This is a genomic window from Bacillus sp. S2(2024) (genome assembly GCF_050474045.1).
GTDB lineage: Bacteria > Bacillota > Bacilli > Bacillales > Bacillaceae_G > Bacillus_A > Bacillus_A yunxiaonensis.
This window is the reverse complement of record NZ_JBFLUS010000003.1, coordinates 1,926,919-2,157,604: the sequence shown is the minus strand read 5'-3', so window position 1 is coordinate 2,157,604 and position 230,686 is coordinate 1,926,919. Positions and strand designations below refer to the sequence as shown.

The window sequence follows — 230,686 nt, the reverse complement described above, 5'->3', positions numbered from 1 at the left end:
GGTTCATTTAAATGGGGTGTAACAACATCTCAAGCATACTTCCCACGAGATAACTCTGAGTTCTTCAAAAATAGTGAGTATAACTTAGTGGAATGGTTACGTCAATTTTCACCACAAGACGAATCTGAAAGTTTCTTACGCGGCTTCTTAGGTCGTATGTTATTCTCTGGTGAAGAAGTAAAGAAAAACGTTTCTGTTTTATCTGGAGGAGAAAAAGTACGTTGTATGCTTTCTAAAATGATGTTAAGCGGTGCAAACGTATTAACATTTGATGATCCAACGAACCATTTAGACCTTGAGTCTATTACAGCATTAAACAACGGTTTAATGGCATTTAAAGGTACAATTCTATTTACATCTCATGATCATCAGTTCGTTGAAACGATTGCAAACCGAATTATTGAAGTAACGCCAAGCGGTGTTGTTGATAAACAAACGACATATGATGAGTATTTAGAAAATGAAGAGCTTCAAAAGCAAGTAGCAGCGATGTATAAAGAAGCAAAATAACTGCTAGCATCCCCTTATATGAAGGGGATGCTTTTTTATGTTTTATGGAATAGGTAAAATTGATGTTGCACAATAAGAGGAGTCTCTGCTTTTAAAAAAGAATAGATAGTAAATGTTTTAGAAAGTTGAAGGGAATGAAATATATGCAAGGTTTGAAAGAAAGTGCACAACGGGTACAAAATAAATTGTTAGAACTAGGATATACAAATCAAGTAATGGAATTACCAGACAGTGCAAGAACTGCTCAAGAGGCAGCAGAAGCAATTGGCTGCAAAGTTGCGCAAATTGGTAAATCGATTATTTTTAGGCTCAAAACAATCGATAAACCACTGTTAGTTGTTGCGAGTGGAATAAATCGAATTAATGAAAAGCAAATTACTAAACAGCTAGACGATACATTAGGAAAAGCTGATGCTGATTTTGTACGTAAACATACTGGATTTGTAATCGGAGGTGTTCCGCCATTAGGACATACAGAGCCTATTATGACATTCATTGATGAAGATCTTTTGCAGTATGATGTGATTTGGGTTGCTGCGGGACACCCGAAAGCGATATTTAGTTTAACACCTGATGAACTAGTACAAATGACAAAGGGGCAAGTAATTTGTATAAAGTAAATTATTAAAATGGAATGCATATTTTAAAAAAACTACCTGTTTCTATATTCATTGGAGGGACAGGTAGTTTTTTTCTTAATTTCCCTTTTCAATATGTCACAAGTCAGGAGGTCAAATCGTTTTAAGGATAAAGGGGGAATTAAAATGAAACAAATTGTTATTTTAGGTGGAGGCTTTGCTGGTATTAATTTGCTAAATGGATTAAAAAAAGAATTGGGTCATTCATTAGGAAAAGAAGTAAAAATTACTTTAGTAGATAAAAATTCTTTTCATTTTCGAAAAGTTTTGTTGTTTAAATCAGTTGTTGAAGATGCAGATTTAAAAGTTCCACTAAAAAGGTATTGTACAGATGGAATGGAATATATAAAAGGTGAAGCGATAGCATGTAATCACTCTGAGAAAGAGATTGCTATAAAAATAGAAAATGAACAAATAAGAACAATACAATATGAATGACTATCTAGTTTTAGCTCTTGGGAGTGTTATCCAAGAAATTCCTAGTACGCTAGGCGGGACAACATTAAGAAGCGTGAAGAGTGCTTTAGAAGTAAGAGAAAAATTGCTTTCTTTAATTCAATTAGCCAAAGCAGAAGAGAATAGAGAAGTGAGACGTGAACTGCTACGGATCGCTATTGTTGGCGGAGGGATTACAGGTATTGAGACTTCTGCAGAAATATGTGTTTGGTTTAAAGAAGAAGTTCAAAAAGCAGGGCTTAATCCAGGTGAGATAGAAGTCATTTTGTTTGATTCAAAAGAACATTTATTACAAGGGGTGCCAGTAAAGGTAAGTGAGAGATTAGCTTATGAACTCAAAAAAATCGGGATAAAATTTGTGTCTAAAACGAGAGTGAAACAATTTGAAAATGGTAAATTAATTTGTACAAATGGAACAACATATACAGCGGGAGAATGTGTTTGGACACCAGGTGTTAAAGTGAATCCTATTATCCTAACATTCCATCTTCCTTTGTCAAATGAGAATCAAATATTAGTTACTGATACGTACTGTGTAAAAGGACATTCACATATATATGCAGTCGGAGACTGCGCTAGAATTGTTGATAAGAAAACGAATCAAGTGGATGGAATGACATGTAAAGAATCGATTCCTCAAGCAATGAGATTAAGTAAAATCTTAAATAATGAGATATACGGAATATCTAATTTTGTTACACACAAAGCGTATCCGGTCAAATTATATTGTATCAGTCTCGGACCTAATAATGGCTTTGTTTGGGTCCAAAAATGGGGACTTGATTTTATTTTATCAGGAAAGATTGGTGCTCGTATTCGAGAACGAACATGGGATCAAGCGAGTTTACTTGTCTAATTATGCAGAATCGAATAGAAAGTGAGGCTTTCTTTCTATGGAAAACGCTGAACTAAGTCAATTGTATACCGAATATAAACCTCTTCTTTTCTCATTTGCTTATAAAATGATGGGGAGCATTGCTGATGCAGAAGATATTATTCAAGATGTGTTTATAAAGTTGAATGAACATGAAATGAAGCATACCTCAAATGTAAAAGCATTTTTGTGTAAATTGGTTACGAATCGCTGTTTAGATCTATTGAAATCTTCTAAGAAAAAAAGAGAATTATATGTTGGGACATGGCTGCCAGAACCGATTGTTGTGATAGAAACAGATCCATTGCAGGAAGTATTGATGAAAAGTGATATTTCATACGCTTTGCTTGTATTATTTGAACAATTAAATCCAATTGAAAGAGCGATTTTTATACTCCGTGAAATTTTGGAATATGACTATGGAACGATTGCTGAAATTGTACAAAAAAAGGAAGCGAATTGCCGTAAAATTTTAAGCAGGATAAAAAAAGTGCTTCCAGAGCTAGAAAAGCAGATTGCAGTTGAAAGTGTAAAAGTAGATCAAGAACAGGTCATCACACGTTTTGTAAACGCTATTCAGCAGGGAAATACAAATCAAGTTATGGAAGTTCTTCGGGAAGATGTAGCTTATTACGCAGATGGCGGCGGAAAAGTAACAGCTGCAATAAAACCTATTTATGGTGCAATGCGTGTAAAACAGCTTCTAATTTCTTTAGCAACTAAATTTCTTACCATTCAAGAAGATTACTCTATGATCCAAACAGAGGTAAATGGTTGTAGTGGAATTGTAATAAGAAATCATATGGGAATACAGGCAGTACTGAGCTTTGAATTTGAAGGGAATAAAATTAAATCTATTTATATTATTTTAGATCCTGATAAGTTAAGACATTTGCATATTGATACGTATTAAACGAGTGAAGAAAAGAATGGAAACTATTAATTGTAGTCTATTTGTTTTGCGTATTTCATATGTTGTAGTAAAATTGCAAAATAAAAGGATTGATTTCCAATATGTAAAAATCAATCCTTTTATGTATATTAAATTCGTTTATCATGCCAAAAGTTTAGTGGGAAATGTTCATTTTCATTATAACTGTCGAGCTCATAACCTTTTTCCTTTAATCCTTTAATAATAGCAGATACAGCAGAAACGGATTGCGGATGAATATCGTGTAAAAGAATGACTTCTGTGTTTGATTTTGCACCTTCAAGTACATGTTGTGTAACTTTAGCAGAAGCAGCATCTACTGGCATTTTATTATATTTCCAATCTAAAGAATCAATTGTCCAATCCCATACTCGCAAACCGTTTTCAACGACTTGATTTCTCTCAACTTCTGTAAGGCCTGGCATAGAACCGTATGGTGGGCGGGTTAATTTTGGAGCATAGCCAATAATGTTGGCTATTAATGATTGATCCTCTTTCATTTCATTTACATAGCCGCCTTGTTTGTACAATTTATTATAGTCATGAGACATGCTGTGCATCCCAACATAGTGTCCTTCTGATATTTCACGTTTTACTAAATCGTGATATGCTTTAACATTAGAACCAATCAGGAAAAAAGTGGCTTTCGCATCGTTTTGCTTTAGTATATCTAATAATTGAGCTGTAAACTTTCCTGGTCCATCATCAAAAGTAAGATAAGCTACTTTTCTAACTTGACCATTATAGTGGTCAGGTACTTGCTTTGGAGCTAGCGCAGTTTGTATTTCACTTACTAGCTGAACTGATTGTGAGGAATCTTCTGTACTAGCTTTTACAATGTGTTTCGGTCCTCCAGATACTTCGTATATGCACGAAATTCCTATGCACACAATAAAAGCTCTTTTAAATAAGGTTACAAGAGATGATTTGCTACGCATAAATGTCCTTCTTTCTATTTCTATAATTCCATTCCATCTCATTCTATTATATTAGTAGTTTTATGTATAGTATTGTAAAAAAATAAGTTTACAAATATGAAAGTGATTTATGGATTGAATGTGAGATTTTTTTAATTTTTATTTATTAATAAGGTAGTAAAATTGTTACTATTTAGAATCTATAAAAGGTTGGAGTGGAGGGGAATTATCAAGGTATTAAATGTAAAGGGTAAGAAATTCCCGTTTTTCAACGATTTATAAAAGGTCAAGACTTAAATAAATCTGAAATTGTTATGGGGGGTGTCCTTCAAAAACAAAAATGTAGAGAAGGAAATGAAAAAATACACTATTCTTTCTGTAAAAACATAGGAAAGGATGGTGTTTTTGTATGTCTATTTTTGTATCTGATGAATTACAACTGTTTGCTCAAGAAATTCAAAGGTTCTTATCCCCAAATATCTTACGAGATCTTGGTTTTGTACAACGAACTAGTAAGTACCAAGCAGAAGATTTAGTCGCCTTATTATTATTGTCTGAATGCCCCAATACATAACTAACAATGGAGCCATCGTAAAGATCTAAAATGGCGCTTAAATACGTGTTCCTTCCGTTCCCTAATTTGAACTTCGTGACATCTGTTACCCATTTTTCATTGGGATTGCTTGCAGTAAATTCACGATTGAGTCGATTTTCAGCGGCATATTGCGCAGATGAGGGAACATGAAAATTATCTTTTTATATAACTCTTAAGATGTTTGTTATAACGAAAGGTATTTTACAAATAATTGGATAAAAATCCTTTGACGTGTTAGAAGGAAATGTTATAATTAACGAAAATATATGAATATATGAGCAAATATTCATATGTTATTTTTAAAAATTGATAGTGAAGGTGAAGATATGTTAGATGTTATTGTGATTGGTGCTGGGCAAGCTGGGTTAAGTATGGGGTATTATTTACAACAAGAAGGATATGATTTTGTAATACTTGATGGAGAAAAACGAATTGGAGATTCATGGAGGAACAGGTATGATTCTTTGATTTTATTTACACCTAAATCATATAGCTCACTGCCAGGGATGAAATTAGAGGGAGATGAAAATGCATTTCCTACAAAAGATGAAATTGCAGACTATCTTGAAACATATGCTAACCATTTTTTGTTACCAGTACAGGTAGAAACAACTATACATAAAGTACAAAAAATAAAAAATACATTTGAAGTATCTACCGATAAGGGAGAATTTCATTCCAAGCATGTTATCATTGCATCTGGTGCTTTTCAGAAACCGTTCATTCCCCCGATTTCTCAAAGTCTGTCGCAAGAAATATTTCAAATTCATTCTTCTCAATATCAATCACCAGAGACGATTCCAGATGGTCCTGTCCTCGTGGTGGGGGGAGGGAATTCTGGTACACAAATTGCGACTGAACTTGCAGAAAGTCGCGATGTAACCATTTCTATTAGCCATCCACTTAAATTTTTACCACTTAAAATCATGGGAAAAAGCATTTTTCACTGGTTGGAAAGGGTGGGTTTTTTATATGCAGGAAATACTACGAAGCGCGGATCATGGTTTCAAAAACAAAGTGACCCTATTTTTGGCTTTGAATTGAAGCATCTGATTCGTGAAGGGAAAGTTGAAACTAAACCGCGGGTGATACAAACACAGGGAAGTGAAATAACTTTTAGCGATCATAGTAAAAGAAACGTAAAAAATATTATATGGTCAACAGGTTTTGTTCCTGACTACAAATGGATAGACATAGAAGGAATTTTAAATGAAAAAGGATTTCCTTTTCACAAAAGGGGGGTAAGTCCGATTCGAGGTTTATATTATATTGGATTACCTTGGCAGCACCAAAGAGGATCGGCGCTTATCTGTGGAGTAGGAAGGGATGCTGAGTTCTTATATTGGGTTATAAAAAATATGAAACATGATTAAGGTTGAACTTAGTCAAAGACAGTATCATTCACTGAGATATTGAAATGTTAGGATGCCGAAAAAATGAAAAAGATATTGAGGCTCTATGTTTCTAACAAAATCATATTTGCACCAGAACTATCTGCATAATATCTTCACATTTGTTTGCTAGTATTTAACTATAATTCCATATACACTGCATGTTATGAAGTAAGATAAAAATAAATATATAAATCAAAGAATTATAGTTTTGAAAAAAAGACATTAATTCAAATAAATCTACTGAAAGATGTTTAAGGAGGATGTACATATGAAAAAAGTATCTCACAGAGCTAAATTTAGTATGATAGGTTTAGTATTAACGTTATCATTTGGGTTAGCTGCATGTGGCAGCAACAATAATAATACTAAAACGAGAGACGATAGTATGAAGGGTATGGATCATAGCTCTATGAATGAGGGAGAGAAAGAAGACAATAAGAATACAAGTGGCATGAAACACTCTAAAGCTCCTATAAGCTTTAATGAAAACGCCACAAATGGACTTATGACGATGAACACGAAAAATGTGACACGTATAGATACGAGCGATCCTATCAAGATGGCTGTGACAGTATCACAAACCATTTGGCCTGCAACACATAAAGAAAATCAGCCTGGTGGTGTCATTTTAGTACCCACTGGTTCATGGCAAATTGATGTAGCAAGTGCAGATTTGATTCACCATCCAAATAATGGACCGATTCTTTTTATTAATAAAGACAGTATCCCAAACATGACTTTAAACGAAATTAAACGCTTAAATCCTATTGGAATCAAAGATGGTACGCAGGTCATGATAATGGGAGAGGTGAGTGACGCCGTTCTTGATTCCTTGAAAGGTTATAAGGTAAAACAAATCAAAGATACGGACATTCCAACGTTTGCGAAGGAAGTTGACAAGACTTACGCCGATACGGTAGGAGAATATCCGCAAAGCGTTATTATAGGCTCATCAGATGAGGATGCAAAATTATATACAATTCCCGCCATAAACTGGATTTCACATATGCCTGAGCCGTTACTTTATGTAACCAAAAGCGAAGTTCCGCAAGCTACAATCGATGCGTTAAAAGAACGAAAAGGTAAAGCAAACATCTACCTGTTGGGTCCTAAACCCATCATTTCGGAGGATGTAGAGAAAAAACTGGGCGAATACGGAAAAGTAACACGTATCAGTGGCAAAAATCCTGTCGAGAACTCAATTGCTTTTGCAAAATTTAAAGATAAGAAAACAAAATTCGGTTGGGGTATTTCAAATCCAGGGCACGGTATATCATTTGCTTCCACTTCAACGTATGATTTAGCAATTGCAGGTGCACCATTCTCACATATGGGTAAACATGCACCACTCATCCTTTTAGAAAATGGAGAACCAACCCAGCCTATTTACGATTTCTTAGGAAGTATCAAACCAATGTATAAAGAATCACCGACAGAAGGACCGTATAATCATGCATTCCTTCTCGGTACCGAGAAAGAAATTTCCTTCAAAACACAAGGTATTCTCGACGATCAATTAGAAATTATGTCGCAAAATGGTATGAATCACAGCGGTATGTAATGTATATCCCCAGTTATGTAAAACTGGGGATATATTATTTTTATAACATCTGCTAGAGGATTATTTATTTTTATCATATCCTATTCTACAATCACAATACAATATTCATAATATATAATTTTCATTACACTACTGATCGTTTACCAAGTTCCAAAATCGATTTCATTATGTGTTTGAAATGTAGCGTTAATAATAACCCAAACCGGAGAAACTAGACTGCTTTAGTAAAACAAAAAGAATTTCACTTAATCTTATTAGATATTATGATGCCTGAAATGGATGCTGGGAAACTTGCACGCGGATTCGTGAATTCAGTAACGTATCTATCAGTATGTTGACTGCTCGTGATGACATAGAAGATGTTGTACAAGAATTAAAAAAAGGTCCTATATTCAGGACCCTAAATGACAATTTTATCTTTAAGAAAAAAAGATGATTAAACTCTTACTTTTTAGAAAGATTTTGCATATGAAGTATGTAGTTTTTAGCACTTTCTTCTAACTTTTCATCTGTTAAGTTATGTTCCGCACCGTATACAGCAAAAGTCGGTAAGAATTTCATACCAGTATAAAGGCATGAAGCCTGATAAGGTTTTAATAATTCACTTAATGTATACTCATTTGCTTCACCTGCTTGATACTCTCTCTCTACTACACCAGCAGAAATCGCTAGACCAAACTCTTTTCCTTGGAGCTTATCCCCTTTAGAACCATATGCAAATCCGTATGTAAAAATATCATCAAACCATTTTTTTAACAACGGGGGAGAGCTGTACCAATAGAATGGAAATTGAAAAATATAACGATCATGTTCTAATAATAGATTTTGTTCATATTCAAGATCAAAGTTCCAATCTGGATAACGTTTATATATTTCATGTACAGTAAAATTTTCTGGATATTTTTTAATTTCCTCGAGCCAACGTTTATTCACTCGAGATTCTTCAATATTTGGATGTGCAATGATTACAAGTGTTTTCATAAATTCTCCCTCTTTTCAAAGAATAATAGATAACATCAATACCATTTTGATATTGTACAACATTTGGTAAAGTTGATATTATATGGTATATAGTAATCTTTTAACTGTACACTTTAAAGTAGGCACTTTAAAGTGCTATAGGAACTTTATGGTTCCTATAAAAACGAGAAGAAAGGGGCTTAGCACTTTGTTCATGACCTTTAGATTTAAAACTATTGTAGGGAGGGGAGATTTTACAAAAGAATACAATTTTCCTATTGAGGAAACTCTTGATGCTATAGGTGGTAAATGGAAATAAATGTTATTATGTATTATATTTGCTATTACCTAGTATTCCTATTAATTTGAATCCAAAGATTCATGCTGCTGGCTGGGAATGGATTTGTGCACTTATCTTTGGATTTCTTTTATCTATTCCACTTATTCGGACGACTAACTACGAACTCCGGTCCGATCAACATATCTTCGCTACAAAAAATAGAAGTTTCGTTCCTAAACTTTCGACGAATATATATAAACCGAATCTATACAAATAAAGAGGGGGGAAGAAATGTCTCGGAAATTATACCTTGCACTCATTATGTTAAGTCTTATTTGGGGAGGGTCTTTCTATTATTTCAAGGTGTTAGTTGCAGATTTTAACCCTTTAGTTGTAGCATTTTTACGTTCAACTTTTGGAGTTATAACCCTTATTGTACTTATACCGTTTTTCCGCAAATCTTTTAAAGGGACAATTCCATTTATACCTTTAATTTCTGTAGGAATACTAAATACTGTAATTCCATGGACACTTATTTGTTTTAGCGAACAAAAAATGACTAGTAATTTAGCTTCTGTTTTAAATGCAACCCAACCTTTATGGACAATGATTTTAGGAATTTTATTTTTTGGTATACGTTCTAATCGTAATCAACTTATAGGTTTATTTATTGGATTCATAGGTATTTTAATTCTCTCGGACTTACATCTGTCTAATGTTTTTTCAGTAAATTCTTTAAATTTTTTAGCTATGTTGACAGCAACATTTTGCTATGGTTTAGCTACCCATATAACAAAACGTTATCTTAAAAAAATATCCATGTTTCAAATTTCTTTAGGCACACTATTAGTCGGTAGTATATGTAGCGGTTTCATAGTTTTATTGTTAGAAGATCCAATTCAAATTTTAACTAAGATATCATGGCATCATATAGGCGCATTAATTGGAATAGGTGTATTTGGATCAGGTATAGCGTATTTACTTTACTTTTACTTAATTCAAAAAGGAAGCCCAGATTTTGCTTCAATATCTACATATTTAGTACCAGTATCAGCTATTTTCTGGGGATATATTCTTTTAAGTGAAGCTATAAGTTGGAAATTAATTATTGGATTAATTTTTATACTAATGGGAGTTTATATGACTAATCGAAAAATCAAATTAAATGTTCCTATTAAAAATCTACAAAAAGAATCCTAAATAATGTACTGCACCCCAATTGTTAGACACTTTCTAACAATTGGGGTGCTTTTTCTTATGGCTAAATTTACAATTGGAGAGAAATTAAAAGCCGTAAAACGTTATTTCAATAGAACTAATTGTTTACCTAGAGACTTCTACCATTTCAGCTAATGCTCTCTGTGATATTTTTTCTCCGGTCTTGCTACTTTCAAACGATTAGGAATCTTTTTTATCGTAAGAGATTCCTAAAAAAATAACACTTTACAAATATATTATCCTTAATTACAATAATCGGTATGATTCGACAAAAAATAATCAAAATCCGACTTGAATATTCAAAAAAATAAAACATTTCAACCTTCACTCATATTAGTTTTATAAATTAAAAAGGTTGGTAAAACAATGGAATTAGATAACTATAATTAATCAATGCTAATGGAATCGATTCATATAAAGAATTTGGAAAAAGCATTAATAAGTCTATCAAATACCATACACCTATACACTATAAAATTGATAACTTGGCTTTAGTTAAATTCTAAATAAACTTAAGGGGATGCAACAAGAACAAGAAGAATATACCGTATTTTTTAAAGGGGATGCAGGGGATATGAATAAGATATTAAAAAAGAAATCTGTTACACAATTGTTAGAGCATAATAAAAGCAAGGGCTTAACGAAAACACTAGGAGCATTTGATTTAATTATGTTAGGAATAGGCTCGATAATTGGGACGGGAGTTCTGGTGTTAACTGGATTAGTAGCAGCAAAAGATGCTGGTCCAGCAGTTATTTTTTCATTTATACTCGCAGCGATTGTTTGTGGATTTGTAGCATTATGTTACGCAGAAATTGCTTCTACACTCCCGACGTCAGGTAGTGTATATACGTACTCCTACGCAACAATCGGTGAGTTTGTGGCTCATTTAGTAGGTTGGACGTTACTCTCAATATATATCGTGGCAACAGCGGCTGTCGCTGGTGGATGGACAGGATATTTCCACAATTTAATAAGTGGATTTGGATTAGAGATACCCAAATCTCTGTTAACGATTCCATCACAAGGTGGTATTATGAATTTACCAGCGGTAATCATTACATTGCTATTAACATGGATGTTATCGCGTGGTACGAAGGAAAGTAAACGTATTAATAACATAATGGTGCTAATTAAAATTGGAATGGTTGTATTATTTATTATGGTTGGTATATTCTATGTAAAGCCAGAGAATTGGGTACCATTTGCACCATACGGTTTAAGTGGGGTTCTTGCTGGTGGAGCAGCCGTATTCTTTGCTTTTATGGGCTTTGATATATTAGCCACTTCGGCAGAAGAAGTAAAAAATCCACAACGTAATCTTCCGATTGGTATTATTGTATCGTTAATCATATGTACACTTATTTACGTTATAGTGTGTCTTGTTATGACAGGGATGGTTTCCTATAAAGAATTAAATGTACCTGAAGCTATGGCTTATGCAATGGAAGTTGTAGGACAAGGGAAAGTCGGTGGTGTAATTGCTGCCGGGGCTGTAATTGGCCTTATGGCTGTTATTTCCTCGAGTATGTACGCAGCAACTCGAGTATTCTTTGCAATGAGTCGTGATGGACTGTTACCAAAATCACTTGCGAAGATTAATAAGAAGACTGGAGCACCAACCTTTACAGTCGGATTGGCAGGAATAGGAAGTTCCGTGATAGCTGGGTTTATCAATTTAAAAGAACTGGTTAATTTAGTTAATATTGGTGGTTTGGTAACGTTTTCGCTAGTTAGTTTATCAGTTATTATTCTTCGTAAAACACATCCAAATTTAAAGCGTGGATTTGTAGTGCCATTTGTACCTGTTTTACCAATCATATCAATTATATGTTGTATATTCTTAATGCTAAATTTGCCATTAAGAACATGGGTATACTTCAGTATTTGGTTAGCCATTGGAACAATGATCTATTTTCTTTATTCGATAAAGCACAGCAATCTAAAAGAGGAAACAATGTCAAAAGTACATGATAAAATAGCGAGATAATAATCACTGGAAAAGTAGAATTAAATATAATAAAAAAGAACGTTTTTATATAAATTCGTTCTTTTTTATTAGCTTAATAGCGTTGGATTGCCGCTGGAATTCCAAAAACCCCAAAGTTTATTTTTAGAGTAAGTTGGGGGTTTTTGAACCAGAAAGATATATTTAAAATTATAAAAACTATGACAAAATTTATCCGGTTTTCCTTTTTGCCTACTTGCTAAATTCAGCAAGTAAAATATTTTTAAAAGGATCGGGACTGTTAGCTCTACCCGTACTGTTTAAATTGACGGCCAACGTATGCTTGCCACCAAGTGTACCTCCAGCAAAAGTAACAAAACCTGGAATGCCACCTGTGTGTCCCCATATCGAGGCACCGTTTGGAAGCTTAGTTTCATAGATTCCAAGACCATATCCATTAATTTCTGCTCGTCCTGTAGGAACTGTAGTAAGCATTTGTTTTAGTTGCTGTTCCTTTAGTAATTTGCCACCGAGTAAGGAAGAAAAGAATTTGTTTAAGTCATCAGCGGTAGAAATCATATCTCCAGCCGAGCTAGCTATACTTGGGTTATAATAAGTAACGTCTTTTAGCTCACTTGCTCCGTCTGGTTGGATATATCCATGGGCATGCTTAGTGCCTGGAATAATGCTTGAATTGCCAGGTAGAAATGTATTCGACAATTCAAGCGGTTCAATAATCCGATTTTCAATCTCTTCCGCATAGCTGTTTCCGGTTACTTTTTCAATAAGGATACCCAGTAATACGTATCCTGTGTTTGAATAAGACCAGTCCTTTCCAGGGGCGAAGTCTGGAGGCAGAGAAAGCCCAATCTTCACTATTTCTTCAGCGGTATATGTTTTTTTTGTATTCATCATATCAACGTCTTTTGACTTTAAGTAGTCAGCGATACCACTTGTATGGTTCAATATCTGCCGGATAGTAATCTGTTTACCATCATATCCGTTTCCTTGAATAACACCAGGCAACCATTTTTCGAGGGGGTCGTCTAGATTCAGGCGGTTCTCTCCAGCTAATTGAAGTACAACCGTTGCGGTGAACGTCTTCGTCACGCTACCAACACGAAAACGAAAATCTGTTTTCATTGGTTTCTTAGTGCTCAGATTCGCTACCCCAGCCGCATAACCCCATGTTTTTCCACCCTCAGAAGTTTTAGCAAGTATTCCCGGGAATCCAAATTGCAATGTATTCCGCATTGCTTGTTTGATGGAATTACGATCTCGTTGAGTGCTTGTGTGTAACGAACTAGATACATTTTGAGTCGGCTCTGCTTTTACAATTGAGGTTGACGATGTGTATAGCAGGGAACTTCCAGTGAGTAAAAGGGCCAGACTTGCAAATGTAATTTGATTACGTATTTTCATAAGGCATTCCTCTCCTCTATTCATATTGTATAGGTGATTGCTTACTGTTCTATATTAATCACACAGCTATCATCTCCATAAATGTTGTTTTACTAACGCCACTCTGTCCTAACAAGCGGTAAATCCCTCTTTTTTTCACATGTATGCTAACTCCAGAAATTACTTCTTTTTCTTGAAATACTCTTGTTAACTGGTTTGTTTTTCATATACGTTATATCTATTCCGCCTTTCACACCTCGTTATATTTTTATCATACACAATGAAACTTTCTTTTTTCTTACTCATTCCTTACAAATTACTTACGTTCAAAATAGCTTCTATAATAGGGTATAAGGAGGTTCTGTGCCGGAAAAATAGGATTTGTTCAACAGGAAAATAAATGAATTTATTTCCCTTCCTCTTTATTATTCTTTATGTAAGACCCTAGGTTGTCACTACACTTGAAGTGATAGCTTGTATCGAATCTTTATCACTATAAAAGCAGAAAACATACTAGGATAACATAACGAGTAACATGACACAAAACGTGTGTAATCATCGCATATTGCAATCCTAGCTTCCGATACAGCCAACCAAAAATCATTCCCAAAATACCGTTGAGTAAGAAGCAGCGTATCAAAATAGGAAGTCTCTTAACGAAGCTAGGGGTTATATTATTATAAAGACATAAAGTTTTCGTTTTGGGGAAACTAATCTTTTAACTTGATGGTGATGTAGCTGAATTCCTTTATATATTTAGTTGTATCTGATTATCAGAAGAAACTGAAAATATCTTTGATTTCTAGAGATGCGAACTGATATTGTGGATAAATATAAAGTCGATGGAACAAAATAAAACTAATTAAGCAAAAAAACTTGCAAAACTAGAAAGAGGGATATATATAATTGATATATCAATTAATTTTCGGTAAGAAAGAAGGGGTGAGTTTTGGCAACATATTATTCAGAAGAAGCCGAAATTTTATATAAGCTACAAAGTTTGAACAAAGTAATTGGTACGAAGTTTGAAGCATGCACTGGCATTAGTCAATCTCGATTGGAATTACTCGCATTGCTCTATCAAGTTGATGAAATTAGTCAAAGCGACCTTCAAAAAAAGGTGAATATTGATGGCGCAGCCATCACCAGACACGTTAAACAGCTTGAAGCCAAAGGAATAGTATTAAGAAGAAAGAAACCTGAAGATAACCGTATAACACTTGTTCGGTTATCTGAGCAAGGACGAGAACAAATCGAGTCTTCCAAGAAAGAAAAGGAACGTTTTATGAAGGAAATGCTCGTTAATGTCAGTGTGGAAGAACGCAATGTACTTATTTATATACTGTCACAAATGCAAAAAAATGTAGAGAAGATTAAAGCATAGAGGAGTGTTTATACATGGGAACTACATTAAAAACAAACGATTTTATGAAAATCATGAAAGGACGTCGATCCATACGTAATTATGATCCAACAGTCAAAATCAGCAAAGAAGAGATGACCGAAATATTAGAGGAAGCTACTACAGCACCATCTTCAGTTAATGCACAGCCATGGCGTTTTCTTGTTATCGAAAGTGCGGAGGGGAAAGAAAAGCTTGCGAAACTTGCTAAATTTAATCAATCACAAGTTTCCACTTCATCTGCTGTCATAGCAGTATTTGCAGATATGAACAACGGTGACTATATAGAAGAAATTTATTCAAAAGCTGTTGAACTAGAATATATGCCACAAGAGGTAAAAGACAGACAAGTACAAGCGTTGACTGCACATTTTGAAAAGCTTCCAATGCAAGAGAATCGCGAAACTATTCTGATTGACTCAGGTCTTGTCTCCATGCAGTTAATGCTGACAGCGCGTGCACATGGATACGATACAAATCCAATTGGGGGCTATGACAAAGAAAATATCGCTGAAGTCTTCGGATTAGATAAAGAACGTTATGTACCAGTTATGCTTCTATCCATCGGAAAAGCAGCAGATGAAGGATATGCTTCATACCGTCTCCCAGTCGACAGAATTGCACAATGGAAATAATATAAAACTGATATGATGGAACAGAGAGGGGAGAATAGTGTGTGGAAATACTTGCGGCGATTTTAGTGGGAATCGTAGCATTAGAGCATTTATTCATTATGATTCTTGAAATGTTTTTTATTGATTCAAAGGTGGCAAAACGATCTTTCAAATTACCGAAGCATTTAGAAGGAGATCGGAACGTAGCCGTCATGTTTGCAAATCAGGGTCTATATAATGGATTTCTAGCTGCTGGGCTTATTTGGGGACTCATACTTGGATTCAATCCAATTGGTCATATGATTCAATTGTTTTTCGTAATTTGTGTAGTGGTGGCGGCCGTTTTCGGAGGCATTACATCCAACAAGTCAATTATTGTAAAACAGGGACTTCCAGCTGTTTTAGCACTGGTTATCCTTTTGGCTGTGATATAGAACCCAATCTTTTCAATAATAAGAGCCCATTTTTGAAAAAAATATAAAAATGTTAAACTTGTGAAAACCAGTGATATCATGTATACGTACGGATATCACTGGTTTTTGTATAGATATTTAAAATGAGAGCCCTTTTTATTAAGCTAATAATCAATAGCGTTAAATAATTGAACTCCCCCCACTTAACTAACGCTTGAAGTGTGGAATTTCTACGGACAACAACGTATCTTCATCCATATTTTATTAAATCAAATCTATATAATTTCACGTATCATAATAAGTTTGTAAATTAAATTTCAGAAATAGGTCTACTAACATCTTATAAATTGTTCTATAACTAAAATAAAAATTTTCAGTTAAACTGAGAGTTTAAAGAAAGGTAAGAGTACATGCTTCTCATAAAATATAGTTTTAGTAGACAGCAAGCTGTATAGGATCGTTAAGAGTTTTTTGAGATAACTTAAGGTGTAACTAATGAAAATTCAGTTGTAATCAGTGAGGAATTTTTCATTTTTTTATTAATGTTTGGTTGAAACATGAGGAATTTTACCGCCTAAAAGTAGTGAGATATAACAACTCAATGATTAAGACGAGTAACATTTTAGGTACTTATTTTTAATAATTTCACATACCATATTTATTTAAAAATAGGAAAAAAGAAATAAATGTCGAATATATCGTAAGAATTAAATAAAAGACAGAGAAAACAAAATAAGAGGGGTATATATGAAAATGGAACCAATGGAGGCAGCTAAAAAAGTTCTAGTATCTCAATTTCCAACTTGTGATGCGGCACTTTTAGGAGGAAGTATTGCAAGAGGAGAAGGAACAAGAACTTCGGATTTGGATATTATTATTTTTGATGGCACGCTTTCGTCTGCATATCGTGAATCTTTCATAGCTTATGGGTGGCCTGTCGAGGTGTTTGTGCACAACTTTACATCTTATAAAGAGTTTTTTGAGAGTGATTGTAAACGCGGTCGTCCTTCTTTACCACAGCTGGTTGTAGAAGGAATTGTGTTAAAAGATATAAAAGGGAACATACCAACGATAAAGAAAGAGGCGCAGCAACTATTAGAAAAAGGACCTGAATCTTGGACAGAAGAAACGATACAACAGAAACGATATTTTATTACGGATGTGTTAGACGATTTTATAGGTGCAACAAAACGAGAAGAGGAATTGTTTATCGCAAATCATCTTGCAAATCTTGTTCATGAATTCGTATTGAGAATGAATAATTGTTGGACTGGACAATCAAAATGGTTTATGAAGACCTTAAAGAAATACGATGAGCAGTTCGCTACAGAGTTTGTAGCAGTGTTTGAACAATTTTATAAAACAGGAGAGAAAGGTCAAATTATCGTATTTGTTAATCACATGTTAGATATGTATGGAGGAAGGCTCTTTGATGGTTTTTGTATAGGTAAGGTGGAAAAGTGATGGAGCATAGAAAATTTTTTGTAAAAGATGTGCCAAAACTCATTCCAATTTCTATGGAATTGTTTTTGTATTTATATGACACAAAAACAAAGGAAAGCCTATATATAAATGAAAATAAAAAATTCCCTTTAGCGAGTATTGCAAAGTGGATTGTAGGAAGTATTGTATTTTAAAAAAGTGAATATATAGAACATACAATGATCAAAGAAGCTATTAGTAAACATTCAAGGAAAGCGTATGATTATATTTTAGAAAAAATCGATATAAATGAAATTAATATTGAATTACAATACATAGGACTCGATATTATTGTAAACAAAGATAATACAAGTATAAATGAGAATTGCGGAACACCAACTAGTGTATTTAACTTTATGAAATGTTTATATGAGACTGAAAAGGACAATATACTTATCTTTGAATCTTTAAAAGAACAAGAAGATCCGGATGGTTTCCAATTCCCAACTCAATATGAATGGCTACATATGACTGGTGGGCTTGAAAAAGTTTGTAATGATGTTGGTTATTTATATTTAGAAGATCGAGTGTTAATGTGTATTGGATTTGTTCATGCATATGAGGAAAATATAGAGTGGTATCAGCTAGAACGAGTACTCAAAGATATAGGAGAGTTAGTTGTACATACATATACAAAATGAGAGGAAATTACACAATGAATTTACCGAATATTCGATTAAGAGAATTATCATTAGATGATATAGAAGACCGATATCAGTGGTCATTAGATAAGGAAGTAACGAAGCATTTAGTGGTTCCAGATCAATATCCACCATTTACGCGTGAAGATACAAGAAGATGGATTGAAATGTGTATGAAACGAACAAATGGATATGAGCAAAGAGCAATTTGTTCCGAAAAAGGTGTGCATATCGGATGGGTAGATTTGAAAAATTTCGATAGAACAAATAAAAATGCAGAGCTAGGAATTGCGATTGGTGATAAGCGATATTGGGGAAAAGGATACGGAATGGCTGCTTTATCCCAAATGCTGCAAATTGGCTTTGAACAATTCGATTTAGAAAAAATTTGGCTGCGAGTAGATGCAGATAATACGAAAGCGATGAAAAGTTATGAAAGAGCTGGATTTGTACGTGAAGGATTAATGAGAAAAGATCGACTGAGACATGGAGAATTTATTGATCGTTATCGTTTTAGTATATTAAGGGAAGATTTTTTGAAATGTTACGGAGTAGTGACAGTCAATACAGTAAAAACAATAAAATCTTTGATGAAGTCATAAATAGAGGGCCTAATATTTGTTTATGTTTCCTGTATAGTCACGCATAGCCTTGTTTTTATAGATTTGTGTATAATTGCAAGTTACGCCTAATTGGAAATACAATTTAGAGCAAGGAAGCCACTTTGTTATATATAGAAAAAAGAGAGAGGGATATTGAAAATCTATCGGTGAATATGTCTATGCTACAAAAGTAGTAAATATATTATCCCCCGTTAAGTGGATTCTTTTACTATATATATCTTATACACTAGTAATGAAAGTATTAATTTTGTAAGGGATGCTATATGATTACACATTTTTCAAATATAGAATTACAGACATTATCTATTGAGGGCGTTAAACAAGTATATGCCGATATCCTGCAATTTCCTATTGTAAAACAAACAGAGACTTATATTCAATTTCAAATTACTCATTTTACAACAATTAGCTTCAAAGAAATATTAGAACCAATTGTACCAACACATTTTGCTTTTCAAGTGCCACATTCACTATTTAATGAAATTGCATTGTGGCTTATACAGTCAGGTGTACAAATTTTAAAAAATAAACAAGGAGAAAAAATTACGCACCATTCTCCGATAAGTAAAGCAATATACTTTAAAGATAGTGATGGAAATATTCTTGAGATTATTTCACACGAGTATGTACAAGAAGATGTTTTACAAAAAAATGGTCCTTTGCAAGTTATGTATGTTCGAGAAGTTGGATTTCCAGTTCCGTCTGTTCCTATGTTTCGAGAATGGTTGAAAAATACATTGCGAATGAAAACAATACATGACCAAGATATATTCAATTTTGTAATTGCAGGAACTGCACATGTAGTTGTTATAAAAGAAGGAAGACCGTGGATTCCAATTGATATGAGAGCATTAATGTCATCAATGAGCATTACCTTTGGAACTCCAAATCTAGAGTTTATACAAAAAGTACAGAAAAAAGAAAATACATTACATTTTAAACAGTATTCTTATTCTATTACATTGAAATATACACCAGAGTTTCTAGACTCTATTCCAAAATACTTACATTTACCTTTATCTTTGTAAAATAAGGGGGAACTTGAAATGAAGGAAACTGATTTATATATATAGAAAAATAACAGTTATTATATTTCAACCAATAAAGACTTGTTACAAATTGAAACCATTCATGATTTTCTTTGTAACGATTCTTATTGGGCAAAGGGGATACACAAAGCACTAATTGTAGAAATAATTCAAAACTCATCACTTTGTTATGGCGTATATGATAGTGAAACGAATCAACAAGTAGGTTTTGCAAGAGTCGTCACAGATTTTGTTCGCTTTTCTTGCTTAGCAGATGTATTTATTCTTCCTGCGTGCAGAGGAAAAGGTTTAAGCAAGTGGTTAATTGAGACGATAGTAAACCATCCAAAGCTAAAAGGTACACGATTTATGTTAGTTACACAAGATGCTCATACGTTATACGAGCAGTATGGATTTGAGAAAATTACAGAACCAGAGAAATTCATGATGAGAAAGTTAAACATGGAAGTTGTTTTAGAAAGCTATGGATTAGAGTGATAAACGTTTTACTAAAAAAGTCCCATATAATAATATTATGTAAACTTAATGTTTTTAATAATATAAAAGGAAAATGTCTAAGTTTACAGAACCTTTCTATCAGCAGGCTTTCATTTTATATGTAAGAAAGGAGACGAAACAATGATTAGAATCTTAACTGAAACTGATGCGGAAAATTATTGGAATTTACGTTTAGAAGCACTGCAGAAAAATCCAGAGGCATACGTTACTACATATGAAGAAGCAATGCAAAAGAAAGAACCTATCAAACAAGCGGCACAAAATTTACAAGCAGAAGATAACTATACGTTTGGGGCCTTTGATGAGAAGAATAGTCTAGTAGGAATTGTAGCACTATTAACAGAATCAAGAGCAGCGCTCCGTCATAAAGGACACATCGTAGGAATGTATGTAAGTTCTCAAAGCAGTGGGAGGGGATATGCAAGAAATCTAATACACGAAATCGTGAAAAAAGCAAAGACTCTAAACATAGAACAAATTGGTTTATCGGTTGTTTCTGACAATATTTCGGCAAAAGAATTATATCATTCAATTGGATTTGAAACGTATGGTGTAGAAAAAAAGGCATTGAAAATTGGTGAAATATATCGGGATGAAGAGTATATGGTGTTATTTTTATAAGAAATATCCATAAAAAAGTGAAATAGATTCAATTGGCTCAACTGATGTTTTTATACTATAAAAAACAGAAAGAATGATAGATATCCAAGCAAACTCTATCTCTATTACATATTTTAAAATAGAGATAGAGGAGGTGATTATAATATTTCGAATTATTGATTACCAAGCAACAGAGCCACTTCGTAAGGTAGATGAAGCAAAAGCTTTTACTATTCCACAATCTCCAAAAAAAGTTAAATTGGCAGAGCTACAAGTTCATATTCCGAAAAAACATGCACGCGAAAATCATGTGGAACTGATTTTAACTGTTGGTATAAAAGGGATTACTGGTATCGCTCAAATTGTGTTTAGAGTTTTTCGTGATGATCAAGAAATCTTTATGGCTCAACAAGGGATAGAATCTGTTGACTCAGAACAATTTTATATTGTAACATTTCAAGCTATAGACACGAATGTAAAAGCTGGTTCTCATAAGTATCGTGTAACTGCTGAGAATATTACAAAAGGTACAACGGCTGCTGTTGTCGGACCACTGTCCTTTAGTGCTTTAGCTATAGCAAAAGACCATGATTGTCATGAATAATATATGATGAATAAAAATTGGGAACATCTTTATATTGTTTAGAGAGGAGGTTCTCCTCCTCTCTTTTTTATAAAAGAAGGAATATAAGAAATTTACTACTATCAGTCCCATTTCCGTCAACTATACCTGGGAATTTAACATTATCAAGACTTAAATCACAAAAATCTCTAAAAATAAAGGAGAATACATATTAGTCATGAGAAATATGTGTTCTCCTTTTTCCTTTTATCAAGTTCAAGCCTTGTTAGGGTAGCACCACATCGCCAGCAAGCTAACAAAATAAAATATCCCTTACAATAAAAAAAAACGCTATTCTTTCTGTAGAATCATAGGAAAGAATGGCGTTTTTGTATGTCTATTTCTATATTTAATGAATTACAACTATGTATTTCAAGTTGTTCTATTTGTTTTTGTTAAATATTAAGAAAAATATGATAATATAGAAATGGAATTTATAAGAAATTATATTTCCTATATAGCATGGAGGACTTTTTATGAATATAAACGATATTATTACAAAGACAAAAATACCAAATACAATTCATACAATCACAAGTGATTTGCGGAAGTTAGGTGTTACAGAAGGAATGACCGTAATTGTGCACTCATCCCTTAGTTCTATAGGCTGGGTGAGTGGAGGGGCTTTGGCTGTAGTAGAAGCATTAATGAAAGTTGTTACAGAAGAAGGGACAATTGTTATGCCGACGCAAACGAGTGATTTATCTGATCCGAAAAATTGGCAAATGCCACCGGTTCCGGAAAGTTGGTGGGAAATTATTCGTGACAATGTACCGCCTTTTGATCCAAAAACAACACCAACGCGAAGTATGGGAAAAGTAGTGGAATGTTTTCGTACTTATCCAAATACAAAGAGAAGTAATCATCCTTTACATAGTTTTGCAGCATGGGGAAAGAATGCAGAACAAATTACCGAAAATCACGAACTTTCTCCTAGTTTTGGAGAACTGTCACCTTTACAAAAAATATATGATTTAGATGGATATATATTGCTAATTGGGGTGGATCATGATTCCAATACATCACTTCATTTATCTGAAGTTCGTGCGCAATTTCGAGATAAAATACAAATTGGGGCACCGATTATTGAAAATGGAGTTCGTATATGGAAAGAGTATGAGGAATTCGAATATGATTCTGATGATTTTGAGCCGCTAGGAAAGGCATTTGATGAAACAGGAATGGTTACATATGGAACGATTGGAAATGCATCATGTAAATTGATGAAACAACAAAAAGCTGTCGATTTTGGAACAGAGTGGTTTTTAACACAAAAACAAACGAATAAAATATGTTAGTAAAGGATGGAGAACATGAAGGAGAAAAAGATACTAATTACAAGCGGCGGTTGTTTAGAAAAGTGGGATCAAGTTAGAGGACATACAAATTTATCAACAGGAAGAATGGGAAGACTTCTCGCGGAAGAAGCTTTGAAAGTAGGAGCTTCGGTTATATATTTACACGGTTATTTTGCAGAAAAACCTGAAACAGCTGATAATCTTTCATCTTATTCTTTTGAGGGAATTATCGATTTACAAGATAAAATGAAACAAATAATTACAAGTGAAAAAATAGATATTGTTATTATGGCAGCGGCTGGATCAGACTGGATTGTTGATAAAATTGTCGATCGAGACGGAAATATAATGAATGAAATAGGTAAGTTATCAAGTGAGATGCCGCCAGTTATTCATTTTAAGAAAGCTCCAAAGGTATTGGCACAAATTAAACAATGGGATCCAAATGTTGTATTAGCTGGATTTAAATTAGAAAGCGGTGTAAATCAACAAGAATTAGTAAATAGAGCACAAGCTCGAATGAAAGGTTCACAAGCAGATTTTATGGTTGCGAATGCTTCAGATGCACTATATACATATGAAACGAATCACTACATTATTTCTAAAGATGGTGACGTGCAAGTATGTAACGATAAAGCAGAGACAGCAAAAATTTTGATTGATAAAATCGCAACGATTCATTCTGAAAGAGAACAATTGCTTATTCATCACTCATAATAAACGGGAATATATATCATTAAAAAGTAATGCTGGGAATTATACATAGATATATTGAGTGAAATGAGGAGGGCAAGGGAATGGAAAATCTACTAAAAAAAGCAATAAAACTACGCAACGAACAAAAATTTGTTCAATCAAGAGAGATATTGTTAGGTTTAACAAACTTTACGCAAGATCCTGAAGTCTTGTATCAATGTGCATGGACGCATGATGCGATGGGAATGGAAACGGAAGCCGCTTTATATTATGAGAAAGCTATTGAGCAGGGACTAGAAGGGGAAAGCTTACGCGGGGCTTATATCGGTTTAGGGAGTACATATCGCTGTATCGGGGAATATGATAAAGCGATTGCTGCATTAGAAGCTGGAATAGAACGTTATCCAGATGATGATGTCATGAAAGTGTTTTTATCATTGGCAAAGTATAATGTACAATCTCATGAAGAAGCGATGAAACTCCTGCTAGATGTGGCAATGAAAACGGAAAGTGTAAAAACATATGCAAAAGCAATTACATTTTATAAAGAGCGTTTAAATGAAATGTTTAAATAAAATGGTAGAGTGACAAGTAAATAACTACCGGCCGAGAAATGAAACATTCAGCCGGTAGTTATTTACTTGTTATTTCGGGATGATTACAAATGCATTTGGAAGATAGCGCATTCCTATGGAAGTTTCAGTTGCAGGTTTAAGCTGTAATTCCCCTTTATAGATCATTGTTGAAGAACCTCCGCCGTCTAAGGCAAATGCATCTATACATCCATATTTTTGGAAAAGAGATACCATATCTCTCATAGAAGCACCACGGTGATGCTTGTTCCAATAAAATCTTCCGTCTGTTACAATCATTATTACATTCCCTTGTGAATCTTGCCCAATTCCTGTTCGAGGCGCCCAGCCATATGCTTCTTCAATGTGATCCGTCACCATATCTTTTCCATCTACAATCAGTTGCGGTCCGAATGTAACAGCTTGTGTTACGTTCATATGTTCTAACTCATTAATGGAGTATGTTCCTGTAATGAATTGTCCTTTTTTTGTGAATCCGCAAACAGCATTTCGTGCATCTCGACTAAATCCAGGCTCTGAACGAATAATGCCATCAGAAATTGCAATCCCTATGACTTCTCCGCCACGCCCAACACCTCCTGGATCTTTAAATCCCCCTGCGTTGATACCTCCAAAAGCCCCATTTTGTTCAATGAGATCAGATAATGGTTGTCCTTGATTATGATATTTGGAACTTACTAAATGAACGGTAGTCGGATCGTTAACCTTCATTATTTTTGCTGTGAAATGTGGATCTTCGTGTGTTTCAACAGTTACAGATAAGTGCTGTTTTTTACGCGAAAACAAAAAATTGTGAAGTTTTGATTTTTGGGTGGGCGGTGCATAAATAGCAGTTTCCAATTGTTGAATTTCATCTTTTGACAAAAGTAATCTTGCGAATTGTGGGTGCTGTGATGACAGAATAGATCCTCCGATCATTTCGCGAAGTTTATGACCAGCACTTGTACTGTACAACCAAATCACTCCTCCTGCTAGGACAATGAGGAGTACGAGACTTATTCGTTTTATTCCCTTTTTTATCCTTCTTTGCATGTGAATACCTTCTTTTTTTCATAGTATGTCACATTTATTATTTTTCAACACAATTAAAAACCGGCATGCATAAAGCTTACCGGTTTTCGTCGTAAAAATTAGAAGAATATGATAAAATGAAAGAGTAACTCATGGCCAGGGTGGTTGTTCTATTATCACTTCTCTAATGAAGGGAGGTGATAATTTGAGTGAACTTTCGTTACTTTTGCAAGGTGGTCTTTTTCTCATTGCATTGCTGACGTTTGTTGTGTTATTAATTGACAAGCTCAAAAAATAACAACCCACTCTACGCCAATAGAAGGTGGGTTGTTTCATTCATAAGAAACAAATAGGATAATGAATAATCCACTCTGCTGAGTTATATGGGACTAGTGTGTTGCCGCACACTAGTCTTTTTCTATTCATATGCTAATTTGATTTATTTATGTGATTGTATTGCTCTTTTCATTGTTATTATAGCATAATCCTGTTTATGTAAGGAAGGAGACCGTATGTTCTTATTTTTGTAATCACATCGATTGGTTTTTAAGATCGAGTTCCGCTTGTTGTTTTAAATAATCCGTTCATATATTCTTTTAAACTTTTTTTGTAAAACTCTTGATTGATTGTATCATTTACACCAACAATTGGCGACGGAAGGTCATATGTTTTTTGAGAAAGATGAACAACGACATCAAACACATCAAAGAGGCGAATAAAACAGAATAAGCCATCTTTATCGCTTAATAAAATAAAATAATGATTTTCGCAGTCGGTATTTAATGTGTTCCACAATGAACTTTTGCTTAAATCTCGTACAATATTTCTATCTTTTAATTCGATAAAATCTACACTGAATAAAATATTAGAAATGGCAACAGCATCTGGATCATGAAAATAATCATCTATTGTATGTACAGCAAATAAATAAGCCATTTTCAATAAACTCATCTTATACTTGCGATTATCAAGCAGTAATTCGCGTTGAATGGAACCGGCAACTTTTTTTACTCGTTCTTCTTTCCATATTTCATCATGAAGTGAGATATCATGTCTTTTGCATAGTTTCATAATAAGAGAATTTGAAAATTGAAATTCGTCGCTATCAGCTTCGTCATTTGTATATTCTTCATCATATATATCTAGAAGAGGGGAATCAATTTGATGTTTAAGTTGATCTATTTTATACTGAATTAATTTATGGCTAATTAATGGACGATCTACATTTGTTACTACTCTTTCATGACATGCTTCACACACTGTATTGATATAGTAATATCCACATAACACTTCTGGAATAACATATTGTTCTGCATGTTGTTTCTCTTTTTCTCTACATATACTGCACATCGTCATAGCTATCACCTTTTAGTTGCAAATTTTTATATGTCTTTATTGTAGTGTATTTATTTATGTTTTGGAATAAAGAACGAAGAAATAGCATGTAAAATTTTGTTTTGATTTGTTACAATGAGAGGAGAAATTTAAAAGGAGGCTTTTTTTTTGAAATCGAAAGCTCATTTTTGGACATTAGAAGTGCTGATGGTTGTAACGATTATTTTTATCTGTACAAAAATTTCGTTTTTATTTCAGCCAATCGGTATTTTTATCTCCACATTGTTTTTCCCAATTTTAATTGCTTTATTTCTTTATTTTATGTTTAATCCAGTTCTTCTTTTTTTAGAGAACAAAAAAGTGCCGCGTAGTTTAGCTATTTTGCTACTGTACGTATTCATTATTGCACTAATAGCTGTTTCGATCGGTGTTGTGGTTCCAACTCTTTCTCATCAGCTGATGGATTTAATAAAGAACATGCCAACTTATATTAAGGTTGGGAAAGAATACATAACAGATTTATCAAATCATAGGTTATTTCAATGGCTTACAACACAAGATTATGTTTCATTAGAAGTATTAGAAAAGAATGCTCTTAATTATTTGAAAGATATACCAAATACGCTTACAGCGAGTGCGACTGTATTAGTTAGTATTATTACAAATATTGCATTAGTTATTTTCACAGTTCCATTTATTTTGTTTTATATGTTTAAAGATGGACATAAATTTCCTGGAGCAGCAGTTCGTTTTTTACCAGAGTCGTATCATGAAGAAGGGCGTCGTGTCTTAAAAGAGATGAATGAAACCCTTGCTGCATACATTCAAGGCCAAGCGCTTGTTTGTTTATTTGTTGGAGCTTTCACATTTGTCGGTTATTTAATTATCGGGATGCCTTATGCTTTTATTTTAGGAGTTGTGGCGGCACTTACGAATATCATTCCAAACTTAGGTCCATTTATTGGGGCAGCCCCTGCGGTTATTGTTGGACTATTTGTATCACCGGTGCAAGCGTTATGGGTTATTGTTGTTGTAACGATTGTTCAGCAATTTGAAAGTAATATTCTATCACCGCGAATCATGAGTGAAAAATTAAATATCCATCCGTTAACGATTATTGTGTTAATTCTTGGTGTCGGAAATTTTGCGGGAATTATTGGGATGATTTTAGCTGTACCAGCGTATGCTGTGACGAAAACAATCGTTTTAAATTTAGTAAGGCTTTTTAAAGTGAAAAAAAATAAGAAATAGAAAGAAGACCAGTTACATATTGTAGCTGGTCTTCTTGTTTTTTAGTACCAATAGTATGATTTTATCCCGCTATTCGCGAGTGGTAAGACCCCCATCTCAAGATTCAAAGAATAGGTGGGGAATAACTGCTGGCATGTGCTCGATTGGTGAGAGCTTTCCATCAGTGGGGAGGATGAAGAAAACTCCCACTGATGGAAGTTTCACTTTATTCCAGCAGTAGATTTTTCAAATTTTGCAAACTGCTTTGCTGTATGTTACAAACATGACAAAGATAATTTTCAATAGTGCTGTATTTCTTTTAAATACTTATCTTGGTTTATTTACCATTCTTGGAAAAGACTATGATTTGTTATGCAGAGTCTACCTCCACAATCCAAATCATAATTCGCTGCTTTGACAAAAACATTCTAAACATCTCCTTTCATCGTTATTTGTTATTAAAAAATTAAAGGTGGTTATAAAACGAAATTTGACGATCTTTTACTTCGTCCATGATCTTTTGAACACGTTGTTCATGTTCAATTTCTTCTTTAGATAGACGTGTTTTTTGAATCGTAATCGTTAAAAAGAATACATGAAATGTCATATACTGTTTACTCCTCTCGAATGTATAAATTTATAAGAAAGCGAAAATCGCACAAAAAAGCCACAGGAAGACAAAGTGCTCCTGTGGCAAGGCATGAAAAAGCCACAGGAAGGCATTCGACCTCCTGTGGCAGAATTATCTAAATCATAATAAAGGCGATTTTTAATTCTCCATTTGGGTGGTCGAATATATATTTGATTGTGAGACAGATGCTACATAAACACTTATTTTCATCATTTCATTCGACCTCCTTTGGAAATTTTTTCTTACTTAAGTAAGTATATACAATTAGGTAACTTTTGTAAACCCTTGAAATGTAAAAATAGGATAAAAATTTTGAATTTTGATGAAATCGCATAACTTCTAAGGGAAATGTTATTGAAAATGACGAATTATTCGTGTGAGGAGGGATGGGAATGAAATTATTAATCTTAGGTGGATCACGCTTTTTAGGAAGAGCTGTTGTTGAAGAAGCATTGAAGAGAAACCACGAAGTGACTATATTGAATCGGGGCAACAACAATGATATTTTCAAAGATAAAAAAGTAGAAGTGCTTATCGGTGACCGAGATAGAGACATAGATGTACTGAAGGGAAGAGTATGGGATGCGGCAGTTGATACGTGCGGATTTGCACCGCGAACTGTAGAGAAGTCCACATCTATGTTAGCAAATCATGTTCGGCATTATACCTTTATCTCTAGTCTGTCTGTATATAAAGATTGGATTCCAGTGGGAATTACAGAAGATTATGAAGTACAAACTTTATCAGAAGAAAAAGTAGCAGAAATTAACCGGAGTGCGGCAGGGACTACTTACAACGAGTATTATGGTCCTTTAAAAAGATTATGCGAAATAGAAGCTGAGAAACATTTGCCGGGTCAAGTACTGTCTGTAAGAGCGGGGCTTATTGTCGGCTCAAATGATTATTCAGATCGGTTACCTTATTGGATAAAACGAATCGTAAAAGGCGGCAGAGTATTAGCGCCAGGAAATCCAAAAAGAAGAGTGCAATTTATTGATGTGAAAGATTTGGCAATTTGGATTGTTAACATGATTGAACGAAAAATTACAGGAATTTATAATGTGACAGGACCAGACTATCCATTAACAATGGAGCGGTTATTAGAAAGTTGCAAAGGTATAACAAATAGTGACGCAGAATTTGTTTGGGTAAGTGAAAAGTTTTTACTTGAGAACAATGTAGCGCATTGGACTGAAATGCCGTTATGGATACCGGAGGAATTTGCTCTTCCAGAAGAGAAAGAACCTTGGCGAGGTGACGGTTCATTTCATATTGATAAGGTGTTAAGTACGGGGCTGACATTTCGCTCACTTGAAGAAACGATTTTTGATATTTGGAAGTGGGAACAGTTGCGTAGTGAAACTGAAGAACGAAAAGCAGGGTTAGCATTTGAAAAAGAACAACAATTATTAAAAAGTTGGATGGAGGCACAACCATTATCATGAGTTTTCAAGTAGATTCTCTTTTAAAAACAGCAATTAGCACAGTACTATTTCCATTTACAGGTGTAAATATGTACATAAGAAAAAAGAATGCAACGAAAGAGCAGCAACTTTTATGCCAACTAACAAACTGTACAAAGCATATTCAAACAGAGAATGGTCATTCGATTCAGTTGGAAAATCCGGAGGTGGTGATAAAGACCATACTAGAACTGATGTAAATGCTATTATATTTAAAGAATAAAGGACAGTTACTACGTGTTGAAATCTTTTAGAATGAAGTGTTGAGAAGATCAAGGTTTCTATAAAAATAAGAGAAACCTTGATCTTTTTATTTTCTTTATAGCATTATCCTATATGATTAAATCAAAAATAATAAATTGGAAAAATATATAAATTACAAGTGGAAAATACGTATAAAAGGAATACACTTGTAGAAGGAGGGATGGGGGATGAAAGCTTGGAAAGATGACGTTTTTAAAATACTTGGAATATGGTCTTTACTTGGTGCTTATATCGTTTTAACGATGACTATGCGCTACTCATGGGCTACCGTGTATCAAAGCTTAGCTATTATCGGGGTACTTATCATTGGAATAGTGTGGTATTTTGCGATAAGAAATATAATGTGTGCAAACACGTTGTTTCTAAGGGGTATGCGTGTAACCTTATATCTCGCTTATGCGTGGTCATGTTGGATGCTTCGAAATATTTACGGTGTAGAAAACGAAGAAGTATGGCTGTCTGTTAGTTGGTTACTTCCAGCGTTATATCTTTATGTAACAGACAAAAAAGCAGAATGGTATATGTTTGGAGGCGGAGCGTTACTTTTCTTTTTATCAACGATAAACGAAATGAAGTGGTTTACTGTTTCAGATAAATGGCAATCTATTTTAATAACTATCGCTTCCCTTATATGGTACCGAATTGAGCTGAAAATGCCGGGGCGTTATTTATTTTACACAACTAGTTTATTAGGATTATGGATGGTGTACCTTGTAAGTTCATACGAAGGAGGAGAGCCTAACTATTGGATCAAAGTAGTGTGTGCGATCCTCATGACAGCCATGTACGTTATTATATTTAAAAGGTTAAAGGAAGGAAACTTATATAGAATAACAACTGGCGCAATCCTAACGGCGTGGTCATTGTATGCATTGATAGATATTACCAACCTATTTACAAATTTAACTATGAATATCTCTTATATATTGATGGGATTGGTCGTTTTGTTTGTTGTAATTACGCAGCAATTTTTTACTTGGCAAGAAAAAAAGAATCAAGCACAAACAAATCATCGGAAAATCGGAGAATATGTGCTGTATGTTTTAGTAAGCTCAATAGGAAGTGTTCTTTTCCTTGCGAGTCTCTATTTTGTTTTATGGGAAACATTAAGAGAAAGCAGCGTAATCATGATTACAAGCGCTATGCTCAGTGTGCTTGGAATATGGGGATATAAAAAAATAACAGCAAAATTTTTACGTATTTTTTTATTTGTTTTCGCTATCATGGCGGGAATTACAACACTTGTAACAGATCACCATTACATATGGGGAGTGTTGTATGCTAGTTGCATTTTTGTGTATTGGATGTTCGCAAAACATAAGGCAGAACAACATAGTTTATGGTGGTTATTAGAAGGAATTATACTAAGTGAATGTATGAGAGGTGCGGACTTTTCAACAAGTATGGGTTATCTCGTACTCATTCATATCGGATTTTTTATTTTTGCGATTGCACGAAAAAATGAATTTTTATTACGAAATAGTATTGGGTTTGGAATGATATATGTATTTTTCTATTTGTTAGAGAAATACGAAGGTGCAGATTCTTGGTTTATTGTAATCGCACATGGTGGATATACATTACTTCTTGTGTTAAGCATGCTATATGTAAAGGATTCTGTAATGAAGCGGATTAGTATCATTATTTATTTGTTTACGAATCTTATTATGTATGAAACAAATTACATTGGAAACTATGGATTAAGCTGGATGCTATTTCTTGCAGGGATTGTATTGTTACAAATAAAAAAGCCGCAAAAACAAGAGAATATCATAACATATAATATAACATACAAGAAAAAATATGTATGGTTAGTGGGTATACTTTCTACTTTTATTTTATTAGGTACTGTTACACATCAAGAATGGAACTATTATAACAGTAATACTGTGTTACTAGGATTAGAAAATCCAATTGAGAAATCAGCTCAAACGAAAAAAGTGTGGTTTTTTTACAAAATAGAAGCGGAAGCGAACGAAATGATGTTGAATCGTGACACAAAAAAAGAAACAAAAACACCTGTATTTATAAAATTGAAAAAAGGACAGGGAGAGAGTTATCGAATAGATAAAATAAAGATCAATGACTACCCGAAAGAAAAAGGCATTTGGATAAAAGGATATATGAACTACGGGTATGTTACGATAGGAAGTACGCGTGAAGTTCCTGTTACCCTTGTAAAAGGGGAGGGACTGTATGCAAAAGTACAAATTGCAAAGAACGGAAATAGCAGAGTGATTGAAATTCAGTGAAAGCAAAATGTGCATGAGTGGGAAATCTTATTATCCATTGGTACAGGGGGAACAAGGTATAAAAGGTAGTTTTCAGACTGTGGAGAAAAGTTTCTCTACAGTCTGTTTTTGTGTTCTTAGATGCAAGTGATGCGAAGTTATAAAATGAAGCTCTAATCAAAATGTTTAATTCTTTTTGTACTTAATCAAATTTAAAAGGCCATATAAGCTAAACAACGCCATTATAGATGGTGTTATTTATGTTTTCTTAGGCAATTATTTATGACAAAATGCAAATGATTATTTACATTTTATTTGTAATCATTTACAATTATAGAAAATGAGGGAAGGGAAATTATGATGCTTGAAAACAGAGTTAGGGAATTACGAGCACGATTTAGGTGGACTCAGCAAGACTTGGCCGATGCAATTGGAGTGACAAGGCAGACAATCGGATTAATTGAAAAAGGTGATTATTCTCCATCTGTCACTATGGCGTTAAAAATAGCTGCTGCGTTTAATGTTACTGTAGAAGATGTTTTTTATTTAAAAAGAAAGGAATGACTGATTATGATAAAACAGATTTTGAGATCACCGCTTATTGGTGCGAGTTTATTTGTATTGATCATTGCATTTTTACTGTTTTCTCTTATGAGCACACAGGTCGCTTTGGCTAGATTGTGTTTTGGGATTTTGGTAATGTTTACTTTTTTGTGGTTCATTCTTACAAAGCTTTATAACCGAAAGAATCCTGATGATAAGATTAAAGTATTTGGATTTATACCATCCGAATTTCGTGAAATAGATGAAGGTCAACAGTGGGTCACCTATAAGGCTTGTAGGAATGTGTATATTTACTATAGCTTTGCCATTCCAGTAACGGCAGGAATTTGCTTCCTCTTTTCTCATAATATCCTCGTTCCATTAATGTGCATTGGTGTACTAGGTGTAGGTCAATACATTGTCTATTGGTTAACTACTATTTGTGTTTTAAATCGTATTTAATCTGAACAAAAAAGGGAGATGAAACAGTATGTTGGAGTGGGCTCAAAATGCAGGTGAATTATGGCAATATTTAGTTTTATTTTTATTGGCTTTTGCTCCATGGATGGATGTATCAATTGTTGTACCACTCGGTATCGTATGGGGATTACAACCATTTGCAGTAGGACTGATGGCATTTACAGGGAATCTTATCTTGGTTCTATTACTGGGCTTCTTCTTTAAGCAGTTAGCAAAATGGCGAACGGCAAGAAAATTAAAAAAAGGGATAACAACACCTTCTAAAAAGGAAACCAGATCAAGACGAATATGGGAACGATATGGTATTCCGGGTTTAGCTCTGCTAGCTCCAATTCTTGTAGGAACTGATATTGCGGCCGTACTAGCTTTAACATTTGGATCTTCCCGGAGACACGTCATAAGCTGGATGACGGTAAGTCTAGCAGTATGGACAGTCATTTTTGTGGTTGCTTCGATGTATGGGTTTAGCTTTTTAAATATCATTTAGGATAACATAAAGATTTTATATAATCTAAAGTGTAATACATAAATACGTTTCTTTTAAGTTCTCTCCCATGGTACGGAGATATAATTGATCACAATAACCTTAGGAATTCTAACACCTTTTCGATATATACAGGTAAAGCAGCAGCGGGACTCATTAATTTGATACAAAAAGGCATCTTTAAGCCGGACGATAACATCCTATTTGTGCACTCTGGCGGCGCCTCATCGTTATACGCCAGTACTTCGTTCTTTTATTGAAGTTTAATTATAATTGGGATATCGCCACATACCCATGAAGCTAAGCCTAAGCAAGAATTTTCAACTAGATTTTTTCTGCTTTCTAAATAATTAATATGAGCTATTAAAAAATCTGCATACCAAATAAATCCTATCGAGTTCCAATTTTTTATTTAAGTCACATTCCTCTAAGTTTATTAAAATGTCAAAAATACCTGTTTTTTAGTCGAAAACAGGTATTTTTCTATATATAAAGATTAATATTGAATGTACGAAGCGCTATAGAAATACCTTTATTATTAAGAAACATAAAGAGCTCAAAAGATAAGAAGTAGTTGAATATATAAAATAAAAAGGTCGATTTCCTTTACAGGAAATCGACCTTTTTATTTAGTGTAATTTATTTAATATGTAAAATTCTAGAATTTTATTTAGTTCTTTCATACAAAGTGGAATTGTGTGATAACTGTATCTATTTTCATTGAACTAAGAAAGATGTATATGTTACAATGAAAAAATGGCCATAGGGTAATTTTGGTTTTGTTTCAATAATTACCCAATAATATTTTATCAAAAAATAACTGTGTTTGTCAAACTTTTGGTCAAATTTTTTTGTCGATAAGGAGTGACAATATGGAACAGTATGAACAAGAACGGAAGAGAGAACAGCAACGAATTGAGGAAGTAATAAAGAGAATTAAAGAGGATAAAGATGTTCATCTGGAATATGTGAGTAGTGGAAAAAAAGAGGTAGTTAATATTCGGAAAAACTTTTGGAGTGATGTAACAGTTAACTTTGATAATGCTGAAGAGGCTGTGGAAACTGTAGCAAGTATTAAGCAACAAGCAGAGTTGCTAGCTGAAAGAGAACGGAGTCATTATCATGCAGATAAGCAGCTTACGATTTTAAAACGACTAGAGCAATCTCCGTATTTTGGGAGAATTGATTTTCTAGAAGAAAGTGAAAGAAGTACAGATCAGATTTATCTTGGCATTCATTCGTTTTTTGACGAAAGTACAGAACAATTTCTTGTTTATGATTGGAGAGCACCTATATCCAGTCTGTATTATGATTATTCGTTGGGATCGGCTGTATATAAGGTGCAAAATGAAATCATTACAGGAGAAATAACTTTAAAGAGACAATTTATCATTCGTAACGGTCAAATGGAAAGTATGTTTGATACAGGAGTAACAATTGGTGATGCATTATTACAAGAAGTGTTAGGGAAGAATGCGAATACACAAATGAAGAGTATTGTTGCTACGATTCAGAAAGAACAGAATCTAATTATTCGTAATGAAACAAGTCGTTTACTTATTGTACAAGGAGCAGCAGGGAGCGGAAAAACATCGGCTGCATTGCAGCGTGTGGCTTATTTACTATATCGATATCGAGATACATTACACGCGGATCAAATTATTCTTTTTTCCCCTAATTCAATGTTTAATAGCTATATTTCGACTGTTCTTCCTGAATTAGGAGAAGAAAATATGAAACAGACAACATTTCAAGAGTATGTAGAGGAGCATATAGATAAGATTTTTGATGTAGAAGATCCGTTCACACAGATTGAATATGTACTTACAGGGATGGAAGATCCAGAATACTCAGTACGTATGGAAGGAATTCGATATAAAGCAAGTGCACCTTTCGTGAAAGTTGTAGATAATTATTTGACATATTTAAGACAAGAGGGAATGATTTTTAAAGATGTGAAATTTCGCGGAAATTTATTAATTTCGAAGGAAGAAATAAAAGAGAAATTTTATTCTTTTCCTGTTTCTATGAGAATTCCTAATCGAATAAAATTAATTTCTGAATGGTTATTAAAAGAACTGAAGAAAAGTGAGCGGCTAGAACGAAAAGAACTTTGGGTTGAAGAAGAAATACAGCTATTAGATAAAGAAATGTATGCTAAAGTTCATAAGAAACTTCAACAAGAGAAACAGTATGGTGATAATACATTCGATGATTTTGAACGTGAACAACAAATGCTAGCTGCAATGATTGTGAACGAACGTTTTAAACCACTTCGTAAACGTGTGAAGAGACTTCAATTCATTAATACGCCCGCGATTTATTTACAATTGTTTACAGATTCGTCGTTTGCAAAGCAATTTACAGATAATAATGGTTTACCACCAAATTGGAAAGAAATATGCGAAAAAACGATAGAACGCATACAGCGCTATTATATGGCGTATGAGGATGCGACACCTTATTTATATATAAAAGATCAGCTGGAGGATTTGCAAAGAAATACATCCGTAGAGCATATATTTATTGATGAAGCTCAAGATTATTCTGTTTTTCAGTTTACCTTTTTGAAGCGATTATTTCCGCATAGTAAGATGACAATACTTGGTGATTTTAACCAAACAATACATGCACATGCCGCTGAAAATGAATTTTCTCAATTATATGATTTGTATGGAGAAGAAAAAAGTGAGTGCATTGAGCTTACACGTAGTTATCGTTCGACGAAACAAATTATTGAATTCACACGGCAACTTATTTCAGGGGGAGATTCTATTGAACCTTTCCAACGTGAGGGAAGCAAACCAGTTATAACAAAAATAGAAAAAGAAGGGGAACTGCATAAGAAAATTGTAAGTCGAATTAAAAACTTGAAAGAAAATGGTCACAAAACAATAGCAGTTATTTGTAAAACTGCTCAAGAAAGTAGAGCAGCGTATGACATACTGCAGCAATATGTACAAATTCATCACATCGAAAAAGAAACAACTTCGTTCGATTCAGGTGTACTTATCGTACCTTCTTATTTAGCGAAAGGTGTAGAGTTTGACGCTGTTATTATTTATAATGCTTCAAACCAACAATATAGAAAAGAAAGTGAACGTAAACTGTTCTATACAGCTTGTACACGTGCTATGCACGAGTTAGATATTTATTATATAAATGAAATCAGCCCATTTTTATCAACAGTCGAGGCACATACTTATACGCAGGATAAATAACCACACAAACAGAGATCATGATTTATAGCGTGATCTCTGTTTAGCATCCATTTTTATATGGCAGCTGAAGGTTATACTGTATTTCGTTCAAGACAAATGGAGCGTTTTTTAGGATGAAATTTCCGCACATAAGACATAATAATATGTAAGAAATTCTGATTAGAGTAAAAAAATGTGGTGTCAACTGCTGATATAGGATGATTAAAATGTGGAAAATGATTGTTTCCTATCTTCCAGAGTGGAAAGTTTTCGGGCAAGCTTTTATCGTACTTTTCATTCCGTATGTAATTTCAAAGATTTTTAGTTGGATTCATTCATTCGAGGAAGAGTGATAAACTGCATTATTAAGTGTATTCATTTTGGGCTCAACTAAAAAAAGAATACAGAATATTGATGACTTTACGCTACAATTGTATTTTCTTAATGTTCCAAATGAGGGAATCGACACCTTTAGAGAAATGATAAATCGGTTTTATTTCAGTAAAGTCAAAATGAAAAGGAGAAAAAAGTGTATTCATATATATTTCCGTCTCTACTTTTTGCAATGGCCAGGGAAGATGGTGTATTTCACTGCAATAAATGTTGGATTTGTTATCGGTACTGTAGAAGCAATATCGCTCTGTGAGCCAATAGTCGAGAGTCTCTTTTTTAGCAAAATAAATTTCTGATAAGGGAACGTATTTTCCGTTAAAAGTTATAGGAGTATTTGTTTTTTCTTTACGCATACTTTGACAATGAAAGGTTTGTCCCTCTTTTTGAAAAGAAATTTGCGCGGAGTAATAAGGCAAACGAAACCATTTCCTCGCTATTGTATATGAAGCCCAATCCTCTACATCAAGGGATATGAAATAAACACCAGGTTTACCATCGTATTGAACATATGTCCGTACATTGATTTCTGGAAATTTAGAAACTAGTGATACAGATGGCAATCTACGGTGATATATTCCATCCATAACGAATATAACCACCCCTATCCAAGCGTATCCATCGAAGGTGTCAATTTTTAAAGAAGAAGGAATATATGGTTGTAGTATTTCAGCAGGAATAGGCCAATGAACAAACAGTACATTCTTCCAAGTTTGCCGCATAATCCATTTTTTTGAAGGTAATGGCCAAAGGCGGTGATTGATTTTACTCATTAAATCCATGAAATGATCTCCTTTATTTTTATATGTGTCTAGTTTAAGGTGAAAGAATGAAACAGACCACTTTCGCTTTTACATACTAATTTTAATATCTTCTTCTAATCTATTCTCCTGGAAAGATTTTAATACAAATCGCTACCCTAAATATTAGACATTCTTAAACGATTAACTCAATTAATTAAGTTAGTGGATCCATTAATCTCCAGAAAGGCACAAACATTCCTTCTATTTTAAACTTGATTTCACTATTGCAATAGCTTTTATCTGATAAAGAATCGGTTTTATACAATAACATAAATTTCTTTTTGAAGGAAATAATAGTAGTTATGAATTATTAAATTTACGTGATAGTGGGGAAATAAATATGTCGAATCTTTTATATTATTTAGCTTTTTCAATGATTACGATGTTATTTTTCCTTTGTTTATTCATGCTTGTTGGTTGGCGTTGGTTGATGAAACGCATAGTGAAACAAATGGGGAACATCATTTTAACCGACAGCTATCAAGAAAATCTTATCGAGATGATACCAGGCTTTCGGCATATGGGCATTCAAAATGTACTTGAAAATAGCTTGCGTGCAGAAACAGGCGATATTCTTCATCGTCCACTCGGCTCTTCGAAAAGCTGGCCGCATCTTGATCCAATCACATTTATTCCTGCACAGACGACACCGTTTCCAGTTGATGGAGAAGAAAATGTAGATGTCAACGTAAGAATTGGACCAAGAGCAAAAAAACCATTGGAAATTAAAATTCCGCTTATGATTAGCGGGATGGCCTACGGGATAGCCCTTAATGAAGGAGTGAGGGTTGCTTTGGCGGAAGCCGCTAAAAACACAGGAACAGCGATTAATTCTGGTGAAGGCGGAATCTTACCTGAAGAATTAGATCAAGCAGGAATGTATATTTTACAATTTTCAAAAACATCATGGTCAAAGGAAAAAGACGTTATTCAGCGTGCTAACATGATTGAAATTAAGTTTGGACAAGGCGCGTTAATGGGGATGGGAGAGAAAATTTCACCTAATAATTTAACTGGCCGCGCTCGTGAAGTGATGGGACTTAAAGAAAATGAGGATGCAGTGATTTTTGAACATTTTTTTGAAAATCAAACTCTAGAGGATATTAAAGGACTTATTGAGGAACTTAGGAACATGTCAGGCGGTGTTCCAATTGGCGTGAAAATTGGCGCAGCTGGAAAAATTGAAGAAGACATCGATCGTTTAATTGACATAGGTGTTGATTTTATTACAATTGACGGTGGACAAGCAGCCACATTTGGTGCACCGCCCATTTTATCTGATGACTTTGGAATACCAACATTGCATGCAGTTGTCCGAGCTGCAAATTATTTAGAAAAAAGAAATATGAAAGGACAAGTTAGTTTAATTGCATCAGGAGGACTTTTTACACCTGGCCACTTTTTAAAAGTGCTTGCACTTGGTGCCGATGCGGTTTATTTGGGGTCTGTCATGTTATTTACGGTCGCACATAGTCAAGTATTGCAATCACTTCCATTTGAACCGCCTACACAAGTTGTTTGGAATAAAGGGAAATTCAGAGATCAATTTAAGATCGAAGAAGGGGTAAAAACAGCGGAGAAATTCTTAATATCAAGTACAGAAGAAATGAAAATGGGATTAAGAGCGATGGGGAAACACTCTTTAAAAGAGTTGTCAAAAAAAGATTTAGTATCCTATGATTACTTGACTGCGCAAATGATTGGAATTCCGTTTTCATTTAAGTCTTGGGAAGAAAACCAAAAAGAGAAATAAGCGAATGTCTACGTGAGAAGCTTTTAGTTAATTTATGAAAAGCAGGGGAAGAATCACATATACCATGAAATATTGGAAATAATAAAGTGAAACTTCCATCAGTCAGGGGTTTTCCATCCCCCACTGATGGTTAGTTGAACCAATTGGGCACATGCCAGCAATTATCCCCGTCTATCTTCTTCGCTTTTCACTGAATCTTGAGGTGGGGGTCGTACTGCTCATTAATGCGGGATAAACTGAAAAATTGTGATCCTTTGTGGATGAATATCCCCTCAACACGGAAAAATTCGCTATAATGTTTCTTTTTTCGTAAGGAAGTAATGTTGGTGTTGGATTGTTGTGATGTTAAGTAAGATGCTTTGATTCCTGCTGAAATTAGGACCGTACTAGATTGTAGTTTAATTAGAATGTACACAATGCTTTTTAAGAGAAAGAGTGATGAGAATGCGAGAGCAGAAATCAAAGATCGGACAAATGAAAAAAACAACCAATACATATGAAGATAAGCAGCAAGATAAGTCTTTTCAAGGCTCAACAGAACATTTTACAGGCGATTTCACCTTGGATTTGGAACTTGTAAAGAAAGAAATTAGTTATAACTCAGATGTACACTTTCGGGAGTTTAACATTGGGCGTACAGGTATTCAGGCGGCGATTATTTTTGTGGAAGGATTGTCGGATAAAGAGCTCATCAACACACACATTATGAAATCATTAATGGTTGATTTTTATGAAGAATACAAACAGGATCCATCTTATATAAAAGGTACAGTTTCAATAGAGTTTATTAAAAATCAAGTTCTTTCCATTAGTGAAGTAAAAGAAGTCCATGGTATAAAAGATATGATGAAAAAAGTGTTGACAGGTTCAACGGCACTTTTGATTGATGGATCGTCAGATGTGTTAATTCTTGATACAACGAAAGGGAGAACACGGAATGTTGAAGAACCGATATCAGAAGTATCGGTCAGAGGTCCACGGGTAGGTTTCACAGAAGTTTTAAGCGATAATACCGCCCTTTTACGACGCCATGGTGAAAATGAAGGCTTATCTTTAATAAAATTTCAAGTAGGAAAGCGGGCAAAAAAAGAACTAGTTGTCGCTTATATGAAAGAAATTGCTAACGCGGAATTAGTAGAAGAAGTCAAGAAGAAAATTCAGAAAATTGATATTGATAATGTACTGGAATCAGGCTACGTAGAGCAGCTCATCGAAGATAATTATTTTAGTCCTTTTGCGCAAGCGCAGAGTACGGAGCGCCCTGATCGTGTCATCGCTGCGCTAATGGAAGGTCGGGTTGCAATTTTATTGGACGGGACACCTTTTGTTTTGATCGTTCCAGTTACATTTAGTATGATGATGCAATCGCCCGAAGATTATTATGAACGTTGGATTCCTGGCACGCTCATCCGCCTATTACGTTTTGGAGCAGCTATCATTTCTCTTTTTACACCTGCCTTGTATATTTCCTTTATCTCGTTTCATCCTGGATTGATTCCGACCAAGCTAGCCGTATCTATCATAGGAGGACGAGAAGGTGTTCCGTTTCCTGCAATTATAGAAGCACTGGTTATGGAAGTAGCTATCGAAATTTTACGGGAAGCCGGACTGCGTTTGCCAAAACCAATTGGTTCGGCGATGGGGATTGTTGGCGGATTAATCATTGGACAAGCTGCGGTAGAAGCAGGGATTGTTAGTCCAATGATGGTAATCGTAGTAGCTGCAACTGCCATTTCCTCATTTGCTCTCACACCTTATAGTACTGCGGTTCCACTACGTATTCTTCGCTTTGTAGGCATGTTTTGCGCTGCAATATTTGGATTGTACGGGGTCATTCTGTTTTTCCTTTTCTTATGCAGTCATTTGGTGAAACTAAAGAGTTTTGGCGTACCTTATGTCAGTCCGGCTGTTCCTTATCGATTAAGTGATTGGAAAGACTTTTTGGTTCGCATGCCATTTCAAATGATGAAACGTCGCCCGAAGATGTTAAATCCAAAAGATCCAATACGAAAAGGATAGCTTACTTTGAAAAGGAAGTGACCAGTGATGATTACTAAACCTAAAGATCGAATTAAGACGTCGCAAGCAGCTGTTATTCTTATTAATTATGTACTTGCAGCAGGTATTCTCACCTTACCTAGAGCAGCTGGGGAGAAAGTAAAGACACCAGATGTTTGGATAACTGTTATTTTAAGCGGGCTAATTGCGATGGTTGCAGGATTGATTATGGTTAAATTAAGCCAGCAATTTCCCGAAAAAACATTTTATCAATACAGCCAAGACATTGTAGGAAAATGGATAGGCGGTGTAATCAGTCTACTTATAATAGGTTACTTTTTTACCCTTTCCTCATTTGAAGTAAGAGTGCTAGAAGAAGTAACGAGTTTTTTTTTACTGGAAGGAACCCCTGGCTGGGCTATTATCATGACATTTATGTGGACGAGTCTTTATTTGATGTTAGGCGGCATAAACCCAATGGCTCGTCTGTTTGAAATTATATTTCCAATTACGGTCTTCCTTTTTTTGCTGACTGCCTTCATGAGTATTGGAATATTTGAGATAGATAATCTTCGTCCAGTACTAGGATTAGGAATTATGCCAGTACTAAAAGGGTTAAAAACAACAACGCTCGCATTTTCAGGTTTTGAAATTATGTTGCTCCTTTTGGCGTTCATGCAAGAGCCAAACAAGGCTGGAAAGGTTGTTTTAGTTGGAGCTCTCATTCCTTCTATTTTTTATGTGATTACAGTTGTGATGGTCATCGGAGCATTTTCTGTCGATGGAGTGATAACGAGAACATGGCCAACGATTGATCTCATGCGAAGTTTTGAAATCCCAGGCTTAATATTTGAACGTTTTGAATCTTTATTACTTGTAATATGGGTTATGCAAATTTTTTCAACCTATGCAATCTGTTATTACGCTGCTGCTTTGGGGCTGGCACAACTCTTTAAAAAGGACATTCATCCGTTTCTGTATGGGTTACTTCCAATTGTTTATATTATTTCTATAATTCCCAAAAACACCAATGATCTATTTAAATTTGGGGATATGATTGGTAATGCCGCTTTGCTATTATTCGGTGCATTGCCACTGCTTCTTCTCATAATCTTCAAATGGAGGAAGAGAAAGAATGAGACAAATTCTTAATCATGCACGGTTTCTCTTGATGTTACCGTGGGTTCTTTTACTTCTATCACTCACAGGATGCTGGAGCAGTCACGAAATTGAAGAGCTGGGTTTTGAGGTAGGTCTGGCATTTGATAAGAGAAAGGAGTCAACTGTTGAGAAAAAACTACAAAAACAAGGCGGGGGGTATCCAAAGAAGAATATTATAACATCGACCTATCAATTTGTTGAACCCCAATTATCCAGTGGTGGAGGGAAAGGTGGAGGATCGCAACAAAAATCTTACAAGAATGTTTCTGAAACCGGCGATTCTCTCCACCAAATGATTCGTGAAGTTGCATTAAGAAGGGATCGTCCTGTAATTTTTCACCACACGAAAGTGATGGTTATTAGTGCAGATCTCGCACGCACATATAGTTTGAAAAAGTTACTTGATGTTTATCTTCGTGATAACGAGATTCGACCAAGTTGCCTCATGTTAATTAGCAAGGGGCGAGCTAGCAAGACGCTAGAAACAGATGAACCAGGAGAAATTCCGGCGTTTCGGTTATTTGGGATTGTAGATAATCAATATAGAACATCAAGGATTTTACCTCCTGTTCCGCTTGCTAAGTTACCAGGAAAAATGCAATCAGAATCTAGTTTTCTTTTGCAAAATGTGATTTCGTCAAATGGGGAAGTAAAATTTTCGGGAGCTGCGATAATCAAAGGGAAAACAAAAAAACTGCGCGGCTTTTTGAGTGAAAAGGAATTGGAAGGTTTAACATGGATATCTGGGAAGGGGAAAGGTGGTTTGGTGAAAGGCGTTGATAAAAAGTCAGGACAGGTGATCATGTATGAAGTCGTATCTATGAAAAGTACGATGACCCCTCACGTAAAAGGAAACAAAATCTCTTTTGATGTAAAGATGGAATCAGAGGGACGGATATCTGAAAACTGGGTTGTTTCGGGGAACCCTTTTAAAAATGAATTTCTAAAAAGGGCAGAGAAGGCTGCTACGCAAGAAGTAGATCGACTAGTGAAGCATACATTAGAAAAAATTCAAAAAGAATATCAGGTCGACGTTGCAGGCTTCGGAAATAGATTAAGAATTGAGTATCCTAAAACATGGGAAAAAGTCAAAAAAGATTGGGATAAAACATTTAGTGAGGTTCCAATCAAATACAGCGTAAAATTAAATATTAAGGATTATGGCGCGAAAGGGTCTTAAAAGTGTGATTACTTACTCAATAGTTTTTTATCTATTCATGTTAAAAAAAGCAAACCTTCGCAAAAAATCAATTAAAATCAACTTAAACATTAGGATTAGCAACTTTTTTTGGAAAATATTTCTCTTTTTAAAAATAGAAAAGAACAGTGAGTTTAAACATCACTGTTCTAACTTTTATAAATCTGTTTTTTAGCTCTAGTGTTACATAGACTCTTTATACACTAACAATTTATCAACGTTTACAATTGTCTTTCCATTTACAGCGGCATGTCCTTTTCCAAGAACAAATCCACGTTTATTTCGAATAACTTCATAATATAGGTCTAATCGATCACCGGGCTCAGCGGATCCCAAAAATTCTACTCCTTCTAGTGATGAGAGAAATCCTAACCCAGCAGTATTTTCCACGCTGACGAATGCTCCGAGTTGTGCAATCGCTTCAACAATTAACATGTTTGGCATTGTCGTTTGTGATTCTGTAATAAACCATTCATTGTAACTTACATTTTTATATCCTTTTACCGACTTTCCCGATTCCATTTCAACGATATGATCAACCATTAAAAAAGGATATCGGTGGGGCAGTACATTTTGAATGTTAACTTTGTTCATACGTTACCTCCTAATTATATTATTCAAGATAAGAGAGGAAAACTATAACAGCTATGGCATGTATTTGTTTATTCTTTTTATGAAAAATAACCCTCTGCTTCGAAAAAAAGAGCAGGGGAAAGGTAATTAATTTTTTACTAAATTGGCTGCACTCTCACTAGAAAAAATACCACTATTTTTAATGTTGTTAACTACTTGTTTTAATTTCTCTTCATTTTGAACAAGGGCAATGCGAACAAAGCCTTCTCCATGCGGGCCAAACGCATGACCGGGTGTAACAACGACATTGGCGCGATCAATTAATGCGTATGCAAATTCTAAAGAAGTCCATCCTTTTGGAATTTCTGCCCATATGAACATACTTCCTGCTGGTTTCTCGACATGCCAGCCCGCTTCAGCTAGTCCATCAATAAATGTATCTCTTCGTTTTTGATATATCGCCCGATTTGCTGCGCAATATGAAGCACCTTTTCGCAAAGCAACAGTTGCTGCTTTTTGAATTGGAAGAAAGATACCGTAATCTATGTTTGATTTAAATTGTTTAAGTGTTTCTACAATTTCTTTATTTCCAATCATATAGCCAATACGACTACCAGCTAAGCTATAACTTTTAGATAGAGAGTTGATTTCAACACCAACATCTTTTGAACCCGGAACGGATAGGAAGCTAATAGGCTTTTGTCCGTCATAATAAAATTCAGAGTAAGCAAAGTCATGAACAACGATAATATTATATTCTTTTGCAAAAGCAATTACATCAGTAAAAAATGATTCTGTTGCCATTGCAGGTACAGGGTTACCTGGAAAGTTTAATATCATCATTTTTGCTTTTTCGGCAACTTCTTTCGGAATCGTATGTAAATCAGGAAGAAAAGCATTGTCTTTTTTTAACGGCATAAAATACGGAGTTGCACCTGCCATTGCAAGTCCTGTTGCATATGCCGTATAACCTGGATCTGGAACAAGGATAATATCATCTGGATTAGCAAAAGCCATCGGTAAATGAACAAGTCCATCTTGTGATCCCATTAATAATAATACCTCGTTATCAGCATCTAAAGTGACATGGTGATTAATTTCATAATATTCTGTTACAGCATTGTGAAATTCTTGTGTACCTGTCAATGTATATCCATAATTCTTTTTTTCGTTTGTTGCACTCACTAGTGTTTCTCTCACAATATCAGCTGGAGGCATATCTGGATTTCCAATACTTAAATCAATAATTTCATGACCTTCGGCAATTTTCTCTTTTTTATAGGCTGCTAATTCACTAAAAATTGAAGATTGAAATGCTTTCATTCGTGTTGCTAGCGTGTACTTCATGGATAACCCCTCCTAAAAATACTACTGTTGTCATTAAATTTTGTTCTTAGTATTCATATTCTTTTATTTTTCTGAAAACACACATATTTACATTTTAACATTTTTTTACGAAAGTACAAAACTAGCAATGAAAACGAAATTTCATTTACCGTATTATTAATATGAATACTAATAAAAATAATATAAACCTCTAAAATTCACATTAAAATATAGATACCTTATTCATATAAATACTTCAAAAAAACAGCTCACTTCAAAAAATTCATTACATACATCTATTACAATTTTCTTCACAACATTTATGACTCCCAATAACTAATTTTCATAAATCAGGTAACAATAGAAAATAGATATTGATAAAAGGAGAAATAAAGATGAAGCAAATTCCTATTGGTGTATCAAATCGCCATATTCATGTGACAAAGGAAGCGTTAGAAAAGCTTTTTGGAGAAGGGCATGAGTTAACAGTAGCAAAAGAACTTTCTCAGCCAGGAGAATTCGCTGCAGCAGAAACCGTTACAATTAAGACCAATAAATCAGAAATTGCGAAAGTACGAATTCTTGGGCCGGTTCGCAAATTTACACAAGTTGAGATTTCAAAGACAGATGCACGCAAACTTGGAATTGATGCACCCATTCGTTCATCGGGAAACATTGATGGAACACCTGGTATTACAGTAATCGGACCGAAGGGTGAAATTCAAATTGATAAAGGAGTAATTGTTGCTGAGCGCCATATTCATATGACATCAAAAGATGCAGAACATTTTCAAGTGCGAGATGGTCAATACGTGAATATTAAAGTAGGTGGAGACCGAGCGCTAATTTTTCACCAAGTATTAATTCGTGTGAAAGATTCATTTGCATTAGATATGCATATTGATACGGATGAAGCAAACAGTGGAAATATCAAGTCAGGTGATTTTGGTGAACTGATTTTATAATAACAAGAGCCATCCCAAAAATGAGATGGCTCTTACATATTTGTTGTTTGAGAAGTACTTTTACTTGGTTGTTTTTGCTGTAATAATGAAATTAAAATAATAAGTAGTGAAATGACACCAAAGATAAGTACCATATATTGTAATCCGATTGTATCTAAGAAGAAACCTGTTCCGAGTAAGACAATTTGGAACATTACACGCTCAAACATATTGCGAAATGAGAATATACGTCCATGGTAGTTTTTATCAATTTTCGTTTGGAAAATCGTTGACATAACAGGAAAGAAGCAGCCAACACTAAATCCAAACATACCGAAAGATATAAGTGTCATCCATTTTATATTACTAAAAAAGAGAGATAAGTGAGAGAATGCAATGCAAAATGAAAAGATATACAGTAACTTATATGATGAAACGTGTTCTGATAAGCGCTTAATTACAAATGCACCGAGCATAAAGGATAAACCTTCAATTGTATAAATAAAGCCTTTAATTGTTGTATCATGCTGCATTTCACTAAGATTAATCACCATTAAGTTAAAGCCTCCGATAAATAAAAGCGGGATAATGCTTAAAATTAAAGCGCGAAATGCAATAGGGACTTCTTTTAAAATGTGAAACACTTCCATAAAACTTGTATTTTGTGATTTCTTTTTATTCGTTATATTTGTTTTCGTATCTTCAAAGTTTAATAATAAGGTAGAAAAGAATAATAGTGCGTATGCAGCCATTGAAAAAGCATACATATATTTTAAACTCATTACAACAAGAAGGACTCCGCCCAGTGAGGTACCAACAATACGAGCGATTGTTCCAATGTTCATATGAATTCCATTCATTTGTAATAATTCATGTTCTTGAACAATAAGCGGGATAACAGATTGTAGTGCAGGGAAATAAAAAGCTGCAGAAATTTGAATAGCGATCATAAATAAAATCATATATAAAATACTTTCGTAATGAATAGCGAAAAACATAAAAATAACACTTAATACACGGCCAAACCCTGCGTATAGAAGTACTTTTTTCTTAGAGTATTGATCAATAAACCTTCCTGCCATCGGACCAACAAGGACTCCAGCTAATAATCCAATAAACATAATAACCGATTTCATAAAATCAGATGGAACATGCTTTTGCATGAATTCTAGGTTACCTAAAATTCCAAGCCATAAACCTACCCCGGCAATAAATTCACCAGTGAGAACAATCCATACGTTTTTATTGCGCCACATAGAATAACCTCGCAGTCTTTAATTGTAGTAAAAATCTTATATAAAGCCTCCTTTTTATTTCATTTACAGTCTTATTTTTTGAGTCAGAGTATATATTAAGGGTTTAAAAGAAGAATTTCAATTTTTTTGATTTAAAAGTTATTTTCATTGCTAAGAGAAAGATTGAAATAGATTGATTAATCATTAATATATATAATTAATAGGCAAATTAGGACATAAAATCGTATATCGATTAATAGCTGTTTATATAACTTAATGAAGGAAAAGGCGATTTAAGGGGCTGATATAAATGAATAATGAAAAGTTAGTTGTGAACCAATTTGGTCAAAATGCTGCGAAATATGTAACGAGTCAAATTCATGCAGAGGGAAAGGATTTACAATTTCTCATTGAAAACATTCGAAACAATAAGAATGATCACCTTCTTGATATTGCGACGGGTGGAGGACACGTTGCAAATGCATTAGCTTCTTTATTTCAAGATGTCGTTGCATTTGATTTGACGGAGAACATGTTAGAAAAAGCGGAACAATTTATTCGTTCAAATGGACATACAAATGTTTCATTTGTACAAGGAAACGCAGAGGAATTACCATTTTCAAATGAATCATTTGATACAATTACATGCCGTATTGCTGCGCATCATTTTTCGAATGTTAATCAGTTTGTTACAGAAGTACATCGAACGCTAGAAAAAGATGGTCTATTTCTTCTTATTGATAATGTCGCTCCGGAAATTGAAGAGTACGATGCTTTTTATAATTTTTTAGAGAAAAAGCGTGATCCAAGTCACCATCGTGCTTATAAAAAAACAGAATGGATATCGTTATTAGAAAGAAATGGTTTACAGGTGCAATCATATACCACTTTTGATAAAGAATTTAAGTTTGAATGGTGGTGCGATATGATGAATGTTCCTAAAAATGAAAGACATGAATTAACACACTATATGACAAAAGCTCCTAAAGAAATACAAGAATGGTTTCATATAACGATAGAAAAGAGTGAAGTACAGTCTTTTTATACAGAAATGACATTGTTTGTTGCTAGAAAATCATCTACTTTAAAACGATAATTCATACTTGCGATATTTATAGTAGTCGATATACTTGGTAGAGTGGAATATATAAACAAGGAGCAATAACAATGATTCGTGTACGTATTGAAGGAACAGAAGCTGAAGTTATGAAATTTTTAAAAGATATGCCGGAGGTACCCGGATATGAAAAAACGCATTCTCGTGAACCAAGGAAAGGAAATAACCCAAAATATACAAATAGTAAAAGTATTTTAGCGTATTTAACATATAAGCAAAAAGAACAAACAAAATAAGGAATTACAAAATAACCAAGCCTATGTAGGGCTGGTTATTTTATTTTGCAAAAGAAAGAAAAACGATATTTATAACTTATTAACTTGATGAATAGCCGATGAGAGCCTAAATGCAACATGATCATGTATAGATACGACGAACACAGAATGGATAAAAGACATATATTATTTTGAAAAGAAAACAACTTCTATTTGGAATAGGTAAAGGATGTTTATCATGCCTGAAATGAGTTACCAAGGGTTAACAGGTGAAGTAATTACAAGATATGATCGAGAATATGAAGAAGCTAGACAAGAGTGGAATCAAGCAAATCAAAAATTCCCTTTAGTTATTGTGTATTGTTATACAAAATGGGATGTGAGTAACGCGATTATTTGGGCAAGAAAAAATTGCATAGAAATCCGGATTCGATCAGGTGGACATCATTATGAAGGATATTCTATTGGGAATCGTGTTCTTGTTATTGATATAAGTAGAATGAATCGCATGCAATTGAATGAGAATAAGCATACGTTAAAAGTGCAAGGCGGAGTAAAGAATAAGCAAGTCTATGATTTTATTTCCGAGAAAGGGTATCCATTTCCTGGAGGGACTTGTCCGACTGTAGGGGTAAGTGGGTACACATTAGGAGGCGGATGGGGATATTCGAGCAGACACCTTGGACTTGGATGTGATAGTTTACTAGAACTGGAATTAATAGATTATACAGGGAGATTGATTATTGCAAACGAAAAATCTCATAAAGATTTATTTTGGGCATGCTGCGGAGCTGGTAGCGGGAACTTTGGAGTTGTTGTATCCATGACATTTAAACTCCCAGCAAAAGTAGATAAGGTGACTTTAGTTGAAATATATTGGCCAGATGCTTTATTAGAAACACACAGAGAATTTCTGAATAAATGGCAAGAGTGGATAATGAATTTAGATAACAGAATGACGCTTGGTGCCAGTATATATAATTCGGAAACTGAGGAAAGAGCGATTTATGGTGGAGGAATATTTTATGGTAAGCCAGAAGAAGCAGAAGAAATTTTACAAATGTTAATCAACATAGATGGCGTAAGAATGGATTTAGAATATATAACATTTTTTGAAGCTATTACAAAGGCACAATCATCTTATCCAGAATCAGAGATGTTTAAATCTACAGGAAGATTTGTGTATCAGGAGTATGATGAACAAGAAATCAATGCTATTGTTGACCTCATTCAAGAGAGAGCAGCAGGAAGTATTTTTGCAGCAGTAAGTCTATATGCATTTGGTGGAAAAGTAAAAGAGGTGCCTAAAGAAGCAACAGCATTTTATTATCGAGATGCCAAGTATATAATGGGGATTCAAACTATATGGGAGGATGAAAAATTTGCAAAAGATAATACTAAATGGATGGAACAGAGTTTTAAATATATAGAATCAATAACAGAAGGATCATTTGTGAACTTCCCTTATAGTGGTTTGGAAAATTATGAAGAAGCTTACTATGGCAAAAATGCAAAGAAATTACGAAAAGTGAAAGAGAAATATGATCCGCTAAATGTATTCTCGTTTCCGCAAGGAGTAATGTAGAGAATGTACACAAATCAATATCTTAATTTTATAATCCCATGAATAAGTCGCCATTTCCATTTAAAAGAAATAGCGACTTTTGCTTTGAATAAATTAAATAAGATGTATGTAATCTAAAATATTTTTTCCAATTAGAAAAAGAGTAACAATAATAAATAATATTCTTACATACGATACCCCTTTTTTTATTGCAAAGTTGGATCCTACGAGAGCTCCTAAAATCATAGCAATCCCCATCGGAATTCCATATGAAAAGTTCACAACATCTAAGTATAAAAACATGATGAGAGCTGCAATGTTACTACCAAAATTAAGAACTTTTGCATTTCCGGCTGATTGAATAAAATCAAACCCAATGATCAAGAAGGAAAATAGCAAAAACGAACCAGTCCCTGCTCCAAAAAATCCATCATAAAAACCAATAGTAAACACTGTTACAGCAAAGATTAGTCCTCTTTTCCAGCCCATTCCTTCGTATTTAGAATCTTTTCCCCAATCTTTTTTTAAAATTGTGTAGATAGCAACTGCAATTAGCAGCACTAGAACTAATGGTTGTAATACTTGTGAGGAAATGTGTTTTACAATGTACGCACCTAAAAACGAACCAAGAACAGTCAAAGGGAATAATTTAGATACGAGTCGGAAATTTACTTTTCCTGATTTAATAAATGATATTGTACTTGTTAAAGATCCCATTGAACTTGCTAATTTATTAGTAGCAATTGCTGTTGAAGGTGGTAAGCCTGTAAATAGTAGGGCTGGAATAGAAATTAACCCGCCTCCTCCAACTACAGAATCGATGAATGCAGCTAAAAAACCAGAGAGCACTAAAAAAACTAGTGTGTATAAGTTTATATCTTCCATATGAATCACTCCTATAATTTTGTTTTCTTTCAAGTTTGAAGCTTCGGTCCGTTAGTCACTATTAAAGTAGTGACTATTAATATGTTAGCAAAATAAGATGTATTTGTGAACAAAAATTTGAAAATAATGGCTAATAGGAAACATTGAACAATTGAATTTAATTAGATGTTAGCAATTCAAAACACCATAGAAATCATTTACTAAATTGTTGTTTAACGATACTATTAGTTTTAGAAGGATAAAATTACTAATTGTTATTTAAACGCTTATATAGGAAGGTTATTATGGAGAAACTTTTACAAAAAATTCAGTCGCTAGGTTTCAATCAATACGAAGCGAAAGCCTATGTAGCTCTAGTATATTTAGGAGCATCAAGCGCTTACCAAGTAAGTAAACAATCTGGTGTTCCCCGCGCTCGTATTTATGAAGTATTAGAAGGATTAGAGAAAATAGGTGTAGTTATGAAAGAAGAGGTAAATGAAGCTGCACAATATTCTCCCTTACCTGTTGATGTCTTTCTAGAATCAATTAAACAAAAGTGGGAAGATACATATACATCTGTACAACAAGAATTAAAAATATTTGAGAGTCAACGACCTAAGGCTGATCCGCATGTTACAACTATAAAAGGAGAAGAAACTATTCTTTCATTTTGTCGCATTCTGCTCCGCCGAGCTCAGCGCAGAATCATTGTATCTATTTGGGATGCTATGTATGAACAACTTGAAGACGACTTAAAAGAAATGCAAAAGATTTGTAGTCTAAAGGGAATTGTCTTTCAGGTTGAGAATCCATTGCCAGGTCTAGTGCTTCATCGTAAGACCGATTACGTAGACAATATCGGAGAAAAAAAGTGGTTTATTATTTCTATTGATGGTAAAGAAATGATTTATGGTCATCCTGTAGAACAAAATGGAAATGCCTTTTATACAGACGATCCTGTACATGTGTCTTTATTGGAAAATTACATATGGCATGATGTACTAGTGAATCGATTAATGCAAGAATATAAGGCTAATTTACAACCTTGGATTTCTACAGAAAGAGAAAAGTTCTTTAAAAAATAATCACATTCGCATTATTTTTCAACGATAGAATATGGGAACAATACAAAGATTTAAGATATGTATGCAGAGGTCACTTCGTATTTAGTGTAAGTGATCTCTGTATTTTAATGTACATACTTATAATAAAAAGAGCGAACACCAGTAAAATATCTTATCCTCTTTTTCTTTCATATATCCTCTTATAATTTCCTTTAAGTTTAATATCAAAATTTTAGAAAGAAATATCAGTAAACGATCGATATTTCTTTTTTGCCTCCAGTTGATAAGTTAAGAGTTGTACATATCCAGAAAATGAAAAAATTTACAGTAAACGTGAGAGAAAATCTTTTTTAAAACGTTATATAAAGTGTAAAAGCTTTTATAAAAACATAAGGAGAGTTGTTGCATGAAGTCTAATGATACAAATTTTATTCGACGATTACAGCGACAAAAAGAAGACGCGCTCGAATTTATAGTAGATACGTATTTGCCATTAATAAAAGGGATCACTTATAAAATCCTTGCCCCGCTTGAAAATAAAGGTGTCATAGAAGAATGTGTAAATGATATTTTTCTCTCCATATGGAATAATTCAAAAAAGTTCCATGGAGATCAAGTGGATTTTAAAAAATGGATTTGTGCCATCGCTAAGTTTAAAGCAATTGATTATTATAGAAAAAGTGTTACAAATGTAGAACTTCCTCAAAATTACATGGATTTGAATGCAGAAAAATCAGTAGAAGATGAATTAATTTTAATAGAAAATCGAAATGAACTTATAAAGTTAATTAATCAGTTAGAGCCTGTTGATCGAGAGATTTTTATTATGAAGTTTCTTCTAGGTTTGAAGACAGAAGATATAGCAGAAAAATTTGATTTAACTAGAGCGGCTATAGATAATCGGATTTATCGAGGTAAAAAGAAGCTACATAAAAATGCTACAAATCTTAACTTTGGAGGTAGTGTAGTATGAAGGATATTTATGAGTTATTAAATGATATAAATATAGATGAAACAGAATTTGAGGAAATGGAAGTAAATGAATTTGAAAAGGCGAAAGTGAAACGTGCTTTAAAACAATCCATACATGAGAAAAAAAATATAAAAAGTTGGAAAATGAAAATCGCCACAGCTACAGTTATTGTTGGTTTATCAGCTACAACTTTCGGATTAGCGTTTCCTACTTATGCAGGGGGTTTACCTATAATAGGTGATGTTTTTCGATTTTTAGATAATGGGAGAACAGGTCTATATGATCGTTATAAAGAGTTTTCTACTGAAATGAATATGACAAAAGAAAATAAAGGCATTAAAGTCACTATCAATGATGCGATTTTTGATGGGAAAACAGTATCATTAACCTATTCTATAGAAAGTGAGAAAGATTTAGGTGATGATCCTATTTTATTGGATAGTTTAGACATAATAGGGACAGATGGGATGACAGGCAGCGCTCGAATTTCAAAGGTTGCTGAAAAGAAGTATGTAGGTTTGGTAACAGCTACTCATCATAATGAAAGCAAAAAAGATTCTATAAATGTAAGATGGAATGTAGAAAGTATAACAATTCCAAATCAGAAGAAAGAGATAAAAGGAAACTGGAATTTTACTTTTACTTTAAAAGCAATAAACAGTAAGGAAAAACCGATTATTGGCAGTTCGGAAAAAGATGGTGTACAAGTAAATATGGAGAAATTAGCAATAACACCGATGTCATTCATTGTTTACTACAACCAGGAGGTTTCTAAGGAAGTTAGAAAAAAATGGGATGATGTAGATGTGGAATTAGAAATTAAAGATGATTTAGGAAATCGATATTCGGGTGAAGGAAATGGGGGAAGAGGTACAGATCCATTTAACATAAGCTGGAGTAAAACTTTCCAAAAGCTTGATAAAAGTGCAACAAAACTAATCATAACTCCTCATGTTAACTTACGAATCCATACTCCTAATAATCACGGCGGAGTAGAAATGACAGGAGGAAAAGAAAAGAAAATTCAAGTACCAGAAAAATCTGGAGGAGAGAAGAATTTTGTTTTAGAAGATATTGTTATTGATTTAACGGAATAACAATTTTATATGCATATTTTTATGCATAGTTCCATAACAATGTAGTAAAACTAATGAATGATAAGTAATTTCGTATTTGTTTCATGTATAACTCTATATATAGTTATAAGGAGGAAATAACGTTATGTCATTCATATGGTCATTAATCGTTGGCGGCATTTTAGGATGGTTTGCTAGCTTACTTGTTGGAAAAGATGTTCCTGGTGGTGTTATTGGTAATATAATTGCCGGCATCATCGGTTCTTGGATTGGTACAGCTTTACTTGGAAAGTTTGGGCCAGTTATTGGTGGCTTTTACATTATACCAGCTTTAATTGGTGCCCTTATACTTATCTTTATCGTTAGCTTTTTGCTTCGCATGATGAAAAAATGAAACAATGGGGCTGTTTACTTCAAGTAGGCAGTCTTTTTTGTTGATGCCCGATTGGTTCAACTAACCATAAGTAGAAAAACCACCTACTTATAGAAGTTTCACTATATTTTGTGTTATGTTAATAAATCTGTTATGCTAGGAACATACCATTTGGAGGTGTCAACATGAAAAATTTTACAGTTAATTTTCATCAAGAAGACAATGCAAAAGCAACGACTGTTTATAAATTAAATGAAGATGACTTTAATAAAGCAACAGAAGGCGGAACTCGTCATCTGTTTGATTTAGATACAAATGTTGGTTTTTTTGTATTCTTTGATGCGGAAGATGCAGAAGGTAATGAGCAATATTTAATGCTTCAATATGAAGGTGATCAAGAGGAGCCTATCGCTTGCTACGGTTTCGATTTAAAGCTATTTTATCAATTTGTAGCACTATATTTAAATGATCTTGAATTCCAAGGTGAAACAGATGAAGAAGAGGAAGAATATGGTCCAATTCATCACTTAGCTCACTTGCTGTACCATATTGTAGAAGATGGAAAAGAGATTGAAGCTTAATTACATAAGAAAGGCTGTTCCTTATGCGGACAGCCTTTTTGTTTTGTCTTGTTTAAGAATATAATTTATAAAGAAATATTGGCTGATGCCCCCAATAATAAGAAATACGGCGCAAATATTAAATAAGAAACTCCCGCTAAAATGTTGTAATAATAACGCTCCAGCCGCCGGACCAAGCATTCGTGAAATATCCCAATGCGTACCGTAAATAGAGAAATAAATTCCTCGCATATGTTCCGGTGCTAATTCTGAAACAAAACGTAACAGATGATTTAACACTATACTTTCTCCAATTGTTAAAATTAGTAATGTGAAAAATAGTAACCATAATGTATTGGAGTAGGCATAACCAATCGCTGCAATCGTATAGCAAATATAAGAAATAACAATAATTTTTTGCATAGAAAATTTCTCCGCCCATTTTACGACTCCTACTTGCAAAACGATCTCCATAATTCCTTTACATGTAGCCATAAAGGTAAAAACAAACATAAAATTAGTGAATAATTCCTTTTCAGCATAAAGGCGATAGTTCGTTTCCATTTGTGCGTAGAAAAAACTAATAGGCAGCATAAAAACCATAAGTCCAAACACGCAATAATGTTGTGAGAGAAAATGCTTCCATTTCGTAGGTGTAGTTTTTTGTTCATCATGTTGTAGAAGTGGAGCAGTCTCTGGGAGCTGTGTCCATACAAGAACAGAATAGAGAAATAAAGCAGCAGCTTCTAAAATAAAAAGAATGCTTGGATCATCTTTGTAGAATAGATAACCAATCGCTGGACCAATGATGGCTCCGACGGCTCCAACTGTTTGAATGAGAGCAAATACTTCAGCTTGCTTCTCTTTCTCTGTTACATCTGCAATTTGTGCTCGTTGTGCAGGAATATAAAGAGAACGTCCAAGACCATTCATAATGTAGAAGAGAGCGAATGGTATAACAGTTTCCGCGAAAATAAAACCAGTCATAGCACATGCCTGTAAGAGTAATCCAATTAAAATAATTCCTTTTCTGCCAAAGCGATCTGTAATACTACCACTAAAAAGTGTAAATAGAATTTCACTAAGCGGTTGTAATCCAAAAAGCAACATGGTAAACAAGGCATTTCCGTTTAATGCTTTGTTCACATATATGATAAAAATAAGTGCGAGCATTGCTCCTGTTATACTCGTTAGCAGTTCTCCAACTAACCGAATCCATATAGGTTTGCTATAACGTTTTGTCAATACCATCATTTCATTCTCTCCTTTCTATATGGAAATTTTATGATGGAAAGGAAAGAGGAAAAAGAGTAGAATGAAGCAAAGAAATTTTTCATCTTTTAGGGGGATATGTATGGTAATTTTGGATCATTACATACAGCTTTGGCTTCAATATGCAAAGGGGAAAGAACTTGGTGAAAAGATAGAAATATCGCTGCAAGATATCTCGAAATCATTATATTGTACAGATCGAAATAGTAAATTCACAATAAAAAAACTAGAAGAAATACAATGGATTAGTTGGTTACCGGGACGGGGAAGAGGAAATAGATCTAAAATCGCTTTTTTACAAGATCCCGCATTGCTTATTTATGAAAAAGGAAAAGAACTTGTAAAGCAAGGTGAAATTAAAAGCGGAAAAACATTTATTCAAACATATGAAGGGTATTTTCCATGCATATTAGAACAATTTCAAACATGGATCGACACACTTTTTGGATACCATATTGAACACTCATCTAAAGGAAGAATTGATGTTTTACGATTAAACATGCGCATAAGCCCAATTATGTGCCTTGATCCTATGTATGTTACGCTTCGATCTGAGTGCCATATTGTTAAGCATGTCTGTGATACACTCGTTCATTACAATGAAATGACAAATGAAATAGAACCACGTCTCGCTTTTTATTGGGAATACAATCATACACATAACATATGGACATTTTATCTTCGAAAAGGCGTTTATTTTCATAATCAAAAACCGTTTACTGCACATGATGTCAAGTATACATTCAAACGTTTTTTAAGTACAAAAGACAATCCTTATCGCTGGATGCTACAAGATATTGAAAAAATACATATTGTAGATGAATACACAATTGAAATTCATTTACAAACAGAAAATGAATTATTTTTACATATTTTAGGAGGGGAACATTGTTCTATTATTTCTGAATCACAGGAGAATGAGCAATACATATTAAATGGAACAGGTCCATTCAAACTTATTAAAAATGATGATGCATTACTTATTTTAGAAGTAAATCCATTGTATTTTCGCGAGCGCCCATTTCTTGATCGGATTGAACTTTGGTATTCCCAAGATATAAGTAGTTATAGCGGTTATGAAGTATTATTAGGTTCTTTACACCATGATAGAAAAGGCGTTCAAAAAGAAACGTCTCAATTAGAAGCGAACGTAACATACATTACACTCAATACAAAAAAGCAAGGTCCAATGCAAAATGCAGCCTTTCGGCAAGCTTTAAAACAAATCATCAACGGCATGCAAATATTAAACGATTTAAAAGGTGAACGTGGAGAAATAGCAACGAATCTGTTATTAGGAAAAACAATCGAAATAAAGAAAGAAAGTTCAATTAAAGAGCTATTAGGAATAAGTGGGTATAGGGGAGAAACATTATATTTATATACCTTTCAAGATCAAGATCATGTTGAGGATTCACATTGGATTCAAAGGGAATGCGCAAAGTATGGAATTAAAATAGAACTATCTTTTTTAGATGCACATGAACTTCTTACACTTCGAACAATACAAGAAGCTGATTTGATTCATGATAGTGCTACAATAAGTGAACACGCTGAATTAAGTTATTTATATTTACTGCTAACGACAAATAGTTTTCTTCATCAGCATAGTTCTTTCAATTTAAATGAGAAATTGAAACATGTATTTAAGGAACAAAATCGGAGTGTGCGTATGCAATTGTTAGGGGAAACAGAAGAAAAGCTGCTAGAGTATATTCATATAATTCCTTTGTATCGAAATTATATGACGATACATACACATGAGGGTATACAAAATGTAGCAATTAACTCCCAGGGTTGGATTAATTTTTATCATATATGGTTTAAACATTTACATAACGTAACAAAGTAGTGAAACAAAGTGCTCAAAACCCATCATTTCTTCGAGCGTCATACGATGAAATGATGGTTTTTTTTTTAGATAGAACAGATAAAACCGTAGTAAGCATAGCGCTGATTTTTATTTGTTTTTCATTAAAATCAAATAACGCTCCTTTACAGCGTAACAATGTTATGTTACATTGAATAAAAAGAAAGGAGAGTTAAATTTTGAATCAGGACTTAATTTCAAAAAAAGATTTGTTAGATCTTACGGGAATCTCTTATGGTCAGCTATATAGGTGGAAAAGAAAAAATTTAATACCAGAAGATTGGTTTGTGCGAAAATCAACATTTACTGGCCAAGAGACATTTTTTCCTAAAGAAAAAATTTTAGATAGAATCGAAAAAATTCAGACGATGAAAGAGAATTTATCTCTTGATGATTTAGCAAACATGTTTTCACCCAATGTGACTGAGATTAGTTTAAGTAAGGAAGGGATTATACAACGCGGGATTGCTTCAGAGTCAGTTGTACGTTTCTTTATAGAGCAACATCAAGAAATAGCTGAATTTCGTTTTTCAAAAATTCTTTTCGTTTATATTTTAGAAAAAATTCTTCAGTCTGGAGAGATTAGCCTTGAAGAAGGGAAAATGGTGTTACATGTGTTAAATGAACACTATGAAACGATGAAGAATAAAAATGGTGAACTTATTTTCATTCGAAAACTAGGTGTTTCAACATGTTTCTTACTTTCGAGCGTAGAGGATATTTATTTTGATCAGGGTACTAAAATTGTTATTCGTCTACCTTTAATGATTTGTACAGAAGAATTAAAAACAAAGTTGTTATGATGGAGGGAAAGTAGTGAAAACTGATGACTTATTAATTAATGGACATGGAACGTCGAACGGAGGGCAGTTTCGCAATGTGCAATTAAACGGAAGAGGTACTGTAAATGGGGACTTAGAATGTGTGGATTTCAAATGTAACGGCTCTGGTCATGTAAATGGAGATATAAAAGCTGAGACAGTAAAAATAAGTGGTTCCGGAAAGATAAATGGAAAAATAGATGCTCAACATATGAGCATTGAAGGCAGCGGCAGTATACAACAGGATGCGGTTGTAAAGAAAATAAAAATTTCCGGTAAAGGAACAGTCGGAGGAAATGTATCTGGTGAGAACATGAATATTCAAGGTAAAGCAATCATTGATGGGAATTGTGAAGTAGATACATTCAATTCAGAAGGACAATTTATCGTGGGTGGCTTATTGAGTGCAGATGATATTTTTATTGATATGCACGGAGAATGTAAAGCAAAAGAAATAGGCGGTCAAACGATTAACATAAAATATAAGAAATCCGCTTTAAGTTGGCTCTTCGAAACAGTGTTTACTACTCGAATGGAAACAGAGTTAATAGAAGGTGACAATATTAAAGTTGAGTATACAAACACGAACACGATTCGAGGTAACAATGTAACGGTTGGGCCAAATTGTGAAATTAATCTTATTGAATATACAGGGATTTGTACAATCGATAAAAACGCTAACGTAAAAGAGAGCCGAAAAATTTAATTTTTTAATAGAAAGGGACAGATAACATGAAAGAACAGTATAACCTTAGTTTAAATGGTTCTGGTAATTCATCAGGCGGTATTTACAAAAATGTCAAAATTCGTGGAGAAGGAACGATTCTGGATGATATTGATTGCGATGTGTTTAAGACGTTTGGAACAAGTGAAGTGCAAGGAAATGTAAAAGCAAACATGGTAACTGTGTTTGGAGAAACGAAAATTCGTGGAGATTTGCATTCAGAAAATGTGAAAGTTAACGGTAATCTTGAAGTTGGTGGTTCGGCAGGAGTGAAACGTACAAAAGTACGAGGGATGTTTGACATTGGTGAAAACTTTACTGGTGAAGAACTCGATGTAACAGGTGGAATAAATGTGAAAGGAAACTTAGAGGTAGAGAATTTTAATCTAAATGGGGCCTGTACGATTATAGGTATGTTAAATTCTGGCGAAATTAATATTGTTCTAAGATACGAGCACAGCAACGTAGAAGAAATAGGCGGCGAGAAGATTACAGTTCGAAAAAAATCATCTTTCTTTCCTTTCTCAAAACATGAAGGATTTCTTAAAACTCGTGTAATTGAAGGCGATGAAATTTATCTTGAATACACAAAAGCTGATGTTGTTCGAGGTAACAATGTTACGATTGGTCCAGGATGTGAAATTAGTGTAGTAGAATATCATGAAAGTTATAAAAATGCAGCTCAATCACTTGTGAAAGAATATAAACAAATATAAGTATATAGAGGAAGGACGATAATATGGTTGCTAAAGGTAGTAAGCTTGGTTTTGTCGTTGCTGGTTTGTTATTTAGTATATTAATGGCTTCGATGGATAATACGATCGTTGTAACAGCGATGGGAACAATTGTTGGTGACCTGGGCGGACTTGAAAATTTCGTTTGGATCGTCTCTGCTTACATGGTAGCAGAGATGGCAGGTATGCCGATATTCGGTAAATTATCTGATATGTATGGACGGAAACGTTTTTTTATTTTTGGTTTAATAGTATTTATGGCAGGGTCGGCGTTGTGTGGTACAGCTGACAGCATTGTGCAATTAGGGATTTATCGTGGGATTCAAGGGATTGGCGGTGGAGCTCTCGTACCGATCGCCTTCACAATTATTTTTGACATTTTCCCTCCAGAAAAACGTGGGAAAATGGGTGGATTGTTTGGAGCTGTATTTGGATTATCTAGTATTTTCGGACCACTATTAGGAGCATATATCACAGATTATATTAGCTGGCACTGGATATTCTATATTAATTTACCACTTGGTATTTTATCTCTCATTCTTATTGTATTGTTTTATAAAGAATCACCAGTTCATCAAAAACAAAAAATTGATTGGCTTGGAGCGATTACTCTTATTGGGGCAGTTGTATGCTTAATGTTTGCTCTAGAGCTTGGTGGACAAAAATATGATTGGGATTCTCATTTTATTTTAAGTTTGTTTGCAGGCTTTACTATTTTAAGTATGGTATTTTTGTATGTAGAAACAAAAGTAGAGGAACCGATTATTTCCTTTAATATGTTCAAAAATAGACTTTTTGCAGGTAGTACGATTGTTGCACTATTGTACGGAGCAGCTTTCATGTCCGCAACGGTGTATATTCCCATCTTTATTCAAGGAGTGTACGGAGGAACTGCTACAAATTCTGGGTTATTATTATTACCAATGATGTTTGGATCAGTAGTGACAGCACAGGTTGGGGGATATTTAACTTCAAAGATGAGCTACCGAAATATTATGATTATATCTGCAGTTATTATGATAAGTGGACTTATACTGTTAAGTAGTTTAACCCCTGGGACGAATCGTGTATTGTTAACTATTTATATGATAATAATCGGTTTTGGAGTCGGTTTTTCATTTTCTGTTTTAAGTATGGCAGCTATTCATAATTTTGGAATGAATCAACGTGGATCAGCCACATCAACAAGTAACTTTATTCGTTCATTAGGCATGACATTAGGGGTTACGATTTTTGGGATGATTCAAAGAAACGATTTTCAAAATCAATTAGAAAAAGCTTTTTCTAATGTAGGAGGAATACTAAAGAATGGTTCTTTTCATGATTCAAGGGCAATTTTATCAGAAGCTGCACGTACTCAAATTCCAAAGCCAATATTAGATAAGGTTATCGATGCACTATCCTGCTCAATCGTTCATACATTCATGTGGGCATTAGTTCCAGCTGGTTTAGCATTTCTATTTATATTCTTAATGGGAAATGAGAAGATGGTCATCCGTAATACAAAGAAGGAAGTAAAGAATGTAAGTGAAAATTAACGAAAAAAGACTCTTTTCATATTATTTATGAAGAGAGCCTTTTTATTTTAATGACTCATAACTAACAAACTGAAATTATTCTGAAATAATTTCGTATTCTTCATCTGCAAGTAATAAAATTTGCATTTTTTTACCTTTGTTATGTACTTCAATTACATCGTATGTGCCTAAGTTTTTAATTTTACTTGTTGAAGCATTTACCATACCTTCAACAGAGTCGATTAAAATATCTTCTTCAATGTAGGATTCAGGCAAAGACATATCTTCAGTTTCTAATACACATGCATATAAATTTTGTAAATCAGTAGCTGTTGGGTTTAATTCCTCAACATCAATTATATTCTTTACTGCATCTACATGTTCTTCTTTTGGTTGATATACTTTAATTTTAGACATATTTTATTCTCCTTTATTTCTTAATCTAAGAGGCTATATATTATTATAACGGTTTTCATGAAAAACATGAAATAGTAATTATGGCTATAAATGAAAAAACATTTTTTTATTTATATTAGAAAAAATTCATTGCTGTTTTTCTTCATGAATACAATATAACAGAAATGTTTTATATAAGATTTTTCGCTTTCTTAATCCATGCAATGCATATATAATTTAAATGGGACTAATCGTATTTTTGTATATTTATAAAAAGAATTGAGGTTTAACGAACAATGACAATAAAAATCATTACAGATAGTGCGGCAGATTTATCAAAAGAATTACTAAAAACTTATGATATAGAGATGATTCCGCTTCGTGTATATGATGAGCAAGAGAATGAATTTCTTGATGGGGTAACGTTAGATCCTATCGACCTACTTCGAAATATGAGAGAAGGGAAAGTATATAAAACATCATTACCTTCTTTAGAAACGATTCAAGAAGTATTCACTACATACGCAAAGCAAGATGTAACATGCATTTATTTAGCTTTTTCTTCTGAGCTTTCTGGTACGTATCAATCTTCTGTTCTTGTAGGAGAAGAAGTAAAAGAAGCGTATCCTAATTTTTCATTAGACATTATTGATACAAAATGTGCATCAACTGGCCAAGGACTTGTAGTATTTGAGGCTGCAAAGATGGCAAAAGATGGAGCAACAAAAGAAGAAATTTTAAACCGTATTGCTTTCATGGCAAAACATATGGAACACATATTTACTGTTGCAGACTTACAATATTTAGTTCGCGGTGGACGAGTAAGCAAAGTGGCAGGATTTATAGGTGGCTTGTTAAATATTAAGCCTATTTTAAATGTAGAAGATGGAAAACTTATTCCACTTGAAAAGATACGCGGCCGGAAGAAAGTATTTCAGCGTATAGTAGACATTATGGAAACAAGAGGGAAAGATCTTAAAAATCAAACAATTGGAATTTCGCACGGTGATGATTTAGAAAGTGTAAACATACTAACAGAAATGATTACTGAAAAATTTGGATGTAAAGTATTTGTAGTAAATTCGATTGGTGCAGCTGTTGGAGCTCATGCGGGTCCTGGAACATTAGCTATATTTTTCTTAAATGAAGTGTAAAAATAAAAATGTCTCTTAAAATAAGAGGCATTTTTATTTTTATTCTGAAAACCATTATTACCAAATGCTTAGATACTTATTTTGAAATTTGTAAACTATTATATTATATGAGAATGAGGAAATGTCGAAAAAAATTTTAATAGAACATACCGCGATGTTTTTATTTATTCCGTACTAACGGACAGTAAGCCCCCGACAAGTTTCACTTTATTTTTAATCTTCCACAAATATTTACGCAGGCACAAACAAACGAGCCAATAATAAAATCTACATTAAAACCCTGCTTAGGATATCAACTTATTAAAAAAATGAACACATTCAAGAAAAAAGGAACATAATTAGAATTAATGATTGTGAATATGAAGTTTCATTTGATTTACAAATAAAAGAGTAGAATTTGATTTGAAAATAATTATAACTCTCCTAAGAATATATTATCGACTTATAAAGGATTTCCACGACAAAACATCAAATTTATTGTATAATTTTAACATAATAAATATTGATATAATGGCGTTTAAATTTTATTTTAAGGATGTATGTTCATGAAAAATATTGATTTTATTCTTGAAAGTGATGAGACATTAAAACCATCGGAACGACTCATTTTATTACTATTAGAAAAACATAGAATATTATATACAAATGATTTACTTGCTTTATCAAATCTATCATATAAAACATTAGTAGATTCTTTAACAACACTTGTTATGAAATCTTATATAATTAAAGAGAGTGGAAAAGGACGTAAGCAAAATAGATATAGTTTAATATAATTCAATTATTGTAAACTACAAAACAGGAAGAGCTCGCAAAATATGCTCTTCCTGTTTTGTAGTTAAAACTCATCCTCATAAATTAAATTCCCTGCATCATGGTCTTTCATTAATCTCTGCTTCAAATAATTTTCTTTTGTTGTACGATCATCTTTATGACCAACAGCTGCTGCAATGATATGTGGTGGTAATTGTTTATAATCATATAAATACTGCACATAAAAATGCCGAAAGAAGTGAGGGGTTATTTTTTCACTTTTTGTAAATGATAAATTAGTTTCTTTTATGATTTTGGTGATATATTGAGACAAATAATTTTCTTTATATGCTGTATGATTTTTTGTTTGAAAAATGGTACCACCATGCTTAATACCTAACTCAGTTGGCAAACGGCGGCGGATTCGAAAAGCAATTATCCGTTCAAATACCGCTTTGTTAATTGGTACAATTCGTTCAGAATCACCTTTCGTATTTACATATAAATAATAACGATTACGCAATGTATCATATTCTAAATCTTCCCACTTCGCATGTGCCACCTCAGCAATACGTAGTCCAGTTGTTGCTAATATTGAAAGCAGAGCATAATTGATAGGATTATTTTTATAATATGACAGTAATTGCTTTACTTCTTCATAAGATAATTCTCTTCTTGGTTTATGTTTTTTCGTTATTGTTGTACTCAGTATGTCAATGTATACAGGCTCTTTAATAAATTCAATTTCATATAGCCATTTTAAAAAGGACCGAGTAATTCGTAGTTTTCGGCTTATCGTTGCTGGTTTATATGCTTCATTAGATTGATAAGAAATTGCGTCTTCAGCAAGCCACTTTTGATAATTACGAATATGTCTTTTTCTTAAATTTATCCATACTTTACCTTCAATGAAATTCTCCACATCCATTTGTAAAAATTCTATATGTTCTCGAATAAAAAAATAAAACTGTGATAAATCTCTAGAATAAAGAAGACGAGATGTGTCTTTTACTCGTTTTTCTTTATCAAAATGCGTTTGTCGATTTAAATAATAATATAAAATCTCTTCATCAGAAAAATCTTCATATGAATATGTATCCTCACGCTCGTTTTTCTCTTTTCGATCTTCAGCTTGTTTTAAAAAATCTTCACTCCATATTGCAATAGTATTTGCAAACTTTTCTTTACTATTTTTATTGTGTAATAACGAATTATGATTATTAATTGGTAATAAATGAAATGCCATATTACATCAAATCCTTATTTATTTTACATATAGTATTAATTTTAAAAAATAAAATGTATATATAATTTATTTTAAAGTGTATTTATATAAAATACAATATTGATTCTCAACTATAGAAAATCACACATTTTCTATGATTTAAAATTGATTTATAAATTTAAAATATTATAAGTCGAATTAAAATGATAGAAAAGTTAATTTTAAAATAAAAAGAACTTAAGTATGTTTATAGTATAATTATAGTTTCGTATTTATATGTGATATAATAAATTTACATTATGTTATGTTTTTCTTTTAAATTCAATTTAGTTTTATATAGAAAGGATTTATTTACATGTACGATCATACATACGAACAATATATGGATACAAACGAGGTAAAAGAGTATTTATGTATTACAAGTTTCACATTTAAAAAATTAATGAAAGAAAATAAATTAACTCCAATTAATAAGGATACATGGCGATTAGATGGAAGTTTTTTGTTTCGAAGAGAAGAGGTTACTGTATTACAATCGCAGTTACATACAGAAGGAATCACATTAAACCAAGCAAGTAAACAATTTCATGTTAGTATGTATCAATTATGTAAATGGATTGAAGAAGGGGAATTATCCTATACAATTCAAATACATCGAAATAAAGAAACAAAATTTGTGCAAGAGGAAGGAGTAAAACAATTAGTTGAAAGATTCGATGACGCAAATGCTCTTTATACATATTCTAGAAAATATAATGTTGTTTTATTTCAAAAATTTATACAGGGAAATACAATTGCGCGTATAACGTCTATCCCTAAAAGGGGAAACATTATAGTAACAGATGAATTCGGGAATGATATGACACTGCAAGATGTGAAAGAAAGTGGTTTTTTGCAAGCATATCAATTATCCGATAAACCGAGGAGTCATCATCAAAAATTTGTGAAGTTTCGTTTTTTGAAAACACACAACTTACGCAGTGATATTTTTCAGCGAATTGATTTCTTATTACAATATGTATCACCGCGAAATCTTCGAATTTCAGAAGAACACAATTTCTGGATTATTGAAGTTCGTCAATCACTCATTCAAGTTCCTATGCAGTTTCAACAAGAGTGGATTGACTCCCTTATGCCATATATAATAGAAGGAAAATTAGTAAAACGTCCAAATAATAGCATTTACTTAGACAGTAATAGTGTTACAAAAAGCATAGTATTATCTTCATCTGAGTATCAGTCTATCTCAAACATTGTAAATGAAGAAAAAATTTCAATAGAGGAGTTTATTACTTCGGCAATTCGAGAGAAATTAGATCGGCATACAACGAAATATTAAAAGACTTATCATGTAGATAAACCTTTTAATATACAAAAATATCCAAACCCTCAAAAAAATGACCTTTCAGATTCTTTTTTTTGAGGGTTTTATATAAGTGATAATGTTTATGTACCTATAATATACAAAGCTCTATATAAAGACTGAGAGGAGCCTTAAATTTGTTTGGGTATATTTCCCTATATATAGTTTACATAATAATTTTATGTGTTAAAATTTCGAGTGAAAAGTAAAGAATGTTTTTCCGTAATTTCGTGATATTGTTTAATTTCATTTGTGATTCGTTGTCTTCCTTTTTCGCTTGTGTGCCAAGTATCGCGATTAATTTGTCGCAAATCTTGCAGTGGAAGAACATCTAATATTTTATTTTCCGCCGCATATAGTGAAGCAAGTAATAAAAATCTTCGGCAGAAAAAACTTTTTCCAGCAAGTAATACATTTGTTATTTCTTGATTATTAATCATGTTAAACGCACTTTTTATTACACTTTCTACATTAGAAAAATCTCCTGTAATCGGTTGGATGTTCTCGTAGGGAACACCTAATTGAATTAGTATTTCTCTATGATATTCAAATTCATTCGCTTGTAGAAACGTATTAAAAATAGAAGGAATAAAAATATATTTTACAACTTCTTGAGAGCAATGTTTTGCAACAAGTTCGTTCAATTCAGGGAAATGACCAGGATGATACAGCATAATATCTGTTTCTGTAAACAAATGTTTACGGTCTATAAACACTAAATCACTAATTATAGAAAAATAGTTCATCACGATAAATTCCTCCTTAACAAAGATAAAACCCTTTAGAAATTCGATATAGACTGACTAAAATCCTGTATAAGAGTTCGACAAAAATAATGAATCGCTGTTGTTACAAATGTTTGCGGTGAAAGAGTAAATAACATTTTTTTATAAACATTGATAAAGAATACATTATGTTATTATTCTGTTAACTCATTTAATATGGATAGTGCAGATACCAACAGTTAGGGGGCCGACGATGAATATTCGAATTGTGTTATTTGATGGCTTTGACGAACTAGACGCCATAGGACCATATGAGGTATTAAAACGTGCGAATGAGTTCGGAGCAAATTTCGATGTGAAAATGGTTACATTAAATTTAAATTCGGTGACTGGTTTTTATGGCTTAACAGTTGAAGTGAATGATTTTCTTAGAGAAGACAATTGTCCAGATATTTTAATTGTACCTGGTGGCGGGTGGAACCATCGAGGGGAGAAGGGAGCACGAATAGAAGCGGATAAAGGTATATTGCCTGAATTGATTGCTAAATTTTATAAGCAGGGAGCTATTATCGCTGGTGTCTGTACGGGCGGAATGTTAATGGCTGTTTCAGGAATTACAGCAGGACGGAAAACCACTATGCACCATCTTGCTAAAAACGAAATGGAATCATACGGTTGTGAAGTGTTAAGTGCTAGAATTGTTGATGATCATGATATTATTACAGCAAGAGGAGTAACTTCCGGTATTGATTTAGCTCTATGGCTCATTGAACGATTTGTAAATTCTGATGTAGCTTATTTAGTCGAAAGAAGACTAGAGTATGAAAAAAGAGGTACGATATGGAGAAGATCATAATTTTAATTTACTGAAGAAAGAAATAGGTATTTTGAGGAAATTGGTACTTTACGATAAAGTGCCGATTTTTTTATTTATCCCACTATTCATTGGTTAAAAGATTTAGAGAAAACAAAAAAGATACCTCTACTAATGAAAATATCGCTTTATCCCGCATTAACGTACAGTAATACTCCCACCTCAAAATTCAGTGAAAGCAAAGAAGTTAGGTGGGAGATAAACTGCCCGTAAAAGTCCGATTGGTGAGGGCTAATAGTCAGTGGGGATGAAGAAAAAACCCACTGACTAAAGTTTCACTTTATTTACCTGAAAACAAATGATATAATTTCAATAAAAGTGTAATATTACACTTTTATTGAAAGGAGAGGATCAATTGAAAAAAGGTAAAATAATAATTTCTTTAACCATATACATTACCTTGCTAACTGTATCAGTATATATGTATAAGCAGCAACTAACTCAGCCTGTTATAACAGATTCAGGAAGATTGCTTCCTACAAAAGTTAAGCGAATAGAGAGTGTTGAAGATGAAAAGAAGCTCCAAAAATTAGTTCGAGATGCAAATACCTCAAATGAAAAACTCTCTATTGCGGGGATGCAGCATACTCAGGGCGGCCATACATATTATCCGAATGGTACTGTTTTAGATATGAAAAATTATAATAAAATATTGGAGTTCAATCCGAAACAAAAAAGAATAAGAGTGCAAAGCGGTGCAACGTGGAATGACATTCAAAAAGTTATTAATCCATACGGCCTTGCTATTCAAGTTATGCAGTCACAAAACATCTTCACTATTGGTGGTTCTTTAAGTGCGAATGTACACGGAAGGGATATTCGGCATGATGCACTTATAGATACAGTTGATTCATTTCGTTTGTTAATGGCAGACGGCACAATTAAAAATGTAAATAGAAATGAAAACTCAGAACTATTCTCTCTAGTGATTGGGGGGTATGGTTTATTTGGAGTCATCTTAGATGTAACGCTTAAGTTAACGGAAGATGAACTGTATCGAATACGAACGAAAACGTTAGACTATGATCAATATGTTTCCTATTTCAAGGAACATGTTGAAGGTAATGAAGGGGTGCGCATGCATTTAGCTCGTATTTCTGTCGCACCGGACTCATTTTTACGTGAGATGTATGTGACAAATTATGTTTTTGCTACGAATCAAGAAAAGCGAGAGCGGTATAGTACTTTAAAAGAAGAGACAAATGTTGCCCTGCCAAAGTTTTTTCTGGGATTATCTAGGTATAGTGACTGGGGAAAAACGATGTTTTGGAATATCCAAAAAAAATATTTTGAACGTACGAATGGGTCTTATGAAACTCGTAATAATGTAATGCGATCAGATAGTGCATTCATGGAATATGAAAATCCTAATTATACAGAAATTTTACAAGAGTACTTTATTCCTGTTGATCACTTTTCTGCGTATATAGATGACTTGCGAAAGGTATTAGAACAAGAAGAACTAAATCTTCTTAATATTACTGTTCGATATGTGACAAAAAATGATAGTGCGGTTTTGTCATACGCGAAAGAGGATATGTTTGCTCTTGTACTGCTTATTAATCAGGGACGCTCTAAAGAAGACGTACAAAAGACAAAAAAAGTGATACAGAAGATGGTAAACGTTACTTTACAACATAATGGAAGCTATTATTTGCCATATTATCCTTATACAGATAAACAGCAATTACAAGATGCCTACTTCCGTATAAACGAATTCTTTCAAAAAAAGAGGGAGTATGACCCACAAGAACGGTTTGTTAATCTATTTTATAAGGAGTATGGTCAATGACATATACAAGATTTGTAGTTTCGCAAAGTCTCATTATGATGGCAGGAAGTATGGTATTTCCTTTCTATGTATTACTACTTAGAAATGTAGGAAATAGTTTTTCACAATTTGGCTGGGCATATGGTTTATTTACGTTAACATCAGCACTTGTTTACCCTCTGATCGGTAGAATCTCCGATCGGTTTGGGGATAGGAAGCTTTTAATCATATATTCTTGGTCAATGGCCGTTTTGATGCTATGTTTTCCAATTGCTACAGAAGTTTGGCATGTTTATATTTTACAAATTATGATGGGGTGTTTGGGAGCTATTCAGAAAAATGCAGAAAAAACATCGCTTGCCCGAAAGGTAGAACGTCAAGAGGCTGGTTATGAAATCGGAAAATATCACGTATGGACATCCTTAGGAGCAGGAATAGCTATTATTCTAACTGGATATTTAGTCGATTTTTTAACCATTGGAACTATTTTTTATGTCGCGTCAATTCTATATATGATAAGCGGTATCATAATTTGGCGAACAAATAATCAAGCCACATATAACCGATAACATTTGTTTTTGGTTATATGTGGCTTGATAAAAATTTAATTCAAATTTAAATGTTGTAAAAACAAAGTAGCTGATACGTAGCGCTTCGCTAATCTTTGTACATAAGCAGTATGAACAGATAATGTTGCAATTACAATTGCATTTCGAATTGCTTCGCGTTGTTCTTTGTTTATATGTTCAATTTTAGCTGCTAATTGATCAGCTTTTTCTTTAATGATTTGTTCAATAGTATGAATCGTATTTGTTGCATTGAATTGAGCGAAACCTTGTTGATTCAGTTCTTCAAATAGAGAGGAGTAAAAAACATATAATTGAACAGGATTAATTAAATCATCAGTGCGATCTGCAGGATCATTCACAATCAGTTTTAACAACTTTCGAATGGATTCAAAATCGAGCGCAGTTTTTAAATCTTCTACAATAAATAATAAGGCAGCTTGTTCAATTGAATATTTTTTTCCTTTTTGCGGAGAACCAATCATTTCTTTTATATCACGTTTCACCCAATTTTGCAGTGCTGTAATAGAAAAGTTAGTGTTTTCTATTTGATTCCCAAGAGCTACAATTTCATTTAAAGAGAGTCCAATATCCGTTTCTTCTACTTTAATAAGCTTTTCAAAAATAGGTGCTAGTGCGGTTGTAATAAGTGCTGTAAAACTTTGACCGCTCTCAATATCTTCTTTATGTGACTTTGCCCAAGCCTCTTGTAAAATTGCAAGAGGTTTTTTTGTATTCCAACCTCTAAGAGATAGGAGGAGCATTGCCATTTCGTTTCGTGTGAGATGAAATGTTTCCATCTTTTCACCTCCGATAATCTAAAAGTTCTTATGAACTTATATTATGTATTGTTTTATATAAAGTCAATTGTATTCTCATGATTTTTCCTGTGATCAAAGAATTTAGTAATAATAAGAAATAACCCTTGATTATTCTTTTTAAAGTTCATATAATAAGTTCATAAGAACCTTTTGGTTAACTTTAAGATTCAACTATCTTTTCATATTTTAAGAGAAGGATAGATATTATTACTTATAGTAGAAGGAGAATGAATATTATATGTTAAAAAAAATCGTAACAATATTGACTGCATTTATGTTTGTCTTCGCCGCTAGTAGTTCAGTAGATAGTGCTTATGCAAAAACCTACAAATCTGGTAAAAAATCTTATACTCCAAGTTCAGGACAAACACAAAAATCAACAGTGGATTTAAAGAAAAAAGATTCTAATGTAAATGCAAATAAAACGACAGATTCAAAAACAAAAGCAACAAATACAGCACCAAAAAGTAATAAAGGAAGCTTTATGAAAGGTCTTTTACTTGGTGGTATTGGTGGTTTATTAATGGGTAGCTTATTTGCTAACATGGGAGCTCTTGGTTCTGTATTAGCATTTATGGTTAATATGCTTGTAATGGCTGGTATTGTAATGTTAGCGGTTCGCGCATTCAAATACTTTAAAAATCAACGTAAGAAACAGGTGGAAGAAGCAGCATGGAAACGATAAAAATTCCCGAACAAGAGTTGATTAATGCACTCTGTGTATATATTGCACAAAAACGTCAAGTTGCTCCAGAACAAGTTCTTGTGGAACTGATGTATGATGACGATTATGGTTTCTCAGCTGAAGTAGAAGTAAATGGTCGTCAGCAAATTTTAATTCAGGCAAATTTAATCGAGGCACTTCGCCTATGGCTTGATATGGAATATCATATTAATCCATTCGCAGCAAGATTACAGCTTGAATTACATGATGAAGAAGGTATTATCGCTTTGGCAAATTTAAATCATTCAAATGAGTAATATAAAAAATAGCTGTTGAGATGTAACTATTCTCAACAGCTATTTTTTATGCTTATAAGAGAAAGTATGCACGAAAAAAATGATGATTAATTAGGATACCATCATTTTTTTCGTGCATACTAAGTTGTAGTACATATTGAAAAAATGGAGGGAATATAGTGGATTTTCAACAACAAGGTTCAACATACCAATCATTACAACATTATAAAGAAGGGTTAGGAAAGTTTACACAACAAATTCCTGAAATTGCTGAAGCTTATAATGCTTTTACACAAGCTTGTTTCCAAGAAGGGACGTTAACAAAAAGAGAAAAGCAGTTAATTGCATTAGGTATTAGTTTAGCTATGCAAGATGAGTATTGTACAATTTACCATACAAAAGGTTGTATTGATCAAGGTTGCTCCGAAAAAGAAGTGCTAGAATCGTGCAGTGTTGCGGCAGCATTTGCCGGTGGTGCTGCAATGAGCCAAGCTGTTACACTTGTACAGGAATGTATGGAAGAACTACACCGACAGAAGCATTGAAAGATAAAAAACTCCTTCAGAATGAAGGAGTTTTTTGCTCATTGCTTAAAACGAATCGAAGGAACATATTAATCATGGTGCATTATTGTCATCTAACGACTGAACGAAAGTTTCTACTACTTTATTAAAACGGTCTGCTTCTTCTAAAAAAGGGCAGTGACAGCTCTCTTCAAAAACTATCAGCTGAGAGTTTTTAATATGTTTGTGTAAATGTTCACCTGCTGCAACAGGAATAAGTTTTTCTTCTCTCCCGAAACAAAGTAGAGTAGGAGTGGTAATTTGATCTAAGTAGTCTCGATAGTCCACAACAGATTGGTCAAATAAAATAGCGCTTGCTATAGACTCTGGGATAGTTGTCACTTCTTTTAACATCCACTCAAAATCCTCTTCAGAGAGAGGGTTTTTGAACATTAATGGAATAAATCCTTTCAAAAAGCCAACTCGATCCATTTGAATTTCTCGCATTATATGAATAAGATCAGAGAAATTGAATGCTCCAATTGAAAAATCAGGCCATTTAAAATCTGAAGCTAGTTCATCTACGATAACAGAGGCTTTCACATTACTTTCTCCAAATTGTTTCAAATATTCCCAAACAACAAATGCTCCCATAGACCAGCCAACTAACACAACGTTCTCAAGAGATAATTTGTCAATAAAGGCATGTAAATCATGAGCATAGTTTGCAATGGTATGCCCAGATTGAACGTGGGAAGAACGACCATGACTTCGCAAATCCAGTGAAATTGCGCGGTAGTTTTCACTAAAACAAGGAAGTTGTTTATGGAAAAAGCGACTGCTCATCCAAACCCCATGTACGAATATAATCGGCGTTCCTTGACCTTGATCTTCATAATATATATTCACATCATTATCAAGTTTTATATAGGGCATGTACATAAACCTCCTTTTCACAGATAAAATAAGTTTACATATTCGAAAATATGCTTTATGGCAACTGTGTATTCAAACATAGCCAAATTAAAAAATATCTGGTAAAAAATACATAATATCTATATAATATTAAATTGAAATTATATAAAAATTAGCAAGGGGAATGAATGATGGAAGTGCTCGAGAAATTGGCAATGAAATTAGGTTATGAGAAAGGAGAAAAGTTAGAATTTTTAAATAAACGAATCGCTGGTTTATGGTTAATATGGATTGGAGTCGTTATTATTATAGCCACGATTGTCGGTGGGGAATTTTTAGTTCATCCCGTAGTTTTTGGGGTTGGGTATTTTACAGGTTTCCTATTCATTTTACGAAATAAATATGTAAGAAAGAAGCTTTCATTTGGACCGCTATCTAAATTTCAATCTAAAGTTGGGAATCTATCAATAGTTCTTTTATTTGTTCTTATGGGATTAATTTCAGGAAGATATTTTGAAACGAATGACTATCGTATGATTTGGATGGGAGCTTTACTTGCAACAGGTATTCATTTTATTCCATTTGCGATTCTCCACGGGAAAAGTATGATTTATATTTCTATTCCATTAATCATAATCACATTATTTGGACTGATTGATTCTAATATTCCATTTATTTATGTGGTAATTTCTGATGGTGTAATAAAAGTTTTATTCGGTAGTGTACTTTTTTTATCTAAAGATCCAAGAGAAAGAATAACAAATAATAATACAGAGGCTTTATAAGGAAGAGAAAAAGCAAAGGGAGAGGCCTTTGCTTTTTTATATGTCAGAATGAAATGTTTAGAAGAAAGTACAATTATTTATAAAAAAATGTGTTTAAAATATTGTCATATTCGCTTCTTTAAGATATCCTTTTCATGAAGAGGTGGAAATCATGGAAAAAGTACTAGTTTTCGGGCATAAAAACCCAGATACAGATGCAATTTGTTCTGCAATTGCTTATGCAGAGCTGAAAAAAGAATTAGGAATGAATGCTGAACCTGTATGTTTAGGTGAAATCAGCGGTGAAACTCAATTTGCGTTAGATCATTTTAAAGTAGAAGGACCGCGTTTTGTTGAGACAGTAGCAAACGAAGTGGACAATGTTATTTTAGTTGACCATAACGAGCGTCAACAAAGTGCTAATGATATTGAATCTGTTCGTGTATTAGAAGTAATCGACCATCATCGTATTGCTAACTTTGAAACAAGCGATCCTTTATACTACCGTTGCGAGCCAGTTGGTTGTACAGCTACAATTTTAAATAAAATGTACAAAGAAAACGGCGTTGCAATTCGTAAGGAAGTTGCAGGATTAATGTTATCTGCAATCATTTCAGATTCTTTATTATTTAAATCTCCAACTTGCACAGATCAAGACGTAGCAGCAGCTCGTGAACTAGCGGAAATCGCTGGTGTAGATGCAGAAAGCTATGGCTTAGAAATGTTAAAAGCGGGTGCAGATTTAAGCGGTAAAACAATGGAGCAATTAATTTCCCTTGATGCAAAAGAATTCCAAATGGGAGATGCAAAAGTTGAAATCGCACAAGTAAACGCTGTTGATACAAACGATGTTCTTGTACACCAAGCAGAATTAGAAAAAGTAATCTCTACAGTAGTAGAAGAGAAAGGTTTAGACCTATTCTTATTCGTTGTTACTGACATCTTAACAAATGATTCTGTTGGCCTTGCAATTGGTAAAGCAGCACAAGTTGTTGAGAAAGCATATAACGTAACATTAGAAAACAACACAGCTGTTTTAAAAGGTGTTGTTTCACGTAAAAAACAAATCGTTCCTGTTTTAACAGAAACATTCCAAACTCTATAAGAGAAGCTTTGGAAGAAAAGGAAAGAACAAGCTGATATACAGTCTGCTTGTTCTTTTTTTGTTTTTAGGAAGCATAAAATTTTAGATATTAAGGTCTGTTACTTTCATGTTTCATATTGAAAAGATGAAAATTAGGTAGGAAGAAAAGAAAAAACTGATGTTTTCATCTGTGAATGAAAAATGCTATGATTTTATTGCTAATTACTATGTCATATTTAAAAGTAATAATGAAGAAATGAAGCAGATTATATAGGATTGAAAGAGAAAAGAGGTAAGAAGGTAACAATGAGAAGACTATGCATAATTCCATGTGGGAAAAAGAAGATTTGGGATAAGTTCCCTGATATGGGGCCGACAGAAGCAAAAGAAGTGTACATTAGTCCATTCGGAAAAGCGTGCCAAGCGTATGCTTCTCGATTTTTTACACATTGGGTTATTTTATCCGCGAAGCATGGGTTTTTACTGCCAATCGATATAGTGAAAGAAAACTATGATCTTGCTTTTAATTCGAAAAGTAGTGAGATTATTAATATAGAACAACTAAAAAAACAGATGATAGATAAAGACTTGTTAGACTTTGATGAAATTGTTCTGCTTGCAGGCAAGAAACATAAAAAAGTAGTGACAAAGTTATACCCAGAAGAAATTATTTCTTATCCATTAGAAGGCTGTAAAGGGATTGGATATATGTTGCAAAGGCTGAAGAAGGCAGTTGAAGATCATAACGAGATTCAGTAACTGTTAAAATAATTTGATTTATGAGGAAGATTAATAATTAGTTATTGAAAAATAAAGGGGTATTAGGGATCCCCTTTATTTTATCATTAAGATTATAACTGTATAAATCCATTTTAATGTTCCAACACATATGTCACTGCTATACAGAACACAATATGCCCTGCACTCGCTTTCTCCTTTTGTTTAAAACATGGCATGTGGCAGAAAAAGGCCCTGACCGCTTCTACGCACGCGCCCTCCCATAAAAAGAAGAGCGGTTTTATGTTTTGTATATATAAATGTTAGTTATAGTTAATTACTTGCTTCATAAGATTTCTTATCTCTTTAACCGGTGGTTTTTTATCGTATACATCAATACGTGAAAAATAATAATTTAAATTTCTAACAAGACCTTTTCCGATTTTTTCCTTTAGGAAAGGAAATACTTGTCCAGTGTAGTCCTCGAGAGATTTACAATAGTATTTTTCATCCAAATAAATGCTATATTTACATGTTAGTTCTACTAGTGGATTACCTTCAGAATCATATACCTCTTTAGATTCAATAATGTCTATTAGTGCAAATCTGTCATTAAGATAAACTTTTTTCTTCTTTTTAGGCTTATTAGAAAGAATAAAAGCGATACCTATTGCGTTAATCAATATGTTGCCTCCTATAAATATAAAGTGAAGCTTTAATCAGCCCTCATTACGGGCAGCACATCTCCCAACTAATTTCTTTGCCTTTGCTGAATTTTGAGGTGGGGGTCTTACTGCCTTTTAATACGGTATAAAAAAAGATACTAATAAAATATATCGATATATGTTAAATGTAAAGGGATAAGGTGGGTTTAGAAAAGAAAATATTATATACATGTAATTTGTTTTCAAAAATTATGGTTATTACGTAGATAACAATGGAATGAATCATATCAAATAGCGAATGATAATTTTGATATGATTCATTTTTTTATTAATATTATTGCTAAAAATGATTTTCTCTAGCTTTGCATGAGTTGTTAATAATTATTCGTAAGCATGCGAAGCGTTGGAGAGAACTAGAGAGTACAATGACTTTTGACTAATGGTATAATACTAATAGATGAAAGACTAAGAAAAGCAGGTGAATCTTTTTTGTTTACAAAAGCACAAGAACTTTTAGCTTCCTATTTTGGCTACTCGTCATTCCGTAGAGGGCAGGATGAAACGATTAAAAATATATTGGATGGAAAAGATACCGTTTGCATTATGCCAACAGGCGGCGGGAAATCTTTATGCTATCAAATTCCGGCATTAGTATTAGAGGGCACAACATTAGTTATTTCTCCGCTTATTTCACTTATGAAGGATCAAGTTGATACCTTAACACAAAACGGAATTCCCGCTACGTATATTAACAGTTCTATTTCAATTACAGAAGCAAATCAACGCATCCAACTAGCAAAACAAGGACATTATAAATTGTTATATATTGCGCCGGAGCGTCTTGATTCTATTGATTTTATTGATCAACTGATTGATATGAAAATCCCGTTAATTGCAATCGATGAAGCACACTGTATTTCACAATGGGGGCATGATTTTCGTCCGAGTTATTTACACATTCATCGAGTACTTGATTATCTTCCGGTACAGCCAATTGTACTTGCATTGACGGCAACAGCAACGCCGCAAGTGCGACAAGATATTTGCAGTACTTTAGGAATAGCAGAACATAATACGATTATGACGACTTTTGAACGAGAAAATTTATCGTTTTCCGTTGTAAAAGGACAAGACCGTGATGACTTTTTGTCAGGATATATTCGTCAAAATAAAAAAGAAGCGGGTATTATTTATGCAGCGACACGTAAAGTTGTCGATCAACTTTATGAAAAACTAAATAAAGAAGACGTTTCTGTAGCACGTTATCATGCTGGTATGAATGATAACGATCGTAATGAACAGCAAGAACGTTTTTTACGAGATGAAGTAAATGTAATGATTGCAACATCTGCATTTGGAATGGGAATTGATAAATCTAATATTCGATACGTGATTCATTATCAACTTCCGAAAAATATGGAAAGTTACTATCAAGAAGCTGGACGTGCTGGACGTGATGGCTTAGATAGTGAATGTATCCTACTTTATTCTCCGCAAGATGTGCAAGTACAGCGATATTTAATTGACCAGTCAACAGGAGCTTCTCGATTTTCTAATGAACTAGAGAAACTGCAACATATGACAGATTACTGCCATACAGAAAATTGTTTGCAATCATTTATTTTACAATATTTTGGCGAAGAACCAAAACAAGATTGCGGTCGCTGCGGCAATTGTACAGACGATCGAAATAGTGTCGATGTTACAAAGGAAGCACAAATGGTACTTTCATGTATGATTCGAACAAATCAACGTTTCGGTAAACAAATGATAGCGCAAGTATTAACTGGATCAAAAAATAAAAAGGTAATCGAATTTAATTTCCATACGTTACCGACATATGGATTGTTATCAAACAGAAGTATGAAAGACGTTAGCGAATTTATTGAGTTTTTGATATCAGAGGAACTCATTGCAGTTGAGCATGGGACGTATCCTACATTAAAAGTAACAACAAAAGGGAAAGAGGTTCTACTTGGTAACCAGCTTATTTTCCAAAAAGAACGAGTAGAAACAAAACAAATTGTGAAAGATCATCCACTATTCGAAGAGTTACGTCATGTGCGTAAAGAAATTGCACAAGGAGAAGGAGTACCACCGTTTGTCATTTTCTCTGATCAAACATTGCAAGATATGTGTACAAAACTGCCAAAAACACGAGAAGAAATGCTACAGGTAAAAGGTATAGGTGAGCATAAACTTGAGAAATACGGTAATATATTTTTACAAGTTATCACAAATTTCCTCGAACAGAATCCTGATATAGATACGATGATTACGACAGAAATTGTAACAGAACGAAAGCAATCGAAAAAGGCAATGAAAAATTCTCATCATGTTACATATGAAATGTATAAACAGGGAGATACACTTTCTCATATCGCTGAGGTACGCGAACTGTCCATGCAAACTGTAGAAAATCATTTAATTCGTTGTTTTGAGGAAGGGATGGAAGTAGATTGGCCAAGCTTTGTTCCGAAAGAATATGAATCTATGATTGCATCCGCAGTAGAGCAAGCTGAAGGTGGATTAAAGGCTATTAAAGAACAGCTTCCCGATAGTATTAGTTATTTTATGATTCGTGCTTATATACAAATGAACAAATGATAAGTTGTATGAAGTCATTCCGCTTTACATGATATGAATGATTCGTATAGAATATAATCGATCTTTATTTCATACGACTTCTGATTTGTCGAGATTTTTAATACGTTAATGAATAAAAGGGATTTGAAAGGGGCGTAAGGTATGAATAAACTAATATTTAAACAATTTGCGATGACAAGAGGTTATTTTATTAAAAACGTAGAATCACTTTCGAAGGAAATAACAAATGTACAGCCAGATGGTTTTAACAATACGATCCAATGGCATATTGGCCATGTATTAACGGTTACTGAACAGTTTATGCTCGGTTTTCCACATAAAACGACGCATCTTCCTGCAAATTATATCGAGTTATTTGGAAACGGCACAAAGCCGGCTGATTGGAAAGGAGATGTACCTACTGTAGATAAACTCATCGTAGAGTTGAAAGATCAATTAGTTCGTCTTCAACAAATTCCTGCTGAACAGTTAAATGAAACGCTGGAAAAACCATTTATGGGACTTGGAACCTTTGGAGAATTAGCCGGTCTTTCATTAATGCATGAAGCAAATCACTTAGGACAAATTCAAGCGATGAAGCGCATTATTGAACATAAGGGAGTACAGAATTAGTAAACTCCCGAAAAATAATTTAGTGGTTTTCAAAAGGAGCTATTCTCAGAAAGATAGCTCCTTTTGATTTTGCAAAAGTACTTATATGATTCTTTTTGATCTAAACAATTTTTCAATTGAATTTTATTTTAAACTAAAAATATCGTGAGAAGAAGGAGTTGAATGACTATGATTCAAGCGAAACAACTCAATTTTATTGTTGAAATCATGAAAAATTTCAAACATCCGTGGTTTGTTGCAGGGGGATGGGCTATTGACTTAGGAATAGGAGTAGTAACGAGAACACATGAAGACATAGATATTTGTATTTTTAGAGAACATGCTGAAGAAATCTTTACATATTTCTCTGATTGGGACATTTATGTAGCTATTCCAGGAGAGGGGCGAGTCGTTCCATGTTTAAACTTAGAAGATATAGCTCTTCCAAGATATGGTTTACATCTATACAAAGAACAAGGTTTCATCGAGATATTATTAACAGATAAGGAAAATAACAAAGTTTTATTTCGAAAAAATAAAAATATATGGATGGATTATAAGCACTTTGTTCATGAAGATGCACTTGGACGTAAATTTATTGCCCCTGAATGGCAGCTGCTCTTTAAAGCAAAAGAGGGCAGAATAAAAGATGAACAAGATTTTAAGGCATATATACCATATATGAATGAACAACAAAAGTTATGGTTAACGAGTGCCCTAAAAGAACAATTTCCTTCGTCAGCGTGGATTAAAGAGTTAATATAGATTTTTTTAGAAAGTCCCTCTAAACACTTGACTTATAGGATTCATTTTTAATAGAATTAATATTCGACTGAAAATTTCAACGAATAGGAGGGAATTACGAACATGAAGGAAATATTTGAACTAGAGTTAGAGAAATTAAATAACACGCTTTTGCAAATTAATCAGCAATTGGATAAGCTAGAGAATATTCCAGTTTATCATGGAGAAAATTTTACAGAACAAGTGCTTGAAACTATGCGAGAATCTAGCCGACAAAGACTTCGAATCGCCAGTCAGGAACCCTATTTTGGACGCTTAGATTTTCAAGAAGAAGGAGAGCTACAGCAAAAACCTGTCTATATTGGTAAAGTTGGCGCTTCTGATGAAGAAACACAGCAGCCAATTGTTGTTGATTGGCGAGCGCCTGTTGCAAGTATGTTTTATTCATTTACTGGAGGAGAGGATATAGCTTTTTATGATTCTCCAGAAGGAATCGTTGAAGGAATTGTTCACTTAAAACGGAACATCGCTATTCGAAAGCAAATATTAGAACGAGTTGTAGATACATATGTAAGAGGAAGTGATGATCTATCACTTGCGGATGACTTTCTTCTCTATCGCTTAGGGGAAAATAAAGATAACAAGTTAAAAGATATCGTTTCAACGATTCAATCAGAACAAAACGAAATTATCCGTGCAGAAAAAAATGTCCCTCTCATTATTCAAGGTGTTGCGGGTAGTGGAAAAACAACGATTGCCTTGCATCGTCTTGCTTTTCTAATTTATCAATATCGCGAGCAGCTTCGCGCTGAGAAAATGATAGTTTTTGCACCTAACAGTATATTCCTTGATTATATATCCAGCGTATTACCTGAGCTTGGTGTTGGTGATATTCATCAAACTACGTTTCAAGATTGGGCATTACATATTTTAGAAAATAGTGTTTCTGTACAGAGTACTGATAAACAATTACAACAAGCATTCGCTATTCAAAAGGACAAAGATGAGATAGCGGCTGGTAAATTAAAAGGGTCCATGGACTTTCAAGTGGTTATCAATCAGAGTCTGTGCAACTACGAAAAAAGTATCGTGCTAACGAAAGATTTTGAGCCTTGGGACTATTCAGTACTACAAGGAGAGGTAATTCAACAGTGGTTTGAAACAGAATATAAACACTATCCGTTAGGAAAGCGAAGAGAACGGACTGTTGCTCGTATGAAACGTTGGATTGAGATGGAACTCAAGATGATCTCAGACACAAATAAAAGGAAGCAACTAAAAAAACAAGCAACGCAAAGACTTAATAGCTATTTAAAGTTTTGGCCGAAGATGAATGCGCTATCCTTTTACAGTATGTTAATGAAACAAGAAAATATTTTAAGTGTGTTGCCGGCTGAACTTGTACAAGAAACAGCAAAAAATTGCCGAAAAAAAGAGGTTACTCTAGAAGATTTAGCACCGCTTATCTATATTCATCACTATTTAGAGGGAATAAAACCTGGGCAAAAGTTTCATCATGTTGTGATTGATGAAGCGCAAGATTTTTCCCCGTTTCAACTTTTCATCTTAAAAGAAATAACACTTGGAAACTCCTTTACTATTTTAGGTGATTTATCACAAGCTATTCATGAATATCAAGGTATTCACGATTGGCAACAGTTTCAAGAAGTATTTAATCAAAATGCCCAGTATTACGAATTAACGAGAAGTTACCGCTCAACAAAGGAAATTATTCACTTTGCAAATGAAGTCATTCAAAATGCCAATATTCCAGTAGGACTTGCTAATCCTGTTTTTCGCAGCGGTGAAAGTGTAAAAATCATCTCAACAAATGATCAATTTCAATCTGTTTTATCTACTGTAAAGACCATGCAAGAACAACATGTAAAAACGATTGCTATCATTGGGCGAACTGAGGAAGAGTGCCGTGAGATATACGGAAAGCTCACAGAAGCTGGTATTTCTACAAATATAATAGAAGCCAATCAAAGTAAATATGAAGGCGGTATTTCAGTCGTTCCTGTTTATTTAGCAAAAGGATTAGAATTTGACGCAGTACTACTTATCGATGTAGATGAGGCTCACTATAAGCAAACAAAACAAGATGCTAAATTGCTGTATGTCGGATGTACTCGATCGCTACATGACTTACGGATTTTTTATTCAGGGACATGTTCCCCTTTAATTCAACAAATTCCAAGAGAATTGTATGAAGAAAGGATAGATATTTAATCAAACTAGAACAGAAATTAAAAAGATGTAGCGCAAAAAAGTACTTTATACTAGTACCTTTAGGGCTACATCTATTTGTTCTGAGATATTAATTTTTTCACACCATTACTTTTACCAATAATAACTATATGAGCCATGTTAATGAATAATCCTGTCTCAACCACACCTGTTAATGTTTTCAAAAATTGATGTGTTTCAATTGGGTTTGCTATGAACTCAGGGAAAGCACAATCTACAATGAAATTTCCATTGTCTGTTATGTAAGGTTTATTATTTTGAAGACGTAAAGTAGTTGTACAGCCTACTAAAGTGAAGATTCTCTGTGCTGTATGCTCTGCTGCAAAAGGAACAACTTCAACAGGCAACGGAAATTGCCCTAAATGGGACACTAATTTAGATTCATCTGCTACAATAATAAGCTGTTTTGATGCAGTTGCGACTAACTTTTCGCGAAGAAGTGCACCGCCGCCTTTTGTTAATTGTAAATCATCACTTATTTCATCTGCTCCATCAATAGTCAAATCAAGTTCATCTACTTCAGATAAAGACACTAAAGGAATTTGTAACTCTTTCGCAAGTTGTTCTGTTTGTTTAGAAGTAGGTACACCGCGAATTGATAGGCCTTCTCTTACAAGTTCTCCTAATTTTTGTATTGTCCAATATACAGTTGAACCCGTACCAAGTCCAATTGTCATACCATCTTTTATGAAATCAACAGCGTATTCACCAGCTAAGCGCTTTGTATCCAACGTAGTACCTCCTCATCGTACAATTATTCAGTTGGCCTTGGTCCCGCATCCATTCCGGAAGTCTCCACTGTTAAGACAGGGCGTACTGTCATATCTGCATTTACATACACTTGGCATGATAAACGCAAGTAATCTTCTACACCTTTTTCAGCAAATGCATGTTTTTCAACCTTGTTAGGTTCACAAAAATCACCATCTAATATTTCCACTCGGCAAGTTGTACATTTTGCTTTCCCACCGCAGCGGTGAAGGATATTTACACCGTTATCTTCTAGCGCTAATACTAATTTTGTTCCCTCTTCCACTTCAAAAGTTCCTGTTCCTGGAACAGTTATTTTTGGCATTTTATCTCCTCCTTATATAAAATATGAATAACATAATTATCACCTTGCCATGTATAAGATAAACATAAAAATATACAACGTTCCATTAGTGAAAAAATGATTGTAAAAAATTCATAAGTGCCGTAACTTTTTTCTTTGTTAAATCGTTTATTAAGTAAGCGCGCTTAAAAGGAGTGATCACTTTGAATACGAAAAGAAAGCTGATTTCACAATCCGATTCGGATGTTCAACAATTAAATAAATCTGTTATTGTTAAACATTATGCAGAACTAAAGCGTTATTGTACATTTTTAACACAAAGCACATGGGACGGAGAAGATCTCGCACAAGAAACGATATGTAAAGTATTGAAGAAATATACGAATGAGGAATGGAACCAAAGTATTTGTTTAACGTTGTTATACAAAGTGGCTCGTAATCAATGGCTGGATCAAATGCGAATAAAAACTTGTGAAAGAGAAAATACTCAAGAAGCTTCTTATGAACCGCATGCAAACGTTGCTGAATTATATGCTTTAATTGAAACAATACTATCTTGTTTAAATGAAATGCAAACTGTCATTTTCTTATTAAAAGATGTGTTTGAATATAGCTTAGCTGATATCGCGGCCATTACTTCTATGACAGAAGGAGCAGTAAAAGCTTCATTGTTTCGAACACGGAATAAATTGAAAACGATAAAAGAAGAGGAACGCTTTGTACCTTCAAAAGACATGGAAGAAGAAACTGAAATACTTGTAAAAGCAATTCAGCAACAAACACCTGAATTATTGGTAAAACTTGTACCAACGCTATATTTTTCACGAATTTCGCTACAACAACCATTACTTTTATTACACCAAAAATCTTCTTACAACTGTTTCTCATGTGCTGCTTAAACTAAAATGGTGGAGGGATTTTTCATGAATACGATTCCTTATGTTATAGAGCAAACAAAACTTGGAGAACGCTCGTATGATATTTATTCAAGATTATTAAAGGATAGAATCATTATGATTGGTCAAGAAATTAATGATCAAGTCGCCAGCAGTGTTGTTGCGCAGTTATTATTCCTCGCAGCAGAAGATGCAGATAAAGACATATCTATTTATATAAACAGTCCTGGTGGTTCTACCTCTGCTGGCTTTGCGATTTTAGATACGATGAATTATATTAAACCGGATGTACAAACCATTTGTATCGGTTTAGCGGCTTCATTCGGAGCATTATTGCTACTGGCAGGGACAGAAGGGAAACGATTCGCTTTACCAAATAGCGAAATTATGATTCATCAACCACTCGGCGGAACGCAAGGGCAAGCAACCGAAATCGAAATTTCCGCAAGACGAATTTTGAAGTTGAAAGAACATATCAATCAAATCATTGCCGATAAAACTGGGCAGCCTATTGAAAAGATAGTGAATGATACGGAACGGGATTATTTTATGAGCGCAGAAGAGGCAAAAACATACGGTATTGTAGACGGAATCATCGGTTAATACTGCAAAGAGGTTGTTAGAACATTATCGTTCAATAACCTCTTTTTTGAATTGAATTTTCTCAATTAATGGAATAAAATCAAAATATTATATATTCTTTAATATTGAAATATAAAATACATATTATTTAAGGGGTTTGTAATGCAAAGGAAAAGATTAAGAGATTTAGATATTAATATCGGAAAATTGAAACCAGGAACATGTAACGCAATTACTGATGTAGAAGGTGTAATCGTCGGTCACAAAACAATTTTACACACAGATGTTTGTTCAGGACTTACAGTTATTTTACCTAACAACGGAAATCTAGCTGGGTCACATTTTCCAGCAGGATTCTTTTCTTTTAATGGAACTGGTGAATTCACTGGAAGTCATTGGATTGATGAAACAGGTACTTTAGTAACTCCTATTATTTTTACTGGCAGTCATTTACTTGGATTAGCTCATCATTTTCTTTCGCGTGCTACAAGAAGAATAGAAAGTTTAGAACCTTTTTCAAATGGAATAGTGGCAGAGACGTGGGATGGCTGGTTAAGTGATCTAGAAAAAACCTCCATGACATATGAAGATTTAGAAGAAGCGATTATCCATGCCAAATCTGGAGTAGTTGAAGAAGGAAATGTTGGTGGCGGCACAGGAATGATCTGTTTTGAATTTAAAGGCGGAATCGGTACCGCTTCCCGAATTATTGAATGTGAATCAGGTACTTATACAGTTGGTGCTCTTGTACAAACCAATTTTGGTAGAAGAGAAGATCTTATTATTAATAACAAACCTGTTGGCAGTATATTAAATGAAATCGAAGTACCACTGCCATGGAGTACTCCGGAAAACGCAGGTTCTCTTCTCGTTACAGTCGCAACAGATGCTCCGTTATTGCCTTCACAATGTGAAAGAATATCAAAAAGAGCATCGCTAGCAATGGCTAAATTAGGGGGGATTGGAGAAGAAGGAAGCGGCGATTTTTTCCTAACTTTTTCAACTGGAAATTGTTATTCTTACGATAATGAAAAAGCTTATCCTGTCGATATGTTTCCATCTGAACAGCTAGATTTTATTTTTGAAGCGGCAATTGAATCTGTTCAAGAAGCAATTATTAATTCTATGTGTATGGCAGAAGGTATAACAGGACAAAAACAAAGACAAGTACATGCATTGCCATTAGATAAATTAGTAGAAATTTTAAAATAACAAATAAATAATAGGAGGATTATGTATGTTTTCTCATAATCAAAACTGTTTTATTTGTATGAAGCACGATGAAAGTATATCTGTACCAGGCGGTGTTATTTACGAAGATGACCTTGTCTATGTTGGACATGTTTATTGGGAAGAAGAGGAAACATATTTAGGTTATCTGATGATCGATATGAAAAGACATATACCAGGACTGGCGGAATTAAGCGAAAAAGAAGCACAAGCATTCGGGCTCATCGTTAGCAGAGTGAGCCGGGCTTTAAAAGAATGCGAAGGTGTGGAACATATTTATGCTTTTGTATCTGGAAATGGTGTACCACATATGCATATGCATCTTATCCCGCGTTATCCGAATACTCCACAGGAATTTTGGTCTCCAACAAAAGTTGCAACTTGGCCAGGTGCACCTCTAGGGAGAGAAAAAGAAATCAAACAATTATGTGAAAGGATTAAAATGTATTTGGTCAATGAATATGAATATAATGGATAAATCGCAACAGTTTTCGTGGGTAGGGAATGAAGAGATGTGTATTGATCAAGTGAAAATTGATCAATGCAGCAATGTAATAATCGGGAGATATGGGGGAAACAAAACTGCTGGTGCCAAAAAGAACGAAGACGGAGTATTAGTATGGGCACATGAAGATTGGGAACTCGCTATGATTTTAGATGCTCATTATAGTGTGGAAAGTGCAGCATTATTAGTACAAACACTTCAAAATGAGTTTTCTAATTTAAAAGCCTTGTTAGCTGAACCGATAGAGACAGTATTTAAATTAGTAGAAACTCATATATTATCTGTTTTTCACTCTGAATCATTTAAACAATCTTGTCAGCGTGTTAAAGGAGAAACGGCTTGCTTAATTTGTGTACGAAAAGCAAACTATCTCTGGTGGCTATCAATCGGGGACTGTTTGGTGTATCTGTTTCATGATGAATTACATAAATTAGGCCAGTACACCCTTAACCAACGAAATTTCTATGAATGGATTGGCTTCATCAATACATTTTCGTTACCAGTTCCTTGTTATTCATCTGGAGTTCGAGAGTTACGTACAGGACATAATCGTATTGTAATGGTAACAGATGGTCTATTAGAATGCGAGGAACGTTATTATGAAAATCCATTTAACTTATATAATGATCTCTATACAGACAAAAAGAATACTAAGCTAACTGACCAAATCGAAAAAGTACTACAGCATGTACATCGGCAGCATGGAAAAGACAGTGCGACCATTATTAGTTGGGATTATACGACTTCTTTACCAGCTACTTATCCGAGCGATCAAATATTTCAAAAATAGAGCTTAATACATATGAAGAAGGAGATTAACATGGATCTAGAAATAGTTTTCGAAGAATTTCCAGTTTTAGAATCTCAAAATTTAATATTAAAGAAAATTGAAGATGCTCATTTACAGGACGTATTTGTAATCTATAGTAACGATAAAGTATTTGAATACTGTGGAATTATACCAAAACATAATATGAAGACGGTAAGTAAGATGATTCAACACTTTGAGAGAGACTATAATAAACAAAGTAGAATTAAGTGGGGGATTTTCCAAAAGAACGAAAGTGATACATTAGTTGGAATCATTGAAGCAATGGATTTTAATCGGAAGGTAAATATGGTCACAATCGGATACTTTTTAGCTGAAGAATACTGGGGAAAAGGTATTGCATCTGAAGCGGTTCATGCACTCGTAAAATTTTTATTTGAGGACGTTCATATAAATAGAATTCAAGCAGAAGTTATTCCTGAAAATTACATATCAAAGAAAGTGCTTTTAAAGAATGGATTTATAAAAGAAGGATTATTAAGGCAGGCCACTTTATGGTCTGGGAAAGGAATCGTTGATTTAGAAATATATAGTATTCTTAAAGGAGAATATAAAAGAAGGCAAGCATAAATTTATGCTTGCCTTCTTTTTCTTCCTAACATATGGTTTGTATTTATCGTTATCAAGTTAATGAAAAAACAATCATCATGTATTCTTAACGTTCGTAATAAAATATTGATAGTAGCTTTGTTAAAATATTTTTAAAAAGCCTTATTAGTAGATTAGAAAATTGATTATCTAATATGTATCTCCAGAATCTATCCATCTTTAATAGAAGGACATTTATGTTAATGGGAGGGAGAGGAATGCGCCATAATGATCGGAAAAGGAAATGGAACGACTTTTCCAAGACAATTCCGCACTCTCTTTTAGATGTGAAAAGTGAATTAAAGAAAAAAAGTGAAAAAAAGCAACTTACCGTTAAAACATGGAAGTTAACAGAAGAAGAAACAATACTAATTCATCAAATTAAAGAGCAAACAAGACAACACAACAAAAATAATGTAACGCGAACGCATGCTTATTTTCGCTTTTACCTCCGATATCCTGAAATACACTGGGCATTGCTTGGGCATATGGTATCGCGTAATGGTGGTTGGAATATGACAGATTTAAAAGGTGAGTTATATGCAAGATTATTATCAGAAAAAGATCAATTTACCTTCTATTCTTTTTTAGAAAGAGGAAACTGGTTGATCTTCCAAGATGTGTATCCACAATTTTTGTTATACGAACAAAGTGTGAAAAAATCTAAAAGACTGTTTTATCTTTTACCTTTTCTCCATGTATCAACGTTTATGGAAACAATATGGAATTATTTCTGGAGCACAGGTGACCACTATACATTAGCCATTGCTACCGTCATTAATGAACAAAGCTATTTAGAAAAAAGGGTTGTTCAAAATCCCCATTTTAAAAAGACCGTACTAAGTAGTATTGGATTCAAACTTTATGATTTTTTTCGCTTTAATCATATTCTTTTTCCATTCTATAAAGATGAGATCAAACAAAAAACATTACTATTCGGTGATACGGTGAAACATTTCACCTCACTGCATGAGCGGATTTTGCTTGGAAAACGATTATACTCACTGCTGTTTCGACATGAGGACGTTTTACAAAGAGTAATAAATTGGGCTCATGATCATCCACATACTGGTTCACGAAAAGACTACTGGCCACATTTATTTTATGATGTAAACGAATCATTCTCTCGTGAATTCTATGAGCGTCGAATAAAGAACTGCCAATTAAGAAAAGGTGCAAATCGTTTATATAGCCCACGATTAATATACGCATGGAAAGATCTTAATCACGAAGAAGCGGAAAGTGAAGACTGGTTTGAAGACTGGCGCATCATGGACTATTTAATCGATAAGGGAGAAAGTGCAGATGGAAAGATTTATAATGAATACTGCAAAACGCTTGAAAAAATCGAACTTGCCATACTGGTCAAAAAAAATGTCCTGCTCCGAGAAGAAGAAGGGAAGGAGTAACTCTCAAGCTGTTGTAGCTACTATCATTTTTTCTTGTTTAATTGGAACATATTTAGATTTACTGTTTGTCAGTAAACAAATGTATGACTTTCCAGTAAGACCGTTCCCGCATATATTTACAATTAATGTCGCGTTTACATTATTGATATTACCAATCTTTACTTTGTTCTTTTTACGGATTGCAAGAATGTTACCTTCATTTTTAAAAATCCTATTTATTATTTTGCTTGGACTTTGTATGAGCATTTCCGAACGATTTGCGGAGAAGTTAGGATGGTTCACCCATAGCGAAGCGTGGCATCATTCTTATTCTTTTTTTGGATATACAATCTTCATGATTCTTATATGGAAGTGTTATCGTTGGTTTCAATAACAGGAAATTGAGTTGAAAAGATCTAAAAAATAAACAAAAAGATCGTTCGAAGTCCTGTGCTTAAATTTAAATAGGATTTATAAAAAAACGATCTGTTCAATGAAGGAAATAAATGATGTTATTAAGTTAACGAGTGCTAATTGAGCAACCATATGTATTTCTAATAACGCGTTATGTTGATTTTACATGTATGAAGGATACAAAAAAAACGCTGACTTTTTATCATCAGCGTTTTTTTTATATAAGAGGTTTTTGAATTAAAGTAGCAAATTCTATTTCATGGACATGTCCGTCGTCTAATGTAGTAGTTCCTTTAACATAGTGTACATGTTTTCCATCAGCAACAGGGATGGCAGGGCCTGTTTCTATTGCGACTTTATGATGATGATTAAAAAAGTCAGTATTAACCATTATTATATGTACATGACTATCTCCTTTTGGAATTACTTCACTTGTAAATCCAGCAAAACGATGATTATGCCTATCATTTCCTTCTTCTGCCAGTTTAGTACTAGCAACAAATTCATGCACATGTGTCTGAACCGTTGATGGTGATTTTCCTGCAGATACTATAGCTGTTTCTGTTAATTTTTCTTTATTAGTTTTTGTGCTAGGTATATTTTCCGTACTAGATGTATTTTCTGTTTTCTGTTTTCCTCTACCTGTAAATTCTCTATTCATAAAGATAATGCCTCCCTTTATATAGGATTATGGTACATTTTATTATAATTAGTAAGAATATATGTTAAGAAAAAATGACTACCGATGACATTTACAAGAAATTTTGTCGTGCAACGGTATTATGAATCATAGGAAAAGAAAAGGAAGAAAATACAGTGTGAAAATCTGTTATTTTTATAAAATTTGTTTTATTATGAATAAGGGCACCAAAAAATAGAAAGAGGTGTCAAAATGTATGGAATAATAAATTATGAGGTATTTTTAATTACAGGAATTCTTTTAAATTTAATTCCTGGCGCAGATACTATGTATATAGTGGGAAGAAGTATTTCACAAGGTAGAAAAGCAGGTGTTTATTCTGTTTTTGGTATTATTACCGGTTCGTTAGTTCACACTTTATTAGTTGCTTTTGGATTATCTATCATACCTACAAAATCTATTGTATTGTTTAATGTTATTAAAATTATTGGTGTTATCTATTTAGTCTATTTAGGGATTAGAATGATTGTTGATAAAACGAATGTAAATTTTCAAGCTAACGTATCCAGCAAACTAAACATTAGAAAAATATATATACAAGGACTTTTGACAAGTCTTACGAATCCAAAAGTTGCTTTATTTTTCATTGCCTTTCTCCCGCAATTTATAAATACAAAAACTTCTAGTCCTATCTCTTTTATTATTTTAGGACTTACGTTTACCATTACTGGATTATTATGGTGTTTATTTATTGCTTATTTTTCTTCCTATGTTACAAAAAAACTAAGAGGAAACGAAAAGATAGGAATGGTTCTAAATAAAATAACAGGGATGATTTTTATTGGTATGGGGCTGAAGCTACTTCAAGCAAAAGCTCCTCAATAAGCCTAATTTATACAGAAATGCCCCCTTGTAGGAAGTTTAAATGGATAGAAAAAGCCTCTTTAGTTGAATCTTAAAGAGGCTTTTTCTTTGAAGGTATTGTATCTAAAATATCAATTATACTACTTTCTTAAGTATAATAAATCACACATCTGATACATAATTATCATGTTTTATAACTCAACTCGCTCTGCAAGATTTTGAATTTGTTCTTTTGGAGCATTTATACAAATGCCTCCGTGATAGCAAATGACCGATTCGATATCAAAATTTAAATATTTCTGCAGAGAAGCAAGCGCTGTATTCATGTCTAAAGTTGTTTTCTGAACAGGTCCTTGTAAAGAACCATCCACACATATCATAGCATCACCAGCAACAAGAGTTTTGCTTTTCTTTAAATAAAGACTAACATGCCCTGGAGTATGTCCAGGTGTATAAATTACTTGTATGCCTCCGCAATAAGGAAGCAATTGTCCATCTTCTAAAAAATGATCTACTTTCGATTTAGGTGGATTCTTATATAAGAATTGCATTTCTTTAGGAAGAGATGCCCATGCTTCTTTATTCATATGCTCAGGATTTGTTTTAATAAGCGGGAATATTCCCTCGATATATGGCTTATCAAGTTCATGTGCATACACATCGATTTGATTAGTAGCCGCTTGTAGTATTTCAGGAAGGCTTCCTATATGATCCAAATCTTGGTGTGTTACAATGACAGCTTTTAATTTTTCAAAAGGAACCCCCGCATCATTCATAGCAGTACGAATTTGATCTAACTGTCCAGGCATACCTGTATCGATTAAAACAGCTGTTTCATCGTCCCAAATAAGTGTAGGATGTAAAATGAAACCTTGTATTTCTAATTCAAGCATTGCTACTCCATTTGAAATCTTTATGGATTAAATCCTCCTTAATACGGGTGTTTGGATTGTAGTTGACTAATACATAGGTTAATTTATCATGCCTCTTAAAAAGAAGTCAACACAAAATATTTTATTATAACATAAATAAATATTTTTGTCAATATAATTATTTTATTGTCTGATTCAAGTGAATAGAGAGGAGGATTTCCATACCGTATATAGAATATGAAAAGGTATTTTCAGACAAGGAGATGTTTGCATGGATCTTATTTCAAATGTTAAAGGGATTGTTTTAGACTTAGATGGTACGTTACTAAATTCACAAAAAGGAGTATCTAAAAGAAACTTACAAGCTATACTTGAATGTTATAGACAAGGAATGACAGTTATCTTTGCAACGGCAAGACCCCCGCGTTCAGTAAAAGCTTTTCTTCCTCAAGAGCTTCAAGAGATAGGAGCAATTGTGTATTACAACGGTGCTTTAATCATTGACAACACATCAGAGTACAGGCAACATTATCCGATTGACTCGACTGTTACAAATGAAATTATTGAATATGTGATTGCTCATCATTCAGAAGCGTGTTTGTCTATTGAATCAGAAGATACGTGGTATAGCAATAAAACGTTAGATTACAGTAAAGCTATGAACGCAGTTGTAAATCCAATTGTAGTTTCGTTAGATGATTTGAAAATAATAAAGGCTTCAAAATTATTAATCACGCAATATCCATATTATGAGAAATTACATAAACAATTTGAGCATAGAGTAAGCACTGTATGTACCGATTCAGGAACATTAATTCAAATTATGGCTAAAGATGTTTCTAAGAAACAAGCTATAATGGATATTTGTGTTCAAAATCATATTCCGATGAACAACATAATGGCATTTGGTGATGATTGGAACGATTTAGATCTTTTCCATGCATGCGGTTTTCCAATCGCTATGGAAAATGCAATACATGAACTAAAAGAAATGGCGTATTTCGTTACTAATTCTAATGATAAAGATGGTGTAGGGGAAGTGTTAGAGAAGTTAATTTGTACCGTTAAAACTGATTAAAAATGTATTTGAAGAAGGGAATAAGCAAATATGGAAAAGAGAATTGGACAAAGCAAAACAAGACATTTGAAGATTTATTTCATTATCTTTGGGGAGTTGCTGAAAATAAAAAAATATTTTATACAAAAAAATAGATTGAGTCTTTAGAATAAAACTATTCGGGAAATGTTTATTCTAACTCTTAAGGCATTTTTAAGCATCTGATTCTATGTAAAACAAGAATTAAAAGGGCGATACGTATTATACATGGCTAATATGTATCACCCCTTATTTTTATGACTTTTTATAATTTAGTAGTGATAAGATTATGTATTCTTTTTGAAACTATTTAAAACGTTTTAAAACGAGAAACTCCCACCATTTCCACGGCAGTAGATTCTTTAATAAAATCATTAACTTTACTCCTTTTCCAATTGGATAACGTAAAGTTGAATGCTGCGATTCAGCAATAGCTACTATTTTCTCAGCAACATCTTTCGGATTTCCTAAAGTCTCATTGCCGTTATGAATATGTTGTTCAATTTTCTTCATGTATTCTTTGTAAGGGGACTCAGATCCTGAAGTAGCTTCCGCAAGTTTTTGTCCGATTTCCCAAATATTTGTGTTATATGATCCCGGCTCAATTAATGAAACTTCGATCCCAAACGGTTTTACTTCTAGACGAAGAGATTCACTCCAACCTTCAAGTGCATATTTAGAAGAAACATAAGGGGAGAGACCAGGGAAACCCATTTTCCCGCTAATACTACTAACATTAATAATTTTCCCTCGTTTTTGTCTTCTCATAATTGGAAGAACAGCCTTTGTTACTGTGATAGCTCCAAACACGTTTGTCTCAAATTGTTTACGGTATTCTTCAATTGGAATTTCCTCTACAAAACCACCGCTTGCATAGCCCGCATTGTTAATCAGAATATCTACCCGTCCAATATTGTTTATAAAAGCTGCAAATCTACCAATAGACTCTTTAGAGGTTACATCTAACTGATGAATTTTTATATTTTGTTCTATATGCAACGATGTAGCCTGTTTAATTAATTCTGTTTGTTTTTCAATATTTCGCATCGTAGCAATGACAAGATAGCCTTTTTTAGCGAATTCTAATGATGTAAGAAGCCCAAATCCGCTTGATGAACCTGTAATAATCGCGATTTTTTCTGTCATTTGTTTCTCACTTTCTATCGAAATTCAGTTTGATTTCATCATATCGAAAGGAGGAAGGGGAATTCAATAGATTATTTAAATAGACATATTTATATCCTCACATTAAAAAGTAGATTTTTAGGGAATTTTCTTTTTATATGTCAGAATATGCGCTTGCCAGGGAAATACTACTAAAATGTTTGTATTCCCTAAAATAACCTAAACTGTACGGACAAATGAATTTTTATGAATAAAGTCCACCCATATACATTTCCGTTAATGTATGTACAATATCTTCAAGAGAAAAATTTCGTTCATTTCGAACGATTTCCCATAAAAACATTTCATTTGCAAAGAACCAACTTCTTGCTACTAAAAAACAATTTAAATCCTTCCGTGCTAAACCACTTTTTTGTGAATACGTAATATCTTGAACAATTCGTTCAATAAATCGTTCTCGAATAGCACTCCATCTGTACCGAACTTCGTCAGAAGCACCAATCGCTTCTTCAACAACTTGTAATAGTTGTTTTTCTATTTCCGCCATTTGTAAAAACGCATGTACTTGCTGCTGAATCATACTACGAGCTTCTTGTTTCGTTACTGGTTGAAAATTCCGTTCTGCAATCGTATAAAATTGGTTCATCACATCGTCCATTAATACAATAAGTAAATCATCTTTATTTTTAAAGTATACGTAAGCTGTCCCATATCCCGTTTCTGCTTTTTTTATAATCTGGGAAATTGTTGTTTTTTGAAAACCTTGTTCTATAAAGACTTCACGACCAGCTAATAATAGTTTCTTTTTTGTTTCAAGTGAACGCTGTTTTCTAGCTGAGAAAACATCTTTGCTCATATATACCACACCTTCGTACTGAAATGTCAGAAAATTTAACTTAATTTTAGGTGAAACAATGATATAATGTCAACTGACATTATGTCATTGACGCTATGTCAGTTTTAATGATATATTTTTACTAATTAGAATTGAAAGAAAATTAAAGAGAAGGTGATAGAATGTATTCAAAACCATTTGAACCATCTTACGAGTATGCTCGTCAATGTGACCTTTATGATGAACTTGCATCGTTTCAACATGAGTTTTATAAAAAAGAAGGAACAATTTATTTAGATGGAAACTCACTTGGACTTTTATCAAAACGAGCTGAGCAGTCTTTATTAACATTGCTAGATTCATGGAAACAATTCGGCATTGATGGTTGGACAGAAGGACAATATCCATGGTATTTCTTATCCGAGCAATTAGGAGAATTAAGCGCACCCCTTATTGGCGCTTCACCTGAAGAAGTGATTGTAACCGGTTCCACGACAACAAACTTACATCAAGTTGTCGCTACGTTCTATGAACCAAAGGAAAGGAAAACAAAAATCCTTGCCGATGAATTAACATTTCCATCCGATATTTATGCATTACAAAGCCAAATTCGTTTAAAAGGACTAGATCCTGCCGAACATCTCGTTCAAGTGAAAAGCAGAGATGGAAGAATGTTAAATGAAGAAGATATTATTGCTGCAATGACAGAAGATATTGAGCTCATTGTACTTCCGGCCGTATTATATCGAAGCGGGCAAATTTTAGATATGAAGCTTCTTACGAAAGAAGCACATGAACGTGGTATTCATATTGGCTTTGATCTTTGTCATTCCATCGGTTCTATTCCGCATCACTTTCAAGAATGGGATGTCGATTTTGCAGTTTGGTGTAATTATAAATATTTAAATGCCGGTCCAGGTGGAGTTGGCGGCCTGTACGTGAATAAAAAGCATTTCAATCGTTTACCAGGATTAGCAGGCTGGTTTAGTTCCCGAAAAGATAAACAGTTTGATATGGAGCACGAACTTACGCCAGCTGAGCATGCCGGTGCATATCAAATTGGCACACCGCATGTGTTAAGTGTTGCACCGCTTATCGGTTCTTTAGAAATTTTTAAAGAAGCGGGCATGGAGCGATTACGACAAAAATCCCTTCATATTACACGCTATATGATAAAGCTAATACAACATGAATTAACAGATATGGGTTTTACACTTGGTAATCCGTTAGAAGATGAAAAAAGAGGCGGACATATTTATTTAGAACATAAAGAAGCAGCACGTATTTGTAAAGCACTAAAAGCAAATGGAATTATTCCTGATTTTCGTGCACCAAATGGTATTCGTTTAGCTCCTGTCGCTTTATACAACACTTATGAGGAAGTATGGAATGCCGTACAAATTTTGAAGAAGATTATGGTGGAAGAGCAGTATAAACAATTTGAAAATAAACGAGAGGTTGTGGCATAAGGATGAAAGAAAACAAGTGGATTGATATTTCTCAACCTCTCAACAATGATATTGCCACTTGGCCGGGCGATACGCCTTTTTCCTATGAAGTGTCATGGACAAAAGAACAGAGCGGATCTGTTAATGTTGGGAAAATTTCAATGAGCATTCACACGGGTACACATATTGATGCACCGTTTCACTTTGATAATGATGGTAAAAAAGTAAGTGATCTTGACGTTAACATCTACATTGGCCCAGCTCGAATTATTGATGTAACAGGTTATGAAAGCATCGGAGCACAAGAGTTAAAAATGCATGATTTAGAAGGGGTAAGTAGATTATTATTGCGAACTTCATCAAAAACAAATCCACACGTATTTCCTGAAACAATTCCGTATTTACGTGCTGATCTTGCACCCTATCTTCATGAAAAAGGTGTACGCTTAATCGGTGTAGATGTTCCATCTGTTGATCCGCTTGATGATAAAGAGCTAGCAGCACACCATGAATTATTTAAACACGGCATTCACATTTTAGAAAATGTTGTTTTAGAAAATGTACAAGACGGAGACTACGAACTTATCGCTCTGCCACTTTTGTTAACAGATGCAGACGGCAGCCCGGTTCGTGCTGTTATAAAACCATTATAAAAAGAGCCACTGCATAGAGAGGATGTCCACATATGAAAGAAAATGAAAAAGTAATTATGGAAAAAGGAATTCATACAGATTTTCGTAATAACATGACATACGGAGAGTATTTACAATTAGATAGTTTACTATCAAGCCAAAAACGACTCTCTGATCATCATGACGAAATGTTATTCATTGTGATTCATCAAGCGAGCGAGCTTTGGATGAAATTAATTTTACATGAAATAGAAGCAGCTATTGAATCAATCAAAAATGAAAATCTTGCACCTGCTTTTAAGATGCTTGCACGTGTTTCAAAAATTCAATCGCAAATTATCCAATCATGGGATATTCTTGCCACGCTCACACCAGCTGAATATATTGAATTTCGTGATTCACTTGGTCAAGCATCCGGATTTCAATCTTATCAATATAGAATGATCGAATTTGCGCTTGGTTATAAAACGCCACATGTTCTGAAAATCTATGAAAAAGATGCAGAATTGCACGCTCGTCTTTATAAGGCACTTCATACGCCGAGTTTATATGATGTTGCAATCCAAACACTTGCAAAAGAAGGATTTCCAATTAACCCAAGTGTGCTTCAGCGCGATATTACGCAACCATATGAAGCAGATGCAACAGTAGAAGCAGCGTGGTTAGAAGTATACTCAGATGTGAAGAAATATTGGGACTTATATCAACTGGCTGAAAAGCTCATCGATATCGAAGATTGGCTGCAGCAGTGGCGTTTCCGTCATATGAAAACTGTAGAACGTATTATTGGAAATAAAATGGGAACTGGCGGTTCTTCAGGCGTTTCTTATTTAAAACGTGTACTGGACCAATCGGTTTTCCCAGAGCTTTGGACTATTCGAACAAAACTATAAATGATTAAACAATAAGCATAAAAGTTTTCTCAATGAAAAAGCTTTTATGCTTATTTACATATTTTTAAATTGAAATTCCGCCGTTTCCTTAAACAAACCGCTCATATGAATACATATAAAAAGAGTAGAAAAAATCTACTCTTTTTTGTTTCTCATTTTAAATTCCGTTATAATAGTCAAATTAGCGATAAGTAGTAATGGAGGAGTTTCTATTGAGCTTACCAGAATTAGAACATGCATTTAAGAAGAGGAAAGTAAATGCTTTTCTCGTTTATCAAAAGGGTGAAATCGTTACAGAATATTATAAAACAGAGCAATGTGCACAAAATGTATATAAAATTAATTCGATAACAAAAAGTATTATCTCTATTCTAATTGGCATTGCAATTGAAAAAGGCTATATCCATAGTATACATACACCCATTGTAGAGTGGATTCCAAATATACCGAAAGAAAAACAAGATCTGACTATATACCATTTATTAACGATGACAACGGGTGAGGAATGGCAGGAATTTGGAAATGGTGTTGTTTTCCCAAATGATTTTGTTGAGTCCGATCATTGGATAGACTATATTTTAGAGAAGCCCTTGATGAATCAGCCCGGAACAAAAATGAATTATAATTCAGGTTCTTCACATTTGTTAAGTTATATTTTACAAAAGACAACTAACATGACGACGGAACAATTTGCAAAGATACATCTATTTGATCCTTTACATATTACTGACTATGAATGGCAGCAAGATCCACAGGGGATTTTTGTCGGCGGCTTTGGCATGAAAATGAAAGCAGAAGACATGCTGAAAATCGGGTTGTTATGTCTACAAAATGGATATTGGAACGGACAGCAACTTGTATCTTTAAGCTGGATTGAGCAATCCCATCAAGAAAGATTTACAACATACGAACATATTGGAGCATACGGTTATCATTGGTGGGTATTAGATCCAAGCAACTTCAATATGCCATACCATACATATTTTGCGATGGGATATGGCGGACAATATATTATTATTGTTCCTCAATTAGAGCTAGTTGCAGTCATTAGTAGTCAAATGCCAAAGCGAGGCTTAGTGCCGCTTAAAATGTTTGTAAAACATTTACAAGAAACGTACTAAAAAGGACAGGTTTTGCCCGTCCTTTTTATCTGCTACTTTTGGATAATAAGGGCCGATTGATGGAAGTTTCACTTCATACGAATCGCATTGTAAAACAACAAACCTGCTTTTTCTATCTAACATTTGTTCTTCTGTTACAGTATTTTCTTTTCTCTTATCTAGGTGTTTCTTTAAAATAAATGTTTAAAAATTTTTCTGTTTTTGTTTCAAATTCTACATCAACAAATACCCCGAACTCTCTTCCGTTTTCTCTTAACCATAACTTAAATTGTTCTACTGATATATTTACTGTTTTAGGACGTCTACCAATATGAAGGTAATCAATAATATCAGCTTGCGGATATTTTTCTTTCGTCTTTTGCACCGCAAGCTTTCCCCATTTTGCATATGGAGGTTGCGCATGACTGATGGAGAAAGGTCTATATATAAGTAAAGCTATTGTAATAATTCCAATACATATAAATAAACGAGTATGTAAATGTTTCATACTAAGCTCCTTTATCTCGCTACTTTTGGGCAGTAGGCCCCCGCTGATTAAAGTTTCACTTTATAGCATTTTCCATAGTGTTTACACTTAAACAAATTCATATGAATTTGCCTTTTTTTGTCTTCCTTACATAAAACCGCATCATTTACAAAAAATAACCTTGAAATCATCGTCATATTCAAGGAGGTTGAACTATGCGTCGTAAAGCTTTCTTCAAAGTACCGCTTTTACTCGTTACATTGGCGACTGCTTTGTTAGTAAGTAGTATCCATGAGAAGGAAGTAGGTGCTTTTTCCAATCAAGTTATTCAAAGAGGAGCTTCTGGAGAAGATGTAACCGAACTACAATCGAGGCTCAAATATATTGGATTTTACAACGGAAAAGTAGATGGTGTCTTTGGTTGGGGCACTTATTGGGCACTTCGGAATTTCCAAGAAAAGTTCGGGTTACCGGTTGACGGACTTGCAGGTCCAGCTACAAAACAAAAACTCGTTAAAGCTACAAAATACGAAAAACAATCCAATAACACAGCAAATAAGCAAAATAACAAACCGGCGCCAAATAAAGGTACAAATGTTCCAAATGGATATTCGCAAAACGATATTAAAATATTGGCAAATGCTGTATATGGAGAATCTCGCGGTGAACCTTATATCGGACAAGTTGCCGTAGCAGCTGTTATTTTAAATCGCGTCAGTAGCCCGTCTTTTCCAAATACGGTGGCAGGTGTGATTTATGAGCCTCGTGCCTTTACCGCTGTTGCGGATGGACAAATCAATTTAACACCAAATGAAACAGCAAAAAAAGCTGTACTTGATGCGATTAACGGATGGGATCCATCTGGAGGCGCGATTTATTACTTTAATCCAGATACAGCAACAAGCAAGTGGATTTGGAGTCGTCCGCAAATCAAAAAAATTGGAAGACACATTTTTTGTAACTAGTTAGGAGGTGGATGAGATATGTTTAGAGGTCTCATTATCGTTTTATTAACAATTGGAGTTGTAGGTACAGGATATTGGGGATATAAAGAACACCAAGAGAAAAATGCGGTATTAATTCATGCTGAAAATAACTACCAGCGGGCATTCCATGATTTAGCGTATCAAGTCGATTTATTACACGATAAAATTGGGACAACATTAGCAATGAATTCACGAACATCATTATCACCTGCATTAGCTGACGTGTGGCGCATCACATCTCAGGCACACTCTGATATTGGCCAATTGCCACTTACATTGCTTCCGTTTAATAAAACAGAAGAATTTCTATCGAATATTGGAGACTTTAGTTACCGTACAGCTATACGCGATTTAGATAAAGAACCATTAAACGATCAAGAATATAATACACTCCAGCAGCTATATAATAATGCTGCAAATATTCAAGATGAACTGCGCAAAGTACAGCATCTTGCCCTAAAAAACAACTTACGTTGGATGGATGTTGAATTAGCTCTTGCCTCTAATAATAATCAAGCTGACAACACAATCATCGATGGCTTTAAAACAGTGGAAAAAAACAGTCAATCTTACTCCCAAAGCCATTTTGGACCAACGTTTACAAGTTTGGAAAAAGAGAAAAAAGGCGAGACGCACATATCTGGTCCAAAAATTTCGGAAGACCAAGCAATAAATATTGCAAAATCTTTCCTTAGCTTAAAGGGATCTGAAAACATTTCTGTTGAAAAAAGTAGCAAGGGAGCAAAAGAAAAATTTTATAGCATTACTGTAAAGGATCCAAAGACAAATAGTGAAACGAATATGGACATTACTGAACAAGGCGGCTTTCCAATTTGGGTTATCAACAATCGGGAAATTAAAGAACAAAAAATTGGCTTAAAAGAAGCAGGAGATAAGGGGCTTTCCTTTTTAAAACAAAATAAATTTAAAAACATGGAATTATATGAAAGTTCTCAATACGATTCTGTCGGTGTTTTCACATTCGTAACGAATCGGGACAACGTGCGTATATATCCAGAATCCATTCAAATGAAAATTGCGCTCGATGACGGTTCGATTGTCGGTTTTTCGGCAAAAGACTATTTAGCTTCTCGTAAAGATTTAAAATTTCCAAAACCAACACTATCGGTTGCGGATGCACGGAAGAAAATCAATCCTAATTTAAAAGTTATGGAAGAGCGTGAAGCAGTCATTGTAAATGACTTGCATAAAGAGGTACTATGTTATGAATTTTTAGGAACACTTGGAAAAGACACATATCAAATCTTTATTAATGCCAATAATGGCATGGAAGAAAAAGTGAAAAAATTACAAAGTGTAGAACAAGTTTTTGATTAATGAATAGGAGTGACACTTTTGAAAAAAATTTTTTACCTTTGTATCTGTTTGCTTCTAATAGCAAGCTGTAGTACAAAAAAGAACGATAATGCAGCGAGTCCAAGTCCAACGTCGAATGCTAAATTAATTAGAACAAAAAGTGAAACAAATCAAGACGTTACATATAAATCAGATGAAAAAGTAGCGGATCACTTGACAAAACTAGCATCGAGTGTACCGGGTGTAAACGATGCGACGGCAATTGTACTTGGCAAATACGCAGTTGTTGGAATTGATGTCAATGCAAAGCTAGACCGTTCTAGAGTAGAGACTATTAAATATTCAGTAGCGGAAAGCTTAAAACATGATCCACTCGGAGCAAATGCAGTCGTTGTAGCAGATATTGATACGTATCAACGCTTAAAAGATATGGGGAAACGAATAAAAGAAAGAAAAGCTGGTGAAGGCATTCTTGATGAACTCGCAGCGATTGTGGGTCGTGTAATGCCACAAGTTCCAAATGATGTATTTGAAAAAAAGCAGATCAATCCAACTAAAGAAAATAATCAACAATTAAACAAAAGTGAACAAAATGAACTAAAACAAGAACAAGTTGATCAATCCAATCAAAATTTAAAACGATAAAAAATAATCCCTGTGTTATAGCACGGGGATTATTTTTCGAAAATAAAAACTGAATATTTTATTTATTACTGAAAATGTTGTATGATTTTGCATGAAAGAAAACATATGTTTTTGCAAATGGAGGAATATACGTCATGCAAATGAATAATTCTATTCAACTCGTTCCATATACGGAAGAATTTAAAGGATTATTACAAGCGTTTACTTTACCTGAAGAACAAGTGCAATTTACATCTCATCCAATGGATTTACTCAAAAAAGCAGAACAAGATCCAACCCGAAATCCTATCGTCATTTTAGCTGACGACAAACCAGTCGGTATTTTTGCTTTGCAATCTGGTAATCGTGTACGAGAATATACAAATAAAGAACATTCTTTACTTCTTGTTTCATTTTCAATCGATTACACAGAACAGGGAAAAGGATATGCAAAACAAGCATTATATCAACTACCGAATTATGTATATACATATTTTCCAAACATAGAGGAAATTGTGTTAGCAGTCAATGAAAGAAATATTCCTGCGCAAAAATTATATGTAACCGTCGGATTTGAAGATAGAGGACACCGTAGAATGGGACCAATTGGACCACAAATTGTTTTATACTTATCATTGGAAAAGAAAACTTCAGAAGACACAAGATAAATTAACTATATTATAATAATAAGAGGATTATGCATTTGGTGTGAGAGTGTATATCCTCTTTATTGAGTTTTATAAACTATTGAAAACATTTACGGAGGATACTATGCAGATAAAATTAATACTTGCCGGATATGGTACTGTTGGAAAAGAATTTGTAAAACTCATTCATGAAAAATCATCCTTTATTCAAAAAGAATTCGGTTTAGAGTTAATCCTTGTTGGTATTATTGGACGTGATTTCAAATTATATCATCCAGAAGGGCTTTGTATCGATACTTTACTTAAACTAGGCGGGGGATCAGAAGCTTTACACAAATATATAGAACAACATTCCGTTCATAACGAAAAAATGAATGGTCATGTTTTCGTTGAATCTACACCAACAAATCTCGAAAATGGCAATCCAGGAAAGCAGTATATTTTACAGGCCATTGAAAACGGAATGGATATTGTTTCTATTTCAAAAGGAGCGCTTGTTACATCATGGAAAGAAATAAGTGAAGCAGGTCAGTTCGCAAATATTCGCATCCGTTATAGTGGCGCAACAGCAGCGGCACTTCCTACACTAGATATAGGTCAATTGAGCTTAGCAGGATGCAAGATTGAACGTATTGAAGGCATTTTAAACGGTACAACAAATTATATTTTAACGAAAATGCATGAAGACAGCACTTCATATGAAGAAGCGTTGCAACAAGCACAGCAAAAAGGAATTGCTGAAACAAATTCTTCATTAGATGTAAGCGGAATGGATAGTGCTTGTAAGTTATTGCTGCTATCGAACAGTTTACTGCATACAGAATATACACTTGAAGATATAAGCATTGAAGGGATAGAAAATCTATCAAAACAAGATATACAAAAAGCAAAAGAACAAGGAAAACAATTCAAACTACTAGCTAAAGCATATACAGACGATGATGGGGAAGTGCGGCTTGAAGTACAACCACATGCAGTAGATTCAAACCATTCACTAGCAAGTGTTATAGGAACCGAAAAAGGCATTACCTTTTACACGGATACAATGGGAGCGGTTTCTTCCATCGGCGGCGCTTCCAATCCAAAGGGAGCTGCAGCAGCAGCTTTAAAAGACGTAATCAATCTATATCGAAAAGATATTTTATAACCTGACATACAATTATGTACAAATCCTGCCTAATTGGAAGAAGTGGGATTTGTCATTTCCTAATATAAAAATAGTAATCTATTGTCAATTATCATTGAGTTTTTTTGTTTACTTTTTGGTATGAGTAGGATTAAGATATTTTTTAAACACGTTATTGTTTAACTAGTTGTACATATACAAAACAGAAAAATACCATTATGATATAGAAGCTAGAAAGAAAGCTGAAAGGGATTGAGAATTGTGAAAAAACTTGATGTACTGTTAATGGTGCTCAGTGTCCTGTTCCCAGTTACAGGTATAATGAAACAAATGCCTCTACAATTATCATTATTTATGGGAGGATTATTGTTTTTAACTAGTTTTGGAAGTTATTATGCAAAAAAAATGCATTCACGAATATTTAGTTGGGTAGCTTATACAGCATTTATCACACTCTTACTGGCCATTTGGAATCAATTCGTAACAACCGGCTCCTTAGTAGCAAATGCCAAAATTGCTGCATGTATTGCTGTGATCCCGTTTTTATTCCGATTCCGTACGTATGCAATTACATTAGGATTACTCGCATTATGGGGCACTATGTTGTGGGATATAAAACAAGTACAATCATTAGCCGTTCTAGGACGGATGATGAACTTGCTCACAACAGAACGATTGTATTTAGTCATTTTAGTGGCAGGTTTCTTACTTGGTGGGTTACTTGCAAACGCACTACATCGTGATAACAGTAGTAACAGACAAGAAAAATCAAGCGCATTTAAACAAAAAAAGAAGCGAATGAGACCTACATTTAAAATTCGCATTCCAAATTTGCCAAGAATTAAATTTAAAATGTTTAAGTTCGGTAAAAAATCTTCCAAACAAAGAGAAACTCGTCCGTATGAACGAAACTATGAAGAGAGAACACCAACTTATCATACAACACAAACAGAACAACATAGCAATACTGGAACGATACAAGGACAAACGAGAATGGAACGAAGAAAAAATCGTTATAATGCATAAAAAATATGTTTGTACAACTATAAAAACCCGTAATACCCTGTAATAATCAATGGGGTATGCGGGTTTTTTCATTGTATATTAAATATCGAAATTTTTTATGAAGACAAAATATATAATTAACGATCTTATAGTAAAATAAATAAAAATACATTAATAACAGGGAGGACATCATGCAAGAAAAATATGTACTCGCCTTTTTGCAACCGCAGTATCCAAACCTAGCTCATATTGCATATAGCATAGAAAAGAGCATTTATAATGATCCGCATGGAACAATCGTTAAAGCTCGTCTATTTGGAGAAGCTGTTGCAAATGAAATTTGGGATAAAGAAAATTTACAAAGTAGATATGAGATAAAGTATATAGAGCGCATATATAAGCTATTTCATGAAGGAATTATAGATGAAAAGTTCTGCAATTATTTTGGCTTAATTCATAATATCGGCAATAAAGCTGCTCATAATGTGCATTATGGTAGTATCGTAGAATCCATACAAATCTATCGTGCTGTCTTTAAAATCGCAGTTTGGTTTATGGAGTTATATGGCGATTTCAGCTTCAAAGCTCCGGAATATCGCGATCCAGAGATGCCACAAAAGACATCTGAAATTAGTAGCGATGAATTAACAGAACTATTAAGTAAGACAGTGGAAGAAACGATCGGAAAATCCATTCAAACAACGATACAAGAAGTATTCGTACAAATGATGCAACACCAAGAGATAATCAATGTCGCTGTCATAAAACAAGAAGAAACACTAATTGTTATTTCTAATGAAGAGAAAATAGAAGAAGCACCAATTGTTATTTCTAATGAAGAGAAAATAGAAGAAGCACCAATTGTTATTTCTAATGGAGAGAAAATAGAAGAAGCACCAATTGTTATTTCTAATGGAGAGAAAATAGAAGAAACACCAATTGTTATTTCTAATGGAGAGAAAATAGAAGAAACACCAATTGCTATTTCTAATGGAGAGAAAATAGAAGAAACACCATTTGTTATTTCTAACGAAGAGAAAATAGAACAAGTACCTGACACAACTTTTGATTTAGTTACATATCTTCAAAAATACAATGTAGATGTAATTGACAGACGTGAATCTGGAAGTACATTGTGGGTGCTTGGCGGCTGGGAGCTAAATGGAATTTTATTTCCATTAAAAGAAAAGAACATATTTTTTCGCTTTGTGGCAGGAGGCAATCGTATGACAAAAAATAAACCAGCTTGGTTTTTATTTGGTTCATACTTAACAAATAAAAAAGGCGAGACAACATCAAAACAAGATACACAGCAAGAGCAGGCAGTAACCACGCAGTTTGATCTTATGACATATTTGAAAGCACAAGATGTTGAAATATTAGATAAACGCAATCACGGCGGAACATTATGGATTATCGGCGGTAGGGAGCTTAATAAAATTTTATTCCCACTAATAGAACATAAAATCTTTTTCTATTATATGGCGAAAGGGAATCGGACGACAAAAAATAAACCAGCTTGGTTTTTGATGAGAAAATAATGAAGGAAAATGTAAATCTACCATTCTTTAAACAATTGTCTCATTGTTCTCCATTGCATTTCTCCATATTATCTAGGATTTCCGTAATAAACCTTCCTTGCAAATACTATAAAATTGAATATCGCCTGAAAGCATTAATACAAAAAGGGATTTTTCATGTGACAGGATCTTTACATTCCATGCAGTCTTATAGCGTACGCTTAGCACAATAAGAAAAATGATAGCGAATGAAAGGGGATGTACATGTGGACATCTCCTTTTTTTATTTTCAAATAAAAAGTAATGTACGATTGTAATTTTCTGAATTCATATACAAAAAAATATGATAGAGAAGATGTACCTAACATAGTAAAGTTAGAGTAGTCCATTATATAAATTAACAAGCAAGGGATGTATATATGAACATCTCCGTTTTTGTTTCAACATAAAAAGCAATATTTAGTCGTAATTTTCGCAACTTTTATAAAAATCGATGCGTTATAATGGTCATTAGGTGCTATGATCACCAAATATTTTTAAAGATGGAGGTTGGAAGTATGTCTTCAAGCAATGAAATGAATCGTAATACATTATCGGAAATACAATTAACTTCATCAAAATTTAAACATGAAGCATATAACATTTACAAAGAGTTACGCGCATCTCATCCTGTGTATCAGGTATATCCTCATAATTGGCTTATTACAAGATATGAAGATGCAGTGAGTCTTTTGAAAGATGCACGATTACTGAAAAATGCTGAAAATGTATTTAGTAAAGAAGAATTTGAAGCCTCTTTTACACTAGAAAATGGAGAATTTTTGAGAAAACAGATGCTAAACTCTGATCCACCTGACCATAGTCGCTTAAGATCCCTTGTTCAAAAAGCTTTTACTCCGCAGATGATTTTACAACTGAAAGATAGTATCCAATCCATTGCTGATACTTTACTAGATAAAGTAGAACACCAGCACACTATAAACCTTGTAAACGATTATGCTTTCCCGCTGCCGATTATTGTGATAAGTGAGATGCTCGGTATCCCTCAAGAAGATCGAGATAAATTTAGAATATGGTCACATGCAGTCATTGATTCTCCAGAGACGCCAGAAGCTATTCTTGAAGTCGATAAAAAACTAGGTGAATTCGTTCACTATCTACAATATTTAATAGATACAAAACGAGAAAATCCTTCAGACGATTTAATAAGTGCATTAATACAAGTAGAAAGCGAAGGAACAAAATTAAGTGCACCAGAATTAAGTTCGATGATTATGCTGCTTATCGTTGCTGGACACGAAACAACTGTCAATTTAATTACAAACATGACGTTAGCGTTACTTGAGCATCCTGATCAGTTGCAGCTTCTACGACAAAATCCTGATTTAATTGATTCAGCAATTGAAGAATCATTACGCTTTTACAGCCCTGTTGAATTAACGACTATGCGCTGGGCAGCGGAATCATTTACATTACATGGTCAAAAGATTCAGCCAAAAGATGCAATTATCATTTCATTAGCCTCTGCCAATCGCGATGGAATGATATTTCCAAACGCAGATGTTTTTGATATTACAAGAAAGAATAACCGTCATCTTTCTTTTGGACATGGTATTCATTTTTGCCTTGGTGCGCCACTCGCACGTTTAGAAGCGAAAATTGCAATTCCTACCTTATTACACCGAATGCCTAATCTTAAAATAAAAGGAACAAGGGAGGACATAAAGTGGAGTGGTAATTATTTAATGAGATCATTAGAGGAATTACCATTATCTTTCTAACCGAATATACATGAAATAGTATGACACCCCTTTAGGTTGTTAATACTAAACAAAAAGGAGGTGTCATACTATGGCTCAAGATGTTCTTTGTGAAGTAAATAACTGCAAGTACTGGGGTAATGGGAATAAGTGCAATGCAGAGGCTATTTATGTAGTAAGTCATACAGGTAAACAAGCATCTGATAGTAAAGAAACAGATTGTAAAACTTTTATACCAGAAGTTTAATTTTCTAGGGGTAGCCATGATGTGGGTTACCCTTTTATTATTTATATTATTGATAATAAATATCGTTTTCATTCATAGTTTTATACATTTTTTTATTTCAAGAAAGAATATTACTGCATTGAAGTAATATTGCTTGTTTCTTATATATGTTGTTCTATTCAACTTTGTAAAACAAATAAATAACGGGTTTCATATCTTTAAATGAACCTCATTTTAACAAAACAGACATGGATTATTTTCTGATAGCCGAGAAAAATATCTTTTCTAACGATTTTTAAATTATAAATATGTATTTAGCACATATTTATAATTTTATTACAAAAACCATTTAATCCTTGACATGAAATGCGTTTCATAAATTATAACTAAGATGTTGTTAAATACACTCGGATATGAGAACGACATCAATCGTTATATAGAAATGAAAGCAGGGAATAGAATGAAACTCATTGCAATTGATTTAGACGGAACTCTTCTTACATCAAAAAAAGTAATTAGTGAAGAAAATGCTATCGCTATTAAGGAATGTCAGAAAAAAGGACATGTTGTAGCTATTTGTACAGGGCGCTCTATAATAGATGTTCAAAAACTTTTGCAAGAAGCAAATTTAAACTGTCCTATCATTGCAGAAAACGGTGCAATTTTGTATTCAAATAACAAAATGTTACAACGATATCCAATCGCAACTGAACATGCGAAAGAAATTGTTGATTACCTAGAAGAAAGAAATATGTTTTATCAATTGTACACCGATCAAGGTGTATACGTTCCAGAATATGGCGAAGCAAGGGTTCAGTTTGAGATGGATTTTATAATACAATCTGATTTACTTACTGATAAAGAAGAACTAAAGCATATAGCAGCTTTATATTTACAGCATACTGAAATCAATAAAATCGCAAGTTGCAAATCACTATTTTCAAAGCAAATTCATATTCATAAAATACTACCATTCTCGTATCAGAAGGACAATTTAATGTTATTGAAAGATCAATTCATCAATAATAAGGAATTATCAATTACCGCATCTTACTGGCACAATCTTGAAATCAATCATATTCACGCCCAAAAGGGAAATGGCTTATATACGTTAGCGAACCATCTTGGTATATTAAGGGAACATACTGTTGCAATTGGTGATGGTTTAAACGATATGTCTATGATGGAGAAAGCTAACGTATCTATCGCAATGGGAAATGCGGTAGAAGAAATCCAGGCAATTTGTCGATATAAAACACTTTCAAATGATGACCACGGTGTTGCTTATGCTCTTCGCCACTATGTCTTACATAATATAAATAGTTAATGATGAAAAAGAGAACAATTTTTGTTGGAATTTGTTCTCTTTTTTTTGTTTTTATTCACTTTCCCCCTCAATTCTATTGAAAAACAAAAAATTTCTAAATAACTTTTCTTTTTCTATGTACCTTAATGAATATAATTCGTATAATAAAAAAGCTAAATAAATTAAAAATTAAACATAATTAAAAAATTTATATAAATACATTTAAATTACATTTATTGAGGTAGAGGTGGGAGTATAATATGTACCGGCTTACGGAACTTATTAATATTGAAGAAATACAAACAATAGCAGAACAATTTTATCTTTTAACACATATTTCACATCAGCTTCTTGATTGTAATGGAGAGGTATTATTTCATTACGGTACACAATCCATCGATTTAAATTTACATATAAAAATTCATGTTCCGATTATAATAAATGAACAAGCTATTGGTTCCTTCATCATTTTTGCTCCTAAAAATAATGTTGAGTCTTGCACAATATATTTCAAATCTCTTGCAGCGTTAATGACTAGTAAATTGCATCAACTTAAGGAAAATCTATCAATACCTACTGAAAATCTGCATACCATTTTACAAAACATGCCCGTTTTAGTTAACGCATGTGATGAACAAGGTGTTTTCGTTGTATGGAATAGAGAATGCGAGCTAGTAACTGGTTATAGCGCAGCTGAAATTGTTAAAAATCCTCATGCACTAGAGTTACTCTATCCCGATGAAGAATACCGAAATCAACAGATACATGAATTTTCTGTGGTAGGTAAAAACTTCCGGGGTTGGGAAATGGTGCTTACTTGTAAAAACGGTGATAAAAAAACGATTGTGTGGTCAAATCTATCAGAAGAGTTCCCTGTTCCTGGATTTAGCCATTGGGCAATTGGTATTGATATTACGCATCGAAAAAAGGTAGAAGAGGAACTCATTGAAAAATCTTCAGAGCTAGAATTAATCTTTAAAGCACTTCCAGATTTATGTTTTTTAACAAACTTTGACGGAACAATCGTTGATTATAAAGCGGGCTGTCCATCAAAGTTTTATGTACCTGTCGAACAATTTATGGGGAAAAAATTTCAAGATGTTTTACCTTCAGATATCGCTGGGGAGCTGCATGAAGCAATTGCAGAAATACAACAGAAAAATTCTATGGAAATTGTAGAGTATTCCTTACCAGTGCATGATAGTACTTATTTTTTTGAAGCACGATGTTTGCCACTTTTAACAGATAAAGTTATGGTTATAGTTCGTGATATTACAGAGAGGAAAAAGACAGCGGAATTATTAAATAAATCAGATACATTAGCTGCGGTTGGTCAACTTGCTGCAGGAGTTGCGCATGAAGTGCGAAACCCTCTAACTGTCATTAAAGGATTTATACAATTATTACAAACTCGAGAAAGACATGATACAGAATATTTTCAACTCATGATTTCTGAAATTGAGCGAATCGAATCTATCATTCATGAGTTTTTATCAATCGCTAAACCGGAGATTATTTCTTTCGAAAGGAAAAATCTTTGTTTTATATTGGAAAATGTTGTGTCATTAATTAACACAAAGGCAATTATGACAAATATTAATATTGAATGCCAAACATATCCTGACTTCTTGTATATTGATTGTTGCGAAAATCAATTAAAGCAAGTATTTATCAACATTTTACAAAATTCAATTGAAGCAATGCCAAATGGAGGGGAAATCATAATTACTGCTAAAAAAAAGAACGACAATGAGGTAGTGATTTGTATTTCAGATGAGGGAATGGGGATTCCGGAAGAAAGAATTATAAAACTCGGAGAACCTTTTTATAGCACGAAAGAAAAAGGAACAGGTCTTGGTTTAATGATTAGCTATAAAATTATTGAAAGTCATCAAGGAAGAATTCATATAACAAGTAAAGTGGGAATAGGGACCTCGGTGGAAATTTATTTACCAATTTCTCAATCTGTTTAATAGAAAAAATGTTTTGTGATTTTAAGTGAATATCTATATAAGGGTAAAAGAATCTATTTTTCTATTGGTAAATTCTTTTACTCTTATTTTATTTGACAAATCAAACTACCAGCTTTGCATAAAAATACCTCTTCTACGGATAGACAGCATTTTATTGTCATATGTCATAATACCAAAACCCACACATGGAAAGTATCTGATGAAAACTGTATGCAGTGGAGGGAATTATTGATTATACACTTTCTCATCTAATTTTAATCTTTCTTTCACAGTCTTTTCTTTTTTTATGGTTAAAATATAAATCAACAATTACTTTACATAAGTGCAGAGAGAAGGGGATGAAAATGTCAAAAGGTCTATTCAATCAAGTTTTTCATTTATCTATAAAAATTATAGGGTCTTGTATTATTGCATTTAGTGTTACAATATTAGTGTTGAATTTCATGGTAGGAGATCAAATGGTATTAAAAGGTCTGAATAAAAATCTTGGTTCTCTGGCAGAATACGGAGCGATTGCAGCAGGTTCTTTATGGTTATTTCGTAATATTTGGTTATATTTGCATAAAAGGAAAATAACGGTTGCAAAATACACAAAAGAACTTTATATGTTATTAAAGAAATACCATATGTTTATCGGATATGCAGTTTTTTCAGTTGCTACTTGTCATGGTATATATTTTTTAATGGTAGGTAGCCGTCATATGATTCGGATTTATAGTGGAATTTTTACCTTGATAGGATTAATTCTTGTTGCGATAGCAGGGATTCTATTACACAAACTAAAAGACAAGAAAAAATATATAAAGTATCGAAAAGCTCACCAGATTGTTGCCATTATATTTGGAATTGGATTACTTATTCACCTTTACGTATAGGAGTGATAGTATTGCAACGAATTTTAATTATAGAAGATGAAGAAAGTTTAGCAGAATTTTTAGAGTTAGAACTAAAATATGAAGGATATGCAGTAGATGTTGTGTATGATGGACGAAAAGGATTAGAAACTGCTCTTAACCATAATTATGACATTATTCTTCTTGATTTAATGCTTCCTGGTCTTAACGGAATAGAAGTATGTCGCCGATTACGTGCAACAAAAGAGACACCTATTATAATGCTAACAGCTCGTGATAGTATTATGGATCGTGTAACTGGATTAGATAGCGGTGCAGATGATTATTTACCAAAGCCTTTTGCCATTGAAGAATTATTAGCAAGAATGCGTGTAATCTTAAGGCGGAATCAAAAAGAAGAACATAAAAATAAACTCCTTTTAAGATTTAAAGATTTAGAACTCGACGTAGAATCTCGAACGTTGCACAAAATAGAAGAGATCATTGAATTAACAAATAAAGAATTCGAGTTACTGATGATGTTTATGAAAAATATTAATCGTGTATTGACAAGAGATATGCTTTTGGAGCAAGTATGGGGATACAATGCAGTGGTGGAGACGAATATAGTAGACGTATATGTTCGTTATTTACGTAATAAATTGAATAGCCAAGACAAAGAAACTTATATTCAAACTGTCAGAGGCGTAGGGTATGTGATGCGATGATGAAGCAATTAAAAAAACACATCCGAAATCTTCCTATAAAATGGAAATTAACACTATGGTCAAGTGCATTATTATTTATCTTGTTCTTTTTATACAATATTTTACAGTATGTTATCATTGACCATTGGACGCTAAATTATGAAAAAAAACAAATTGATAGGCAAGTAAAAGAAATAGCAGCCTATTTCAATAACGAGAATACAAATCACACAGCAAATACAATTGAAAATAGCAAAGAGTTTCTTGCAAGTATAAATGATAAAAATCAAATGATTCGAATTTTGGATGAAAAAGGAAAAGTACTTGTCACTGTTTCCCGTGACTTTAATCCGAACTGGGTTGTTCCAATGAATGTCGATCAATCAGAAACCTCTATGACAAGGCATCTTGAAGATAATGTACTTGTGCAGCGTATGCCTATTACAACACGTACATTTACTGGCACAATTGAAGTTGGGCAAACTTTCGAAGCTTTCGATCATTTAATGAAGCTGATTTTTCTCGTTATGGTAGCTGCTGGTATCGGCGGATTATTACTCAGCTTTTTAGGCGGTACAATTCTCGCAAAGCAACTTTTATTAAGTGTTCAAGCCATTACAGATACGATGAATAAAATTAAGACAAATGGTTTAAAAGAAAGAGTACCGATTCGTGAAAATAACGATGAATTTGCCAAGCTTGGATTGCTTTTTAATGAGCTAATGGACAATTTAGAAACTTCCTTCACGCAACAAAAGCAATTTGTTGAAGATGCATCTCATGAATTACGCACACCACTTGCGATTATACAAGGACATCTCTCTATGTTAAATCGTTGGGGGAAAAATGATCCTGATGTCTTACAAAAATCTCTGAATTCGAGTTTAAAAGAAGTAGATCGTCTCAATAAGCTTGTATCAGAGTTATTAGAATTATCTCGAGCAGAATCTGAACAAATATATCCTGTTGCAGCAGAGCCTGTACATGTAAATTCAGTAATAGAACAAGTCACACAAAATTTCGAATTGTTACATGCTGACTTTCAATTTAATAGACAGTTACATGCGAATCATGCATATGTTTCTATTCCTTCTTCTTATCTCGAACAAATTTTAGTCATCATACTAGATAATGCTATAAAATATACAAAAGAACATGAAAAACAAATTTGTTTGAAAAGTGAGGTAGAAGAAGATAAAATTAAGATTACCATTATAGATTATGGAGTAGGCATACCTGAATCTGACTTACCATATGTACTCAATCGTTTTTATCGAGTTGATAAAGCAAGAAGCCGGAAACAAGGTGGAAATGGATTAGGGCTTTCCATTGCAAAGCGCCTTACTGAAAAATACAATGGACGTATCATGATAGACAGTAAAGAACAAGTAGGAACAAAGGTTACTTTATCGTTTTATTGTGTAAAAAATATATAACAAAAGCGGAAGATATATACGATATCTTCCGCTTTTGTTATATAGGAGGAGAAAGACTAGCATGAAAATTGTTAAGCTACAGAAGAAAAATGAGAAAAAGATGAGAAAAAATTAAAGCGTATTTCATATAGCTAGTGTATAATGTGTAAATCAACAATAATTAATAACATGTTTAATTAAGTAAGGAGAAACTGATATGAATTACACAATATTTCACTGGATCAATAGTTGGGCAGGGTCGTCTACTTTTCTAGATAAAGGGATGATATTCATTACAAAGAGCGCGCCCTTTGTTGCAATTATTTTCCTGCTTTCTTTATGGTTTAGCAACAAGCAAAAAGAGGCCGCTATACGTAAGCAATATACAGCTTTGTATATGGTTCTTTCTCTTGGTATAGCATTACTTGTAAATGCTGTGATTCACTTAGTATATTATCATCCACGACCATTTGTCACATACCATGTACACCAATTAGTATCACACGCTAATGATTCTTCGTTTGTAAGTGATCATGCTGTACTTGTATTCTCTATCGCATTTACAATGCTTTTACGTGGAGAAGCTTGGAAAAATATCGCTTTACTTTGGGCTATATTGGTTGGGATTTCACGTATATATGTTGGTGTCCATTACCCAGCAGATATTATAGGAGGAGCTGTTTTAACTTTCGTAACAAGCGCTTTAGTTATTAAATATACAAGTAAAATAGAACCTTTGGCACAGTTATTGTTTACGATTTATGCTAAAATAACAAAACGAATTCCGTTGCTGTCTAAGTATGATCACACAATGTGAGTGATCTGAAACTGGATTTTATTTAAAATCGGAGTTTAACATATTTTCGAAATTCATCCCCATCTTCAAACGCGTAACGGGCAGTAGCTCAGCGGTAAGATAGGGATGAATTTTTATTAGGCACAGCCTAGCTCACTTGTAAGAACAACCAATTGTTATTGTGGTGGATACATTCCATATCTGATATATTTACCTATTTATAAGATTTAGATGGGTTTTGTATATATTGTCCGTTGATATCTTGTACGTACATCATTTTTCTTGTAAATCCTGCCACAAATCCTACTTATCCAAATCCTTTTATCTTATCACCTAAATAGATTCCATTTACATGTAGTGTATTTTTCTTGTTTCTGTTTGCATTTGTATTTGACATACAGTGTCTACTATTTGGAAAAAGTTTAGTATATAGATTAATGGTCATACTAGTAATAATATACATCAATTTAAAGGATGATAGTATGATCTATATCTATACAGACTATGGCGGAACACATACAACTTCATTAGCAGCAGCGTACCATTTGAATAAGCTGCCAACTGATCGAAAACTTATGAAAGATGAAATATTAAATGTTGATTATTTCAATAAATTAAAAACCTCTGATATGGGGAAAATCATTTTTCATGGACGAGATGAAAATGGAGATCCTGTTTATACAGTTGGCCACGGTGCATCTAAAGTTGTCGTTCCAGCTTTAAAAAATTTAAGTGTGCTATTACAAGATAAATATCAAAACCATGAAAAAATTGTATTCTCTAATACATCACCAACTGTTCCAATCGCTATGACATTTGGTGGTTTATTTTCAAGAAGATTAAAAATCGATTTTATTGGTGTACCATTATTAGTTTTCGGCGCAAAACAAGCCTGTAATAATATTATTAGGCTTGTAGAATATACGAAACAAGCCGGAAGACTTACAAATGATGATGTTGTAGTATTAGAAAATGAAAACTTTAAATAGTTTATAACAAAAAGGATGGCTAACAATATATTAGCCATCCTTTTTGTTATAATATCTCAACTTTTTGTCGAATCACAATCTTGTCAATGTCCTCTTCTTCATCACCAACATATAAACCACGTTCTTTCAAATACATCTCAAAATACAAATCAGCTTCAGCACGCTCATCGTATGGCTTCACAGATAAAACAAATCCCATTTTATTTTGTTCTTCCAATTCAACCGTAGAAATATAGGCTGGGATTTTATTACGTAAAAATAACTCTTTAACTGGAATAATCATGTCTTTCATTAACTTTGATAAAAGACTCATTTCAAATTCAAAATTAAAGCGATCAATGCTAGATAAATCTGCAAAAACAACCCCAATAAAACCAGTATTAAAAATTTCTTGGTAATCTACTTCTTCTATCTCTCCATTGTAAAAATTTTTTTCAATTAAGTAATTTTTAAAATAAGCGATGCCTTCAGACTCTTTAAAAGGTTTCGTAGAAAGAACGAAACCAATTTTCTTTTGTTTATGTAAATACACGCATGATAAATAAGCAGCAACATTATGTTCAGCAAAAAGAGAACTTGTTGCTTGTACAAGACCATCTAATACATGATGTGCAATGTGTAGTCGTTTACGGGAAAAATAATATGATTTTTTTTGTAATTCCAATGTATCGATAAACACAGAGCCAATAAAGCCTGTATTTGAAATGGTAGGAGTATGCTTTTTTCTTCCTCTGCGTTTATTTTGAGCCAATGTAATCCATCCTTCCTAATACCCATCCGATAGGGGAGAGGGAGTATAAAACGAACGTTTGTTCTTATATTAATATTGTACTATTTACTGGTTAAAAAGTAAATGTTTTATCTTTAAAAATAAAGTAAAACTTCCATCAGTGGAGGAGTTTTCTCCACTGATGGAAAGCTCTCACCAATCGGGCGCATGCCAGCAGTTATCGCCACCTATCTTGAATCTTGAGATGGGAGTCTTACTGCCCACGAATAGCGGGATAAATAAAAAGATGCCTCAAAAAGGCATCTTAAATAAGAAAAGGGGTGAGTAATTTCCCCTTATAAATTATGTATATTTATATTAAGAAATAGATACAATTTCTTCTGCATCTTCGACGTCTAAATGACAATCCATTGTACGTACATCTTGATCTTCATGGCTTCCAAAATAAATAGTAATTTTCATATGTATCGCTCCTTTATTTTAGGAATACCTAAAATAATCATTTATTGATTTCTATTATATACCACTTTACATATTCGTACAATATTCTCAATATTAAAAAACAGTTTATTTAATATTGAGAATATTTCTATAATAAAGTTATCTATATTGAAGGAGGAATTAACATGCAAAAAACACTAAAAACATTTTCTAATGAAGGAAGAGGAGTGAATATCAACTAACGAAAGATAACACTCCTACTTCCGAAAAACATCATAAAAAATGAATAGTGGAAAGTAGGAGAACATTTGAAGAAACGAACAATCGCGTCACATAACATTGAAATTTTATTTTGGGTGCAATTTTTTGGGACGATTAGTTTTTTACAACCGGTAATGACACTTTTTTATATGGAAAGAGGCTTAACAGCAACAAATATATTTGTTGTACTCATGTGTTGGAGTGGGGCTGTACTTGTTGGAGAATTACCAACAGGTATTTTTGCTGATCGATTCGGTGCAAAGTTGTCATTCTTAACAGGCTCTATCATAAAAACGTTTAGTATTTCTATTTTATTATTTGCAGATAATCTATGGCTATTTTGTCTATATAGTTTATTGAACGGTTTTTCGGTTACATTTTTCTCTGGCGCAGACGAAGCGTTAATTTATGAGTCATTAAAGGAAACGAATGAGCACCATTTAATGGATAAAGCAATGGGGAAAATCCAATCCGCAGGCTTTATTTCAATGTTAATCGCAGTAATCTTCGGTTCGTATTTTGCTAAAGATTTACGCGAAGAACAATTTACAATTTTAATTGTACTCGGAATATTATTTCATCTGATAGAACTTGTTTTATTATTTTTTATTAAAAGCCCAAAGAAACTATCATCTTACAGGGAAGAATCTTTTTCACAAGTAATCGAAGGAATAAAGGTAATTCGTAAAGCACCACAATTACTCGTTATGTTTTTAAACGTCTCTCTTGTGTTCATTCCGGCAAGTGCAGTATATGATACATTTAACCAACCATTATTTACAAACGCAGGCCTTCCTGTATTTGCAATTGGTATTATGTACGCTTTAGCTGCCATCCTTGGATACTTTTCTTCAATATCAATCGGATGGCTTACTAGCAAATTCTCACGTATAGTATTAATGAATGTAACAGGTGGTTTAGCTGTTTTAGGGCTGCTTTTATCAACGTTTTATGGAAATACACTGTGGATCGTATTAGGAGCGTTCTTTATTTTACGGTTTGTACGTGCCATTCGATATCCGATTTATTCGCAGCTTAGTAATGACATTATTCCATCTCATGTACGAGCAACAACGATTTCGTTACTGTCTATACTAGATTCGATATTGGATCTTGCTATTTTCGGAACACTATCATTCTTAGCTGTTCATACATTACCATTTGTATTTGCTGGTTGTGCATGTATTGCATGCATCGGCACGTTTTTACCGATTAAAAGTGTTAAAAAGGATATTACAGTACATCATTCAATGAATCGAAATATAGAGTAAAAAATCATCCCAAAAGCGTACAATACGCTTTTGGGGTGTATACAGTATTAAAATGTATGATTGAAAGTAACTTGAAATGATTTTATATCTCGGAGGTAAACACAATGCTATATATACAAAAGGCGAGCCAAGATGATTTACAATGGATTAATTTTCAATATAAAAAGGTTAATTTTGTGCCATCACATTTAGATAATGAAGAGATTGGAATTGCGTATTTTAATGGTCAAAAAGCCGGCTTAGGAAGGTTAGTAAAATTTGATGAAAACAATTTTGAAATGGGTGGAATATATACGTTAGAAGACTATAGAGGAAATAAAATTGCTGATAGTATCGTTGCATTTCTTATTAAGGAAGCTCAGAAACTTCAAATTCAAAATGTTTATTGCATTCCATATGAACATTTAAAACTTTTTTATAGTAAACATGGATTTCAAGAAGTAGTAGATTTAGCTGCGGTTCCTAAACAGATTATAGATAAGTATAATTGGTGCTTAAAGCAATATGATATAAAAACATTGTTAATGAAATTATAGACTTGAGAACACACATAAGCTGTGTTTTTTTGTTTTTCGAAAAAGTACAGACAAGGAAAACAAATGTATTCCTTTATAATCTCCCTCTAATACTCCAAACGATTTGCTGTATACTTGTTTCTCGATACTGATATATTCCTTATTTTATTTCGGGAAATTTTTATATTCACACTCTTAGAATTGTTTTTACATAACCCCAAATTAGGCATTTGAACAAGTTACAATACCTAATTGTAGGTCATATTTTGTTAAAGAGTGCATTCACAATAATCTATCGCCTTACTTATTTCGGGACATATTTTCATTATGGCTCGCTAAAAAAATACATGGGGGTTATGAAATGAATAATTTTCAACAAGAACTACAAACGTTAAATTTGAATGATTATCATACTGGAAATGTCGTGTACTGGGATAGCCAAAGTCCTTATCCATACTATATTGATGAGGACTATACTCGCCGTTGCGGAGGATGTGGTCGTTGCGGAGGATTCGGTCGTTGTGGAGGATTTGGTCGTTGCGGAGGATTCGGTCGCTGCGGATTCGGATGCTTTGGATGTTTTGGATGCATTGGATTTGGATGTGGCGGTTGCGGCGGTTGTGGTGGCTGTGGTGGTTGTGGCGGCGGATTCTGCTGGGACGGAGTATGCATTATTTAATTTCTGTTTTTTAATTGAAACTTCAAATTCAAAATGTATATTGCATTCCATATGAACATTTAAAACCTTTTTATAGTAAACATGGATTTCAAGAAGTAGTAGATTTAGCTGCGGTTCCTAAACAGATTATAGATAAATATAATTGGTGCTTAAAGCAATATGATATAAAAACATTGTTAATGAAATTATAGACTTGAGAACACACATAAGCTGTGTTTTTTTTGTTTTTCGAAAAAGTACAGACAAGGAAAACAAATGTATTCCTTTATAATCTCCCTCTAATACTCCAAACGATTTGCTGTATACTTGTTTTTTGATATTGGTATATTTATATTCCTTATTTTATTTCGGGAAATTTTTATATTCACACTCTTAGAATTATTTGTACATAACCCCAAATTAGGCATTTGAACAAGTTACAATACCTAATTATAGGTCATACTTTGTTGAAGAGTGTATTGAAAAAAACTATTGTCCTATCTATTACAGGACGTATCTTTATTATGGCTTGCTAATTATTTACATGGGGGTTATGAAATGAATAATTTTCAACATGAATTACAAGCGTTAAATCTGAATAATTATCAAACTGGAAATGTTGTATACTGGGATAGCCAAATTCCATATTCATACTATATTGATGAGGACTATACCCGTCGTTGCGGAGGATGTGGCCGTTGCGGAGGATGTGGTCGTTGCGGCGGATTTGGATGCTTTGGCTGCGGTGGCTGCGGTGGTTGCTTCGGATGCTCATTGTTCTGGTTTATTTAATATTGATTTGTTAACGGAAATTTTAGTTCAAGAAAAGTGTTGCTACATGATTTTTGTTGCAGAAACACTTTTCTTGAACTGTTCTCCACTTTTCCATTTGACATAAGAAAAAATAGGATACATAAAATTGTTATGACGGAAGTTATCACACTTATTCAAGAACAATGAACAGAGAAGGAGGAGTACAATGACAAAATTAAACGCTTCTACACGTTTGAAAATGAAAAGAGATACTTTTTTTCTCTCTGATCCAAAAGGAGAAGTGTATTTTAGAAATAATGCCAGTTCTTTCCGAATGGAAGGGAAATCTATCAACCAATGGATTGAAAAACTGATACCAATGTTCAATGGAGAATACACATTAGGAAATTTGACAGATGGCTTATCTGAGCCATATCGAAAGCGAGTATTTGAAATAGCAGAAATACTGTACCAAAATGAATTTGCAACAGATATAAGTGAAGATCATCCACACCAATTACCAGAAAACATTCTCCAAAAATATGCATCTCAGATTGAATTTTTAGATAACTTCGGCGTTTCAGGTGCATATCGTTTTCAATCTTATCGTCAAACGAAAGTATTAGTTGTTGGCTCTGGTTCTTTTTTTGTTTCTCTTATTTCCGCATTACTTGAATCTGGGTTACCGAAATTTCATATGATGATTACTGATCCAGTATCAACCAATCAGAGACGAATAAAAGAATTAATAGAACATGCCCAAAAAACAGACCCAGAAGTGAGGGTCGAAGAAATTTTTCCGCAAAAAGAAAAAGTAAATATTTTAAAAAGGGCTTTGCAGCCATTTCATACAATTTTGTATGTAACACAAGAAGACATAGAGGAATTAAAAATTCTTCATTCCATTTGTAAAGAAGAAAAAAAGATATTCATCCCCGCTATAAATATGCAAGGAGTCGGATTAGCCGGGCCGCTCGTACACCCAGAAAGTGATGCTTGCTGGGAATCAGCTTGGCGACGTATACACAAGTCTGCATTTTCTAAAACTTCTCAAGAACACACTTTTTCTTCTACAACAGAAGCAATGTTAGCAAATGTAGTTGTATTTGAACTGTTTAAGAATGTTACAGATGTAACGAGTTCCACCCAAACGAATCAATTTTTTCTGCTAAATTCCGAAACGTTGGAAGGAAACTGGCATTCATTTCTGACTCATCCTTTAGTAACTGAGAAAATGGAAATCGAATGGGTTCGGGATTTCCATACGAGAATTAAACAGAACGCAAATAAAAGTGAATTGAATGAATCTATTCCGAACTTGAATTACCTTGTATCAAAAGAAGCAGGGATTTTTCATATTTGGGAAGCAGGGGACTTGAAACAGCTGCCATTGGCTCAATGTCGTATTCAAGCAGTTGATCCGCTGTCAGAAGGGCCTGCTGAATTATTACCAGATATGATTTGTACAGGTTTAACACATATGGAAGCAAGGTACGAAGCTGGATTAGCCGGAGTTGAGACTTATATGTCACAAATGGCTAGCTTACTTGTTTCAAAACTTTCCGAACATCCGCAAATAAAGAAAACTATGACAGATTCACAGAAGATTATAGGAATTGGAACCGGAAAAACAATTCCAGAATGTGTTTTACGAGGATTACAAAAGTGTTTGAATGAAGAATTTCATAAAAGACAAATGAGTCAAAATATTGCTGTTTCTCGGGTAAAATTAGACGCAATAGAAGATGAGCGCTGCCGCTTTTATTTGCAAGCACTTACCACTCTGCAAGGAACACCTACAATCGCTTTTGGAGAACCCATTTTTGATTTTCCTGTTATATGGGTCGGCACGAATGATCGTTGGTACGGAAGTGTAGGATTCGACATAAATATAGCATTGCGAAATGCATTACAGCAGGCACTTATAGAAGCACAAAATTGTGATGATTGTCTTACATCACAAGCATTAGAGTCTTCATCAGTTTTATTACCAGATAAAACGCCATTGCATTTCGTTATTTCTTCTTACGAAGACAAGACACAATTAGAAATATTACAATCTGCTGAACAGATACTAAAACAGAACGGAAAACGGCTCTGTGTATTTGAAATAACGCTAGAAGCAGTCTGGAAGGAGGAGTTGGCAGGAATATTTGGAGTATTATTGGGAGAGGAGGAATCCCAATGAGCACCTCCATTTTAATTATTGGAGAGGGACTATTGGCAAATCACGTATATGAAGAATTATCTGTCCAATATGAAATCAATCAACACACTGACTTTGATCTAAAAATACCCGCAACAACTGATTTAGTTCTCCTATTACACGATACTTGGAATCCTTCTTTTCATGTAGAAGCAGAAAGTATACTTCAATCAACGAATATTCCTTGGCTGCGAGCCTTCGTTTCATTCGGAGAAGGAATAATCGGTCCACTAGTTCGTCCCGGTACACCAGGGTGTTCCCAATGTGCAGATATACGCCGTATTTTCGCAGGAAATGATTCTAAAGAGATGTGGAAGATATCACAGAGCCTAACAACAAAAAAGGAAATGCCTCGAGACACATGGGCATCAAGGAATGGATTATTACAGATGACGCATATTTTGTTAGAAGAAGTACGGTGCATTTTGGAAGATGATCATGCACGATCAGAAGGTCACATGTTTTTCGTTAATTTACAAACATTGAAAAGCTCATATCATTTTTTTCTACCTCATCCTTTATGCTCGAATTGTAGTCAATTGCTTAATGATTCATCAAATTTAGCCGAGATTTCATTACAATCAAGCCCGAAGATTAATTTAAATGATTATCGTTGTCGTTCGATCTCTGAACTTAGTAAAGTATTAGCCAAGGATTATCTAGATTATGAAACTGGGTTTTTAAATGCTAAAATGTATAACCTTACACCTCCATTTGCGGAGGTAACTGTAAATCTTCCGTTTCTCTTTGGAAATGAAGTAACAGCTGGCCGTACCCATTCATATGCAACTAGTGAATTAACGGCTATTTTAGAAGGATTAGAACGATATTGCGGTCTAGAACCTCGGGGGAAACGTACAGTTATTCAGGACACATTCCGTAATTTAGCTCATCAAGCACTTAATCCCCTTGAAGTGGGTGTACATGCAAAGGAACAATATATGCAGCCTAATTTTCCATTTAAACCGTTTCATCCAGATCGTCCAATGAATTGGGTATGGGGTTATTCATTTTTGCAAGAACGTCCAATTTTAGTTCCAGAACTACTTGCTTATTATAGTTTAGGCGGTAGAGATGGTTTTGTTTATGAAACTTCCAATGGTTGTGCATTGGGTGGCAGTTTAGAGGAAGCAATTTTTTATGGTATTTTGGAAATAATTGAGCGCGATTCATTTTTGTTAACTTGGTATGCTCAGCTTCCTCTCCCGCGTCTTGATCTTTCTTCTGTTCATGATCAAGAGTTGCAGTTAATGATAGAACGCGTGCGTGCAGTAGGGGGATATGATATACATTTGTTTAACTCGACCATGGAGCACGGAATTCCAAGCGTCTGGGCACTGGCAAAAAATAGAAAGGAGAAGGGAATAAACATTATCTGTGCTGCTGGAGCTCATTTAGATCCGGTACGGGCAACGAAAAGTGCAATATATGAATTAGCTGGCATGATGTTAACGCTTGATAATGAATTTGAGGCGAATCGTAAGAAATATGTACAGATGTTCCATAATCCTTCCCTCGTGAAGCAAATGCCTGACCACCCTATGGTATGCGGTTTGCCAGAAGCGGAAGAACGTTTTCAGTTTTTGCTAGATAAGAATTGCCCGTTACAAATATTTGCTGAGGCATTCAAACAGAAAACGAGACATGCAGATTTGACAGATGATTTAAGAGAAATGCTTCAGTTGTTGCACCAGTTAAACTTCGATGTGATTGTAGTAGATCAGACAACACCAGAAATAATGCGAAATGGATTACATTGTGTGAAAGTACTCATTCCAGGAATGTTGCCAATGACATTTGGGCACCATCTTACGCGCTTAACAGGTCTAGAGAGAGTATTACGGGTACCAATGGAACTTGGGTATACGAAGCAAGCGCTAACGTTTGAACAACTCAATCCACATCCGCATCCGTTTGCGTAAGTGATGATTAGGAGGGAGAAGGATGAGTTTAGAGACATTTTTGAACAATTTACATTTTAACACCGACAAATCAACATCTTCGACTTGGGAGGTGGATTGGGAAGACGGTCCACTTTCATATAAGCTTTATCGGGGTTTACCAGGAATTCCGTTATCTTCAGAAGTAACACTGACACTTGAAAACCTCGAAGTATCAAAAGAACCAAATTTTCGCGAAATCGGTCATTTTCTCTGGTACGTATTTGGGATTACTCAATTCTGTCAGTCAACCTTACCAACACCAGAAATAAATTTTATGCAGTCGTATCGGAGATTTGTTCCCTCGGGTGGAGGCTTATATCCAAATGAATTGTATATATATTTAAAGACAGAAAATGTGCCTGTTGGGATTTATCACTACGATGTGGCACATCACCGCTTAGTGTTAATAAGAGAAGGTCATTTTGATTCCTATGTAACGCGGGCTCTTGGAAATAGTTGTGACATATCCACTTGTTTTGGTGTTGTTTTTGTATCGACAATGTTTTGGAAAAACTTCTTTAAATACCATAACTTTTCTTATCGCCTGCAAGGATTGGATGCAGGCGTGCTAATCGGACAATTGCTAGAAGTGGCAAAAAAATTTGAATTTACATCAAGCGTGCATTTTCAATTTCTAGACCGGGCTATCAATCATTTACTTGGGTTATCCGAAAAAGAGGAGAGTGCGTATGCAGTTATCCCTCTATCGGTAAATTCTGTAACCCCGCGTTTTAATAATGAAGATGATGCTACAAATAAGGAAGTCTCTGTTACTCAATTATGCGAAGAATTACCAGTTATTCATCATAATCACTACGTCCGATCACGAAAGATTGCGGAGTTTCCGATGGTGATTCAAATGAATGAAGCATCTATGTTTGAATCTACACGTTTGTTTCAAAAAATCGAGAGTGAAACGAATAAAATGCGTGATGGTCAAGCGTTAGTTCTTCCACGTATAAAGCGAATGTCCTACGACTTAGCATCGGCGTGCCAAAATCGATTTTCACCGGACATGGATTTTACTTTTAGGAAAATAAATCAAGAACAATTGACTAAGTTATTATATGAAGCAACTGCTTCCTTTACCTATCAAAACGATTTGGATGAAACGTACGAAGCACGCATGACCCGAGTCTCAATGTATGTATGTGTATTTGGCGTTGAAGGTATCCCAAACGGCGTTTATCATTATGACAGTGATGCTCATATATTACGACAAATACAGCTTGGAGATTATCGACTTTTACTGCAAAGCGGGATGACATTCCACAATGTGAATCTATTCCAAGTGCCGCTTTGTCTACATGTAGTAGGGGATAAAAATCATCTCAAAACAGCACTTGGATATAGAGGATATCGCATTCAACAGATGGAAGCAGGCATCCTTGTACAAAAATTATTGTTAGCAGCTTCTGCCCTTGGGCTAGGAGGACACCCGCTTCTTGGGTTCGATGTTAACGTGTGCGATGAAATTTATAAGATAAGTTCAGAAGAAAAAACGAGCCTAATCCAGATACCGATTGGTTTCTATCGGCAACGTCCTTGGTTGAAAGGGAGTTTGCATTGTTAAATTGTTACCAATTAAAAATAGCCTAATTTATCCCGTCTTAACGGGCAGTAATACTCCCGCCTCAAAATTCGGTGAAAGCATTGTCCATCTCCAGTGGCTAGAATGTTCGGTGGGAGATAAACTGCTAGCATGCGCCCGATTGGTGAGGGCTAATAATCAGTGGGGGATGAAGAAAATCCCCACTGATGAAAGTTTCACTTTATAAGGAATCTCAGATCGCTTGCATGAAATGAATGCAAGCTTTTTTATGTAGAAAACACTTTATATAGGGATAGCACTAAATGCACATCAAGCCAAACTAAGATTATATAAGATTAATTTTAGTTTAAGCGGGAGGTTCCATTTTTTAATTAAGCTGCATGATAGTGTGGCAAAGAACAATTGTATACGATGCTTAAAATATCAAAGGCCATAGGCGTGACCATGATTTACCATTGACATTCCCTCATAACCTTATCAAAATTCACATAATGTACAAAATTTAACTATTTGCACTATGGTAATATTAGTTATGTAATGATATTATTTTAAAACGTAACGGAGATGATAAAATATGACGACCTGGTTTATAGTTTCGTTGATTATTTTTGGTTTGATTAAAATAATAGTGACATCTATTCCAACCTCTGTTGTAGACTCATTTGTCAGCAAATTTGAATTGCATCCAACGCTTGATGATGCGAGTGTCACTGTAACGTTCGATGGAAAACGCTTACAAAATGAAGAAAAAATTAAAGTTATTACTCATTTTAACGAAGCGTTATTTTTAGATAAATATTACTTTCCCCCACAGAGCAGTGGGACTCCAGTTGTAATTGATACTAAGAGGGGAAAAAAGGATGTTCGGTTTTCTGTATACAGCTATGATGATCACGTTGATGTGTTCAGACAATACAAGAAGAAAGTAGTCGCGTACAGCCTGCGTTCCGATGGCCTTCAAAAAAAGTCTATCTTAGTAACGGGAGATGTAGTTTAAAAAGATCGTCAATGAGACGGTCTTTTTTTAAAATTCATTATAAATACTGATAAGTTAATTTTTTGCATTTTTACCAATCGTAAATGAATTGAATGACAGAGGAAGTAGTTCTCATAGTTTGCAAGAAAAATTCAAAATGGAGTGTTCCAGTACTTTCATCCTTTTTCGGTATAACTTTCTTTAAATTAGAGGAATAAAAATTTTTAAAAAAATCTATTTTTATTAGCAGTATTTCTATAATGTTTAGGATAAGTGTTTAGCATTCTTTGTTACTTCTATTTTACTGTGAGTGGACTTCTTATAAAGTCATTTGTAAATGATAGGGATGACAATAAAGCTGTTGTATGTAGAAGTAATCATACCCTTGGTGACAACAATCACTAATGTTAATGAGAGCACAAACAATCATTTATATGCCTCGTTTTCTCAACCATTCTCTTCGTTCTTTGATCTTATCATTTCATTTATATATTTAAAATAAGTAAATAGCAGTAAATCAAAGATAATTTGTTTTTTCTCTTTTTTCTTTGTTTGCAGTAAACTATAGAAATAGCATAAATGCGATTACGACATAAAGAATGTTATTATTGATTAATTTCATACCTCTATCTAGATAAGAAGAGCGATTGGCCAAATTATTAATTTATTGAAATATTTCATAGTTTTATTTATAGATTTTGGTGTCTCATATAGAAAGTGAAAACGCAAGCTCACCCAAAATGTGTATTCTGAGTATATCGTGAGAAACTAAACATCCTATGAAAGTTACATTAAAAATGAATTAGAAATGAATTAAAAATGAAAAAGAACCGAGGGTTTAGTGCTATAGTAGTTTATAAATAAAAATAAATTGTACTCCCTTCTTTTGTCACCTGAAAAATAAGAACAAAAAAGAATGAGGCTCGGAGGAATGACATGGAACATTTTATTTCAATATTTCAGCATCACAGTTACATTATTTTATTCTCTGTTATTGCACTTGAACTGCTTGCGATTCCGATTTCGGCTGAATTCTTTATGAGTTATGCCGGATACTTTGTGTTTCAAGGGAAAATGGATTACACTTTAGCCATTCTGACAGCTATTGCAGCAGGAGGAGTTGGAATTACAGCTACATACTGGATCGGAAGGCTGGGAGGCTATAAACTGATAAAGAAATATGGGCGGTATATTCACCTTGGTCCTAAGAATTACAAAAAAACAGCCGCCTGGATGGAACGATCAGGCAGTAAGTTGTTGTTATTTGCTTATTTTATTCCTGGGGTTCGACACTTTACCGGATACGTATCCGGTATTTCTAGGATGCCGTATCGAACTTTTGTTGTTCCAGCATATATAGGGGCGAGTTTATGGGGGGTTTCCTTTATTACACTAGGTAAAATATTAGGACCGCGCTGGCAGGACTTTCATAAATTGGCCGGTCGATATCTTATCTACATTGTCCTTGTACTCGCTATCGTTATAGCAGGGTTACTAATTTACAAATTTTACAAAAATAAAATCAAAAACTTTTTCATACGACTGCTTAATTGGCTCATTTCTTATTTTCGAACAATCCGAGCAACGGAAGTGTTTCTTATCAGTCTTACACTAGTTTTATTAGGAATGATAACCTTAATGTTGGGACTTGCAGAAGATTATTTATATAATGAGTTTACTCAATTTAATGAGGTTACTATATATATTGTTCATTCGATCCTTCAAACAGATTGGACAAGTATTATGAAAGGATTCCTACCGTTGCAGTCAGCTATCGCATTTAGTGTTCTAATTATTATTACGATTTTAGCCATTTGGAAAAAAGGAAGGAATAGATGGCTTGAATGCCTTTTACTCGTTATCGCCCTACTTGGAGCGCCTTTGTATCGTAATACTGTCTTACACGGGCTGTCATATTTTCATTCTGTCGGAAAAGGAGCAACGATTCATTCTTCTGCTTTTCCGGATGAAAAAGCAACGGTCACTATCATCGTGTATGGCACCTGAAGAATAAGTATATACAATTTATTGTCCATCTTCTAGGTATCTTACTTTTACTATGTATAGCAATTGCAAACATTGCGTTTTCCCATATACTCCCAAGCGATATCGTGGGTGGATATGTATATGGCGGGGTATGGATGTTCTTGAATTTCTTACTGTTTGAGATGTTACGCCTTATAGTAAATAAACAAATTTAATGTCCCGTGCATACAAAACGTTTTCATGGGGAATATGTCAGACAATGAATGTAGAAAGAAGAGGAGATTATGAATAAACATTTTTTAGCTGTAGAAGATGAAGTACACCTTTACAGAAGGACGACAAAAAGTTTATTATATCCGAAGGACAGAGAAGTATAGTGATAGGCACCTTTAATGCTATAACGGATTTGCCGGCAAATATTTGGATCTATATCTATCATTGTTTGCAGTCAAGATGATTCGTATGATTGCTGTAATCGCTGCATTATTGATGATAGGCATGTGTATTTAAGGAGGATTATTTTTACGAAATGAAATTGAAATTACAACTAACTCGTGCATTTTTTATTAGTCTCTTATGTGCTAGTGCATTTGGATTCATTGCACTGCTTATAAGTGATAAGCGAATTGCTGGATTTGACAATACCGTCATTTCTTTTATTCAAGGACTGGAATCTCCAACACTTACAAGTATCATGAAATTCTTTACTTTTATCGGGTCGGGATTACCCATTGTTTTTATTACGTTAGCTATAATCCTGTTTTTATATAAGGTTTTGCACCATCGAAGAGAATTGATTTTATTCGTATGGGTTGTTATTGGGTCAGCACTTCTAAATTGGATATTAAAGATGATATTTCATCGTGCTAGACCAACTATTCATCGCATTGTTGAAGCTAATGGATTCAGTTTTCCTAGTGGTCATTCGATGGCAGCATTTAGTTTGTACGGGATCGTCACTTTTTTGCTATGGCGACATGTGAAAAGTTCATTTGGCCGTATTATTTTAATTTTCATTGGCGCAACAATGATTATTGCTATTGGCGCAAGTCGTATATACTTAGGAGTTCATTATCCAAGTGATGTACTTGGAGGTTACTTAGCTAGCGGATCTTGGCTTGCTGCTTCCATCTGGACTTATCAGTTATATGAAGAAAGACGTTATAGAGCAAAACAAGACTAACATTAAAGTCGTTAAAGATTTACCCAAAATCTTCTTTGTTTTTTTAGAATTTTGATGACGGGATAAAACAATTAGATAATAAAAATCAATGCCTAATTTCATTTACCGTATTTTTACAATTGATAAAAAACAAGCGAATAAATATGTGGATTAACTCCTAATCATTCAAATAGAGTAGAAAAGAGTAGTATAGGACATAATTACATTTGAAAAGATGTTAAGGAGATGATTTAAATGGAAAAACAGCCTAATTTTAATAAAAAAACAAACATTAGAAAATTAAATACGGAGGAAAACGCTATTTACAGCGATCCAAAAGATGCAAGTAATATGCAACCAGTACCACAGCCGAAAGATTATGATGAAATAGAATATTAATCAATTAGCAAAAAGAAACCGAAACGATATTGTTTCGGTTTCTTTTTCATTTTACTATTCACTATAAGTCACTGAGAAAAAGAAGGAGAGTGTATATATTTCAGCTAGAGAAATGCAGTGAAACAAAATAAAAGATTTCATAGCTTACAAACAAAAAGAATGCTATTCTTTTTGTAGAGTATTTGAAATAATTTCCTTTTTCTTTTTATTTCTTTTGATTTTAGAGATATATAGCTAAATCTCTTCAAAACAAACAAAAAATTCTAAAATGGAGGCATAGGACTATGATTCAGTATAAAGATAATCACATAACCATTTTTCAAAGCGCTCTTTATCAAACAAACTCAGTTATTATAGAAACTGATAAATTGGTATTAGTTATAGATCCTACTTGGTTACCTAATGAAGTAAATGCAATTCAGAACTATGTTTATAAAAATAAAAAACATAAAGACGTTTATTTACTTTTTACACATTCCGATTTTGATCATATTTTAGGTTACGGTGCATTTTCTCACGTCAAAGTAATTGCAAGTCAGAAATTAAAAGATAATCCTGACAAGCAATCAATTATTAATAGTATTAAGGATTTTGATGATTCCTATTATTTAACAAGAGGATATGAAATAAAGTTTCCAAATGTAGATATTTCAATTAGCAAAGAATATGAGGAACTAGAAATAGGAGACATAAAATTTTATTTTTATCAGGCTCCAGGTCATACTGAAGATGGCATCATTACAGTTATCGAACCATTTGGTATCGTAATAGCCGGGGACTACTTATCTAATGTAGAGTTTCCATATATTTATCATAGCAGTGACGACTATTTAACAACTTTAAAAAAATTTGAATCTATAATAGAGGAATATGATATTAATATTTTAATACCAGGACATGGAGAATTTACAAATGATAACACAGAGATGAAAAAGAGAATATCCGAATCAATTGATTACATTTTACAAGTAAAACAGTTACTACTAGAAGACAAGCAAAAAGAAACATACGACCTCATAAAAAAATATAATTATCCAAAAGCAATGAAAAAATTTCATGATTATAATCTTACCTTGTTCAAAAAAGAGTTAACATTATAAAGTCATTTCTTCTTTGCCCGAAGTAATACAAATAGGAACCTAAGTGTGATCAAAGGTATTATTCTGCCTGCTCACTCACCTACAGAAAAACGAGTGAAAATCTAATAAATAATTGTATCATGTTTGATGATTAGGCAGCTTAATTGAAAATTACACGTGATGTGGCAGTCCTCAAATAATCATATTAGGTGACTGCTTTTCTCGTACTACTTCTAATTAGATGGAGGAAGAGAAAGAAAGACTAATGAACCAATGAGCTCAACTGAAATACTAAAATCATCCTCAATTGTAATTTCTACACATGCAACTAACGGTAATGTAATGATGATTACGTTACCATCAATTGAAACCCCTGGTGAACATGTATCGTAGTCACTAATAGCAAGCTCTATGTCTGTATCTGGAGCAATTAAAATTTCTAAACATATATTCATGCATTGCTCGAATGAATAAGCTATTGTAAACCTCTCCTTTCCAAATAACCCATACTTCATATGTAGATAGACACATAAAGTAGCGTTTATAAAAACAAGAATGAATAAAAAAGCGCTAAATATCATGCTCTTTGAAGGAAATTCTCTTACCATTCTATTTAAAGATATATCCCCTTGATTGGACAGGTTATCTATTTATAAAAAATAATGTACGTAGTAAGAAAAAGCGTAAAAAAACACTATATAGGCCACTTTCTTTAAAATGAGGAACAACAACAATTCCTCCTAGCTGGTTTGTTGTTCAGAAGTTACTTAGTTCGTAAGGATAGGGACAGGCAAAAAAATCATCTTTACATAGGTAATGTATTGGAGGTTTTATCATCTCTCATGTGGAATAGAATCTTATCCATACATTACTAATTTTTTAGGGGGAATTGTAATGAATTTTAAGTTAGCCTCTGTAACACTAGCTACAGCTTTAGCATTCGGCGCTCTAGCAGGAAACAATGTGTCAGCACAAACAAAAACAACAACCAGCTCAGCTCAAACGGAAAAGAATTACTTGATTGCCTTTAAGAAAGATTTACCAAGCAATTATGAATCTATTATTTCGAATGCAGGTGGACAAGTTCTCCGCGCCATTCCTGCCATCAGTGCTTTAGAAGTAAAATCAAGCAACGATTCTTTTTTGGATAATTTGAAAGGAGTTTCTTCTATCCAAGCTGCGAATAAAGAAATTGTTCATACTTTAGATAAAGAAGAAATAAGTCCAGTAGCAGCGGATGGGCAGCCAGTAACTGATATCCCGCAGCCGGAAAATATAGACAGCTATTGGAAATATCAATGGGACATAAAAAATATAACAAATGATGGTGCATCCTATAAGATTAATGGAGGAACAGGAAAAGGAGCAACAGTCGGTGTAATTGACAGCGGTATTGATGCAAGTCATCCTGATTTAATAAAAAACTATAGTGGCGGTCAGAATTTTGTACCAGCTGGCGTGGACGAAACTGAAATAGGTAATTCTGCTGATGTGAAGGATCGCGGGGGACACGGAACTCACGTAGCAGGGTCAATTGCTGCAAATGGTAAGTTAAAAGGGGTTGGACCAGATCTTAAAATTCGTTCGTATCGTGTTTTTCCTGAATCGGGAAGTGCGCCAACAGCTTGGATTGTAGATGCTATTGTTGCGGCTGCAGATGATAAAGTAGACGTTATTAATATGTCTATTGGCGGATTTGATAGCTTGAAATACTATACAAATGGACAAAAAAATAGCGATATTGCTGATGTTCTTCTTTGGAAGCGTGCAATTGAGTATGCTGTACAAAAAAATGTAACAGTCGTGGCTGCAGCTGGAAACGAATCATTGAATATGAATGATAAGAAAATGCTAACAGATTACTTGAATAAGGAATACGGCTCAGCTAACCTTATCTTTAAAGGGCCATCTGTTGAAACTCCTGGTCAAATTCCAGGTGTAGTCACTGTATCTTCTTCTAATCAATGGTCAACTGATAAAATTGCATTCTACTCTAATTATGGTAACAGCTTTATTGATGTAGCGGCACCAGGCGGTGATAACGGCCCTACATACGCTAAGACGGGAGATTTAAACCAGCGTGACTTCCATTATCGTGCATTAAGTACATGGCCAACATATTTGGCTCCATATTTCACTTCAAACCTTCATAGCTACGCTTTACTTCATGGGACATCAATGGCTTCGCCAAAAGTAGCGGGAATTGCAGGGGTTATTAAAGCAGCTCATCCAACATATTCTCCTGCACAAGTAGCAAACTTAATTAAACAAACAGCAAAAGATTACGGTAAACCAGGACAAGATGCTTTATTTGGAGCTGGTGAGGCAAATATTTATAACGCGTTATTAAATATAAAAAAATAACAAAGAATCTTGAGAGTTTTTAGGATTTTCATAAACCCGCATGTAATGTTACTCTTTTAAAAATTACGTTTATTATATGTTAAAAGTCCAGTTGTAATCTTAATCAGGTTGCAACTGGACTTTTTATGTCGGAATGAGCTTATTCATGTAACCAACGTAAATCCACATTTTATGAATTACTATACCTCATCCATCCACTCTCAGATCGTTCCGCTTTATACTTACCGTAAGACAGAAGCTTCATCGCTGAACGGTTGGCCGCGTGAAAAACTAAATTCAGCTTCCAATCCTCTTCCATTTCACTAGGATAAACCGTGGATTCATAAACATAATAAGCTGCCATGATGCAGGGGATTACTTGTTCTGACTCAAATTCATAAGTAGTTGCATCATCGACAATTAAATCAATGAGACATTGGTTTCCATTTTGAACTTTTTTCTGGAGTAACTTCTTTACCGGACCTGGTACTAATTCTAATATCTCATCCCTCATGGTAGTCATTTTTTTGGTCTTTCAGCACGCAGTACAGCATCATTTGTTGGAGTGTTAGGTACATAATTCCCATGACTGTCGATGCTGTGTGCTTCCTTATCGTATTGTCCATTGGCAGTACGTTTCTTTGTTGTGAACGGGTCTTGATTGTGTCCCATGATTGTCACCTCCAATAAGAATAGTATGTACTAACAAGTATGTATTTTGCCTAAAAGAAAGTTCACAAAAAGTGGAAACAAGAGTTGTGAATCTCATCAATTCATAGTGTATTTACATTGAAAGAAACGATTTAACCCGTATCAAATTGTTCCTTTCGTACAAAATAGGTACAAACTTAAAAAAGGAGGATTATTTATGACGAACCGAAATGATAACAGAGAACGTAAAAACAAATATCCTAATAATTTAAAAAACGAAACTGAATTCTCCAAAGATGTAAATATTAGAAGCGAAGTAACGAAAAAAGATTTAAATAAATAATGTTTTAAACCATTAGATAGTGAAAAGGCTTGGATTCAATTAGATCCAAGCTTTTTCATATAACAAAAATCCAGTCATACTTCTTAAAAAGAATGAATTTCATTTACCGTATTTTGGTAAAAATAAAAACAATTAAAGACATAAAGAAAAGAATGCACAAACCATGAAGACATAAGTAAGAATGTTTACAAGTGATTCAAAATAAACAAAATATGCATTAAAAAATTATAGGATGGAACTATATTTCATGAAAGATGTATACATCATTATTGAATATAAAAAAAGGGGGAGTTTCACCATGAAACTAACACCAGAGCAGCGTATTCAATTGCATGGATTTAATAATCTTACAAAATCATTAAGTTTTAATATGTATGATATTTGCTACACAAAAACAAGAGAAGAACGAGAAGCTTACATAGAATACATAGATGAACAATATAACGCAGATAGATTAACAAAAATTTTAAAAAACGTATCTGACATTATAGGTGCACACGTATTAAATGTAGCCAAACAAGACTATGTTCCACAAGGAGCTAGTGTAACAATTTTAGTTTCAGAAGGCCCAATTGTAGAAGTTCCAACTGAGTCATTTAACGAATCACCTGGTCCTCTTCCTGGATCGGTCGTCATGCAGCTAGATAAGAGCCATATCACAGTTCATACGTATCCCGAATATCATCCTGATGAAGGAATCAGTACTTTTAGAGCAGATATTGATGTGTCTACATGCGGAGAAATCTCGCCTCTTAAAGCATTAAATTATTTAATTCATTCATTTGATACGGATATTATGACAATTGATTATCGAGTTCGTGGATTTACAAGAGATATAACAGGTAACAAGTTATTTATTGACCACGAAATAAACTCCATCCAAAATTACATCCCAGAGAATGTGAAAAATTCATATGACATGATTGATGTTAACGTATATCAAGAACATATTTTTCATACGAAATGCAAACTAAAAGAATTTGACCTAAACAACTATTTGTTTGGATATACACAGGAAACATTATCTATAAACGAACAAGAGGAAATTACAAAGAAATTAAAATTGGAAATGGATGAAATATTTTATGGGAAAAATATGAATCATGGCTCAATTGAAGAAGGTTCAAACGAATAATATTAAAAGAAAAATTTCTTTTAGAAACTTCAATTACTAAAGAAAAACTAAAGAAAATCAAACAAATAATACGTACGCAAAAAATCAGGAAACAATCTCCTGTTTTTTTGCTGTTTAAGTATACCATCTAAAGAAAGGTGTTTTTCATTTTTTGTCGAAATTGAAATTTGGTATATATCCAATAATGAAAGGGATAAAAAATGAAAAAATACGAGCAATTAATTTTATGGGTAGAACATATAAAAGAACGAAACCATAGCTCCGCAGCAGCACTTTTTATTATGAAAGACAATAAAGTTGTATTGGAGCATTATAGCGGAACTCATTCTAATACAAAAAATAGTCCTCCTATTACAGCAACTTCACAATTTAATGTTGCTTCTGCAAGAAAAAGTTATTTAGGGCTCGCGATTGCCTATGCACTTTATGAGGGGAAAATTAGAAGTCTAGACGATTATGCTGTAGATTACTTTGAAGAATATGATAAAACTTTACTTGGTAAAACAACTTTAAGACATTTAGTCACACATTCTCACGGTTTACATATAAGTGAGAACGGAATCGTGTATCGAGAGTTTGAACCAGGAGAAGAATGGGCTTATAGAGGCGTTAACATCGAAATGATGACACATCTAATTTATAAATTATATAATAAAAGTTTTCCAAAATTGCTGAGCGAACGAGTTTTTATACCTGCAGAGTTTAAAGAAACAGCCTGGCAAACAGAAGATCATGAAGATTTAATAAAAGTAGTCATAAATCCAAATGAAGAAGCTGTATGTAAGATAGGGCTATCAGATGATGGGACAGAAACGAATCTTTTTGTCTCCGCTAGAGAATTTGCTTATTGGGGAAACCTTCACCTAAATAAAGGGTATATGAATGGAAAACAAATCGTACCGAAAGAAGTCATTGAATTGGCAACACAAATACAAAGTCCTCATTATAACAATAAAGATTTACCGCAGAACGGATTATTTTGGTATGTTCAACGTACACCAGCATTGCAAAGTGAAATAGGCGAAAGAGTTCCAGAAGGATCTTATCAAATATTAGGTGTGACAGGGCCGACAATTTTAGTAATTTCTGAATATAATGTCGTTGTCGCAAAGATGTATAACAAAAGATATAACTACGGAGGAGATAATTACCTTTACTACTTACGAGAATTCAGCAATATAGTTGCCGATACATTTGCTCACTAAATTTTCATACAAACTGTTACTATAGGGAGCACCATATCAAAAAAAAGAAAATTGTACGTTTAGACACAATTTGGACGCATTTTAACCAGTCCCCTGTACGTTAAGGAACCGATTTATCAATTTAATACTTTTTTATATGTTTTTTGTCTCGTAATGGCCTTAATTTAATTAACTCCATTTAATTTTTCCATAATAAAGATGACATAATTTTAAACCCTAAAGGGAAAATTTTATTAATGAAAAGCTTTATGCGGTAAATTTTATAAAAAAGGTGATCGAATGGAATTGTCTAACGAAAGCAAAACTTATCATGCTGGAGATATTGTCTATGTTTTTTATCGCAATCCCCACACTCAGGATGTAGCAAATGTACAAGCTGCAGCTGTTGTAAATAACCCTAATACTCCTAATGAATTAGCATTGTTTCTTTATGAAACTTATTATCCACTTTCACATGAAATGGCTGTTTATTCTACAGAAGAAGAGGCGAACCAAGCTTACAACTACTATTATGGGGATGCTTCAGAAGGGATGCTAGAATGAATAATCCATTCATGCCTAAACTTGTATACTTTGAACCCAAAGCACTGGATTATCCATTAGGGAGAGAGCTTCATGAAAAATTTACAAAGACGGATGTTGAAATTCGGCATACTACTTCTCATAATCAAGTGAGAGATCTCCCAGGAGAAAACGATTTTCAAAAGTATCGGGTAGCAAAATCTACTCTTGTCGTGGGCGTTAGAAAAACACTAAAATTTGATACCTCAAAGCCTTCAGCAGAGTATGCTATTCCATTTGCAACAGGCTGTATGGGCCATTGTCATTATTGCTATTTACAAACAACAATGGGAAGTAAGCCATATATCCGTACCTATGTAAATATCGACGAAATTCTAGAAGCTGCTGACAAATATATAGAGGCACGTGCACCTGAACTGACAAGGTTTGAAGCCTCCTGTACATCCGATATTGTGGGAATTGATCATTTGACTCATACCCTCAAACGTGCAATTGAGCATTTTGGAGAATCCGAGCATGGAAAATTGAGGTTTGTTACAAAATTTCATCATGTAGATCATTTACTTGATGCAAAGCATAATGGAAAAACAAGATTTCGGTTTAGTGTAAACGCTGATTATGTTATTAAAAATTTTGAGCCAGGAACTTCTCCACTAGCTAAAAGGATTGAGGCAGCTGGAAAAGTAGCAAGAGCAGGATATCCCCTCGGATTCATTGTTGCTCCTATTTATCTTCATGAAGGTTGGAAAGATGGATACTATCAGATGTTTGAGCGTCTTGATGCTGAATTACCCCCTGATGCACGTGATGATATCACGTTTGAATTTATTCAACATCGTTTTACAAAGCCTGCTAAGAGAGTGATTGAAAAAAATTATCCAATGACAAAATTGGAATTAGATGAAGAGAAAAGAAGATATAAATGGGGAAAATACGGAATTGGAAAATACATTTATCAAAAAGAAGAAGAAGAAGATATAAAGAATTATCTTTATTCTTATATGGAGAAATTCTTTCCCAATGCAAAATTAGAATATTTCACATAGAAGAATACCAAATCTGTTACAACAATATATAGGTGTTAGAAATAAACACCAGTTTATAACACCACATTAAATGTATCTCCATTTAACTCCGTTGATTACTTACAAGAGGTTAAAGCAATTTTTTATAAAAAGGGTGATCTCCAAAAGTTAGTGAAACTAACTTTTGGGACAATCCCTTTTTTATAAATTTACAAATAACGTTAATGTCTCTATTTCAAACTAAGAGAAACTGCATCTATAATGCTGTCCTTTTTGTTGAAGTATATAAAAGTGATGATGTTTTTGTATGGGTTTTCAGATTAAAGATGAAATTCATTTGTTTGTTAAAAAATTTATGTCAGATATACCTAGTTAGTTATATTAGTACGAAATAACCTTTAATAAAATTATAAACCGAATTTTTAAAGAGAGTATATATTTGAATTAGTTTGGAAATAAAAATGAGGATGTAATTATTTTATATAGGATGGTGTAATAAATAAGTAATGAATTTACAGACAGGAAAATTATATTGGAACACAACTTTTCCCAATCCACCTTCTTATCCTTGTTTGGAAAAAGACATAATTTGTGATGTTTTAATAATAGGTGCTGGCAGTTCAGGGGCTCAATCAGCATACTATTTATGTGATTCGGATTTAAGTGTGGTTGTAGTTGATAAACGAAAGGTTGGACATGGCAGTAACCTAACCAATACAGCGCTCATACAATATTTGGGTGATAAAATGTTTTTTGAACTTGTTAATACATTTGGGGAAGAGTATACAGTAAAACATATGAAATTATGTGAAGAAGCAATTAATGATATTGAATTTGCAAATCAAAAATTACCTTTTCATTCTGATTTTATGCGACGTGATAGTTTATATTTTGCAAGCTATGAAGAGGATATTAGGAAATTAGAAAAAGAGCTTTATTACTTACAAAAACATGGTTTTAAAGCAGATTGGCTATCAGAAGAACAAATTGGACAGAAATATCCATTTAAAAAACGTGCTGCCCTTTATACATATGAAGATGGTGAAATAAATCCCTATAAATTTACACATGGTTTATTAAAGCAAGCTTCTAATCAAGGAGTACAGATTTATGAAGATACTGAGATTGTTGGGAAAAAATTAGAAAAAGACTTCGCTACTTTTTATACCAAAAGTGGTAATTCCGTTACTGCCAAGAAAGTAATCGTAGCTGCAGGTTATGAAGGATTAGAATTTAAAAAAGAAAAGAATGCTACGCTAATTAGCTCGTATGCAATTGTCACTACCCCTGTTGAAGATTTTTCATCTTGGCATAAACGCACTCTCATATGGGAAACCGCTAGACCATATATATACATGCGAACTACAGCAGATAATCGAATTATTATAGGTGGTCTAGATGAAGATACAAACATCGCTGAAGAGAGAGATTCAAAATTAATCCATAATAAAGAAAAGCTATTACATGAATTCAATAAGCTCTTTCCTAATATTACAGTTAAACCTGAATTTTATTTAAGTGCCTTTTATGGTGGTACCCATGATGGTTTACCTATAATTGGAATGTATGAAGAGTTTCCTAATTGTTATTTTATCTATGCGTATGGTGATAATGGGTTAGTTTATAGTATGGCACTTTCTAAAATTATCCGAGATGTAATTATAAAAGGCTCTAGTCCTAATTTAAATTTATACTTGCAGTCTAGACCGAAATTAAATAAATAGTAGCTCCACATATTTTCCACAAAGCAGGAAAATACTAATTATGATTTAATACTTTAATTTCAAAGTATTAAATCATAATTACTAACTGCGATACTGGGAGGACGTTACTATGAATATTCGTGAAGGATTAATTCCAACTACACTAGGTACAGCAGTTACAGCTGCGGGTTATGCTCTTAAGCAAACTCGTGGGTCTAATAAGATGATTGCAAATACAGTATTTGGATTTGGTTTAGCTCACGTTGTTTTAGGTGTAATTGATCTTGTGGAACATCGTCGTTAGAAGATAGGGCAAGCACCTTTTGATGCTTGCCTTTTTAATATCGAAAGTGTTTATTCATTTTTAATTTTGTTTATTTTATTAAGGTAATCCAAAAATCAGCTACATATGTATACGAAAAGGATTTTGTTATCCAGATTAAAGGAATGGGCTCGTTCCTTTCAAAAGTTACCGACTGCCAAAGAAATATTAAAAGAGCCCAATATGCCGACTTTGTCCACTTTTTATGAAGCGTTAGTCAATTTGAAGGGAGTCCAAAATGTAAGGCACTCTTTTTAAAATATATAAAAGAGTATTGTAGAAAAAATAATTAAGAAGCAATGATAATTACTTACTTAATCCGTTCCAATAAAAATCAACAATTTGTTGTGCTAAATCTTCTATATCAGGGATAAGGGGCTTTTGATCAACATCTTTGTAGTCTCCAACGTATAGCAAAGCAACAAAGGCATGAGCACTTAATAGCGTATGCCTTTTAGGGATCTCCCCTCCTTGTATGGCTTTATCTATGGTTTGGGCCAATACTTCATACATTTTATCTTCTGCTTCTTGCATTTGTTTTAAGTGCTTATCCGACAGAGAAATCTTTGCATCCCTCATAAAGCTTTTTATATCAATGTCCATTGTAGCGGTTAAATGGATTTTTGCAACATCAAGTAAGCGCTCTTTAAGAGGCTTATTTGTTGAAAGAATCGTATACATATTTTCTCTAATTCGAACCATCATTTGAACCATTGCATCAGTAAAAAGATCGGCCTTAGTAGCATAATAATAGTAAACGGTTGCCTTTGTCACATCACATTCTTTAGCAACATCATCCATAGAAACAATTTGATATCCTTTATTTAAAAATAAATTTGTAGCAATGTTTACAATTTTATCTTTTGTAGATATAGTATTTTTATTTTGACGTGGTCTTCCCAAGGGACGCTGTTTGTATTCCAATTCTATTCGCTCCTGACTTTTCAAAGTTAAAAATATTATAGCATATTAATATAATAGTTCTTGATTAATTAACTAACCAGTATATATAATTAATGAAAAGATTTAGTTAGAAAGGGGGATATTTATGAAAAAACATCCTCTATATACTTGGGGACAATTGGTTGGGGGACCAAAAGCAAGGTGGATTACTCTTTTGGTATGGGTCTTATTAACCTTGGTTTTATCATTTACATGGCCAGCAGTTAATACAGTTGAAGATGAGACGGCTCCAAACCTTCCTGAAAACGCTATGTCACAACAAGCTAATCGTTTAATTAAACAGGAGTTTCCTAATGATGCTGGAAACCCCGCGCTTATCGTTTGGCATAGAGACAAGGGTTTAGAAGCGAATGACTTTAAGGCAATTCAAGATACTTACAAACAGCTTAAAAACACACCATTAAAAGGTCAATCAATGTTACCGCCATTTGATACAATACCACAGCAAACATTAGCAAAGAGTGTTTCAGAAGATGGTACGTCTCTAGTAACCCCTGTATTTTTTAACACAACAGCAGGGACAGATATTCTTCAAGAGAATATGAATGAATTGCAGCGTGTTATAAAGGATACTTTGGCAGATGATCCTTTTAAAAGAAAAATTTCTGATTCTGGTCTGCATGTTCGTCTCTCAGGGCCAGTTGGTATTCAGACTGATGCAGTAAGCTTATTCAGTCAGGCTGATATAAAATTACTTGTTGCAACAGTGCTACTTGTTTTAGTTTTACTTATTCTTCTGTATCGCTCACCACTTTTAGGAATCTTACCTTTAATTGTAGTTGGGTTTGCTTATGGGGTAATTAGTCCAACTTTAGGATTTTTAGCAGATAAAGGATGGATTACTGCTGATGCACAAGGAATTTCAATTATGACTGTACTTTTATTTGGAGCCGGTACTGATTATTGTTTATTTCTTATTTCAAGATATAGAGAGTTTTTATTAGTAGAACAAAATAAATTTAAAGCTCTGCAACTTGCTATCAAAGAATCGGGTGGGGCAATTATCATGAGTGCTCTTACAGTAGTAGTTGGATTAGGTACCCTTTTACTTGCTCATATTGGTTCTTTCTATAGATTTGCAGTACCATTTAGTGTTGCTGTGTTCCTAATGGGGGTTGCCTCATTGACGCTTTTACCCGCATTACTAGCTATTTTTGGGAGAGTAGCATTTTTCCCATTCATTCCAAGAACAATAGAAATGAACGAAGAATATGCTAAGAAAAAAAAGAAAATAATTAAGTTAAAGGAATCGAAAGGGTTCTTAAGTAAAAAACTTGGAGATCTTGTTATTCGTAAACCATGGACAATTATCTTGTTAACACTATTCTTATTAGTTGGGTTGGCTTCATTTGTTCCACGTGTCCAATATACGTATGATTTATTAGAATCATTTCCAAAAGATATGCCTTCACGTGAAGGATTTGATTTAATCTCTGATCATTTTTCACCTGGTGAGTTAGCACCCGTACAAATTGTTGTTGATACAAAAGGAAAAGATGTATCTGTCAAAGAAGAATTAACAAAACTTTCTTTTGTAGATCAAGTAACAGAACCAGTGCAAGGAAAACGGAATAATCAATTACAAATGTTTGAAGTTTCAATAAAAGATAATCCGTATTCTATTGAGGGGATGAATAAAATCCCCGAGTTAAGAAAAAGTTTAGAACAGGTAATGAAAAGTGCTGAAATAAGTGATGCTAATAATTACATATGGATTGGAGGAGAAACGGCTACATTATACGATACGAAACAAACAACTGAACGTGATCAAAATGTGATTATTCCTGTTATGATTGGTATTATTGCATTATTATTACTTGTTTATTTACGTTCTGTTGTGGCGATGATCTACTTAATTGTAACAGTGGTATTATCATTCTTCTCTGCATTAGGAGCAGGGTGGTTACTACTTCACTATGGTATGGATGCTCCTGCAATACAAGGGGCGATTCCTCTATATGCATTTGTGTTCTTGGTAGCATTAGGAGAGGACTATAACATATTTATGGTTTCTGAAATATGGAAAAACAAAAGAAGTCAGCCACACCTTGAAGCAGTCAAAAACGGGGTGGTTCAAACAGGTAGTGTTATTACGTCTGCTGGTTTAATCTTAGCAGGAACGTTTGCGGTTTTAGCTACACTTCCAATCCAAGTACTTGTTCAATTTGGCATTGTTACAGCAATAGGCGTACTACTAGATACATTCATTGTAAGACCACTTCTTGTCCCTGCCATTACAGTGGTTCTAGGACGATTCGCATTTTGGCCGGGTAAACTTTGGAAGAAAAAAGAGAGAACAAAAGTAGATGCTTGAGAATATTATAAAATTAAAAAACCAAGGAAAATTAATTTTCCTTGGTTTTTTATTAGAAATAAAATATGTATACAAAATAAAAGTAGTATCTAAATACTAATTATTTTCAAATTTTCGTTTTGAAGTGCTCTTTGTCTTCTATATCAGTTTCAGGCATTCCGTACAATCCATTCATGGCTTGTTCTACTGGTTGAAGTCCAGTTATTGTAGTCTCAGACTTTAAGTTTTTTGAGTTGTTACTCTTTTCTTTTTTAGAATGTGGAAAATTCATTTTTATACCTCCAAACACTAAATTTTTTAAAAATAAAAAGCGTATGAAAGAGTTTGGCAGATAAACAAATGTATTATCTGTCAATTGAATGAACAATTATTTGAGCTATTAATGTAATAGCATATACATAGTATGTTATCTTTTCTAGAAAATATGTAAGATGATATAGCAAGATTTTAATTTAGATGTGTATTTATGCCTCACCCTATAAGTAAAAGTATCTATATTAGAAGGTACCTTGTCTAGTGCAATAAAATCGTATATATCTAAACATCAAAAAGACACTTATCAATGAAGTGTCTTTTTGATGCGAAAGAACAATAAAGTCATTTTTATATGAAAGATAATACTCTGTATTAATTTTTATTTCAATATCCGTATCTCGTGTAGCATTGTGGTTATAATAAACATCGTTAGACAATCATTGAAAAGAATGGAAGTAAAAAAAGAGAGGGAAGGATGATATGAAACATTCATCTGTTAATCCATGGCTTGTCGTCCTTGGTACAATCATTATACAAATGGGCCTTGGAACGATATATACATGGAGCTTATTCAATCAGCCTTTAGTGAGTAAATTCGGCTGGAATCTTCACGCTGTTGCGATAACCTTCTCAATCACTAGCTTTTCTTTATCATTTTCAACTTTGTTTGCGAGTAAATTACAAGAGAAATGTGGACTTCGCAAACTCATTATGATAGCTGGATTAGCCCTAGGAATTGGCTTAATGCTTAGCTCACAGGTTTCCTCATTACCAATGCTTTATTTACTAGCTGGTGTTGTTGTGGGTTACGCAGATGGTACAGCCTATATCACTTCACTTTCTAATTTAATAAAGTGGTTTCCAGAGCGTAAAGGTTTAATTGCTGGTATTTCTGTCTCCGCATATGGAACGGGTAGCCTAATTTTTAAATACATTAATGCAAAGTTAATTGATTCAGTTGGCGTATCACAAGCGTTTTTATATTGGGGCTTAATTGTCGCGGTTATGGTAGTGATATGCGCGTGTTTTATACATCAAGCCGCAGAGCAGGATACAGTTCATAAAACAATGACTCATGACTATACAACAAGGGAAATGCTGCACACAAAAGAAGTTTATCTGTTATTTATCATGCTATTTACATCATGTATGAGTGGTTTATATTTAATAGGCATGGTAAAGGATATTGGTGTTCAACTCGTAGGACTTAGCGCGGCAACGGCAGCTAATGCTGTCGCTATGGTTGCAATCTTTAATACGGTTGGTCGAATTATATTGGGGCCGTTGTCAGATAAAATCGGCCGTTTAAAAATTGTCTCGGCAACTTTTGTTATTATAGCTATGTCTGTTTTTGTGCTCAGTTTTCTGAACTTAAATTATGGTATCTATTTCGCCTGTGTAGCAAGCGTTGCTTTTTGCTTTGGTGGAAATATCACCATTTTCCCAGCCATTGTTGGTGATTTCTTTGGTCTAAAAAATCATAGTAAAAACTACGGAATCGTGTATCAAGGTTTTGGTTTTGGAGCACTCGCAGGTTCCTTTATTGGAGCAATTCTAGGTGGATTTAAGCCAACTTTTATGGTAATTGGCGCACTGTGTATTGTGTCATTTATTATCTCTATTTTGATTCGACCACCTAATCAGCAAAATGAAAAACAAACGATTGATCGCAGAGTAGCGTGAGCATGTTTATTTTTTATTTCATTCCAAAGAAGCTCATTTAAAGTTTAAAGACAAAAGAAGATGGATTTGCTTTTCATTAGAAAAGCAAATCCATCTTCTTTATTCGTATTTATAAATATACATGATTTTTAAATTTGATTAATGTGAGTTCACATACTCTCTAGATTTTAATATTTTACACCCTTTTTCCTACATAAAAATCTTAGCTAAGACCTGGTCCGCATTGATATACGCAAAAATAAACTTCTGAATTTTCATCATTATACTCAAAAAATGCGTATCCCTCAGAATTTACATCAGCTAATTCATTGATAATGGCATCTACACATTTTATTTTAATTATCTTTTAAGTCTTCAAATAGGGATAGGGCCGAATCAGTTTCATTTTGACCTTAAATTTTTAAAGTTTCTTGCACCTTTCGTCCTAATCTATATATTAAAATCTATTGAAATATATTATTATTTTTATAGATTGACATTTATAACACCTACAATATTATAATAATCGTTGAAAGAGGAAGGTTCTATGAAACAGAAAAAAATTTATAGCAAAGTATTTGTTCCTGTACTATCTCTATCACTGCTTTCAAATCTGTTTATCTCTACAATAGCTCAAGCAAATGAGTCAACAGAAACGAAGCAAGAAGTAGTCGTAGTATATAAAAACAACACTGGAAAGGAAAGAGTATTAGAAGATAGCATAAAAGTTGATCATGAATTCAAGACAGTTCCTGCAGTGTCTGCCACATTAACAACAAATAATATTCACGAACTAAAAAATGATCCCAATATTGCTTACGTTGAACCTAATGTGACATTTACAATTACGGGAAAAGAAGATGTTAAAGCAATGGTAAAAACAGCAGACTCTATTCCTTTTGAAGAGAGCCTTTGGAACTTCCAAACAGTAGATCCAAATGCGATATCATTTAAACAAGGAATTACTGGAAAGGGAGTAAAGGTTGCAGTAATAGATACTGGGATTTATCCTCATCCTGATTTATCTATTGAAGGAGGTACTTCAACTGTTGATTACACACCTTCTTATACAGATGATAATGGACATGGTACACATGTTGCGGGGATTATAGGAGCTAAACATAATGGCGTGGGAATTGTTGGAATTGCTCCTGACGTCCGTCTTTTTGCTGTAAAATCTTTAGACGGAACTGGGCGGGGGAATTTGGATGATGTATTAAAAGGAATTGATTGGTCAATTACAAATCATATGGATATTATTAATCTAAGTTTAGCAACTACATTTAACTCGCAAGCGTTGCATGACATGGTAGACAAAGCGAATAAAGAAGGTATTCTTTTAGTTGCTGCTGCAGGAAATGATGGCGAGGCAGTGAATTATCCTGCAAAGTTTGATAGTGTTATTGCAGTGTCTGCCATAGATGAAAACAAAAATATTGCTTCTTTTTCTTCACGTGGGCCAGAAGTAGAGTTTACCGCTCCTGGGAACAATATAATAAGTACATATTTAGATGGATACTACGGTAAATTTAATGGTACATCACAAGCATCACCACATGTTGCGGCGATGCTCGCTTTACTAAAAGAAAAAAACCCTAATATGTCCAACTATGAGCTTCGAACAGAGCTTCAAAAATATGTTGAAGACTTAGGGGTAAAAGGCAGGGATCCATTATACGGATACGGATTAGTCAATTTCTCAGCATTCCAAGACTCAAAGACGAATTCTCAAATATTTTCTGATGTACCAACTACTCACTGGGCTTATCCAGCAATTATGGATCTAGTAAACAAAAAAATTGTATCTGGTTATGGTAATGGCAGGTTTGGTATGGGTGATCCAGTTACACGTGAACAAGTAGCGGCTCTTATTTATCGTGCATTAGAAATATCTCCAAAGGGAGAGTACCCTAATCCATACTATGATTTAAATAAAAATTCTACAATGTTTCTAAATGAAGTTTTAGCTCTCACAGAGATGAAGGTTTTCAATGGGGATGAACAAGGGAATTTTAGACCAAAAGATTCCTTAACTCGTGAGGAAATGGCGCAAGTACTTACTAACGCATTCAAATTAAAAAATAAAGGTCAGCAAAATTTTAACGATGTAAATCCTAATTCTTGGGCAAATGAAGCGATTAGCGCATTACAGTCAAATGGCATTTCAGCTGGTACAGGTGAGGGTAAGTTCGAACCGAAAATGATTGTAACACGTGAACAGTTCGCACAATTTTTATACAAGGCTATGAATTTATAACTAGACGATGGTGCAAACATTTCAGCCCTTTAAGAAAAATATAAAGTAATGTTTAAAAAACAACATATAAACACTGTATGAAAGGACAAAAAATATTATGATGGAACAATACGAATTGAAACAAGAGCTACAACATATTAAAAATAACAATTACGCCGTCCCAGATGATGTGGACGCATATCCATATGCACAATGGATTCTTGACTATATTGGTTCACCTGATGCCGAACTGCGTGATGAACTAATTTACAGTACGCTAGAACGCTGGATAACAAGTGGGGTATTTAGACAAAAAGAACTACGCGGACTACTGCTGCAAGCTCTGAGTCCTGATTATTTGTTTTACCAAATCGATGAAAAGGGAACAGACTCTGTTTTTAAGCGCGCTTTCTCTATTTTAATCCCGCCACTTATTTTATCCGTTCATGAAAAAGAACCGCTCTTGTCTGAAGAACAGCTGTACAGCGTTGCAGAACAAGTTCTTGAGTACGCTTATCTTGAACAGGATGTAAGAGGGTATGTAGAAGGAAAAGGTTGGGCGCATTCCACAGCGCATGTTGCAGATGCCCTAAGCGCTTTAGCCCGTACTATACGGAATCGCGAGTTCGGTCATGCAATACTTGCTGCTGTTCGTCATAAGGTTCGTTTACACGATTACTTGTATATAAACTCTGAGGATGAGAGATTAGTGACCGCAGTAATGTCTTTACGAAACCAAAATATCTTGTCCCAAGAAGAATGGAAAAATTGGCTTGACAGCTTTACGATCATTGAAGAAGCTTCAGCTCCTCATAATGATATCTTAGTGCAAAATATTAAATCATTCTTAAGAAGCTTGTATTTCCGAACTTTAGAGCATGAGGAAAATTCTGCGTTTACAATTTCTATACTGGAGACTTTAAGAGAATTGAAGAGATTTTAAGTATATATGGACTTTTGAAGGTATTGTTTCTCAATATGAATTTACAGAAACGTAATTAGAGAAAATGAAATAAGCGATTTAGAATCCTTATGATTAATAAATAATGAAGAATCACACCGGAGTAAAAGTTTAACTTGATAGATAACTCAATTCTTCAGATTTTACCAAGAAGGATAATTTAAAAAATAACAGCCTTTTCTCAATATTTAGTTGGGAAAAGGCTGTTATTTTTTAGCAAAGTATGTAATAGAAACATAACAGCCTTTCGTTTAGAATTTTGAACTTGTATATAGATACCGTACATACAGTAAAAGAGGAAACAAGAGAGGCAAATTATAATTTGAGAATCGAAGCGATATTTTTACTAATAAATAGGTTTTTAATACTTTTTTAAAAATAGCCTTGTAAAATGCAAAATAGATATTCAAATATTTTTTACAATGATGCAGGAGGTCATGAATATGGCTAAAATGGGAAACAAAATGATTACACTATGCACAGTTGCTGTAGGAATGATTTATACAGCAGGATATATTACTACGGAATCTCCAAAAACAGAAGTTGAACAAGCTTCGCAAAATATAACGGAATCTACACAGCAACCTAAGGCACCTTCTAGCACTTCCGATATAACAACTAAAAGGGTTAAAAGTACTTATAAAGATGGGACATATTATGGTCAGGGTGCAAATCACATTGGTTCAGTAGCTGTAGCAGTTACAATTCAAAAAGATAAAATTAAATCTGTACAAATTACAGATTGCACCACTTCTTATTCTCAATCTTACATTGACGACTTACCTCAACAAGTCGTGGACCGACAAAGCGCAGATGTAGATGTAGTTTCCGGCGCAACAAGAAGTACGGAAGATTTTCAAGAAGCAGTTCAGAGTGCTCTATTACAGGCAAAGCAGGCCAATGTATCTTATAAAACACAAAATACAGGAAGTGTGACAGGAAATGCATAATCGAATAAGAAAAACATATGAACAATCCGCCCTTTACACGGGAACAATTATCCATATCAAAGTAGTCACATCACACACAGAAAAATATATAAAAGAAAAAGTGGAAAAGGCATTTCAAGCATTTTACGCTGTAGAAAAAGTATGCAGCCGTTTCAATCATCAGAGTGAACTTCGACGTCTATGCACTCAAAGTGGTGAAGCAATTCAAGTCAGTCATATTCTTTTTGAGGCTGTTCGCTATGCTTGGCAAGTAGCTGATTTAACGCAAGGAACATTCGATCTAACATTAGGGCATACACTTCAGGAGTACGGATTTAACCGTCACTATTTAACAGGTGAAGAACTTGTTTCATCTACGGTAGCTCCTGCAAATTATCAAGATGTGATTCTAGATGAAGAAAACCGGACTATTTTGCTGAAAAAACCTCTGTTGTTAGATTTAGGTGCTGTTGCAAAAGGCTTGGCAGTTGACTTAGCTGTTCAAGAACTACGCGATTTTGAAGGCTTTGTCATCGATGCCGGCGGAGATCTTTTTGCTAGTGGTACGAATGAAATGGGAGAACCATGGGTCATTGGTATTCAGCATCCTTTCCAAAAGAAAAAAACAATTTGTAAAGTTCAGCTAACTGATCAGGCGGTTTGTACTTCTGGCAGCTATGAGCGAAAGAGTCCTGTTCATATGAATGAGCATCATCTCATACATCCATACTTAGGAACGTCTCTGTCCGATATCGTAAGCTGTACTGTAATTGCGCCCTTTACAATGATGGCAGATGCTTTTTCAACATCAGCTTTTCTATTAGGTAAAAAAGAGGGAGCCGCACTGTTGCAAAACGTTGATCTCGAAGGTATATGGATTACATCCTCTTTAAACATAAATATGACACACGGAGTGGAGGGATATTTGTATGAGCGTGGATAAAAAAGAAAATACAATGAGCGGAGCGAGACAAAAATATGCGATTGCAGACGAAACAAGAGAAAGCCGGAAACGAAAGCGAAGCCATAAAGCCTTTATGACTCCTAAAAGACTCGTCTTAGTTATGCTACTTTTATTAATGTTAATAGCCCAGGTAAATATGACCAATTATACTGGTCTTGTTCATGCAGGAATTTCGGCTGCAACTGCAATGTTCATAGATACCTTCATCGCTATGCTAAAAAAACGAAAGCTTACATTTCCAGATGGGGCTGCTATAACAGGCTTAATTGTTGCACTCGTATTAAGTCCAATGGTTTCCTCGTATATTTCAGCATTAACGGCAGCGATTGCAATTGCATCGAAACATCTATTTACAGTTAAGAAAAAACCTATATTTAATCCTGCTGCCTTCGGATTACTTGTTACAGCTGTTTTATTTTCAAGCGGACAAAGTTGGTGGGGAGGACTATCTATGCTTCCTACTTGGTGCATTATGTTTGTATGTATCACAGGATTTTTTGTAACACAGAAAGTAAATAAATTTCCACAAGTCTTTTCATTCTTAGGTGTTTATTTTCTTGCACTTTTGATTATAGGAATTATAGGAACTACAAATGTGGGGGATATGCTAAGAGTCCCATATATAAATTCAACCTTATTCTTAGCATTCTTTATGCTTACTGATCCACCGACTTCTCTAGGAAAGTATAAAGATCAAGTTATATTCGGGATTATTACAGCAATAGCAAGTATAGTTTCTTATATGATGTTTGGAGGGTTAATTTTTCTATTAGTAGGCATATTGATTGCAAATGGATGGAAAGCATTAAAAATTTCTAAAAATAAAAAAACATCACGTACATCATCAGCTTCACCAGCTATTTAAGAAAGAAATATATAGAAAATGGCTTACAATCTGATTATATCCGTATTTCAATTAAAATACCTAGTTCTATATCAACAAAGGGTGTCAAGTTATAGGAAGCAGTTCCTCTTGACACCCTTTGTTAGTCATACTAGGAATTTAATGGTAACACATGTCCCTTTATGCCGTTCACTCCGTATTTTTATTTCTCCATTATGAGCGTCCGTAATCCACTTAGCTATGGACAGCCCTAAACCTGTCCCGCCTTCAGAACGTGTTCTACTCTTATCACTACGATAGAAGCGGTCAAAGATATGAGGAAGTTCCTTATTCGAAATACCGATACCTGTATCTTCTACTATGATTGTGACAAAACTTCCATCCTTGTTGCATGTAACTTTGATTCGTCCATTCTCAACATTGTATTTCATAGCATTATCCATCAATATAACGAGCAGTTGATGAATTCGTTCTTTATCTCCTTTATACATCAGTTGATTGTCCACATCTTCAATAATCGTAATATTCCGCAGCTCTGCAATGGGTTCAAATTGATGAATGATTGTGCTGACTAATTCACCTAGTGCAAACTCCTTCTTTTGAATAAGTATCTGATTCGAATCTGTTTTTGCGAGAGTCAGTAGATCTGATACAAGTTTATTCATTCTCTTTACTTCTTGTAGCACTTTATAAATTGTCATGCTTTCTTGTTCAATTGTATATTGCGGATGACGGAATAATAATTCTAAGTGTGTCTGGATAACAGACAACGGGGTTCGAAGTTCATGGGAAGCATCCGCTGCAAACTGAGTTTGTTTTTCCCAAGAGTTTTGAATCGGTACAAGTGAGCGATTTGCTAAAAACCACCCTATAAAGAAAGAAATAATAACTCCCGCAAAGCAACCTCCTATAGTCAATATAAGCAAGTTTTGCAGTATAGTCACCTCAGAATCTATATTTAAGACAATCTCAACCGTATGAGCCGATTTCATCCCAATATCCTCCAAATAACGGGATGGTGGTTCAAACTTAAGAATACGATAACTATGCTTATTGATTGTTTGTGTCCATAGTTTGTTGTCCTGAAATCGAGAAGGGGAGAAATCATTAATATCGTTAGAAAAGACAGCATTTTCAGGTATACTTTTTATGAAATGCCCGTTTTCATCCCAAACTAAGTAAACAGTTTTCCGTTCTGATTCTCGTTTGGATTCATGTTCTTTCAAAACATGTTTCATGCCTTCTTGCTGTATTTCTTCAGACACGCTAGCAAGCTTCGAATCAATCTCTGTATAAATAAAATGATTCATATATACATACAAAACAACACCGAATACACATAAAATCAATGAAAAAACAACCGTATTTAAGGTAACAAGTTGCATCTTTGTTTTTTTAAACATTTTGGTCATTTCCTTTGAATATAAAACCGACACCACGTACGGTATGAATAAACGTTTCATCATGAAATGCGTTTAATTTCTTTCGCAAATGATGCACATATACATCTACAACACCGAGCCCTACGTCAGAATCTAACCCCCAAATACGACTGAAAATTTGATCACGGATTAAGATTTGTTCTTTATTTCGTATAAAATATTCAAGTAATTCATATTCCTTAGTCGTCAAATATAACTTATTACCGTCTATATACCCATCATGTTCTTGTATGTGTAATTGGATAGGACCATAGGAAAAATTATGTTCTCCAATCGTTCCTTTTTCTCGTAACAGTACGCGTATTCTTGCAAGCAGCTCTGGTACTGCAAACGGCTTAATCAAATAATCATCTGCGCCAACATCTAAGCCTTTTACACGGTCTTCTACACTATCTTTAGCAGTAAGAAGAAGGATAGGGGTCTTAACGGAAGCAGCACGTACTTCTTTCACAATTTCAAATCCATTCATTTCTGGAAGCATGATATCTAAAATAATAGCATCATAAATATTTTGCTTGGCCATGAATAATCCTTCATCACCAGCTACAGCGCAATCAATTTCATATCCTTCTTCTTGTAAAACTGCCATAACTCCTTCTAAAAGAGGCTGATCATCTTCAATTATTAAAATCTTCATTATTTCCATCCATCCCGTTAAGTTTTTAATCATATATACCTTATTATATAGGATTCACGTACCAATGTATAAAGGAAACAGTTAGTTCACAATAAAGTCATCGATTTCAAACAAATAAGAAAGGGTGGTAGTATGCTAGAAAATTTAACTACTGAAACTCGCAATAAAAAACAATAAATTTAGAATGAGGTAGATTAAAAGTAAATCCTTATAAATTACATATGAAGACAAAAAAATATTTTCATGAATGAATAGAATACAAAATCTTTCAAGTGAAAAAAGAAATTGAGGTACAGAAGCTAGTAAATTCAATAACTAGTGATTCTAAAACATATGCAAGTTTATCATAAAGTTAAACATACAATACACATCGATGTAATCTACTGGTTATAAGTGTATCTTTATTACGTGTAAATTTAATGTACAATTCTTAAAACAAAATATATTTTAATAGAAATATTTTAATAAAAACATTTGAATCACTCCAATGAATTGGTAAAATTATATATGTTATCAATTTATTGGAAGGGGAAAAATAATGAAAAAGAAAATTATTACTTGTATACTTTCTACTACACTATTAATTCCAGCTGTTGCTCATGCGGAGGAGACTAAGGCAACTCAAAATAATGCTAATGCTTCTAAACTTACAAATGCAAGTATTGCTAGCCAAAAGCAAGGATGGGTACAAGAACGCGGATATTGGTATTACTATGACAAAAATGGTAATAGAGTAACAGGTTGGCTAAATGACGGCGGAAAGTGGTATTATCTATATGATTATAGTGGTATTATGCAAACTGGCTGGCTGTCAATCAAAGATAAAAAAACTGGAGTAACTTCATGGTATTATTTCGATCCTAACACCGGTGTGATGCAAACGGGTTGGGTGAAAGTTAATGGATATTGGTATTTCTTAAATAATAATGGCGTAAGGCAAACGGGTTGGCTAAATAATGGTGGAAAGTGGTATTATCTTGGCACTTACGGACAAATGGAGACAGGAAGAACGTCTGTAGACAACGTATATTACTACTTCGATAAAAATTCAGGGGCTATGCAAACAGGTTGGATACAAGAATATGGTTCTTGGTATTATTATAACAACAATGGGGCCCAACACAAAGGGTGGTTACAACTTGGCGGAAGTTGGTACTACCTTGACTCTTATTCAGGTTATATGAGAACCGGTTGGGCATTAATTGATAACCAATGGTATCAATTTAATAGTAACGGTGTTTGGATTGGATAATTTCATAATAAACAAAAATAGGTTGCATTGCTTACTGCAACCTATTTTTTGTTTATCTGGACAGGCTATAGATTGAAAGAATCATACCCATTTAAACTAGAATTTATATTTAAGTAAAAAATAAAGACTTTAGCAACTAAAAAAGATGCTAAAGTCTTTATTTTATTGGTTATCTTTTTATTAACGGTAGACGGAACGTTTGTTCTTTGGATATGATATATAAGAAGGTATACTCAATTTTTATATCTGTTGAAAGGGGATACTCCTAATGTGTAAACAGGGCAAAAGAAAGTCTAAATGCATGTTGGAAAAGGCCGAAATGATTAAGTTATATTTAGAAGGTTCTAGCACATCAGATATCGCAAACTTAGCTAATGTTTCTTCTGGATACGTTCACATGGTCCTAACAGATAGTAACATTGAAAAGAGAGCGCGTGGAAGCTGGAAGCGTAAATATGATTTAAATGAAGATTACTTTAAAACTTGGTCTAACAACATGGCATATATTTTAGGTTTTTTCGTTGCTGACGGTGTAATAGCCAAAAACAGTCACACAGTTAGTATTTCTCAAAAAGAAAAAGGGATTTTGGAAGATATGAAAAAAGAAATAAATTCAAACCATCCACTATATAAAAACAAAAATACCGGTGTATATATATTGAACTTAAATAGCAAAATCATGAAAAACGACCTAATAAATATGAAATTTTTCAATAGAAAAAATAAATTATCTTTCAGTTAGTGTGCAAACTTTAGACAAGCACACTAACTGATTTTTTATTTATGACAAGAAGATAAAAACAGGGAGGAATCAAAAAACATACTTACTTAAATTAAGTTATTTTTTCTAGTTTACATAATATAAATTATAGGAAGTTATAAAATGAAAGGAGTTTTATATCTCTAAAACCAAGTAAACTATATATTTTGAGACGAAACAGGGATTTTTAAAACGATTTATAGCATGTTTAAATAAGCTTTGAAATTCCATAATTTCAAACAAGCCACAATGATTTCATTCAGCAAAATCCTTCACGCACAGCCGGAGAAATTTCATATTAAATGATCAGAGCCATAATTTATATTTTTATTGCACTTAACAGTTTATTTTCTGGCTTGTTTTTTTATTTTACATTCGATATTGACATCTTATTTTCTGAATATATACAGAAATGTGTTTTATATAAAAATCTTCTATAATCCTAGCTCTGGCCTATTTTTTCTTCACTTAAGTTCAATCACTCTTAGTTAACATAATGTATTTATAGAACAAAAAATCCTCCCTTGTTATTTTAGGAAGAATTTTAATAAATGACTTGTATTCTATTAGATATAATCTTTTCTATAAAATGCGCATTTGTTATCTTTTCTGTTTGACGTATTAAATGTAAAATACCGCTTTTTCGATTATGATAGATAACTTTGCGCTCTTCATTTCGATATATTCGCACTAGTATTGCCAGTGTATCAACATCGCATTGTTCTACGTATGTATATAAGTCTTGATCAATTCCAACAAATGTGATGGTTTGCTTGCTAAGGATTTGATTCAATATACAGGCTAATGACATTTCTCCATGATTTTTATGGTTACAATTCACAAAAAACGCCTCATAGTCGTCAAAAACAATCTTTTCAGCAATTTGAAATGTATTTCTTGCTTTTCTAATGCTTTCTCGCAATGGTTGTATACAGGAAAATGCTTTTTCGCTTGCTATTAAAAACTTTTGTTTCGCTTGTGCTGCTGTATATTCTACTTTAAGTAATTCATACAAATCACGTTCTTCTACATAAAGGACTGTATCAAATTTTGATAAATAAGCTAAATATAGTCCTTCTAAATCCTCTGTAAGACGCATTTCTTTTGCGATTACATCTGTAATTAAAATAGGGATATCTTTCGCATGTTCGAGAAATAACGTTGCTTTATGCTGATAAAAAGCTTTCTTATGATAAGAAATAGTTGATGTATCATATAAGAACACATGGCCTTTCTCTAAAATACTATCCATTATCTCTTCAAGGTCTGTAATGAAGTGTGTTTGTTGTTGGATCAAACTCTTTAGTTCTGGAGATGTCACTCTGCTGCCTCTCCCTTCACGTTATAGAAATACCCAATAACTTCTTCAAGAACTTGTTGATTAGCTTGTTGTGCTGCATGAGGCAAAGCGTGCTGATTCATTAACTTTTCCAGTTTTCCAAAGTTCACAACATTACTTCGTTCAATCATATAAGGATCTAACCCAAGAGCTTCAAATTCTTTATGATAATCAATTTTTTATCAAAATATGTTTCTAATGATTTTTCATCAATTAGGTGCAGTTCATAGAGACGAATAAGAATTGCTTTATACGGGGCCTGAAAACGACTCATGCAAAGAAAAATCTTTGTGAATGTAGTTTCAAATTCATTTTCTGTACCCGTATAAAAAGCCTTTAACTCATGTTCATCAATTAGTAGAACCGATGCAAAATAATCAGCTTTTCGTTCAGATGGATTTTTATCAAGGCCTACATGAATAATATGTAATTGCTGCTTAAGCTCTTGAAATGAAATAAGATGATACAGTTCATGAAGCAGACTAAAATTTTGATAAATTCGAGATTGATACGTATTCACATAGCAAATATACTTATCCGTATTTGTAGAACGAATAAAACCACCCAAAGACTGATCTTGAATTGGTACTTCAATGAAAAAATGTTGTGTAGAAATATATTTTTTCGCACCTTCAATCATTGTCCAGCCTCTTGGATGGTAATGCTGCAAATACTTTTTTATTAAATTTTCTACTTCAGACTTTATCTTTTGATTTTCTTCTAAAATTTGTGGAAGATCTGCAAACGAAAGCTCAGGCATGTGAATCACCTCTATCGTAAATTTCGAGTAAATCACAAATTTTTGTTAACTGAGCTAACCCTTCTTTTCCTCTCTCTGACAACATATTACCAGCCGAAAAAGCGAAAGCCCCCTCCTCTATCTCTTGATTCAAATGATGAAACGAATCATTCATAAAAAACGTTTGTTCATGTCCTAAAGTATCAGCCAATTTAGCCGCAAAATCATAAATACCATTCATTCGTTTTCCATTTAGATAGTCAGAAAAGTTGGACTCCGACATGTTCATACGTTTCGCTAGACGTTTTCTTTTTAAACCTTCTGTTTCAATATATTGATTCATATTGCGTAAAATCATAGATTCTAAATTCATTTTTCTCACTTCCTTCCTAACAGTTTACTTCGTTATATGTATTTATTATATAGTGCACATGAAAAATCCATTTAAAGAGAATTCTCGATGAATTTATTTATATAATCAGGTGATTTATACAGTGTTTTTTTATTTAAATCCGCTTATAACGAATTCTTCTATAAAAAAACTCTTTCCGAGCTTATCCTCAGAAAGAGTAACAACCTTACAATATTAACTTGGTATACTAATTTTCATTTTTTGTGCTAATGGTGGACAAGTTAAATTGTGTTCGTAAATCTTTTTATTAATCATTTCAACCATTGCAGCAAATTCTTCTTTTTCTATGCATGTATGCAATTTTTCCTTTAACGCATCGATTTCTTTTGAAAGTTCAATCCACCCTAGTAAAATATGATTATCCTTCATCGTCTTATATAGCTGTTTTTCTGGATTATAAGAGAGACTTTTATCAATTTGCTGCGGCTTTCCTTTGCCTACTAAGTCATCAAATACGCCTTCTTTTTGAGCGCGTTTAATAATAGAGCTAATATGATCTTCGTACGTATATGACCATACTTTTTCATCTTTCACTAAAATTTCTTGTTTCTTTAATGCTTTATCTAAATCTTTTTCTCTATCTTTCATATGTTTTCTCCTCCCTTTTTATTATTTCATGGGTATTTTAAATTGTTGTAAAGATACTAATCCATGAGCAAACTGTTTATGCCACCACAATTCATCGTGACCACCAGGGAATTCAACATAGGTGATTTGATATTCTTTTTCTTTAAGTACTTGTGATAACCTCTTATTTGCTTCTAACAATGGTTTATTTTCCAACTCCCCAGCGCTCATATAAATATGTAGTGGTAATGTGCTGCTTCTTTTAAATTGATTTTCAATCCAAGGATGTGGTCCTGTGTAATTGTCTTTTTTCCAATGTACAGAACCAGACATTGATAAAACATTTCCGAAGAGATCTGGATATTCCAGTGCTGCATAAAAAGCTGCTAAACCACCAAGACTGAATCCACCAATTGTTGTATGATATGGATTTGCATTAACATGATATCTTTGTTGAATCCAAGGAAATAGTTCTTTTGTTAAAAACATATTCATTTCCCCATAAAATGTGAGTTCTGTAAATCGATCTACATGATCAATGCCAATTAGAATACACGGTGGAATTTCTTTTGTATGTATAAGATGATCTAGTGTTGCAGCTGCTGATAACGTCCGCAGCATAGAACTGCCATCAAACATGATAAGAAGGTCGTAAGGAGCTTGTTCAGGTGAGTAATTATGCGGAGTATATATCCAAAGTTGTCGTTCATTCTTCAATATAGAACTATGAAACTGATATGTTTCTACTTTTCCTTTTGGGGTTTGAGTTTGTTGCTTTGTTTTATCAATTTGTGACGATAGGCCTAGCTCTAAAACAGATATTGGTCCTGCTTTATGCTCAAATATTTTAGAATTCAATGGATCACGCTTATAGTTTTCACTTCGCTTTACCCAATCTTGTTCAAAGTCATCATTAATTGAAAAATAATACGTCGAAGCAAACCTTTCTTTTGTTCGAAATGTTTTAAACCATATGTTTGTATGTGAAAGCTTATTCATTTCATTTGCCGCTATATCCCAACCAGGAAAACTGCCAAATACATATGCATTTTCAGTTTTTTCATCACCTAACCAAATATATGTAACAATATGGTACTCAGCATCAATTGGACAAGTCTCCACAATAGGTGTTTCTTGTTTCTTTATACTTTCTAAAAACAATGTAACAGCAGAAGAATTCCCTTGATTTAATTGCTTCGCTAAATCATGCATTATTGGACTCATTAGTTTCTTCATTTTTTGCCCCCCTTTTCTCTTTTCAACTCAATACTTATTTCAGTACCAAGTTGATTGTTTCCTGGTTATTTACTATGAGTATAGTGTATATTTTGTGAACAAATTTTATATTTAAGACCGTATAGAATAAAGTATTAGACTATAAAAAACTTTACAAACTAAAAAGGTGTTTTCTAGACGTGAAAACACCTTTCTTAACATAAATTCAGTTTCAAGTAGTTAAAGTGTACTAACCCAACATGTTTCTATGTCATGTTCTTGAATTTTTTTCATAAGTATTTGTACAGCAGCATCCGGCATGACTTTATATCTTTTCAAATTGTCTTCATTAGGTACAATCCAATAAAAATCCAGATGAGATTCTCTAGATTTAGGAGGTGTTTCCGCGTTTAATTTATCACTGTTAACTTTAAAAACATGATTAATTTCATAATGTAGTGTGTCTCCATCATTCCACTGATTTTCAATGACACCAAGGAACTTTTCGATTGAACAGGCAGTACCTATTTCTTCTTCCCATTCTTGTATAAGTGCATTTTCAACTGACTCACCTAATTCAATATGTCCCCCAGGTAAAAAAGAATGATGTCCCTTAAAATGTGCTACCAAAAGCTTTCCGTCTTTTATAAGCACACCCCTGACAATGTGGTGAAAGCGAGTTCTCATATTTTGGTCCTCCTTATTTACTCTTCAGATAGTAAATTCTAATGTAAGAAGTAAAATTCCTTTGCCAGTTGGATATAGATAGGTATTTTTAGAACTATTTAGTTTTATTCTGTAAAAATACGGTAAATGAAATTAGATTGAACATAAGTTGTTCAATCTAATTTCATGGCGCTACTATGCTTTTCAGTACAATCGCCCAATCTTGACGACCATTTTAACAAAATATTATTTTACTTAATCCATTGTTTTAGCTTCTCAAATTGATTCTTCGCATCATTATAACCAAGTTCATATAAATGAACTAATCTTTCTTTATTCCGTTCTAATCCACCTGCTGGTAATTGAACACTTGGCTGTATAACAAAGAAGTTCTCTTTTTGTTTCTCTGAATAAAGATAAGATAAAGTATTGTTATAGATTTCGTAATGCTCCACAAGGCGATTTGCTACATTAGGATAATGTCGATACAACCATTTCGCAATAGATGACAGCTTGTTTCGTTGTTTTTCAAATCCTGCTGGTTTCGTCATAATGACTACATTTTTTTGAAATCCATCAGCCTGTGCTTTTTGAATCGGAATTGGATCTGTAATTCCTCCATCTAGCAACTTTTTATCATCGTATTCAACTGCCGGAGCAATAAATGGCACTGAACTTGATGCACGAATAATTTTTAAAATATCATTTCCATGTTCATGCTTATTGTAATACACAGCCTCTCCTGTTTCACAATCAGTCGTACCAATAACAAACTGTTCTGCTCCATTTAAGAATGTCTGAAAATCAAACGGAACAACTTTGTTAGGTACTTCATCAAATAAAAAGTCCATGCCAAACAATTCACGTTTTCGTAAAAAATTCCGAAATGATATGTAACGTGGATCGCTTACAAGTTCTGTATTTACTTTCTTATTTCTTCCTTTTTGACGAGATAAATACGTAGCAGCCATACAAGCCCCTGCTGAAACACCTATTACATAAGGAAAATAAAGATCTTTTTCCATGAAAAATTCTAATACGCCTGCTGTATAAAGCCCCTTCATTCCTCCGCCTTCTAAAACTAATCCGATATTGTTCATATATTGTCCCTCTATCATATTTCAATTTCAAATTCGTAGTGTATAAAAAGTTCTTACACAAATATATTAGCATAAGATATTATGATGAAGTATTACATTGTTTCATTGCAATTGAAAATTAATTCTTAAATTGAAAAGTAAGAACCTGCTTTTTCATTACGTGTTACAATAAAAGAAACTTATTCTATACATAAAGGGGGAATTCATAATGGGCTTATTTCATGGTATTTTAGGAAATGCATCCGATGCAGATATAAGTAGCGTAGAACGTGATCTACAAGCGATTATGTTAGATGATGAGCAAGTAGAACACGCCTATAAATTAATTCGTGATTTAATTGTATTTACCAACCGCCGAATGATTTTAGTAGACAAACAAGGTATGACTGGCAAAAAAACAGAGTATCATTCTATTCCATATAAAAGTATTACACAATTTAGTATAGAAACAGCTGGTCACTTCGATTTAGATGCCGAATTAAAAATTTGGGTATCAAGCATGTCTACCCCGATTACGAAAGAATTTAGAAAAGATGATAGTATTTACAGCATCCAAAAAGCGCTTGTAGCTTACACAACAAGATAATAATATTGTATTTTTATACAACATCTAAAGTATTTACCCCGTATATTTTGGAACAATATACATTAATTTTGATTAAAAATACCAAAAAGACTATCCCTATCACAAGATAGTCTTTTTGGTACTCTATCATATTATCTTTTTTATATTTTAAATAATCTTGTTCGGCTATTAAGACAGACGTAATCTATTATTTACTAAAAAAATATTATAAAAACTTTTTTAATAATGATACTAGTCCAAACTATATCTATTCTATTTCATATAATGATTCTAGTTAGATAATACTAACTAATAATTTAAACCCAATTTGGAGGGATATTGGAATGGATGATTTAAAAAAATTGATTTCTTCAACACTTAATGGAAAACAAAAGAACGAAATATTCACTATACTACTTTCAGATATTTTAAATAGAAATGATATAACAGATTCATCTCTAAAAAATTTACCCCCAGAGAAAAAAACACAAATCAAAAAAATCTTTTCTGAATTAAAAAATCAAATTAATAACATTTTAGATTAAAAGGAGAGAGTTTATGTCGGGAGTTTGGTATCCAAACGAAGATAAAAAGTGGAACGCACTAGATTCTTCAAAGCCTCATCCATCATTCTACGATCCAACAATTTCAGAAGAAGCTAAGCAAAAAAATAAAATTTATCAATTATCCGAAGAATATATATCGATTGTTGATTCCGCTGATGTTCAAGTTACTACAACAGATACAAAAGTGGCACTATCAATTCAAGCCTCATTACAAGCAGCAATTATTGCGATTCTAAGTATATCTATTGCAGATGGCGAAAAAGCTGATAAAATTGCACAAGAGCTTTTTCAAAAATCTGCCATTTCACAAATTACTAAACAACGTACTGTGATTAAAAATTCTAGAAATGTTTCAGTAACTACTACAGATACTGATATAGCAGTAAATATTCAAGTCCTTCTTCAAATTTTATTAGCTTTATTAGTTAAACTAAAAGTTTTATAAAGATAATTTAACTTTTCTAGTAAGGTTGTGAAATAATGCACTTACCCATTCCATTCCCTCCCCTCCTATTGGGATTTTTCACTTGAAACTTTGTTAGACAAACTAAACACATCACATACAAAAAAGAGTTTTTTATTTATTTTGAGCAAATATATTATTAACATTAGCTATAGGAATTTATAACAGTATCCTTATTAAACTAAATGGATATAGTTTAATAAGGATACTGTTAATTCAAATTTAAATTAATGCCTACTTAGGGGGAAAGTAGGCATTTTAAACTTCAATTATTATAGGAAGAATCATTGGCTTTCTTTTTGTATGTTCGTATAAAAATTGTCCAAGTGTTTCTTTTATTTCTTTTTTAAGAACATTCCACTGATTAATATTCGTTTTTAGTAAATTATTAATGGTTGTTACAGATAATTGATTAATTTTCTTCATAAAATCTTCTGAATCACGTACGTATACAAATCCACGAGAAATTATATCTGGACCAGAAATCATTTTTCTATCTGTTTTACTAAGAGTAATAACTATAACAAGCATACCATCCTCTGCAAGCTGTTTACGGTCACGTAAAATAATATTTCCAACATCACCAATACCCAATCCGTCTACATATACATTTCCTGCAGGTATTCGTCTAGTTTGATAAGCAACTTGGTTCTTTATATCAACAACATCACCGTTATTCATAACATAAATATTATCTTTCTCAACACCAACGGACTCTGCTAAAAGACGATGATGGTGTAGCATTCTAAATTCTCCATGAATCGGAATGAAATATTTTGGCTTCATTAAAGTGAGCATTAATTTTAATTCTTCTTGATAAGCATGTCCAGAAACGTGCATTCCTGTTGAACTTCCTGATCCATAAATTACATTTGCTCCTAATAAAAATAAGTTGTCGACAATACGAGAAACATTTCGTTCATTTCCTGGTATAGGGGTTGCAGCTATAATAACAGTATCTTCCGGCAGGATATCTACCTGTCTATAGTTTCCACTAGCTAAACGAGCTAAAGCGGCCATAGGCTCACCTTGACTGCCAGTACAAAGAATTGCTACCTTTTCCGGCTCCATTTGATTGATTTCATGTGCTTCAATTAACATTCCCTCTGGAATATTTAAATATCCTTGCTCCAATGCAACAGATACTACATTTACCATACTCCTTCCAAGCAAAGCGAGTTTTCGATTTGTTTTACATGCAGCATCTACCACTTGCTGTAGGCGATTCACATTAGATGCAAAAGTAGAAAGAATAACTTTTCTGCGCGCTTTTAGAAATGCTTCTTCGATATGTTCGCCTACAAATCGTTCTGATGGAGTAAATCCAGAACGTTCTGCATTTGTACTTTCAGAGAGTAAAGCTAAAACACCATTACTTCCGATTTTAGCCATTTTATGGATATCTGGATATTGATTATTTACAGGAGTCAAATCAAACTTGAAGTCACCTGTATGTACTACTGTACCTTCTGGTGTATGAAAAGCAATGCCAAGACAATCTGGAATGCTATGATTCGTTTTGAAAAAAGATAGACTTATTTGTCCAAATTCAATTAATGATTCAGAATCAATAACAAATAGATCTGTTTCATTTCGAAGTTTATGCTCTTTTAATTTAACTTCAATTAGCCCTAGCGTTAAACGTGTTGCATAAATTGGCACGTTTAGTTGTTTTAATAAATATGGAATACCTCCAATATGATCTTCATGTCCATGTGTAACAACTAAAGCCCGAATCTTATCTTGATTTTCCTTTAAATATGTAATATCAGGGATAATCAAATCAATTCCTAATAAACTTTCATCGGGAAACTTTGAACCACAATCAATTATCACAATGTCATTTGCATACTGTATAACATACATATTTTTTCCTATTTCCTTTATGCCGCCTAAAGCAAAAATGGATAGTGTATTTTCTGCTATGTTCACAATGAGTATCCTCCTTTTTCAAACTTATATTGCTTATTAAAAATCTATCTGTTTATATATTTTCCAACACTTACAAATTTATTATCTGTTACAAGATGAATGAGTATATTATTTACTGGTTTGACTGAACATAGTTAAAGGTGCATTGAAGAAACTAGGAGGTTCTAGAATTATGAGAGCTGTAACTTATCAAGGGCCAAATTTTGTTGAAGTTAATCAGGTGGAGGATGCAAAACTTGAAAAGAAAGATGATATTATCGTAAAAATTACCTCTACTGCTATTTGTGGATCTGATTTACATTTGTATCAAGGGAACATGCCATTACCTCCAGGATATATTATTGGCCACGAACCGATGGGTATTGTAGAGGAAGTAGGACCCGATGTCACCAGGGTCAAAAAAGGAGACCGTGTTGTAATTCCTTTCAATGTTTCATGTGGGCATTGTTTTTATTGTCAGCACGAAATGGAGAGTCAGTGCGATAATTCAAATCCTCACTATGATTCTGGTGGATACTTTGGCTATACAGAGAAATTTGGCAACCATCCAGGTGGCCAAGCTGAATATTTGAAAGTTCCTTTTGGAAATTTTACTCCGTTTGTTATTCCTCAATCATGCGAACTTGAAGATGAATCCTTACTTTTTTTATCCGACGTTCTCCCAACTGCATATTGGAGTGTAATAAACGCAGGTGTAAAACCGGGCGATACTGTCATTGTTCTTGGATGTGGACCTGTTGGATTGATGACTCAAAAATTTGCATGGATGAAAGGTGCTAAACGTGTCATCGCTGTTGATTACTTAGATTATCGTATAAATCATGCTAAAAAAATGAACAAAGTTGAGGTATTCGAGTTTACAAAATATCCTGATATGGGAGAGCATTTAAAAGAAATTACTAATGGCGGTGCCGACGTAGTTATTGATTGCGTTGGTATGGACGGAAAAAAATCACCTCTTGAATATCTCGAACAAAAATTAAAACTACAAGGTGGTACTCTTGGTCCTATTCAAATTGCTACGAAAGCCGTTCGGAAATGTGGAACTGTGCAAATAACGGGTGTTTATGGAGGAAACTACAATGTATTTCCTTTAGGAGCATTTTGGACTAGAAATATAAATCTTAAAATGGGACAAGCCCCCGTCATTCATCTTATGCCAGAACTGTTTCAAAAAATAACGAATAACGAGTTTGATCCAAGAGAAATTATTACACATAAAATGCCTCTTGAAGAAGCAAGTCATGGTTATCAAATTTTTAATAATCGTGAAGACAATTGCATAAAAGTAGTTTTGAAACCATAGTCACACCTATTTTATACAAATAATGTAGAGAATAAGACTTCTATAATCCTATTAAATAATCACTCATATTTAATTTTATGGGCATAAATAAAGCACTGCATTTGCAAATGCAGTGCTTTTAACTTTAAACTATATCAACTACTAAATGTCACAAAAACATCTTTAAGTTCCACTTCAACCATTGAAGTTCAAGTTCATTTCAAATAGACGTAACCACAGCAAGCGCAAAGCCGTCATATCCTTTGGAACCAACAGTTTGAATTGCCGTTGCGCTCAAGCGTGGCTCAGTAGCGATCAACTCGTAGAATCGCCGTATCCCTTGAACACTCTGATCAACATTAGAATCTTCTATTACTGCACCATCACGTATGACATTATCTGCAATGATTAAAGTACCTGGACGTGAAAGCTTCAATGCCCACGCTAAATAATACGGATTATTGGGCTTATCAGCATCAATAAAAATAAGATCAAACGGTTCATGCTTTTCATTAACAAGTTGCTGTAATGTATTTAATGCTGGTCCAAGGCGTACCTCCGCTATATCACTTAAGTTAGCACGCTTAATGTTAGAACGAGCTACTTCTGCATGCTTTGGATCTGCTTCTAACGTAAGAAGACGACCATCTTTAGGCAATGCTCGCGCTAACCAAATTGTACTATAACCACCTAACGTGCCAATTTCTAGTATGGTGCGTGCTCCTTTAATTTGCGCAAGCAGCTGCAGAAATTTCCCTTGATTCGGAGAAACATCGTGCGCCGGTAAGCCAGAATCTGCGTTAACTTGAAGTACCGTATCAAGTACAGGATCAGACAGAACCAGTAAATCAGTTATATAGCGATCTACCTCAGTCCATTTATTAGATATCCCCATATAAACTGTCCCCCTTTGCATTTCAACTGCTTAATTTAATTACCACCCTAATCGATCACGAAGAGAAGTAATATGTGCGGTATGATGACGACCGTGCCATGCATAAAGACCGATCGTTACACCTAATTTACTCGACCCTGATTCAGGATGATGAAACGTTTTTTCAAAATCATTAGATTTCATAGATCGCAGCAAAGTAACCCATCTCATATGTAATGATTCTAAAAGTGCTAGGGATACATCTATTGGTAGCTGTGAATCAGGAAGCTCTGCCCATTTTTCTTCCATATACGGTTTAATCGTTGGATTATTTTCTGTCAGAGCTAATTTAAACCGAATATAACTATTCATATGACTATCTGCAATATGATGAACGACTTGGCGAACTGTCCATCCGCCAGGACGATACGATGTATTAAGCTGCTCATCTTGTAAATCCTTTATTGCTTCCTTTAACTTCGCAGGAAGGTTTTCAATTTCTTTTATCCAGTTCTCTATTAAATCTCTGGTAGGATTACCTTCGTAAGTAAATTGACCGATCGGATAACGTAAGTCCATAATTGTATTGCTCTCCTTTTTTAGTTAGAATGTCTCCAAATATAATGGATAAAATCAATTTTTTGGCCTTGTAATTCTGCTGCATTTTCATCAATTGAGATACGTGAAAAATGGTTCTTTTCTAATAGTTTTTGAGAAGAAAAATTATTATTCGTTGTTTTCGCGTGAATTTCAGTAACTTGATAGTTTGCTGCTTCATCTAAGAGGAGGTTTACAGCTTTAGTTGCAACACCTCTTCCAACATATTTTTCTCCTAATCGATAGCCAAGATACCCTAATTCTTTATCTTTCTCAATATCTACTAAATTGATTCGCCCAACAATTGTTCCTGCATGATTTCTTATGAGGTGAAAATATGAAATACCTTCAAATTGTTCTTTTAATAATTCATAGAAAATCTTTTGAAACGTTTCATATGTATAGTAATTTTCACCACGGCTAGGCACCATCTTTTCGAAAAAAGCCCTGTTATTACATTCAAAAGCAAACAATTCTTCTGCATCTTGTTCCTTTAACTTTTCTATGTAGACTTCCATTCGTTAATCATTCCTTTTCAAAATGAATCAACTATATAAATTTGCTATTTCGTCACAAAATCCTGCTAAAAAAGGCTACTTTCCTCGACTCGTAAATATAGCGAACAGTACTTTAGGATGAAAAAGATGTAAAGGACTACGAATTAAGTTCATAACGTTAACCAATCGAATATAAATTTCCGGATTAAAAGCAGAAAGACGATATACCTTTTTGGTGTACCACTGTTTAAATGGTTGCATAAGAGGTCTGTCCCCTTTAATGTTCGAAACCCGAAATGCTTCTGTTGTAGTCATTTCCCACGGCGTTGCTATCAACTTCGAAATACTTTTATGAAATTTGTAGGTGAAATCTTTTTCGAGATGTTTATTTTCCCGGAGACACCTTTCCAACTCTAAAGCTTCCATTGCAGCGACTGAAATCCCTTGTCCAAAAACAGGATCAAAACGGCAATGAGCATCTCCAATTACTAAAAAACCTTCCGGAACATGCCTTATTAAGTCGAATCGACGACGCACTTGATAAGGAATTTTATGTATTCTTATATCTGAAAGAGGCTCTGCTATTTCAAGAAATCTTTTCACATCAGGGACTGGTAATTTCTGAGCATAAGCAAAGAATTCTTCATCAGTTTGCGGAGCACGCTCATTTGCGTAACCGCTAAAAGTTACATAAAAACGATCGTCTTCAATTGTTTGAATAAGAGCACCATAAGGGTTTTCAGGAAAACTAGGAGAAACAAGAAGGTTACACCAATCTAGTCGTTCTTTTGTTTTTAAACGAAATACTCTAGTAGCATAAAATAGTTGAATCCATACTTTTTCCTCTTTAACCTGTATACCATGTGTTTGTAGCCACTCTACACTTTTTGACCCAAATCCGCTTGCATCCACAACTACATTTGCATGAATTTCTTCTTTTGCACCTGTTTCAAGATTTTTCACTCGTACTCCGTATACTTGATTATGCTCTTCATCTATCAAAATTTGTTCAACCATCATTCTATATTTAGTTACAATATTAGCTACTTGATCAATTCGTTTTTTTAAATGCCACTCAAACATAGGGCGACTTTGTTGAACCATAGTTAAATCTCCTGTAAATTGTGATTTCCAATAGCCAAAATGATGCCACTTCACATCTTGTGTAAAATTATTTACAATACTTTTATCCTCGATTAATTGTGAAGTAATTTGAGGGAATAATTTTTCGATTGCTTCTTCTCCGCCTTTTAATAAAACATGCGGGTGATAACTTTGCGGCACCCTCTTTCTAGGAGTCTTTTCCGTCCATTCTTCACCTATTTCTAAAATTATTACTTTCTGAAAAGAATGAGATAAAGTCTTTGCAGCAAGTTTTCCAGCAATGCTTCCTCCAATTACAATCGCGTTCTCCAATATGTTACCCCCTATCTTCCTTGTTCCCTAGTTCTCTATCAATTTTACTACTTTAAGATCTCTCAACATAACAAATTTAAAAATCCTGTATCATAATACGAATACAGGATTTTAATTTCTAGTGATATGTCATTCATCTTTACTTTTCATTACAAGAATCGCATGCGCAAATAATCCACAAGCAATCCCAATAAAAATTCCGATGTTAGGCTTTTCTAATAACATTCCACCAGCTAAACCTAGCATAAAGAATCCCCCATACAATAACCTTACCATTTTCTCATATTTTTTCATGTTCCTCCTCCCTTAAAATACACCAGCAAATTGTAAGGTAAGAATGAGAAGCCCAAGGGCCCATACATAATACGCAAATGTTTTTAAAGAATGATGTTTTAAATATTGAATCATCCATGAGACAGCAATATATCCAAAGAATGCTGCAGATAATGTACCAACAATAAGGGACGTGTTAGAGATTGCTTCTGCTTTTCCTTGAAAAACATCAACTAACTGTAAGATAATTGCTCCAACAATTGCAGGTGTTGATAATAAAAATGAGAAATAAGCCGCTGTTTCACGATCTAACTTTCTCCAAAGTGCTGCGACGATAGTCATTCCTGAACGAGATATTGCTGGGAAAATAGCAAATGCTTGAAATGAGCCGATAATAAATGCGTCTTTATATGTAATATCGTCCATTTTCTTCCGTCCGCTTTTTTGTTTCTCTGCCATATATAAAAATAAACCTGTAATCAAAAATTCCCACCCGATCGTTAAACCTGTTTTGGAAATCTCTTCAAAGAAATCTTTAAATAGTAAACCAATTACGACTGCAGGAATTGTTCCGATAATTAATAAATACGTTAATTTTGAGAATGGATTTTTTATTAAATAGAGAAATTCTTTTTTATAGTAAATAAAAACCGCTACTAACGTCCCTATATGAAGCATCGTATCTAAAAAAAGTCCTGCCTCATCTAAACCAAAAAGGTGTCTTCCTAAATACAAATGACCGGTACTGCTAATTGGTAAAAACTCTGTTAAACCTTGAATAATTCCTAGGATAAAGGCTTCTAACCAATTCATGATTGTCTCCTTTCAAATTTGCTTGTACCAGTATATGTTTGTCTTTTTTTAGTTATGTAAAGTTACTCGTTTTTAATAGATTCTTATATTGGATGACAATTATGTGATTTAGAAAATAAAGTGATAACAATTGACAATAGAGAACCCTTAACGATAATATAAATATATACATAAGAATGTACGTTCGTTTTATAAGAATGAAAGTTTTTGTCTTTATATTTAATAAAAGGAGTGAATTGGAAATGGAAAGCTCAAATCAAAAAATTACTACCTTCTTAATGTTCCCTGGAACAGCCGAGGAGGCAATGAAGCATTACACTTCTATATTTGATCAATCAGAAATCATAAGTATTTCTCGAAACGAAACTGCTGAAGAGGGAAAAGTGCTGCATGCTACGTTTTCATTAAAAGGACAACTATTTATGTGTATTGATAATAGTAATAAAGATGTACATCAATTTACTCCTGCTATGTCCTTGTTTGTTTCTTGTGATACAGAAGAAGAAATTGATCGAGTTTTTAATAAGTTATCTGAGGATGGCGCAGTATTAATGCCGTTAACTGCTTCTCCTTGGAGTGCAAAATTTGCTTGGGTCCAAGATAAGTACGGTGTTTCTTGGCAATTGAATCTTGCAAAAATGTAGTTGTAAAATAACGTTCATTTAAAACTACTTCTAAAACACTCATAATTAAGCCAAAACAAAAGAATCCATTTTGAAAAATTAGATTGATCAAAATGGATTCCCTAATTAGAAATCTAAATTTAGTTTTTATAAAAATAATTAATCAGAACTCATAGATATACTATGAAAAAACGTTTCTACCATTGTTATAAAGTTTACTGAATTACAAACTATTCATTAACCTTGGCTGCGCAAACCCCATTCTACACATTGACCAGTTAAATGTTGTTTTTTGAATTTCATCACAAATATCCCACAAATTATTTACTAAACGTAATTCAACATTACGTTTAAACAGTTCTTGAAATAAATCAGCTACTTCTAATTTAGCAATCGGAATTTGTGTTGTTTCACTTATATAATAACCAGCATTCTCGTCTTGAAGTGTAAATTGCTTTTTATCAAATTCATACAAGTATAACTTTGTATTTTTCATCGTTTCAAACCATTTGTTTTCAATAACTACTACATGTGAACCAGATTTTGAAGATATATATGTTTGCTTGTCGATTTCAGATGTATTTGGTCCGATATGATAGCAAACACGTGGACAATTTCTAGGTGTTAAAAAGTTAGGTAAGCATTTATCATCTATCGCCCATACAAGCCCTTTCGTTGGATCTAGGTCCGTTCGAGTAGGTATTCGGGGCTGAAACACTTGAATATGACTCTCTTCACTTACATGGAATATCCGCACACGCTTTCCTCCTGAATCTTCGAATTGAGGATACATTATCAAGAACTAATTCGTAAACAGGCATATAAAATATAGGTACTACTACTAGACTCCAACTAAAATGACCTCAGGACAACACTGAGGTCATTTTTTTCAGAACTTTTTATTTAAAAAATACTTTATCTACATTATATTTCGCTTGAAGTTCATTAATAATATATGTTTCGTAAATTTCTCTTTCCATTGGATCTTCTACGATACATGCATCAATTCGATATACTTCATCTCTATGTGCTTTCATTGGTGAAACAGTATCTTCAAAATGCTTTTTAATTCTTTGTCTTAATTTTCTTGCTTTCCCAACGAATAAAAGCTCGTCATTAATATTATAAAACATAAAAATGCCGCCCTTATCTCTCGGAATTAAATGAAAATCAATAAACCCGCTAATCGGAGTTATTCTTGGTTCATCACCTTTTATTACTTGCTTACGCTCTGTAATCGTAACGTCTGGAGTTGGTATCTCAATTTTGATCACTGTATGTCACGTCCTTTTTTTGTTATAAAGGAAAATAGTATCACAATTATGTAAAAAAAACCATTATAATGTTATTCCATGTATATATATGCGGACTGAACAAAGAGCTCTCTCTTTTCAATGAAAACTCATGAATTATTTGAGGAATAGAATCTCCGGTCTCAAAAACACTTATATAACGTTTTTGTTTTGCTACACCTCCTTTACTTTACGCATGCGAGCTAATAATTTGATAAGTAACTGTTATTAAAAATAATATAAGTATGTAATGATACCTTTTAAAGTAAAAAAGATGCTAGATAGCATCTTTTTTACTTTAACTAACTACTTAGTTATATTTTTAGCTAAATCACTTTTATTTTTTCCATATAACATATAAAAAACTAGTCCAATAAGCATCCAGATTATAAAGCGAATCCATCATTTGATATTAAGAATAAGTAAGAGTTCGTCATTGCAACTCCAAATGTATCCGCTTAGCTTCAAAATAAAGAACCTGAATAAATCTTTTCACATCAATACGGGGAGGTACTGTTGGCTCATTATTCAATTCTGTCATCTTTCTCCTTACGGTTGTAAAATCAAAAAACCTAGAAGCGTAATTTTCGAACTTAGGGTTTAAAAAATCAGTAAGTCCAAGGGATGCTAAATGGTTTAATGACTGGTAAATCGCCCTCCGGATCCGTTGTTTGGAGGCTTCAATGGATCTTTTTAATTCGGCCTCTTCGATTGATTCTCCAAGTCTTTTTTGAGCTAAATTGAAAAAAATCTCTTTTAGAGAGGGAAACCCTTGTTCGAACGTTTTATCTTGTTCATATTTATATAAATAATCTAACATGTCCATTAGATCTTTACTTCCGCTTTCAGTGTCTATCCCTAATTCAGATAGAAGAAAATGAACGGAATTTTGAAAATGGCTGGAAGTGCTTATATGTTTTTCGTTACGGTATTTTTCCTGTGAACTTTGATAGCTATCCAATTTAAGCACAGTATTGAGTGATTCTTGAATGTTTTTTATCGATTTTTCCAATTTGATTCGTTCAATTACTTTCTGAACGACTGTTAATACTTCAATCCGGTTAATCGGCTTGATAATAAAGTATTCAACACCAAGCGAATACGCTTCAGCAATTAATTCTTTTGATTCTACTTGAGAAACCATGATGATTTTTCCTTTGAATGACGGTTTTATTTGACGAATCGTTTTTATTCCATCTTGAATTGGCATTAACAAATCGATAAATAAAATGTCTATATTTTTCAAGATTAGCATTTGTTGATCTACCAATGAGCCATTTTCAGCTTCTCCTGCAACCTCTCCAAGATCTTCATCCTCGATAATTTGGGCCAACATTAAGCGAACTGCTTTCTCATCATCTACTATATAAAAATTCATAGAATCACCCTTTTCCAATTATGTGATCGATCCCTAATTTAATTATAAAAATCGAGCCTTCTCCTTCGGGTCTGTCCTCAAACGTAACATCACCTTCAAGTTGTTTGACCATTTCTTTTACATACGATAGTCCGATACCTGTCGATGCGTTACCAGCAGCATCATATTTAGAAGTAAACCCAGGTTCAAAAATTGACTCTTTATACTTTGAGGAAATGCCAGGACCATTATCTCCTATTCGAAATTCAACCAAATCATGCTCTTTATTAATGTCAATTGTGATGATTCCCATATCTTGGATAGCTTCTACAGCGTTTGCAACGACATTGTTTATAATTGATAAAATTGTATAGATATGATAATGAGGATGCACACCATCAATCTTGTACACAAATTGGATGTCTTTCTCTAGTAAACGAGCATATTTCTCGTTTGCTCGTACGATGATGTTTACCAATTCATATATGGACATATAATCAGTAAAACTCTCATCAGAAATCAGCTTTGAAAGTCCAGCAAAAATACGTTGGTTATCCTTTTTAATTTCATGGACTTCACCAGCGATTTTCAACGCATGATCACGTAAATCCTCAACCTGAAAGTTCATTTGTGCATTCTCTAAATGGTCTAAACTTTTATATAATTCATAAGATTTCTTCGTTATATTTTCAGCATCTTGTAAGGTTTTTTTTAAATGAACAGCATCTTCATATAAATTGGAAATGAGCATGAGCATGTGTTCATTTTGTTTTTTAATATGCCTTTCATTCGACTGTGCTTCATACAGTTTCATCATATTGAAATAGCTTAGAACTATAAAACTGTGGGAAAATGCGACAACGATTATCTCATATAGTGCCTCTGGTGTAACAGTTGTTTTTAATACAAAATATTGAATCATTAATTCTACACAGTCCGATAATATTTCGATGATAAATCCAATAAATCCAATCATCAATGGTTGGTGATGAAATCGTTTGATTTTTACTAAATAAAAGAGACAAGAATAAGTAAAATAAAAGAAAAAACTAGGATATTGGATATGAAAAGAAGATATCCAATCCATATTTTCCTGTGTGATGAGGTCTATCAGGATTCGAAATTCTACAACCACCATTCCTGTTAAAAAACCCGGTAAAAATGCTGGCATTCGCCGAAATAATAACAAAAAAAAGAAAAATGTTGGTGCACCAAAGCTCATTCGAAACGTCTCATTAAAGGGGAAAAACTTTATTTCACCTGCTAAGGGTACTGTAAATATCATCAGAACCAAAATATAGATGTCTTTTTTTATTAAATTACTGAGATTCAAGATAATCACTTCCCAATTTTGACTAACAATCAGTATACAAACCCGTTGAGATTAATACAACACTTACGCTATTTTTTATAAATACTATATATCAGATACAAACAAAAGAATTGAACATTGTGGGTATTCTTGATATTATTCAACTTTAAAACAGGAAGATGCTATGTAACACAAAAATGCTCAGACACATTATACAGTCTGAACATTTTTGTGTTCGTTCTGACACCAAAACATACATGATGTTTTTTAGAAAATACTTAAATCCCATTCTTGTGCAATACGTTTCAATAACATAACTCCTGGTAAACTATTCCCATATTCATCAATTGCTGGTCCATAAATACCAATACCACATCCATCTGAAAACGGTAGTTCGCTCTTTAGCCTTGACGGGACGAGCGTCATTATCCCTCCAGACACCCCACTTTTAGCTGGCAATCCGATGAAAGCAGCAAATTTGCCAGATGCATTGTACATTCCACAAGTGAGCATTAAAGCTTTTGTTAATTTAGCTACCTCTTTAGGCAGGACTTGTTCTTTACGAATAGGATGATATCCATCATGTGCAAGTATGAGTCCTATTAAGGCTATGTCCTCTGTATTTATTTCTATCGAACATTGTTTCAAGTAAACCTCTAGTGCTTCCTCCACATCCGATTCTAAAAAACCATTCTCCTTTAAGTAATGTGCTAATGCTCTATTTCGATGGGCTGTTTGCCATTCAGATTGAAACACTTTTTCATTAATGGCTGGACGCTTCCCTATCATTTTTTCGATTAAAGCATAAACATGTTCTAATTTTTCTTGTGCCGATGTTCCTGGCAGAAGCGAAGCTACCGTAATCGCTCCGGCATTAATCATAGGGTTAAACGGCTTTCCGGGTTTATGCATCTCTAAACGAATTATCGAGTTAAAAGCATCTCCAGTTGGCTCTACATCAACACGCTCTAACACATAAGAAATACCTCGGCTTAAACAAGCAGCTATAAAACCAATTACTTTTGATATGCTTTGTAAGGTAAAAGGTACCTTCCAATCGCCTGACTTTATCATTGTTCCATCTGGCTCTATGATACAAATACCTAATTGCGATAAATTTATCTTTCCCAAAGCAGGAATATAACTGACGTTTTGTCCTTTAGCAGCATGGGATCGATAATGTGCTACCCATTGATCTAAGCAAGCCTTCCTTTGACTCTCAACTTGAACGCTATACTCCTTTATCATTTAACCTTATTCCCCCGTCCTATTAATTTTATACAGTATACATTTTTCTTTATGGAGAATAGACAAAAAGTGCGAAAAAACACTGTCAAGACGGTCACCTTTCTATATAGATTGATAGGTAATAGCACATTCAAATTTTATGTAACCTAACCAATTATAAGCTATATTGCTCTTAAGGGTAATGCAATGCGGCTAAATCAAAAACAGCTGTTTTTTCTTTTTCTACCGATATAAGCAGCTAAACATATTTTTACTTAATAGAACTGTGATGTTTAAAAAATCATTTTAAAGGAATCGCCCATTACTTTCTCTGCTTTTCAGGTCCGTCTTTTCATGATCTTAATATAGTTGCAATATATGAACACCTTTTACTATTCTGCATCCGTTAGTTGTTAAAGAATCTGTTTCAAAACTCTTGAATTACAACACTGTTTTTTTATTGTAATCAATTTTATTTGCACTAGAACCAAGAAAGATATTCAGACATATTACAGTCCGAATATCTTTTTTATTATATACTTTTCTTTTCAGAAGTTGAAGCATCCTTATAATGCTCCCAACATTCAACGTTTTCAAGCCCTTTAATGCTGTCTTTATAAAAAATAGGATCTTTACCCGCTTTTTTCTGTTTCATGTAATCATGTAACGCAGCAAAGGCTGTTTTTGATAGGAATGAAATAGCAATTAAATTTATGATAACCATAAAGCCCATAAATAAATCCGCTAAATCCCATACAAATTGGACCTTTGCTACAGAACCGAATACAATCATGGCTAACACGCTTATTCGGTATACCATCAACCATACTTTACTATTGTTTAAGAATCGAATATTTGTTTCTCCGTAATAATAGTTACCTATTAAAGCACCAAATCCAAATAGGAAAACAAAGATAGCAAGACAGCCTGATGCCCAAGAGCCGATATGTTCACTTAGTGCTGCCTGTGTAAGTGCAATACCAGTTAGCCCTGGTTGTTTGTATGCATCAGAAAGTAAAATAATAAAGGCTGTGCTTGTACAGATAATCAGTGTATCCGTTAATACGCCAAATGCTTGAATAAGTCCTTGTTTCACCGGATGGCTTGTTGTTGCCGTTGCGGCAACGTTTGGCGCACTTCCCATACCAGCTTCATTTGAGAATAAACCACGTTTAACTCCATTCATAAGCGCTGCGCCGATTGAACCGCCTGCTATTTGTTTAAAGCCAAATGCATTTTGAACAATAAGAGAAAGAACTTCCGGCATTTTTGTTATGTTCGTAATTACAACAAATAATGCAACACCAATGTATAACACCGCTAGGAACATTACCTTATATTCAGCCATTTGGGCAATACGCTGCACACCGCCAAAGATAATCACAGCGAAAGCAATTGCCATGATAATCCCTAACATTAAACGATCTGTACCGAATGAGTTCTGAAAAGCAAGTGTAACGGTATTTGATTGAACAGAATTGAATACAAGACCGAAAGTAATCGTAATTAAAATGGAAAATAATACTCCCATCCAACGTTTATTTAACCCTTTTTCCATATAATAGGATGGACCACCGCGGAAACTATTTTTATCTTTCACTTTATATATTTGAGCTAACGTACTTTCCACAAAGCTGGATGCTGAGCTAATAATAGAAATAATCCACATCCAGAATACTGCTCCAGGACCGCCTAATGCAATCGCAATCGCAATTCCTGTGATATTTCCCGTTCCAACGCGAGCGGCCATACCAACACAGAACGCTTGAAATGGGGAAATTTCATCTTTAGAACCAGCTTTCCCTTCCATTAACACACGGACCATTTCCTTTAACATTCGAAACTGTACAAATTTCGATTTAAATGTGAAATAAACTCCGCAAGCAACAAGCATAATAATTAACAATTTAGACCACATAAAATCATTTGTTGATGCCAATAGATCCGACAAAAATTGTCCCATATCATCACCTCATATCAAAATTTAGTAACCCCTAATCCATATAAAGTAATCTTATTTTTCCGACATAACTAAACTCGTCTCATATACACATGTAACACAGGTAAAAATTTTCTATGAAAATGGTATTTCCTCGATTATACGAATATCCGTAACATGTAACCGTACAGCTGACATCTTAAAAGGCCTGACACTTCTACATGTGGATGCTCTAGCTCCTTCTGCAGAAAATAGTTTTTATCCAGAAATGTTGCTGCACCGTCATGCTTGTTCTGTATGCCGGATTTATAAATTTAATTATATAGATTCTTTTTGTCTCTATTTATTATTTGTAAAGGGGATTAAATGAATTTTCTGAAAACTAAAGTAAATTCAAGCGCTTTCATATTTGTTCTAGAGTAATGTCTCTTTATTTTCTAATTAAAGCTTCTTAGAAAAGCACTTAACTGCTCTGGTATTCCCCTTCTAAATTAATACATGATATAAATAGATTTACTCCCTCCACTTTTCTTCAAATTTTCGCACCAGAACTTTCATTAATTTATAATCAGCACTACAGAATCTAACCAAAAAGTACATGGTTTTACAAAAAAGATTTTTTAACTATCAGAAAAGTGATTTTGGTGCAAAAACTTCAAAAAATCGCAATCAATCTCTAAACCTTTAATATATTGAAACTATTATCCTGAAAAGAGTACATAATTAGTATGGAAAAATAAATCTTGTTTAGCTAAAGGTTTCCTTATTTGAGTAAGTTAGTAGAAGGATCGAATAATAACTAAGGAAATTAACTATTTTAAACTGAAATTAGTTTAACGTTGAAGACCCGTATTTTTCCGACATATCCCACAAAGAATTCAGCGTGTTTGTATCATTTCAAACAACTATATAGCAAAAAAATATAATAAGCCGACGGTTCCTTAGTGTAGGAATCATCGGCTTTCTAGCGTACGAAATAACGGATCTTAAACAAAAACTACACCGGAATCTAGTTCTCTATAGTAAAATTGCATAAAAAAAGCCACTTTTGTGAGTGGCTCCAAAAAGAAGGAATGATCACCGCAACCATTAAGCGTACCAATATGGAAAGGAATAAAAACACTATAGTTTTTTTACACTCCCATCGGTAATCATTTTTTCAAAAGATTTTTAGAAATTTAAAGATGAAGTATTGTATACATGCAAGTATGACTAATAATGAAAAGTTGTAAACACTGAATTTGATTAAATACTTTTTGCTCTCTTTACGGTTAGCCTGAATAAATAGTTTATAGGAGATTACACTGGCTAAAGATGCGATAATTGTTCCAAGTCCTCCGATATTTACTCCTAATAATAAGGGTTTCCAATCAGAAGTAAAGTTTGACAAAAGAATTGAAGTAGGCACATTGCTAATCAATTGACTTAAAAATATGGAACTAAAAAAGATCGATGTTCCTCCTCTTAAATTGGCACGAGCAAATGTGTCCATGGCATCTGAGTTAGATATATTTCCAATAAAAATAAAAAAACAGACAAAGGTTATCAGAAGAAAATAATCAATCTTAAATAGTAATTTTCTATTCAAAATAAATACTGTTATCAATGTGATTATTAGCGCAATGTAATAATTGATGACTCCAAAAATAGACGCGATAATAATGACAAGTATCAGGCACCAGACTGTAGCTTTTTTTCGATCCTCTATAGTAATAACAGGAAATTCTATTTTTACTTCTGTTTTATGAAGCTTTTGAGTAAACATAAACAACGAACTGATGCCAAGCACAGCTAATAACAGGATTGAACTAAAAAATGGGATAAGCTTAATTCCATAGTAAGAATAAATGTACAAATTTTGCGGATTCCCCATAGGCGTCAAGCTGCTTCCAATATTTGCCGCAATTGTCTGCAGGATAATCGTATCCATCATATTCATTTGTGTCCTTTTACTAATGACAAGTGTTATTGGTACAAAAGTGAGCAAAGCGACATCATTCGTTACAAACATGGAACAAATAAAGCATAACAAAATCAGAATAGCTGATATTGATCTGCTGTTATTGCATTTATTCAATATAGCAACGGCAAGTTTGTCTAATAACCTTAGCTCTTCAAAGGCCTTTATGGCCACCATTAGATTAAATAAACTAACCAGCACTTCAAAGTTAATATATTTGATCCTTGGCGGATATATTAAACAGCTTACAATTGCCAGCATCAGTGAAATGGTAAGCACTATATCCTTTTTTAAAAATACAAATTTCATAAGGATTCTTTTTTTATTTTGGACGAATATTAATTCTTTCACAATACACCACCTGTAAACTATGCTAGTAGAAAGAAACAGAAGATCAATTCTTACATTAAATAGGCATTCTTTAATATATATCCAACAAAGGCCATGGATTACAATAAATTTAATAGCTTTACTTGTCAATTAGTTGTTCCATAATCTAGTCCTTAAATGGAATAATATGACTAACGTTTTTAAACAACAACAATAAAATAAGGTATTTTTCATGTGTGGCTACTATCAGAAAGCATGCTTTATAACAGGCCCGATATGTCTAGAAAAGAGTATGTCACAAGGTCCTGAATAAGAATTTTGCAATATGTCCCTGCAAAAAAACTTTATGACATATAGAAACAGTTTTTTAGCGTGGCGGAATTGAGGAATTTTTTCTTCTTAGAGCCCTTAACTTTGTAAATCCGCGTAATGTTGACGGAACCCTATCAAGGGTTTAGTTGAAAAAAACTAATGTAGTTTTATTATCCTAAGTATAATATCACATATAAACTAAATATGTTGTTTTTCGAAAATTCTGTAAAATAAAGTTATTAAACTCTGATTTCAAATCGATACTTAACAAGTGCTATGCAAAAAAGGACAACCTAATGTAGCTTATTGCTACAGGTTTGTCCTTTTTATGTTTTATAAGTAAACTTCAATTCTCCACCTAATTAATTTATTTGACATCTAATGTATCTATAAGATCCTTTCATAGGATCTTAAGTTTTTGTTATCAACCAATTAAGATTAACTATATCGCCTTTTTTAGAGTGTAACTTCCACCAATATGCCTATAATTTTTTAAGCTCCCATGAAAATTATACGTAGCAGGTTACGTATGAGGTTAATAAGGCGGATTCCTTACAAGAGTAAGAGGCCGCCTTTTTTCTTGCTACCGATAATGAGCTGTTATATAAACTCCACATGAATACAATATGCATAATTTTTTTCTTTTTTGGAAATATAAAATGGTACCGTTTATAAGAAAAAGCATGAAATAATGAACCTTCTAAAAATAGTAATCCTGAATTATGGATAAGGAAGTGACCTACGATGATTAGGAACTCCAAAGATCGTATTACAACAATTCAAGCAGCTGTTATCGTCATCAATTATACACTTGGAACGGGGATTTTAACTTTGCCACGAGCATCTGCAGAGAAAGTGAAAACACCAGATATCTGGTTAACTGTAATTTTAGGTGGGCTAATCGCGATGATGATAGGCGTTATTGTAGTCAAATTAGGTCAACAGTTTCCAGGAAAAACTTTTTATCAATACAGCCAAGAAATTGTAGGGAAATGGATGGGCGGGTTACTAAGTTTACTCCTTGTATGTTATTTTGTAATGATGTGTGGGCTTCATACCCGTGCATTAGCAGAAATAACAAGTTTCTTTTTGTTGGAGGGCACCCCGTCTTGGGCCATCGTAATGCCATTTATGTGGGTGAGTCTCTATCTAATCATTGGCGGCATAAATCCCATTGCACGCTTGTTTGAAATTATCCTCCCCATTGCGATTGGATTTTTTTTGTTGGTTGCCTTTATGAGTTTTAAAATATTTGAGATAAATAATCTGCGCCCGGTACTGGGATTGGGAATTATACCAGTACTAAAAGGAATCAAAACAACCGCTCTCTCATATACAGGCTTTGAAAGCATGTTGATTATAATGGCGTTTATGAAACAGCCAAATAAAGCAGTAAAAGCTGTTCTAGTTGGAATTTCTATCTCACTGATCGTTTACTTGATAACTGTTATAATGGTCATCGGCGTGTTATCTGTGGATGGAGTGATAACAAGAACATGGCCGACGGTTGACCTCATGCGAAGTTTTGAAATACCCGGTTTGTTATTTGAACGATTTGAATCTTTTTTGCTCGCAATATGGATTATGAAAATGTTTACTTGCTTTAGCATTGGTTATTATGCTGCTTCTTTGGGACTGGCGCAACTTTTTCAAAAGAACATTCATCCATTTATATTTGGCTTACTCCCGGTTATTTACATCATTTCTATGATTCCGAAAAATACTAATGACCTATTTAAATTCGGGGATGTGATGGGCAATTTTGCGTTTTTTTTATTTGGTTTACAACCGCTGCTACTTCTGCTTGTCTTAACATTAAAAAGGAGGAAGCATGAAGTAAAATCATAACAAAATACAGTTTCTTTTGATTTCACTGTTGGTTCTTTTGCTTCTTGCTTTTATTGAACGTTAGAACAGCCCAAAGTTGAAAGGATTTCATAGATTTCTAAATACATCGACTTCCGATAAAAAAGTAAAATAAAAAATAAAATAAAAAATGCTCCCAGGATGAGGCATTTTTTATTTACCAAAAAAGAACCACTTTAACTTTTGGTGAAAACTATTTTTTTGTTGTGTTACTGCTACTTCTACTTCTTTTTCTGCTTGCCTGTTTCTAATGTTTTCTAAAAATAGTTGATCGCGTTTTCTAGTGACATATCAGGGTGTTTCATCAAATCTATAAGATTCCGTAAAACTAAAACACCTTTGTCGAGGATGATTCGCCTTTGGACAAGGGATGGCTCACTGCTATCTCGATTGCCCGACTGTTTGGGCGCCACTTGTAAAATAGCTTGAATCCTTTTTCTCTTTGTAAGCGTCCACTCTCGTTAAATAGGTTTTAGGAAATAGTAATACTATTACTACCCCAAAATGATAAAATGAGCTTCTATGTTAAGGTTCAAGTCTTTTGACACAGTTACATCCATTCTTTGGGAGTAGATACCTTGCATATAATCAAAAAAGAACAGATTGATTTACGGGATTATTCTGTCCAAAATTAGAAAGAATTCATCCATCAATTGTTTGAACTTGCAGCATAAGCTACAAGTCCGCTAGGAATATATAAGCTTTATTCTATCTTTGCACCATAACCAATTTTTTTACTCGTCATTACTTACTTTAACGTTAATCAAACAAAGTGAATTATCGGTTAATCACTTCATCACCTGTTTGAGCATCTACTGGAACACGTTTTCCTATTCCAAAAGCGTAAAAACTAATGACAACGATAGCCAGGAAAATAACTCCTACAATAAGCGAGATACGTGTGTCTTTATTAAACCACATACCGATTAATACCAAAATTAAATAGGCAATCGTTAAATAGTTTGTAACAGGCGCAAAAGGCATTTTGAATGGATGATTGTCCATTTCAGCTCCCTTTACTTTTCTGAATCGAATTTGGCTAATTAGAATGACAAACCATGGAATCATACCAGGAAGAACACTTGCACTGTATACATACACGAATAATTTTCCTGGTGCAATATAATTTAAAATAACGCCAATTGCTAAACCAATTAGCACACCAATCGTACCGAATAAAGGCACACCGTTATGGGAAATTTTTGTAAAGTATCTTGGTGCTTGTCCATTCATTCCTAATGTATAAAGCATACGTCCTGCACTGTAAATACCACTGTTACAGCCAGACATTGCAGCCGTGATTACGACAAAATTAATAAGTCCAGCTGCTGATGTAATCCCAATTTTTGCAAAAGTTACAACAAACGGGCTGCCAATTGAATTTAGTTGGTCCCACGGGTAAACAGTTACAATAACAAAAATCGCACCAATATAGAAGATTAAAATACGCCAAATAATACTTTGAATCGCTTCAGTTAACGTTTTTTGGGGATCTTTTGCTTCACCAGCAGTAATCCCAATTAATTCGACACCTTGATAAGCTCCAACAACTAGTGATAGCGCAAAGAAGAACCCTGACCATCCACCTGTAAAGAAGCCGCCATTTTTCCAAAGGTTAGATAATCCGATTGCATTTCCTCCGTTACCAAATCCGAAGAATATAAGACCAACCCCTGCGATGATCATCAATATAATTGTAACGATTTTAATTATCGCAAACCAAAATTCAAATTCACCAAATGATTTAACGGAAATTAAGTTCGCTGCACCTAGAATCACCATTGCAATGATACCTGGTATCCAAGCAGGTAGATCTGGAAACCAGTACTGCATGTATGTCCCAACTGCTATAATTTCTGACATTCCAACGATAACCCACTGGAACCAGTTACTCCATGCAGTCATATACCCTGCTAATGGATGTATATATTTATGGCCAAATGTCGCAAATGAACCTGTACTTGGCTCTAAGTACAACATTTCTCCCATTGCACGCATAATGAAGAATATAAAAATCCCTGAAATTGCATAAGCAAGCATTACTGACGGGCCTGTCCATTGAATCGTGCTCGTTGAACCCATAAATAAACCAACACCAATTGTACCGCCCAAAGCAATCATCTGAATATGACGCGCTTTCAAGCCTCTCTTCAGTTCTTCGTGTGCCATTCTATTTCCTCCCCTTACACTATTAATAGCCGAGATTTTAATCAAGATACTATAATACAACCTCTATTCTGTATCGAAATGATGAAGCAAGCGTCACTTTTTTGAGTCTTTTTTAAAACTCCCCCCTAAACTCATTCTTCACTTCTTGTTAAACATTTCTAACGGTTAGAAAGATTCTTCATCTTCCTTTCGTTATTCAGTCGACAAATTACTTATTTACCGAATTGCACGATAAATAAGAATATTGCCCTTCTGTAATCCATTAAAAATGCAACCAGATAACCCCCTATAATAAATGGAAGTATCTAACCTAAACCTACCTTATGCATAAATTATGAATTACTCCAATGTGTATTCCAGCAGCGTTTAAACCATCAAATAGACTCACAATAAATGTTAACATCAACCTGCCTTGATATACTTCTGACCTACCATTAAATGCATGATGTAAGAATGTTAAGAAAATTAAAGAGATAGCAATTGGATACAAGGTCATTCATACAAGGATTGAAATTGTAATTAGTTGTGTTAGTCCTATATTTGCTACAAGTGTACTAAACACAGACAAAATAAAAGCATTTTTTTATAAGAGCTGGCTGGAAACAAATTATGAAAAAAAGAAGAACAAGCAGTGATAAGCCCTACACTCGTGGTCAAATATGCCGCTGTAATCATTAAACCTAATAAAATTGCACCCTAAGAACCAAAATAATAGTCCGAAACTTTTGCTAAAACTTTAGCGTCATTATCTAAACGAACTAGTTTTTCAACACTAGAAGCGCCCATATAGAAAAGGGCCGTATAAATAAGAGCTAAGATTGTGGCAAAAATAACCGTCGCTTTTGCACAAATAATCATAAGCTGTTTTTTAGTGATAACTCCTTTTTCTTTAATTGTATTCACAATAATAATTCCAAAAACAAAAGCCACAACTACGAGCAATTCGATAAATGCCAATTTAATAGGAGTAAAAAAATCCAACTAAATCAATAATTTTTGTAGGATTAAATGATAACAAGCATGCACCTATGAAAAATAAGACTGTAAATATGATTAATGCAACAGGACTTGCATCTTTCAAATGATACATTACCAGATCTAGGGATAGCGAAAAAAGGACCCATTGCTAGATAGAGAATAGTCATAAATACAATACCAAACAACGGATGTACACGTCTAGCTAAAGATTGTAAATTATTTTCACCCCAAAAAAACAAATGCTGTGATACCTAGTAATGGTAATCCAACTCCAGTAATTAAAAAACCTGCATTGGCTATCCATACATTCGTTCAAGCTAATTGACAAAACTTAAGCGAAAAAATTAGATTTCCTGCTTCCAGTCTTAGCTTGATGGCGATGTGACGCTATCAAGCTAAGTTTAAGTTTTCTAGAAACCACTTAAATACTAAAAAAGTGATAGAAACTGAAAGCAAAAATAAAACAAAAGGGGCTTTGCATCTGACCTTCTACTTCTTATCCCCGAATCTGCCCATTTCCACGAATCACATATTTTGTGGAAGTCAATGCAGATAGCCCCATTGGTCCCCGCGCGTGCAGCTTTTGCGTGCTGATGCCGATTTCTGCGCCGAAGCCAAATTCAAAGCCGTCAGTAAAGCGGGTCGAAGCATTATGATAGAGCGCCGCGGCATCGACGGACGTGAAAAACTTGCTGACGTTTTCCTCGTTCTCTGTAATGATCGCTTCGGAATGCATGGAGCCATAAGTATTAATGTGGTGAATCGCTTCTTCAACAGAGGAAACGATTCTGACTGCCAGCGTAAGAGACAAAAACTCTGTTTCCCAGTCTTCTTCTGAAGCGGGTACAAGAGAAGAATCAATTGCCAATGCTTTCTTATCTCCACGCAGCTCCACTCCTCTTTCCTTCAAGAAAGAAAATAGCTCGGTACCGAATCGCTGCGCCCAATTCTCATGAAGTATAATTGTTTCAATAGCATTGCATACAGACGGACGCTGTGTTTTTGCGTTTACGATAATATCGAATGCCATCTGTTTATCTGCTGTTTCATCGATGAAAATGTGACAATTTCCCGCACCTGTTTCCAATACAGGAACAGATGCTTCTCTCACTACAGTATCTATCAACTGCTTACCACCTCTTGGAATAAGAACATCCAAGTACTCGTTCAATGTAAACAGCTGCTTTGCGCTGTCCCGTGAATTGTCTTCAATGAGCTGTACGCTTTCTGGAGGCAAGCTCGTTTGTTTGAGCGCTCGATGAATGACAGCGACGATGGCTTTGTTGGAATAAGCGGCGGAAGAACTACCACGCAAGATCACTGCGTTACCTGTTTTCAAGCAAATTGTAGCCGCATCTACCGTCACGTTCGGCCGCGCCTCGTAAATCATCCCGACAACACCGAGCGGCACGCGCATCTCCTGAATAGACAATCCATTCGGCCGTTCCCATGCAGCTACACATTCTCCGACAGGATCGCGCAAATCAATCAGTTGCCGGATCCCCTCTGTCATATCAATAATGCGCTGTTCATTCAGCATGAGGCGGTCGAGGAGAGAGGCAGACATTCCTTTCGCTTTACCTTGTTCGATATCCCGTTTGTTTTCCTCCAAAATATAGGATGTCTCTACTATCAATTGCTCAGCAACAGCCGCCAGTGCTTTATTTTTTTCATTAGTCGATTTGGTCACAAGCTCTCCCGCAATCTGTTTCGCTTTTTGTCCCTTTGCCAACACTTCATTCATTTTCATTTCCCCCTTTTAAAGATTAAAAAGTATAAAATTTGAGACGTGTCCAACTCCGCCAACTAGGCACTACGACCCAAGACCTTCTTGCTTGAATCAATCAGAAGCTTAGAGTGAGAATAGACAAACAACGCCTTTTAGGACAGATGGCCTTGTGTTCTTCAATTGAACGAGCCATCTCTCTTATTCTTAAAATGAAACCCAATTATCCCTATGAATGACCTCATAGCTATGCCTTTCGCCTCGCGCTTGAATGTCGTGGCTCTGCATACCTTTTAGCTCCCGCAATTCCTCTGCACTATATCTGCATTGTCCTTTCCCTATCACGCGTCCTTGTTGTGTGATGACCTCCACGACTTCGCCGGCTTGAAAGATCCCAAACACACCGGTAACACCGGCAGGCAGAAGACTTTTTCCACGCTGAATGATAGCAGCGACTGCTCCGGTATCCACTTCGATTTGTCCGCTGACAAGCGAATGCAGCGCGATCCATTGCTTGTTCATTTTGATCACTTTTTGAGGTGTATTGCCGATATACGTCCCATCACCTTTACCCTTCAAAACATCTAAAAACTTCTCCCCTCCACGTCCTGTTCCGATGAATACACTCACACCAAGAGATAGTGCCATCTTTGCCGCATCGATTTTCGATTTCATGCCGCCAGTACCAAGTTTTGAGCCAGCATCTCCAGCAAGGGAGGCAATTTCTTCCGTAACGGTAGGGAGAAAGTAATACTTTTTCGCGTCCGGATTTTTCTGGGGATTCCGGTCATACAAACCGTTCACATCCGTAAAAATCATGAGCATGTCCGCCGAGACAAGTCCGCTTACTAAAGCTGATAGCATGTCATTATCACCAAACGTCAGCTCCTCCAAAGAAATAGAATCGTTTTCATTGATTATAGGAAGAGCGGAGCGGTTTAGTAACTCCGATAAAGTAGCGTAGGCATTGCTGTATTGTTCTTTTCTGGAAAAATCGCTTCTTGTCAGCAGAAGCTGCGCAGTAATAATCCCATATTTGCGGAATTCCTCCGTATACGCCTGCATCAACAGACTTTGTCCGACAGCGGCAGCAGCCTGCTTCCCTTTAATTGTCACGGGTCGGCCGGGATACCCGAGAGCGGAAAAACCTGCGGCAACTGCCCCAGATGTAATCAGCACGACTTCATGTCCTTCCTGCTTCAGTCGCGCCAAAGCTGCGACGTGATCTGAAAGCTGTTCGCCAGAGATGCCGCCATGATTCGCTGCCAAGGAACTGCTTCCGATTTTTACGACAATTCGTTGTTTTTTCACTTTTGTACCCCCTAGTCTAAAATAAAAGTTCTTGTAAATTGTGCTGCTTCTTTTTTCAAATGGAAACAAACTATTCTTCTACCACGTGCAATTTGCAGCAAAGCCCCCCTCACCAATGATGCCTATCTCGCAATAAAGAGCCAAATAAAAAAGACCGCTCCGTCCTTAAAAAAGGACGAAACGGTCATTGTTCCGCGGTACCACCTTCATTGATATAAATCTATATCCGCTTGTCGCCTGTAACGCAGGCATACGCCTAAACTTTCGTTTAAGACTCAGGGATAGGTTCGATAATTTCTATACGAGGAATCTTTCAGCCTGGGGATTCCACTCTCTGGCGCAAGAAGACATATGTACTAGTTCCCTTCAACGATTTACACTTTAATTTTTATATAGTATGCGATATAACGCATTTTTATGTCAAGAGATATTTTAAAAAATAAGGAAAGATAGTGATACGTTTATATTCTCTAAAATTATTTAAAATATTATTGAGTGGTATATAACAAAAAATATTAAATAATAGAAAATGTACTTGTTTAGTGCAGAGTAAAAGTAATTTCTATATATTTTTTGTATTGCAAAAAGTAATGTACTCTCTTAAAATGTTTTTTTATACGAATCTCGATATAGTTTATAATGTTTATTTCTTCTGTACGGGGATATGATTATTTTTCTAGAATAACAATCCCAAACCAATAAAATTTATACTAAAAGGAGCAAGAGCGAGTTATTATGAACAAACAAATAGGATTCATCGGATGTGGAAACATGGGTATCGCTATGATAGGTGGAATGATTAACAAAAATATAGTCTCTTCAGATAAAATAATTTGTTCAGATGTAAGCGTCATTAATTTAAAAAATGCTAGTGAAAAATATGACATAACTACAACTACTGACAACAATGAAGTAGCTAACAATGCTGATATTTTAATTTTATCAATCAAACCAGACTTATACTCATCAGTAATTAACCAAATAAAAGAGCAGATAAAAAACGATGTAATAGTCGTAACTATTGCTGCAGGAAAAAGTATTGAGAGTACTGAGAATGCTTTCGGCAGAAAGTTAAAGGTTGTCAGAGTAATGCCTAATACACCGGCTCTTGTTGGAGAAGGAATGTCTGCGTTATGTGCTAATGAAGTAGTTACAGAAAAAGATTTAGAAGACATACTAAATATATTTAATAGTTTTGGCCAAACAGAGATAGTAACTGAAAAATTAATGGATGTTGTAACATCTGTAAGTGGTTCTTCTCCAGCATATGTATATATGTTTATAGAAGCCATGGCAGATGCTGCTGTACTAGATGGTATGCCAAGAACTCAAGCATATAAATTCGCAGCTCAAGCTGTGTTAGGTTCAGCAAAAATGGTACTTGAAACAGGAATACATCCAGGCGCACTTAAAGATATGGTTTGTTCTCCGGGCGGAACGACAATAGAAGCTGTAGCAACATTAGAGGAAAAAGGCTTAAGAACAGCTATTATTTCAGCTATGAAACGTTGTACTCAAAAATCTGTTGAAATGTCCAGTTTAACTAATAAGTAAGAAACTACGTTTAGAGGTAATATCACATCCATCAATTTAAGCTATTTTAAAATAAGAATCCTGTCATTAATTTCTTATAGGGGTACCGAAATATGGCCATCAAGCTAAGAAATCCTTTTCTCTTCACAACAAAAAAAGAATCTTACTTCTTATAAATAGTTGTAGAGAAAGAAAATTTTTGTTATGAATTATTTTATTTTTTAGACTGATAGGCATGTAGGCTACCCCTATATGTAGTACATACTATTTCTCTAATTCTTTGGTTGTTCAATTGCCCCAGATACATCATAATAACTAAGATCAAGTTCTGTCTGTTCACCAAGAGCAAGTTTTGCAAGTTCAGAACCTAAGTAAGGCCCTGCAGTTAGCCCAGAAGCACCAAGTCCGTTAGCAACTAGTATGCCTTCAAAGTTAGGTAATGCACCAATTACAGGAAGAAATCCTGGGGTAAATGGTCTATATCCAACTCTCGTTTCAAGTACCGTACTATTTGATAGACCCGGAGCAATCGATAACGCTTTATCGAATACTTCATGTAATCCACCTGCTGTTACTCGGTAATCAAATCCAGTATCATTTTCATGTGTCGCACCTACTACGACACGACCATCTTCAAATGCAAGAATATACTGGTCATTTGGCGGCATAACAACAGGCCAACTTTCTGTATTTATTTCTGGCATATGGAGATGAACAATTTGCGCTTTTTGGAATGTAACTAAGAAATTAACACCAAGCGGCTGCAATAACTCATTTGCCCAAGCACCCGTAGTTACGATAACTTGATCAGCTGTTAAAGTCTCACCATTTACTTCAATGCCAATAACTCGATTATCTTCATGAACTAATGATGCATCTCCCATGATACATACAGCACCATGCTTTTTAGCTGCATTTACAAGAGACTGACGAAGTGCTCTACCGTTTACACGAGCAGCACCGCTAATATGTACAGCGCTATATTCTTCTGATAATGGCGGAAATAAGCTCTTTGTCTCGGAACTTGATAGACGAGTAATTTCACCGATTTCTGGAGCATCCTCACGTCGTTTAAATGCCCGCTCTTCCATTTGATCTAATTTTTTCTCTTCTGTATGAAGACTGATCGCACCTACACGTTTATAACCTGTATCCGTTTCGCCATCTGCTTCTAATTGTTGAATTAGGGAAGCATAGTAACGAGCCCCGCCTTTTGCGATTTGATACCAAGCTTTATTCCGACGCTGCGAAAGCCAAGGACAGACAATTCCTGCTGCTGCATCCGTTGCCTGCCCTAAATCTTGACGATCAACCAATGTAACACGAGCCCCTGCTTTTGCAAGATGATAGGCAGTAGATGCTCCGAGAATCCCAGCCCCAACTACAATATACGTTTTCATTTATAACACCTTTTCCTTTTTCATTCTTTAATACGTTCCAGAAATTTGATCTATAAATGATCAAACATACTTTTACCTTTAAGATAAATTTCTTTATTCAGTATACTGGAAGGGGATTTTTTTTCAACTATTGCACTGCTTTTATTACACAATAATCCAGCGCTATAACAAATTAAATACTTATATTTTTTGAAGCTAGTTCAAAGTTCACCTTATTCGCGGAACGCACATTAAAGAGAAAGAATAACACTCCTCCTGCAATAGGCATGATATAAGAAGGAAGAATATTTAATAGAGCTCCTGATGAAATCATCGCCATAGGAAGCATTATTTTCGCGGTACTAATGCCAATGCTTAGCACTCTACCCCTATATTCATCTGGAATCTCTTTTTGCATAAAATAAGCGAGAGGGATATCAATAAGCGCTATGACTACCCCAAACAAGAACATGATGACAATGAAATAACAGGTGTTAACGATGGAGCTCAGGTGTAAACTTTTCAGCAAAACTGGAACTCCTAATAAAATCATAAAAATCGCTAAAGCACAGCTTAAATATTTTAAAAGAATGGAATAGGAAATTCTTTCTGTGATTTTTTTTACTAATAAAGCTCCTAAAATCATCCCCACAGGAAAGGCCCCTTGGATTATACCAAACTCCTTTGACCCTAGCTTTAGTACTGTATTGATCATATACGGTAATGGAACAGTTACAGCAAAACCGAGAAAGAAATTAATTAAAATTAAGATCGTAAATGTGCTTTTAATTCTCTTTCTTTCAAATAAATAGTTAAACCCATCTTTCATATCTCTTATCAAATGAATTTTTCTATTTGAATGATTTTCATTTATTTCGTGATTGAAGAGCTTAAAATGAATAAACATCATTGATAATCCAGAAAGGATAAAAGAAATTCCATTTATAATAATAAAGGTTCTAATATCAAAGATCGCAAAAACAACTCCTCCTAACATGGGACCCATAATAGAAGAGATTGAATCAATTATTTTACTAATAGAATTAATATTCATCAACATTTTTTCAGATACAATGTTTGGCTTCACTGCTTCTAAACCTATTCCAAAGAAAGTAGCAAACACCGTCAACAGGAATGTGGTAGCGTAAATGATAAGTAAATTCAATTCATATTTCATACATAATATATAAACCGAAACTAACAAAATTCCACTAAGAAGATCCATACAAATAACTAACGTCTTTTTATTGACCTTATCTACTATCACCCCAGCAAACGGATTGATGATAATCATCGGAATAATTCCTAATATAAGAGTAACTGCAAAGCTTAAGGCCGAACCTGTCAGCTTTAAAACGTATAATCCTAACGCAAAATTATAAATAGCCGTACCAAATATTGATACAGTCTTTCCTGCAGAATAGAGGAATAGGTTTTTTATTTCTATTTTTCTCTTTTCATTCCTTATACACATTTGTAATGCATCCATAAATACTCCACCTCGCTTAACTTTTTATATAACAAAGTGTAAGCTGTTGGGTGAACCCGACAAAAATAGGTGCAATCCATAAATTTTTAATGGAAAATGAAAAAAAGATAGGGTTAACCCTACCTTTTACCAAAAAATGAATATGAATATATTTCTTCCCCCTGCACAAAGAAATTTTCGTACTTTCCACCTCGATCAATATATTTTGAAGTCCTTTCCTCAAGAGGGATATACTCTAAACTGTTGATGTTTTCCTTAATTTTTCTAGCTATAAAGTTGTCTCTAAATCTAGCTTCGATTTTACTTTTGGTGCTAAAATTTTTAAAAGCAATAAATGATCCCAACAAGTAACAATCAGATTTGAAAAGAGAAACCACTTCACGAAGCAAAAACTCCTCATGTTCAAAGCTATAATTACTAGTACCTGAATGATCAATCACGATATCGACAGAGTATTCCTGTATAGGTATATCTAAAAAGTCAGCGCAAATAAAGAGAATGTTTCTTTTGAAACCAGTTCTCTCTAATACACCTTTTAAAAATCGATGCCGCTCTAAGTTGCGATCAATGGCAATATACAAGCAACTTTCCGGTAATTCCAGAAAAACATTTCGTAGAAAAAAACCAACTCCGGATCCTAACTCAAGTAATACTTTATCGTTTAAGTCTAATTGACCAAGTTTCCTCTTTGACCATTCTCCAACTTTATGGATATTTTCTAAATAAGCTGGATCAGTTACATGAATATATTCAAGAACAAATTCTTCATGATGAGGGCCAGTAGCCGCTTGAAATGAATTACCAACCTTTAAAATGCCTGATTCAACAAGATATTCTTCACCACAATTGCAAGTTAACCTTCCTTCTATAATTTGATTTCTATTAATCATTCCATCTTGAAGAATAAGCTTTTCACTACATTTTAAACATTTCAGCATATCGAGTACTTTTAAATCAATCCCCATCGTTGAGCATGAACCTTTAGATTTTGCTGTTAACTCATCTAATTTCGTCTTTAAATTGTCCTTTATTTCTACTAAATTATTTATTTCCTGTTCAACCTGCTTATATTTATCCATAAATAAAGATTGATAGTACGTATCATGTTCATAATCCGTAAATTCACCAAAATTTTTATACAGAAAAAATTTTTTAATCTCGTTTAAACGAAAGCCCATCCCTTTAAATTCTAAAATAATCTCTAAATCATTTTGACAGCGCTCATCAAAAAAATAATGTCCTCCCTTCTTTTCAGGTACAATTAACCCTAAATCCATATAATGCCTAATTGTATCAATACTCAATTTATTTACTTCTCCAAATTTACCAATCCTCACTATATCACTACCCGTACGTATTATTTATTCATGAGTCCTTCTTTTCTTACACAAAACCACTTTTATATCTACTATACTTTCTCTATTAGACTAGGAGGTTTCCGAAATTTCGTCGCTTGTTCAAAAGCATAACCAATCTTAATTAATATTTTTTCACTAAAAGCCGTTCCAGCAAAAGTAATGCCAAATGGACGTCCGTTTTCCATATATCCTGCTGGCAAAGCAATTGATGGATAACCTGCTTTGGCAGAAAGAGTCGATCCTATATATGAAGGAAATAAGATCGCATCTAGATTATATTTTTGAATTGCAAAATCTATCCCTTCATCCTGCGAATAATAAAGGTCTTCTAACTTTGCCATTAAATATTCAGAGTTACTTAATGTATTTGGTAAAGACGCCCTATATTCAAGCATATTCTGTCCATATTTTAATGCCTTATCACTATGTTTCATATTAAATTCTATTAACTCATGGTCATTATGAATTAGAACATGCGATGGTAGTTCATACAGATAGTTTCCTAAACTATGCTTTATCTCATGAGTTGGCACTACATAACTCCATTTTCCATTGCTTCTTGAATCATTGTAATTGTTAGTTCTTCTACATCTATATTATGTAAATAAAATTCCATATAATAAACCCCTTTATTGAATTGTGAAACATAACCTATGTTCGTTATCAAATATGAAATTTCCTCTTTTCCATAAAGATGCTATAAAAAGTATACTTCTTGTATTTCCTGTGCTTTTTAGCCTTATCTATGTACAAATTTCCTCTTTTCCATAAAGATGCTATAAAAAGTATACTTCTTGTATTTCCTGTGCTTTTTAGCCTTATCTATGTACAAATCCGCATTTTATAGTTATATTATGGTTATTGAGTTGCTACGAAAATACAAATATCGCTTCATTTTATATCCATAAACTGTATAGAAATCCATTTGTCATAATGAATTTTATTCGGAAGGAGGTTTGCAGTTTATACGTGAGGATATAAAAGCCAGTTTTGTTTTACATGACTGGTAAACATATAGGAGGCGAGATGATGTTTCGTACAATTTCAAACTTTATGAGAGTGACTGAGATCAGAAGGAAAATCCTTTTTACTTTAGCAATGTTAATTGTTTTTCGGATTGGCACATTCATTCCAGTTCCTCATACTAATGCTGAGGTATTAAAAGTACAAGATCAAACAAATATTTTAGGAATGCTCAATGTATTTGGCGGAGGTGCCTTAAAAAATTTTTCCATTTTCGCAGTTGGCATCACACCGTATATTACAGCTTCCATCATCGTGCAGTTATTACAGATGGATGTCGTTCTTAAATTTGCAGAGTGGGCAAAGCAAGGTGAAATGGGCCGTAAAAAATCAGCTCAATTTACCCGCTACTTTACAATTGTTCTTGCATTCATTCAGTCAATAGGAATGTCTATTGGCTTTAACAATATGGCAGGTGGACAATTAATAACTGATCCAGGCTGGAAAACTTATTTATTAATTGCTACCGTATTAACTGCTGGTACTGCGTTTTTAATGTGGTTAGGTGAACAAATTACTGCCAATGGAGTAGGTAACGGAATTTCAATTATTATTTTTGCAGGCCTTGTGGCAGGAATTCCAAATATTATGAATCAAATATACCTACAACAAATTCATAATGCTGGAGATCAACTCTTTATGCATATAATAAAAATTGCATTAATTATTTTAGTCATTTTAGCAATCATTGTTGGTGTAATCTATATTCAGCAAGCAAATCGGAAAATTCCTATTCAATATGCAAAAGCTTCTACTGGGAACAATCCGTATCAAGGAGCAAAAAATACCCACTTACCTCTTAAGGTAAATAGCGCAGGTGTTATTCCTGTTATCTTTGCTTCAGCATTTTTAATGACGCCGCGGACAATTGCGCAGCTATTTCCAAACTCTGTAGTGTCCAAATGGATAAATACAAACTTGGATTTTACGCATCCAATTGGAATGTTTCTATACGTTGGCCTCATTATTTCTTTTACATACTTTTATGCCTTTATTCAGGTAAACCCTGAACAAATGGCTGAAAACTTGAAAAAGCAAAATGGATATGTTCCAGGTATTCGCCCAGGGAAAATGACAGAGAAATACGTAACAAAAATCTTATATCGCTTAACTTTTATTGGGGCAATTTTTTTAGGAACCATTTCTATTTTACCAATTATATTTACAAAAGTTTCTGATTTACCAGCTTCCGCGCAAATCGGCGGGACAAGTTTACTCATTATTGTCGGTGTAGCACTAGAAACAATGAAAACGTTAGAAAGCCAGCTTGTGAAACGCCACTATAAAGGATTTATAAAGAAAGTGAATTAACACTTCATACATAAACCTCTCATATATCATTAAAAAATTGATATATGAGAGGTTTTTCTTTTGTAGTAACTCTTACATCTCTTTTTTCAATAGCTTTCCTTGTCTCCAATACACCTCAAGTGTAGATCGGTTCGCCATAAAAACACCGATTAAAATGAAACAAGCTCCAATTCCCATTTCTGGTTTAATTGGTTCACCTAAAAATATATATCCTGCTATAACAGCAATTAATGGCGAAACATAAAGCCACGTAGATGGAAATACAGGATTGGTTTTGGATAATAGCCAATAGTATAAGCCATGCCCACCAATTGAACCTATAAATATTAAATACAGAATGGGCCATTGAACGCTCCATGAAGTTAAGACAGATGGGTTAGGATGCTCTAATAAGAGAGAAAAAACAATTAGTAATAAACCTCCATAAAACATTTGAATTCCATTAATCAAAAATGGCGAGACATTTGGTAAATTTGATAAAACTTCCTTTGAATGGATCGTACCCATTCCGTAGAAAAATTCTCCTACTAATATAACAAGGCAAGCAACACTCCACATATAAGAAAATTGCTGCTGTAAACCCGGTAAAGAAATGCACACTACTCCTATAAGAGCAAGTATAAGTGCAAAAAGTTGTTCCCTTCTCAATTTCATTTTCGTTCGTTTCGTTTGAAGCAATAAAATCATCATTGGACCTGTAGCGGAAAGAACAGCTGCTAATCCCGATGAGATATACTGCTCTGCCCAATATAAAGTTGCAAAGGTCATAAATGTAAGACAAAAGCCAGCAAATATAATTCTTTTTGTTAAAAGGTATGGTATAACTTGTTTCCGTTTCACAATAAAAAACATGATAACAATTATACCTGCTAAAAAGAAACGAATTCCTGCTGAAAAAAGCGGCGGCGCTCCTGTTGCAATTCCTATTTTAATCGTTAAAAATGTCGTCCCAAAAATAATACAAATAAGAAGATAATTAAAAATAACCATAATGCTTCCTCCTTTTCATTGTTGAAATGAGTATAGAGGAAACTGTGTATAACAGTACATCAAGCTATATAACAGTTGCATGAATTTTCAGTTGATTATAAAGTTTTTTTCGGTTTAAATGAAGATAAAAAAGACTAGGTGAGATAATGAAAATTGTACTCCGAAAGGAATCTAATGTACCATTCTATCAACAAATCTATGAGCAAATTGTTCATCGTATTCAAAGTAGCATGTTAGCAGATGGAGACGCCCTTCCTTCTCTACGTACCATGGCAGAGGATTTGAAAATAAGTGTATTAACTGTTCGTAAAGCATATAAACAGCTTGAGACAAAAGGTTATGTATATATACAACCAGGAAAGGGTGTTTACATAAGGGGAAAAAGGAATACTTCTCGAAGTATACATGCTCCTTACGACTGGCAACATATGAAAGCTGTTAATGTAATAAGGTCTCAGTATATTATCAATCGGCACAAAAAGTATTATGATTTTTCCCAGGCTATTCTCTACCCACGTCTTTTACCTAATCCGTTTCTATCGGGCGAAATGCAAAAAATATTAGACAAAGACAAAATGATATTAGCGACATACGGACCAGTACAAGGTGATGAAGAGCTTCGCGTAGAAATCAGTAAATATTTAAAAGACTATCAAGGATTAACAGCCAATCCTTCTCATTTATTAATTACAAGTGGTGCCCAGCAAGGGATTGACTTAATCGCTCAAACATTATTAAAGCCTGGAGACACAGTAATAGTAGAGAGTCCGTGCTACGGTGCTGCCATTGATGTGTTTGTTAACAAAGGAATCCATGTTATTCCCGTCGGGCTTGATGAACAAGGCATTCGTGCTGATTTAGTAGATGAGGTGTGTCAAAAGCATAATCCAGTTTTGTTATACGTGAATCCTGCTTTTCATAATCCTACTGGAACATTAATGAGTGAACGAAGAAGAAAAGAGCTTATAGAACTAGCAGAATTTTATCATTTTTTTATTATTGAAGATGACTCTTTTGGTGAGATCTATTTTAATGATATTGAGCTTCCGGCTCCTATTAAACATTTTGATAAGAACGGTCATGTCATTTATTTAAAAGGATTCAGTAAAACATTAGCACCAGGGCTTCGTATTGCAGCCTTAGTCGCAGAAGGACCTGTATTTGATTGGTTATACGCTGCGAAAGCATTAATGGATATAGGTAGTCCATTAATAACGCAAAAAGCCATTCTACCTTTTTTGCGGACAGAAAGAATGAAGAATCATTTAGAAAAACTACGGACTGCCTTACAAATACGTCGGGATGCTACGATAGAAACACTTGCACCCTTAACAGATATACTTCATTTTCAAATACCACAAGGTGGCTTTAACTTATGGATTTCCCTTCCGGACTCAATGGATTCATTTGCATTACTTAAAAAAGCAAATGAAGTTGAAGTTTCTTTTTTACCAGGAACAGCTTGCTTTGTTCACGAGTCAAAACACGAGTTTATGCGTATCAGCTATTCTATGCTAAATGATCAAGATTTAATTGTCGGACTACAAAAACTACGTGAGATCATTTTCGATTTTCAAAAATAGGCATAATTATATTCCTTATTCTTTAGAAATGTATTGACGCAGTACCTTTTCTAACACTTCACGAGTAACCGGTTGAGCTTGAGCAGTTAATTGATATCCGATACGACCATTTGGCTCTGCAGTTACTTGCTGTAATGTTTGAATGTCATGAATTCCCTGTACTCTTAGATGCATAAATAATTGCTGTTCTGTCATTTTGGCACATTTTAAATTGTTCTTTAAAAGTTCTCCATCTTTAATAAGAACAATAGTATCACCATTTAGAAATTGTTCCACCTTTCGTGATTTCACTTCTAAATAATGAATGATGAGTAAAATCCCAGAAAATATACATGCAGCGAGTATAGTTGGTCCTATTTTCTTATTTAACACTGGTTCTACAATAATTCGCCCAATAGATACAACGATAATAATTTCAGCTCTCGTCATTTGACTAATAGATTTACTCCCCGTTAACTTTAAACCGACGATACCTGTGACGATTAGTATGATGCTTTCAAAAACAATATTCATAAAGTCCATTCCTTTTACAGCAATTTACACACAGTATTACCATTTTCAAATTAATCTTAATCCTGTTTATGAAATATAAAAGAGTATGTTTAAAACAAATTGTTCCAAACATACTCTTTTTCATTTAGAAGGAAACTATCTTATTCCTCTTGTTTATTCAATTTTGTTTCAACAATTTTTAATCCATTGTTCTCTCCATTTTCAACCACATGTTTCAAAATGGATAATTTATTATTCCAAAATTGTTCGTAAAAAGACAGCCACTGTTTTAATTCTTGTAAAGGTTCTAATTGCAGCTGATAAATTTTTTCTCTCCCTACTTTCTTTCCACTCACTAGCTTTGCTTCTGAAAGAATGTGAAGATGTTTTGTGACAGCTGTACGACTAATTGGAAAATGAGATGTTATTTCTGAAATAGGTAATTCTTTTTCTGCCAGTAATCGAAGTACCTCTCTACGAGTTGGATCAGCAATTGCTTGAAATACATCATAAGTTTCTGCTGATGAAGACATTTAACCTTCAATAACCTTTTTAAGTTTTTCATTGATAATGCCAGTCCAACCATATGCCATTCTCTCGCGAATAATAGCACTTTTCTCATTTGGTTTCGGAAGAATAAAGTCAGGTTCTTTCCAACCGCCATGAATGAGTGTAAATTCTGTCTTATCTCCTAAATCTTTCAAAATAAAAGAAACAATCCAACCGTCTGTATCCCACGCAAAAGAAAGTTGATGAGGAGCATCTATTTCTAATACTTTACATGGAGATGGACCAAATGGTGATTGTATATGAAATTCATGCCCTACTTCTGGTTGAAAATCATTTGGCATAAACCATAGCGCAATACCTTCTGCAGTTGATACTGTTTCCCATACTTTTTGAATAGGTGCTTCTAGCACGATTGTTTGCTTAATGTCTTGTAATGTATTCATAGTACTTTACCTTCTTTCCTTATTTCAAAATAAAACCTTTTGGTTTCACTTTCATAGAATATAACACCTTATGGTTTCATGTCAATGTTAATTAACCTTTTAGCAATCATTTGAATATTGAAGACGATTGAAATAAATAAAAAACCCGTATGATTACGAGTTTTTATCTATTTTTTCCTAAATCAATGGAAATTCTTTATAAAGTATGTTGTACATGCTCTTCAAAATATTTTCCCCAATCAGGTTGTCTTCCATCTATATCTTTGAATTTATATTCTCTTGCTAATTCCCATGAGCTAAGCGCTTTTCCTGTTTTCCTATGAACATTCGGATCACTCGCTAAAGCAGCAATTGCTCTGCCGATAAAAAATGGTGTTTCTGATGCAATGAAGTGCGGATCTTTTTTTGCTCCTTCTTGCCAGTTTTCTTCTGTGACACCGAATAACTCTAACATGGCTTCAGAACGTAGAAACCCTGGGCTCACTGCAACAGATGTTATGTTGTAGGGAGCTAAGTCTTTTGCCATTGCTTGTGCTAAATGAATTGTCGAAATTTTAGCGAGACTATAATACAAATTCCCTCGATACTCATAATCAACACCATCTGTAATTTCAATAACAAGCCCTTTCTTATTTTTCACCATAAGCTGGACACCGTAGTGACTTGTTATCATATGAGAATGTACAGCAGTTGTTTGTATTTGGATTCCATTATCTAAATTATGCTCCCAAAATGGTACGTTCCATTCTGTCAGCGGATCGCCTCCCCATACATCATTCACTAAAATATCTAACCGTCCATTCTGCTCTTTTTCAATCTTCACAAATAAAGCTGCAACATCTTCTTTCACGGTATGGTCGACCCGAACTGCAATTCCTTTTCCGCCTTGTTTCGTTACAAGTTCGGCTGTTTCTTCAATTGTCTCCGCTCTTCCCATGGATGATAAATTTCCTTTTGTACTTCTTCCTGTCACATATACAGTAGCACCAGCTTCACCAAGCATCATCGCAATGCCTCTTCCAGCACCGCGTGTTGCACCAGCTACTACTGCAACTTTCCCTTTTAGTGGTTTCATAAATTTCTCCTTTGCTTAGTTTTAACGTATTTCCGAAAGAAGTCCCCATCTTCAAGCGCGTGACGGGCAAAAGCCCAGCGGTAAGGTGGGGATGAATTTCGGTTAGGCATAGCCTAACTGATTTGTAAGAACTGCCAATTGTTCGTATGGTGTATACACTCCATATCTGACATCTTCACTTGCTTATAGGATTTAGAAGGATTTTGTATATACTGTCCATGTATATCTTGTACGTATACCATTTTTCCTGTAAATCCTGTCACAAATCCTACTTGTCCACATACCTTTACTTTATCACCTAAATAGATTCCATCTATATGTGGTGTATTTTTCTTGTTCCGTTTTGCACTTGTATTCTTTGTTTTCCTTCCTTTTCTTGCGGTTGCTTCATGCAGGAAGCGTTTTTTCTTTCTAAATTGCTTAATTCGAAATTCACCACTTTGATCATATTCTTGTATTTGTGTTGAATGGGTAATCGCAATCGCGTCATGTATATGTGTTTTGGATAAACCCAATTCTTTTCGCTTCGGTGTGGTGTGACTGCCGTACGTAATGTCACAATCTAAACGATTCATGATTTGTAAACGCAATATATTCATAAAAGCAGTCTCTTTATATTGTTTTGGTTTTTTGAAACTGTGTTTGATTTTCCCTTGATGAAATTTATGATGACAGTCTTCATGCACTGTTACAAGGTTATTTGCCATATCTGAACCGCCATTACATCGCTCGATAATATGATGCGTATGCAAAATACCACTTTTCTTCTTACAAATTTGACAGGTGTAATTGTCTCTCGCGAATACATAATATCTCGTGTTCCAAAAGTCGAAAGCATCCCCCTGTTGGTATTCTATTCCTTGTATATCGGGATTTTTTAGCTTTTGTGCATCAAATTTTCCTGTTTCGACAATCACTTTTGGAGATGGTAATAACGAGCGGAATATTTCAATCCAATGAATTTGGTTATCCACTCTGCTTTGAATCGATGGTGGCAACCATCCTTCTTTCTTTTTCCGATTGAGAAAACGTGCTTTTCGATATCTTGTTTTTCGTTGTCTTCTACCTCTGCGTAATGTAGCTCTCAGTGTAAGATTTTCTTTGACATCCTGACGTAGCTCAATGGTTCCTTTTGTTAGCACTTTGTCTTCAGTGGTAATCGCAATACCAATATGCTTTGCTCCGCTGTCAACACCGATTGTGACGGATTGCACCGCTTCACCTGTGGCATATTGTAATTGAATTGTAAACGGAGTGTATCCAATAACCTTTACTTTTCCTTGTTTGAGAAGAAGACGTGCCTTACGAGGACTGCAAGGCATGAGTGGTTCTCCTCGTGAATTCTTGACAAATACACGCATGTTTTGTCCCTCCTAAGAGTTTGTTTCCCTTCGCCAATGTTTGTAGGTGTGGGCAACTTCTCGTACAAGAAGGCATGTGGTTGACCGTTCTTTCCCAATCAGAACTGTTACAGAGCCACCATAGAGCCAAGAACTAGGGAATCATTCTTGGGTATGCAACCTACGAACGGAGTCCACGAAAGACCAGGGCTAGAAAACCAGGGTTTTTTACAAGCCCCCACTTCAAAACGTGTTAGCGTTTAAGTGGTGGGTAGTTGACTTACATTCAATTTCAAAAAACGAACATCTTTCCTCTTCATTCTGCCATCTGATTTCCACATAAGCCACCTTATTTTCAATATTTAGCCCTTAACATGACATATTCCTAATTATACACATGAGAATGTGGTAATATTTGTATATAAACTCCGAAGTCATCATTTCTGATAAGAAAACATCTCACACAAAGAAGAAGGTGATGTAATGAAATGGAAAGTAAGGCGGGACCGAGAATATTGGTATATGATGGTTGGAACCATCCTGTTATCTAATACACTCCTTTCTCTTCCACTTTGGCTAGACAAAACATTGAATTCTGTAGATTGGCTTATCATCCCAAGTATCATTTTAATATTTAATTTATTTCTGTTATGGGTTATATTCGGGATTCGCTATGAATTACGAGAAAAAAGTTTATATGCAAGGTGCGGTCCTTTTTGGTGCAACGTTCCCTATGAAAATATTACAAAGATTCATCCAACTGATGATATGCTTATGGGATTTCGTCCCGCAGCTGCACTTCATGGTGTAGAAATTCATTATCCAAAAGCGATATTGGGCAGTGTCAAATTATCACCAGAAAACGAACAATTGTTCATACAAACTTTACTTGCTAAGTGTCCTCATTTACAAAATAGTGAAACGAAACATTTCTAATTCAACAAGTAGTTACTCTTACGACACAGGAGGAAGTATATCTTTATGGGAAATCATTTTTTTCTAACTGGTAAGCCGAGAGTTGGTAAAACTACAGTTCTAAAGAAAATAATAAGTGAAATTGGGGTAGAAAATTTTAGTGGATTTTATACAGAAGAGATTGTGGAGAATTTTAATAGAACTGGATTTAAAATTGTTTCTCTTAATGGAGAAGAATTAGTAATTGCAGATGTTAATTCTAAAAGTGATATTAGAGTAGGCAGATATGGCGTAAACGTTTCCGAATTTGAAAGGATAGCTATTCAGTCTATTCAAAATAACGCAGAGAAAATTATAGTGATAGATGAGATTGGTCCTATGCAAATTGCCTCCCAAACATTTCTATCTATTATCAATCAATTTATGCAAGGTTCACAAACTGTATTAGGGACAATATACTATGATTCTCATCCTAAAATAGATGAAATAAAGGCTAATAGTAAAATGAAGATTTATGAATTAACGCGGGGAAATTATAATGATGTGCTTTCTAAAGTAATAAATGAATTACGACAGACAAGCCTTTTTCAGCCTAAATAAGCAGATTAAAATCACTGATATATAAATATTAATTATGAATCTATATATTTTTAATTCTTGACTTAAAATATAAATCATGATTATAATAACTCATATTAATTTCATAGCATTCGGATGAACCATACAGGAGAAGATCTTTTGATCTACCGATGGGGCAAAAAGCTGGTCGGACAGCTTTGAAACTCTCAGGTCTTGTATTCAAGTAGAACTGTATGGGGACGAATCTCTGGAGAGACTCCCTCCTATTGCATAGTCAAAAGGAGGAAACAGAGCACCGAAGGAGCAAATCCACCATTATAGTGGATAATCTCTCAGGTAAAAGGACAGAGACAAGCAACAGAAAGAAAATACCGATTCCCGAATCGGTTTATTTTTCTATTCCTTGTATCTCCAGAGACCATTTCGTTTATATGAAATGGTTTTTTATTTTTTGTAAAGGAGAATAAAGATGGAAACAGCAAATCAAGTATTAGAAGTAATCAATCATTATGTATGGGGACTACCTACACTGTTACTGCTTGTTGGAACAGGAATCCTCCTTACAGTACGCCTACGAGGCTTACAATTTATTAAACTATTATATGCACATAAGTTAGCATTCGGAAAATCAGAGGATAAATCTTCTAAAGGAGATATTAGCCATTTCCAAGCATTGATGACTGCGATGTCAGCCACTATTGGTATGGGGAATATCGCAGGCGTTGCAACTGCAGTTGCAATCGGGGGACCTGGCGCAATATTTTGGATGTGGATTACTGCCTTGTTTGGAATGGCAACAAAATATTCAGAAGCTATTCTTGCGGTAAAGTATCGCATTCATGGAGTCAACGGTGAATACTCTGGTGGCCCAATGTACTACTTAGAACGCGGGCTAGGAAAGAAATGGCTCGCTATATTGTTTGCTATTTTTGGTACAACAGCTTCATTTGGAATCGGAAATATGGTGCAGTCCAACTCTGTTGCTCAAGCCATGAAAATTAACTTTTCCGTATCACCTGTCGTGACTGGAATTGTAATGGCGATTTTCATCGCAATAGTCATTTTAGGCGGAGTTAAGAAAATAGGAAAAGTGACAGGTTATTTCGTTCCAATTAAAGCTTTCTTTTATATACTTGCTGGACTTATTATTATTTTTTATCATATAGATCAAATTCCAGAAGCATTTCAGCTTATCTTTTCAGGTGCTTTTAACGGCACTGCAGCTGCTGGTGGTTTTGCCGGTGCAACAGTTGTTTCAGCTATTCAAATCGGGATGGCACGAGGTGTATTTGCAAACGAAGCGGGACTTGGAAGTGCACCAATTGCAGCAGCTGCTGCGAAGACTGATTCCCCTGCTAAACAAGCACTCGTATCTATGACAGGAACGTTCCTTGATACATTTGTCGTATGTACAATCACTGGTTTAGTACTCATTACAACAGGTGCTTGGAATTCTGGGAAAACAGGCGTTGAAGCGACGACCTTTGCATTCCAAACTGTATTTGGAAATGCCGGAAGTATAATTCTTGGCATTGCAATTATTTTATTTGCTTACTCAACAATGTTAGGCTGGTCATACTATGGAGAGAAATGTGTTGAATATCTATTTGGCCGTAATGCCGTTCGATACTACCGTTTCATTTTTGTTGGAACGGTCGCGTTTGGAGCAAATTTAAAACTAGGACTTGTTTGGACATTTTCTGATATCGCTAACGGACTAATGGCAATCCCAAATTTAATTGGTCTTATTGGATTAAGTGGAATCGTTGTTACAGAAACAAAGCGCTTTTTACAAGCAGAAAAATCAAAGAATTCTAACAATCAGATTGCAAGTTAATCTAACTGAAAAGGATGTATAGTGTTTATTCATTCACTATACATCCTTTTCTTATTGGACCATACTTCATGTGCATATTATCTAAAAACGAGATGTGTCACTTTACTCATAAGTTTGCCGCAGTTGGAAGCATAAACTTACCGGAAATCGCTTATTTTAGAAGATATTTAACTAATTGTCCAAAGAAAATGGAAGCATAAGTTTGCCATAAACAAAAAGAACCATAAGATGACATATTTTAAAAACATAGAGTAGGATTTTCTTAGAAGGTATAGAAGTTATAAAGTAATTAAAAGAGGCAGTTCCCTCAACAGTATCACCACTTAAAAAATTTATAGTTTCTTAAATTGATAATCCACTACAACATACCTAAAAAAACTCAATTCTTATTTGCGTAAATCATAACTAAAAAAAATTTAAATTAGGAGGTGTACGATGACGCAGCTCGATCCATTACATCCAATTGTAGAAAAGATAATCGACAATGTCGAAAAAGTGATGGTTGGAAAACGAAAAGAAACGATTCTTACCTTGACAGCTCTTTTAGCTGAAGGTCATGTACTATTAGAAGATGTTCCAGGTGTTGGAAAAACAATGCTGGTACGCACCCTCGCTAAGTCAATTGATGCTGATTACAAACGAATTCAATTCACACCTGATTTACTACCGTCAGATGTAACAGGTGTTTCTATTTATAATCCGAAAGAGCTGCAATTTGAATTCAAGCCAGGACCAATTATGGGGAATTTCGTGCTTGCTGATGAAATTAATCGTACATCACCGAAGACCCAAGCCGCCTTACTTGAAAGTATGGAAGAAGGTAATATTACAATAGATGGCATAACTCACCCGTTACCAAAGCCGTTTTTTGTAATGGCCACGCAAAATCCAGTTGAATATGAAGGAACATACCCTTTGCCTGAAGCACAGCTCGACCGTTTTTTGCTGAAATTGAAAATGGGCTATCCTACACCAGAAGAAGAATTTGAAGTTTTAAATCGTATGGAAAAAACAAATCCACTCTTACTCCTACAGGCTATTATTACAATAGAAGAATTACTGAAACTACAACAAAGTGCACGAGAAATATATATAGAAAAAGCAATCAAGCATTACATTGTAAAACTTGTCAATCAAACTCGTTCCTATAATTCTATACAACTAGGTGCAAGTCCACGCGGTTCTATAGCTTTGATGAAGGCTTCACAGGCTTATGCGCTCATCCATGGCAGGAATTATGTGATTCCAGATGATGTTAAATTTTTGGCTCCTTATGTTTTATCTCATAGACTTATTCTAAAAATGGAAGCGAAATTTGAAGGAATAACAGGAGAAAAAGTTATCGCAAAAATCATCGCACGAACTTCAGTACCAACTCAAAGGAAGATGAATTTTTGATGAAACAGATACTACGAACAATTTATAATGTTGGAAAGTTATTGCTGATTCCCGTATCCCTTGTCTTAACATTTGTATATGCTATGCTACAAGGAGGATTTGTAAGTTGGTTCTTATTTTACAGCATCATCCCTTTTGGCTTTTATTCATTGCTACTCCCCTTTTTCGCTTTGAGGGATGCTGAAGTGAGACGCATAACCAATCAAAAAGAATACATAGCTGGCGAACAATTTCGAAGCACTATTATAATAGAAAGAAAAATTCCTTTTCCCTTACTTTATATAATTATAGAAGATAAATTGCCCCCACAATTTGCAAATAGTAAACAATCAAGTGCCGCCAAAGTGATATTATTTCCAGGATTCACACGAAATATTTCGTATCAATATAGAATTGGCACAATCCCTAGGGGAGAACACATTTTTTCAAGCGTACGTGTAAAAATTGGAGATATCTTCGGTGTTATTGAAAAAGAAATGATATTTTCAGTTCCTAATACATTTTTAATCTATCCTCGATATGTAGATATAACTTACCGAAAATTAGAAAACCATTTCGAACAAGGGGCGCTCTCAGCAAATATAAATGCAACAAAAGATTCTACAGTCTCAGTTGGTGTCAGAGAATATAAAACTGGGGATCGTTTTTCATGGATTGATTGGAAAGCAACCGCCCGTAAAAACAATATTATGACGAAAGAATTTGAACAACAGCGGAGTCATGATGTCATGATTTTCATAGATAGAACCCCATCTCCCCTATTCGAATCAGTCGTTACGTTTACATCTTCTCTCGTGAGAGCTGTCTTAAAACAAGATTCACAAACGTCTTTCGTGTCTATCGGAAAAGAACAGACTGTTTTTCCTTTACATTACCGAGATACCCAGTTGCAACAAATCTTTTGTCATTTAGCAAAAGTGCAAGCAGACAGTATATTTCCATTCTCTCAAACTGTAGAAATGGAATTAAGAAAAATTTATCAGCCAGTAACAGTTATACTTGTGACAAGTGATCTTTCCCTTGATATTCTAAAAGCAGCTGAAAATGTTGCAATGAAGAATAGAAGATTGATGGTGTTTGTTGCAAAAGAAACAGCGAACCAATTCTCAAATCGGGAACTAAGTATACTAGAAACGCTTCAAAAGCGAAAAATATTTGTAAAAGCGATTTATGATAATCATCATGCAAATGTGTTTTTTGAGGTGAACAAATGATAACACAACGCGCAAACAATCAATGGAATCTGAGCAGGGTCTTAATGCATGTAAGTGGGTTTCTTCTTTTACTAGAATGGTTAAGACCGCTTATAAACATTACGAACATAGGGAGATTAGATATTTTTGTAATATTTATAGGAATTTGCTTCACCCGCTCTTTTTTTCAAATACGGTGGCAGATTGCAATAAAGATTGTAATCATCTTATTTATCATTCATTCCGTATATTATAAAGGTACTTTTATGAATCCATCTTGGCTGACAGTATTATTTTCTGATATTTCTCAAAACACTTCCCTGCTTTTTCAAGGGAATTTGCAAGATATTTCCGCTGTTTTTCCTACCTTCTTACTTTTTCTAATACTTTGGTTTTTATGTTTTCTCATCTCTTATTGGGTAATTCGTCAAAAACGCGGATTGTTATTTCTTGTATTAACTATTATTTATATCACGACTTTTCATAACTTACACTTATACAACGCAAATCATGCTATTATTCGTACCGTTGTCATCGGTTTTTTTATGCTTAGTCTTCTTCAAATCGAACGGATACAAATGATTGAACACTTGCAAAATTATTCAAGACACATATCAAAATTACTTAGACCACTTACTATGTTTATTATATTATCAGCAATCATCGCATACTTCGCTCCAAAGTTTGGCCCTCAATGGTCAAATCCTATGACTTTTTTGAAGTTCGATACATCTACAGCAAGTAAAAAAGTTGAAGTTTCTAAAATTGGGTATGGTATGGATGATTCTCAATTAGGCGGACCTTTTAAACCAGATGATACAGTTGTTTTCACCGCGCAAACACAAAACAGTCAATATTGGAGGGTAGAAACAAAAGATTTTTATACCGGAAAAGGTTGGGAAGTTTCTGAGGAACCAAAAAAAAATTCTTTTAAGAGTAAAAACAACGTAGTGACCTGGTACGAATCAAATACAAAAACAGATACAGCTGTAGCAACGATTAATATGCAAAAAAGTTATCCTCATCTTATTTATCCCGCAGGATTAGTGTCAGTTGAAGCTATTTCTGAAAATGTATCATTCAGTATTGATCCATTTTCAGAAAAAATTTATACGATGAAAGAAGGCTCCTCTATCTCTTTAAACAAATATAAAGTGACTTATGAAATCCCACAGTTTTCCACAGAAAACTTGAAAGCTGCAAAAAAGGATGAGGGTATGGAGACAAATCCCTATTTCATGACAAAATATACACAGCTTCCCGAATCATTACCACAAAGAGTAAGGGACCTGGCAGTAGACCTTACAAAAGACAAAGATAATCAGTACGATAAAGTATTGGCTATTGAAAGCTACTTCACTGACAATTCCTTTGTATATGAAACAGAACATGTTTTGGTTCCTAAAAAAGACCAAGATTATGTGGATCAATTCATCTTTGATACAAAAAGCGGATACTGTAATAATTTTTCGACATCCATGATTGTGTTACTTCGTTCTGTCGGCATTCCCGCACGCTGGGTAAAAGGCTATACCGAAGGTGCTCTTGACAATACATTAGTTAATTTAGAGAGTAATAGCGTCTATAAAATTACGAATAATAATGCACACTCTTGGGTCGAAGTATATTTTCCAGGATACGGCTGGATCCCATTCGAACCAACAAAAGGCTTCAGCAACCCATATAATTTTATAAAAGACGCTCCGGCTTCTGGTTCACAAAATAGCGAAGTGATTAATCCTAACAATGAACAAATACAGCAGAAAAATAATGAAACAAAGCTCAAAAATTTAATAGAAAATACCGAAGAAGTCTCTACCAAAAAAATTACGAATTCCAAAAAAGAATTTTCTTGGTGGTACTTATTCCTCTCTATCATATCAATGAGCATAATTAGCTACATTCTCTTTGCTACTAGAATGAAGTGGCTTACATTTTGCATTATTCTCTTCTATAAATACAGAAAAGATGATGCTGTTTATCCAAAGGCTTACGATGCACTCCTAAAACAATTTGCCAGAATCGGCATTCCACGTAATGAGAGCCAAACATTACGAGAGTATGCAATCCATGTAGATATGCTTTACAACTCAACTGATATGCAAAAGCTCACTCTCAGTTATGAGAATACTATTTATCAAAAGGCGCAGGCCACATCGGAATGGAGAAAATCTATACAATTATGGGAACAACTCATGAAAAAAGCAGCCTCTCTTCCCAAATCACTTGACTTTGATGTAGGAATTTAGTTTTGTTGAAGCAAAAGAAAAAAAGACACCTCAACTTATTCTTATCAAGACTTAAACGGTAAATAGTCATAAAAAATTAAGGGTGTTACATATTAGTCATGACTAATATGTAACACCCTTTTACTATTTTGTTCAATAAACGCGCCCAATTGTTGTTTTAGAATAAAGTTTGTTCAAATTAATCCTATATCATTCAAACCTAAACATCTTCTTTAATAGTAGGAAAACCTTATGGTCTTATATCATATTCCCATTTATGAGTGCATTCTGTTAATATGCATCCTGCTTTTCCTATTAAAAAGCCTAATTTCTCAATTTGTTGTAGAGAAATTAGGCTTTTTTCATCACTCCATTAAAGCGCTCTATAGTTTAATGACTTGGTTTACTGATTATATCTTCAATCATTCACTTTGAACTATATAGATATAGTTTTTGTTGCAACTGTTTGTTGAAATGCCTTATCATGCTCAACAATAACCATTGTGGGATTAAATTGTTGAATAAGCTTTTCAATCTGCATACGCGAATAAATATCAATAAAATTTAATGGTTCATCCCATATATACAAATGAGCTTTTTCACATAAACTTTTAGCGATAAGCAGCTTTTTCTTTTGTCCACCAGAATAATGAGATATATCTTTCTCAAATTGAATTCGGTCAAAATCCATCTTACGTAGGATGGATTTAAATAACGTCTCATCAATCTCGTGCTCTTCAATAAAGTCCGATAACGACCCCTTCAAATGAGAAGTATCTTGTTGGACATAGGAAATGATGAGTCCTGAACTTAAATTAACTGAGCCTGTATGTTGTATTGGATCTCCTAGAATTAGTTTTAGGATACTACTTTTCCCGCTTCCATTCTTTCCATCAAGTATAATTCGATCCCCTTGTTCAACTATGAAGCGAATTGGCTCATTCACTATTTGGTCATCATACTTAACAGACACATCAGCCAAAACAACCAATTCATTTGACTGAAATTTCAATTGTTCTAATTTTAACGACTCAGTTTTCTCCACATTTTTTAGTAATTTTGACTTTTCTTCAATAGCTTTTTGTTGCCTTGATTCAAGGTTCTTCGCTCTCTTCATCATCTTAGCCGCTTTATGTCCTACAAAACCCTTATCTAACTTAGATCCTGAATTCCTTGTTCCATTTTTGGAAGCTTCCACTTGATGAGACCAATCTGCTGAACGCTTTGAAGACTGTTTTAATCTCCCTATGTCTTTTTGTAGACGCTCATTTGTAGCCTCTTCGTGTTCCTGCTGTCTATCAAAATTTAACTTCCAAGAAGAATAGTTACCACTTTGTACTTCAATATTTGCTCTATTTATAGATAAAATATGGTCAACGCAACCATCTAAAAAGATTCTGTCATGCGAAATCAAAATAAACCCTTTTTTCTCCCTTAGATAATCAGAGACCATCTTTCGTGCATCAGTGTCTAGATGATTTGTTGGCTCATCAATTAATAGAAATTGACCCTCATTCAAAAACAGTGCAGCAAGCAACACCTTTGTTTGTTCTCCATTTGATAATGTTTTAAATGGCCGATACAAGGCCTCAGCATCAACATTTAAATAGGATATTTCACGCAGAAATTCCCAATCTTCTGCTTGGGGACAAATTTCTTCAAGGATTTCATGAGTGAACTTGTTCTTATCCGAAACTGGGTAAGGGAAATAATTAAATTCTACCGACGAAGTGATTTTTCCACTATACTCATAATTCCCTAATAATAAATTAAAGAATGTCGTTTTACCTCGTCCGTTTCTACCAATAAACCCCAGTTTCCAATTCGTATCTATTTGAAAGTTTACACCTTCAAAAATATTATCAAAGCTACCTGGGTATGAAAAAGTTAAGTCTTGAACTTTTATCATTGACATCATAATTCCTCCTTTATATATCAACACTTTTCATATAAAGTCGGAATATCCATCAATTTTTTAATTCCTCTATATAAGTTTGATGGATATTAACGACTTATATAGAGCATTACATGTGTAACAATAGTGTCTGAATTACTCATTTTTCTCTCTCCTTTATTTGTTAGTTTACAGTTACGGATTAATAAATATCAACTTACCTATAAGAGAATAAAAAAATCCTCCCAATTAAATTTGGCAGGATTAGTCATTTATATTATTGATACCCAATTAAGCTACTTTATTAAATAGCTTTACTTTATTATGAAAAATGGGTAGACTAATCCTATTTTTTATAATTTGAAATTTAAAATATCCAATTTCAACATTTAAAAATAAGATTAGTTAATCATCGTCCACCCATCATCCTTTCTGTCATTAGTATTAATATTGTAGCATGATAATGTTGTATTAGTAAATGAGACAAATGCTTGGTTTTAGAGAAAAGGAGTATTTTCTTCGTTATCCTTTTTTATATTTTTTAGGCGCAATCCTTATTAGAGGATTGCGCCCGTTGATTAACTTATTTTAGCTGGTAATCTCGTTAAGACATTCCAACTATTGAACAATCGTCAAATCCGGTATATTTACATTTTCACGATCGAATATCGTATTCTTTTTACCGTTAAGAGTTTTTTCAAGAAACGATAATATAACATGATTACTCAATTCATAAATATGCTCAGGATTCGGTGGTAATGTACTGTCATCGTCATAAGGTGTTCCGGTAAGATATGGTCTCAACAAAGGCAGATTTGTGAAGCTGCCGTGTACTGCCCCACCCGCTATCGTAATATCGTATGCCGGACCTGAAACTGCTTGTTTGTATCTGTCATTAGTCACTTTGAACATATCTCTTATTTCTTGCACTGTCTGTGGATCTAGTCCTGATGGTAGTGGTTGTTCACCTCTTCCATTAAACCACATTTCAGTATTTTCAGTTGCAATAAATGCAAATGGCTTTGTCATACTGCCTGGGTCTGTCAGTCCAAGGAAAGCCCCATCCATATTTATTGCAGATTTAATTTTAGGTTCAACCTGCAAAGCTCTTGCTGCTGTAGCTCCTCCCATTGAATGCCCAACTGCCGCAATTTTATCCAAATCCAGTCTGTGCTTAAAGTTCTTATCCATTTTGTTTAATGTATCCAACTGATGTATAACAAACTGTAAATCTTTTACCCATATATTATTAATTCTATTATCATATTCTGCGAGATTTGGGATTTCATTAATATATTGAGGGTTAATCGGAATACACCGCCCATCATTAAATTCAGTTCCAGCGCTAAAGTGCGTATGATCAATACTGAATACAATGAATCCTTGACTTGCCAGTTCACGAGTAAGCCATTGATAATTCCAGTTACCAAAGCCAAAACCATGCGAAAATAAAACAATTGGATATTTATCTTCTTTACTTGATAGTACTCCCTCTTTATACACTTGAGTGTTTACGTTATTGACACCAACAAAAAGTTCACCAAATTTATTAGTAGTTGCCATCTGATTGATTGCGTTTATAGTCGCAGGGATATAAGGCTCCATTTCCTTACCCTTGCGGTCATTGCTATTAATCGGATACCAAGTTTGAACCATAAGTTCCCGGTTATTATTATGGTCAAGAAAGTCTTTTCTGGAAAAATCAGTCCAATCAAAGGTAGTAGAACCTACTTAATACTTACCTGTAGTTTTTGGAAAAGTCACCAATGAATTTTCCAACTTTGCAGGATGTTGAATGGCTTGAGCTGCTTTTTCATTAATCACTTGGGCATTCGCTGAGACTGTACTTGAAAGTAAAGCACATGTTGTTAAAGTACTAACGATAACTTTTTTCATTTGTTTGTTCCTCCCGTTTATCAATTTATTTGTTCTTTTTTGCTATTAAATACTCCTTAGTGCATCAATCGGGTTCAGCTTTGATGCTTTCCTTGCTGGTGCAATTCCAAAAATAATACCGATTGCTGCTGAGAAGCCAAGAGCTAACAATACAGTTGATAAAGAAAGTGCAAAACTTGCTCCGATTAATGAACATACAACAAAAGCAATGAACATGCCCAGCAAGAATCCGATGGTTCCACCAAAGAGGGACAGCAATACCGCTTCTAGCAGAAACTGCTGTTGAATCCGTTTCGGTTCCGCCCCTAGAGCCTTTCTTAACCCAATTTCTGTCGTTCTTTCCGTAACAGAAACAAGCATCATGTTCATAATCCCAATTCCTCCGACAATAAGCGAAATCGATGCAATGCCCCCAAGCATGAGCGATAGCATTGTCGTTATTTTATTGAACGATGAGATCATATCCTGCATATTCATGATCGTAAAACTTTTGTCTTTGTAGTTAAAAGCCTGGTTTAATACGGATTCGATATCGCTGGTTATCTTTTCAGATTGATTTGAATCACTCATATATACATCCACACTCGAAATGTATCCTGTTCCAAGAAGGCTCATGGATGTAGTATAAGGAATGATCACCGCATTATTTATCGAGGATTCAGAAAAATGATTCGATTTCTGTAACGTGCCAATCACGGTGTAGGTCACCCCGGCAATCTGAATCCTCTTACCAATGAGATCCTCTCCCCAAAACAAATCATTCGCAATATCGGACCCAATCAGACACACCTTATTTTTACTATTAATATCAAGGTTATTTAGACCTCTTCCTGTTTCAATCAGGTTCTTCGTTTTTGAAAAATACACATCATTTTTGCCTTGAACTACTACATCTTTTTTTTCATTACCATTATAGACAATCGTTGTTTTTCCAGTAAGCGTAGGAGAAACTCCATCAACATGCTCGATGGCAGACAGCTTTTGTATGTCACAATCAATCAATCCATGCTTAAGTGGAGTCCCTATGGCCTGAACGGTTATTTTATCAGTTCCGAAAGAAGAAAACTCACTCATCATCCCATTCATTGCACCCTTAACAATTGTAATCAAAGCAATAATCGAAACCACACCAATCACAATTCCAAGCATAGTCAGGAAAGAACGCATTTTATTATGAATGAGATTCATCCAGGCCATCTTGATATTTTCCTTAAACATGTGTGTACTCCTCCCTAAGTTTTCCGTCCAATATTTTTACAATCCTGTTTGCATGTTTAGCGATTTCAATATCATGTGTAATCATAATAATCGTTTTTCCCTCTTCGTGAAGCTCGTGAAAAATCTCCATAATTTGATGACCCGTTTTTTGATCCAATGCTCCTGTTGGTTCATCAGCCAGTAAAATCGTTGGTTCTGTTACCATTGCTCTTGCGATGGCCACTCTCTGCTGTTGACCACCGGAAAGCTGATTGGGACCATTTTGCAATTTTTCACCAAGTCCAACCCTTATGAGCATATCACGTGCTCTTTTCTTACGTTCCTTTTCGGCCACACCAGCATACACAAGTGGAAGCTCTACATTTTTGATGGCACTAAGTCTCGGAAGGAGTTGGAACTGTTGGAATACAAATCCAATCTCCTTGTTTCGGATTGCAGCAAGCTCCGATTCTTCAAGCTCATCAACCTTTTGATCCGATAAAATATATTCACCGCTTGTAGTCGAATCTAGACACCCAATAATATTCATCAAAGTTGATTTTCCTGAACCGGATGGCCCCAGGATTGCAACGAAATCTCCTCTATGAATGGTTAGATTAATATTATTTAAAACTACTTGTTCTTCCTCACCCATGTAGTACGTTTTTATAATCTGAGTCATTTTGAGAATTTGCTCACCCATTATTGATTCCCTCCATGCATCATAGCTGCATTGGAATTGTCTTTTTCTTTAGTAGAAACCATCACTGCACCACCAGCGTCAACTCCGTCTTTAATCTCAACTGTGGTTCCATCATTAATGCCGATGTGAATATATTTTTTTGTGGGTAACCCTTTTTCTGATGGAATCAGAACATATGGCTTATTTTTACTATCAAACTGGACCGCGTTCATTGAAAGAGTTGTGACCCCAACAGCTTTTTGTTTCAGTATTCTTGCCTCAGCACTCATTCCTACTCGAATTGTATTATCGCTATTAAGGTCAATCGTTGCTATAAAATAAGAAACCCCGTTTTCATTTGTTGCCTCTTTTGAAATGTTTGAAATGGTACCCTTCATTTCTTTTTCAAGTGCATTGATGGTTACATTTACTTCATTGCCAACCTTTAAATATTTCAGGTCGTATTCATCTACCTTGACCTTTGTTTGTAAATTAGCAAAATTCACAATGTCTATCAATTGGGCCCCTGGCAATACATAAGTGTTACCTTTTACATATACTTTTGAAACTTCACCATCGATTTCGGCCTTTATTTCTTCCCCTACTCCATTTTTCAATAACACATCGCCTTTTTTAATCTGATCTCCTTCTTTAACGAATATTTCGTCAACATGCATTTCCTTATTACTAGATATGTTCTGTTTATTTTTTGCTTCAACTGTACCAGAAAAACTATAGTAAGTTGTAATGTCACTTGTTTGAGCTTTCTCCTCTTGAAAATCACCGCTTCCTTTTGGCCAAAAAGCCAACACTGAAATCAGTGCGATTACAACCACCCCAATCATGTTCCAAATTACAAGCTTTTTCTTGCTCTTCCTTTTTTGCTTTGTATTCATTTTACTAACCTCCATGTTTGATGTAGCCTCAATATAAAATTCCAATATGAACTGAATATGAACTTACAAAAAAATCCACAAAAAATTTCAAAAATAAAAATAGTGCCTGACATTGCTTGTATAAAGAGTCTACAAGCAGTGTCAGGCACAAAAAGTGATTTTTATCGAAGTGGGCATTATCAACTACTACCACCCCGTCTTGGATAGTGTTGCGATAACGAATAGGAGTGAAATCACTCCGACTAAGATTACTGTTATAATCATTTTAACAATTAATACAGGTTCTTTTAATACTTTGTAAAAAGACCATAGTATTGTTCCCAAAGTAAGGACAACAAGGCCCCTCAGAACAAAAATGCCCCATAAATCCACTCTGTAAAAGGAAACCATCATGGACAATATTAGTGGTAACAATACCCATTTATGATTTTTCATAAAACAGCTTCTTTACGATGGAAACATTCTTGCATTCTTTTGGCATTTCCAATCAAACCTTTCACATGTTCTTTGGGTTCTCATGTTACGATACACCTACTATGTGAACTCAATATGAACCTTGAACATATCATGTATAAGTTCTCGTTCCGATACTTTAAAACATGTAAAATCTATACTAATTCAAGCAAATAATATAATAAGAAAAAACACGCTTGGATTTGTAATACAAGCATGTTTTGATATACCTTATTTTTTATATTTTAGTGGTAGTGTAATGATAAATTCCGCCCCACCCTCATGGCCCTCTAAAACTTTAATATCTCCATAGTGCAAATCAACAATTTGTTTAACAATGGATAAGCCGAGCCCATTTCCTTTTATCGATGGGTCTCGGGATTTATCAACTTTATGGAATGGCTTAAAAATATCCTTCCGTTCTTCTACCGGAACACCAATACCAGTATCTGTAATTAAGACAGAGATAAGATGATTTTGTAATACTGCTTTAATCGTAATTTTTCCTTGAGGTGGCGTAAATTTAATACTGTTATGTATTAAATTTGTCCACACCTGCTTGAGTTGATCTTCGTCTGCTTCAATCGTAATGGGGGTTAACTGAATATCTATCGCAATTTTCTTGGCTGACCACTGCGGCTCCAAACCGATGGCAACATTCCGCAGTTGTTCATCTAATCGAAAATGTGTCAGGTTAAGTTGTAACTGATCATGCTGCAAGTGAGACAAGCGAAGCAGGTTTCTTGCTAGACGTGATAATCGATCACTTTCCTGTTCAATAATACTCAAATATTGTAAACGATTTTCCTCACTCATTTTCTTTTGTTTTAACGCTTTTGAAAATCCAGAGATTGAAGTTAACGGTGATTGGATTTCGTGTGATACGTTGGACACAAATTCTTGACGCATTTGATCAAGTTTGCCGAGTTCTTTAGCCATTTCATTAAAGCTCGCACTTAATGCTCCAATCTCATCTTTTCGTTTCGTCGGAAGCACAATAGTAAAATTCCCTTGTGCCATTTTCTTCGTTGCTTCTGTCAATCTTACAAGAGGGCTGACGACATATCGAGCAGCTATAATAATCAAAAGGCTGCCAAAAAACAAAATGATGACGTACATGATATGGATTACATTCATAAACTGGTCTTCAAACTGATTCCTCTCAATTGTTAAAAATATTGCATAATGTTCCCCATTTTCTTGAAATGGTACGCCAACAATCGGAACATGCGTTATAAACCCTTTAAAGTTGTCTGTAATTTTCCCAGCAAGAACCGCATCGATATATTTTTTTTCAACTTTCAAATTTTCATCTTTGAGAAGTGGTACACTATCATTTTTATATAGTTGAAGGCGTGTGCCAGCAGTCCCCGAATATGCCTTCATAAAAGACAGCAAATTGTTCGATCCAGTAGCTTGGTAGATTTCAATCATCCTTTTGCCATTATTGACAAGAATTTTCAGTATCTCTTCCTGAGAACGGTCATGATATAAAATATTCGTTCCAATATAAGCGACAAGTAAACTAAACATAACAGTGCTTACATAAATAACCACTATTCGTGTATAGAGCGATTTAATCCCGATACACCTCCAAGCGATATCCGAGCCCTCGGATTGTTACTATTTTGAACTCCTGCTCATACTCGGCAAATCGCTCCCTAAGTCGTTTGATATGGACATCAACTGTCCGTTCATCCCCTTCGTAATCAATGCCCCAAATCTGCTCAATGAGATGATCACGTGTAAATAACTGATTAGGATAACTGCCCAGTTTATAAAGGAGTTCAAATTCTTTCATTCGCATTGTAATTCTTTTACCATCTTTATAAATCACCTGGTAGGTTTTACGATCTAGTTCAATGTCTCCAAGCTTTATTACATTTGAAGCTGCAATACGATAGCGTTTGAGCAGTGCCTTCACGCGCAAGACCAGCTCAATTGGATCAAAAGGCTTAACTAAATAATCGTCTGTTCCAAGCCTAAAACCTTTTATTTTGTCCTCTGATTCACCTTTTGAGGTAATCATCAAAATAGGAATATCAGCTAGTTCACGAAGTTCCTTACATAATGACCATCCATCCAGCTTTGGCATCATGATGTCAAGAATCACAAGATCAACCTGATGGTTCTCAGCGTATTCCAATGCATCTGCTCCGTTCGATTTTTCAACAATATCAAAACCTTCACCATCAAGATACAAACGAATGAGCTCACGAATATGATCTTCATCATCAACGACCATTATTTTAGTCAATTTTTATTTTCCCCCTTAGAAATGGTACAACCTACTATTCTATAAATCTTCAGAAGACACATTTAACGTATTTCCGAAAGAAGTCCCCATCTTCAAGCGCGTGACGGGCAAGAGCCCAGCGGTAAGGTGGGGATGAATTTCGATTAGACATAGCCTAACTGATTTGTAAGAACTGCCAATTGTTCGTATGGTGTATACGTTCCATATCTGACATCTTCACTTGCTTATAGGATTTCGCAGGATTTTGTATATATTGTCCATGTATATCTTGTACGTATACCATTTTCCCTGTAAATCCTGTCACAAATCTTACTTGTCCAAATACCTTTACTTTATCACCTAAATAGATTCCATCTATATGTGGTGTATTTTTCTTGTTCCGTTTTGCACTTGTATTCTTTGTTTTCCTTCCTTTTCTTGCGGTTGCTTCACGCAGGGAGCGTTTTTTCTTTCTAAATTGCTTCATGCGAAACTTATAAAAAATATACAATTTTTTCTTATTAACGTGATGATCTTAAATGAATTAAGATTTTTAGAACTAAAAGCGCAAGCGTTATCTAGAAAATCTAACATAGTTTATTGAACGTACATATATCATTCAAGCTTCTTTATTTAGATTTCCTTAACGTTGTAAATGCTACAAATCTGTTTCCTTAATGAACAACCTATATACGTTTCATTGCATCAATAATCTTACATATTCCCTCTTCAATCATTTCTTCCTTTACATTTGATACATTTAATTTCAATATTCTTTCTTTTGGAAACGAAGATAAATAATTTTTATCAATCGAATCTAGCAATACTTTATTTTTTATTACCTGTCGAAGAAGTGGTTCAACTATAACTCTCTTATCTAAAGTAATATGTGTATGAACACACGGTAAATTCGCATCATGGTATTGAAACAACTGTTTGTTCGTAATACTCCATTCTTTCAAAGAAGCGGCTAACCTCTTGGATCTTTCATAATAGGAAGCGCGAATTTTTTGTTTATGCCGATCAAACATTCCGCTCTTTATATACACTTCTAAAGCTGCTTGTGAAATCATTGAGCTATCGATATCTAATAATTTTTTATATGTTAAGAAATTTCCCGTAAGACAATTAGGTATAACCGCAACACCAACTCGTAATCCTGGAAAAATAATTTTAGAGTAACTTTTCAAATAAATAACATGAGAGGCATCATCGTAACTATACATTGGATCCGCTTTAGCGTCCCTCTCTAAATCTGCTAAATAATCATCTTCTACAATAAATACATCATATTTCTTCGCTAAACGGACAATAGCTTCCTTATCTGTCTTAGAATACGATGTACCTAACGGATTATGAAACCTCGGCATTGTATAAAAAAATTTAATATCTTCTGTTTGAAATATATGTTCTAATTCGTTTAAATTTATCCCTTCGGCTGTTCGTTCTATTCCCATAACAGGGATATTGTGCGTTTCTAAATACTCGATAAGTAAATGATAACTTGGCTGTTCAATTAAAATCGTATTCTTTTTATTCGGAAACGGAATAGAAATTAACAAAGACAGCGCTTGCTGCGCGCCGGATGTAATAAAAATATTCTCTTCATTTGTAAACACTTGATAATGCGTTAATTGCCTTTGAACAACCGGAATTAACGATGGCAATCCTTTCGGAGTCCCGTATATAAATAAGTCATTTTTATATGTATCAATTGCTTTATTAATACAATGCTGAAAATCTAAATATGGAAAAACATCTGGGTCAGGTGCAGATGTTGCAAAATCTATTACACTACTATCATTAACATACCCTTCGTTTGTTTTTTTCACAACATAGTATCCGCTTTTCAAAACGGAGTATATCATATGCCTTTTTTCTAACTCCTGAAGTGCACGAATAGTTGTACTTTTCGTGCATTTATAATGCGTACTTAAAGATCGAATAGAAGGTAATTTGTCTCCCTCTTTTAATTCCCCATTTTGGATTAAGCGTTCTAAATCATTGAAAACGTTTAAATATTTATACACATTTACACCCCTATATATTTTCTGTACCGGTACAGATGACATTTATTTGTATTGTAGCACCCACAAAAAAACATTACCATTTACGTATACTGGCCAGTAAGAAAATTCATTATATGAGGTGTGAATATGACACAAACAAAAAAAGCATACGCCGCAGCTATTCTTTATACATTCATAATTGGTTTTTCATTTATGTTTGTAAAGTTAACTTTTACAGTCACAGGACCACTTGATACGTTAGCTCATCGATTTACCATTTCTATTCTTGTCGCATCAATTCCAGTAATATTCGGTTTTGTTAAATTAAATATCACATTTAAAAACATGCTTTCTATTTTACCAGTAGCAATCCTATACCCAGCTTTATTCTTTACTTTTCAAGCATTTGGATTAGTGTATACATCATCTTCTGAAGCTGGCATTATTCAAGCTACCATTCCTATCTTTACATTGGTATGTGCCTCTTACTTTTTAAAAGAACGAACAACAATTTGGCAAAAAATTTCGCTTCTTTTATCTGTATCTGGTGTCATCTACATTTTTGCTATGAAAGGATTTGGTTCTCATTCTACTAGTTTTATCGGAGTTATACTCATTCTCTTATCAGCATTATCGTCAGCTGGTTATAACGTTCTAGCACGAAAGATGACAAAACAATTTCGATTAATTGATGTAACATATATGATGACTACAATTGGGTTTGTTTGCTTTAATACACTGTCTATCGGAAATCATATTGCTGCGGGAACGATGAATCAATTTTTTCAGCCCTTTACAAGTCCATTATTCCTAGTTTCAATTTTATATTTAGGAATTCTTTCTTCATTGTTAACAGCATTCCTATCAAATTACGCTTTGTCCATTATGGAAGCATCAAAAATGAGTGTATTTAGCAATGTATCAACTTTAATTACGATGTTCACTGGCGTAATTTTCTTACAAGAAGATCTTGCATACTACCATATCATCGGCGCAGTCATGATTATTCTCGGTGTATTAGGTACAAACTTTTTAGATGAAAAATTCATGTTAGCAAAGCAGAAAAATGTTAGTATGTAAAACAAAAATCCTGTTTTGAATATCATCAAAACAGGATTTTAACTAACTTATTAATAAAAATAAATTTCAAAAAAATTATAACGTTACAATAATTACTTAATTATGGATTTCAATAAAGTAGAATGTAGGGAGGGGACTTTAAAATCTTAACTAGATGTGTGTACAGCAGTCCCTCTAAAATAATAAAAGAGAAAGCAAACGGCATTTTAGTGTATTCTATATTGTCCAGCTAGTTTTTCTTCGCCCATTCGTACTAAGCGTTTTGTAATTTCTCCCCCAACTGTTCCGTTTGCGCGTGCTGTTGTATTTGGACCGAGTGTGATCCCTAATTCACGTGCAATTTCATATTTCATTTGCTCAATCGCGCTCCTTGCGCTTGTGATAAGAATTTCATTGGTACGATTATGTTCTTGAATATTCATCTTTAGCACCTCCATTTTATTGGTAAATAATGTGCTCATATTCTAGATAAATATGCATATCCATAAAAAAAGTATAAAACCTGCACTTTATGTAAATTTGTATTTTTTAAAACTAATTAACCAGATTTTTTGGAGGGAGATTTTGATAAAGAATCCATGAATTGTTTTTTAGCAAAATGATAAGTTCGGTGAGTGTAATACACTTTCGCAGTAGCAAGATTATCACAAAGGGAACACTTAATTTGATACGAAGCTTTGCTAACATGGGGAGTTTCAAGCAATAGTAATGTTTCTTTCATGTGTGTAGTACAAACCCACATAATTTCACCTCTTCATTAATATTTTTCATTATACAGTAACACTTACATTATGATTTATAAGCTAAAGGACCTCTTAACTAATAGAATTTGATTTTTCACAACTTCTTCAAGTTGAGAATACTCTTTCCAAATTTTATAAAAGTTAAAGTTTTCGGCCACCTTTCTTCCTCCTATTACCTAAATAATTTATTAGTTGCTATATATTTATGAAAGGTATTCCCTTCTTAAAGAAGCGGAATGCCTCTTTAATCCCTTTGATTCTGTTAAAAGTTTACTATTACTTTTTGAATTTTCCCATTACAAGTGAGACTACCTAGAATAAATCAGCAACAATAATATAAGTCTGTAATTTTTCACACTTTTTGCTCAAGAAGTTTTCGAGTATATATGGTTACCCATTTCCTTGGCAGTAGTCCCACAGATTTAGCCATGAGTTTATTTTTAAAGCCCGGGATGATTACCCTTTTATTCTTCATTAATCCTTCAAAGCCACACTTAGCAACCATTTGCGGATCCAACATGTTCTTATTGAACACTTTCGTTCCTGCCCCGGCGAATTGCTGCGTGAGTGGTGTTTTAGTAAAGCTAGGACATAATACGGAAACTTGAACCCCGGTTCCTTTCAGTTCTTCTGCAATCGCTTCTGAAAAGGATAAGACGTACGATTTACTTGCTCCATACATCGACATCCGCGGAACTGGCTGAAAGGCTGCTAGTGAAGCCACGTTTAAGATTTTACCTTGCTTTCGTTCCACCATATCATCTGTAAAAAGTCTAGTTAAATACGTAAGCGAGATCATATTAAGCTGCAGATATTCCATTTCTTTCTGAATATCTGCTTCCGTCATGAACCCAAACCCGCCAGCCCCAGCATTATTAATTAAAATATCGATGTCAATTCCTTCGTTTTTCAATTGTTGATGCAAGCTCTCTATCGTTGTATAGCTGCTCAAATCACCAGCAAAAGTATTCACTTGCACGCCATAATCCTTTTTTAAATTCTCGGCGTGTTGTTCCAACAACGTTTCGTCTCTAGCAACTAATACCAAGTTATAACAATGGCTTGCGAAAACTTTAGCGAATTCCAAACCGATTCCTTTTGTAGCACCTGTAATCAAAACAGTTTTTGTTGGCATCCGTCTCCTCCTCATGCATTATTTATCCAGTCGAAAAAGAGAAATTGCTTTATCCACACCTTGAACGTCAGATTCAAAATCTGTTACATCCCACGCTAGGACAAGTACTTTTCTCCCTAATGCTTCAATTTCTTTCACAACGTCTTCGGAAACCTCTATACGACGTGAACAAACCACGACGTTTGCATCAGCCTCAGCCAACACTAGCGCCACCATTACACGCTCTAACGCTCTAACCCGCTACAACCCATTGCTGTCTGTCCTGTTAAATCAAACAATTGTTTAGATAACATTCTAG

223 protein-coding genes, 8 pseudogenes, 1 riboswitch and 1 other annotated feature (1 of these 233 cut by a window edge) are annotated in these 230,686 nt (G+C 34.1%); of the genes and pseudogenes, 146 read left to right on the top strand and 85 right to left on the bottom strand.

Features of this window, described 5'->3' with window-relative positions; all coding sequences use genetic code 11:
• The 5 genes from AB1284_RS10770 to AB1284_RS10750 all read left to right on the top strand — a co-directional run.
• Positions 1-510: the end of an ABC-F family ATP-binding cassette domain-containing protein gene (locus tag AB1284_RS10770; RefSeq protein WP_429749492.1), read on the top strand. 1,119 nt of this gene lie to the left of the window's left edge; 510 of the gene's 1,629 nt are visible here — the last part of the coding sequence; its start codon lies off the left edge, out of view; its stop codon occupies positions 508-510.
• 134 nt (positions 511-644) lie between these two features.
• Positions 645-1,130, top strand: a complete 486-nt coding sequence (locus tag AB1284_RS10765; RefSeq protein WP_429749494.1) for a YbaK/EbsC family protein — start codon at positions 645-647, stop codon at positions 1,128-1,130.
• A 144-nt stretch (positions 1,131-1,274) separates the two neighbouring features.
• Positions 1,275-1,586: a hypothetical protein gene (locus AB1284_RS10760; RefSeq protein ID WP_429749495.1), complete on the top strand. Its 312-nt coding sequence runs from the start codon at positions 1,275-1,277 to the stop codon at positions 1,584-1,586.
• Complete coding sequence (locus AB1284_RS10755; protein ID WP_429749497.1) at positions 1,579-2,460, top strand: NAD(P)/FAD-dependent oxidoreductase; 882 nt, start codon at positions 1,579-1,581, stop codon at positions 2,458-2,460. Before AB1284_RS10760 ends, AB1284_RS10755 begins: the two co-directional genes overlap by 8 nt.
• A gap of 37 nt (positions 2,461-2,497) precedes the next feature.
• The gene (locus AB1284_RS10750; RefSeq protein ID WP_429749499.1) at positions 2,498-3,391 is read left to right on the top strand and encodes an RNA polymerase sigma-70 factor; all 894 of its coding nucleotides are present in this window, start codon (positions 2,498-2,500) and stop codon (positions 3,389-3,391) included.
• 128 nt (positions 3,392-3,519) lie between these two features.
• Here the strand turns inward: AB1284_RS10750 and AB1284_RS10745 are convergent, their stop codons facing one another.
• Entirely contained in the window at positions 3,520-4,347 is an 828-nt protein-coding gene (locus AB1284_RS10745; RefSeq protein ID WP_429749501.1) for a peptidoglycan-N-acetylglucosamine deacetylase, read from the bottom strand.
• 388 nt (positions 4,348-4,735) lie between these two features.
• On the opposite strand from AB1284_RS10745, the gene AB1284_RS10740 reads away from it, so the two are divergent.
• On the top strand, positions 4,736-4,900 hold the full coding sequence (locus AB1284_RS10740) for a hypothetical protein (protein ID WP_429754452.1): 165 nt from the start codon (positions 4,736-4,738) through the stop codon (positions 4,898-4,900).
• Here the strand turns inward: AB1284_RS10740 and AB1284_RS10735 are convergent.
• A pseudogene (locus AB1284_RS10735) lies at positions 4,885-5,043 on the bottom strand (IS3 family transposase); the annotation flags it as partial. The gene AB1284_RS10740 and the pseudogene AB1284_RS10735 overlap by 16 nt on opposite strands.
• A 204-nt stretch (positions 5,044-5,247) precedes the next feature.
• Here AB1284_RS10735 and AB1284_RS10730 point away from each other — a divergent pair.
• From AB1284_RS10730 to AB1284_RS10720, 3 genes and pseudogenes are all read left to right on the top strand, one after another.
• Positions 5,248-6,294: a flavin-containing monooxygenase gene (locus AB1284_RS10730; RefSeq protein WP_429754297.1), complete on the top strand. Its 1,047-nt coding sequence runs from the start codon at positions 5,248-5,250 to the stop codon at positions 6,292-6,294.
• A gap of 289 nt (positions 6,295-6,583) precedes the next feature.
• A complete protein-coding gene (locus AB1284_RS10725; RefSeq protein ID WP_429749503.1) occupies positions 6,584-7,876 on the top strand; it encodes a cell wall-binding repeat-containing protein in 1,293 nt (430 codons plus the stop codon).
• A 245-nt stretch (positions 7,877-8,121) separates the two neighbouring features.
• Positions 8,122-8,261 (top strand): annotated as a pseudogene (locus AB1284_RS10720) (response regulator); the annotation flags it as partial.
• 59 nt (positions 8,262-8,320) lie between these two features.
• On the opposite strand, the gene AB1284_RS10715 reads toward AB1284_RS10720, so the two are convergent.
• Complete coding sequence (locus tag AB1284_RS10715) at positions 8,321-8,857, bottom strand: NAD(P)H-dependent oxidoreductase (protein WP_429749505.1); 537 nt, start codon at positions 8,855-8,857, stop codon at positions 8,321-8,323.
• A 281-nt stretch (positions 8,858-9,138) separates the two neighbouring features.
• Between AB1284_RS10715 and AB1284_RS10710 the strand changes: the two genes are divergently transcribed.
• The 3 genes from AB1284_RS10710 (at position 9,139) to AB1284_RS10700 (ending at position 12,324) form a co-directional block, all read left to right on the top strand.
• A complete protein-coding gene (locus AB1284_RS10710) occupies positions 9,139-9,393 on the top strand; it encodes a CcdC protein domain-containing protein (RefSeq protein WP_429749507.1) in 255 nt (84 codons plus the stop codon).
• A 14-nt stretch (positions 9,394-9,407) separates the two neighbouring features.
• A complete protein-coding gene (locus AB1284_RS10705) occupies positions 9,408-10,316 on the top strand; it encodes a DMT family transporter (RefSeq protein WP_429749508.1) in 909 nt (302 codons plus the stop codon).
• A 592-nt stretch (positions 10,317-10,908) separates the two neighbouring features.
• Positions 10,909-12,324, top strand: a complete 1,416-nt coding sequence (locus AB1284_RS10700) for an amino acid permease (RefSeq protein ID WP_429749509.1) — start codon at positions 10,909-10,911, stop codon at positions 12,322-12,324.
• A gap of 210 nt (positions 12,325-12,534) precedes the next feature.
• Here AB1284_RS10700 and AB1284_RS10695 read toward each other — a convergent pair whose 3' ends face one another.
• On the bottom strand, positions 12,535-13,704 hold the full coding sequence (locus AB1284_RS10695; protein WP_429749511.1) for a serine hydrolase domain-containing protein: 1,170 nt from the start codon (positions 13,702-13,704) through the stop codon (positions 12,535-12,537).
• Positions 13,705-14,632: 928 nt separating this feature from the next.
• Here AB1284_RS10695 and AB1284_RS10690 point away from each other — a divergent pair.
• The 14 genes from AB1284_RS10690 (at position 14,633) to AB1284_RS10625 (ending at position 24,196) form a co-directional block, all read left to right on the top strand.
• Positions 14,633-15,067 (top strand): MarR family winged helix-turn-helix transcriptional regulator, encoded by a 435-nt coding sequence (locus AB1284_RS10690; RefSeq protein WP_429749513.1) that lies wholly within the window; start codon positions 14,633-14,635, stop codon positions 15,065-15,067.
• 14 nt (positions 15,068-15,081) lie between these two features.
• Positions 15,082-15,720, top strand: coding sequence for a nitroreductase family protein (locus tag AB1284_RS10685; protein ID WP_429749515.1), 639 nt, complete (start codon positions 15,082-15,084; stop codon positions 15,718-15,720).
• A 41-nt stretch (positions 15,721-15,761) separates the two neighbouring features.
• On the top strand, positions 15,762-16,133 hold the full coding sequence (locus AB1284_RS10680; protein ID WP_429749517.1) for a DUF1304 domain-containing protein: 372 nt from the start codon (positions 15,762-15,764) through the stop codon (positions 16,131-16,133).
• A gap of 732 nt (positions 16,134-16,865) precedes the next feature.
• Positions 16,866-17,576: a nucleotidyltransferase domain-containing protein gene (locus tag AB1284_RS10675; RefSeq protein WP_429754298.1), complete on the top strand. Its 711-nt coding sequence runs from the start codon at positions 16,866-16,868 to the stop codon at positions 17,574-17,576.
• Positions 17,576-17,749 (top strand): hypothetical protein, encoded by a 174-nt coding sequence (locus AB1284_RS10670; RefSeq protein WP_429749518.1) that lies wholly within the window; start codon positions 17,576-17,578, stop codon positions 17,747-17,749. The genes AB1284_RS10675 and AB1284_RS10670 overlap by 1 nt, the downstream gene beginning before the upstream one ends.
• 24 nt (positions 17,750-17,773) lie before the next feature.
• Complete coding sequence (locus AB1284_RS10665) at positions 17,774-18,235, top strand: serine hydrolase (RefSeq protein ID WP_429749520.1); 462 nt, start codon at positions 17,774-17,776, stop codon at positions 18,233-18,235.
• Between the two features lie 14 nt (positions 18,236-18,249).
• Positions 18,250-18,837 carry a GNAT family N-acetyltransferase gene (locus tag AB1284_RS10660; RefSeq protein WP_429749522.1) on the top strand — a complete coding sequence of 196 codons (588 nt, stop codon included), beginning with the start codon at positions 18,250-18,252 and terminating at the stop codon, positions 18,835-18,837.
• A 284-nt stretch (positions 18,838-19,121) separates the two neighbouring features.
• Positions 19,122-19,886: a VOC family protein gene (locus tag AB1284_RS10655; protein ID WP_429749523.1), complete on the top strand. Its 765-nt coding sequence runs from the start codon at positions 19,122-19,124 to the stop codon at positions 19,884-19,886.
• 81 nt (positions 19,887-19,967) lie between these two features.
• Positions 19,968-20,384: a GNAT family N-acetyltransferase gene (locus AB1284_RS10650; protein ID WP_429749525.1), complete on the top strand. Its 417-nt coding sequence runs from the start codon at positions 19,968-19,970 to the stop codon at positions 20,382-20,384.
• 141 nt (positions 20,385-20,525) lie between these two features.
• Positions 20,526-21,026, top strand: coding sequence for a GNAT family N-acetyltransferase (locus AB1284_RS10645; RefSeq protein WP_429749527.1), 501 nt, complete (start codon positions 20,526-20,528; stop codon positions 21,024-21,026).
• Positions 21,027-21,099: 73 nt separating this feature from the next.
• Positions 21,100-21,609, top strand: coding sequence for an exosporium protein C (locus AB1284_RS10640; protein WP_429749529.1), 510 nt, complete (start codon positions 21,100-21,102; stop codon positions 21,607-21,609).
• A gap of 494 nt (positions 21,610-22,103) precedes the next feature.
• Complete coding sequence (locus tag AB1284_RS10635) at positions 22,104-22,925, top strand: aminoglycoside N(3)-acetyltransferase (protein WP_429749531.1); 822 nt, start codon at positions 22,104-22,106, stop codon at positions 22,923-22,925.
• Between the two features lie 15 nt (positions 22,926-22,940).
• Complete coding sequence (locus tag AB1284_RS10630) at positions 22,941-23,642, top strand: phosphopantothenoylcysteine decarboxylase (protein ID WP_429749533.1); 702 nt, start codon at positions 22,941-22,943, stop codon at positions 23,640-23,642.
• An 80-nt stretch (positions 23,643-23,722) separates the two neighbouring features.
• Positions 23,723-24,196: a tetratricopeptide repeat protein gene (locus AB1284_RS10625; RefSeq protein ID WP_429749535.1), complete on the top strand. Its 474-nt coding sequence runs from the start codon at positions 23,723-23,725 to the stop codon at positions 24,194-24,196.
• A 69-nt stretch (positions 24,197-24,265) separates the two neighbouring features.
• On the opposite strand, the gene AB1284_RS10620 is transcribed toward AB1284_RS10625, so the two are convergent.
• The gene (locus AB1284_RS10620; RefSeq protein ID WP_429749537.1) at positions 24,266-25,168 is read right to left on the bottom strand and encodes a phosphodiester glycosidase family protein; all 903 of its coding nucleotides are present in this window, start codon (positions 25,166-25,168) and stop codon (positions 24,266-24,268) included.
• Positions 25,169-25,430: 262 nt separating this feature from the next.
• Between AB1284_RS10620 and AB1284_RS10615 the strand changes: the two genes are divergently transcribed.
• Positions 25,431-25,523, top strand: a complete 93-nt coding sequence (locus AB1284_RS10615) for a putative holin-like toxin (RefSeq protein WP_098308626.1) — start codon at positions 25,431-25,433, stop codon at positions 25,521-25,523.
• Between the two features lie 248 nt (positions 25,524-25,771).
• On the opposite strand, the gene AB1284_RS10610 is transcribed toward AB1284_RS10615, so the two are convergent.
• A complete protein-coding gene (locus AB1284_RS10610; protein WP_429749539.1) occupies positions 25,772-26,581 on the bottom strand; it encodes an HNH endonuclease in 810 nt (269 codons plus the stop codon).
• Positions 26,582-26,728: 147 nt separating this feature from the next.
• Between AB1284_RS10610 and AB1284_RS10605 the strand changes: the two genes are divergently transcribed.
• Positions 26,729-27,811 (top strand): AI-2E family transporter, encoded by a 1,083-nt coding sequence (locus AB1284_RS10605; protein WP_429749541.1) that lies wholly within the window; start codon positions 26,729-26,731, stop codon positions 27,809-27,811.
• A 445-nt stretch (positions 27,812-28,256) separates the two neighbouring features.
• Here the strand turns inward: AB1284_RS10605 and AB1284_RS10600 are convergent, their stop codons facing one another.
• The gene (locus tag AB1284_RS10600; protein ID WP_429749543.1) at positions 28,257-28,397 is read right to left on the bottom strand and encodes a YrzI family small protein; all 141 of its coding nucleotides are present in this window, start codon (positions 28,395-28,397) and stop codon (positions 28,257-28,259) included.
• 416 nt (positions 28,398-28,813) lie between these two features.
• Between AB1284_RS10600 and AB1284_RS10595 the strand changes: the two genes are divergently transcribed.
• The 8 genes and pseudogenes from AB1284_RS10595 to helD all read left to right on the top strand — a co-directional run bounded on the left by AB1284_RS10595 (position 28,814) and on the right by helD (position 37,107).
• Positions 28,814-29,866, top strand: coding sequence for an NAD-dependent epimerase/dehydratase family protein (locus tag AB1284_RS10595; RefSeq protein ID WP_429749545.1), 1,053 nt, complete (start codon positions 28,814-28,816; stop codon positions 29,864-29,866).
• Entirely contained in the window at positions 29,863-30,084 is a 222-nt protein-coding gene (locus AB1284_RS10590; protein ID WP_429749547.1) for a hypothetical protein, read from the top strand. The genes AB1284_RS10595 and AB1284_RS10590 overlap by 4 nt, the downstream gene beginning before the upstream one ends.
• Before the next feature lie 231 nt (positions 30,085-30,315).
• Positions 30,316-32,400, top strand: coding sequence for a hypothetical protein (locus AB1284_RS10585; protein ID WP_429749548.1), 2,085 nt, complete (start codon positions 30,316-30,318; stop codon positions 32,398-32,400).
• 336 nt (positions 32,401-32,736) lie between these two features.
• Entirely contained in the window at positions 32,737-32,943 is a 207-nt protein-coding gene (locus tag AB1284_RS10580; protein ID WP_429749550.1) for a helix-turn-helix transcriptional regulator, read from the top strand.
• A 6-nt stretch (positions 32,944-32,949) separates the two neighbouring features.
• Positions 32,950-33,384 (top strand): hypothetical protein, encoded by a 435-nt coding sequence (locus tag AB1284_RS10575; protein WP_429749551.1) that lies wholly within the window; start codon positions 32,950-32,952, stop codon positions 33,382-33,384.
• A 28-nt stretch (positions 33,385-33,412) separates the two neighbouring features.
• Positions 33,413-33,889, top strand: coding sequence for a small multi-drug export protein (locus AB1284_RS10570; RefSeq protein ID WP_429749552.1), 477 nt, complete (start codon positions 33,413-33,415; stop codon positions 33,887-33,889).
• 122 nt (positions 33,890-34,011) lie between these two features.
• Positions 34,012-34,146: pseudogene (locus AB1284_RS10565) on the top strand (D-cysteine desulfhydrase); the annotation flags it as partial.
• A gap of 612 nt (positions 34,147-34,758) precedes the next feature.
• Positions 34,759-37,107, top strand: coding sequence for an RNA polymerase recycling motor HelD (gene helD / locus AB1284_RS10560; protein ID WP_429749554.1), 2,349 nt, complete (start codon positions 34,759-34,761; stop codon positions 37,105-37,107).
• Positions 37,108-37,511: 404 nt separating this feature from the next.
• Here the strand turns inward: helD and AB1284_RS10555 are convergent, their stop codons facing one another.
• Entirely contained in the window at positions 37,512-38,258 is a 747-nt protein-coding gene (locus tag AB1284_RS10555) for a YqjF family protein (protein ID WP_429749555.1), read from the bottom strand.
• Between the two features lie 361 nt (positions 38,259-38,619).
• On the opposite strand from AB1284_RS10555, the gene AB1284_RS10550 reads away from it, so the two are divergent.
• The 4 genes from AB1284_RS10550 (at position 38,620) to AB1284_RS10535 (ending at position 44,371) form a co-directional block, all read left to right on the top strand.
• A complete protein-coding gene (locus tag AB1284_RS10550) occupies positions 38,620-40,032 on the top strand; it encodes an FMN-binding glutamate synthase family protein (protein WP_429749556.1) in 1,413 nt (470 codons plus the stop codon).
• A 438-nt stretch (positions 40,033-40,470) separates the two neighbouring features.
• Positions 40,471-42,051, top strand: a complete 1,581-nt coding sequence (locus AB1284_RS10545) for a spore germination protein (RefSeq protein ID WP_429749557.1) — start codon at positions 40,471-40,473, stop codon at positions 42,049-42,051.
• Between the two features lie 27 nt (positions 42,052-42,078).
• Positions 42,079-43,182, top strand: a complete 1,104-nt coding sequence (locus AB1284_RS10540) for a spore germination protein (RefSeq protein WP_429749558.1) — start codon at positions 42,079-42,081, stop codon at positions 43,180-43,182.
• Positions 43,166-44,371 (top strand): Ger(x)C family spore germination protein, encoded by a 1,206-nt coding sequence (locus AB1284_RS10535; protein ID WP_429749560.1) that lies wholly within the window; start codon positions 43,166-43,168, stop codon positions 44,369-44,371. Before AB1284_RS10540 ends, AB1284_RS10535 begins: the two co-directional genes overlap by 17 nt.
• A gap of 201 nt (positions 44,372-44,572) precedes the next feature.
• Here AB1284_RS10535 and AB1284_RS10530 read toward each other — a convergent pair whose 3' ends face one another.
• Positions 44,573-44,983, bottom strand: coding sequence for a 3-hydroxyacyl-ACP dehydratase FabZ family protein (locus AB1284_RS10530; protein ID WP_429749562.1), 411 nt, complete (start codon positions 44,981-44,983; stop codon positions 44,573-44,575).
• A gap of 126 nt (positions 44,984-45,109) precedes the next feature.
• Positions 45,110-46,309 carry an LL-diaminopimelate aminotransferase gene (locus AB1284_RS10525; RefSeq protein WP_429749563.1) on the bottom strand — a complete coding sequence of 400 codons (1,200 nt, stop codon included), beginning with the start codon at positions 46,307-46,309 and terminating at the stop codon, positions 45,110-45,112.
• Positions 46,310-46,683: 374 nt separating this feature from the next.
• On the opposite strand from AB1284_RS10525, the gene pduL reads away from it, so the two are divergent.
• A complete protein-coding gene (gene pduL / locus AB1284_RS10520; RefSeq protein WP_429749565.1) occupies positions 46,684-47,253 on the top strand; it encodes a phosphate propanoyltransferase in 570 nt (189 codons plus the stop codon).
• A 32-nt stretch (positions 47,254-47,285) separates the two neighbouring features.
• On the opposite strand, the gene AB1284_RS10515 is transcribed toward pduL, so the two are convergent.
• A complete protein-coding gene (locus tag AB1284_RS10515) occupies positions 47,286-48,488 on the bottom strand; it encodes an MFS transporter (protein ID WP_429749566.1) in 1,203 nt (400 codons plus the stop codon).
• A gap of 289 nt (positions 48,489-48,777) precedes the next feature.
• Here AB1284_RS10515 and AB1284_RS10510 point away from each other — a divergent pair, with 289 nt between their 5' ends.
• The 3 genes from AB1284_RS10510 (at position 48,778) to AB1284_RS10500 (ending at position 51,384) form a co-directional block, all read left to right on the top strand.
• Positions 48,778-49,563, top strand: coding sequence for a class I SAM-dependent methyltransferase (locus AB1284_RS10510; RefSeq protein WP_429749567.1), 786 nt, complete (start codon positions 48,778-48,780; stop codon positions 49,561-49,563).
• A 71-nt stretch (positions 49,564-49,634) separates the two neighbouring features.
• Positions 49,635-49,820, top strand: a complete 186-nt coding sequence (locus AB1284_RS10505) for a DUF3970 family protein (RefSeq protein WP_429749569.1) — start codon at positions 49,635-49,637, stop codon at positions 49,818-49,820.
• 217 nt (positions 49,821-50,037) lie between these two features.
• On the top strand, positions 50,038-51,384 hold the full coding sequence (locus tag AB1284_RS10500; protein WP_429749571.1) for an FAD-binding oxidoreductase: 1,347 nt from the start codon (positions 50,038-50,040) through the stop codon (positions 51,382-51,384).
• A 93-nt stretch (positions 51,385-51,477) separates the two neighbouring features.
• On the opposite strand, the gene AB1284_RS10495 is transcribed toward AB1284_RS10500, so the two are convergent.
• Entirely contained in the window at positions 51,478-52,248 is a 771-nt protein-coding gene (locus AB1284_RS10495; protein WP_429749573.1) for a TSUP family transporter, read from the bottom strand.
• Between the two features lie 284 nt (positions 52,249-52,532).
• On the opposite strand from AB1284_RS10495, the gene AB1284_RS10490 reads away from it, so the two are divergent.
• The 5 genes from AB1284_RS10490 to AB1284_RS10470 all read left to right on the top strand — a co-directional run bounded on the left by AB1284_RS10490 (position 52,533) and on the right by AB1284_RS10470 (position 56,297).
• Positions 52,533-53,315 (top strand): TrmB family transcriptional regulator, encoded by a 783-nt coding sequence (locus tag AB1284_RS10490; protein WP_429749575.1) that lies wholly within the window; start codon positions 52,533-52,535, stop codon positions 53,313-53,315.
• A gap of 385 nt (positions 53,316-53,700) precedes the next feature.
• Positions 53,701-54,267 carry a sigma-70 family RNA polymerase sigma factor gene (locus AB1284_RS10485; protein ID WP_429749576.1) on the top strand — a complete coding sequence of 189 codons (567 nt, stop codon included), beginning with the start codon at positions 53,701-53,703 and terminating at the stop codon, positions 54,265-54,267.
• Entirely contained in the window at positions 54,264-55,364 is a 1,101-nt protein-coding gene (locus AB1284_RS10480) for a DUF4179 domain-containing protein (protein WP_429749578.1), read from the top strand. Before AB1284_RS10485 ends, AB1284_RS10480 begins: the two co-directional genes overlap by 4 nt.
• A gap of 124 nt (positions 55,365-55,488) precedes the next feature.
• Positions 55,489-55,737: a GlsB/YeaQ/YmgE family stress response membrane protein gene (locus AB1284_RS10475; RefSeq protein ID WP_429749579.1), complete on the top strand. Its 249-nt coding sequence runs from the start codon at positions 55,489-55,491 to the stop codon at positions 55,735-55,737.
• 164 nt (positions 55,738-55,901) lie between these two features.
• A complete protein-coding gene (locus AB1284_RS10470) occupies positions 55,902-56,297 on the top strand; it encodes a cytosolic protein (RefSeq protein WP_429749580.1) in 396 nt (131 codons plus the stop codon).
• A gap of 21 nt (positions 56,298-56,318) precedes the next feature.
• Here AB1284_RS10470 and AB1284_RS10465 read toward each other — a convergent pair whose 3' ends face one another.
• The gene (locus tag AB1284_RS10465; protein ID WP_429749582.1) at positions 56,319-57,530 is read right to left on the bottom strand and encodes an MDR family MFS transporter; all 1,212 of its coding nucleotides are present in this window, start codon (positions 57,528-57,530) and stop codon (positions 56,319-56,321) included.
• Positions 57,531-57,630: 100 nt separating this feature from the next.
• On the opposite strand from AB1284_RS10465, the gene AB1284_RS10460 reads away from it, so the two are divergent.
• The 5 genes from AB1284_RS10460 to AB1284_RS10440 all read left to right on the top strand — a co-directional run bounded on the left by AB1284_RS10460 (position 57,631) and on the right by AB1284_RS10440 (position 63,235).
• Complete coding sequence (locus AB1284_RS10460; RefSeq protein WP_429749584.1) at positions 57,631-59,400, top strand: ABC transporter substrate-binding protein; 1,770 nt, start codon at positions 57,631-57,633, stop codon at positions 59,398-59,400.
• A gap of 197 nt (positions 59,401-59,597) precedes the next feature.
• Positions 59,598-60,221: a YhbD family protein gene (locus tag AB1284_RS10455; RefSeq protein WP_429749586.1), complete on the top strand. Its 624-nt coding sequence runs from the start codon at positions 59,598-59,600 to the stop codon at positions 60,219-60,221.
• A gap of 13 nt (positions 60,222-60,234) precedes the next feature.
• The gene (locus AB1284_RS10450) at positions 60,235-60,945 is read left to right on the top strand and encodes a bactofilin family protein (protein ID WP_429749588.1); all 711 of its coding nucleotides are present in this window, start codon (positions 60,235-60,237) and stop codon (positions 60,943-60,945) included.
• Positions 60,946-60,971: 26 nt separating this feature from the next.
• Positions 60,972-61,679: a cytoplasmic protein gene (locus AB1284_RS10445; RefSeq protein WP_429749590.1), complete on the top strand. Its 708-nt coding sequence runs from the start codon at positions 60,972-60,974 to the stop codon at positions 61,677-61,679.
• Between the two features lie 23 nt (positions 61,680-61,702).
• Complete coding sequence (locus AB1284_RS10440; RefSeq protein ID WP_429749592.1) at positions 61,703-63,235, top strand: MDR family MFS transporter; 1,533 nt, start codon at positions 61,703-61,705, stop codon at positions 63,233-63,235.
• A 75-nt stretch (positions 63,236-63,310) separates the two neighbouring features.
• Here the strand turns inward: AB1284_RS10440 and AB1284_RS10435 are convergent, their stop codons facing one another.
• The gene (locus AB1284_RS10435; protein ID WP_429749594.1) at positions 63,311-63,631 is read right to left on the bottom strand and encodes a hypothetical protein; all 321 of its coding nucleotides are present in this window, start codon (positions 63,629-63,631) and stop codon (positions 63,311-63,313) included.
• Positions 63,632-63,906: 275 nt separating this feature from the next.
• On the opposite strand from AB1284_RS10435, the gene AB1284_RS10430 reads away from it, so the two are divergent.
• Both AB1284_RS10430 and AB1284_RS10425 read left to right on the top strand, forming a co-directional pair.
• Positions 63,907-64,764: a DegV family protein gene (locus AB1284_RS10430; protein WP_429749596.1), complete on the top strand. Its 858-nt coding sequence runs from the start codon at positions 63,907-63,909 to the stop codon at positions 64,762-64,764.
• Between the two features lie 545 nt (positions 64,765-65,309).
• Positions 65,310-65,540 (top strand): hypothetical protein, encoded by a 231-nt coding sequence (locus tag AB1284_RS10425; protein ID WP_429749598.1) that lies wholly within the window; start codon positions 65,310-65,312, stop codon positions 65,538-65,540.
• Between the two features lie 62 nt (positions 65,541-65,602).
• On the opposite strand, the gene AB1284_RS10420 is transcribed toward AB1284_RS10425, so the two are convergent.
• Positions 65,603-66,763, bottom strand: a complete 1,161-nt coding sequence (locus AB1284_RS10420) for a tyrosine-type recombinase/integrase (RefSeq protein ID WP_429749599.1) — start codon at positions 66,761-66,763, stop codon at positions 65,603-65,605.
• A gap of 334 nt (positions 66,764-67,097) precedes the next feature.
• Here AB1284_RS10420 and AB1284_RS10415 point away from each other — a divergent pair, with 334 nt between their 5' ends.
• Positions 67,098-68,081 (top strand): DNA-binding protein, encoded by a 984-nt coding sequence (locus tag AB1284_RS10415; RefSeq protein WP_429749601.1) that lies wholly within the window; start codon positions 67,098-67,100, stop codon positions 68,079-68,081.
• Positions 68,082-68,284: 203 nt separating this feature from the next.
• Here the strand turns inward: AB1284_RS10415 and AB1284_RS10410 are convergent, their stop codons facing one another.
• Positions 68,285-68,854 (bottom strand): hypothetical protein, encoded by a 570-nt coding sequence (locus tag AB1284_RS10410; RefSeq protein ID WP_429749603.1) that lies wholly within the window; start codon positions 68,852-68,854, stop codon positions 68,285-68,287.
• 229 nt (positions 68,855-69,083) lie between these two features.
• Here AB1284_RS10410 and AB1284_RS10405 point away from each other — a divergent pair, with 229 nt between their 5' ends.
• From AB1284_RS10405 to AB1284_RS10395, 3 genes are all read left to right on the top strand, one after another.
• Positions 69,084-69,686 carry a DJ-1/PfpI family protein gene (locus tag AB1284_RS10405; RefSeq protein ID WP_429749605.1) on the top strand — a complete coding sequence of 201 codons (603 nt, stop codon included), beginning with the start codon at positions 69,084-69,086 and terminating at the stop codon, positions 69,684-69,686.
• A 373-nt stretch (positions 69,687-70,059) separates the two neighbouring features.
• Positions 70,060-71,496, top strand: coding sequence for an FAD-binding oxidoreductase (locus AB1284_RS10400; protein ID WP_429749607.1), 1,437 nt, complete (start codon positions 70,060-70,062; stop codon positions 71,494-71,496).
• A complete protein-coding gene (locus AB1284_RS10395) occupies positions 71,493-72,044 on the top strand; it encodes an MFS transporter (RefSeq protein ID WP_429749609.1) in 552 nt (183 codons plus the stop codon). Before AB1284_RS10400 ends, AB1284_RS10395 begins: the two co-directional genes overlap by 4 nt.
• Before the next feature lie 35 nt (positions 72,045-72,079).
• Here the strand turns inward: AB1284_RS10395 and AB1284_RS10390 are convergent, their stop codons facing one another.
• On the bottom strand, positions 72,080-72,841 hold the full coding sequence (locus AB1284_RS10390; protein WP_429749610.1) for a DUF1836 domain-containing protein: 762 nt from the start codon (positions 72,839-72,841) through the stop codon (positions 72,080-72,082).
• 259 nt (positions 72,842-73,100) lie between these two features.
• Between AB1284_RS10390 and AB1284_RS10385 the strand changes: the two genes are divergently transcribed.
• The 3 genes from AB1284_RS10385 (at position 73,101) to AB1284_RS10375 (ending at position 74,367) form a co-directional block, all read left to right on the top strand.
• Positions 73,101-73,547, top strand: a complete 447-nt coding sequence (locus tag AB1284_RS10385) for a hypothetical protein (protein ID WP_429749612.1) — start codon at positions 73,101-73,103, stop codon at positions 73,545-73,547.
• A complete protein-coding gene (locus AB1284_RS10380) occupies positions 73,535-73,843 on the top strand; it encodes a YxcD family protein (protein ID WP_429749614.1) in 309 nt (102 codons plus the stop codon). The genes AB1284_RS10385 and AB1284_RS10380 overlap by 13 nt, the downstream gene beginning before the upstream one ends.
• Before the next feature lie 158 nt (positions 73,844-74,001).
• Positions 74,002-74,367: a carboxymuconolactone decarboxylase family protein gene (locus tag AB1284_RS10375; protein WP_377884764.1), complete on the top strand. Its 366-nt coding sequence runs from the start codon at positions 74,002-74,004 to the stop codon at positions 74,365-74,367.
• 72 nt (positions 74,368-74,439) lie between these two features.
• On the opposite strand, the gene AB1284_RS10370 is transcribed toward AB1284_RS10375, so the two are convergent.
• Positions 74,440-75,261, bottom strand: coding sequence for an alpha/beta fold hydrolase (locus tag AB1284_RS10370; RefSeq protein ID WP_429749616.1), 822 nt, complete (start codon positions 75,259-75,261; stop codon positions 74,440-74,442).
• Between the two features lie 167 nt (positions 75,262-75,428).
• Here AB1284_RS10370 and AB1284_RS10365 point away from each other — a divergent pair, with 167 nt between their 5' ends.
• The 3 genes from AB1284_RS10365 to AB1284_RS10355 all read left to right on the top strand — a co-directional run bounded on the left by AB1284_RS10365 (position 75,429) and on the right by AB1284_RS10355 (position 77,847).
• A complete protein-coding gene (locus AB1284_RS10365) occupies positions 75,429-76,025 on the top strand; it encodes a DUF6609 family protein (protein ID WP_429761852.1) in 597 nt (198 codons plus the stop codon).
• A gap of 151 nt (positions 76,026-76,176) precedes the next feature.
• Positions 76,177-77,109: a manganese-dependent inorganic pyrophosphatase gene (gene ppaC, locus AB1284_RS10360; protein WP_429749620.1), complete on the top strand. Its 933-nt coding sequence runs from the start codon at positions 76,177-76,179 to the stop codon at positions 77,107-77,109.
• 285 nt (positions 77,110-77,394) lie between these two features.
• Entirely contained in the window at positions 77,395-77,847 is a 453-nt protein-coding gene (locus AB1284_RS10355) for a DUF6884 domain-containing protein (protein ID WP_429749622.1), read from the top strand.
• Between the two features lie 281 nt (positions 77,848-78,128).
• On the opposite strand, the gene AB1284_RS10350 is transcribed toward AB1284_RS10355, so the two are convergent.
• Positions 78,129-78,488, bottom strand: a complete 360-nt coding sequence (locus AB1284_RS10350) for a cytoplasmic protein (RefSeq protein WP_429749624.1) — start codon at positions 78,486-78,488, stop codon at positions 78,129-78,131.
• Between the two features lie 471 nt (positions 78,489-78,959).
• Between AB1284_RS10350 and recQ the strand changes: the two genes are divergently transcribed.
• The 4 genes from recQ to AB1284_RS10330 all read left to right on the top strand — a co-directional run bounded on the left by recQ (position 78,960) and on the right by AB1284_RS10330 (position 84,644).
• Positions 78,960-81,077 carry a DNA helicase RecQ gene (gene recQ / locus AB1284_RS10345; RefSeq protein WP_429749626.1) on the top strand — a complete coding sequence of 706 codons (2,118 nt, stop codon included), beginning with the start codon at positions 78,960-78,962 and terminating at the stop codon, positions 81,075-81,077.
• A 141-nt stretch (positions 81,078-81,218) separates the two neighbouring features.
• The gene (locus tag AB1284_RS10340; protein WP_429749628.1) at positions 81,219-81,689 is read left to right on the top strand and encodes a DinB family protein; all 471 of its coding nucleotides are present in this window, start codon (positions 81,219-81,221) and stop codon (positions 81,687-81,689) included.
• A 162-nt stretch (positions 81,690-81,851) separates the two neighbouring features.
• Complete coding sequence (locus AB1284_RS10335) at positions 81,852-82,433, top strand: nucleotidyltransferase domain-containing protein (RefSeq protein ID WP_429749630.1); 582 nt, start codon at positions 81,852-81,854, stop codon at positions 82,431-82,433.
• A gap of 102 nt (positions 82,434-82,535) precedes the next feature.
• Positions 82,536-84,644 carry a HelD family protein gene (locus AB1284_RS10330; protein ID WP_429749632.1) on the top strand — a complete coding sequence of 703 codons (2,109 nt, stop codon included), beginning with the start codon at positions 82,536-82,538 and terminating at the stop codon, positions 84,642-84,644.
• Between the two features lie 71 nt (positions 84,645-84,715).
• Here the strand turns inward: AB1284_RS10330 and rpiA are convergent, their stop codons facing one another.
• Entirely contained in the window at positions 84,716-85,393 is a 678-nt protein-coding gene (gene rpiA, locus AB1284_RS10325; RefSeq protein WP_429749634.1) for a ribose 5-phosphate isomerase A, read from the bottom strand.
• A 23-nt stretch (positions 85,394-85,416) separates the two neighbouring features.
• Complete coding sequence (locus AB1284_RS10320; protein ID WP_336480741.1) at positions 85,417-85,737, bottom strand: 2Fe-2S iron-sulfur cluster-binding protein; 321 nt, start codon at positions 85,735-85,737, stop codon at positions 85,417-85,419.
• Between the two features lie 182 nt (positions 85,738-85,919).
• Between AB1284_RS10320 and AB1284_RS10315 the strand changes: the two genes are divergently transcribed.
• The 8 genes from AB1284_RS10315 (at position 85,920) to AB1284_RS10280 (ending at position 92,128) form a co-directional block, all read left to right on the top strand.
• Positions 85,920-86,615, top strand: coding sequence for an RNA polymerase subunit sigma-70 (locus AB1284_RS10315; RefSeq protein ID WP_429749636.1), 696 nt, complete (start codon positions 85,920-85,922; stop codon positions 86,613-86,615).
• A gap of 9 nt (positions 86,616-86,624) precedes the next feature.
• Positions 86,625-87,215 (top strand): ATP-dependent Clp endopeptidase proteolytic subunit ClpP, encoded by a 591-nt coding sequence (gene clpP / locus AB1284_RS10310; protein ID WP_429754299.1) that lies wholly within the window; start codon positions 86,625-86,627, stop codon positions 87,213-87,215.
• Positions 87,216-87,356: 141 nt separating this feature from the next.
• Positions 87,357-88,406, top strand: a complete 1,050-nt coding sequence (locus AB1284_RS10305) for a P1 family peptidase (RefSeq protein WP_429749638.1) — start codon at positions 87,357-87,359, stop codon at positions 88,404-88,406.
• A gap of 25 nt (positions 88,407-88,431) precedes the next feature.
• Entirely contained in the window at positions 88,432-88,902 is a 471-nt protein-coding gene (locus AB1284_RS10300) for an HIT family protein (protein ID WP_429749640.1), read from the top strand.
• Positions 88,886-89,719, top strand: a complete 834-nt coding sequence (locus AB1284_RS10295) for a protein phosphatase 2C domain-containing protein (protein ID WP_429754300.1) — start codon at positions 88,886-88,888, stop codon at positions 89,717-89,719. Before AB1284_RS10300 ends, AB1284_RS10295 begins: the two co-directional genes overlap by 17 nt.
• 30 nt (positions 89,720-89,749) lie before the next feature.
• Entirely contained in the window at positions 89,750-90,328 is a 579-nt protein-coding gene (locus tag AB1284_RS10290; RefSeq protein ID WP_429749642.1) for a GNAT family N-acetyltransferase, read from the top strand.
• 236 nt (positions 90,329-90,564) lie between these two features.
• Positions 90,565-91,755 (top strand): DUF2515 domain-containing protein, encoded by a 1,191-nt coding sequence (locus AB1284_RS10285; protein ID WP_429749644.1) that lies wholly within the window; start codon positions 90,565-90,567, stop codon positions 91,753-91,755.
• A complete protein-coding gene (locus AB1284_RS10280) occupies positions 91,721-92,128 on the top strand; it encodes a CBO0543 family protein (protein WP_429749645.1) in 408 nt (135 codons plus the stop codon). The genes AB1284_RS10285 and AB1284_RS10280 overlap by 35 nt, the downstream gene beginning before the upstream one ends.
• 237 nt (positions 92,129-92,365) lie before the next feature.
• On the opposite strand, the gene AB1284_RS10275 is transcribed toward AB1284_RS10280, so the two are convergent.
• Positions 92,366-92,809, bottom strand: coding sequence for a YmaF family protein (locus AB1284_RS10275; RefSeq protein ID WP_429749647.1), 444 nt, complete (start codon positions 92,807-92,809; stop codon positions 92,366-92,368).
• A 231-nt stretch (positions 92,810-93,040) separates the two neighbouring features.
• Here AB1284_RS10275 and AB1284_RS10270 point away from each other — a divergent pair, with 231 nt between their 5' ends.
• Positions 93,041-93,673: a LysE family translocator gene (locus tag AB1284_RS10270; protein WP_429749648.1), complete on the top strand. Its 633-nt coding sequence runs from the start codon at positions 93,041-93,043 to the stop codon at positions 93,671-93,673.
• Between the two features lie 170 nt (positions 93,674-93,843).
• On the opposite strand, the gene AB1284_RS10265 is transcribed toward AB1284_RS10270, so the two are convergent.
• A complete protein-coding gene (locus AB1284_RS10265) occupies positions 93,844-94,569 on the bottom strand; it encodes an MBL fold metallo-hydrolase (RefSeq protein ID WP_429754301.1) in 726 nt (241 codons plus the stop codon).
• Between the two features lie 226 nt (positions 94,570-94,795).
• On the opposite strand from AB1284_RS10265, the gene AB1284_RS10260 reads away from it, so the two are divergent.
• Positions 94,796-95,602 (top strand): HAD family hydrolase, encoded by an 807-nt coding sequence (locus tag AB1284_RS10260; RefSeq protein ID WP_429749650.1) that lies wholly within the window; start codon positions 94,796-94,798, stop codon positions 95,600-95,602.
• Between the two features lie 324 nt (positions 95,603-95,926).
• On the opposite strand, the gene AB1284_RS10255 is transcribed toward AB1284_RS10260, so the two are convergent.
• Together AB1284_RS10255 and AB1284_RS10250 are read right to left on the bottom strand one after the other, a co-directional pair.
• Complete coding sequence (locus tag AB1284_RS10255) at positions 95,927-96,766, bottom strand: oxidoreductase (RefSeq protein ID WP_429749652.1); 840 nt, start codon at positions 96,764-96,766, stop codon at positions 95,927-95,929.
• 223 nt (positions 96,767-96,989) lie between these two features.
• Positions 96,990-97,601, bottom strand: coding sequence for a TetR/AcrR family transcriptional regulator (locus AB1284_RS10250; RefSeq protein WP_429749654.1), 612 nt, complete (start codon positions 97,599-97,601; stop codon positions 96,990-96,992).
• Positions 97,602-97,762: 161 nt separating this feature from the next.
• Between AB1284_RS10250 and kynU the strand changes: the two genes are divergently transcribed.
• The 4 genes from kynU (at position 97,763) to AB1284_RS10230 (ending at position 101,674) form a co-directional block, all read left to right on the top strand.
• Entirely contained in the window at positions 97,763-99,049 is a 1,287-nt protein-coding gene (gene kynU, locus AB1284_RS10245; RefSeq protein WP_429749656.1) for a kynureninase, read from the top strand.
• Positions 99,050-99,051: 2 nt separating this feature from the next.
• Entirely contained in the window at positions 99,052-99,681 is a 630-nt protein-coding gene (kynB, locus tag AB1284_RS10240; protein ID WP_429749658.1) for an arylformamidase, read from the top strand.
• 32 nt (positions 99,682-99,713) lie between these two features.
• A complete protein-coding gene (gene kynA / locus AB1284_RS10235; protein ID WP_429749660.1) occupies positions 99,714-100,553 on the top strand; it encodes a tryptophan 2,3-dioxygenase in 840 nt (279 codons plus the stop codon).
• Positions 100,554-100,750: 197 nt separating this feature from the next.
• Positions 100,751-101,674 (top strand): serine hydrolase domain-containing protein, encoded by a 924-nt coding sequence (locus tag AB1284_RS10230; protein WP_429749662.1) that lies wholly within the window; start codon positions 100,751-100,753, stop codon positions 101,672-101,674.
• 154 nt (positions 101,675-101,828) lie between these two features.
• Here AB1284_RS10230 and AB1284_RS10225 read toward each other — a convergent pair whose 3' ends face one another.
• Positions 101,829-102,161 (bottom strand): YqzG/YhdC family protein, encoded by a 333-nt coding sequence (locus AB1284_RS10225; protein WP_429749664.1) that lies wholly within the window; start codon positions 102,159-102,161, stop codon positions 101,829-101,831.
• 194 nt (positions 102,162-102,355) lie between these two features.
• Here AB1284_RS10225 and sleB point away from each other — a divergent pair, with 194 nt between their 5' ends.
• From sleB to AB1284_RS10145, 16 genes are all read left to right on the top strand, one after another.
• Complete coding sequence (sleB, locus tag AB1284_RS10220; RefSeq protein WP_429749665.1) at positions 102,356-103,105, top strand: spore cortex-lytic enzyme; 750 nt, start codon at positions 102,356-102,358, stop codon at positions 103,103-103,105.
• Between the two features lie 18 nt (positions 103,106-103,123).
• A complete protein-coding gene (ypeB, locus tag AB1284_RS10215) occupies positions 103,124-104,464 on the top strand; it encodes a germination protein YpeB (protein WP_429749667.1) in 1,341 nt (446 codons plus the stop codon).
• 18 nt (positions 104,465-104,482) lie between these two features.
• Positions 104,483-105,088 carry a YhcN/YlaJ family sporulation lipoprotein gene (locus tag AB1284_RS10210; protein ID WP_429749669.1) on the top strand — a complete coding sequence of 202 codons (606 nt, stop codon included), beginning with the start codon at positions 104,483-104,485 and terminating at the stop codon, positions 105,086-105,088.
• 134 nt (positions 105,089-105,222) lie between these two features.
• Positions 105,223-105,735 carry a GNAT family N-acetyltransferase gene (locus AB1284_RS10205; protein ID WP_429749671.1) on the top strand — a complete coding sequence of 171 codons (513 nt, stop codon included), beginning with the start codon at positions 105,223-105,225 and terminating at the stop codon, positions 105,733-105,735.
• A 103-nt stretch (positions 105,736-105,838) separates the two neighbouring features.
• Positions 105,839-106,861, top strand: a complete 1,023-nt coding sequence (locus AB1284_RS10200) for a homoserine dehydrogenase (protein WP_429749672.1) — start codon at positions 105,839-105,841, stop codon at positions 106,859-106,861.
• A 240-nt stretch (positions 106,862-107,101) separates the two neighbouring features.
• Positions 107,102-107,866, top strand: a complete 765-nt coding sequence (locus AB1284_RS10195; RefSeq protein ID WP_429749674.1) for a DUF3959 family protein — start codon at positions 107,102-107,104, stop codon at positions 107,864-107,866.
• A 170-nt stretch (positions 107,867-108,036) separates the two neighbouring features.
• Positions 108,037-109,386 carry a hypothetical protein gene (locus AB1284_RS10190; RefSeq protein WP_429749676.1) on the top strand — a complete coding sequence of 450 codons (1,350 nt, stop codon included), beginning with the start codon at positions 108,037-108,039 and terminating at the stop codon, positions 109,384-109,386.
• 536 nt (positions 109,387-109,922) lie between these two features.
• The gene (locus tag AB1284_RS10185) at positions 109,923-111,146 is read left to right on the top strand and encodes a cytochrome P450 family protein (RefSeq protein ID WP_429749678.1); all 1,224 of its coding nucleotides are present in this window, start codon (positions 109,923-109,925) and stop codon (positions 111,144-111,146) included.
• A 70-nt stretch (positions 111,147-111,216) separates the two neighbouring features.
• Entirely contained in the window at positions 111,217-111,372 is a 156-nt protein-coding gene (locus AB1284_RS10180; RefSeq protein WP_336480712.1) for a DUF1540 domain-containing protein, read from the top strand.
• A 439-nt stretch (positions 111,373-111,811) separates the two neighbouring features.
• Positions 111,812-112,678 (top strand): Cof-type HAD-IIB family hydrolase, encoded by an 867-nt coding sequence (locus AB1284_RS10175; RefSeq protein WP_429749679.1) that lies wholly within the window; start codon positions 111,812-111,814, stop codon positions 112,676-112,678.
• 239 nt (positions 112,679-112,917) lie between these two features.
• On the top strand, positions 112,918-114,630 hold the full coding sequence (locus AB1284_RS10170; RefSeq protein ID WP_429749681.1) for a PAS domain-containing sensor histidine kinase: 1,713 nt from the start codon (positions 112,918-112,920) through the stop codon (positions 114,628-114,630).
• A 344-nt stretch (positions 114,631-114,974) separates the two neighbouring features.
• Positions 114,975-115,505: a hypothetical protein gene (locus AB1284_RS10165; protein WP_429749683.1), complete on the top strand. Its 531-nt coding sequence runs from the start codon at positions 114,975-114,977 to the stop codon at positions 115,503-115,505.
• 11 nt (positions 115,506-115,516) lie between these two features.
• On the top strand, positions 115,517-116,191 hold the full coding sequence (locus AB1284_RS10160; RefSeq protein ID WP_336480709.1) for a response regulator transcription factor: 675 nt from the start codon (positions 115,517-115,519) through the stop codon (positions 116,189-116,191).
• Positions 116,188-117,606: a HAMP domain-containing sensor histidine kinase gene (locus tag AB1284_RS10155; RefSeq protein ID WP_429749685.1), complete on the top strand. Its 1,419-nt coding sequence runs from the start codon at positions 116,188-116,190 to the stop codon at positions 117,604-117,606. The genes AB1284_RS10160 and AB1284_RS10155 overlap by 4 nt, the downstream gene beginning before the upstream one ends.
• A 196-nt stretch (positions 117,607-117,802) precedes the next feature.
• Complete coding sequence (locus AB1284_RS10150) at positions 117,803-118,402, top strand: undecaprenyl-diphosphatase (RefSeq protein ID WP_429749687.1); 600 nt, start codon at positions 117,803-117,805, stop codon at positions 118,400-118,402.
• A gap of 461 nt (positions 118,403-118,863) precedes the next feature.
• Positions 118,864-119,370, top strand: a complete 507-nt coding sequence (locus tag AB1284_RS10145) for a DUF3189 family protein (RefSeq protein WP_429749688.1) — start codon at positions 118,864-118,866, stop codon at positions 119,368-119,370.
• A 46-nt stretch (positions 119,371-119,416) separates the two neighbouring features.
• On the opposite strand, the gene AB1284_RS10140 is transcribed toward AB1284_RS10145, so the two are convergent.
• Positions 119,417-120,121 (bottom strand): hypothetical protein, encoded by a 705-nt coding sequence (locus tag AB1284_RS10140; RefSeq protein ID WP_429749689.1) that lies wholly within the window; start codon positions 120,119-120,121, stop codon positions 119,417-119,419.
• Between the two features lie 728 nt (positions 120,122-120,849).
• Between AB1284_RS10140 and AB1284_RS10135 the strand changes: the two genes are divergently transcribed.
• The 12 genes from AB1284_RS10135 to AB1284_RS10080 all read left to right on the top strand — a co-directional run bounded on the left by AB1284_RS10135 (position 120,850) and on the right by AB1284_RS10080 (position 135,323).
• Entirely contained in the window at positions 120,850-122,073 is a 1,224-nt protein-coding gene (locus AB1284_RS10135; RefSeq protein ID WP_429749690.1) for an MFS transporter, read from the top strand.
• 104 nt (positions 122,074-122,177) lie between these two features.
• Positions 122,178-122,609 (top strand): GNAT family N-acetyltransferase, encoded by a 432-nt coding sequence (locus tag AB1284_RS10130; RefSeq protein WP_429749692.1) that lies wholly within the window; start codon positions 122,178-122,180, stop codon positions 122,607-122,609.
• A gap of 340 nt (positions 122,610-122,949) precedes the next feature.
• A complete protein-coding gene (locus tag AB1284_RS10125; RefSeq protein ID WP_429749694.1) occupies positions 122,950-123,267 on the top strand; it encodes a heterocycloanthracin/sonorensin family bacteriocin in 318 nt (105 codons plus the stop codon).
• 537 nt (positions 123,268-123,804) lie between these two features.
• A complete protein-coding gene (locus AB1284_RS10120) occupies positions 123,805-124,038 on the top strand; it encodes a heterocycloanthracin/sonorensin family bacteriocin (protein ID WP_429749696.1) in 234 nt (77 codons plus the stop codon).
• A 187-nt stretch (positions 124,039-124,225) separates the two neighbouring features.
• Complete coding sequence (locus AB1284_RS10115; protein ID WP_429749698.1) at positions 124,226-126,187, top strand: putative thiazole-containing bacteriocin maturation protein; 1,962 nt, start codon at positions 124,226-124,228, stop codon at positions 126,185-126,187.
• The gene (locus AB1284_RS10110) at positions 126,184-128,127 is read left to right on the top strand and encodes a TOMM precursor leader peptide-binding protein (RefSeq protein WP_429749700.1); all 1,944 of its coding nucleotides are present in this window, start codon (positions 126,184-126,186) and stop codon (positions 128,125-128,127) included. Before AB1284_RS10115 ends, AB1284_RS10110 begins: the two co-directional genes overlap by 4 nt.
• Positions 128,128-128,149: 22 nt before the next feature.
• Positions 128,150-129,721: a SagB family peptide dehydrogenase gene (locus AB1284_RS10105; RefSeq protein ID WP_429749702.1), complete on the top strand. Its 1,572-nt coding sequence runs from the start codon at positions 128,150-128,152 to the stop codon at positions 129,719-129,721.
• A 553-nt stretch (positions 129,722-130,274) separates the two neighbouring features.
• Entirely contained in the window at positions 130,275-130,697 is a 423-nt protein-coding gene (locus AB1284_RS10100) for a YfmQ family protein (protein WP_429749704.1), read from the top strand.
• A gap of 915 nt (positions 130,698-131,612) precedes the next feature.
• A complete protein-coding gene (locus AB1284_RS10095) occupies positions 131,613-132,683 on the top strand; it encodes a DedA family protein (protein ID WP_429749706.1) in 1,071 nt (356 codons plus the stop codon).
• Between the two features lie 508 nt (positions 132,684-133,191).
• The gene (locus AB1284_RS10090) at positions 133,192-133,845 is read left to right on the top strand and encodes a phosphatase PAP2 family protein (RefSeq protein WP_429749708.1); all 654 of its coding nucleotides are present in this window, start codon (positions 133,192-133,194) and stop codon (positions 133,843-133,845) included.
• 234 nt (positions 133,846-134,079) lie between these two features.
• The gene (locus AB1284_RS10085; protein ID WP_336480690.1) at positions 134,080-134,223 is read left to right on the top strand and encodes a hypothetical protein; all 144 of its coding nucleotides are present in this window, start codon (positions 134,080-134,082) and stop codon (positions 134,221-134,223) included.
• Between the two features lie 284 nt (positions 134,224-134,507).
• Complete coding sequence (locus AB1284_RS10080) at positions 134,508-135,323, top strand: MBL fold metallo-hydrolase (protein ID WP_429749710.1); 816 nt, start codon at positions 134,508-134,510, stop codon at positions 135,321-135,323.
• 212 nt (positions 135,324-135,535) lie between these two features.
• Here AB1284_RS10080 and AB1284_RS10075 read toward each other — a convergent pair whose 3' ends face one another.
• Entirely contained in the window at positions 135,536-135,757 is a 222-nt protein-coding gene (locus AB1284_RS10075; RefSeq protein WP_429749711.1) for a hypothetical protein, read from the bottom strand.
• Between the two features lie 439 nt (positions 135,758-136,196).
• Here AB1284_RS10075 and AB1284_RS10070 point away from each other — a divergent pair, with 439 nt between their 5' ends.
• Positions 136,197-137,666, top strand: coding sequence for a S8 family serine peptidase (locus AB1284_RS10070; protein ID WP_429749713.1), 1,470 nt, complete (start codon positions 136,197-136,199; stop codon positions 137,664-137,666).
• A 169-nt stretch (positions 137,667-137,835) separates the two neighbouring features.
• Here AB1284_RS10070 and AB1284_RS10065 read toward each other — a convergent pair whose 3' ends face one another.
• Complete coding sequence (locus AB1284_RS10065; RefSeq protein ID WP_429754302.1) at positions 137,836-138,159, bottom strand: hypothetical protein; 324 nt, start codon at positions 138,157-138,159, stop codon at positions 137,836-137,838.
• Positions 138,160-138,164: 5 nt separating this feature from the next.
• On the bottom strand, positions 138,165-138,317 hold the full coding sequence (locus AB1284_RS10060) for a hypothetical protein (protein ID WP_336480686.1): 153 nt from the start codon (positions 138,315-138,317) through the stop codon (positions 138,165-138,167).
• A 196-nt stretch (positions 138,318-138,513) separates the two neighbouring features.
• Here AB1284_RS10060 and AB1284_RS10055 point away from each other — a divergent pair, with 196 nt between their 5' ends.
• The 7 genes from AB1284_RS10055 to AB1284_RS10025 all read left to right on the top strand — a co-directional run bounded on the left by AB1284_RS10055 (position 138,514) and on the right by AB1284_RS10025 (position 144,533).
• Positions 138,514-138,639, top strand: a complete 126-nt coding sequence (locus AB1284_RS10055; RefSeq protein WP_429749715.1) for a hypothetical protein — start codon at positions 138,514-138,516, stop codon at positions 138,637-138,639.
• Between the two features lie 298 nt (positions 138,640-138,937).
• Positions 138,938-139,774: an adenosylmethionine decarboxylase gene (speD, locus tag AB1284_RS10050; RefSeq protein ID WP_429749717.1), complete on the top strand. Its 837-nt coding sequence runs from the start codon at positions 138,938-138,940 to the stop codon at positions 139,772-139,774.
• 200 nt (positions 139,775-139,974) lie between these two features.
• A complete protein-coding gene (locus tag AB1284_RS10045) occupies positions 139,975-140,979 on the top strand; it encodes a serine hydrolase domain-containing protein (RefSeq protein ID WP_429749718.1) in 1,005 nt (334 codons plus the stop codon).
• 279 nt (positions 140,980-141,258) lie between these two features.
• Positions 141,259-141,522 (top strand): transcriptional regulator SplA domain-containing protein, encoded by a 264-nt coding sequence (locus AB1284_RS10040; RefSeq protein ID WP_253629593.1) that lies wholly within the window; start codon positions 141,259-141,261, stop codon positions 141,520-141,522.
• Positions 141,519-142,547, top strand: a complete 1,029-nt coding sequence (gene splB, locus AB1284_RS10035) for a spore photoproduct lyase (RefSeq protein WP_429749720.1) — start codon at positions 141,519-141,521, stop codon at positions 142,545-142,547. Before AB1284_RS10040 ends, splB begins: the two co-directional genes overlap by 4 nt.
• Before the next feature lie 485 nt (positions 142,548-143,032).
• The gene (locus AB1284_RS10030; protein WP_429749722.1) at positions 143,033-144,250 is read left to right on the top strand and encodes an NAD(P)/FAD-dependent oxidoreductase; all 1,218 of its coding nucleotides are present in this window, start codon (positions 143,033-143,035) and stop codon (positions 144,248-144,250) included.
• 109 nt (positions 144,251-144,359) lie between these two features.
• Positions 144,360-144,533 (top strand): hypothetical protein, encoded by a 174-nt coding sequence (locus AB1284_RS10025; protein ID WP_001025956.1) that lies wholly within the window; start codon positions 144,360-144,362, stop codon positions 144,531-144,533.
• A 324-nt stretch (positions 144,534-144,857) separates the two neighbouring features.
• Here AB1284_RS10025 and AB1284_RS10020 read toward each other — a convergent pair whose 3' ends face one another.
• Positions 144,858-145,475, bottom strand: coding sequence for a TetR/AcrR family transcriptional regulator (locus tag AB1284_RS10020; protein ID WP_429749724.1), 618 nt, complete (start codon positions 145,473-145,475; stop codon positions 144,858-144,860).
• Between the two features lie 124 nt (positions 145,476-145,599).
• Between AB1284_RS10020 and AB1284_RS10015 the strand changes: the two genes are divergently transcribed.
• On the top strand, positions 145,600-147,828 hold the full coding sequence (locus AB1284_RS10015) for an MMPL family transporter (protein ID WP_429749726.1): 2,229 nt from the start codon (positions 145,600-145,602) through the stop codon (positions 147,826-147,828).
• 106 nt (positions 147,829-147,934) lie between these two features.
• On the opposite strand, the gene AB1284_RS10010 is transcribed toward AB1284_RS10015, so the two are convergent.
• Entirely contained in the window at positions 147,935-148,099 is a 165-nt protein-coding gene (locus AB1284_RS10010; RefSeq protein ID WP_429749728.1) for a DUF4021 family protein, read from the bottom strand.
• Positions 148,100-148,563: 464 nt separating this feature from the next.
• On the opposite strand from AB1284_RS10010, the gene AB1284_RS10005 reads away from it, so the two are divergent.
• From AB1284_RS10005 to AB1284_RS09975, 7 genes and pseudogenes are all read left to right on the top strand, one after another.
• On the top strand, positions 148,564-149,766 hold the full coding sequence (locus AB1284_RS10005) for an L-lactate MFS transporter (RefSeq protein ID WP_429749730.1): 1,203 nt from the start codon (positions 148,564-148,566) through the stop codon (positions 149,764-149,766).
• Between the two features lie 526 nt (positions 149,767-150,292).
• A pseudogene (locus AB1284_RS10000) lies at positions 150,293-151,420 on the top strand (S8 family peptidase); the annotation flags it as partial.
• Between the two features lie 42 nt (positions 151,421-151,462).
• A pseudogene (locus tag AB1284_RS09995) lies at positions 151,463-152,002 on the top strand (S-layer homology domain-containing protein); the annotation flags it as partial.
• Positions 152,003-152,099: 97 nt separating this feature from the next.
• Positions 152,100-152,924 carry a DUF2785 domain-containing protein gene (locus AB1284_RS09990; protein ID WP_429749732.1) on the top strand — a complete coding sequence of 275 codons (825 nt, stop codon included), beginning with the start codon at positions 152,100-152,102 and terminating at the stop codon, positions 152,922-152,924.
• Positions 152,925-153,385: 461 nt separating this feature from the next.
• Entirely contained in the window at positions 153,386-153,892 is a 507-nt protein-coding gene (locus AB1284_RS09985; protein ID WP_429749734.1) for an FMN-binding protein, read from the top strand.
• A complete protein-coding gene (locus AB1284_RS09980; RefSeq protein ID WP_429749736.1) occupies positions 153,885-154,814 on the top strand; it encodes an FAD:protein FMN transferase in 930 nt (309 codons plus the stop codon). The genes AB1284_RS09985 and AB1284_RS09980 overlap by 8 nt, the downstream gene beginning before the upstream one ends.
• Entirely contained in the window at positions 154,801-155,700 is a 900-nt protein-coding gene (locus tag AB1284_RS09975; RefSeq protein ID WP_429749738.1) for an RnfABCDGE type electron transport complex subunit D, read from the top strand. The genes AB1284_RS09980 and AB1284_RS09975 overlap by 14 nt, the downstream gene beginning before the upstream one ends.
• A 125-nt stretch (positions 155,701-155,825) precedes the next feature.
• On the opposite strand, the gene AB1284_RS09970 is transcribed toward AB1284_RS09975, so the two are convergent.
• A complete protein-coding gene (locus AB1284_RS09970) occupies positions 155,826-157,082 on the bottom strand; it encodes a sensor histidine kinase (protein ID WP_429749740.1) in 1,257 nt (418 codons plus the stop codon).
• On the bottom strand, positions 157,075-157,758 hold the full coding sequence (locus AB1284_RS09965; RefSeq protein ID WP_429749742.1) for a response regulator transcription factor: 684 nt from the start codon (positions 157,756-157,758) through the stop codon (positions 157,075-157,077). The genes AB1284_RS09970 and AB1284_RS09965 overlap by 8 nt, the downstream gene beginning before the upstream one ends.
• A gap of 538 nt (positions 157,759-158,296) precedes the next feature.
• Here AB1284_RS09965 and AB1284_RS09960 point away from each other — a divergent pair.
• Complete coding sequence (locus AB1284_RS09960) at positions 158,297-159,010, top strand: N-acetylmuramoyl-L-alanine amidase family protein (RefSeq protein WP_429749744.1); 714 nt, start codon at positions 158,297-158,299, stop codon at positions 159,008-159,010.
• Positions 159,011-159,278: 268 nt separating this feature from the next.
• Entirely contained in the window at positions 159,279-159,752 is a 474-nt protein-coding gene (locus tag AB1284_RS09955) for an LAGLIDADG family homing endonuclease (RefSeq protein WP_429749746.1), read from the top strand.
• A gap of 562 nt (positions 159,753-160,314) precedes the next feature.
• Here AB1284_RS09955 and AB1284_RS09950 read toward each other — a convergent pair.
• The 8 genes from AB1284_RS09950 to AB1284_RS09915 form a co-directional block, all read right to left on the bottom strand.
• A complete protein-coding gene (locus AB1284_RS09950) occupies positions 160,315-161,091 on the bottom strand; it encodes a hypothetical protein (RefSeq protein ID WP_429749748.1) in 777 nt (258 codons plus the stop codon).
• The gene (locus tag AB1284_RS09945) at positions 161,088-161,240 is read right to left on the bottom strand and encodes a hypothetical protein (protein WP_429749749.1); all 153 of its coding nucleotides are present in this window, start codon (positions 161,238-161,240) and stop codon (positions 161,088-161,090) included. Before AB1284_RS09945 ends, AB1284_RS09950 begins: the two co-directional genes overlap by 4 nt.
• 8 nt (positions 161,241-161,248) lie before the next feature.
• Positions 161,249-161,869, bottom strand: a complete 621-nt coding sequence (locus AB1284_RS09940; protein WP_429749750.1) for an ImmA/IrrE family metallo-endopeptidase — start codon at positions 161,867-161,869, stop codon at positions 161,249-161,251.
• Complete coding sequence (locus tag AB1284_RS09935) at positions 161,862-162,221, bottom strand: XRE family transcriptional regulator (RefSeq protein WP_429749752.1); 360 nt, start codon at positions 162,219-162,221, stop codon at positions 161,862-161,864. Before AB1284_RS09935 ends, AB1284_RS09940 begins: the two co-directional genes overlap by 8 nt.
• 213 nt (positions 162,222-162,434) lie before the next feature.
• Complete coding sequence (locus AB1284_RS09930; RefSeq protein WP_429749754.1) at positions 162,435-162,848, bottom strand: DUF1992 domain-containing protein; 414 nt, start codon at positions 162,846-162,848, stop codon at positions 162,435-162,437.
• A gap of 21 nt (positions 162,849-162,869) precedes the next feature.
• Positions 162,870-164,063 carry an alpha/beta hydrolase gene (locus AB1284_RS09925; protein ID WP_429749755.1) on the bottom strand — a complete coding sequence of 398 codons (1,194 nt, stop codon included), beginning with the start codon at positions 164,061-164,063 and terminating at the stop codon, positions 162,870-162,872.
• Positions 164,064-164,282: 219 nt separating this feature from the next.
• The gene (locus AB1284_RS09920) at positions 164,283-164,729 is read right to left on the bottom strand and encodes an NUDIX domain-containing protein (RefSeq protein ID WP_429749757.1); all 447 of its coding nucleotides are present in this window, start codon (positions 164,727-164,729) and stop codon (positions 164,283-164,285) included.
• Between the two features lie 230 nt (positions 164,730-164,959).
• Entirely contained in the window at positions 164,960-165,808 is an 849-nt protein-coding gene (locus AB1284_RS09915; protein ID WP_429749759.1) for a patatin-like phospholipase family protein, read from the bottom strand.
• A 208-nt stretch (positions 165,809-166,016) separates the two neighbouring features.
• Here AB1284_RS09915 and AB1284_RS09910 point away from each other — a divergent pair, with 208 nt between their 5' ends.
• The 3 genes from AB1284_RS09910 to AB1284_RS09900 all read left to right on the top strand — a co-directional run bounded on the left by AB1284_RS09910 (position 166,017) and on the right by AB1284_RS09900 (position 167,384).
• Positions 166,017-166,394: a PH domain-containing protein gene (locus AB1284_RS09910; RefSeq protein WP_429749761.1), complete on the top strand. Its 378-nt coding sequence runs from the start codon at positions 166,017-166,019 to the stop codon at positions 166,392-166,394.
• Between the two features lie 323 nt (positions 166,395-166,717).
• Complete coding sequence (locus AB1284_RS09905) at positions 166,718-166,918, top strand: spore coat protein (RefSeq protein ID WP_429749763.1); 201 nt, start codon at positions 166,718-166,720, stop codon at positions 166,916-166,918.
• 13 nt (positions 166,919-166,931) lie between these two features.
• On the top strand, positions 166,932-167,384 hold the full coding sequence (locus AB1284_RS09900; protein ID WP_429749764.1) for a spore coat protein: 453 nt from the start codon (positions 166,932-166,934) through the stop codon (positions 167,382-167,384).
• A gap of 276 nt (positions 167,385-167,660) precedes the next feature.
• Here the strand turns inward: AB1284_RS09900 and AB1284_RS09895 are convergent, their stop codons facing one another.
• Entirely contained in the window at positions 167,661-169,334 is a 1,674-nt protein-coding gene (locus tag AB1284_RS09895; RefSeq protein WP_429749766.1) for a ribonuclease J, read from the bottom strand.
• A 172-nt stretch (positions 169,335-169,506) separates the two neighbouring features.
• Here AB1284_RS09895 and AB1284_RS09890 point away from each other — a divergent pair, with 172 nt between their 5' ends.
• Complete coding sequence (locus AB1284_RS09890; RefSeq protein ID WP_429749768.1) at positions 169,507-170,640, top strand: zinc-dependent alcohol dehydrogenase; 1,134 nt, start codon at positions 169,507-169,509, stop codon at positions 170,638-170,640.
• A gap of 199 nt (positions 170,641-170,839) precedes the next feature.
• Here AB1284_RS09890 and AB1284_RS09885 read toward each other — a convergent pair whose 3' ends face one another.
• From AB1284_RS09885 to AB1284_RS09860, 6 genes are all read right to left on the bottom strand, one after another.
• Positions 170,840-171,514: an O-methyltransferase gene (locus tag AB1284_RS09885; RefSeq protein WP_429749770.1), complete on the bottom strand. Its 675-nt coding sequence runs from the start codon at positions 171,512-171,514 to the stop codon at positions 170,840-170,842.
• 39 nt (positions 171,515-171,553) lie between these two features.
• Entirely contained in the window at positions 171,554-172,075 is a 522-nt protein-coding gene (locus AB1284_RS09880) for a YfiT family bacillithiol transferase (RefSeq protein WP_429754303.1), read from the bottom strand.
• 17 nt (positions 172,076-172,092) lie between these two features.
• Positions 172,093-172,608, bottom strand: a complete 516-nt coding sequence (locus AB1284_RS09875; RefSeq protein ID WP_429749771.1) for a GNAT family N-acetyltransferase — start codon at positions 172,606-172,608, stop codon at positions 172,093-172,095.
• Positions 172,609-172,683: 75 nt separating this feature from the next.
• A complete protein-coding gene (locus tag AB1284_RS09870; RefSeq protein WP_429754304.1) occupies positions 172,684-174,006 on the bottom strand; it encodes an NAD(P)/FAD-dependent oxidoreductase in 1,323 nt (440 codons plus the stop codon).
• A gap of 126 nt (positions 174,007-174,132) precedes the next feature.
• Complete coding sequence (locus AB1284_RS09865) at positions 174,133-174,297, bottom strand: hypothetical protein (protein ID WP_429749773.1); 165 nt, start codon at positions 174,295-174,297, stop codon at positions 174,133-174,135.
• A 12-nt stretch (positions 174,298-174,309) separates the two neighbouring features.
• Positions 174,310-175,089, bottom strand: coding sequence for an undecaprenyl-diphosphate phosphatase (locus AB1284_RS09860; protein ID WP_429749774.1), 780 nt, complete (start codon positions 175,087-175,089; stop codon positions 174,310-174,312).
• Positions 175,090-175,331: 242 nt separating this feature from the next.
• Here AB1284_RS09860 and AB1284_RS09855 point away from each other — a divergent pair, with 242 nt between their 5' ends.
• On the top strand, positions 175,332-175,733 hold the full coding sequence (locus tag AB1284_RS09855) for a VOC family protein (RefSeq protein ID WP_429749776.1): 402 nt from the start codon (positions 175,332-175,334) through the stop codon (positions 175,731-175,733).
• 202 nt (positions 175,734-175,935) lie between these two features.
• Here the strand turns inward: AB1284_RS09855 and AB1284_RS09850 are convergent, their stop codons facing one another.
• From AB1284_RS09850 to AB1284_RS09815, 8 genes are all read right to left on the bottom strand, one after another.
• Positions 175,936-176,469: a DUF6886 family protein gene (locus AB1284_RS09850; RefSeq protein WP_429749777.1), complete on the bottom strand. Its 534-nt coding sequence runs from the start codon at positions 176,467-176,469 to the stop codon at positions 175,936-175,938.
• 142 nt (positions 176,470-176,611) lie between these two features.
• The gene (locus tag AB1284_RS09845) at positions 176,612-176,986 is read right to left on the bottom strand and encodes a nucleotide excision repair endonuclease (protein WP_429749779.1); all 375 of its coding nucleotides are present in this window, start codon (positions 176,984-176,986) and stop codon (positions 176,612-176,614) included.
• Between the two features lie 324 nt (positions 176,987-177,310).
• A complete protein-coding gene (locus tag AB1284_RS09840; RefSeq protein WP_429754305.1) occupies positions 177,311-177,403 on the bottom strand; it encodes an amino acid permease C-terminal domain-containing protein in 93 nt (30 codons plus the stop codon).
• A gap of 34 nt (positions 177,404-177,437) precedes the next feature.
• Positions 177,438-178,382, bottom strand: coding sequence for a response regulator (locus tag AB1284_RS09835; protein ID WP_429749781.1), 945 nt, complete (start codon positions 178,380-178,382; stop codon positions 177,438-177,440).
• A 4-nt stretch (positions 178,383-178,386) separates the two neighbouring features.
• On the bottom strand, positions 178,387-179,703 hold the full coding sequence (locus AB1284_RS09830) for an ATP-binding protein (protein WP_429749783.1): 1,317 nt from the start codon (positions 179,701-179,703) through the stop codon (positions 178,387-178,389).
• Between the two features lie 237 nt (positions 179,704-179,940).
• Entirely contained in the window at positions 179,941-180,921 is a 981-nt protein-coding gene (locus AB1284_RS09825) for a glutaminase (RefSeq protein ID WP_429749785.1), read from the bottom strand.
• 511 nt (positions 180,922-181,432) lie between these two features.
• A complete protein-coding gene (locus AB1284_RS09820; protein ID WP_429749787.1) occupies positions 181,433-182,863 on the bottom strand; it encodes an alanine/glycine:cation symporter family protein in 1,431 nt (476 codons plus the stop codon).
• A 1,135-nt stretch (positions 182,864-183,998) separates the two neighbouring features.
• A complete protein-coding gene (locus AB1284_RS09815; RefSeq protein ID WP_429749789.1) occupies positions 183,999-185,150 on the bottom strand; it encodes an anion transporter in 1,152 nt (383 codons plus the stop codon).
• A gap of 1,035 nt (positions 185,151-186,185) precedes the next feature.
• Here AB1284_RS09815 and AB1284_RS09810 point away from each other — a divergent pair.
• Complete coding sequence (locus AB1284_RS09810) at positions 186,186-187,289, top strand: spore germination protein (RefSeq protein WP_429749790.1); 1,104 nt, start codon at positions 186,186-186,188, stop codon at positions 187,287-187,289.
• A 795-nt stretch (positions 187,290-188,084) separates the two neighbouring features.
• On the opposite strand, the gene AB1284_RS09805 is transcribed toward AB1284_RS09810, so the two are convergent.
• From AB1284_RS09805 to proB, 4 genes and pseudogenes are all read right to left on the bottom strand, one after another.
• Positions 188,085-189,476, bottom strand: coding sequence for an amino acid permease (locus tag AB1284_RS09805; protein WP_429749792.1), 1,392 nt, complete (start codon positions 189,474-189,476; stop codon positions 188,085-188,087).
• A gap of 331 nt (positions 189,477-189,807) precedes the next feature.
• Positions 189,808-190,811, bottom strand: a pseudogene (locus AB1284_RS09800) (branched-chain amino acid transport system II carrier protein); the annotation flags it as partial.
• Positions 190,812-190,950: 139 nt separating this feature from the next.
• Entirely contained in the window at positions 190,951-192,198 is a 1,248-nt protein-coding gene (locus AB1284_RS09795) for a glutamate-5-semialdehyde dehydrogenase (RefSeq protein WP_429749796.1), read from the bottom strand.
• 189 nt (positions 192,199-192,387) lie between these two features.
• The gene (proB, locus tag AB1284_RS09790; protein WP_429749798.1) at positions 192,388-193,491 is read right to left on the bottom strand and encodes a glutamate 5-kinase; all 1,104 of its coding nucleotides are present in this window, start codon (positions 193,489-193,491) and stop codon (positions 192,388-192,390) included.
• A gap of 168 nt (positions 193,492-193,659) precedes the next feature.
• Positions 193,660-193,870, bottom strand: a binding site (T-box leader).
• Between the two features lie 356 nt (positions 193,871-194,226).
• Here proB and proC point away from each other — a divergent pair.
• Positions 194,227-195,045, top strand: coding sequence for a pyrroline-5-carboxylate reductase (proC, locus tag AB1284_RS09785; RefSeq protein ID WP_429749799.1), 819 nt, complete (start codon positions 194,227-194,229; stop codon positions 195,043-195,045).
• Between the two features lie 251 nt (positions 195,046-195,296).
• Here proC and AB1284_RS09780 read toward each other — a convergent pair whose 3' ends face one another.
• The 5 genes and pseudogenes from AB1284_RS09780 to AB1284_RS09760 all read right to left on the bottom strand — a co-directional run bounded on the left by AB1284_RS09780 (position 195,297) and on the right by AB1284_RS09760 (position 199,917).
• On the bottom strand, positions 195,297-196,424 hold the full coding sequence (locus AB1284_RS09780) for an NAD(P)/FAD-dependent oxidoreductase (RefSeq protein WP_429749800.1): 1,128 nt from the start codon (positions 196,422-196,424) through the stop codon (positions 195,297-195,299).
• A 172-nt stretch (positions 196,425-196,596) separates the two neighbouring features.
• A complete protein-coding gene (locus AB1284_RS09775) occupies positions 196,597-197,892 on the bottom strand; it encodes an MFS transporter (protein WP_429749801.1) in 1,296 nt (431 codons plus the stop codon).
• A 119-nt stretch (positions 197,893-198,011) separates the two neighbouring features.
• The gene (locus AB1284_RS09770) at positions 198,012-199,229 is read right to left on the bottom strand and encodes a MerR family transcriptional regulator (protein WP_429749802.1); all 1,218 of its coding nucleotides are present in this window, start codon (positions 199,227-199,229) and stop codon (positions 198,012-198,014) included.
• Between the two features lie 71 nt (positions 199,230-199,300).
• A pseudogene (locus tag AB1284_RS09765) lies at positions 199,301-199,798 on the bottom strand (amidase); the annotation flags it as partial.
• A complete protein-coding gene (locus tag AB1284_RS09760) occupies positions 199,783-199,917 on the bottom strand; it encodes a hypothetical protein (RefSeq protein ID WP_429749803.1) in 135 nt (44 codons plus the stop codon). The gene AB1284_RS09760 and the pseudogene AB1284_RS09765, both read right to left, overlap by 16 nt.
• 362 nt (positions 199,918-200,279) lie before the next feature.
• Between AB1284_RS09760 and secY the strand changes: the two genes are divergently transcribed.
• Positions 200,280-201,584, top strand: coding sequence for a preprotein translocase subunit SecY (gene secY, locus AB1284_RS09755; RefSeq protein ID WP_429749804.1), 1,305 nt, complete (start codon positions 200,280-200,282; stop codon positions 201,582-201,584).
• 72 nt (positions 201,585-201,656) lie between these two features.
• Here the strand turns inward: secY and AB1284_RS09750 are convergent, their stop codons facing one another.
• Positions 201,657-202,574, bottom strand: a complete 918-nt coding sequence (locus AB1284_RS09750) for a DMT family transporter (RefSeq protein ID WP_429749805.1) — start codon at positions 202,572-202,574, stop codon at positions 201,657-201,659.
• Positions 202,575-202,720: 146 nt separating this feature from the next.
• On the opposite strand from AB1284_RS09750, the gene AB1284_RS09745 reads away from it, so the two are divergent.
• On the top strand, positions 202,721-204,157 hold the full coding sequence (locus tag AB1284_RS09745) for a PLP-dependent aminotransferase family protein (protein WP_429749807.1): 1,437 nt from the start codon (positions 202,721-202,723) through the stop codon (positions 204,155-204,157).
• A gap of 15 nt (positions 204,158-204,172) precedes the next feature.
• On the opposite strand, the gene AB1284_RS09740 is transcribed toward AB1284_RS09745, so the two are convergent.
• The 5 genes from AB1284_RS09740 to iscB form a co-directional block, all read right to left on the bottom strand.
• Positions 204,173-204,670: a DUF421 domain-containing protein gene (locus AB1284_RS09740; RefSeq protein ID WP_429749809.1), complete on the bottom strand. Its 498-nt coding sequence runs from the start codon at positions 204,668-204,670 to the stop codon at positions 204,173-204,175.
• 140 nt (positions 204,671-204,810) lie between these two features.
• Entirely contained in the window at positions 204,811-205,182 is a 372-nt protein-coding gene (locus AB1284_RS09735) for an ArsR/SmtB family transcription factor (RefSeq protein ID WP_429749810.1), read from the bottom strand.
• Entirely contained in the window at positions 205,183-205,602 is a 420-nt protein-coding gene (locus tag AB1284_RS09730; RefSeq protein WP_429749812.1) for an SRPBCC family protein, read from the bottom strand.
• A 196-nt stretch (positions 205,603-205,798) separates the two neighbouring features.
• Positions 205,799-206,677, bottom strand: coding sequence for an SDR family oxidoreductase (locus AB1284_RS09725; RefSeq protein ID WP_429749814.1), 879 nt, complete (start codon positions 206,675-206,677; stop codon positions 205,799-205,801).
• Between the two features lie 113 nt (positions 206,678-206,790).
• Complete coding sequence (iscB, locus tag AB1284_RS09720) at positions 206,791-208,038, bottom strand: RNA-guided endonuclease IscB (protein WP_429749816.1); 1,248 nt, start codon at positions 208,036-208,038, stop codon at positions 206,791-206,793.
• A 462-nt stretch (positions 208,039-208,500) separates the two neighbouring features.
• Between iscB and AB1284_RS09715 the strand changes: the two genes are divergently transcribed.
• The 6 genes from AB1284_RS09715 (at position 208,501) to AB1284_RS09690 (ending at position 216,188) form a co-directional block, all read left to right on the top strand.
• Positions 208,501-208,953, top strand: a complete 453-nt coding sequence (locus tag AB1284_RS09715) for a PH domain-containing protein (protein WP_429749817.1) — start codon at positions 208,501-208,503, stop codon at positions 208,951-208,953.
• Between the two features lie 45 nt (positions 208,954-208,998).
• On the top strand, positions 208,999-209,532 hold the full coding sequence (locus AB1284_RS09710) for a nucleoside-triphosphatase (protein WP_429749819.1): 534 nt from the start codon (positions 208,999-209,001) through the stop codon (positions 209,530-209,532).
• 216 nt (positions 209,533-209,748) lie between these two features.
• Positions 209,749-209,869, top strand: a riboswitch (glycine riboswitch).
• A gap of 111 nt (positions 209,870-209,980) precedes the next feature.
• Positions 209,981-211,348, top strand: a complete 1,368-nt coding sequence (locus tag AB1284_RS09705) for an alanine/glycine:cation symporter family protein (RefSeq protein WP_429749821.1) — start codon at positions 209,981-209,983, stop codon at positions 211,346-211,348.
• A 435-nt stretch (positions 211,349-211,783) separates the two neighbouring features.
• Positions 211,784-212,746 (top strand): AAA family ATPase, encoded by a 963-nt coding sequence (locus tag AB1284_RS09700; protein WP_429749822.1) that lies wholly within the window; start codon positions 211,784-211,786, stop codon positions 212,744-212,746.
• Positions 212,746-213,960, top strand: coding sequence for a DUF58 domain-containing protein (locus tag AB1284_RS09695; RefSeq protein ID WP_429749824.1), 1,215 nt, complete (start codon positions 212,746-212,748; stop codon positions 213,958-213,960). The genes AB1284_RS09700 and AB1284_RS09695 overlap by 1 nt, the downstream gene beginning before the upstream one ends.
• Positions 213,957-216,188, top strand: a complete 2,232-nt coding sequence (locus tag AB1284_RS09690) for a transglutaminaseTgpA domain-containing protein (protein WP_429749826.1) — start codon at positions 213,957-213,959, stop codon at positions 216,186-216,188. Before AB1284_RS09695 ends, AB1284_RS09690 begins: the two co-directional genes overlap by 4 nt.
• A 415-nt stretch (positions 216,189-216,603) precedes the next feature.
• On the opposite strand, the gene AB1284_RS09685 is transcribed toward AB1284_RS09690, so the two are convergent.
• The 10 genes and pseudogenes from AB1284_RS09685 to AB1284_RS09640 all read right to left on the bottom strand — a co-directional run bounded on the left by AB1284_RS09685 (position 216,604) and on the right by AB1284_RS09640 (position 227,451).
• Positions 216,604-218,082: an Lsa family ABC-F type ribosomal protection protein gene (locus AB1284_RS09685; protein ID WP_429749828.1), complete on the bottom strand. Its 1,479-nt coding sequence runs from the start codon at positions 218,080-218,082 to the stop codon at positions 216,604-216,606.
• A gap of 597 nt (positions 218,083-218,679) precedes the next feature.
• Positions 218,680-219,735 (bottom strand): annotated as a pseudogene (locus AB1284_RS09680) (alpha/beta hydrolase family protein); the annotation flags it as partial.
• A 57-nt stretch (positions 219,736-219,792) separates the two neighbouring features.
• A complete protein-coding gene (locus AB1284_RS09675) occupies positions 219,793-219,957 on the bottom strand; it encodes a hypothetical protein (RefSeq protein ID WP_429749829.1) in 165 nt (54 codons plus the stop codon).
• Positions 219,958-220,002: 45 nt separating this feature from the next.
• Positions 220,003-221,175 (bottom strand): ABC transporter permease, encoded by a 1,173-nt coding sequence (locus tag AB1284_RS09670; protein WP_429749831.1) that lies wholly within the window; start codon positions 221,173-221,175, stop codon positions 220,003-220,005.
• Positions 221,168-221,857, bottom strand: a complete 690-nt coding sequence (locus AB1284_RS09665) for an ABC transporter ATP-binding protein (RefSeq protein ID WP_429749833.1) — start codon at positions 221,855-221,857, stop codon at positions 221,168-221,170. Before AB1284_RS09665 ends, AB1284_RS09670 begins: the two co-directional genes overlap by 8 nt.
• Positions 221,857-222,732 carry an efflux RND transporter periplasmic adaptor subunit gene (locus AB1284_RS09660; RefSeq protein WP_429749835.1) on the bottom strand — a complete coding sequence of 292 codons (876 nt, stop codon included), beginning with the start codon at positions 222,730-222,732 and terminating at the stop codon, positions 221,857-221,859. Before AB1284_RS09660 ends, AB1284_RS09665 begins: the two co-directional genes overlap by 1 nt.
• Positions 222,733-223,416: 684 nt before the next feature.
• Positions 223,417-224,718 carry a sensor histidine kinase gene (locus AB1284_RS09655; protein ID WP_429749837.1) on the bottom strand — a complete coding sequence of 434 codons (1,302 nt, stop codon included), beginning with the start codon at positions 224,716-224,718 and terminating at the stop codon, positions 223,417-223,419.
• Between the two features lie 43 nt (positions 224,719-224,761).
• A complete protein-coding gene (locus tag AB1284_RS09650) occupies positions 224,762-225,442 on the bottom strand; it encodes a response regulator transcription factor (protein ID WP_429749839.1) in 681 nt (226 codons plus the stop codon).
• A gap of 154 nt (positions 225,443-225,596) precedes the next feature.
• Complete coding sequence (locus tag AB1284_RS09645; RefSeq protein ID WP_429749841.1) at positions 225,597-225,908, bottom strand: hypothetical protein; 312 nt, start codon at positions 225,906-225,908, stop codon at positions 225,597-225,599.
• 199 nt (positions 225,909-226,107) lie between these two features.
• The gene (locus AB1284_RS09640; RefSeq protein WP_429749843.1) at positions 226,108-227,451 is read right to left on the bottom strand and encodes a PLP-dependent aminotransferase family protein; all 1,344 of its coding nucleotides are present in this window, start codon (positions 227,449-227,451) and stop codon (positions 226,108-226,110) included.
• 126 nt (positions 227,452-227,577) lie between these two features.
• Between AB1284_RS09640 and AB1284_RS09635 the strand changes: the two genes are divergently transcribed.
• Positions 227,578-228,510 carry a DMT family transporter gene (locus tag AB1284_RS09635; RefSeq protein WP_429749844.1) on the top strand — a complete coding sequence of 311 codons (933 nt, stop codon included), beginning with the start codon at positions 227,578-227,580 and terminating at the stop codon, positions 228,508-228,510.
• Positions 228,511-228,716: 206 nt separating this feature from the next.
• Here AB1284_RS09635 and AB1284_RS09630 read toward each other — a convergent pair whose 3' ends face one another.
• The 3 genes from AB1284_RS09630 to AB1284_RS09620 form a co-directional block, all read right to left on the bottom strand.
• Positions 228,717-228,932 (bottom strand): small, acid-soluble spore protein, alpha/beta type, encoded by a 216-nt coding sequence (locus tag AB1284_RS09630; RefSeq protein WP_429749846.1) that lies wholly within the window; start codon positions 228,930-228,932, stop codon positions 228,717-228,719.
• Positions 228,933-229,605: 673 nt separating this feature from the next.
• Positions 229,606-230,388, bottom strand: coding sequence for an SDR family NAD(P)-dependent oxidoreductase (locus AB1284_RS09625; RefSeq protein WP_429749848.1), 783 nt, complete (start codon positions 230,386-230,388; stop codon positions 229,606-229,608).
• 18 nt (positions 230,389-230,406) lie between these two features.
• Positions 230,407-230,592, bottom strand: coding sequence for an SDR family NAD(P)-dependent oxidoreductase (locus AB1284_RS09620; RefSeq protein WP_429754308.1), 186 nt, complete (start codon positions 230,590-230,592; stop codon positions 230,407-230,409).
• Between the last annotated feature and the right edge of the window lie 94 nt (positions 230,593-230,686).

What these genes read in the sequence shown, in the direction of transcription:
- pduL (WP_429749565.1), top strand. Translation starts at nt 46,684, where the DNA reads ATGAAGCAAATTCCTATTGGTGTATCAAATCGCCATATTCATGTGACA.
- ypeB (WP_429749667.1), top strand. Translation starts at nt 103,124, where the DNA reads ATGTTTAGAGGTCTCATTATCGTTTTATTAACAATTGGAGTTGTAGGT.
- AB1284_RS10355 (WP_429749622.1), top strand. Translation starts at nt 77,395, where the DNA reads ATGAGAAGACTATGCATAATTCCATGTGGGAAAAAGAAGATTTGGGAT.
- AB1284_RS09860 (WP_429749774.1), bottom strand. Translation starts at nt 175,089, where the DNA reads ATGAATTGGTTAGAAGCCTTTATCCTAGGAATTATTCAAGGTTTAACA.
- AB1284_RS10555 (WP_429749555.1), bottom strand. Translation starts at nt 38,258, where the DNA reads ATGGATTTAATGAGTAAAATCAATCACCGCCTTTGGCCATTACCTTCA.
- AB1284_RS10125 (WP_429749694.1), top strand. Translation starts at nt 122,950, where the DNA reads ATGAATAATTTTCAACAAGAACTACAAACGTTAAATTTGAATGATTAT.
- AB1284_RS09695 (WP_429749824.1), top strand. Translation starts at nt 212,746, where the DNA reads ATGAAACAGATACTACGAACAATTTATAATGTTGGAAAGTTATTGCTG.
- AB1284_RS10280 (WP_429749645.1), top strand. Translation starts at nt 91,721, where the DNA reads ATGTCCTGCTCCGAGAAGAAGAAGGGAAGGAGTAACTCTCAAGCTGTT.
- AB1284_RS09780 (WP_429749800.1), bottom strand. Translation starts at nt 196,424, where the DNA reads ATGAAAACGTATATTGTAGTTGGGGCTGGGATTCTCGGAGCATCTACT.
- sleB (WP_429749665.1), top strand. Translation starts at nt 102,356, where the DNA reads ATGCGTCGTAAAGCTTTCTTCAAAGTACCGCTTTTACTCGTTACATTG.
- AB1284_RS10045 (WP_429749718.1), top strand. Translation starts at nt 139,975, where the DNA reads ATGAAAAAATACGAGCAATTAATTTTATGGGTAGAACATATAAAAGAA.
- AB1284_RS10200 (WP_429749672.1), top strand. Translation starts at nt 105,839, where the DNA reads ATGCAGATAAAATTAATACTTGCCGGATATGGTACTGTTGGAAAAGAA.
- AB1284_RS10385 (WP_429749612.1), top strand. Translation starts at nt 73,101, where the DNA reads ATGTTAAAAAAAATCGTAACAATATTGACTGCATTTATGTTTGTCTTC.
- AB1284_RS10250 (WP_429749654.1), bottom strand. Translation starts at nt 97,601, where the DNA reads ATGAGCAAAGATGTTTTCTCAGCTAGAAAACAGCGTTCACTTGAAACA.
- AB1284_RS10010 (WP_429749728.1), bottom strand. Translation starts at nt 148,099, where the DNA reads ATGAATTTTCCACATTCTAAAAAAGAAAAGAGTAACAACTCAAAAAAC.
- AB1284_RS09625 (WP_429749848.1), bottom strand. Translation starts at nt 230,388, where the DNA reads ATGCCAACAAAAACTGTTTTGATTACAGGTGCTACAAAAGGAATCGGT.
- AB1284_RS10435 (WP_429749594.1), bottom strand. Translation starts at nt 63,631, where the DNA reads ATGTCTAAAATTAAAGTATATCAACCAAAAGAAGAACATGTAGATGCA.
- AB1284_RS10270 (WP_429749648.1), top strand. Translation starts at nt 93,041, where the DNA reads ATGTATGGAATAATAAATTATGAGGTATTTTTAATTACAGGAATTCTT.
- AB1284_RS10180 (WP_336480712.1), top strand. Translation starts at nt 111,217, where the DNA reads ATGGCTCAAGATGTTCTTTGTGAAGTAAATAACTGCAAGTACTGGGGT.
- AB1284_RS09775 (WP_429749801.1), bottom strand. Translation starts at nt 197,892, where the DNA reads ATGGATGCATTACAAATGTGTATAAGGAATGAAAAGAGAAAAATAGAA.
- AB1284_RS10545 (WP_429749557.1), top strand. Translation starts at nt 40,471, where the DNA reads ATGAGAATGCGAGAGCAGAAATCAAAGATCGGACAAATGAAAAAAACA.
- AB1284_RS09900 (WP_429749764.1), top strand. Translation starts at nt 166,932, where the DNA reads ATGTCGGGAGTTTGGTATCCAAACGAAGATAAAAAGTGGAACGCACTA.
- AB1284_RS09985 (WP_429749734.1), top strand. Translation starts at nt 153,386, where the DNA reads ATGGCTAAAATGGGAAACAAAATGATTACACTATGCACAGTTGCTGTA.
- AB1284_RS10120 (WP_429749696.1), top strand. Translation starts at nt 123,805, where the DNA reads ATGAATAATTTTCAACATGAATTACAAGCGTTAAATCTGAATAATTAT.
- AB1284_RS10550 (WP_429749556.1), top strand. Translation starts at nt 38,620, where the DNA reads ATGTCGAATCTTTTATATTATTTAGCTTTTTCAATGATTACGATGTTA.
- AB1284_RS09725 (WP_429749814.1), bottom strand. Translation starts at nt 206,677, where the DNA reads ATGAAACCACTAAAAGGGAAAGTTGCAGTAGTAGCTGGTGCAACACGC.
- AB1284_RS10255 (WP_429749652.1), bottom strand. Translation starts at nt 96,766, where the DNA reads ATGACAGAAAAAATCGCGATTATTACAGGTTCATCAAGCGGATTTGGG.
- iscB (WP_429749816.1), bottom strand. Translation starts at nt 208,038, where the DNA reads ATGCGTGTATTTGTCAAGAATTCACGAGGAGAACCACTCATGCCTTGC.
- AB1284_RS10725 (WP_429749503.1), top strand. Translation starts at nt 6,584, where the DNA reads ATGAAAAAAGTATCTCACAGAGCTAAATTTAGTATGATAGGTTTAGTA.
- AB1284_RS10515 (WP_429749566.1), bottom strand. Translation starts at nt 48,488, where the DNA reads ATGTGGCGCAATAAAAACGTATGGATTGTTCTCACTGGTGAATTTATT.
- AB1284_RS09905 (WP_429749763.1), top strand. Translation starts at nt 166,718, where the DNA reads ATGGATGATTTAAAAAAATTGATTTCTTCAACACTTAATGGAAAACAA.
- AB1284_RS10145 (WP_429749688.1), top strand. Translation starts at nt 118,864, where the DNA reads ATGATCTATATCTATACAGACTATGGCGGAACACATACAACTTCATTA.
- AB1284_RS09955 (WP_429749746.1), top strand. Translation starts at nt 159,279, where the DNA reads ATGTGTAAACAGGGCAAAAGAAAGTCTAAATGCATGTTGGAAAAGGCC.
- AB1284_RS10190 (WP_429749676.1), top strand. Translation starts at nt 108,037, where the DNA reads ATGCAAGAAAAATATGTACTCGCCTTTTTGCAACCGCAGTATCCAAAC.
- AB1284_RS10230 (WP_429749662.1), top strand. Translation starts at nt 100,751, where the DNA reads ATGGAGGAGTTTCTATTGAGCTTACCAGAATTAGAACATGCATTTAAG.
- AB1284_RS10040 (WP_253629593.1), top strand. Translation starts at nt 141,259, where the DNA reads ATGGAATTGTCTAACGAAAGCAAAACTTATCATGCTGGAGATATTGTC.
- AB1284_RS09960 (WP_429749744.1), top strand. Translation starts at nt 158,297, where the DNA reads ATGAAAAAGAAAATTATTACTTGTATACTTTCTACTACACTATTAATT.
- AB1284_RS10175 (WP_429749679.1), top strand. Translation starts at nt 111,812, where the DNA reads ATGAAACTCATTGCAATTGATTTAGACGGAACTCTTCTTACATCAAAA.
- AB1284_RS10465 (WP_429749582.1), bottom strand. Translation starts at nt 57,530, where the DNA reads ATGATGGTATTGACAAAACGTTATAGCAAACCTATATGGATTCGGTTA.
- AB1284_RS10085 (WP_336480690.1), top strand. Translation starts at nt 134,080, where the DNA reads ATGGAAAAACAGCCTAATTTTAATAAAAAAACAAACATTAGAAAATTA.
- AB1284_RS10205 (WP_429749671.1), top strand. Translation starts at nt 105,223, where the DNA reads ATGCAAATGAATAATTCTATTCAACTCGTTCCATATACGGAAGAATTT.
- AB1284_RS10590 (WP_429749547.1), top strand. Translation starts at nt 29,863, where the DNA reads ATGAGTTTTCAAGTAGATTCTCTTTTAAAAACAGCAATTAGCACAGTA.
- AB1284_RS10060 (WP_336480686.1), bottom strand. Translation starts at nt 138,317, where the DNA reads ATGGGACACAATCAAGACCCGTTCACAACAAAGAAACGTACTGCCAAT.
- AB1284_RS09990 (WP_429749732.1), top strand. Translation starts at nt 152,100, where the DNA reads ATGATGGAACAATACGAATTGAAACAAGAGCTACAACATATTAAAAAT.
- AB1284_RS10110 (WP_429749700.1), top strand. Translation starts at nt 126,184, where the DNA reads ATGAGCACCTCCATTTTAATTATTGGAGAGGGACTATTGGCAAATCAC.
- AB1284_RS10185 (WP_429749678.1), top strand. Translation starts at nt 109,923, where the DNA reads ATGTCTTCAAGCAATGAAATGAATCGTAATACATTATCGGAAATACAA.
- AB1284_RS10095 (WP_429749706.1), top strand. Translation starts at nt 131,613, where the DNA reads ATGGAACATTTTATTTCAATATTTCAGCATCACAGTTACATTATTTTA.
- AB1284_RS10370 (WP_429749616.1), bottom strand. Translation starts at nt 75,261, where the DNA reads ATGCCCTATATAAAACTTGATAATGATGTGAATATATATTATGAAGAT.
- AB1284_RS10595 (WP_429749545.1), top strand. Translation starts at nt 28,814, where the DNA reads ATGAAATTATTAATCTTAGGTGGATCACGCTTTTTAGGAAGAGCTGTT.
- AB1284_RS10635 (WP_429749531.1), top strand. Translation starts at nt 22,104, where the DNA reads ATGAATATAAACGATATTATTACAAAGACAAAAATACCAAATACAATT.
- AB1284_RS09700 (WP_429749822.1), top strand. Translation starts at nt 211,784, where the DNA reads ATGACGCAGCTCGATCCATTACATCCAATTGTAGAAAAGATAATCGAC.
- AB1284_RS09660 (WP_429749835.1), bottom strand. Translation starts at nt 222,732, where the DNA reads ATGAATACAAAGCAAAAAAGGAAGAGCAAGAAAAAGCTTGTAATTTGG.
- AB1284_RS10715 (WP_429749505.1), bottom strand. Translation starts at nt 8,857, where the DNA reads ATGAAAACACTTGTAATCATTGCACATCCAAATATTGAAGAATCTCGA.
- AB1284_RS09910 (WP_429749761.1), top strand. Translation starts at nt 166,017, where the DNA reads ATGGGCTTATTTCATGGTATTTTAGGAAATGCATCCGATGCAGATATA.
- proC (WP_429749799.1), top strand. Translation starts at nt 194,227, where the DNA reads ATGAACAAACAAATAGGATTCATCGGATGTGGAAACATGGGTATCGCT.
- AB1284_RS10670 (WP_429749518.1), top strand. Translation starts at nt 17,576, where the DNA reads ATGGAGCATAGAAAATTTTTTGTAAAAGATGTGCCAAAACTCATTCCA.
- AB1284_RS10320 (WP_336480741.1), bottom strand. Translation starts at nt 85,737, where the DNA reads ATGCCAAAAATAACTGTTCCAGGAACAGGAACTTTTGAAGTGGAAGAG.
- kynU (WP_429749656.1), top strand. Translation starts at nt 97,763, where the DNA reads ATGTATTCAAAACCATTTGAACCATCTTACGAGTATGCTCGTCAATGT.
- AB1284_RS09645 (WP_429749841.1), bottom strand. Translation starts at nt 225,908, where the DNA reads ATGAAGCAATTTAGAAAGAAAAAACGCTCCCTGCGTGAAGCAACCGCA.
- AB1284_RS10155 (WP_429749685.1), top strand. Translation starts at nt 116,188, where the DNA reads ATGATGAAGCAATTAAAAAAACACATCCGAAATCTTCCTATAAAATGG.
- AB1284_RS09675 (WP_429749829.1), bottom strand. Translation starts at nt 219,957, where the DNA reads ATGAAAAAAGTTATCGTTAGTACTTTAACAACATGTGCTTTACTTTCA.
- AB1284_RS10100 (WP_429749704.1), top strand. Translation starts at nt 130,275, where the DNA reads ATGACGACCTGGTTTATAGTTTCGTTGATTATTTTTGGTTTGATTAAA.
- AB1284_RS09965 (WP_429749742.1), bottom strand. Translation starts at nt 157,758, where the DNA reads ATGAAGATTTTAATAATTGAAGATGATCAGCCTCTTTTAGAAGGAGTT.
- AB1284_RS09805 (WP_429749792.1), bottom strand. Translation starts at nt 189,476, where the DNA reads ATGGCACACGAAGAACTGAAGAGAGGCTTGAAAGCGCGTCATATTCAG.
- AB1284_RS10340 (WP_429749628.1), top strand. Translation starts at nt 81,219, where the DNA reads ATGAATAAACTAATATTTAAACAATTTGCGATGACAAGAGGTTATTTT.
- AB1284_RS10105 (WP_429749702.1), top strand. Translation starts at nt 128,150, where the DNA reads ATGAGTTTAGAGACATTTTTGAACAATTTACATTTTAACACCGACAAA.
- AB1284_RS10765 (WP_429749494.1), top strand. Translation starts at nt 645, where the DNA reads ATGAAATATATGCAAGGTTTGAAAGAAAGTGCACAACGGGTACAAAAT.
- AB1284_RS09945 (WP_429749749.1), bottom strand. Translation starts at nt 161,240, where the DNA reads ATGATTGAACGAAGTAATGTTGTGAACTTTGGAAAACTGGAAAAGTTA.
- AB1284_RS09920 (WP_429749757.1), bottom strand. Translation starts at nt 164,729, where the DNA reads ATGAGAACTCGCTTTCACCACATTGTCAGGGGTGTGCTTATAAAAGAC.
- AB1284_RS10495 (WP_429749573.1), bottom strand. Translation starts at nt 52,248, where the DNA reads ATGGAAGATATAAACTTATACACACTAGTTTTTTTAGTGCTCTCTGGT.
- AB1284_RS10425 (WP_429749598.1), top strand. Translation starts at nt 65,310, where the DNA reads ATGAAAAATATTGATTTTATTCTTGAAAGTGATGAGACATTAAAACCA.
- AB1284_RS10290 (WP_429749642.1), top strand. Translation starts at nt 89,750, where the DNA reads ATGGATCTAGAAATAGTTTTCGAAGAATTTCCAGTTTTAGAATCTCAA.
- AB1284_RS10660 (WP_429749522.1), top strand. Translation starts at nt 18,250, where the DNA reads ATGAATTTACCGAATATTCGATTAAGAGAATTATCATTAGATGATATA.
- AB1284_RS10460 (WP_429749584.1), top strand. Translation starts at nt 57,631, where the DNA reads ATGGTAATTTTGGATCATTACATACAGCTTTGGCTTCAATATGCAAAG.
- AB1284_RS09795 (WP_429749796.1), bottom strand. Translation starts at nt 192,198, where the DNA reads ATGAATGAAGTGTTGGCAAAGGGACAAAAAGCGAAACAGATTGCGGGA.
- AB1284_RS10700 (WP_429749509.1), top strand. Translation starts at nt 10,909, where the DNA reads ATGAATAAGATATTAAAAAAGAAATCTGTTACACAATTGTTAGAGCAT.
- AB1284_RS09665 (WP_429749833.1), bottom strand. Translation starts at nt 221,857, where the DNA reads ATGGGTGAGCAAATTCTCAAAATGACTCAGATTATAAAAACGTACTAC.
- AB1284_RS10080 (WP_429749710.1), top strand. Translation starts at nt 134,508, where the DNA reads ATGATTCAGTATAAAGATAATCACATAACCATTTTTCAAAGCGCTCTT.
- AB1284_RS09915 (WP_429749759.1), bottom strand. Translation starts at nt 165,808, where the DNA reads ATGAACAATATCGGATTAGTTTTAGAAGGCGGAGGAATGAAGGGGCTT.
- AB1284_RS10580 (WP_429749550.1), top strand. Translation starts at nt 32,737, where the DNA reads ATGATGCTTGAAAACAGAGTTAGGGAATTACGAGCACGATTTAGGTGG.
- AB1284_RS09690 (WP_429749826.1), top strand. Translation starts at nt 213,957, where the DNA reads ATGATAACACAACGCGCAAACAATCAATGGAATCTGAGCAGGGTCTTA.
- AB1284_RS09705 (WP_429749821.1), top strand. Translation starts at nt 209,981, where the DNA reads ATGGAAACAGCAAATCAAGTATTAGAAGTAATCAATCATTATGTATGG.
- AB1284_RS09655 (WP_429749837.1), bottom strand. Translation starts at nt 224,718, where the DNA reads ATGTTTAGTTTACTTGTCGCTTATATTGGAACGAATATTTTATATCAT.
- AB1284_RS09865 (WP_429749773.1), bottom strand. Translation starts at nt 174,297, where the DNA reads ATGAAAAAATATGAGAAAATGGTAAGGTTATTGTATGGGGGATTCTTT.
- AB1284_RS10745 (WP_429749501.1), bottom strand. Translation starts at nt 4,347, where the DNA reads ATGCGTAGCAAATCATCTCTTGTAACCTTATTTAAAAGAGCTTTTATT.
- AB1284_RS09835 (WP_429749781.1), bottom strand. Translation starts at nt 178,382, where the DNA reads ATGAATTTTTATATAGTAGATGATGAGAAAGCAGTTCGCTTAATGTTG.
- AB1284_RS10610 (WP_429749539.1), bottom strand. Translation starts at nt 26,581, where the DNA reads ATGACGATGTGCAGTATATGTAGAGAAAAAGAGAAACAACATGCAGAA.
- AB1284_RS09820 (WP_429749787.1), bottom strand. Translation starts at nt 182,863, where the DNA reads ATGGGACAATTTTTGTCGGATCTATTGGCATCAACAAATGATTTTATG.
- AB1284_RS10500 (WP_429749571.1), top strand. Translation starts at nt 50,038, where the DNA reads ATGCCTGAAATGAGTTACCAAGGGTTAACAGGTGAAGTAATTACAAGA.
- AB1284_RS10750 (WP_429749499.1), top strand. Translation starts at nt 2,498, where the DNA reads ATGGAAAACGCTGAACTAAGTCAATTGTATACCGAATATAAACCTCTT.
- AB1284_RS10415 (WP_429749601.1), top strand. Translation starts at nt 67,098, where the DNA reads ATGTACGATCATACATACGAACAATATATGGATACAAACGAGGTAAAA.
- AB1284_RS10535 (WP_429749560.1), top strand. Translation starts at nt 43,166, where the DNA reads ATGAGACAAATTCTTAATCATGCACGGTTTCTCTTGATGTTACCGTGG.
- AB1284_RS10115 (WP_429749698.1), top strand. Translation starts at nt 124,226, where the DNA reads ATGACAAAATTAAACGCTTCTACACGTTTGAAAATGAAAAGAGATACT.
- secY (WP_429749804.1), top strand. Translation starts at nt 200,280, where the DNA reads ATGTTTCGTACAATTTCAAACTTTATGAGAGTGACTGAGATCAGAAGG.
- AB1284_RS10055 (WP_429749715.1), top strand. Translation starts at nt 138,514, where the DNA reads ATGACGAACCGAAATGATAACAGAGAACGTAAAAACAAATATCCTAAT.
- AB1284_RS09715 (WP_429749817.1), top strand. Translation starts at nt 208,501, where the DNA reads ATGAAATGGAAAGTAAGGCGGGACCGAGAATATTGGTATATGATGGTT.
- AB1284_RS10705 (WP_429749508.1), top strand. Translation starts at nt 9,408, where the DNA reads ATGTCTCGGAAATTATACCTTGCACTCATTATGTTAAGTCTTATTTGG.
- AB1284_RS10260 (WP_429749650.1), top strand. Translation starts at nt 94,796, where the DNA reads ATGGATCTTATTTCAAATGTTAAAGGGATTGTTTTAGACTTAGATGGT.
- AB1284_RS09930 (WP_429749754.1), bottom strand. Translation starts at nt 162,848, where the DNA reads ATGAAAGATAGAGAAAAAGATTTAGATAAAGCATTAAAGAAACAAGAA.
- AB1284_RS10730 (WP_429754297.1), top strand. Translation starts at nt 5,248, where the DNA reads ATGTTAGATGTTATTGTGATTGGTGCTGGGCAAGCTGGGTTAAGTATG.
- AB1284_RS10760 (WP_429749495.1), top strand. Translation starts at nt 1,275, where the DNA reads ATGAAACAAATTGTTATTTTAGGTGGAGGCTTTGCTGGTATTAATTTG.
- AB1284_RS09970 (WP_429749740.1), bottom strand. Translation starts at nt 157,082, where the DNA reads ATGTTTAAAAAAACAAAGATGCAACTTGTTACCTTAAATACGGTTGTT.
- AB1284_RS09825 (WP_429749785.1), bottom strand. Translation starts at nt 180,921, where the DNA reads ATGATAAAGGAGTATAGCGTTCAAGTTGAGAGTCAAAGGAAGGCTTGC.
- AB1284_RS10490 (WP_429749575.1), top strand. Translation starts at nt 52,533, where the DNA reads ATGGAGAAACTTTTACAAAAAATTCAGTCGCTAGGTTTCAATCAATAC.
- AB1284_RS10445 (WP_429749590.1), top strand. Translation starts at nt 60,972, where the DNA reads ATGAAAGAACAGTATAACCTTAGTTTAAATGGTTCTGGTAATTCATCA.
- AB1284_RS10170 (WP_429749681.1), top strand. Translation starts at nt 112,918, where the DNA reads ATGTACCGGCTTACGGAACTTATTAATATTGAAGAAATACAAACAATA.
- AB1284_RS10755 (WP_429749497.1), top strand. Translation starts at nt 1,579, where the DNA reads ATGAATGACTATCTAGTTTTAGCTCTTGGGAGTGTTATCCAAGAAATT.
- AB1284_RS10420 (WP_429749599.1), bottom strand. Translation starts at nt 66,763, where the DNA reads ATGGCATTTCATTTATTACCAATTAATAATCATAATTCGTTATTACAC.
- AB1284_RS09975 (WP_429749738.1), top strand. Translation starts at nt 154,801, where the DNA reads ATGAGCGTGGATAAAAAAGAAAATACAATGAGCGGAGCGAGACAAAAA.
- AB1284_RS10485 (WP_429749576.1), top strand. Translation starts at nt 53,701, where the DNA reads ATGAAGTCTAATGATACAAATTTTATTCGACGATTACAGCGACAAAAA.
- AB1284_RS09885 (WP_429749770.1), bottom strand. Translation starts at nt 171,514, where the DNA reads ATGGGGATATCTAATAAATGGACTGAGGTAGATCGCTATATAACTGAT.
- AB1284_RS10165 (WP_429749683.1), top strand. Translation starts at nt 114,975, where the DNA reads ATGTCAAAAGGTCTATTCAATCAAGTTTTTCATTTATCTATAAAAATT.
- AB1284_RS10470 (WP_429749580.1), top strand. Translation starts at nt 55,902, where the DNA reads ATGAAAAATTTTACAGTTAATTTTCATCAAGAAGACAATGCAAAAGCA.
- AB1284_RS10640 (WP_429749529.1), top strand. Translation starts at nt 21,100, where the DNA reads ATGATAGATATCCAAGCAAACTCTATCTCTATTACATATTTTAAAATA.
- AB1284_RS10600 (WP_429749543.1), bottom strand. Translation starts at nt 28,397, where the DNA reads ATGACATTTCATGTATTCTTTTTAACGATTACGATTCAAAAAACACGT.
- AB1284_RS10695 (WP_429749511.1), bottom strand. Translation starts at nt 13,704, where the DNA reads ATGAAAATACGTAATCAAATTACATTTGCAAGTCTGGCCCTTTTACTC.
- AB1284_RS10510 (WP_429749567.1), top strand. Translation starts at nt 48,778, where the DNA reads ATGAATAATGAAAAGTTAGTTGTGAACCAATTTGGTCAAAATGCTGCG.
- AB1284_RS10150 (WP_429749687.1), top strand. Translation starts at nt 117,803, where the DNA reads ATGAATTACACAATATTTCACTGGATCAATAGTTGGGCAGGGTCGTCT.
- AB1284_RS10685 (WP_429749515.1), top strand. Translation starts at nt 15,082, where the DNA reads ATGGGAACTACATTAAAAACAAACGATTTTATGAAAATCATGAAAGGA.
- AB1284_RS10225 (WP_429749664.1), bottom strand. Translation starts at nt 102,161, where the DNA reads ATGAAACATTTACATACTCGTTTATTTATATGTATTGGAATTATTACA.
- kynA (WP_429749660.1), top strand. Translation starts at nt 99,714, where the DNA reads ATGAAAGAAAATGAAAAAGTAATTATGGAAAAAGGAATTCATACAGAT.
- AB1284_RS10625 (WP_429749535.1), top strand. Translation starts at nt 23,723, where the DNA reads ATGGAAAATCTACTAAAAAAAGCAATAAAACTACGCAACGAACAAAAA.
- AB1284_RS10365 (WP_429761852.1), top strand. Translation starts at nt 75,429, where the DNA reads ATGATGGAAGTGCTCGAGAAATTGGCAATGAAATTAGGTTATGAGAAA.
- AB1284_RS09940 (WP_429749750.1), bottom strand. Translation starts at nt 161,869, where the DNA reads ATGCCTGAGCTTTCGTTTGCAGATCTTCCACAAATTTTAGAAGAAAAT.
- AB1284_RS09740 (WP_429749809.1), bottom strand. Translation starts at nt 204,670, where the DNA reads ATGAATATTGTTTTTGAAAGCATCATACTAATCGTCACAGGTATCGTC.
- AB1284_RS10530 (WP_429749562.1), bottom strand. Translation starts at nt 44,983, where the DNA reads ATGAACAAAGTTAACATTCAAAATGTACTGCCCCACCGATATCCTTTT.
- AB1284_RS10075 (WP_429749711.1), bottom strand. Translation starts at nt 135,757, where the DNA reads ATGAATATATGTTTAGAAATTTTAATTGCTCCAGATACAGACATAGAG.
- AB1284_RS10285 (WP_429749644.1), top strand. Translation starts at nt 90,565, where the DNA reads ATGCGCCATAATGATCGGAAAAGGAAATGGAACGACTTTTCCAAGACA.
- AB1284_RS10505 (WP_429749569.1), top strand. Translation starts at nt 49,635, where the DNA reads ATGATTCGTGTACGTATTGAAGGAACAGAAGCTGAAGTTATGAAATTT.
- AB1284_RS10025 (WP_001025956.1), top strand. Translation starts at nt 144,360, where the DNA reads ATGAATATTCGTGAAGGATTAATTCCAACTACACTAGGTACAGCAGTT.
- AB1284_RS10005 (WP_429749730.1), top strand. Translation starts at nt 148,564, where the DNA reads ATGAAACATTCATCTGTTAATCCATGGCTTGTCGTCCTTGGTACAATC.
- AB1284_RS09750 (WP_429749805.1), bottom strand. Translation starts at nt 202,574, where the DNA reads ATGGTTATTTTTAATTATCTTCTTATTTGTATTATTTTTGGGACGACA.
- AB1284_RS09630 (WP_429749846.1), bottom strand. Translation starts at nt 228,932, where the DNA reads ATGAATATTCAAGAACATAATCGTACCAATGAAATTCTTATCACAAGC.
- AB1284_RS10480 (WP_429749578.1), top strand. Translation starts at nt 54,264, where the DNA reads ATGAAGGATATTTATGAGTTATTAAATGATATAAATATAGATGAAACA.
- AB1284_RS10390 (WP_429749610.1), bottom strand. Translation starts at nt 72,841, where the DNA reads ATGGAAACATTTCATCTCACACGAAACGAAATGGCAATGCTCCTCCTA.
- AB1284_RS10395 (WP_429749609.1), top strand. Translation starts at nt 71,493, where the DNA reads ATGACATATACAAGATTTGTAGTTTCGCAAAGTCTCATTATGATGGCA.
- AB1284_RS09890 (WP_429749768.1), top strand. Translation starts at nt 169,507, where the DNA reads ATGAGAGCTGTAACTTATCAAGGGCCAAATTTTGTTGAAGTTAATCAG.
- AB1284_RS10030 (WP_429749722.1), top strand. Translation starts at nt 143,033, where the DNA reads ATGAATTTACAGACAGGAAAATTATATTGGAACACAACTTTTCCCAAT.
- AB1284_RS09730 (WP_429749812.1), bottom strand. Translation starts at nt 205,602, where the DNA reads ATGAATACATTACAAGACATTAAGCAAACAATCGTGCTAGAAGCACCT.
- AB1284_RS10575 (WP_429749551.1), top strand. Translation starts at nt 32,950, where the DNA reads ATGATAAAACAGATTTTGAGATCACCGCTTATTGGTGCGAGTTTATTT.
- AB1284_RS10570 (WP_429749552.1), top strand. Translation starts at nt 33,413, where the DNA reads ATGTTGGAGTGGGCTCAAAATGCAGGTGAATTATGGCAATATTTAGTT.
- AB1284_RS10295 (WP_429754300.1), top strand. Translation starts at nt 88,886, where the DNA reads ATGAATATAATGGATAAATCGCAACAGTTTTCGTGGGTAGGGAATGAA.
- AB1284_RS10540 (WP_429749558.1), top strand. Translation starts at nt 42,079, where the DNA reads ATGATTACTAAACCTAAAGATCGAATTAAGACGTCGCAAGCAGCTGTT.
- AB1284_RS10275 (WP_429749647.1), bottom strand. Translation starts at nt 92,809, where the DNA reads ATGAATAGAGAATTTACAGGTAGAGGAAAACAGAAAACAGAAAATACA.
- AB1284_RS10655 (WP_429749523.1), top strand. Translation starts at nt 19,122, where the DNA reads ATGATTACACATTTTTCAAATATAGAATTACAGACATTATCTATTGAG.
- AB1284_RS10090 (WP_429749708.1), top strand. Translation starts at nt 133,192, where the DNA reads ATGAAATTGAAATTACAACTAACTCGTGCATTTTTTATTAGTCTCTTA.
- AB1284_RS10380 (WP_429749614.1), top strand. Translation starts at nt 73,535, where the DNA reads ATGGAAACGATAAAAATTCCCGAACAAGAGTTGATTAATGCACTCTGT.
- kynB (WP_429749658.1), top strand. Translation starts at nt 99,052, where the DNA reads ATGAAAGAAAACAAGTGGATTGATATTTCTCAACCTCTCAACAATGAT.
- AB1284_RS09745 (WP_429749807.1), top strand. Translation starts at nt 202,721, where the DNA reads ATGAAAATTGTACTCCGAAAGGAATCTAATGTACCATTCTATCAACAA.
- ppaC (WP_429749620.1), top strand. Translation starts at nt 76,177, where the DNA reads ATGGAAAAAGTACTAGTTTTCGGGCATAAAAACCCAGATACAGATGCA.
- AB1284_RS10525 (WP_429749563.1), bottom strand. Translation starts at nt 46,309, where the DNA reads ATGAAGTACACGCTAGCAACACGAATGAAAGCATTTCAATCTTCAATT.
- AB1284_RS09935 (WP_429749752.1), bottom strand. Translation starts at nt 162,221, where the DNA reads ATGAATTTAGAATCTATGATTTTACGCAATATGAATCAATATATTGAA.
- AB1284_RS10475 (WP_429749579.1), top strand. Translation starts at nt 55,489, where the DNA reads ATGTCATTCATATGGTCATTAATCGTTGGCGGCATTTTAGGATGGTTT.
- AB1284_RS09875 (WP_429749771.1), bottom strand. Translation starts at nt 172,608, where the DNA reads ATGGAAGTCTACATAGAAAAGTTAAAGGAACAAGATGCAGAAGAATTG.
- AB1284_RS10070 (WP_429749713.1), top strand. Translation starts at nt 136,197, where the DNA reads ATGAATTTTAAGTTAGCCTCTGTAACACTAGCTACAGCTTTAGCATTC.
- AB1284_RS10305 (WP_429749638.1), top strand. Translation starts at nt 87,357, where the DNA reads ATGCAAAGGAAAAGATTAAGAGATTTAGATATTAATATCGGAAAATTG.
- AB1284_RS10645 (WP_429749527.1), top strand. Translation starts at nt 20,526, where the DNA reads ATGATTAGAATCTTAACTGAAACTGATGCGGAAAATTATTGGAATTTA.
- AB1284_RS09685 (WP_429749828.1), bottom strand. Translation starts at nt 218,082, where the DNA reads ATGTCAATGATAAAAGTTCAAGACTTAACTTTTTCATACCCAGGTAGC.
- AB1284_RS10300 (WP_429749640.1), top strand. Translation starts at nt 88,432, where the DNA reads ATGTTTTCTCATAATCAAAACTGTTTTATTTGTATGAAGCACGATGAA.
- AB1284_RS09710 (WP_429749819.1), top strand. Translation starts at nt 208,999, where the DNA reads ATGGGAAATCATTTTTTTCTAACTGGTAAGCCGAGAGTTGGTAAAACT.
- AB1284_RS10130 (WP_429749692.1), top strand. Translation starts at nt 122,178, where the DNA reads ATGCTATATATACAAAAGGCGAGCCAAGATGATTTACAATGGATTAAT.
- AB1284_RS09980 (WP_429749736.1), top strand. Translation starts at nt 153,885, where the DNA reads ATGCATAATCGAATAAGAAAAACATATGAACAATCCGCCCTTTACACG.
- splB (WP_429749720.1), top strand. Translation starts at nt 141,519, where the DNA reads ATGAATAATCCATTCATGCCTAAACTTGTATACTTTGAACCCAAAGCA.
- AB1284_RS09635 (WP_429749844.1), top strand. Translation starts at nt 227,578, where the DNA reads ATGACACAAACAAAAAAAGCATACGCCGCAGCTATTCTTTATACATTC.
- AB1284_RS09925 (WP_429749755.1), bottom strand. Translation starts at nt 164,063, where the DNA reads ATGAAGAAACTAATGAGTCCAATAATGCATGATTTAGCGAAGCAATTA.
- speD (WP_429749717.1), top strand. Translation starts at nt 138,938, where the DNA reads ATGAAACTAACACCAGAGCAGCGTATTCAATTGCATGGATTTAATAAT.
- AB1284_RS10065 (WP_429754302.1), bottom strand. Translation starts at nt 138,159, where the DNA reads ATGAGGGATGAGATATTAGAATTAGTACCAGGTCCGGTAAAGAAGTTA.
- AB1284_RS09670 (WP_429749831.1), bottom strand. Translation starts at nt 221,175, where the DNA reads ATGTTTAAGGAAAATATCAAGATGGCCTGGATGAATCTCATTCATAAT.
- AB1284_RS09735 (WP_429749810.1), bottom strand. Translation starts at nt 205,182, where the DNA reads ATGTCTTCATCAGCAGAAACTTATGATGTATTTCAAGCAATTGCTGAT.
- AB1284_RS10330 (WP_429749632.1), top strand. Translation starts at nt 82,536, where the DNA reads ATGAAGGAAATATTTGAACTAGAGTTAGAGAAATTAAATAACACGCTT.
- AB1284_RS10405 (WP_429749605.1), top strand. Translation starts at nt 69,084, where the DNA reads ATGAATATTCGAATTGTGTTATTTGATGGCTTTGACGAACTAGACGCC.
- AB1284_RS10440 (WP_429749592.1), top strand. Translation starts at nt 61,703, where the DNA reads ATGGTTGCTAAAGGTAGTAAGCTTGGTTTTGTCGTTGCTGGTTTGTTA.
- AB1284_RS10335 (WP_429749630.1), top strand. Translation starts at nt 81,852, where the DNA reads ATGACTATGATTCAAGCGAAACAACTCAATTTTATTGTTGAAATCATG.
- AB1284_RS09810 (WP_429749790.1), top strand. Translation starts at nt 186,186, where the DNA reads ATGATTAGGAACTCCAAAGATCGTATTACAACAATTCAAGCAGCTGTT.
- AB1284_RS10740 (WP_429754452.1), top strand. Translation starts at nt 4,736, where the DNA reads ATGTCTATTTTTGTATCTGATGAATTACAACTGTTTGCTCAAGAAATT.
- AB1284_RS10430 (WP_429749596.1), top strand. Translation starts at nt 63,907, where the DNA reads ATGACAATAAAAATCATTACAGATAGTGCGGCAGATTTATCAAAAGAA.
- AB1284_RS10665 (WP_429749520.1), top strand. Translation starts at nt 17,774, where the DNA reads ATGATCAAAGAAGCTATTAGTAAACATTCAAGGAAAGCGTATGATTAT.
- AB1284_RS09855 (WP_429749776.1), top strand. Translation starts at nt 175,332, where the DNA reads ATGGAAAGCTCAAATCAAAAAATTACTACCTTCTTAATGTTCCCTGGA.
- AB1284_RS10675 (WP_429754298.1), top strand. Translation starts at nt 16,866, where the DNA reads ATGGAACCAATGGAGGCAGCTAAAAAAGTTCTAGTATCTCAATTTCCA.
- AB1284_RS10585 (WP_429749548.1), top strand. Translation starts at nt 30,316, where the DNA reads ATGAAAGCTTGGAAAGATGACGTTTTTAAAATACTTGGAATATGGTCT.
- helD (WP_429749554.1), top strand. Translation starts at nt 34,759, where the DNA reads ATGGAACAGTATGAACAAGAACGGAAGAGAGAACAGCAACGAATTGAG.
- AB1284_RS10015 (WP_429749726.1), top strand. Translation starts at nt 145,600, where the DNA reads ATGAAAAAACATCCTCTATATACTTGGGGACAATTGGTTGGGGGACCA.
- AB1284_RS10630 (WP_429749533.1), top strand. Translation starts at nt 22,941, where the DNA reads ATGAAGGAGAAAAAGATACTAATTACAAGCGGCGGTTGTTTAGAAAAG.